Below are 221,830 nucleotides of genomic sequence, written 5' to 3' on the forward strand. Positions count from 1 at the left end.
GCGCCCGGTCGGCAAGCCCGAGGCCGCCGTGCAGGGTACCTGAGGGTTCCGGAATATCGTCGATATATTCGGCGGTTCCGGTGACATGCTTATGTGCTGAATCATGTTTCAGCGACACGTGCATGCGGCCGTTGATGGTGGGTTTGGTATCGAAGGTGGTCTTGTCCATCAGAGGAGGCCTCCTTCGAACACGCTGCTCCCAGACGAGAGCGCGATCGCACATATGGGTAGGAGGCGGTGCAGCGAACTCCCTCTGATCTCCCTCCTTGTGGGGGAGATGTCACCGAAGGTGACAGAGGGGGGTAGCGACGGTGCGGCGAATGAAGTGGCTGAAGAGTATGCGGTAACACCCCCCTCTGCCCTGCCGGGCATCTCCCCCACAAGGGGGGAGATCGGACTGCCGCGCCGTTTTTCTGCTCTTAGATGCGAAATCCATCCCTTCGGGAGGGAGGTGAGTGGCAGGTTTGTCGTTCTATTCACCATCACGCCTCCTCCAGCTCGAACCGGCGGAGTTCCGCGGGCGCTCCGGCGGTTTCGAGGAAGAAGCGGGTGAGCAGGTTGCGGGCGGTGAGGCTGCGGTATTCCGCGCTCGCCCGCCAGTCGGTGAGGGGTTGATAATCCTGCTCGAACGCGTCGCGCACGGCCGAGACGGCACCCCAGCTCCAGACCTCGCCGAGGAGCGCGTCCTCAACGTGTTTCGCCCTTTTCGGGGTTGCCGCCATGCCGCCGAAGGCGATGCGGATGGTCTCGACCTTGCCGTCGGCATCGAGCACGAGATGGAAGGCGCCGCAGAGCGCCGAGATGTCCTCGTCGCGGCGCTTGGAGATCTTGTAGACCGCGAAATGGCTGCCCTCTGCCGGGCGCGGCACGAAAACCTTCTCGACGAATTCGGTCGGCAGCCGGTCCTGCTTGCCGTAGCTCAGGAAATAGTCCTCGAGGGCGATGGTGCGGCGGCCGGAATGGGAGCGCAGCGTCAGTTCGGCGCCGAGCACGATCAAAGGCGGCGGAGTGTCGCCGATCGGCGAACCGTTGGCGATATTGCCGCCGATCGTTCCCATGTTGCGCACTTGGCAACCGCCGATCCGGTCGATCAGCCGACCGAAAGCGGGAATCTCATCCGTGAGGACGTCGAAGGCCTGGGTATAGCTGACGCCGGCGCCGATGGTGATGCCGGTCTCGTCCGATGTGATCGACTGCAGCTCGGTCAGGTGGTTGATGAAGATCACCGGATTGAGGAGCCGCATCTGCTTCGTGACCCACAATCCGACATCGGTCGCCCCGGCGACGATCGTCGCCTCGGGTTCGTCGGCAAGGATATCGGCAAAGGCGGCGACGGAGGCCGGCACGATCGAGCGGGCGCCATCCTTGGTGATGATGGTCGTGTCGTTGCCCGAATGGATGCCCCAGAGTTTCGCCATGATCTGGATGCGGTCGCGCTCCAGCGGATCGAAGAGCGAGCTCGGCCGGTTGACGGAGATATGCTCGGCCGCCTTGACGATAGGCTCATAGCCGGTGCAGCGACAGAGATTGCCCTGCAGCGCGCTTTCGATATCGGCGCGCGTCGGCGTGCCGTTCGAGAGCCACAGGCCATAAAGCGACATCACGAAGCCAGGGGTGCAGAAGCCGCATTGCGAGCCGTGGAAATCGACCATCGCCTGCTGCACCGGATGCAGCGCGCCGTCGCGGCCGGCCAGGTGCTCGACGGTCACCACATGGGTGCCGTGCAGTGACCCTAAGAACCGGATGCAGGCGTTGACGCTTTCGTAGCGCAGGCCGTGTTCCGTCAACCGCCCGATCAGCACCGTGCAGGCGCCGCAGTCGCCTTCCGCACAGCCTTCCTTGGTACCCGTCAGCCGCCGCCTCAGGCGAAGATAATCGAGAAGGGTTTCCGTCGGACCGAAATCTCCAAGGGTGACCTCTTCTCCATTCACGATGAAGCGGATGGCTTCGCTCATTTCTCTCCTTCGTCCGCCGTTGCCGGCTTTTGTGTTCCGTTACTGGCCCATCCCGTCATTGGCCAGTTACTGTTCAATTACTGGGCGGTCCAGCCGCCGTCGATCGAGATATGCGTGCCGGTAATGCTCCTCGCCGCATCGCTTGCGAGATAGATTGCGGCCTGCGCGACCTCGTCGATCGCCACGAATTCCTTGGTCGCCTGCAGCTTCAGCATTACCTCGGTCTTCACCTGTTCCTCGGTGATGCCGCGCTCGCGGGCGGTATCGGGAATCTGCTTCTCGACCAGCGGGGTCAGCACGTAGCCCGGGCATATCGCATTCACGGTAATCCCGAATTCCGCAAGTTCCAAGGCCGCCGTTTTGGTTAGTCCTAAAATACCATGTTTGGCAGCCACATAGGCGGATTTGAACGGCGAGGCGACCAGTGCATGGGCGGACGCCACGTTGATGATGCGGCCTTTCCCCGTCGCCTTCATCAGCGGGATCGTATGGCGCATGGTGTGGAAGGCCGATGTCAGCAGGATGGCGATCAGCTGATCCCATTTTTCCGGCGGGAATTCCTCGATCTTCGCCACGTGCTGAATGCCGGCATTGTTGACCAGCACGTCGACCTTGCCGAAGGTCTTGGCGGCGGTCGCGATGAGGTCCTCGATCTCGGCGGGCCTGGTCATGTCGGCGGCATGGTAAAGCACCGTGCCGGTCCCAAGCGCATCGAGTTCGCGGCGGGCCGCCTCGATCGCATCGGCCGGCCCGAAACCGTTGATGACGACATTGGCGCCCTCGGCGGCGAACGCTTTCGCAACACCGAGCCCGATGCCGCTTGTGGAGCCGGTGACGACGACGGTTCTGCTCATGCCCAAATCTCCCTGCGATCCAGCTTTCCTGGGCGGCGTTCTTGTGCGCCGCAACGATCGCGGCAGGTTATGCGCAAATTCCGCGTTCTGGCAATCGGCATCGTCATGGGCGCCGTTGCCGCGAAAGCAACGTTCAGTCGAGAGGACGAGGAACATTCGGACGATCGTCCGGTTAGGTCGGCTTCCACTAACGAAAAGGACCATCCTATGTTCATGCGCGTCGATAAGCTGCAGGCGGAACTTCCTGTGCCCAAACGGGCCGATCCCAACGCGGCCGCTGCCCTCCAGGAACTCCTGGGCGGCAAATACGGGGAAATGTCCACGCTCGGGAACTACATGTTCCAGAGCTTCAATTTTCGCTCCAAGGAGAAGCTGCGTCCTTTCTACAGCCTTGTCGCGAGCATCACGGCCGAGGAACTCGGCCATGTCGAGCTTGTCAGCAACGGCGTTGCGATGCTCAACAACGGCCCCGACATTCCCGACGGTGACGCGATGCCTGGCGGGGACATTTCCGACGCGCCTTTCGAAGACATGAAGGACATCCGGCTTGCGGCCGCCTTCCTCTCCGGTGCCGGCGGCGCGATGCCGGTCAACAGCAACGGCGTCTCCTGGAATAACGACTTTATCACCACGACCGGCAATGTCGTGCTCGACCTGCTCCACAATTTCCACCTGGAATGCGGAGCCCGCCTGCACAAGCTGCGCGTCTATGAAACGCTTTCCGACCCGACCGGCCGCGAGGTGTGCGGTTACCTTCTCGTCCGCGGCTCGGTTCACGCGCATGCCTATGCGCTGGCGCTGAAGAAGATCACGGGTGTGGAGATCGAGAAATTCCTGCCGACGCCGAACATTCCGCTCGCCAACATTCCGGAATGCCAAAAGTATCTGGACGAAGGCTCTCACCGGCGCCTCTACACGTTCAGCCCGGGCGACTATCAGGAAATGGCGGGCATTTGGGGCAATGGCGAAGTCGCCCTGCCGCTCGACCCGCCCGGCGAACTCGAAGTCGTCGACGGCATGCCGGAGGGCGGCAAGATCCACCAGCTCGTCGGAGTGCCCTCCGCCTTCACGCCAGACTACGCGCCCGAGGAGATGTTCGAGATCGCCCAGAAGCTTTACAAAAAATCGCGGTGATCTCTGCCGACGACTTCTGCCATGGGGGCACGCAAACAGCGTGTCCCCTTTTTCAATGACTCTCCATTTCCGTTTGACACTCCTTCGTTCCTTCTGCTCAAACCGTCCGGGCGCATTGCATGGACTGGGAGGAGCGGCATGGCGGGTTATGTTCTGGCGGTCGATCAGGGGACGACTTCGACGCGGGCGATCGTGTTCGACGGCGACATGCGGATCGCCGGCATCGGCCAGAAGGAGTTCACCCAGATCTTCCCGAAATCCGGCTGGGTCGAGCATGATCCGGAAGAGATCTGGGAGACCGTGCTCTGGGCGATCAAGCAAGCTCTGAAGGAAGCAAAGCTCGAGGCGTCCGAGATCGCCGCGATCGGCATCACCAACCAGCGCGAGACGGTCGTCGTCTGGGAGCGCGAGAGCGGCAAGCCGATCCACAATGCCATCGTCTGGCAGGACCGCCGCACCGCCAGTTACTGCGAGAAGCTGAAGCGCCAAGACCTCGAGAAACTGTTTACCCGTCGCACCGGCCTGCTGCTCGATCCTTACTTTTCCGGCACCAAGCTTTCCTGGATGCTCGCCAACGTGAAGGGTGCGCGGGCGAGGGCAGCCAAGGGCGAGCTCTGCTTCGGCACGATCGACACCTTCCTGATCTGGCGCCTGACCGGCGGAAAAAGCTTCGTCACCGATGCGACCAATGCCTCGCGCACCCTGATCTACAACATCGCCGATAACCGCTGGGACGAGGATCTTCTCGAAATCCTGCGCATTCCCGCCGCCATGCTGCCGGAGGTCAAGGATTGCGCCGACGAATTCGGCATCACCGACGAAAGCCTGTTCGGCGCGGCGATCCCGATCCTCGGCGTTGCCGGCGACCAGCAGGCGGCGGTGATCGGCCAGGCGTGTTTCGAACCGGGCATGATGAAATCCACCTACGGCACCGGCTGCTTCGCGGTGCTCAATACCGGCGCCGACATGGTCCGCTCCAAGAACCGGCTGCTTACCACCATCGCCTACCGCCTGAACGGCGAGACGACCTATGCGCTGGAAGGCTCCATCTTCATCGCCGGCGCCGCCGTGCAATGGCTGCGCGACGGGCTTGGCATCATCGAAAGGGCCTCCCAAACCGGTGAGCTGGCGGAAGAAGCCGATCCTCAGCAGGAGGTCTACCTGGTCCCCGCTTTCACGGGGCTTGGGGCACCCTACTGGGATGCGGAGGCACGCGGTGCCATGTTCGGCCTGACGCGTGCGACCGGGCCTGCGGAAATCTCCCGCGCCGCGCTGGAGGCCGTCTGCTACCAGACCCGCGACCTCTACGACGCGATGCAGAAGGACTGGCGCAATGCCAACGGCAGCACGGTGCTGCGTGTCGATGGCGGCATGGTCGCCTCCGACTGGACGATGCAGCGGCTCTCGGATCTGATCGACGCTCCTGTCGACCGGCCAACCATCCTCGAGACGACGGCGCTCGGGGCGGCCTGGCTCGCCGGTTCGAAGGCGGGCGTCTGGCCCGACCAGAAGGCGTTCGCAAAAAGCTGGGCGCGGCAGCGGCGATTCGAGCCGCAGATGGACGAAAAGACCCGTGCTTACAAGATTCGCGGCTGGAAGGACGCTGTCAGGAGGACGCTGACAAATGCCTAAGTCCTTATTTTCAATTAACCATCTTGTTAAAATTAGATTTAAATCCGCAATGCGTCATTTTCGCACCATGTTCGTTGCCATATGTTCGCCGACGACTTAGAGAGGGCGGGCATGTTTCGAATTCAGCAGATTTTGGCTTTCCTTTTGGTGCTTGGCGCCTCTCTGGCGGTCAGCCGTACGGCCGAGGCCGGCTACGCCCATTTCATCTATGATGTGAAGAGCGGCAAGGTTCTGGCGTCGGAAAACGCCGACGAGATCAACCATCCGGCGTCGCTGACCAAGATGATGACGCTCTACATGACCTTCGAGGCGCTGCGCGAGGGCCGCCTCAAATGGGATCAGGACATCCCCCTGACGCCGAATGCCGCGTCCAAGATCCCCTCCAAGCTCGGAGTGCCCGCCGGCCGGACAATTACCGTTAGGGAGGCCGTCAACGGCATGATCGTGCGCTCGGCCAACGACGCGGCTGCGACAATGGGCGATTATCTCGGCGGTTCGGAAGACCGTTTCGGGGAGATGATGACCAGGAAGGCCCGCGCGCTCGGCATGAGCCGCACCGTGTTCCGCAATGCGTCAGGCTTGCCGGACGACTCCCAGGTGACGACGGCCCGCGACATGGCCCAGTTGGCTCTCGCGCTCATCCGCGACTTTCCCCGGGAATACCAGCTGTTTTCAGCCAGGAACATGGAGTTCCGCGGCAAGCGCCTGCGCGGCCACAACAACCTGATGTACCGCTATCCCGGCATGGACGGCGTCAAGACCGGCTTTACCAACGCTTCCGGCTACAATATCGCCAGCGCCGTCACCATCGACGGCCGGCGGGTGATCGGCGTCGTCATGGGCGGCAAGAGCGCCCGCAAGCGCGACGACCAGATGGCGGCGCTGCTCGACCGCTACGTGCCCGGCAACAATGCGGCATCCGGCGGTCTGGTGGCGTTCGAGACCCAGAAACGACCGGCCCAAGACACGCTGCCGCTCGCCTTTGCGACGCCTTCGCCACGCAAGGAGATCACGCTCGGCGTAACGCCCAAGACCGCGATCGCCAACCTCTATGCAACACCCCGGGCCACTGTTCCGAACGCTGCGCCATCCCCGACCGCGTCGTCTCAGACAATGACGTCCCCGCAGCCGGCGGGCTCGGCCTGGCGCATCCAGATCGCCGCAGCCACCAGCCGCGATCAGGCATCCGCGCTGCTCGAAAAGGCAGTGCCGCTGCTCGCTCAGGGGTATGGCCGTGTCACGCCGAGCGTCGAAAGTTCTGCCGACGGCGGCAAGCAAATCTACCGCGCCCGTTTCGTCGGTTTTGCGGACGGCGATTCGGCCACGCGGGCCTGCTCGGTCCTGCAGGCCAAGTCGATCAGCTGCTTCGTGGTGCGATAGGCCGGTAAAGCCCGCCGCCGGATCACCGGCGGCGGGCCGGTTTTCGTGGAGGTCAGCCCTTCACCGGCGCGTTCATAGCCCAGGCGACGCCGAAGGGGTCGCGGACCTGGCCGTAGCGGTCGCCCCAGAACATCACCTGCAACTCTGTTTCCACCGTCATGCCGGCATCGACGGCGCGTTTCCACCAGAAATCGATGTCGTCGACCGGCAGCATCATGGTGAAGGCCTGCGGCTTTTCGAGGGGATGGCCGTAGTCCGGATATGGGTCGCAGAGCATCACCGAGCTGCCGTTGATATAGAGATGGATGTGCATCGTGCGGCCCTGGTCATCCACCGGATGAAAGGACTCGATCTCGGCGCCGAGGGCCTTTTTGTAATATTCGGCAGCCTTCATCGCGCCATCGAGCTGAAGATAGGCGACCACGCCGCCGCGGACAGGCGATTGCGCCTGCTTGTCGTTCGTCTGGGCATTCGCATCCATGATTTCCCTCCTTGTTCGGATCGTTCTCGTCCATGCCGGACAATACGAGGACGAACGGGAGAAGGAGATGCCGACATTCAGCGCGAATTTTTTCGCAGTTTGCCGGATAGGGTCATCTGTCCCATTTGACCCGCCGAAGATCGATGGCACTATCGACAACGCGGACAATGCGAACCCTGTCATCGATAATTGCGTAGAGAGCGAGCCATCTCTCGATCACGAGCATGCGAGCGGATTGGGCGATATCGGAGCGACCTGGCCCCATCTCGGGATGGTCCGCCAATCGTGATATGCGGGCTTCTATGCGCTCGGCAACCGCATCGGCCATGGCCACCCCGCTCCTGTCTGCAATCCATGACCATATATCGAGCATGTCGTCACGGGCGCGGCTGGAATAGATGACCGCCTTTGCCATGGATCAAGGTTTGCCCACGCGTCTGCTGCGGCCCTCAGCCTTGATCGCCTTCAAATCCAGCGGACGATAGTCACCACTCTCGACGCCCTCGTCCCAGGCTTTTTTCAGGCGCGTCAGATCGTCGGCGGCGTGGTCCTGCTCCTCCAGCAGGCGCAGAGCGTCCTCGACGACTTCGCTCGAAGAGCGATAGTGTCCAGATTCCATCTTGGATTTCACGAACTCGGCCAGATCGTCCGTCAGCGTAACATGGATGTCCATCGACAGCTCCTTCCCGCACATGATGGGAGTGGCCCGGGATTTTGACAAGAGATTTCCGGACTTCAATCCTGTTCCGCAAATTCCTTCGCCAGGCCCTCATAGGCTTCCATTGGCGGAAAGGTTTCGTAGGAATGTACGGCCGACGTCGTCGCCCAGGGCAGCTTTTCGGACGTATATGTCTCGATGAAGGGGACGAACCATTGCGCGTCGTCGAGCATGGTCGGACGCAGGTTGACGAACCAGTCCATGCCGACCGGCCTCGTGAACATCCAGCTCTTGCAGTGCGGGCAATGGTAGTGGTGGGCGTCGCTGCCATGCAGGCCGCCGATCACCGGCTCGCCTTGCGTCACCTCGAACCCCTGGGACGGGATCGCAGCGGAGAGCGAGAAGGCGCTGGCGCTCATCTTTTGACAGCCGGTGCAGTGGCAGGCCATGGTCAGGATCGGCGGGGCGCTGATTTTTAGCCGCACCTGTCCGCAGCGGCATCCGCCTTCCATGGGAAGAGTGGGTTTGGGCATGTTTCTATCTCCATTTTCTCGATGGAATGCTGCCGCTACGGTATCTGGTCAGGCCGGACGCTTAGGAATATCCAGGCCCCGTTGGACGGCAGGCCTTGCCAGCGCGCGTTCCAGCCATTCCGGCACGCGCTTCAGCTGGTCGTATTCGACGAACTCGCCGGCGCCGTAAAAGCCGATCAGGTTGCGCACCCAGCCGAGCATGGAAATGTCGGCGATCGAATATTCGTCGCCCATGATCCAGTCGCGGCCTTCGAGCCGGGATTCGATGACGCGGATGATGCGGTGCGATTCCTTGGCGTAGCGGTCGCGCGGGCGCTTGTCCTCGATGTCCTTGCCGGCAAACTTGTGGAAGAAGCCGAGCTGGCCGAACATCGGCCCGACGCTCGCCATCTGGAACATGACCCACTGGATCGCCTCGTAGCGACTGGCCGGATCCGCAGACATCAGCTTGCCGGTCTTTTCCGCCAGGTAGACGAGGATTGCGCCACTCTCGAACAGCGCCAGCGGCTTGTCCCCGGGACCGTGCGGATCGAGGATCGCCGGGATCTTGCCGTTCGGGTTGAGCGACAGATATTCCGGACCCCAGGTCTCGTCGGCGCCGATATTGATGAAATGCGGTTCGTAGGGCAGGCCGATCTCTTCCAGCATGATCGAAACCTTGACGCCGTTCGGCGTCGGCGTCGAATAGAGCTGCAGAACGTCCGGGTTCTGGGCGGGCCATCTGGACGTGATCGGGAAGGTGGAAAGGTCGGCCATATCGGGGTTCCTTGGGAGGCAGAGTTTTTGTTCCCGCGGAATATAGCCACCGGCGCGCGATGCGCCAGTGGCGATCTCATAGAAGTCAGCGGGCGCTGGCCGGGAAGGCCGGCAGCTTGCCGATATCGTTTGCGTCGTGCTGGACGACCAGCTTGGCGTTCAGCTGCTTGGCGATCCCGTTCATGCGCTCCATCGAGGCCAGGCTTTCGGCCCGGTCGATGTTGAAGGGCGGCACGCCGTTATTGGCGATCTGCTCTTCGAAATGCACGACGTCGCCGGAGAGCAGCACCGGTCCGCCCTGCGGCAGTTTGACGAGCAGTGCGGTCTCGCCCTTGGTATGGCCGGGCATGGCCAGCATCATCACCGAACCGTCGCCGAACACGTCGCGATCGCCCGAGACGGGATCGATCTTCGCCTTGCCGTCCATCCACGGCTGGACGAGCGCCGGCATGACCCCGAAGGGCAGGGGATTTTCGTGCAGGCTTTCCCAGTCGGCGGCGCCGAGCATCAGCGTTGCCTTCGCAAACGTCGAGGCCTGGCCCATATGGTCGAAGTGGTTGTGGCTGATGCCGACGATGCCGATCTGGTCCGGCTTGATGCCGATCTTTGCGAGTTGGGTCGGAATGTCGACGCTCAGCGACGGTGCCAGCGGCTGTGAGAGGTCCGGCGCCTTGCCGATCAAGGCGGCCGGCAGGCCGGTGTCCCAAAGCAGGTAATCGGCGCCGTGGCGGATGAGGTAGCAGCTGTCGGTCAGGGTGCGGCTTTCGCCTTTATACGCGAACGTATCGGAAAAGCTCGACAGGTCCTTGACCACGACCGAGCCGCAATCGAGCCGCCACAGTTCGAGATCGGCTGCGGCCTGGGCGGAGCCGGACAGGGCGAGGAGGCCGACGCCTGCGGCCAGAATGGAAGCGCCAAGGGTGGAAAGAGTGGCTAAGGTCTTCATCAAAAGTCTCCTGCGTTGAAGCCGCCGCCTTCTGCCTGCTTTCGACATCCCGTCAGGGCCGGATTTTTGCTGGCTTGAGCCCGAAACGCTCGGCTGAGGTATTTTTCGACGGGTATCCTCCGCTATAGTGCGGCGATGAACCTGATCGTCACCCAGCGCCTGCCCGATCTTTCCCGCCGCCTGCTCGACCGCCTGCGCCCGATGGTGGCGGGGCGGCTGAAGCCCGGCATGAACGCCTATGCGGAGCAGCTGTTCATCTATTGCTGTTTTGATCGGGAAAAGGTGAAGGCGCTCGAGCTCGAAGATCCGATGATCGGCATCGTGCTCTACGGCCAGAAGGAAATCTGGCTCGGCGACCGGACGCATGTCTTCCCGCCGGGCTCCGTCTTCGTCCTGCCGGGCAAGGTGCCGATGGATGTCGTCAACATTCCCGACGAGACAACTGGGTTCTACGTCGCGCTGCGCCTCGACGTTCCCTCGCTGCCGGAGGGGATTGCTCCGCTTTCGGCAACGGAGCGTCTGGAAGGCGGCGAGGCGGGTTCGTTCGGCGTCCCGCTCGGCGAAGATCTCGTGGAAGCGCTCTGCCATTCGGCGGCGGCGGTCACCGACGGGGCGGTAAGCGAAACGATCAAGCGCCTGAGGCTGACCGAGGTCCTGGCGCTGCTCAGGCCTCTGCCGGAGGCGCGGGCGCTGTTTCGTCAGAGCCTTTCGGAAGAGGTCGCATGGCTTATCGCCACCGCACCCTCCGAGCCCTGGAGCGTCTCCGACATGGCGGGAGAGCTCGGTATCGGCGCCTCGACGCTGCGCCGCCATCTCACGGCGGAAGGCACATCCTTTCGCGCCATCCTGCGCCGCGAGCGCCTGAAGGCGGCCCACAGTGCAATTGCCTCGGGCGCGTCCAGCATCGCGGCAGCGGAGGCAGCGGGTTATGCCTCGCGGTCGCATTTCTCCCGCCGTTTCCGCGAGACGTTCGGCACCAGCCCGACCGGACGGCGCTGATCCAACAAAAAAATGCTGCGCCCTGTCGGCACCCGCGCTAATCCTTCGTCTTCATTAGGAGAAGGAGCTACGCATGCTTTACGCCATCCTTTGCTACGCCCATGAGGAAACCGTCTTCGCCTGGTCCAAGGAGGAAGAGGATGCCGTCATGGCGAAGCTCATCGAGGTGCAGACGCCCTACGCACAGGCCGGCAAGCTCGGCCCGGTCGGGCGGCTGATGCCGACGACCGCCGCTACCACCGTGCGAAAAGGCAAGGAGGAGCCGCTGGTGCTCGACGGGCCGTTTGCGGAAACCAAGGAAGTGCTGCTCGGTTTCTACACGCTCGAGGCCGAGACGCTGGAAGAAGCAGTCGCCTTCTCGAAGGAGCTTTCGGCGGTCAATCCCGGCTCCAGCTCCTATGAAATCCGGCCCTTCTACGTCTTCCATCCCGGCGAGATCAAGAATAGCGAGACCAAGACATGACAGATATTGCGTGGATCGATCTTGCGCTGACGGCGGCCCGGCCGCAGGCGCTCGGCGCGCTCCTTCGTTACTTCCGCGATCTCGATACCGCGGAAGAAGCCTTCCAGGAGGCGTGCCTGCGCGCCATCAGGACCTGGCCGGACAAGGGGCCGCCGCGCGATCCGACCGCCTGGCTGATCTTCGTCGGCCGCAACAGCGGCATCGACGTGGTCCGCAAGCGCTCCAAGAACGATCCGCTGCCGGAGGAGGAAGCCTTCTCCGATCTGTCGGATGCCGAAGGCGACATGGCCGACCGGCTCGACAACTCCCATTACCGCGACGACATCCTGCGGCTGATGTTCATCTGCTGCCATCCGGACCTGCCGGCGACCCAGCAGGTCGCGCTGGCGCTCAGGATCGTCTCGGGCCTCAGCGTCGCGCAGATCGCCCGGGCCTTCCTGGTCGGCGACAGCGCCATGGAACAGCGCATCACCCGCGCCAAGGCCCGCGTCGCCAAGGCCGGCGTGCCGTTCGAGACGCCGGGGCCTTCGGAACGGGCAGAACGGCTCGGCATCGTCTCATCGATGATCTATCTGGTCTTCAACGAGGGATATTCCGCCGGCATCACCAATCCCGACAGCGCCGCATTCTGCGACGAGGCGATCCGGCTTGCCCGGCTGCTGCTGCGGATCTTTCCCGCCGAGCCGGAGATCATGGGCCTGTTGGCGCTGATGCTGCTGCAGCACTCGCGTGCCAGAACGCGCATCGACAAGGACGGCCAGATCGTGCTGCTCGAGGACCAGGACCGCAGCCGCTGGGACAGCAAGCTGATCAACGAGGCCCTGGCGCTGCTCGACAAGGCGATCCGGCACCGCAAGCCCGGCCCCTACCAGGTGCAGGCGGCGATCTCGGCGCTGCATGCCCGCGCGGCGACGCCGAAGGATACGGACTGGAAGGAGATTACCATGCTCTACGGACTGCTGGAGCGCATCCAGCCGTCGCCGGTCGTCACCCTCAACAAGGCTGTCGCGGTCTCGAAGCTCGAAGGGCCGGAGGCGGCGCTCGACATGATCGCACCGCTTGCCGACAAGCTCGACGGCTATTTTTATTTCCACGGGGTCAAGGGCGGGCTGATGATGCAGGCCGGCCAACGGCGCGAAGCCCGCGTGGCCTTCGACCGGGCGATCGCGCTTGCCAATTCCGCCGCCGAATGCGCCCATATCCGCCAGCAGATCGACAAGCTCGGCGCGGTTACACCGCTGGCGGAGTAGGGCGAGCATTGCATATGAAACGTGAGGCGATGCGGCATTCTTAACCCTCCCCTTGTGGGGAGGGTGGCCGGCAGGCGGGAGGGGTCTTGAGGCGGAGTGAAGTCCACTCCCCAACCCCTCCCCACAAGGGGGAGGGGCTCCACGCACCGCCTCATATTCCACATGCAATGCTCTCCGCTACCGCCGCGGCGGCCGCAGCGTCATCTCGACCGCAATCAGGTCGCCGGCCGTGATGCCGGTCTTTTTCCGCACCGCGTCCTTTAATGGCAGCAGATAGGTTTCGTCCTTCGGGAAGAGCGACGTGTAGAAGGAGACGCCGCCGATCGTGGCGTCGACCGGGATCACGCCCCAGCCGTAGCTCACGAGCTTCGACAGCCGCCTGATCTCCTCGGCATGGTTCGACGGGAGCGGTGCGAAAAAGAAAGGGGACGGGCCGCGCCAGTGGATGACCGTCGCCTCGAATGTGAACTGGACCACTGATCCCCTCCCGCCGCCTGTCACTTCGTTCCGAAGATATTTGCCGCACGGCTTGAAAAAATTCCATGACACTTGTCGGATATCGTGCTCGTCAAACGTCCTTAGTTCAGCATCGGATGAGATGTTTGTAAAACTCAAGGGAGACAGACAATGACCGCCAACACCGCCAAGCACGCCCTGCAGATCGTCCGCGAAATGGACGTTCCGGCCGACAAGCTCTACAAGGCCTGGACCACGCCCGAACGCATGGGCGAATGGTTCTGCCCGCAGCCGTGGAAGGTGACCGAAGCCCGGGTGGACGTCCGTGCCGGCGGATCGAGCTTCATCCTGATGGAAGGGCCGAACGGCGAAAAGATCCCCAATTACGGGATCTACCTAGAAGTCGTACCGAACAAGAAGCTGGTCTTCACCGACGCCTATACGAGCGCCTGGGTGCCGTCGGAAAAACCGTTCATGACCGCGGTCGTCGAATTCGAAGATCTCGGCAACGGCCGCACGAAATACACGGCAACGGCTTTTCACTGGACGGAAGAAGACAAGAACGCTCATCAGCAGATGGGCTTCGAGGAAGGCTGGGGCATCGTCGCCGACCAGCTCGAACAGGTCGCCAAGACCTTCTGAAACAGGGAAGCTGCCGCCCGGGCCCAAGCTCGGGCGGTTCACCTCAAGGCGCTTTCGAAATCGATTCAAAAGGTAGCCGGAAGTCTTTGAAAACGGATTCGAATTCCGTCTGACAAGTTACCGGGTGCCGGGGCGCCGGGTCACCCGGGTACGGGGTTCCTCCGGTTCCTGCGGCTGGGGGATCAGCGCTTCCGGTATCGTCAGGCTCGAATAGACGCGGTTGCGGCCGTTCTTTTTCGCCATGTAGAGAAGCTGGTCGGCGGCGTTGAGCTGGTTTCCGAAGGTCTCGCGCTCCTCCATTTCCATGACGCCGATGGAGATGGTCACCGATATGTCCTTGTCCTGCACCGGGATGCTGGTGGTCTGGACGCGGCTGCGTACCTGCTCGCAGAAGGAATGGGCCTGGAAGGCATTGGTATCCTTCATGTAGATTGCGAACTCTTCGCCGCCGAGGCGGGCGGCGAGGTATCGCTTGTCGATGGTCATCTCCTTGAGGGTGCTGGCAAGACGCTTCAGCACCTGGTCCCCGGCCTCATGGCCGTAGGTATCGTTGACCGATTTGAAATGGTCGATGTCGAGGATGGCAACCGCGTCGTTTGCCGGTGCAGGCTCCAGGGGCGGGTTCTTCTCGAAGAAGAAGCGGCGGTTTGCGAGGCCCGTCAGGTGATCTCGCTCCGCCAGGTAACGCAGCCGCTTCAGCTGGGTCAGCGTTTCGACATTGTTGTCGATGCGGCATTGCAGCTCTTCCGGGACGAAGGGACGGTAGATGAAATCCGACGCGCCGGCCTTCAGGAAGCTTGCGGAAAGTCCTCGGTCGGACGAGGACGAAACGCCGATGATGCGCAGTTCGTCCGAAGGCCGGGTTGCGCGAATGCGCCTCGTCAGCTCGTGTCCGTCCATGTCGGGCATGTTGTAGTCGGTGATGACCAGTTCGATCGATGGGTTGTCGGCAAGCATGTCCAGGGCCTCCTTGCCGGAAAGGGCTTCGAGGACACGGAAGTTCTGCCGCTGCATGATCTCGACCAGACCGGAGCGGGCCCATCTCGCGTCATCGACGACGAGAACGGAAAAGGCGCCGTTGGTCAGGATGCGGTTCACGGTCCTGACGACCGTATCGACCGTCGTGTTGTCGCTCTTGACGATATAGTCGATGATCTTCCGCTCGGTGTAGCGGATCGTAGCGTCCGTCTCGGAGGTTGCCGTGAAGACGATCGTCGGAAGCGCGTATTCGGCAAGCAGGGCAAGAATCTCGCCGTTGGGCGCGTCAGGCAGATTGAGGCCGGTCAGGGCCAGGGTGAACTTCTGCCCCGCCAGTAGCATGCGGGCTTGAGCCAGGCTCGCACAGCAAAAGGTCCTGCCGGCAGTCTCCCGCTCGATCCGCTGTCGCAGCAAGGCCGAAAGGGCGGCGGAATCCTCGACAATAAGGATGTCATTCGATGATTGCAGGTTCGGAAAGTCCGAGTCGGGCCGATTTCCGGTGCCGTCATTCATTCGATTGCCTAAACGCTGTTCCTGTTGGCCGGGAAGAATATGCCCGATGGATTACCATTCTCTTAGAATCTAAACCTATGTTTGCGTCCAAAATCTCGTAGTCCCGTGTCGGTTGCCAAGTCACGGGGGCCGGCGACGACCGTCGCCCCGGCACCCATCGATTTCATCGAACGTTCCCTTCGAAAGAATAGCATTTGCGCCAAGCAAGCCCGATAACTATCTGACGGGCATCAACGAATGGATTTTTGCAAGATGGAACTCGGGCTTCATACTTTTGGCGATGTCGATGCCGCGGCGCTGGACAAGGGCGCGGAAGGCGCAAGGCGGATCAAGGATCTGCTGGAGGAGATCGCGCTTGCCGATCAGGTAGGGCTCGACGTGTTCGGGCTCGGCGAACACCACCGCCCGGATTATGTGGTCTCGTCGCCCTCCACCGTGCTTGCCGCGGCTGCCGCGATCACCAAAAACATCCGGCTGACCAGCGCCGTCTCGGTGCTCTCGTCCGACGACCCGGTGCGGGTTTTCCAGCAATTTTCGACCGTCGATCTCATTTCGAACGGAAGAGCGGAGATCATGGCAGGCCGCGGTTCGTTCATCGAATCCTATCCGCTGTTCGGCTACGACCTCGGCGACTATGACGAACTGTTCACCGAAAAGCTCGACCTGCTGCTCGCCATCCGCGACGAGGAGATCGTCACCTGGCAGGGTGAGAAGCGCGCGCCGATCAACGGTCGCGGCGTCTATCCGCGTCCGTTGCAGAAGGAACTGCCGATCTGGATCGCCGTCGGCGGCACGCCGCAATCGGTAGCGCGGGCAGGGGCCATGGGTCTGCCGCTCGCGGTCGCCATCATCGGCGGCGAATATCCGCGCTTCGCCCCCTTCTTCAACCTCTACCGCGAGGCCGCCCGCCGCGCCGGCCAGGATCCGGCCAAGCTGAAGACCAGCATCAACGTGCACGGCTTCATCGCCGATACGACCGAGGCGGCGGCCGACCAGTTCTACGGCCCGCAGGCGGAGGTGATGAACCGCATCGGCCGCGAACGCGGCTGGGGGCCGACCAACCGGGCGCATTTCGACGAGGCGCGCTCGACGCTCGGCAATCTCTTCCTCGGCGAGCCGGAACTGGTGGCCGAAAAGATCATCGCCGCCCACAAGGTGTTCGGCATGGACCGGTTCCTGCTGCAGATGGCGATCGGCCCGATGCCGCATGACCAGGTGATGCGCGGCATCGAGCTCTACGGCACGAAAGTGGCGCCGCTGGTCAGAAAAGAACTGGGGCCGTCAGAAAAGAATTGACGGGCTCGGCCGATGGCGCGAAACCGGCGCCTGATCGAGACAGGACGCGTTAGGACGTTAGGCAGACCATGGTTATCTCCACCGAAGACGAACTGGCCAAGCTGAAGGAGATCGGCAGGCTTTGCGCGCAGGCGATGGAGACCATGGCGAAGGCACTGGAGCCGGGCATCACCACCCGGGAGCTTGACGCGATCGGCCGCAAGTTCCTGGAGGACAACGGCGCGCAGTCGGCGCCGGAGACCTGCTACCAGTTTCCGGGCGCCACCTGCATCAGCGTCAACGAGGAAGTCGCCCACGGCATTCCGGGCGATCGGGTGATCCAGGCGGGCGACCTCGTCAATATCGACGTGTCGGCCGTCAAGGACGGTTTCTTCGGCGATACGGGCTCCTCCTACGCGGTGCCGCCGGTGAAGCGCGAGATCGAAAAACTCTGCCGCGACGGCCGCCGCGCACTCTGGACCGGTCTGCAGCAGGTCAAGGCCGGCAGGCCGCTTTCCGGCATCGGCAATGCGATCGGGACCTTCGCCAAGAAGAACCGTTATACGCTGATCACCAATCTTTCGAGCCACGGCATCGGGCTGACGCTGCATGACGAGCCGAAGGAAATCCCGACCTGGCCGGACCGCCACGAGACACGTTCGATGGAAGACGGGCTGGTCTTCACCGTCGAGCCTTTCCTGTCTCTCGGCGCCAACTGGGCCGAGGACGGCGGCAACGGCGATCCCTGGACGCTTTACAGCGATCCCAAGGCACCTACCGTGCAATACGAGCACACGATCGTCGCGACCCGAAACGGGCCGCTGATCCTGACGCTTGCGGATTAAGCAAAGACTTCTGTCGTTACGGAAAAATGCTGCCGTTACGGCAGATCGGTCAGTTGTGTTTGTTGCCGGCAGACACGGCATCGACACGACGATAGAAGGCGTCGGTACGCTCTGTCTGAAGGTTTCCAAGCATCTGGCGCGTATGGACGCGGGCCGCGCTCTGCAGCAATTGTGCAAAAGCGGCGTAACCGACGGAGTCGGCCTGGCGAAGCTGGGTGATCAACGGATCGACGAGTACTTCGGATAGGGTCAGGTCATGTTCCATGCGCATGCCTCCGCGCCCCGATGGCGATGGGTGAGAGATTGGCTGGCTTTCATGTCAGCAGCAAGACGATTTCCATCATGCACTGCACCAAATCGTCGCGGCACATGCACGATCGCTTGTATACCGATCCATCATTCCGGTGCATCGCTGCAATGAAAATTCCTTATTTGCCGCAACCGGGCGCGGCTGCGATAACCGTGCCATGCTGCAGATCAATACGAGTTATTCGCACCGCCCCCTGCTGATCGGCTTTGCCGGCTCGATCGCCATGGCGGCGGCGATGGGTTTCGGGCGCTTCTTCTACACGCCGATCCTGCCCGGCATGATGACGGGCATCCCCCTTTCGGCAGCCGACGCAGGGTATATCGCCGCGGGTAATTTTGCCGGCTACCTCGCAGGTGCCATCCTGTCGGCCTATGGCTGGGCGGCCGGGCGCGAGCGCAAGGTGGCGCTCGGCGGGCTTCTGGCGACCGCGATCCTGCTCGCTGCCATGGCTGCGACGAACTCCGTCGTCGCCTTCATCGTCATCCGGTTTCTAGCAGGGCTTGCGAGCGCGCTTGCGATGATCTTCACCTCGTCGATCGTGCTGCCCTATGCGGTCGGCCGCGACAATGTGAACGTCCTGCATTTCGGCGGTGTCGGGCTCGGCATCGCGCTCTCCTCGGCGCTGGTCTTCGTCGTCAACGCGATGGCCGGCGATGGCGCCCATGGATGGCGCATGAACTGGCTTGCCGGTGCGGCGATCGTGCTCATCGTGCTCGCCGTCGTCGCCTGGATCCTGCCGAAACAGGCGATCGGCACCGGCTCAGTGGTCGAGCCGCCGCTTGAATGGCGCAGGCCGCTGGTGCTGCTCACCGCCTCCTATGGCCTGTTCGGCTTCGGCTACGTAATCACCGCGACCTTCCTCGTCACCATCGCGCGGATCGGCAATGCCGGCCCGATCGTCGAATTCCTGGCCTGGTTCCTGACCGGTTCGGCAGCCGCCGTCTCGCTCATCCTGTGGCGGCCGGTGGTCAATCGCTTCGGGCTCGCCAAGGCCTATACCGCAGCACTCGGGCTGCAGATGGTCGGGGTGCTCGGTTCGGTCATGCTGCCGCCGACCGCCGGCGCGATTGTCGGAGGGCTGCTGCTCGGCGTCACCTTCATGGTGATCACGGCCTACGGGCTGCAGATCGGCCGGAAACTCTCGCCTGAAAGCCCGCGCCGGGCGCTCGCCTCGGCCACCGCCGCCTTCGGCACCGGCCAGATCATCGGCCCGCTTGTGGCCGGCTGGATCGCTGAAGCAAGCGGCGGCAGTTTTGTCGCCCCGACGCTGATCGCGGCGGCGGCGCTTGTCGTCTGCGTCCTGCTCGCACTCCCGGTTGCGCGCAGCACCTCCGAATAATCCCACGGTTACAATTACGTAACCACGGAACGCGGCCATTGCCGCTCCCTTGGAACTGCCTTAGTTTCCGGCTCAATAGTCGTTCCGACATCCCGTCGACTCGAACTCAGGAAAGCCCAAGCTCCGTGTTCCACTCATTCTTTCCCCGACCTAAACTGTTCTTCACTTCTGCTGCGATCTGGACACTGATCTGTATTCTTGTCTGGTATACGGTTGGGCCGCAGATTGGGGCGGCAGTTGGGTTGCCGCCGCTTGCAGAGGGCGTGCAGCCACCAGTTGGGCTGGGCTTCTTTTTCACATCGGACAATCTTTGGTTCTATTTGTATTTCACGATCTTCGTGGTGCTCTTCGGTTCAACTTGGAAGCTGATCGAGCGGGATCATCCGTGGGCGAACTGGTCAATTTGGGGCTCCGCTTTCATCATTTTTATCGCGTACTTCAGCGTCCAGATATCCGTCGCCGTCAACAATTGGCGTGGCCCCTTCTTCGATCTCCTGCAGCGCGCACTGGCCCGAGAACCGGGCATTACGGCGTGGCAGTTCTATGATTTCCAACTCCGCTTCTTCGAGATAGGTTTCGTCGGGGTCGTTCTCAGCGTCGTAACCGCCTTTTTCACCAACCACTACGTATTTCGCTGGCGCACCGCGATGAACGACTACTACATGTCGAAATGGGACAAGCTCCGTCACATCGAAGGAGCCTCGCAACGTGTGCAGGAAGACACAATGCGATTTGCCAATATTCTCGAAGGACTAGGCGTGGCCCTCATCAACTCCGTGATGACGCTGGTGGTCTTTCTGCCCCTGTTGTTCAATATGTCCCAACATGTCAGCGATCTTCCCATCATAGGCGCCATTCCCCATGCGCTTTTCTGGCTTGCCATTATCTGGTCACTGTTCGGCACCGGCCTTCTGGCGCTTGCCGGCATCAAGCTTCCGGGGCTGAATTTCCGTAACCAGCGCGTCGAGGCGGCGTACCGCAAGGAGTTGGTCTATGGTGAGGACCATGTGGATCGCGCCGATCCGATCACCATACGTGAACTGTTCGGCAACGTGCGGCGCAACTATTTCCGAATGTACTGGCACTATCTCTATTTCAACGTCGCACGTTATTCGTTTGGCCAGTTGGACGCGATCTTTCTTATGTTTATCTTGGTGCCGACTTTCGTCGCCGGCCGTATTACGCTCGGCATCTGGCAACAGATTTCCACCGCCTTCGGCCAAGTCAGTGACAGCTTCCAATATCTTGTGAGCTATTGGTCGACGATCATCGAACTGCTCTCCATCCACAAGCGCCTCAAGGCCTTTGAAGCGGCCATCGACGATCAGCCCCTGCCGACCATCGACCAGCATTACCTGGAGCGGGAAGCCGAAGCCGGCGAGCTGGCGGCCGACAAGCCCTATTGATTTGGGTAACAGGTCTTAGGACAGCATTTTTGGCCGCGCCGGACATCTTGTCCGGCGCGGTTTTGGTTTGGGAATGGGGCAGGCTGTGTCGAGTATATGGGAGGTAGGTGGTTCTGCCTGCCCCGACCGTTTCCTGCAGCTTTTCGGGAGTTGTCAGTTCCCGTTCCACCACGTTCGACAGCCATCACCGGAAACCGGGTCCGAAACCCCTTGGAGGAGAATGCCGGTTCGCGAACCCGGTTTCCCATCCGATGACGGGTCGATTATGGAGCGGGTTTCGGGAGGCGGGGACGGACGGGGACGTGAATGCGGGTAAGGGGTTGATGAGGCTGGGCTGGTTTTTGTGGGCAGGGAAAATCGTCCCCCGGCAAAGACCCCTCCCGGCCTGCCGGCCACCCTCCCCACAAGGGGGAGGGAGATATGCCGTGCGCTCACCGTTCTCCATCATGGGCATGGATGTTTCCGAAGATGACGAGGTCATATCTTCGATCGCGAAAGTGCCCAGAGGCCGATGTTCGAGGTTGATAGTTTGGCGCCCGCATAGCGGCTTGGTCTCCCTCCCCCTTGTGGGGAGGGTGGCCGGCAGGCCGGGAGGGGTCTTTTACTCCCAAACTCTCAGGCCTATCGAAACTCTACAGCCCTGACGCCACCCGCGGTTTCTCCCGTTCGCGGATTAGCCTGATCGCCTCCGGATAACTCACGCAGGCGACGTCTTGCTTGCCGCAGACTTCGGTCACCAGCCGTTCCATCGCCCGCCAATAGGCGCCGCCGTTCATTTCGACGAAATGCAGGCCGATCTGGAGGGGGATGCGGTCGCCGTCATATTCCTTGTCGAAGGCGGCCTTGAAGGCGGAGTAGGCGCGTTCCTCGAATTCGGCGGAACTGCTCGGATTGTCGATGCCGCCGGAATGGCGGATGAAGAGGTTGTAGTCCATGGCGATGATCGGCCGACCCGCCGGGCCTTCCGGGATAAGCGGCAGCCCGAAGCGGATGAGGCCGCCCTTTTCCTCCGGCATCATCGGTCCCTTGGTGACGAGGCTGGCGTCATAACGGATGCCGGCCCGTCTTTCGGCTTCGACCAGGCCGGGACCGATGGAAAAATAGGGAGCGCGGAAACCGGTGATCCCGGTCGCGACGAAATTCCTCCAGCCGGCAGGTTCCTCCGATCCGGCGCCGACGGTCTTCCAGGCATCGGTCAGCACGTCATGGAAGGTGCTGAACTCGGCGGTCCAATCGGCAGCCGTCCAGTCCTTGCCGTCGAAATGACCGCAGGTATGGCTGGAAATATCGTGGCCTTCGAGATGCGCCTGCCAGACATGGCCTAGCCTTTCGCGGGCCTCTGCAGCCGTCTGGGCAAAACCGATATTCGATTTGCCGGGTTTCTCGTTCGGCCCCTGATAGCTTTTGGCATTGGCGCGCTCGATGACCAGCGTGCAGGAGAGGAAATAGGTGAAATGGGCATTGGTGCGCCGGGCGAGATCGCGGCTGCGCTGCCAGAGATTGTTGGCGCCGGCGCCGTCGAAGGAGACCATCACCAGCTGTTTCGGCTTGCCAGAGGTATTGTCCGCTGCATTGGCTGCGAGGGGCGCGGCGAGAAGACAGAGGAAGAGGGGAAGGGCAAGTGGACGCATCGGGCACCTGAATCATGGCGGAGGGCAGCCGGCTTTGTGGCCGCTGAATGAGGCAAAGCTTTGAGCGGTCGGGTTTAAGTGCGGATTCCTGCCAAAAGGCGCCAACGAGCGTTCCCGGGCGGGTGTTTTTCGGCTTGCGCTCACCGTCCTGGCAAAACCGGCGCCCACTTTTGCGCGACAGTCGTTAAGGGGGGCCTTACATCTCAGGGAAAATAGGCTAGAAGGCGCTTTTCCGCATGATGGGCCGGTTGGGCCGGAGACTTTGATGGCGCAGGACGACGACAGTTTTATTCGCGAAGTGAACGAGGAACTTCGCTCCGATCAGTTCAGGGGGGCATGGCAGCGTTACGGCAGGATCGTGATCGGTGTGGCCGTGCTGATCGTCGTCGGTACGGCGGGCTACCGCGGTTACGAGTACTGGGACACGCATAATTCCTCGCAGTCCGGCGACCGTTTCCTGGCAGCCTTGAAGCTTGCTTCGGAAAACAAGAACGACGAAGCGCTCGCCGCCTTCGAAGCACTCGAAAAGGACGGCACCGGTGCTTATCCCGTGCTCGCCAAGCTGCGCGCCGGCTCGGTGCAGCAGTCCAAGGGTGATGCAGCCGGGGCGATCGCCACCTTCTCGGCAATCGGCAAGGACAATGCAGCGCCGCAGGCGATGCGCGACCTTGCCAGAATGCGTGCCGCATGGCTCCTGATCGACAACGGCACTTATGAACAGGTGGCCGCCGAGGTGCAGCCGATGGCGGTGCCGGCCAATCCGCTTGCCAATTCCGCCCGCGAGGCGCTTGGTCTTGCCGCCTACAAGGCCGGCAACTTCGCGCAAGCCAAGGAATGGTTCCAGCAGATTGCCAATGATGCCTCTGCGCCGCGTAACGTCGCCAACCGCGCGCAGATCATGCTCGACAACATCGCCTCTTCAGGCAAGGCGCCCTGACGGTTTTCGCCCAGGGCTTTAAGGATACAGAATGAGCTTCACCGTCGCCATCGTCGGACGCCCGAATGTCGGCAAGTCCACGCTTTTCAATCGTCTGGTTGGAAAGAAGCTGGCGCTTGTCGACGACACGCCGGGCGTCACCCGCGACCGCCGTCCGGGCGACGCGAAGCTCATCGACCTCAAATTCACGATCATCGATACCGCCGGTCTCGAAGAGGCGGGACCCGAGACGCTCGAAGGCCGCATGCGTGCCCAGACCGAGGCCGCGGTCGACGATGCCGACCTGACGCTGTTCGTGGTCGACGCGAAGTCGGGCCTGACGCCGCTCGACAAGACCTTCGGCGAGCTTCTGCGCCGCAGCGGCAAGCCGGTCGTGCTGGTCGCCAACAAGTCGGAAGCGCGCGGTTCCGACGCCGGTTTCTACGATGCCTATACGCTGGGTCTCGGAGAGCCGGTGCCGATCTCGGCCGAACACGGCCAGGGCATGATCGACCTGCGCGACGCGATCGTCGAGGCGCTCGGCGAGGAGCGGGCGTTTCCGGAAGACGATGACGAGGCGGAGACCAATATCGACGTCCGGGATTCCGATTTTGCGGACGAGGGCGCGGACGAGGCCGAGCCGGAATACGACGAGACCAAGCCGCTGCGTGTCGCCATCATCGGCCGCCCGAATGCCGGCAAGTCGACGCTGATCAACCGGTTCCTCGGCGAGGACCGTCTTTTGACCGGACCGGAAGCGGGCATCACCCGCGACAGTATCTCGGTCGAATGGGAATGGCGCGACCGCACCATCAAGATGTTCGACACCGCCGGCATGCGCAAGAAGGCACGTGTCCAGGAGAAGCTCGAAAAACTCTCGGTTGCCGATGCGCTGCGCTCGATCCGTTTCGCCGAGACGGTGGTGATCGTTTTCGATGCCACCATTCCCTTCGAAAAGCAGGACCTGCAGCTCGTCGACCTGGTGCTGCGCGAGGGCCGGGCCGCCGTGCTTGCCTTCAACAAGTGGGATCTGGTCGAGGATACGCAGGCGGTGCTCGCGGATCTGCGCGAAAAGACCGAGCGGCTGCTGCCGCAGGCGCGGGGGCTTCGCGCCGTGCCGATTTCCGGCCAGACCGGCTACGGGCTCGACAAGCTGATGCAGAGCATCATCGACACGGACAAGGTGTGGAACAAGCGCATCTCGACCGCCAGGCTCAACCGCTGGCTCGACGGCGTGCAGACCCAGCATCCGCCACCGGCCGTCTCCGGCCGCCGGCTGAAGCTGAAGTACATGACCCAGGTCAAAGCCCGCCCGCCGGCCTTCATGGTGTCCTGCACCAGGCCCGACGCGCTGCCGGAAAGCTACATCCGCTACCTGATCAACGGGTTGCGCGCCGATTTCGATATTCCGGGCGTGCCGATCCGCATGCATTTCAAGGCGGGTGAAAACCCGTTCGAGGGACGCAAGAAGAAGCGGTAAGGCATACTGCCCTCTTCTTCCCAGCGGGGAGAAGAGGGTGCCAAAAGCGAGCGACTACACCGCCGAAGGTCGAATTCCGCCGCGTGGGGCCGGCAGTTTCGGCCGCCCTTGGGCAATCAGCACATTGTTCAGGAACTGTTTCGAAGCCGCTTCCCAGGTGAACTTGCGGGCGAGCTGCCTTGCGTTTTCGCGCGAGCAGCCGAGCGCCGCAAGGCAGGCCTCGCGCAGGTCTTCGCTGAGCGCCCCGGCGCCCGAACCTTCCTCGATGATGTCGATCGGGCCGGTGACCGGGTAGGCGGCGACCGGCACGCCGCTGGCGAGCGCCTCGAGGATCGTGTTGCCGAACGTGTCGGTCTTCGAGGGGAAGACGAAGACGTCGGCCTGCGCATAGGCGCGGGCAAGATCCTCGCCGGTCTTCATGCCGGTGAACAGCACGTTCGGATAACGTCTCTGCAGATCGGCACGAGCCGGACCGTCGCCGACCACGACCTTGGAGCCGGGCAGGTCGAGATCGAGGAAAGCGGGCAGGTTCTTTTCCACCGCGACGCGGCCGACGGTCATGAAGATCGGGCGCGGCAGGTCGAAAGGACGCTCGTCGAGATCCATCGGATGGAACATGGTCTGGTCGATGCCGCGGCTCCAGCGCAAGAGGTTCTTGAGGCCGAGCTTGGCGAGTTCGCGCTCGAGGCTTGCGGTCGCCACCATGCAGCCATTGCCGGCATTGTGGAACCAGCGCACGAAGCCATGCAGCCAGCGGACCGGGATGGGGAAGCGCGCCGACACGTATTCCGGAAAACGGGTGTGATAGCTGGTCGAGAAGGGGATGTTGTTCTTGAGGCACCAGCGGCGGGCGAGCAGCCCGAGCGGACCTTCGGTGGCGATATGCACGGCGGTCGGCATCGACGCCTGGATAGCACTGGCGATCTGCCAGTAGGTGGCGACCGAGAGACGGATTTCCGGATAGGTGGGGCAGGGAACGCTGGTGAAATCCTGCGGCGTCACCATCGTCACGTCGACACCCATCTGAGCAAGTTCGCGGTTGGTATTCTCGATCGAACGGACGACGCCGTTCACCTGAGGGTACCAGGCATCCGTCACGATGGTTATTCTTGTCATGGAAGGCCGAACCCGGTTGCCGATCCGTCCACGACTCGCGCGTGACGGAGCGTTGTCGGCCCTCTATCGGAAAAGTTTGTTACAGGCTGATGAAGGGGGCTTATCGGGCGCCTCAGAGCGGAATTGCCGCGGATCGGGAAAGATGATATCCAATTGCTCCAAGGGAGATATCTCAGATGCCGCTTTTCGTTCGCGACGAGGAAATCGCCGAGATGACTGTCGAGCTGCAGGGGCTTTTGAAAGTCCCCACCAAGACCGAGGCTTTGCGCCAAGCCTTGCGCCACGAGTTGGAACGGGTCAGGGCAACGGTGCCGATCAAGGAACGGCTGGCAAAGGCGCGAGCCATGGCCGATGCGCTGGGGCCTTCCAATTCCGACTTCGATCAGAAGGCCTTCACCGACGACCTCTGGGACGATCTCTGATGTTTATCGATGCCTCGGTCATCGTTGCGATCCTGAAACCGGAAGGGGATGCCGATGAGCAGATGCGGCGGCTCGATGACGCGGGCGGGCCGTTCTACGTGTCCCCGCTCGTCAGAATGGAAGCCAGCCTTTCGCTGGCACGGGCCAAGGCAGAGGCTTTGGGCAAGGATAAAAGACCGACGCCGGAGATGGTCCAAGGCGCTGGCGCGGCAGTTGATGAGTTCATGATCGCGCTTGCCGCAGAAGAGATCGCGATCTCCTCGGAGATCGGTTTGGCGGCACGTGAGGCAGCGGTTCGTTACGGAAAGATCGTCGGCCACAAGGCCAAGCTCAATCTCGGCGACTGTTTCACTTATGCCTGTGCTTCCAGCATAGGGCAGAAGATCGCCTACAAGGGCGGGGATTTTATTCACACCGACATGGCGTGAGAGCGGAGATTGCCCATGATTACGTCGACAGTCGAGCTTCGCAATGTAGCCGGAACCGAGGCGGCTTTGGGGTGGGCCGGCAGCCATACGATCGTCGTCGATCGGCCGGAGGGCAAGGCCGGCGGGCGTAATCTCGGGTTCAACGGTGCGCAGCTTCTGGCGCTGGCGATCGGCGGGTGTTTCTGCAACGACCTCCGATATGCGGCGCACGAGATGAACATCGATATCGAGGATATCGCCGTCAGCGTCACCCTTCAGCTCGAGGGCGCGCCGCTGATCGCCGTCGGCGCCGAGCTCGACGTCATCTGTACCTCGGGCGATGGTGCCGACACCGAGGCCCTGATCGAACGCGCCAAAAGCGTCTGCACGGTCGCCAATTCGGTGATGCGCGGGTTTCCGGTGTCGTTCCGGGTTGCCGGCTGACCCTCGAGCGAGGGCAGCCGACGCCGGGGCGGTTAGTTGGCGGCGATGGTGAATTCCTGGTCGAAAGTCGAGGTCTGGCCGCCGCTCATGTCGTGGATCGTGTAGGTCAGGGTATATTTGCCAGCCGGAGCGCCCGTCAGGGTCAGGGTGAAATCCATGGAGAATTCCATGTTGGCGTTGTGGCTCTGCAGGACATTGGTGGAGAAGGCCTTCTGGTCGAGCATGACCTCGCCGTTCGCCGCCTTGATCTTCAGGTCCGACACGAAGTTGAGTTCGTACATGTCGTGGGGAAGCTCTTTCCACCCAAATCCGATCGGCTCGACATAGGTGATGACCTTTTCACCCGGCTTGAAAATGCTGGACTGCTTTTCCTGGTAGATGCCGTAGCCGGTGGAGGGCGCGGTGACGAAGGTCACCAGACGCTCCGTCAGGCCGAGCTTTCCCCATGCCTCATAGGTCTTCGTTTCGGCCTTGGTCAGGACGTCGATCGGAGCGGAGTGTGCGGCCGGGGAGAGGGCCAGCACGGTCAGGAAGGCAAGCGCGATACGCATTTTCTGTTCCTCGTTGGGAGCGATCGTTTCATCGATCCCAACCCTGTCACATAATGACTGAGAATTGATTTATGAGGCAGCGAGGAAATCAGCCGGACATTTTCGCCGGTTTCGGTCTCTGTCGCCGGTCGCTGTCGGCCATGTCTGTCGGCGCTTCAGCCCGGCAGCAGCGCCGGGCTGATGAGGGCGCCGTGGTGGCCGATGACGACGGACGCGACCGAGGCGCCGTAGGCCGCGGCCTGTGCCGGCGGGGTGCCGCGGACGAGGCGTGACAGGAAGGCGCCGTTAAAGCTGTCGCCGGCGCTGGTGGTGTCAACGAGCTGGGTGGTCCTGACCGAAGGGACATGGACGGGAGCGGTGCCAGCGAAGCTCAGCGTTGCGCCATCCGCGCCATTCTTGACCACGACGTCTCCGACGCCGAGCGCATGGTAGCGGGCGATGGTATCGGCCACGGTCGCGTCGCCGAAATGGGTGGTCTCGTCGTCGAAGCTCGGCAGGACTAGCGAGGCCGCGCGGGCGCCTGCCTCGATCGTCCTCAGCATATAGTCCCTGTTCGGCCAGAGGCGGGGGCGGATATTGGGGTCGAAGGCGACGGTCTTGCCGGAAGCCTTGGCGCGACGCAGTTCCGACAGCAGGGTCTCGACCGCTTCGGGTGCGAGGATGCCCAGCGTGATACCGGAGAAATAGAGGATGTCGGCAGCCTCCACGGCGTTTCGCAAATGGTCGGCATCGTCGGCGAGCTTCTTCGCCGCGGCAGTGTCGCGCCAGTAGCTGAAGGTGCGTTCGCCGTTCTTGAGCGTGATCAGGTAAAGGCCCGGCGTCTTGCCTTCGATGCGGCGGATGAAGCTCGTGCCGACGCCGGCATTCCGCATCATCGACAGCATTTCGGTCGACAGCGGATCGTCGCCGACCGCGGTGAAATAATCCACCGACCATTCGGCCGGCAGGCAGGCCCGCACGTACCAGGCGGTGTTGAAGGTGTCGCCGGCAAAACCCTTGCGCAACAGGCCTTCGCCCGCCTGCGACAGCTCCACCATGCATTCGCCGATCGAAAGAAGCCGTCCGCCCATTGCATCTCTCCCGTGTTTTGAAATTCGCATAGGCCGAAGTTTCAGCCGTGGCAAGGGAGCAGTCTCGGAACTTGGCAGAGCCCTGCTTTTGCGTTGTCTTTTAAGCCGGGGGCACTAGGTTGGCCTGGAACATTTGACGGAAGGAGAGTCCAAAGATGGCGACGCAGGCGGTGAAGGCGGTCGATGCAAACTGGTGGCGCGGCGCGGTGATCTACCAGATCTACCCGCGCTCCTTTCAGGACACGACCGGCGACGGGATCGGCGACATCAAGGGCATCACCGAGCGTCTGCCGCATGTCGCCTCGCTCGGCGTCGACGCGATCTGGCTTTCGCCCTTCTTCACCTCGCCGATGGCCGACATGGGCTACGACGTCTCGGACTACTGCAATGTCGACCCGATGTTCGGAACGCTGGCCGATTTCGACGAGATGATGGCGGAAGCCGATCGCCTGGGGCTGAAGGTGATCATCGACCAGGTGATTTCCCACACCTCCGACCGGCATCCGTGGTTCGTAGAAAGCCGCTCAAGCCGCACCAATCCGAAGGCGGACTGGTATGTCTGGGCCGACCCCAAGCCGGACGGTACCGCGCCCAACAACTGGCTGTCGATCTTCGGCGGGCCGGGCTGGGAATGGGACGGTGTGCGCAAGCAATATTACATGCACAACTTCCTGATCGCCCAGCCGGATCTCAACTTTCACAATCCCGATGTCCAGAACGCCATGCTGGACACGGTGCGTTTCTGGCTCGACCGCGGCGTGCACGGGTTCCGGCTCGATACGGTCAACTACTATTTTCATGACAAGCAGCTGCGCAACAACCCGCCGATGGTCTACGACACGGATGGTGCCGGCATGGAGACGGATACCAATCCCTATTCGATGCAGAACCATCTCTATGACAAGAGCCAGCCGGAGAATATCGACTTCCTGAAGCGGCTTCGGGCGCTGCTCGACACCTATGAGGGGCGCGCGACGGTCGGCGAAGTCGGCGACGGCCCGCGCTCGCTGACGACGCTTGCGATCTATACCAGCGGCAACGACAAGCTGCACATGTGCTACACGTTCGACCTGCTCGGCCCGGCCTTCAATGCCGCCTACATCCGCAAGGTGATGACGACCGTGCAGGACACGGTGACCAACGGCTGGGTGTGCTGGGCCTTTTCCAACCACGACGTGATGCGGCACGTGACCCGCTTCATCGAGGCTCCGGAAGAGCAGGATCGCATCGCGAAATTGTCGATCACACTGATCTCGGTTCTGCGTGGCTCGATCTGCCTCTACCAGGGCGAGGAGCTGGGACTGACCGAGGCGGAGCTTTCCTACGAGGACCTGCGCGACCCCTACGGCATCCGCTTCTGGCCGGCCTTCAAGGGGCGCGACGGATGCCGCACGCCGATGGTGTGGGAGGCAAGCGAACCGCATGCGGGCTTCACCACGGGTTCGAAGACCTGGCTGCCGGTTCCGGGCGATCATGCGGCGCGAGCCGTCGATGCGCAGGAGGGGCTCTCAGAGTCCGTGCTGCATCATTATCGGGCCGCACTCGCTTTCCGCAAGGTGCATCCGCCGCTCGTCGACGGCGACATGACCTTCCTCGATACCAATCAGGACCTGCTCGCCTTCGTGCGCGAAAAGGGCGGCGAAAAACTGCTGTTCATCTTCAATCTGACCCGCAGGGCCCAGGATTTCACCCTGCCGAAGCGGCTCAGCGAAATCCTGCCGGTCAACCTGCCGGGCTTCATGTCGCGGCTCGACAAGGGCGTGGTGCAGCTCGACGCCCTCGACGTGTTCTGCGCCCGGGTGTGAAGGCTTTTACGTCGGCGGCATATTCTCGAATTTCGGCAGGGCCGGATCGAGATGGTCCCAAGCGTGGCCGGCGGCGTGCCAGGTCACGAATTGCGGCTTGTACCGGCTCGGATCGTCAAGGCTGCCGGCGCGGATGACGAAGTAGTCCGGCATGGCGGGGAACGTCATGTAGACCGGCGAACCGCAGGTGGGGCAGAAGGCCCGCCTCTTGACCGTTCCGCCGTCGCCGGTCGCCTCCCAATGGGTCGCCTTGCCCTCGACCTTGACGGCATTGCTTGGGAAGGTGAGGTGGGAGGCGTGACCGGTGCCGCTTTCGCGCTGGCACTGGCGGCACTGGCAATCGACCATGACCGCCGGTTCGGCGGAGATCTCATAACGAAGTGCGCCACAGGCGCATCCGCCCGTAAAAGAGGTGCTCATATCTTGTCTCCATGGGATGGCGCCAACCGCGGACGGAAGGGTTCGGCTGAGACCTCCGCCCGGGTCCGAGGCGTCCTCGGGACCATGGGGCGGAGGCGACAACGATGCTTCAAGCCGGGATGCGGCGGTCGTATTCTTCCTTGAGGCGGCTCCAGCCTTCCCAGAACGGTTCAGGCTTGGCGCCGGTTGCCCGGGCAACCAGGATGTCGAGATGCATGTGCCAGCCGGCGCCGACCATGACCATGTTGCGGCGATCGGAGATCCGCCGGTGGGTGACGGTGAGCAGGATTTCGCTGCCGGCCGGCTGAAGTTCAAAGCTGACCTCGCCGCGTGGGGGCCACGAGAAGACGAGCCGATGCGGAGGCTCGAAGGCGATCACCTCGCTCTGCATGCTGTGTTCGGCGGGAAAACCCTCAGGCTTGCCTTCCGACGAGTCGGACAGTTCGTCGTTTCGCCAGGTGAGTTGGAATGAACTGCCTGCCTGAGCCGGTATGATGCCCGATGCGAGCCACTGGCGGCGCAGATCGCTGTCGGTGAGGTAATTCCAGATTCTCTCGATGGGGCCAGGCAGCCGGCGCTGGATGCTGAAGGCGAAAGGTTCGGCTACAGCGCCGTATTTGTTCAACGATGTCATGTCGTTCATTGGTCTTCTCCCGTTTCAGGTTCAGTTTCAGATTTCCGTGGGGCAGGGGATTTCAAAGGGCTCTTCCTGATCTCGTCCCGAGCGCTCTTTTGAGCGTCCTCCTCCCTGAGAAGGCGTTCCAGGATATCGAGCCTGTTGGTCCAGAAGCGCTCATAGAAGGTGAGCCATTCATGGGCGGTCGCGAGTGGGCCGGGTTCGAGGCGGCAGAGATGGGTGCGGCCGTGGATCTCGCGGCGGATCAGCCCGGCGCCTTCCAGCACCTTGATGTGTTTCGAGGCCGCCGCGAGCGACATGTCGTGCGGCTCGGCCAGCTGGCTGACGGTGCGCTCGCCCTGTGCCAGCTCGCGGAGCATGCGGCGGCGCGTGCCGTCGCTGAGGGCGTGAAAGACCGTATCGATCGGATGTGTTTGTAATTCAACCATGTGGTTGAATATGCGCGCGCAGGATTTCATTGTCAACCGATCGGTTGAATAATTTCGGGAGGAAGAGGTTAGGGCGGTTCAGGCCTCTGCGTAGCGGGCAGGTTCACTTCTGAGCCGGGTGATATCCTGGATCGGCGGGGCGCCGAACAGGCGGCGGTATTCGCGGCTGAACTGCGAGGGGCTGTCATAGCCGACCTGATGGGCGGCGGTGGCGGCATCCATGGCATTGCCGAGGATAAGGCGGCGGGCCTCCTGCAGGCGCAGCTGCTTCTGGTATTGCAGCGGGCTCATCGCCGTCACCTCGCGAAAATGCTGGTGCAGCGAGGACGTGCTCATGCGCGCTTCGACCGCGACCTGCTCGATCGAAAAGGGAGCGGAAAAGTTCTGGCGGATCCAGGAAATCGCCCGGTTGACCTGCTGCAGCCGGTTTTCAGGCGCCAGGATCTGACGGATCATCTCGGCCTGGTCTCCGCGCAGCAGCCGGAACATCAGTTCTCGCTCGATCAGCGGCGCGAGATAGGCGATCTCGTCGGGCTTCTCGAGAAGCTGGGCGAGGCGGAGTGCGGCATCTAGGAATTCCGGCGTGGTGTGACTGAGGCCGATGCATTTTTTGCGCATGCTCGCGACACCTGCTGCTGCCGGCATGTCCACTAGCATCTCGCTCAGCAGCTTCAGGTCGAGATCGAGGCGCAGGCAGAGATAAGGCTCTTCCTGATTAGCCTCGATGACCTGACCGGTGACCGGCATGTCGACCGAGACGACCAGATACTGGCCGGGGCTGTAGCGAAAGATCTCGTCGGCCAGCATGACCTGTTTCGCCCCTTGCGCGATGATGCACACCGCCGGCTGATGGATGGCGTGCAGCGGCTCGGTCGGCTTCGACATGCGGATCACCGACAGGCGCGGGATCACTGTTTCGAATACGCCGTCGCCATCGGTGTTTTGTGCAATCAGCCGGGCAAGTTGATCGAGTTTTTCCATCTTGGGCCTCGTGCGGAGGTGTGAATGCCGCGAAATACCGGATGTCCGCGGTTTGGCGTGGAGATCATATGGTGGCGCTGTTGGCCGTTCAATCGAGCTTCGGAGGATTGTGCAACTATGCCGGAGGAGTGGTCTACCGCTCGCCCGCTGCTTTCCACCATATTCGGCTCGTCCGATCGAACCAGCCCGGACGCAAATGGAGATGGTGATGAGCAATTTTCAGCGCTTACTTGAAAGCCCCTTCCATTGGGCCGCCGATTTTGCCGGTGGCTTCCTCAAACGTTCCCGCGGCACGGAAAGACGCCGCCGCGACCGGATGCTCAGGAGGGAATATCTCAATGGCTGAACGGTTTTTTCGCGACCCCTCGGCTTTCCGAGCCCCATTAGCGTTTGCCGCGGCCTTCACCGTCGTTGCGGCGTTTACGGCGCTTGCACACGACATCAAGCAAGAGGAGAAAACCATGGCTGAACATCCCTATGCCGGAATGTGGGTAACCAAGGACAACCACATCCGCCACGAACTGCTGCCGAACGGCCGCTATGTGGAAGCACGCGGCACCCGCGAAAAGGCCTATGAGGGCCGCTACTGGGTGACCGGAGACCATATCGACTACAAGGACGACACCGGCTTCACCGCCGACGGCGATTTCCGCGACGGGGTGCTTTATCATGCGGGGATGGTGTTGCGGCGGCGGTAAGGGAGGCGGCGCCTAGATATTGAAACACCCCATGGGATGTATTATTGTCAGAGACGATGAAACGCGTGGTGCTCGATACCAATGTTCTGGCTGCCGGTTACCGAAGCCGTGGTGGAGCGTCCTATGCTATTTTGCAGTCCATAGGGTCGCGGCAGATCCGACCCCTTGTCACCGTGGCTCTGTTTCTCGAATATGAAGCGGTTCTCAAAAGAGCAGAACACATGGACGTGCATGGAATGGCATGGACCGACATCGACCGGGCTCTTGCGGGTTTTCTGACATTGGCTGAGTCAGTTGACGTTCACTACCAATGGCGACCGCAGCTTTCAGACGCAAAAGACGAAATGGTGCTCGATGCAGCGCTTAACGGACGTGCGGACGCATTGATAACGCACAATGTTCGAGATTTCGAGCAGGCAAGGAAGCCATTTGGACTCCGAATATTAAAGCCCAGCGAACTGTTGGAGGAACTGAGGACATGAGTACAAATACATATCCGTTGAAACTCCCAGCGTCGATCAAGGCGGCCGCTGCACGACTGGCCAAAGAGGATGGCGTGTCTCTGAACCAGTGGATCGCGTCGGCGGTCGCTCAGAAAGTTGGAGTAGTCGAGACGGCGGCGGAATTTCTCAAGAAACGTGCTGGAAACGCGACGCCGGAGGATTTTCTCAAGTCGCTTGAAAATGTCCCAGACAATCCACCCATGGAAGGTGATGAACTTCCCGAAGGCTGGATGAAGGCCAAGGGTTACCAGAAATAGGCGTGCTTTCACCCGAGCAGCGCAAACTTGTCCACATCGACCATGCCCTTGTCGGAAATCTTCAGGTGCGGAATGACGGGCAACGGCAGGAAGGCGACCTGGAGGAAGGGTTCCTGGAGCGTGGTTCCGAGCGCGTAGGCGGCCTGGCGGAGGTGGTGGAGGGTGTCGCGCACCACTTCATAGGGTTCGAGGCTCATCAGGCCCGCGATGGGCAGGGCGATTTCGCCGGTGACCTTGCCGTCCTCGACCACGACGAAGCCGCCGTGGATTTCGCCGAGCCGGTTGGCAGCCATCGCCATGTCGTCCTCGCTGACGCCGACGATGCAGATGTTGTGGCTGTCATGCCCGACGGTGGAGGCGATCGCCCCCTTCTTCAATCCGAAACCCTGAACGAAACCATTGGCATGGTTGCCGTTCTTGCCATGCCGCTCGATGACCGCGACCTTGATGATGTCGCGGTCGAGATCGACGCCGGTCTGGTTGCCCGCCGATGGCAGGCGGTAGCGGCGATGTTCGGTGATGATCTTGCCTGGCATCACGCCGATGACCGGCGTCTCGCCCTCCGAGAAGGGCACGCCGAAATGCATCGCCTGCACCGGGCGCGCCTTGACGCTGTCGAGGCCGACCGGGGCGACGGGCTTGCGGGTGGCGAAGAGTCCGTCGGTGACCTTGCGGCCGGCGGAGAACACCATCTCTGCCTTGCAGTTTTCGAGGCTGTCGACGACGGCGAGATCGGCCCGCCAGCCGGGTGCGACGAGGCCGCGGTCGCGCAGGCCAAACGCTTTGGCGGCAGAAATCGAGGCGGCGCGGTAGATGGCGATGGGCTCGACGCCATGGGCAATCGCGGTGCGGATCATGTAGTCGAGATGGCCCTGTTCGGCGATGTCGAGCGGATTGCGGTCGTCGGTGCAGAGCGCGAGATAGGGTGACAGCCGCTCGGTGAGGAGCGGCATCAGCGCGTGCAGGTCTTTCGACACCGAGCCTTCGCGCACCAGGATATGCATGCCCTTGCGGATCTTCTCGAGCGCCTCCTCGGCGGTGGTGCATTCGTGTTCGGTGCGGATGCCGGCGGAGAGGTAGCCGTTCAGGTCGTTGCCCCGCAGCAGCGGCGCGTGGCCGTCGATATGGTCGCCGTAGAAGGCGTCGAGCTTGGCGAGGCAGATCGGGTCCTTATAAATGACGCCCGGGAAATTCATGAATTCGGCAAGGCCGATGACCTTGGGGTGATCGCGGAAGGGCAGCAGCTTTTCGATCGGCAGGTCGGCGCCGGCCGTCTCCAGATGGGTGGCCGGCACGCAGGAGGAGAGCTGGACGCGGATGTCCATGATCGTTTCCAGCGAGGAATCCAGGAAAAATTGTATGCCCTCGGTGCCGAGCACGTTGGCGATCTCGTGGGGATCGCAGATCGCCGTCGTCACCCCATAGGGCAGGACGCAGCGGTCGAACTCGTGCGGCGTCACCAGCGAGCTCTCGATGTGGAGATGGGTGTCGATGAAGCCTGGGACGACGATCTTGCCGGAAATGTCGATTTCGGCCTTGCCGGCGTAGTTGCCGCAGGTGCCGACGATACGGTCACTGCTGATGGCGATGTCGGAGGCGACGAGTTCGCCGGTGACGAGATCGAAGAATTTGCCGCCCTTCAGCACGATATCGGCGGGTTCGCGGCCGGTGCCCTGGTCGATGAGGGTTTCGAGACGGGTGGTCATGGCAGGCTCCTCGCGCTGAATCAGTCGCCTAACCTAACCGTTCAATAAGGAAACGGGGAGAGGCGACCGATGCGAGCGGGACGTCATGCGATATCCGTGCGGACATTGCCGCCGCAGAGGATGGTGGCGACGGTTCGGCCTTTGAGGTTCGCGCCGTTTTCCAGAAGACCTGCAATGCCGGCGGCGCCGGCTTCTTCAACGACAAGGCCGTAATGGATGCGGCAAAAATCCCGCGCCTGGCGGATGGCCGCCTCGCTGGCTTCCCAGACCTCGTCGACGGTCGTCCTCATGCAATCCAGTGCATAAGGAACGCATTCTCGAACCGCGATGCCATCCGCTGCGGTTGCCGCGGTTTGCGTGGAGATCAGCCGGCCGGTTTCATGGGATTGCTTCATGGCGGGCGCATTGGCGGCGACCACGCCTATGACCTTGCAGTTGGGGGCCTTGACACGGATCCAGGTGCCGATCCCGGTCAGAAGCGCGCCATTGCCGAGCGGCACGAGGATGGCGTCGAGTTCGACGGCTTGCCGGGAGAGGCGCTCGGTGATTTCCAGCGCGATCGTGCCTGCCCCTTCGGCGATACTCCGCAGTGCGCCGTCTTCGACAAAGGGGCAGCCATTCGCTTGCGCATAGGCACGCGCAGCGGCTTTGGCGGCGTCGAAATCGCTGCCTTCCAGCCGCACTTCGGCGCCGAGCCGGTGCATTGCTTCGACCTTGCCGGGATTGGCGGTGGTGGCGGAAAAGATCACCACCCTGCGTCCGCGGGCCTGGCCGGCATAGGCGAGTCCCTGGCCGAAATTGCCGGCGGAGGCGGAGACGACGGGGTGGTCGCTGGCCGGTTCGTTCTGCATCCACCAGTCGGTGCCGCGTCCCTTGAAGGAGCGGATCGGATTGAGCGTCTCCACTTTCGCCAGCAGGCGAAGGCCGAGAGCCGTATTGGCCGTCTGCTGCTCGATCAGCGGGCTGTTGGTGAAGACGGGATCGATGCTCTTCGAAGCAGCGAGGATGCCGTCGGCGGAAGGGTGTGGCTGGTTCTGTGTCATGGCGTTAAGATGCCAACGAAAAGCCGGCAGGATTCCTGAAGTCATGCTCATGATCAGGAATATTTCCCGGAATTTGTTTCGAAGCCGGGAAATCCTCTCATGGCACTGACGAAAGCCGATCGCGAAATCCTCAAGCTGATGCAGCGGGATGCGACCATCACCTTGAACGAGCTTGCCGAGCGGGTGGGTCTGTCGCCGTCCTCGGCACAGCGGCGGCTGCAGAAGCTTCGAGAGGACAAGGTGATCCTGCGGGACGTTTCGGTCGTCGATCCGAAAAAGGTCGGCATGGCCGTTTCCATGCTGGTCGAGGTGGAACTGGAGCGCGACCGTCCGGAGCTCATGCCGCCTTTCCTGCGTTGGGTGGCGGATACGCCGGAGGTGCAGGAGGCCTGGGGGACGTCGGGCCGGGGCGATTTCACGCTGGTGATCCTCGTCCAGTCCGTCGAGCATTTTGATGTGCTGGCGGACCGGATGATGGAGATGAACCCGAATATCCGCAAATTCACGACAAGCGTCGTGCTGAAGACGTTGAAGCGGACGCTGGCGGTGCATGTCGAGTGAGGAAGTAACGTCAAGTCTGCAAACCGATATCGATTGCCTGGCTTTGATTTGTCGGAATAAGGTGGCGCCATGAGCGCCAACGACCTGTCCGGACCGATTATCGTTTTCGATGCGCAATGCATTCTCTGTTCGGCCAACACCCAGTTCGTGCTGCGTCACGACAGGGCGCGGCGGTTTCGTCTCGCCTCGATGCAGAACGAAACGGGAGCTACGCTCTATCGCCGCTTCGGCATCGATCCGGCCAATCCGGAAACGCTGATAGTGGTGCAAGGTGACGAGGCGCTGCGCGACAGCGATGCGGTGCTGGCGATCTATGCCGGGCTTGGCTGGCCCTGGAAGGTGCTTTCCGTTTTGAGGCTGGTGCCGCCTTTCCTGCGCAATCCGCTCTATCTCTGGATTGCCCGCAACCGCTATCGGATTTTTGGGCAGCGCGAGACCTGCTGGGTTCCTCCGGCGGATTATGCAGATCGCGTCCTGTGAAAACGGTCATTGTTCTCGGCGGATATGGCGGTTTCGGCGCGCGGCTTTCGCGGCGGCTCGCCGCCGATGGTTGGATGGTGCTGGTGGCTGGCCGGAATGGCGAGGCTGCCAAGCGATTTGCTGAGAACTTACCGAATGCGATGCCGCTTGTGGCGGATCGGAACCGAGATCTGACGCCGATCCTTGAGGAACATTGCCCGTTTCTACTCATCGATGCAGCCGGGCCGTTTCAGGGCAGCGGCTATCAGGTGGCGCAGGCGTGCATCGCCTGCGGGGTCCATTACATCGATCTGGCCGATGCGCGGGATTTCGTCAACGGCATTTCGGTGCTGGATGAGACGGCGCGTGCTCGCGGCGTCGTGGTGATGGCCGGTGCTTCCAGCGTGCCAGCCATGTCCGGTGCCGTGATTGATGAACTGGCGCAAGACATGGAGGACGTGCGCTCCGTCGAAATGTCGATCAGCGCCTCGAACCGAGCGACTGCAGGCTCATCCGTCGCGGCGGCGATCCTCAGCTATGTAGGCAAGCCCGTGCGGCTCTGGCACGGCCGGCGCTGGCGGCAAGAGACCGGCTGGCATCAGTTGAAGCGCGTACACTACCGCATACGTAGCAAGGCGCCCATTTCGCGGCTGGTCGCGCTGTCGGATGTGCCGGATCATGATCTCGTACCGGCAAGGGTGCCGGGCCGACCTGCAACCATCTTCCGTGCCGGGCCGGAGTTTTCATTTCAACTGCTGACGCTCTGGATTCTGAGTTGGCCGGTGAAATGGGGATGGTTCGCGTCGCTCGGACCGCTTGCCCGCTGGCTGCTGCCGCTGCAGAAGCTCAGCGCACAGTTCGGGACGGATCGTTCGGCCATGGCAATCGAGGTCAAGGGCTCACTTGGCGGTGCGTTCGAAAGCCGGCGCTGGACGTTGATCGCCGAAGATGGCTGCGGGCCGGAAATTCCGACGATGGCGGCGCAGTTGATCGCGAATGCGATAGCGGAGGGGACGGTAGCTCCCGGTGCCCGATCGGCCGCGGGAGAGCTATCATTGGCGGCGTTCATCCCGCAATTCGACCGGCTCTCGATCTGCCGGGAGATCGAGAGCACCCCCTATCTGCCGCTCTATCTGCGGGTAATGGGCGAGGCGTTCCATATGCTGCCGGGGCCGGTGCGGGAAATGCATAGCGTTTTCGGAGATATGGGAGCGGCGGGCACCGCCACGGTGGAGCGCGGGCGGTCATTTCCGGCGCGACTTGTCGCAGCAATCATGGGTTTTCCGCCGGAAGGCGAGCATGCGCTACATGTGGCTTTCTCGGAAAACGATGGTGTCGAACGCTGGACGCGCGATTTCGGCGGGCATGTTTTCAGCAGTGAGCTTAGCCAGCGCGGGCGCTATGTCTCCGAGCGTTTCGGGCCGATGCGATTTTATTTCGATCTGCCTTCGGACGCTTCCGGGCTGATGATGGTGATGCGTAGGTGGTCGGTCTTCTCAGTTCCGATGCCGCTGGTTCTTGCGCCGAAAAGCGAGGCGCGGGAATGGGCGGAGGGTGGTGATTTCTGCTTCGACGTACCGATCGCGCTGCCGCTGATTGGCAAGGTCGTTCATTATCGGGGCCGGCTTCGACGCATCTAGGCGCGTTCGCCAAAAACAAACGGGCGCCCGAAGGCGCCCGCCGGTGATGCGATTTGAAAGATGTCACTCGGCGGCGACGATCTTGCCGTCTTCCCATTTGAACAGGGAAAAACTCTGCGAGGTGAGGTCGCCCGTCTTGCCATAGGTGAGCTTGCCGATGGCGGTGGCGATCGGTTCGCCGGACTTGATGGCCGCGGCCACCGCTTCCGTATCCTCGGCGGACTTTGCCTTTTCGATGCCGGCCTTGATCACTTCGACGGCGGCATAGGCGTTCAGCGTGAAGGCTTCGGCGGGGATCTTGCGGGCGGCGAGAGCTTCGGCGGCAGCCTTGGAATCCGGGCTCTTGGTCGCGTCGGAGGCGTTGGTGAAAACCGTGCCGGCCGCTGCCTTGGTGCCGATGTTCCAGAACTCGCTGTTCGACAGGCCGTCGCCGCCGATGATCGTCGCCTTGACGCCGAGATCGGCGAGCTGGCGGGCGAGCAGGCCGCCTTCCGGATGGTAACCGCCGAAATAGATCACGTCGACATTCTGCGACTTCAGGCGGGTCGTCAGCGCGCTGAAATCCTTGTCGCCCGGGGTGACGGCGTCGTCGAGCACTTCCTTGACGCCGCCGGCGTTCAGAGCTGCCTTGAAGGCGTCGGCGAGGCCTTTGCCATAGGCGCCCTTGTCGTTGATGATCGCGACTTTCTTGTCCTTGAAGGCCTTCAGGACGTAATTGGCGGCGACGACGGCCTGCTGGTCGTCGCGGCCGCAGGTGCGAAACACGTTGGTGAGGCCGCGGCTGGTGAGGGCCGGAGTGGTCGCGGTCGGGGTGACCATCAGCACGCCGTTTTCCGCAAGCGCATCGGAAGCCGGCATGGCGACGCCTGACGTCACCGGGCCGACCACAAAACGGATGCCTTCGCCGACCAGCTGGTTGGCGGCGGAAACGCCCTGCTTGGGTTCTGCTGCATCGTCGGCCGCCTTCAGAACGACCTTTTCGCCGAGAATGCCGCCCTTCTTGTTGATTTCCGCAATGGCGGTTTCTGCGCCGTTCTTGACCTGGTCACCATAGGCCGCGACCGGGCCGGTGAGCGGGGCGATCAGGCCGATGACGATCTCGGCCTGGGCAAGCGGAGCGAAAGTCAGGGAGGCGAGTGCCGTTGCCCCCAGAAGCATCTTGAGGTTCATCTTGGTCTCCTTGGATGGGGGCTTCAACCCCGTGGTGAACGCCGCACCCCTACCTTCCGTCTTCGATATCGCGCCGGGCGCGGTCGTGCCAAGGACGGAAAGCGATGCGGTCGATACCGTGCCGAGCCATTTTTGGCTTTCGGCGGTCGGCAGCCAATTCTGTATGAATTCCGCCGGGATTCCGCAAGAAGATAACAAAACGGGATGGATTTTTGTGATTTTCACCAAGGAATGCGCGAAAATTCCGGATCTCGCCCGGATTCAGCGACATCTGCGAAACTAGGCCTTTCGCTCCAGAGCGCCGAGGAAGGTGCGGACCTGACGGTTGAAAGCCTGGAATTCCTTCGGCGGCATGCCGGACCGCTCGACCAGCGTTTCGCCGAGGCATGTGCTCTTCGCGATCAGGACGCGGCCGGCGTCAGTCAACCAGACATGCACCTGGCGCTCGTCGATCTTGCTGCGGCGGCGCTCCAGCAGCCCGGCCTGTTCGAGCCGCTTAACGGGCGGGGTGATGGTGCTTGATTCCAGGCCCAGCCTTTCCGCGATCGTGCCGATCGTCGAGCCGTCCTGTTCGCCGAGCACGCTCAGGACGAGGTACTGCGGATAGGTGATGCCCATGTCGTCGAGCATCGGCTTGTAGGCGCGATTGATGGCGATATGGGCCGCATAGAGCGAAAAGCAGAGCTGCTCGTCGAGCGGCGGAAGGGGGGAGGCGGGCATGCTTGCTCCGGTGCTGTTCCAGGTTCTTCCCGACGTATAGCACAATTTTGATATCGCGATAAATATTTTTGTAGACACGATCGAAGAATGCCACTACCCATATGTTTATCGCGATAACAAATATCGAGATATGGAGATCGCGATAATCCGAAGGGTGCGGTTCAAAGGAACGACACGCAACGGTACTATGAATGTCTGGTCGGCCATTTTTTGCTGCCGCGCCCGCCATTCATGTCGCAGTCATTGAAAAATCAGTTTCGAAAGGACACGAGAACCATGACCAGCAATTTCATCACCACCAAGGACGGCACGCAGATATTTTACAAGGACTGGGGTTCGAAGGACGCCCAGCCGGTTGTCTTCCATCACGGCTGGCCGCTCTCGGCCGACGACTGGGACGCCCAGATGCTGTTTTTCCTGCACCAGGGTTTTCGTGTCATCGCCCATGACCGCCGCGGCCACGGTCGTTCGACCCAGACCGAAACCGGCAACGAAATGAATACCTATGCGGCCGATGTTGCCGAGCTCGCCGCCCATCTCGATTTGAAAAACGCCATCCATGTCGGCCATTCGACCGGCGGCGGCGAAGTTGCTCGCTACGTTGCCCAGTATGGCGGCGGTGGCCGGGTGGCCAAGGCGGTGCTGATGGGCGCCGTGCCGCCGATCATGCTGAAGACGGATAATAATCCGGGCGGCCTGCCTCTCGAAGTCTTCGACGGTTTTCGCGCAGCACTCGCCGCCAACCGCGCCCAGTTCTTCCGCGACGTTCCGGCCGGCCCGTTCTACGGCTTCAATCGGGAAGGCGCGACCGTTTCGGAAGGCGTCATCGCCAATTGGTGGCGGCAGGGCATGATGGGCGGCACCAAGGCCCATTACGATTGCATCAAGGCGTTTTCGGAAACCGACTTCACCGAAGACCTGAAGGCGATCGACGTGCCGGTTCTCGTCATGCATGGCGACGACGACCAGATCGTCCCGATCGCCGACTCGGCCCTGCTTGCGGTCAAGCTTCTCAAGAACGGCACGCTGAAGGTCTATGAAGGTTTTCCGCACGGCATGGCGACCACGCATGCAGACGTGATCAATGCGGATCTTCTGACTTTCTTCAAGGGCTGAGGCCGACGGCCGGATAATCTGCCGGCATGCAACCTAGAAGGCGGCCCTCGGGCCGCCTTTCCCGCAGATGGGCACCGGGCAATAGTTTCGGGCGGCGGACCTTGCGAGGCTTGAAGCGATGCGTCACGACCCTAGCTCTTGGACTGTCTTCGGCGGCCAGGCCTGCCTGCGGCCGGCCACGGGATGGGGGTGGTTCGTGCGTCTTTTTCTTGCTTGTCTGCTTTGGGTACTGTCTGCGGCAGCTGGCGCTTACGCGGCCCAGCCGGCTCCCGATGAGGAACTGCCTTTCGAGGCGCAGATCCAACGCTGCTGGTCCACGCCGACGGGCGCCGACACGCCGGCGACTATTGCTTTCAAACTGAAGCCAGACGGCAGCCTCGATGGGGACGCGGTGATCAAAAGCCGGGGCGAGGGGCCTCTCAACGAGGCCTTCGCTCAATCGGCTCTCAGGGCGGTGCGGAGATGCAGTCCCTACAAGGTCGATGGCGAGCTGGAATTCGAGACGACGTTCCATCCCGATCCGACCAGAGCCCTACCGGATGCAAATGCAAAACGGCTGAGGGGCGAACAGGCAGCCAAGGATTTCGAGAAGGACGATCCGCGCGTGCGGGTCTTCGATTTCGGCCCTGTGAAGGTCGGCATGAGGGTGCCGGAAGGGTTTTGCGCGATTGATCCGAAGCGCGGCGGCTATCATGAAAAAGTTTGGAAGTCATTGACCCCGCCGCCAAAACGGGCTGCTGAACTGCAGTCGCTGGATATCGATTGCGAGTCGCTGAAGACGTCCGAGGCCGGCCGGGAGACCCGGCCCAAGCATGTCTTCTCGGTCATGCGATTCTATAGCGGCAAGGAGCCTCTTCCCGGAAACCTGGCCTCTTACCTTGACCTCCTCCAAAAGCGCTACGAGAAAAGGGGGCCACTCACGCCACGGTTCTGGCAGGATCCGCCGGTGGAGGGAACGCCATTTTTCGGACGCGACAAGCGTGCCGTCTATCTGGGACAGCGGGCATTGCGGGAACGGGGAAAGATCGCCGTTTCAGGCGTCAGTGCCTATACGATGGTGGAAAAGATGCCGATGCTGATCAACTACTTCGCGGCCGACGGCTCCGACCTTGCCGCCGAGCGCCAATCGGCGATAGCCGGAATCATCGCGGACATGCGGGTCGTGTGGGCTGATTGAGGCCCATGTCTGGCACGGTAATGACAAAAGAAAAAAGGCGGCGTCCCGGCCGCCTTTTCCGTGTCGAGATGAAAGGCTCAGATATTGCTCGTCAGGATATCGCGCAGCTTCCCGAATATTTCGTCGATATGATGCTTTTCGACGATCAGCGGCGGGGACATGGCGATCGTGTCGCCGGTGGTCCGGATCAGCAGGCCGTTTTCGTAGGCCTTCAGGAAGGCGGTGAAGGCGCGCTTGGTGGGTTCGCCGGCGATCGGGTCGAGTTCGATCGCGCCGATCAGGCCGAGGTTTCTGATATCGATGACGTTCGGCAGATCCTTCAGCGAATGCAGGCCCGCTTCCCAATAGGGGGCGATGTCGCGGGCGCGGTCGAACAGGCCTTCTTCCTTGTAGGTTTCAAGCGTCGCGAGGCCGGCAGCCGAGGCGATCGGGTTGCCGGAATAGGTATAGCCGTGCATGAACTCGATCATGTGCTCCGGCCCGGTCATGAAGGCGTCGTGGATATCGGAGGTGACGAAGACGGCACCCATCGGGATCACGCCGTTGGTGAGGCCCTTGGCGGTGGTGATGATGTCCGGCTTGACGTCGAAATACTGGGCCGCGAACGGCGCGCCCAGGCGGCCGAAACCGGTGATGACTTCGTCGAAGATCAACAGGATGCCGTGCTTGGTGCAGATCTCGCGCAGCTTCTGCAGGTATCCCTTCGGCGGGATCAGCACGCCGGTGGAGCCGGCGACCGGCTCGACGATGACGGCGGCGACGGTCGAGGCGTCATGCAGGGTGACGATGCGCTCAAGCTCGGTGGCGAGATCGCCGCCATGCTCCGGCTCGCCCTTGGTGAAGGCGTTCTTGCCCGGCAGGTGGGTATGCGGCAGGTGGTCGACGCCGGTCAGAAGCGTGCCGAACATCTTTCGGTTGGAGACGATGCCGCCGACCGAGATGCCGCCGAAATTGACGCCGTGATAACCGCGCTCGCGGCCGATCAGGCGGAACCGCGAGCCGTTGCCCTTCACGCGGTGGTAAGCGAGCGCCACCTTCAGCGCCGTCTCGACCGATTCCGAGCCGGAATTTGTATAGAGAACGTGGTTCATGCCCTCTGGCGCGATATCGACCAGACGATTGGCGAGTTCGAAAGCCTTGGGGTGGCCCAGCTGGAAGGCGGGAGCATAATCCAGCTCGCCGGCCTGCTCGCGGATCGCCTCGGTGATCTTCGGGCGGCAGTGGCCGGCATTGACGCACCAGAGGCCGGCGGTGGCATCGAGCACCTGGCGGCCGTCATGGGTCGTGTAGTGCATATCCTTGGCAGCGACGAAGAGGCGGGGTTCCTGTTTGAACTGGCGGTTTGCCGTAAATGGCATCCAGAACGCCCGAAGATCGTTGGGCGTGGTATTCAGGCGGTTGGACATGACATTCTCCATGGCCATTCGGTTTCTTCGGGTGGCCATTTCCCGATCGGCGTCATTGCACCAAGTTTTGACTGCATGGTCAAATTATCAGGGGGATCGGAGGCGTCAACCGCCTTCGAACAAAGGGCCGCTGCGAATTCCTGCGTTGGAGCGAAATCGATTCGGGCTGGCGTTGCTGGGTGGGGCGATCGGTACGGATTTCGATAAAGGCTCAAGATTTCAACGCGGTTTCCACCGGTGGTGAAATTTGATTGCGCCTCTCTGGTCTTTTGGCGAAAGCTGCCAATATCGCGTTAAACTTCAATTCCGAGACCCCTCATTGGCTGATCCCGATCCCAACGAAGACATGCATATCGAGCGGCTGGAAGCGCTCGATGCCTATAATATCATGGACACCGAGCCGGAGCCGGAGTTCGACGATATCGTGCTTGTCGCCTCCACGCTCTGCGGCACGCCCGTGGCGCTCGTCAGCCTGGTCGAGAGGGACCGGCAATGGTTCAAGGCGCGCGTCGGGTTCGAGGCATGCGACACGCCGATCGAGCAGTCGGTCTGCGCCCATGCGCTCGGCAGTTCCGATGTGCTGGTCATCCCCGACCTGCAGCTCGACCCGCGCACCCGCGCCAATACGCTCGTCACCGGCGAACCGCATATCCGCTTCTATGCCGGCGCGCCGCTGATCACGCCGGACGAGGTGGTGATCGGCACGCTCTGCGTCATCGACGTCCAGCCTCGGCCGCAGGGGCTCGACGAGGGGCAGAAGGCGGCGCTGCAGGCGCTTGCCCGGCAGGTCGTCGCGCTTCTCGAAATGCGCCGCATCTCGCAGCGCAAGGACGACCTGTTCCGGCGCCAGAAGACCATCAGCGCCAATATCCGCTCCAGCGTCAATGCGAGCCTGGCGGCCCAGGAGGCGGGAAGGATCGGCACATTCGAAATCGATATCGCCACCTCGATGATGCGGGTCTCGCGGGAATTCTGCCGGATCTTCCACGTGCCCATCGCCGAGACCTATCCGACACGGGTCTTCGAGAACATGGTGCTGCCGCAGGACAAGGGTCTGCAGTCCGACGATACGTCCCGGCAGCAGGGGGATGCGCCGCTCGACGTCGAATATCGCATTCGCGTGCCGGGATACGGCGTGCGCTGGATCGCCCGTAATGCCAGCTTTCGACATGACGAGGCGGGCCGGCCGGTCAAGATGATCGGTACGGTCAGGGACGTGACCGCCGCCAAACGGGAAGCCGCCCGGGTGCAGGCCCTGCTCGATGTCGGCGACAGGTTGCGCGACCTCAGCGACATGGAATCGATGGCGATCGCTGCCGGCGACCTGATGGCCAGGGCGCTCGATGCGACGCGTGCCGGTTTCGGCATCGTCAACGCAGCGGACGAGACGGTGTCGGTGCCGCCCGAATGGTGCGCGCCCGGCGTCAAGAGCCTTGCCGGGCTGCACCACTTCCGGGACTACGGCTCTTTTGTCGACGACCTGAAGCGCGGCGAGGCCGTTGTCATCGCCGACGTTGCCACCGACCCGCGCACCCGCGACCACGCGCCGGCGCTGCTTGCGCTTGGCATCCGTGTGCTCGTCAACGTGCCGATCTTCGAACTCGGGCGCTTCAGGCTCGTCGCCTTCATCCATCACGACCAGCCTTATCCCTGGATGGAGGAAGAGATTTCCTTCGTCCGCAGCTTCGGCAATCGCATCCAGATCGCGATGTCGCGGGTTCAGGCCGAGCTGGAGCAGCAGATGCTCAACAGGGAAATGAGCCATCGGCTGAAGAATACGCTGTCGATGGTGCAGGCGATCGCCACCCAGACGCTCCGGCCGGTAGCGGAGCGGGGCCTCGTGGAGGCCTTCGAAAAGCGCCTGCACGCGCTCAGCACCGCCCACGACATCCTGTTCGAGCAGAACTGGACGAGCGCCTCGGTCTACGCGGTCGTCGACCGGACGATGAACGGGATCGGCATGCGTGACCGGATCGACGCGCAGGGTCCCAACGTGCGGTTCGGGCCAAAAGGCTCGCTTTCGCTTTCCCTGCTCCTGCACGAGTTGACGACGAATGCGGTGAAATACGGGGCGCTCTCCAACGATACGGGGCGGGTGGCGATCGACTGGCGCATCGAAGGCGCCGGAGACGGCGCGATCTTCTATCTTTCCTGGCGGGAGACAGGCGGCCCGCCTCCACGCGAGCCGGAGCGCAAGGGTTTCGGATCCAAGCTTATTCGGATGGGTTTGATCGGAACCGGCGGTGTCCTCGTTAGTTATGATCAACCGGGGTTCAGCGCTGACATGACAGCTGTGCTCCTTCAGCTAGCACAGGCAGACTGACCGGATGGGACAATCCACACCGCCAATAAAGCAGGCGGTCCTCGTTGTCGAGGACGAGCCCCTTCTGCGCATGATGGCAATGGACCTGGTGGAGGACGCGGGGTTCCAAGCGGTCGAGGCGGCCGATGCCGACGAGGCGGTGACGATCCTTGAAACACGCACCGATATCCGCATCGTCTTTACCGATATCGACATGCCCGGCAGCATGAACGGCATGAAGCTGGCGGCCGCCGTGCGCGACCGCTGGCCGCCGATCGAGATCATCATCGTGTCGGGGCAGGTCCGTCTGAGCGAGGCCGATCTGCCGGAGCGTAGCGTGTTCTTTTCCAAACCCTACGATTGGCAGAAAGTGACCGCCACGCTGCGTCGCATGGCCAGGCACTGACACGTGAATGCCCGGACCTTGCGCCTGCAGGCTCGATACCCCGTCGGCCGGCCCGGCATGGAAATGCCCCAGCCCCCGGCCGTCATGGCGGGGGTTGGGGCAGGGCAGCGTGACGTCATGTCAGCGCTGTCATTCTCACGCGGCTGCTGATTTCTTCTGTACCGGAGCGCAGTAGATTTCTTCCAAGGTCTCGAGGACCTTGATCACCGATTCCGACGAGCTGGAGTAATAGATGGTCTGCGCATCGCGGCGGGTCTTCACCAGCTTTTGGGCCCGCAGCTTGGAAAGGTGCTGGGACAGTGCTGACTGGCTGAGGCCCACTTGCGACGCAAGCGCACCCACGGCGACTTCGCCCTTGACCAGGCAGCACAGGATCATCAACCGTTTCGGGTTGGCCATGGCAGACAGCAGGCCTGCGGCTGCGTTGGAATGCTCAGAAAGTGCCATCGTATCCATATGTCTTAAATTCCCCTCGTATTCCAAAGCGGCCCCCCGCTCAAAAATTCGGCCATCGTCCTATGGGTGAAAATTAGCAAGGAGCAAAAGGGATTGTATATCCCTAAATTTCAGGTAACCAGTTATCGTATGTTAGCGATCTCAAAAACATAATCAAGAACGGCCTGGGGAGACTCCGCAAGAAAGTCGAATTCGTGCCTGAGTTGAAAATCTCCCGCGATAAGGTCGATTCCAGCTCGGTCAACTCCTCCGAAGCGCCAGTTTTTCCCGCTTTCCGTGCCGAGACGAGCTGCAATTTTTTGCGCTTGCTCCGGAATATTTTTTAACTTTTCTTGCAGGTCCAGCCATTCCGCTGTCATCCCCGGCTCGGGAATCACCAGGTCCGATCCGGACAGCATGTATGCACGGCCGAATCCTCCATTCAAGGAGGCTGCCTGCGGGGTGATTCGGAAAAACCGGAAATCACCGAAATCTGCATACAATGCAGCCTTGGGATGGCGATCCAGAAAACGCTGGCGCACGCGCGCATGTCCGGGCGTATCGCGCACGACGCTCTCGGCAAGGCACTGGACGGTGATCCGGGGATGGGCGAGCGGATCGCCCTTGCCGGGTTCGCCGGCCAGAAGCGAGCAGCGCGGATCGGCGACCAGGCCTTTCGTATGGCCGGAGAGGCCTGAGATGAGGATGACCGGCACGCCGTCGACATCGGTGCCGGTGAGCGCGCGGCTGGCGGAGGGGAAGCCGGTCTCCGGATCGAGGACCGCCAGCGCCATGTAACGCGCGCCGCGCACCAGCGTGCGGGCAAGCCGGCGGGCGTCGTCATCCGTATCGCGCAGCACCTGCGGCTTGTCGGTCTGCCGTTCGTCGGCCAATTCGTCGATCTCCTGTTCGTCCGCCGCGAGGCAGCCGCATTCGGCGTCGGCATAACATCCGGCGCGGCGAAACGAAAGGTGACTTCGTGGCTCGGCTTATCAGGCGTCGCGGCGGCGATGGCGGGTCAGGCCGGCAATCACGTCATCGGAGGAAATGCTGCCGATGATCGTGCCGTTGTCGACCACCCCGATGGCGCCCGGCTGACGCGACAGCGCATCCAGGATATCGACGAGCGGCGTCGTCGGCAGCGCGGTGGCGGAGACGGCCGTGGCGCCTGCCACGGGGCCCACCCCGGTCCGCATCACGTCGCCGGCGGTCAGCATGCTGATCGGGTTGAGGTGCTGCACGAAATCGGCGACGTACTGGTCGGCAGGCGCACGGACGATCTCCTGCGGCGTGCCGCACTGGATGATGTGTCCGCCCTCCATGATGGCGATTCGGTTGCCGATCCGGAATGCTTCGTCGAGATCGTGGCTGACGAAGAGAATGGTCTTTTTCAACCGCCGTTGGAATTCGAGAAGCTCGTCCTGCAGCCGGGTTCTGATCAACGGATCGAGCGCCGAGAAGGGCTCGTCCATGAGCAGGATCGGCGCACCGGTGGCAAAGGCGCGGGCAAGGCCGACGCGCTGCTGCATGCCGCCGGAGAGTTCGCCGACCTTGCGGCCCGCCCATTTCGTCAGGTTGACCAGGTCGAGCTGTTCGTTGACCTGCTTGGCACGCTCGGCATCCGGAACGCCGGCGAGCTCCAGTCCAAAGCCGACATTTTCCGCGACCGTGCGCCAGGGGAGAAGGCCGAATTGCTGGAAGACCATCGAGACGGTGTGCATGCGCAGGTTGCGCAGCACTTTCGGGGTCGACTTGTAGGGATCGACCGGACCTGAGGGGGTTGCGACGCTGACATTGCCGCGAACCACGGGGGCGAGCCCGTTGACGGCACGCAGCAGCGTCGACTTGCCCGAACCGGAGAGGCCCATCAGCACGAGGATTTCGCCCTCGTGGATGGTGAGCGAGGCGTTGGCGACACCCATGACGATGCCGGTCGCGGCACTGATCTCGTCGCGGGTCTTGCCCTGGTCGACCATGGCCAGCGCCCGTTCCGGCTTGTCGCCGAAGACGATGTCGACATTGTCGAAGACTACGCAGTCCGTCATTGGCCGTCTCCCGTCGATGTGCGGAACATGCGGTCGAGGATGATCGCCAGGATGACGATGCAGAGACCGGAATCGAAGCCGCGGGCGACGTTCACGGTATTCAGCGCCCGGAGCACCGGCACGCCGAGGCCGTTGGCGCCAACCAGCGCCGCGATGACGACCATCGACAGCGACAGCATGATCGTCTGGGTGAGGCCGGCCATGATCTGCGGCATGGCAAAGGGCAGTTCCACCTTGCGCAGGATCTGCGACGGAGTGGCGCCGAAGGCGACGGCCGCTTCCCGCAGCGAACTCGGGGTCGAGACGATGCCGAGGCGCGTGAGGCGGATCGGTGCCGGGATCGCGAAGATGACGGTGGCGATCAGGCCCGGAACCATGCCGAGGCCGAAGAGGATCAGCGCCGGGATGAGATAGACGAAGCTCGGCAGCGTCTGCATCAGATCGAGGACCGGCCGCATGGCTTCGTAAAACCATTGGCGGCGGGCAGCGGCGATGCCGAGCGGCACGCCGACCACCATGCTGACGGCCGTCGAGGCGAGCACCAGCGCCAGGGTTTCGGTGGTTTCCTTCCAGTAGCCCTGGTTGAAGATCAGGAGCAGGCCGAGGAAGGTGAAGGCTACCAGTACGAGGGAACGGCGCAGCCACCAGGAAAGCCCGGCCATGGCGGCCATGACGAACAGCGGATGCGGCGTCGCAAGACACCACAAAAGGCCGTTGATCACTCCCAGGAGAACGGAAGAAAGCCAGTCGAAGAACCAGTCGGCATTCGCCGTCAACCAGTCAACGACCGCCTTCGCCCAGGAACCTATAGGTATTCGATGATCTGCGATCCAATCCACGAGAAAACTGCCGTCCATAGGGAGAGAAAGGGCGGGCTCCGGGGCAGGCGATCCGCCGCCCCGGAAACATTTTCAGGACTGTTAGAGACCGAGTGCCTTCTTGACGGCGGCGAGGCCGTCCTTGCCGTCATAGGTGGTGACGCCGGCAACCCAGGGCTCGATGACCTTCGGATTGGCCTTCAGCCAAACCTTGGCAGCGTCGTCGGCGTCCTCGCCGTCGTTGAGGATCTTGCCCATGATGGTGTTTTCCATGTCGAGCGAGAACTTCACGTTCTTGAGGAGTTTTCCGACGTTCGGGCATTGGGCGGCGTAACCGCCGCGCGCCACGGTATAGACCGTCGCGCCGCCGTAATTCGGACCGAAGACGGTGGCGTCGCCGCCGGCGAGATAGGTGATCTGATGGGCGACGTTCATCGGATGCGGAGCCCAGGCGAGGAAGACGATCGGCTTGCCTTCCTTGTCCGCGCGGGTGACCTGGGTCAGCATGCCCTGCTCGGAGGATTCGACGACCTCGAAGCCCTTGAGGCCGAAGGTGTTGGCTTCGATCAGCGACACGATCATGCCGTTGCCTTCGTTGCCGGGCTCGATGCCGTAAACCTTGCCGTCGAGTTCCTTCTTGTGGGTGGCGATGTCCTTGAAGTCCTTGATGCCGAGCTTGGCGCCGGCGGCATTGGTGCCGAGCGTGTACTTGGCGCCTTCGAGGTTGACGGCGATGCTCTCGATCGACTTGTCGTCGAGATAGGGCTGGATGGCGCCCTGCTGGGCCGGCATCCAGTTGCCGAGGAAGATGTCGATATCCTTGTTCTTCATGGAAGAATAGGTGACCGGAACACCGAGCGTCTTGACGTCGGCCTTGTAGCCGAGCGCTTCGAGAACCTGGATGAACGAGGCGTTGGTCGAGGCGAGGTCCGTCCAACCCACATCCGAGATGCGGACGGTCTTGCAGGCTTCCGGTTCGGCGGCGGATGCGGTGCCGACGATCGCGAGGATCGATACGGCGGCGGCGAGCGTGGTCTTCAATGAGGTAGTCATGCGCATGGGCTGCTCCCGTTTTTATGGTTCCCGCCATTATCAATATATGCTGCGCCGAGGCAAGCGCGCGCATTCGCGGCGGAGAAGGGGGGGCATTTGCGACATTTGTGACTTTCTCCCCCAGCATTGCGCAGTCTACAGTTTCCTGTGGTTTTCGGCAAAGACGGCTTTTCCCGAATCCCGATCGCGATCAGAAGGCAGATATGGCCAAGCTCTATTTCCATTACGCCACTATGAATGCCGGCAAGTCGACGATGCTTCTGCAGGCATCCTATAACTACCGCGAGCGCGGCATGCGCACCGCGATCTTCACCGCATCGCTGGACGACCGGGCCGGCCAGGGCCGGGTCGCCTCGCGGATCGGGCTTTCCTCCGATGCCATTCCCTTCGGGCCGTCCGACGACCTCTTTTCGGACATCGAGGCGATGCATGCGGAGGAGCCGGTCGCCTGCGTGTTCGTCGACGAGGCGCAGTTCCTGTCGCCCGAGCAGGTCTGGCAGCTTGCGCGGATCTCCGACCGGGTCGGCATCCCGGTGATGACTTACGGCTTGAGGACGGATTTCCAGGGCAAGCTGTTTCCCGGCTCGCTGGAACTGCTGGCGATCGCCGACGAGCTGCGCGAGGTGCGCACTATCTGCCATTGCGGGCGCAAGGCGACCATGGTGGTGAGGCTCGACGAGGAGGGCAGGCTGGTGCGCGAAGGTGCCCAGGTGGATGTCGGCGGCAATGAGAAATACGTTTCGCTCTGCCGGCGGCACTGGGAAGACCAGATGCGTTGCGAGTGATGCCCGGATTTTAAGCCGCCGTTCACCGTACGGAGCGGAAGCCGGCGGTGATGCGGCGAAATTGATTCTGGTCAAAGTTTGCGGCTGGAAAACATGTCTAGGTATCACATCCGAAACGTCCCGGCCCGACCGGGCGGTGGTTCCCAGCAGGAGTTCGCCGCATGCGCAAGACCACCAAGACCTTTAGCCTTGCCACCAGCCTCGCCCTGTTCGCCCTGCCGGCGTTCAGCGCCAAAATCGAGGTGAAGATGCTCAACAAGGGCAGCGATGGCGAGGCCATGGTGTTCGAACCGGCAGCCGTGAAGGCACAGCCGGGCGATACGATCAGGTTCGTGCCGGTCGACAAGGGGCATGACGTCGTTTCGATGCCCGGCCTGGTGCCGGAAGGCGCCGCTGAAATCAAAGGCAAGATCAGCCAGGAAATTTCCTTCACCGCCGACAAGCCGGGCGCCTACGTCTTCAAATGCACACCGCATTTCGGCATGGGCATGGTCGCGGTAATCGTCGTTGGCGACGCTCCGGCCAATCTCGACGCGGTGAAGGGCGCCAAGATGCCGAAAAAGGCGAAGGATCGCCTTGACGCGGAAATCGCCAAGCTCGGGCTTTGATTTCTACCAGCTTTTCCGGCGTATCATTTGTGGCAACTTTCACCTCGAACCGGACGTCACCGATCTGTCACTGTTCGTTTGTATTTCCGCGTCAGCAAACGAGGACTGCGGAATTGATAATTTTTGAGACTGAAAGGCTGCGATTGGAGACTTGGGGCGAGAACGCCGTTTCCGAGCTAATGAAATTGCACGGTAGCCTGGACGTGGTCCGCTTCCTGGATGCCACGGGTACTTTCTATGACCGCCCCAAAGCGGAAAAAAGGCTCGCTGAGTGGGATCAGGAGTATCACCAGCATGGTATTGGGAAGCAACGTCTAGTGCGCAGGCACGACAGCGCTTTTCTAGGACGGGCGGGCTTTTCTCTTTTCAAGCCGGACATTCCCGAGATTGGATATTCTTTATTACCGGAGCATTGGGGCAATGGATACGCGACCGAAATCGCCGAAGGCTTGCGTGATTGGTTGGCGGCGTCCGCGAAATGGAACGGGTTTATTGGCTTCGCCCATGTTGATAACGTGGCGTCCAACCGGGTCCTCGAGAGAATTGGTATGAAGCCGACTCATCAAGATGTCATCTCTGACCTTCCGATGCAGTTCTATGCCATGAATTTCGGTATCGGCGACAACCCATAACCACCTCCGGCTCGTTCCGGCCGAAGTAATTTTTCCCGGCAATCGAGGCGGGACGGCGTGGCATAATTTTGCGGGGGCGTTATCTTCTCCTCCGGTGGCGGGAGTATGCGCGTGGCGGCTTTTAAGAATTTCGACGGCGAGATCGAGCGGATCAGCGGCGTTTTGGCTACGACGCGCGATGCGCTCGGCCCGGCCTCGTCCCTGCTTGCCGACACCGCGCAGGATCTCGCCCTGCCGGATGAGGAGAAGCTGGCTGCGGAAGCCGAGCGGCTGAAGGCCGAGATACCCGAGCGGCAGGCGGTCGAAGCGGCAACTGCCCGGTTGGTCGCGAGGCTGGCAACCGAGATCGGCATCTGCGCCCAGGAATTCGACGATCGGGAGATGCCAACCCGCTTCGAAACGTTGATCGGCTACGTTTCCGGGGCAGCCAGACACCGCCGCCAGCAGGCGCGCTGGCGCAGCCCCGTGCCGCTTAACCGGCTGGCGGAGCTTCTGCGGCGTGCCGATCTGCTGGCCGGTCTGGTGCGGCAGGAGCGTGACTTCCTGATCGGGCAGCGGAAGGAGAGCGAGGGCGATCTGGTGACGCTCATCGACCACCGACCGGAGGTCATCGAAAAGCTGCGCGGCGAGGACGGTGCCGCGATGACCGGCCTGGACGTGATCGGCCGCACCGAACCTGCGATCAAGGTCTTCCAGGATTTCGTCGCCGGGCTCAACGCCCGGGTAGGCACCTGCAACATCCTTCTGCACAAGCTGATCACCGACACGGAAAACCTTCTGATCCTCTACCGGATTGTCGCCGATGCCAGCGGGCGTGGCGATGCCGGCCTGAAGCCCGAACTTTTTCCGCACCTGGTCCCGGAGGTCGAGCGCTTCTCAAGCGGGCTGCTGACATTGCACGGCCTCGACCGCCGGCGGCATCGCGCCGATCAGGCATTCGCCGAACGATTTCCCGCGGAGGCGGCGGGGGAGGCGGCCGAAGCCGACGGCGCAACGGGTCGCTTTCGACTGCCGACCGTTTTCGGCTTCAAGCTTATCCGGTCCCAATAGGGCTGCCGAGGATCGGCTACGCGGCCGTTTCCAGCGGTTGCGGCGAAACGTTGCGCCCCCGTTGTGCTTGTGACGCCGAGCACATATGTGTGAGCCAAGCCAAATCGGATGCACCCCGCCTCACAAGGAGACAGCGATGCTCGACCGGATTACCGCCTTCTTTCAAGGGATCGGCCAGGCCGTCGGGCGAGGCATAGGGCTGTTGATCGCCTGGATCGTCTGGCCGTTCATGGCCGCACATGGCTGGTATCGCCAGCGGCACTGGATGGTGAAGGGCCCCATCCTCGCCTTCCTGGTGCTGATGTTCGGGCTCTACGGCTATTTTTTCTGGCAGACGCAGGTCTGGACCAATTTCAATCCGAATTTCGTCGACAGCTATCGCTGGTCGGAGCGCAACGTGCCGGCAGGCCAGGAATTGCCGGCAACTGCTCCTGCAAGCGCCAATGCGACCGCTCCGGCGACCGGGGCGAGGCAATGCCAGTCGTCGGCGATCGTCGATGCGGCCGCCGATCTCACCGACATGAACGTCAACCAGAATGCCTGGATTTCCTCGATGCTGCTCTATCGGCTCGGGTTCTTCGGTATCGACTGGGATCACACGCCGTTCCTCGACAACAAGGCCTCGTTCCAGCGCGGCGTCAATCAGGCGGTGCGGCGCACATCGACGGAACTCGTCGATTCGCTCGGGCGCGTGCGCGGCACCTCGAGCATCAACAACAATCTCCAGGATGCCCGCGGCAACCTGCAGTTCGACGAATATTCCTGGTATTTCGGGCTGAGCCCCTTCGGGCCGAAGACCCCGACCCCGAGCTATTATCGCGCCGCGATCGGCAAGCTGAGGGCCTTCAATACCGATCTGACCACCTGCAACGCGACCTTCGACAGCCGCGCCGACAACCTGATCCAGTTCATCGACCGGATCGCCAACGATCTCGGCGGCACGTCGGCGATCCTGCGCGAGCGTTCGGAGAACTACAATGCCGGCTGGTTCGACACGCGTGCCGACGACCGCTTCTGGTTCGCCTACGGCCAGCTCTACGGCTATTATGCGGTGCTTTCGGCGGCGGGCGCGGATTTCTCCCAGGTGATCCGCGAGCGCAATATCGGGCCGCTCTGGACCGATACGCTGTCGCAGTTCAAGTCGGCGCTGCGCATCCAGCCGGCGATCATTTCCAACGGCCGCGAAGACGGCTGGATCATGCCGAGCCATCTGGCGGTGATGGGCTTCTACACTCTCCGGGTCCGCTCGAACCTGGTGGAATTGCGCTCGGTGCTGGACCGGTAAGCCGGCCGGCACCGGTTGGGTTTTTAAGGAGTCAGGTTTTCGGGAGATCGGGTTCGTCGAGAAAGAACGTCACGCCTGGACGTTCGGCAAAGAATTCGTAGGTCATGCCGACGACCTCGCCGCTTGTGCCCGGCTTGTCGCGGAACTTGCCGACGCTGCGAACGTATTTGTAGTGCTCGGCATCGGCCTTGACGCGGTAGATGTTGTGATAGGTCAGGCGTTCGCCGCTGGCGCGCTCGAAGGTTTCCATCAGTTGCGGCATATCGTCGGGATGGATCCGCGCGATGATGGCGACCATGTTCAGGGGACCGTCCTTCGGTTCCAGGCCGAGGATGCGACAGACATCCTCCGTCGCGAAGAAGTGGCCGGTGTCCAGATCGATTCGCCAATAACCGTAAAAACGAAAGGCCGAGGCGAGTTCAACCACCTCGTCTGCAGAGAGTCCCATTTCCCGGTATTGAGTATTGACGCGTTTTTCGGTGTGTTCGACCCAAAACGTCAATCTTTTTCTCCCATAGGCCGGGAGATAACGCCCCAACCTTACACTATGAGTCTCAATCTCAATGCCTTAGCTACCAACTGGGTGCGGTTGACGCAATCCAGTTTCTTTATGGCATTGGTCATATATGCGTTAACGGTATGATCCGAGAGGGAAAGAATCCGGCCGATTTCCGAGGATGTCTTGCCCTGCGCCGTCCAGCGGACGACCTCCAGTTCGCGGGTGGTGAGGGGGCCTGCGGTACCGGTCCTGGCACTGCGGCGGAGCTTGTCGAAGACATCGAACGCATGCAGCACGATCATGCCGATCTCGTTGAGCTCCACCTGGCTCAGCCGATGCCGGACACCGTCGAAGCGCAGCATGAAACGGCCGCCATCGATCGAATGTAACGCCATCGCGACGCTGGTGATGATGTCGTAGCGGCGCTGCAATTCGTCCGTCTCGACCGGAACCGGGAAACCGCGCACGCTTTCGGGATCGTCGATCGACCAACAGTAGGGAAGAGCGGATTTCGAGATGATCGGCGCAACCGGACAAAGCTTCAAAAGGCGGCGGCGGTCAAATTCCTGGACATAGCTTGGGGGCAGCGTCGTCTCGACGATCATCCTCGACAAAAGCGTCTCATCCGCTCTGGTGGCGGCGAAAAGCGTGATGTGCCGAAACCCGAACTCGTGGGCAACGCGCTTCAGAGCAGCAAATATTTCCACCCGCGAATCCGCGGCGGAAATCTCGCTGTTCAGAATCGATTGCCGTTCCAAAGTGATCATGCGGGCGAGCAGACAGGTGAGTTATGTGATCGTTAACAAATATACAAATCGATTTGAATAGCCAGCGAAATTTCCTGCGCTGCAGCAGAAATTGGCACATTTTCCGATACAGGCTCACTTTATTTCCATGAATTCATGGAGTTACCGGCTCAAGATTTATACGGGGATATATCCGGTTCCCTTAATTTCCTCCATGACGGCATAGGTGTGGGTTTCCCTGACCCCCGGAAGCGGGAGAATCACCTCCGAGAGGAACTGCCGATAGGCCTCCATTCCGGCGACCCGCGCCTTCACCAGATAGTCGAACCCGCCTGCCACCATGTGGCATTCCATCACGTCGTCGCTACGCTTCACCGCGGCGGCAAAGGCGTCGAAAACGTCGGGCGTGGTGCGGTCGAGCTTGACCTGCACGAAGACGAGCAGGTTGCGCCCGAGCTTTTCCGGCGACAGCAAAGCGCTATAACCGGTGATGTATCCTTCGCGGGTCAGCCGCTTGACCCGTTCGGCGGTCGCCGTGGGTGAAAGCGAGACGCGATCGGCGAGTTCGAGATTGCTCAGGCGCCCCTCTTTCTGGAGCGCGCGGAGGATTTTTCGGTCGAGACGGTCGATGTCCTTCATGTTTCGCTACGTTTTGTCAGAGTTGCCGTGAGATATTTCGTTAATGCCATAAAAGTCCGCCGAAATCACCGGGAAATTCCCGCTATGGAGAGAATGAAACGGAGATGCGTATGAGCCAGATTCTGACCGAGCCCTTCATTCCCTTCAATGCGCCCTATGCCGGTGACGACGACCGGCTGATCCGGCAGTTTGCCGCCCGCACCAGCTTCACGTCGGCGCAGGACGCGGCGATCGACCAGCGGGCGCGGCGGATGGTCAATGCCATCCGCGACGGGGCCGGCAAGGTCGGCGGCGTCGAGGACTTCTTGCGCGAGTATGGGCTTTCGACCCGGGAAGGGCTGGCGCTGATGGTGCTTGCCGAGGCGCTGCTCCGCGTGCCCGACGGCTTGACCCAGGACCGGCTGATCGAGGACAAGCTGCGCGAAGGCGGCTGGAGTACTCATGAGGCCTCCGGCGAAAGCTGGTTCGTGTCGGCCTCGGCCTGGGCGCTTGCGGTTTCGGCGCGCGTCATCGGCCCGGGCGAGACGCCCGAGGGAATCCTGCGCGGCCTCGTCAAGCGCGTCGGCCTGCCGACCGTGCGCACCGCCACCAAGCAGGCGATGCGTTTCCTCGGCCACCATTTCGTGCTCGGCGAGACGATGAAGGATGCACTTGTCCGGGCCGCCAAGAGCGAGGAGAAAGGCTACCGCCATTCCTTCGACATGCTGGGCGAGGGCGCCCGCACGGCTGAAGATGCCAAGCGTTATTTCCGCTCCTATGCCGACGCGATCCAGTCGATCGGCGCGCATATGAAAAAGTATGGCAAGGGCAGGCAGCTTCCCGACCGGATGGGTATTTCCGTCAAGCTCTCGGCGCTGCATCCGCGCTATCTCGCCACGCACCATGACCGGGTGATGGCCGAACTGGTGCCGGACCTTCTCGACCTTGCCCGCATGGCCAAGGAACACCAGCTCAACTTCACCGTCGATGCGGAAGAGGCCGACCGGCTGGAACTGTCGCTCGACGTGATTGCCGCTACCTTCTCCGACCCGTCGCTTGCCGGCTGGGACGGGTTCGGGCTGGCGATCCAGGCCTATCAGAAGCGGGCGCCGGCGGTGATCGACTATATCGACCAGCTTTGCACGACGCATGGCCGGCGGATGATGGTGCGGCTCGTCAAGGGCGCCTATTGGGACACAGAGGTTAAGCGGGCGCAGGAGCGGGGAATCGAGGACTATCCGGTCTGGACCCGCAAGCCGGCAACGGATCTTGCCTATCTCGCCTGCGCCCAGCAGCTTCTCGCCAAGCGGGCGCGGATTTTTCCGCAGTTTGCGACCCATAACGCGCTGACCGTCTCGACCATTCTGGAGCTTGCCGGCCCCGACCGCACCGGCTTCGAATTCCAGCGGCTGCACGGAATGGGAGAGGCGCTTTACGACGACCTGCTCGAAAGCAACGACCGGATCGCCTGCCGCATCTATGCGCCGGTCGGCGGTTATCGCGACCTGCTCGCCTATCTTGTCCGCCGGCTTCTCGAAAACGGCGCCAACTCCTCCTTCGTGGCAGTTGCCGGCGACCGCCAGGTTCCGGTCGAAAAGCTGCTGGAACGGCCATCGGCGCGGCTCGGTCTCGATGACGGCATCAGCGCGCGGCACAAGCAGATCCCGCTGCCCTCGGACATCTACGGTCGCCGCAAGAACAGCGCCGGTTTCGAATTCGGCCACCGGGTCGAGCTCGAGCGGCTGATGGCGAGCGTTTCCAGATCGTGGGGCGAGGTGAAGGCGGGACCGCTGGTGGCGGGCGTCGCCTCCAGGGCTGAGGAAAAGCCGGTTCGGTCTCCTTCCGACCGGGCGAAAATTGTCGGCACGGTGCGCGATGCGACGCCAGCCGATGTGGATGCCGCCTTCACTGCTGCGGCCAAGGCGTTCCGGGCCTGGTCGCGCCAGCCGGTGGAAATCCGCGCTGCCTGCCTGGAGCGGGCCGCCGGGCTGATGGAGGAAAACCGTGACCGGCTGCTGGCACTGCTGGCCGCCGAGGCCGGCAAGACGCTGGATGACGGGATCGCCGAAATCCGCGAGGCGGTGGATTTCTGCCGCTACTACGCCGATAAGGGCCGCGAGCTGTTCGCCATGCCGAGCCTGATGCCGGGTCCGACCGGCGAGGACAACCGTCATTTCTGGCGCGGGCGCGGGGTGTTCGGGTGCATTTCGCCGTGGAACTTCCCGCTGGCGATTTTCCTCGGGCAGATTTCCGCCGCGCTGGTGGCCGGCAATACGGTGGTCGCAAAGCCGGCGCCGCAGACGCCGCTGATCGCCCATGAGGCAATCAAGCTGTTCCACCAGGCCGGCATTCCGGCCGAAGTGCTGGCGCTGGTGCCGGGCGGCCCGGATGTCGGCTCGGCGATCACCGCGCATCCCAAACTTGCCGGCATCGCCTTCACCGGTTCCACGAAGACGGCGCATGCGATCAACCGGGCGCTGGCCGCCAAGGACGGGCCGATCGTGCCCTTTATCGCCGAGACCGGCGGCATCAACGCGATGATCGTCGATGCGACGGCACTTTCGGAACAGGTGGCGGACGACGTGGTCGTTTCCGCCTTCCGCTCGGCCGGCCAGCGCTGCTCGGCACTGCGCATCCTCTTCCTGCAGGAGGATGTCGCCGACGGCATGCTGAAGATGATCGAAGGGGCGGCGGCCGAACTCAATCTCGGCGATCCGGCAAAACAGAATACCGATGTCGGGCCGATCATCGACGAGAACCAGAAAAAAACGCTGGCCGACCACATTTCGGACATGCGGGCCAGAAAACAGAAGATACGTTATGCCGGAGGCGCGCCGGCGACCGGCAATTTCTTCGCTCCCCACATCATCGAACTGGACAGCGCCGCGGTGCTGACCAAGGAAGTGTTCGGGCCGGTCCTGCATGTGGTGCGCTGGAAGGCAAAGGAGTTCGACAAGGTGCTTTCGGCGATCGACGCCACCGGCTACGGCCTGACGCTCGGCATCCACAGCCGCATCGAGGCGACGATCCGCAAGGTGACGGAGGCGCTCGACACCGGCAATGTCTATGTCAACCGCAACATGATCGGCGCGGTCGTCGGCACCCAGCCTTTCGGCGGCTCGGGCCTTTCCGGCACCGGCTTCAAGGCGGGCGGGCCTGCCTATCTGATGCGGTTTGCCGAAGAGCAGGTGATCTCCGTCAATACGGCAGCCGCCGGGGGGAATGCCAGCCTGATTGCAATCGGGGAGGGGTGAGACGCGACGGCGCAGCCGGCAAAACGCTCCAGTGGAGCGTTTTGAGCGTTGAACGCGCCGAGCCCAAGCGAGGCGCCGGGAGGCGGCTGCTTTTCACGCGGGACGCAGCGTCTAGCCCCGAGGACGGCACGACTATCCACAACCAAAAGGCTCGGAGCGATCCGGGCCTTCTTGCATTCAGGCCTGTTGTATTTTTGCCATCGGATCGGGCTCGCATAAATATGATCATTAGAGTCATGTTTTAATAATTGACAATAACACTCATGTTTTCTAATGGCATGAATAAGGCATTTCCTGCCTCCCGCCACATTCTTGCCAGAATTGAAAAAGGGCCGCCGCCTTTCCGGTGCGTTCGCGCGCGCCGACGGTTTCGCGTGCCCTGTTGAAAGGACAGTCATGGTCACCCGGCGTCTGCGATCCACCCTTGCCACCTGCACTGCGCTTGCGGTGTTTTCCCTCGCCTGCGGTGCGGCCGCCCAGCAGGCCGCACAGCCTCAGACGGACACGACGCTGAAGCCGATCGTGCTCAAGGGTGCGAGGACAGCGCAGCCAGGTGGTGTCGCGGATACGCCTTTGGCGACTACGACCACACAGGTGCAGATCGAAAACAAGCAGATCACCAATGTCGAGGATCTTGGCCGCGTGGCGGAACCCGGGGTCAACTTCAACCGTACAACAGGTGCCATCAACATCCGCGGCCTCGAAGGAAACCGCGTGCTGACGACGGTCGATGGCATCCCGACGCCGTTCATCGACGATGTCACGCGTGGCGCGACCGGCGGCGTCGATGCTTTCGATTTCGGCTCGCTTTCGGGCGTTGATGTCGTGCGTGGCGCTGATTCCAGCCGAGCCGGCCCGGGTGCCCTCGGCGGAGTTCTAGGTCTCAGGACGCTGGAGCCGGAAGACCTCATCGGCGAGGGCCGTGATTGGGGCGGCATCGCTCGGACCGGCTATGACAGCGCTGATACGAGCGGCTTCGGTTCGGTCGGTGTCGCGAAGAAGATCGAGAATACCTCGATCCTTTTCCAGGGCGGATACAAGAAGGGGCAGGAGCGGAAGACGAATGGCAGCGTGGACGCTCTCAGTACCGCACGCACCGAGGCAAATCCTTCCGAATACGACCAATACAATCTGCTCTTCAAGTTGCGCCACGAATTCGAGGGCGGCCATATTTTCGGCCTTACCGCCGAGAGTTTCCGTCGGGACAGGGATACGGACTTACGTACCTCGCAGTCGGCAGCTGGCAACTATCGGGCGGGAGACTACGACGGTGTCAAGGAAACCGACCGCGACCGCGTTTCGCTTGACTACAAGTACCAATCGCAGAGCGATGACAGTGTTATCGACAGCGCGTGGGCCTCACTCTACTATATGAACCAGCGAACCGTAGACGGCTATGACGGATATCGCTCGAACTCGGTAGTGGGGCCGATCAGCCGACGCAATGAGTACGAAGTGGATAGCTTCGGCCTGATCGGCGCGTTGGAAAAGAACGTCGATGCCGGTACTCTTGACCACAAGTTTACCTTTGGCTTCGATCTGGCGCGCGTAATCTCGGAACAATATTCCGCAGGCTATGACAATTGCCCGCCGGAGATCAGCCCCGGCGTCTATCCGCCCGGCTTCTCAGCCTGCGCTAACCTGCATACCAATCAGGCCGATACGCCAAAGGTCGAAACCAGCCGAATCGGCTTCTATCTCGAGGACGAGATCGGTTTCGAAAATTCCGCCTTCACCCTGACGCCAGGTCTCCGGTTCGACTGGGTTCGCCATGCGCCGAAGATGACCGCAGCCTACGACGACAATGCCAGCAATCCCGCGCTTCCCGCGGGGTTCGAGGATTGGGCGCTGTCTCCGAAGCTCCGGCTCGGTTACGATGTGAATGATGATGTCGAACTGTTCGCCCAGTGGGCGATGGGCTTCCGTGCGCCGACGGCTGGTGAACTTTACAGCGTCTTCGGTGGACCAGGCACTTACCTGCGGCTTGGCAATGCGGATCTGGAGGCCGAAACCAGCCACGGTTTTGAACTCGGCGCAAATCTCGGCGACGAAAGGTTCGGTGGTCGCATCAACCTCTTCTACAATCGTTACAAGAACTTCATCGATGCGCGCGGCTTCAGCGATGCTGAAACCATTGCTGCGGGCTACGATCCGGCCCAGTTCCCCTTTGGTGTAACCGGCTACCAAAATATTGCCCGTGCTGAAATCTTCGGCGTGGAGGCCAGCGTTCACAAGACATTCGACAACGGTTTCCGGATTGGCGGCGGACTTGCTTTTGCCCGTGGCAACGATCTGGTCAACCACACGTTCCTGCGTTCTGTGGCTCCGCTCAAGGCGGTTGGAAGTGTGGGATACGATACGGAAACATGGGGCGTCGGGTTTGATTGGATCGGGGTATTGTCTTCGCTGAGCAACGATGGTCTCGGCGGAACATATTTCAAGACCCCGGGATACGGAATTGTCGATTTGACCGCCTGGTGGGAGCCTGAGCAGGTGAAGGGCCTGAAGATCAACGCAGGCATCTACAACGTGTTCGACCAGACCTATTACGATTACGCAACAGTGAGGCAGAATAGCGCCGCGCAATCGCGCGAATTCTACTCCGAGCCAGGCCGCACCTTCAAGGTCTCGCTGACCCAGCGGTTTTGATCCAGATAAAGGGGCGGGGGCGCCTGAGAAGGGTGGTGCGAGCGATCGCGCCGCCCTTTTCCTTGTGCACGCTCCCGGCGACTATCCGGTTGCGGCTATTCACATAGCCTTTCCTTCGCTAACCATAACCGCAAGGACATGTTTGATCCGAAAGCACTTGGGGGAGCGAAGCTATGGCAGAGGTCAGATCCGACATCGAAATCGCACGCGCCGCGAAAAAGAAGCCGATCACGGAGATCGGCGCGAAGCTCGGGATTCCCGTCGAGGCGCTTGCTCCCTATGGCCACGACAAGGCGAAGGTCGGGGCGGAATTCATCGCGTCGCTTTCGGGAAAGAAGGACGGCAAGCTGATCCTCGTCACCGCCATCAACCCGACGCCGGCGGGCGAGGGGAAGACGACCACTACTGTGGGCCTCGGCGACGGGCTGAACCGGATCGGCAAACGAGCCGTCATCTGCGTGCGCGAGCCGTCGCTCGGGCCGTGTTTCGGGGTCAAGGGTGGAGCGGCCGGCGGCGGGTATGCGCAGGTCATTCCGATGGAAGACATCAACCTGCATTTCACCGGCGATTTCCATGCCATCACGTCCGCCCACAACCTGCTGTCGACGATGATCGACAACCATATCTACTGGGGCAATGCCGAGAACATGGATACCCGGCGGATCAGCTGGCGGCGGGTGATGGACATGAACGACCGGGCGCTGCGCCAGACGGTCGTCTCGCTCGGCGGCGTCGCCAACGGTTTTCCACGCGAGAGCGGCTTCGATATCACCGTCGCCTCGGAAGTGATGGCGATCCTGTGCCTGGCGGCCGACCTCAAGGACCTCGAAAGGCGGCTCGGCGACATCGTCATCGGTTACCGGTTCGACCGTTCGCCGGTGTTTGCCCGCGACCTCAAGGCCGACAAGGCGATGACGGTGCTGCTGAAAGACGCGATGCAGCCGAACCTGGTGCAGACGCTCGAAAACAATCCCGCCTTCGTGCATGGCGGGCCGTTCGCCAATATCGCCCATGGCTGCAATTCAGTGATCGCCACGCGCACGGCGCTGAAGCTCGGCGACTACGTGGTGACGGAAGCGGGTTTCGGGGCCGATCTCGGCGCCGAAAAGTTCTTCGACATCAAGTGCCGAAAGGCGGGGCTGAAGCCGGATGCGGCCGTCATCGTCGCCACCGTGCGGGCATTGAAGATGAACGGCGGGGTGAGAAAAGAGGATCTGGGCCAGGAAAATGTCGAGGCGCTGAAGCGGGGTGCTGCCAATCTCGGCCGCCATATCGCCAATGTGCGGAAATTCGGCGTGCCGGTGGTCGTCGCCATCAATCATTTCACTTCGGATACGGAGGATGAGATCGCCGCCGTCAAGGACTACGCGGCGCGGCACGGTGCGGACGGCATCGTCTGCCGGCATTGGGCGGAAGGGTCCGCCGGCATCGAGGAGCTTGCCCTCAAGGTGGTCGAGCTTGCCGAGGGCGGCCAGGCAAAATTCCAGCCGCTTTATCCCGATCACCTGCCGCTCCTCGAAAAGATCGAGATCATCGCCTCGAAGATCTATCACGCCGGCGAAGTCACCACCGACCGAGGCGTGCGCGACCAGCTGAAGGCCTGGGAGGAGCAGGGTTACGGCGACCTGCCGATCTGCATCGCCAAGACGCAATATTCCTTCTCGACGGATCCCGCCCAGCGTGGCGCGCCGGAGGGCCATATCGTGCATGTGCGCGAAGTGCGGCTTTCCGCCGGCGCCGGTTTCGTCGTCGCGATCACCGGCGAGATCATGACCATGCCTGGCCTGCCGCGCGTGCCGTCTGCGGAACGCATCTTTCTGAACGAAGATGGCTTCGTGGAGGGGCTGTTCTGAGGGCTTGAGCGCCCGAACCGCCTTGTGTTAAAGCTCATCCGTCGAAAAAGGCAGGGCCGGATATGGTAAGCACGGCCCCTTCCGCAAGGAAGCTCTGATCCTTCGGTCCACCGTTGAGAACCCGCGACGAGAAACGGCACATCCCGTGCCGCTCTCGGCGGATTCTCGTGGCTTTTTAGCGTCGCGTTCCGCCGGGGTAACCTTGCGAGAAAACGATGCGTATGAACCATATCGATATCCACGTGCCCGACGTTGCGGCAACCACTGCCTTCCTCGTCCGGCATTTCGGCCTGACTCTGCGTGAGACGCGCGGTGGGAACGGCCTTGCCATCCTCAACGACGATGCCGGCCTCGAAATCGTCGTCAGCCACCCGGTCGAAAAATTCGGCGGGGCCGAGCAGCAGGCGCTCGGGGTCGTCACCTATCATCTCGGCTTCATCCAACCGGAGAGAACCGAGGTCGACAGGCTTTATCGGGAACTCAAGGCGGGCGATGCCGAGCTGGTTGGGGAGCCACGCGAGATGCGCGGTGGTTATCTCTTCTATTGCCTGGCACCCGGCCGGGTGATGATCGAGGTAGGGTGGCGGGGGTAGAGGTTTCGCTTGTTCCTCGGCCGCATCAGGGTGGTGTCGCGAGGAACGGCGGCGGTGCCGCATATGCCCTTCTCCCCGCTTGCGGGGAGAAGGTGCCGGCAGGCGGATGAGGGGCCCCTATCCCTCGGCTGCCGGCATGAATTTCAGATCCGGCGCATCCTCAGGTTCATTCAATCTGCCCTCCAGAATCGCGACAATGGTCTCCAACACAGATTCCATTTCAGTCAGCACCGCCACATTCCAGAACCGGGCGACCGACCATCCGTCGGCATTCATGAAGCTATCCCGCTGCCTGTCGTAGTCGCTATTGGCGTGTTGGCTTCCGTCTATCTCGATGACAAGCTTTCGGTCCCGGCAAGCAAAATCCGCAAAGTAGCGACCGATCGGAAGCTGCCGGACGAACTTGAATCCGTTCAGTCGCCGGCGCGCAACTCTTCCCAAAGCTTTGCCTCCGAAACATTGTCGGAACGGCGCAACGAGCGGGCACGAGTAGTCGTGTTTGTTTTTGGTCCCCGCATCGCAAGTTGCCCCTCATCCGTCTGCCGGCACCTTCTCCCCGTTGAAACGGGGAGAAGGAAATATGCCGCGCCGTCGTCTCAATCTCAATGTCTGCGTGGCCGGGATGCTCGCTATGCGTGAGTTGCGGCGGGCGGCATGCCGCCTACCGGCAATACCGATACCCGTCCTTCCGCTCCAGTACGTCGAGATGCAGATGATTCTGGTGGGCGGCGTCGCTGCCCGGTGACAGGACGGTGGTGAAGTGGAGGCAGGCGCCGGCAGTGGCGGTGCGCTGGAAGGCGCCTTCCATGGTCGAGTCCTCGGTCCTCGGCTTCATCTCCAACTTCTCGCCGTTGTCGAGCTTGAACGCGGCGACGTCGAAGGCGTTGCCGCGGGCGTGTTCGGAAATCTTGCCCGTCGAGGCGCTGTTGCGCAGGCGGCAGGCGTAGGTGGAGCCGGGCACCAGCCCGGTGATCCTGCGGCCCGGCATGGCGATGTTGAGCGCCGGCTGAACCGTGTCCTTCAGCCAATGCGCCAGGCTGACTGCCGTCTTGCAGCGCATCGTCGCGCCGCCGACCTCGATCCCCGGCAGGACTGCGGCGACGTCGATCGGGCTTTCGATGCCGCAGCCATTGCCCTCATCGATCGGATCGGTCGGTTCGAATTTCGCGCCGAGCGAGGAGAGTTCGGCAAGGCAGGCCTTCAGCTCTTCGGGCTCTTCCTTGACAAGCGGAGGCGGTGGTGGCGGTGGAGGAGCTTCGGCCTTCTGCTCGTCCGATTGCTTGCCGTCTTCCCTGGTTTCCTCAGGCTTCGATGCATCCGCTCCGGGGGTAGCCGCCTGGTTTGGTTTGTCGGCCGTCTGCGCGTCGGCAGCTGCGGTACCCGGTTTCGGCAGCGGCGTTGGAACTTCCGCCTCATGTGCCGGTTCGGTGGCGGTTCCGGGCTGCTCGACGACAGGCGGAGTTGGGGGGAGGCCTTGCGGATTTTCGCTCGGCCGGTTCTGTGCCACGGGCGGCTGGGCTTCGGGGGCGACCGGCTTGTCGGCCGGGCGCTCCGCCGGCTGAGGTGCCTCGGTCGTCTTCCCCACTTCTGCCCCGGGCTTCGGGATCGGCAGGGGAACGTCTGCCAGTGCGGGCGGTTGGGGTATCGCGCCGCGCCCCTGCTGTCGCGAGGGCGCACGGCGGCGAGGTGCGCGGTCACGCGATCCGCCGTCCTGCAGAATGCGGGTCAGGAAATTCACCTCCACGACGCCCGCCGGAGCACCGAAATGCTGCGCCTGCGGTATCGGTCTTTCGGGTGGCACACCCGCCCCGATGATCAGGGGCAGGCCTGCCAGAATTGCGATCCACGAATGCTGCATGCCGTATCCTTCTCGGATGCGTTTCTTCGGTCCTTGAGGGACTATAAACGCCGATCGCCGGTTTTGGTCGCATCGGAGGCCAGAATTCCGTTTCCTGGTCATGGAAATTCGCTTGCGCGGCTCGAAAACCCAAGCTAACAATTCGGCCCATGATGAATTCGATGAACATCGCTAACTGGTGGCCGGCACGCTCAACGCGGCCTTGACCAGTCATGTCCATCGACAAGACCACAAGCCGCCCGGAACCCGAGGCGGCTTTTTTGTTATCCGCCGCAGGCACCCGGGCAAAGACATTGGAGAGGCAGGACAATGGTAACGATCATTCGGGATGACGGTTCGGAAGTCTACGAGACGAGGGGTGGGATTGCGGTGAGCCGCCAGCGGCGCGCAGCGCCTTATGCGGATGCGATCTCCTCCTATGTCGACAGGCTCGACGAACGGCGCGGCGCGGTGTTTTCCTCCAACTATGAATATCCGGGCCGCTATACCCGCTGGGATACGGCGATCGCCGATCCGCCGCTCGGGATCTCCTCGAATGGCCGCAGGGTGTGGATCGAAGCCTTCAACGGTCGCGGCGAGGTGCTGCTCGGTTTCGTCGCGGACAAGCTGAAGACGGTAACCGAGCTGACGCTCGGGGAGCGGACGGACCGGCGCCTCGACCTTACTGTCAACGAGCCGACGCGCGTGTTCACCGAGGAAGAGCGCTCGAAGATGCCGACGGTGTTTTCCGTGCTGCGGGCAATCGTCGACCTGTTCCATTCGGAAGCGGATTCGGCGATCGGCCTGTTCGGTGCCTTCGGTTACGACATCGCCTTCCAGTTCGATGCGATCAAGCTTTCGATGCAGCGGCCGGAAGACCAGCGCGACATGGTCCTGTTTCTGCCGGACGAGATCCTCGTCGTCGACCATCATGCAGCCAAGGCCTGGATCGACCGCTACGACTTTTCCAAGGATGGCGTGACGACGGAAGGCAAGGACCAGGAGATCGCGCCCGATCCGTTCCAGCGCAATGACACGATACCGCCGAAAGGCGACCATCGGCCGGGCGAATATGCGGCGCTCGTCACCAAGGCGAAGGAAAGTTTCCGCCGCGGCGATCTGTTCGAAGTGGTGCCGGGGCAGAAGTTCATGGAGCGCTGCGACTCGAAGCCTTCGGAAATTTCCAACCGGCTGAAGGCGATCAATCCGTCGCCCTATTCCTTCTTCATCAATCTCGGCCTTCAGGAATATCTGGTCGGCGCCTCGCCGGAAATGTTCGTGCGGGTGTCGGGCCGGCGCATCGAGACCTGCCCGATTTCGGGCACGATCAAGCGCGGCGAAGACCCGATCGCCGACAGCGAACAGATCTTGAAGCTCCTGAACTCCAAGAAGGACGAGTCCGAGCTCACCATGTGCTCGGATGTCGACCGCAACGACAAATCCCGCGTCTGCGAGCCGGGGTCGGTCAAGGTGATCGGCCGCCGGCAGATCGAGATGTATTCGCGGCTCATCCATACCGTCGACCATATCGAAGGGCGCCTCAGGCCCGACATGGACGCGTTCGACGGTTTTCTCAGCCACGCCTGGGCCGTCACCGTCACCGGTGCGCCAAAACTGTGGGCGATGCGGTTTATCGAGAACCATGAAAAGAGCCCGCGCGCCTGGTATGGCGGGGCGATCGGCATGGTCGGTTTCAACGGCGACATGAATACCGGGCTTACGCTGCGCACGATCCGCATCAAGGACGGCATTGCCGAAGTGCGCGCCGGCGCGACGCTGCTCAACGACAGCGATCCGAACGAGGAAGAAGCCGAAACCGAACTGAAGGCCTCCGCCATGCTGACAGCGATCCGTGATGCAAAGGCCGGCAATGCGGCGAAGGCCGGCCGCGACGTGGCGCGGGTGGGGCAGGGGGTCAAGATCCTGCTCGTCGACCACGAGGACAGTTTTGTCCATACGCTCGCCAACTACTTCCGCCAGACGGGGGCTACGGTTTCGACCGTGCGTACGCCGGTGCCGGAAGAGGTGTTCGACCGCTTCGATCCGGACCTGGTCGTGCTTTCGCCCGGGCCTGGCAATCCGAAGGATTTCGATTGCAAGGCGACCATCAAATTGGCGCGCTCGAAAGGCCTGCCGATCTTCGGCGTCTGCCTCGGCCTGCAGGCGCTCGCGGAGGCTTATGGCGGGGAGCTGAGGCACCTGGCGGTGCCGATGCACGGCAAGCCGTCGCGCATCCGGGTGCTGGAACCGGGCATCGTCTTCTCCGGGCTCGCCAGGGAAGTCACCGTCGGACGCTATCACTCGATCTTTGCCGATCCGAAGACGCTGCACCCCGATTTCATGATCACCGCCGAAAGCGAAGACGGCACGATCATGGGCATCGAGCACGTCAAGGAACCGGTGGCGGCCGTGCAGTTCCACCCGGAATCGATCATGACACTCGGCGGCGATGCCGGCATGCGGATGATCGAGAACGTCGTGGCGCACCTGTCGCGGCGGGCAAAGACCAAGGCGGCGTAAGGTGTTGCCCGAGACCATCCCGATCGAATCCATCCGCGAAGAGCATATCGAGAGCTTTCACAAGGCGCTCGACATGGTCTCGCGCGAGCGGAAATATTTGAGCTTCCTGGAGGCGCCGCCGCTTGAAAGCGTGCGGTCCTTCGTGCGCGACAATATCGACAACGGCCATCCGCAGGTCGTCGCCGTCGTCGATGGAGAAGTAGTCGGCTGGTGCGACATCCGCCGGCATCCCCGCCCGACCGCCGCCCATTGCGGCACGCTCGGCATGGGCATCATCCCCGGTTATCGCGAAAAAGGCCTCGGCACTCGGCTGATCCGCGCTGCAATCGGGCAGGCCCGAGACCGCGGCTTCCACCGCATCGAACTGCATGTCCATGCCGACAACCCGCGCGCCATCGCGCTTTATGAAAAGGTCGGTTTCGTGCGCGAGGGCGTGGCGCGGGATGCGGTGAGGATCGACGGGCGGTTTGTCGACAGTATCAGTATGGCGGTGATCATAGGGTAGAGTTGGCCCAAAGACCGGCGGAGCGATCTGTCAGCCACTATTCAGCGGCACCCGCCAACAGCGAAGCCGCCGCCGGCAACCTTTCGCACGTTTCCGCAAACAGCTTCTCGCTCAAAAAATCGACCAGCACCCGGACTTTCGGCGACAGATGGCGGCTGGAGGGCCAGAGGAGGTGGAACTGGCCGGGGGCGTCGAGGTGTTCGTCGAGGATGGTCCGCAACCGGCCGTCCGCGACCGGTTCCCTTGCCAGGAAATCCGGCATGCAGCCGATGCCGAGGCCGGCGATGACGGTGCTGCGCAGCGCCTCCATGTTGTTGCAGGTGAGCGCCGTGCGCAGGTGCGGCTCGGCGCCTTCGGGCGGCAGGGTGATCGGCCAGTCCTGCAGCTTGCGGCTGTTCGGATAACGAAAGAGGATCGCCAGATGGCCGTCGAGTTCTCGCGGGCATTGCGGGATGCCGTGGCGGTCGAGATAGGTCGGGGCGGCACAGAGGAGCATCCGGAACGGCCTGAGCGTCCGCGACATCAGCCGCGAATCCGGCAGGTTGCCGCTGCGGATCGCCACGTCCACCTCCTCGTCGATCAGGTCGACGATCCGGTCGTTGAAATCGAGATCAAGTTCGATCTCAGGATAACGCTCGACGAATTCCGGCAGCACCGGCAGCAGAAGATGATAGGTGACGATCGGCGCGCTGACGCGGAGCTTTCCGCGCGGCACGGCGACCGCACTCGCCAGCGAAGCTTCGGCATCGTTCAGGTCGTCGAGCACGCGGCGGCACCGTTCATGGAAAAGCCGTCCTTCTTCCGTCAGCCGCAGGCTGCGGGTCGAGCGCTGGAAAAGCCGGACGCCGAGTTCCTTTTCGAGATTGGTGACGGCCTTGCCGACCGCCGACGCCGACAGGCCGAGCACCCGGCCGGCAGCGACGAAACTGCCGAGATCGGCGGTGCGCACGAAGGCCGTCAGTCCACCCAGACGATCCAATAGCGTCTCCCATTCGAGCGTTTTCTTCCGCCATATAAGGAACGGACCGAGGATTTTCCAAGCATTGCATCGGATTTATCTTGTGTTGGTGACATAAAGCCCTCCGGCCGGGTGGGTTCAAGGCGGTGGCTTCTCCCAAGGGCCGCCCGCCTTCCCCATTGCTCCAACACAGCGGAATCTCGGATATGAGAGACAACACACATGCTGTAACGGCAGCCGGACGGCTGTTCGTTCTGATCGCAGTCTGCTGCGCGGCGGTTGCCATGCCGCTGACCTTTACCGGCACGGCCGTCGGCCTTCCCGCCATCAGCCGGGCGCTCGGCGGCAGCCCGATCGCCCTCAACTGGGCCACCAATGCCTTCATGCTTTCCTTCGGCAGCACGCTGATGGCTGCCGGCGCGCTCGCCGACAGTTTTGGGCGCAAGCGGATTTTCCTGAGCGGCCTCGGCATTTTCGCGCTGTTCTCGACAGGTCTTGCCTTCGCGGGCGATATCGTCTGGTTCGATGTGCTGCGGGCGCTGCAGGGCATCGGCGCGGCAGCCGCCTTTTCCGGCGGCATGGCGTCGCTCGCTCAGGAATTCGACGGCGCGGCGCGCCTCAGGGCATTCAGCATCGTCGGCGCCAGCTTCGGCATCGGGCTCGCCTTCGGGCCGATCGCCTCAGGCTGGATGATCGCCATGTTCGGCTGGCCGGCGATTTTCGCATTGGTGGTCGCCCTTGCGGTGATCGCCTCCATCCTCGGCGCGACCTTCATGCAGGAATCACGCGATCCGGACGCCTCCGGCCTCGATTGGAAGGGGGCGCTCAGCTTCACGGCGGCGCTGACCGCTCTGACCTTCGGCGTGCTGCAGGCGCCGGAAAGCGGCTGGGGCGACCCGCTCGTCATCATCATGCTGCTGGCGGCAGTCCTGCTTTTCCTCGCCTTCGGCCTGATCGAGCGGACTGTGGCGCGGCCGATGCTTGACCTCACGCTGTTCCGTTATCCGCGTTTCGTCGGCGTGCAATTGCTGGCGGCGGCGCCGGCCTATGCCTTCGTGGTGCTGCTCATCCTCCTGCCGGTGCGGTTCATCGGCATCGAGGGCATGGACGAGATTGCCGGCGGGCGGATGATGATCGCGCTCTCCGGGCCGCTCCTCATCCTGCCGATCGCCGCCGGGCTGCTGACGCGCTGGTTCGCGCCGGCGACGATCTGCGGCGCCGGCCTGGCGATCTCGGCGGCTGGCCTGTTCTGGCTCAGCCGGTTCCCGGTCGGGTCGGAGCCGATACTGCTGATTGCGCCGCTCCTAACGATCGGGGTCGGCATCAGCCTGCCCTGGGGCCTGATGGACGGTCTTGCCGTCAGCGTCGTACCGAAGGAAAGAGCCGGCATGGCGACCGGCATCTTCAGCACCACGCGCGTGGCCGGCGAAGGTGTTGCGCTTGCGGTGGTGACGGCGGTGCTTTCGGCGCTCACCAGCGCGAACCTCGGCAGCGATACCGGCGACCAGGCGGGCGCGATCGCGCAGCGGTTGGTGACCGGCGACCTCCAGGATGCGGCGGAGCTTCTGCCGTCGATCGGCCAGGCGGCCTTGCTGCAGGGGTATGGCGACGGGTTTTCGTCGCTCCTGTGGCTGCTGACCGCGATCACGGCGCTGACGGCGGTGGTGGTGTTCCTCTTCCTCGGGCGGGGAAGCGAGGGGGTGGAGGAACTCGAGGAGGAGGAGGAAGTGGTCACCGCGACGCAATCCGACAAGGCGCGATTGGGCCAGCCGGCCCTTTGACAAACCCGCTCATCTGAGCGATATGCAGACTATTCGAAACCGCCGGAGCGAGACCATCTCGCTCCGGCGGTTTCGCCGTTTTGGACCTCCGGTCCTGCAAATCATTCGCACGCGCAAAAAGGAAGACATCGTGCCGAGGGAAGTCAAAATCGTCGAGCGGCTGGCCTTCTGGGGCATGCCGCTGTCGCTCGGCGTCATGTCCTTGAAGATGCTGGCCTGGTGGGTGACGGGCTCCGTCGCGCTGCTGTCGGACGGGCTGGAATCCTTCGTCAACGTGGTTGCCGCCTTCATCGCCTATTTCGTCATCCGCTATGCGCAGCGGCCGGCCGACCACGACCACCAGTTCGGCCATCACAAGGCGGAGTATATGTCGGCGGTGGTCGAAGGCGGGCTGATCATCGTCGCGGCGATCCTGATCATCAGCGAGGCCTGGGACGGGCTTTTTGCGCCGAGACTTCCGGATGCGCCGGTGCTCGGCCTTGCGATCAACGGGCTTGCGGCGGTCATCAATGCATTCTGGGCAACAACCCTGATTCGGGTCGGAACCGCTCATTATTCGCCGGCGATGGCGGCCGACGGCCAGCATATCATGTCCGACGTGGTCACCTCGGCCGGGGTCTTCGTCGGCCTCATCCTAGCCATTGCAACAGGATATGCGATCCTCGACCCGGTGCTCGCCATCCTGGTGGCGATCAACATTCTGTGGCAGGGCTACAAGGTGATCGCCCATTCCATCGGCGGTCTGATGGACCGGGCGCTGGAGCCGGACGAGGAGGCGGCGGTGCGCGAGGCGATCGCCACCCATTCGGTCGGCGCGCTCGGCGTCCATGACCTCAAGTCGCGCCGGGCGGGGGCTGCGGCCTTCATCGATTTTCATCTGGTCGTGCCGGCCGACATGAGCGTCGAAGAGGCGCATGTGATCTGCGACCGCTTGGAAGATGCGATCAAAGAGATTATTGCGGGCGCCACGTTGGCGATCCATGTGGAGCCCGAAAGCGAAAATCCGCATGGACAGAAGGTCGAATTCGAAGGAACAGGCAAATGACGATGACCGATGTCACCGGGCTCTCGCAGCTCGGATCCCAGGTGGAGGCTCCGCAGAGCCCCGAAACCGCGGTGCTGGAAAAGGTGCCGAACGGCAACCAGGGCACCGATTACGTGGTGCGCTTCACAGCGCCGGAATTCACCTCGCTCTGCCCGATGACCGGCCAGCCGGACTTCGCTCATATCGTCATCGACTATATTCCGGACGGGTTTCTGGTGGAGTCGAAGTCGCTGAAGCTGTTCCTGCATTCCTTCCGGAACCACGGCGCGTTCCATGAGGACTGCTCGATCTATATCGCCAAGCGGATCGTCGATCTGCTCGCCCCGAAGTGGCTGAGGATCGGCGCCTACTGGTATCCGCGCGGCGGTATCCCGATCGACGTGTTCTGGCAGACGGGCGAGGCCCCGGCTGGCGTGTGGCTGCCGGAGCAGGGGGTCGCGACGTATCGGGGACGTGGGTGAGGCGCGACGGCTTGCAGGCAAAACGCTCCAGTGGAGCGTTTTGAGCGCCGAACGCGCTGAGCCAAAGCGAAGCGCCGGGCGGTGCAGCGCGCCCCGCTCACACGTCCATCGAATCGTCGTTGCCCAAATCGCTGTTGTCGAAATCCGCCTGGTCGTCGGAGAAGTCGTCGTTGCCGTAATCGGCTTGCTGCAGGCCGGAATTGTCGGCTGCGTCATTGGTGTTGGCGGCGGTGCTTTTGTCATCCGAGGCCTGGCGGATCGCGTCATCGCCGAAATAGTTGTTGTTGATGACGGTTTCCTCGCCCGGGGCGTTGCTGCTGCCGAAGGGGTTGCTGCCGGCGAGCGGCGAGCCCCAGCCGAGCGAGTTCATGTGGCTGCCGAAAATACCCGACAGCGAATTGGCGAGCAGCATGCCGCCCGCGACGCCGGCTGCGGTGCCGAGCGCGCCGCGCAGGAAGCTGCCGCCGGCTGACGGGACGGATGTCTGGCCGCTCCAGGGGGCGGCGGAAGGCGGTGGCGCGCGATAACCGTCGTCATAATCGCTGCCGGTGCGGTAGCTCTGGCGCGGGGCGGCACCCCATGGGCCGGACTGGGGGCCAGCCTGGGGAGCCGGACCGGTTCGAAGACCGGGCTGCGGGGCGGGGTGCTGCGCCTGACCGGTGCCGAAGATCGAACTCAGAAACCCGCCGCTCTGTTCGGCGCGGTGATGATCGCTCGTCTCCGCTTCGAGCTGGCGGACGCGGTCTTCCAGTTCCTTGATATGGTTGGCCGCGGCTTCCAGGCCCTTTTCCTGCACGATCACGGCCTGGGCCAGATAGTAGGTGGCGTAGGGCTGTTCGCGGGTTGCCTGGTCTATCAAGGTCTCGGCATCCCGGTCGCGCGGCGTGGCGGCGGCGGTGCGGATGCGGTCGAAAAGGGCAGTCAGGAGCTGGCGTTCTTCCGGTGACATGTTTGCCTCCTTGCAGGCGTTTGCCGTCACCAGGAAGGTAGGCAGGGATTCCGGCATTTCAAAGCCGGAATCCCTTACATTTCGGTAATCTTGGCCAGTGACCGGGGGCTCAGGCGAAGGCCAGCGATAGGCCGAGAAGCGCGGTTCCGGCGCCGAGGATACGGGCGATGTAAGGGCTGAAGCGGGCAATGCCGATGCCGAGCGCGATACCGGCTGCATGCAGGAACGCGGTGGCGATCATGAAGCCGATGCCGAACTGCAACGCGCCTGCCGCGCCGAGTTCGCCGCCATGGGCGTGGCCGTGGAACAAGGCGAAGACGCCGACGACGGCCGCTGCTGCCGAAACCGGCAGTTTCACCGCCATTGCGACGAGCAGGCCAAGGCCGATCACCGAGGCGAGGATCGCCGGTTCGACGAAGGGGAGGCCGGTGCCGCCGAGCACGAGCAGGAAGCCGGCGGCCATGGTGCCGACGAAGGCCAGGGGTATTATCCACAACGCGTTGCGGCTGCTGCCGCTCCTAGTCTGCGCCGCCCACAGGCCGACGGCGACCATGACCAGGATATGGTCGGCGCCGAACAGCGGATGGGAAAACCCGGCGAGAAACGAGCCGTGCGCGGCCGGGTCGAGATGCGCGAAGGCGGGTGCGGTGGCGGCGGCAAGAATGGCGGCGGCGAGCGAAAGGCGTTTCAGCATTTGGGTCCCCTGGAAATTATGTGCATGCGGAATGACTGCGAAGATAGGCAAGCGCCTTGTGGCTGTCCATCGGCAATTGCCGCGACAGAAGGCTCGGTACTACGTCATTCACCTTAGTCCGTGGAAGGTGCCGTCTTAGACTCTACGCTCCATTGTTTTACGGCGGCGAACACATTATGTCCGGTATATGAATCTGATGCAGGAGACTCTCAGCGTGCTCGACGACGAAGACGACAAGGACGACAAGACCAAGGAACTGCCGCTCGGCAAGGAAACGGAAGCGAATCTTTTCAAGTCGCGTTCGATCTTCATCTATGGAACGATTACCCAGGAACTGGCGCAGAAGGTCAACACGCAGCTCGTGGCGCTTGCCGCTGCCAGCGACGACGACATCCGCGTCTATGTGAGCTCGCCCGGCGGCCACGTGGAATCGGGCGATTCGATCCATGACATGATCAAGTTCATCAAGCCGAAGGTCTGGATGATCGGTACGGGCTGGGTCGCATCGGCCGGCGCGCTGATCTACGTGTCCGTTCCGAAGGAGCGCCGCATCTGCTTGCCGAACACCCGCTTCCTGCTTCATCAACCGTCCGGCGGCACCCGCGGCATGGCATCCGACATCGAGATCCAGGCCCGCGAAATCATCAAGATGAACGAGCGGCTGAACAGGATCTTTGCGGAAGCAACCGGCCAGTCGGTCGAGAAGATCGCCAAGGATACCGACCGCGATTATTGGCTGTCGGCCGAAGAAGCCAAGACCTACGGCCTGGTTTCGAGGATCGTGACGTCGCAGAGCGAAATCTGATCGCTCTCCGCCATTTGAATTGAGAAAGCCCCGCCGGTTGCCACCGGCGGGGCTTTTTGTTGTTTGCAGGCTTGCGTTACCCGCGGATGGGCCCGTGCGGTTCAGGCGACCTGCGGACGCCAGGCGATGACGCCTTCCGTGCGGGCGCGGACGTCCGGAGCGGCAAGGCAGGTGGCGACGGTCTCGTAACCGGGTGCACCCGGGACAGGCGCGACGCGGCTCGGCGGGCTGTGGTTGGCGGGGCAGAGGATGATCGCCTCGTCCGGTCCAACGGCGCCGAGATCGAGGATAGCCGAGGAGCGGGTCATGATGAAGAGCGGACGGGCGCCGGGACCGCGATTGCGCAGATAGACGGAGACTGCTTCCTGCGATGTCTGATCCAGACCCTGCTCGATCATGTCGATGACCGGGATGCCGTCCGCGTCGGCTTCAATGGCGACGAGGAGGGCGGTAAGGGCAGGCGTTGCCGTAGCGCCTTCCTCGACAAGCCAGGCGAGCGATTGCTCGACGCGTAGCTTCAGCGCCGGATCGGTTTCCATCCGTGCCCGGGCGTCGGCGGCATCGTTGGCGGCGCGATCGAGATCCACGAAGACCGCGCCCGGAAGATGTTCGGCGATCGCCTTGGAGAACCGGGTCTTGCCGCTGCCGAGCGGGCCGATGATGTAGTTGAGCGGCCTCACGTCCCTGAGCTCGAAGCGTTCGCCGCCCCAGGGCCAGGGAAGGTCGAACGCTGCGACGATCTCGGCCGCCGGACGCGTCAGGCGCGTCAACTCGTGCATCCGCGGCGGTTCGCCGGCGGCAAGGTCCGCGCGCAGGTTGCGGACTCTTTCGACCGTCTCGGCGATCCGGTGGGCTTCCGTTTCGAGCCTCGCCTGATGGGCGGCAAGAGCGGGCGCAAGGTCCTGCGCCTCGCCTTTCAGCACCCGCGCCACCTGTGCGAGGCTGAGGCCAAGGGCTCGCAATGCAGCGATCTCGCCGGCGCGGGCCATTTCGACAGGGCCGTAGGTCCGCCATCCGGCCGCGGTGCGCACCGGGATGATCAGGCCGCGCTGCTCATAAAGGCGCAGCGCCTTCGCGGATATGCCGAGCCGTTCAGCGGCGTCGGACGGGTTCAGGTAGCGTGCGGAAGAACTCAAGGAATCACCTCGCCGGTTGTTGACCGCTCCTCCTATCGGGGCAGCCCCAGGGGCCGGGTCAACATCTGTTTTGCGAGGTCCGACTTTTTCCGAGGCGGTTCGCAAAGGAAAGAGGTTTAATCGGCGGCCTTTTCCTTCGGCGTGTTCATTTAGGCGCGATGGTTCAGGGTTCTCTTGAAATTGAGTCGACGAGAACACCGGTACGATCAAGCCGACCTCGATTGCCGGGTGGTCTCCACGACCTGCTGAGCGATGTAGAATAACAGGAAGATGGCGGCATTGAATTCCAGCAGTTCCTCCACCGCCGAGAGCGTGCGGGAAGTCGTGGCTACATCAACGACCTGCGCCATGCCGATCAGTCCTACGTGAAGGAAAATCAGAACGTGGTTCGAAAGCCATGGCCATCCGGCATCCATGCGCATGTTCCATACAACTCTCAACGCAAAGACCAATGTGCCGAGGGAAATGGCAAGAATGAGTCCAATGAACGCCCAGCCAAGACCCGGGCTGAGCTCGTCCATAAGCCGGTAGGCCAAGATCAGCAAATCATGGAATCCATCCAGTTCGCCTCCACCGTAGAGAGCTGGCGGTTGAAATCCAAGGATGCGAGCGCCGAAGCTTGTCTCATCCATCAACTCAGCGAGCCCAAGCAGGCCGCCCAACGACAGAGCCGCGCGTGGGCCAGATACGACAGTAGCCGCTCCCGCCAACAGCACAACGCTTGCCAGGCACACGGCGCCACCCGTTTCGACGATGCCGTCCTCCCCGAGAAGCACGGCTCGGGCACTTGGTACGAAAACGGCCGTCAAGGCACTGCCAGCGGTGCAGAGGGCGACCACCGTCAACGGCCATATGAGCCATCGAAGTTGGCTGGTCTGCGAAGGCAGATGGGGGAAATCCAAGGGTGTAGATGTGGCACCGTCATCAATGTCTTCGGCACGAATTTTGAGGTTTTTCATCGCTCTACCGTGTCATCTGTTTGTCACAAACTTACCGGTTTGACGAATGGTTGACCAATAACATTAGCTTGCAGAAGGTTTCAAAGGCCGGTCTGGTGGTCGAGCCGGTCGCTCTGTCTTGCGATGTTCGATTTTTTCCGAAGGCGGTTCGCTCAGTCGACCAGCGCTACCGATGGCGCGAACCACGTGTGGTTGCCTGCCCGCCAGTCCGTCGCGAAAGTGATGAACTCGTTGGCCGGCATCGGTTTTGCGAAGACGTATCCCTGCAGGGTCTGGCAGCCGAGGCTGCGCAGGATGTCGACATGCGCTGCCGTCTCAACCCCTTCGGCGACGATCTCGATGCCCTGGGAGCGGCCGATCTCGATGATCGAGGCGACCAGCCGGCGCTGCGAGCCGGCGGCTTCGAGCGGTGCAATCAGCTTGCGGTCGATCTTCAGCCGCTTGGGCCCGAGTTCGAGAAGGCTGACGATCGAGGCATGGCCGGTGCCGAAATCGTCGATTTCGATATCGATCCCGAGCGCCTTGAGATCGAGGATGGCGGATCTCAGTTCCTTGTCCTGATCCTCGAAGGAGATCGATTCGAGAAGTTCGAACGACAGGGTTCCGGGCGCGATCGGCAATTCGGCCAGCCGTTTGAACAGCCTCTCGTCCTTCAGGCGCTGGGCCGAGATGTTGACGGAAAGATGCGGGATCTCGAGGCCGAGCGCCCTCCATCTCACCGATTGGAAGAGTGCCTTTTCGAGAATGATCGCATCGATATCGGCCGACCGGTGCAGGCTCTCGGCGATCGCCAGGAAACTGTCCGGCGCCAGCAGGCCGCGTTTAGGATGCTGCCAGCGGGCCAGCGCCTCGACGCCGACTATGTCGAGCGAATGCGCATCGAACTGGGGCTGGAAAAACGGGATGATCTGGTCGTCTTCGAGCGCGCTCAGGAACTCGTCGGACATGCGCTTGCGCAACACGACCGCCGAGCGCAGTTCCTTTGAGAAAACCTCGACACGGTTGCGGCCGCGTTTCTTGGCTTCATAGAGCGCGATATCGGCATTGATCAGCAACTGGCTCAGCTCCTCGCCGGCTGCCGACTGCCAGGCGATGCCGGCGCTGCAGCCGATGCGACATTCATGCCCGCCGATATCGATGGGGCGGGCAAGGGTGTTGACGATCGACTGGGCGAGGTATTCCGCCCGGCGCTGCGGCTCCGCACCGCCGGTCACGACGACGAATTCGTCACCGCCGATACGCGAGGCGAACTCGTCGTGGTCGATCAGTTCGAGCAGGCGGGTCGTGGCAGCCTTCAGGACCGCATCGCCCGCCGCATGGCCGAGCGTGTCGTTGACTTCCTTGAAGCGATCGAGATCGATGTGGATAAATGCCAGCCGGTGGCCCGCAGCCTGGTTCTCTCCGGCGGTCATGAACTGGTCGAGGAAGCGCCGGTTCGGCAGGCCCGTCAGGGCGTCGTGCAGCGACTGGTGTTCGAGTGTGCGCCTTGCCGAACGCAGTTCGTCGTTCTGCAATTCGGCTTTCGTCTGTGCCAGCCGCAGTTCGGAATGCAACGTGACGTCCCTGGTGACGTCCCAGTTGGCACCGACCACCCGCTTGACGCCTCCTGCGGTCCGGTAGGTGGCTCCGTGCGCACGGATGTGGCGGATCTCGCCGCTCCGGGAGACGACGCGGAACTCGGTACGATAGCCCGTTTCATCCTTGAGCGCCTTGCGGAAGCAGATCTCGGCGGCTTCTCTGTCGTCGGGATGCAGCGCATCGCGCCAGTCCACGTATTCGAGGACATCACTATCCGGCGGCGCGTCGTAGAGCTCGCGCATGCGCTGGTCCCAGATCAGCGTGTCGGTCGAAGGTTCGTATTCCCACACGCCGACACCCGAAGCCTGAAGTGCCAGTTCGAGGCGCTGGGACAGCGTTTCCAGCTGTTCCTCGCGCTGCTGCAGAGTAAGGATGTTGCCGTGCCGCTGCTTCATCAACAGCCCCGCCCAGATGAGCGGAGCGGCGATGCAGAAGGCGATCAGAAGGGCGGTGATCCGGAAGCTGAAGATGTCCGGCGGCGAGCCCTGCCATCCACCTTTCGGGACTGCGGCGAGATACCATGTGTCGTAACCGAGCTCGATTCTCGACTTGACGGGATCTTGCGAAAATATGGCGCCCTTTCCAAGGAAAATGTCGCGCTCGGCGGGGATGGGCCGCTGCGAGATTGTGATGTCCAGTGCTTGACGCTGGGTATTGACGTTGCTGTCCGTGTAGAGCCTGTCGAGGTCGATGACAGCCGAAACGACACCCCAGAACCGGCCGTTGGCAAGCGAGAAGACCGGATAGCGGGCAATCAGCCCCTGGCCGCCTTGCACCAGATTGACCGGACCGGTGATGACGAGCGTCCGCCGCTCGACGGCTCTCATCACGGCATCCCGCTGGAGCTCGTTGGTGCGGTAGTCGAGACCGAGGGCCTTCTTGTTCGCCTCTTCGGGATAGACAAGGCCGACTACCAGATCCTTGGCGGCGACCACGTTGCGCAGCTGCGACGGAACCCCGAAAACCCGCTCAGAGAGCGCCGTGAACTGCGGCTGGTTCATGTTCGGATTGGCGGCGATCGCTGCGATGAGCCCATATATCAGGTTGACGTTGCCGCGGATATTGGTCTCTAGGCTGGCCGCAACCCGGGCCAGTTGCTCGGCTGCCTTGACCTGCTGCGCCACGTGGTATTGTTCGCGTTTCTCGATATCAGCGCGGACCACCCCGACCAAGAGGCCGGCAACAGCAAGGATGGCCGGAAAGAAATAGCCGAGGCCGAAGAACTGAAGACCAGACGATTTCGATTTCGAGATGAAGGGCAGCGAGGTCATTGGGATTTCCGATGGTGTCCCCCACTGTCGCCGACAAAATTTAAGATTGTCTAATTTATCCCTGCGTCAGTTAGATTTGGTGCGGATAGCTCCGATCCAAAGACCGACAGCGTGGGAAAAACGCTGGCCGCATCGGCGTATGAGAGTTCTATACCGGCGTGTGCTCCGGCGTGCCCGGCCGGCGCCCGTAGACGGCGACGGAATCGTATTTCTTCTCGTCGGAGGCAAAGGCCGTCGAAAGAAGAAGCTGGATCGACCGCAGCACCGTATGCCGCCGGCCTGAAGGATGGGCGGTATATTCGCGGGTCCGGTCGTAGATCGAGGTCTCCCATTGCCGCCAGCTCGCATGGTGGTGGCGGGTATAACCCATGTATTGGAAGCTGGAGAAGGTGAAGCCGCCAAGGCCGATCGCCTTGCGAAGACAGGAGGGCGTGAAGAAGTAGAGATGACGCGGCGCGTCGAACATGGCCGAGCAGACGCCGAGGCTTTTGAAATGGGTGGCTGCGCAGTTGGGCACTTCGCAAAACAGTATCCCACCAGGACGCGTCAGGAAGAAGGCCTTCTGGAGCGCCAGGATCGGGTCGCGGCAATGTTCCAGCACATGGCGCATGATCACGAGATCGCAGCTCTGTCCTTTGAGATCGGCGGGAAGCTCCTCGCAGGTGCCCGCAAGCACCGTGATGCCCGCCTTGGCTGCCTCGGCTCTTGCCGCTGCATCCGGCTCGACGCCGAGAACGTTGAAGCCGAGCGCCTTGAAACGGCCGAGGAGATCACCGCCGCCGCAGCCGAGGTCGCAGATCGAGGCGCCTGGCGGCAGATCCTTGGCGATGCGCTCGGGATCGAGCGACTGGCCCTTGTCGAGGCGCCAGGCGGCGTGGAGCAGCGCCCTGTCGAGGAGGGTCTGATTGACCTCCGCGAGATGGCTCTGCCCGTGGGTGTAATACCGGGCGGTATCATAAAAAGACGGAATTTCTTCCGAACTGGGCATGGGGCTGACGGCGCCCAGCCCGCATTCCGTGCAGACCACGAAATCTTTGTGGGGGTTTTCGGCGCCCTTTAACGGGTCGAGCGGCATATACGTCCACGGGGCAGTTTGCCCACCGCAGGAAAAGCAGGTCATCGCGTGCTCCGCCAAAGATGACTGCAATTTGCCGAGGATACCGATCTTCAACAACATGCCTAAAGTGATGATCTACCGATGGAGTATGTGGTGATAATTGGGAATGGCGCTTGCCAATCCACGCGTGTCGCCGATGCACGGTATTCTGCTTTGTATCGGAGGGGATTTCGGTCGTGCCTATGCAGGGCTGATAAGGTTCCGGCCGGCACGCTTGGAACGGTAGAGGCCGTCGTCGGCGCGTTTCAGAATGTCCTCGGAGGAGGCGTCGGCCGGCAGAAATTCGCTCAAGCCGCCGCTGATCGTGGCGTGATGGCCAAGCGCTTCCCGGACCTCGGTGGCGACGCGCTGGCGCAACCGGTTGGCGATGACGATGCCGTGCTCCTGCCGGGTGGCGGGCATGACCACGACGAACTCGTCGCCGCCGAGGCGGGCGAGAAAGTCGGTCTTGCGCAATTCCAGGCGACAGACGCCGGCGATCGCTTTCAGAACCGCATCGCCCATCGCATGTCCAAGCTCGTCGTTGACGGTCTTGAAGTGGTCGATGTCGAACATGAAGACGGACGTCGGGATATGCTCGTCCCGAAAAAGCTCGAACTTCAGGGCGAGCACGTCCATCAGCTTTCGGCGATTGAAGAAGCCGGTCAGTGCATCAGTTTCGCTTTGGTGGCGCAACTGGTTCTCGACGGCGTTCTTTTCCGTGATGTTGCTGGCGACCCAGACGATCGCATCCTCGCCGTCGACCTGGAAATCGAGCGCCTGCAAGCGTCCCTCGAACCAGATCGGGTGGGCTGGACCGTCGTTCTGTAGCCCCTTCACGTCGCTGCCGGAGAGGCTGTATTCGATGATATGCAGGGCACGCGAGGCGAGCGCCTTTTCGATCTCCCGCACGAAGCGTTGCGCCTTCTCGACGACGAGGACGTCGTAGAGGCTCTTGCCGACGAGATAGCTGCCCTCGTGATAATATCGGGTGTCCTTGCCGCCGAAGAGCGCCGCATAACGGCCGCTGCGGGTCAGGACGAAACAGGGATCCGGGAGCGCCGACAGGATGAAATAAAGCTGATCGCGGGAAAAGGCGGTTTCCTGTCCGATCTCGATCTCTGGCGCAAGGTGAGCTGCCGTCATTGCGGTTCCCGGGGCGTTGATGCAATCCGGGCTGCATGGCCGGACCGACCGGAAGCAACGGGCGCACGGTCCGGAGACTACCGCCAAACTCCTTCCAAATTATCAACAGATGCGAATATTCGCAGGCACGAATAAAGGCGGGAGCGGCAGCCGGCAAAGACAAATGGCTGGCTGCAGCCATGGCTTTCCATCTCGGCCGTACCCTTTTGCGGCAAACGCGCCTTGCCTTTGCCGGCGGGCCTATGTTCGATTGCGGACTTTCAAATTCATGAGTCCCCGCCCGCATGTTCAAGGATTTTTCCGTTTCGGCCCTGATGATGGGGCTGCTCACTGCCTTTGTCGGGTTCATCAGCTCGTTTGCGGTCATCATGCAGGGGCTGCAGGCGATGGGGGCGACCGCGCCGGAAATCGCCTCGGCTCTCCTGGCGCAATCGATTTCGATGGGTTTGCTGGCGATCGTGTTCTCGAGCTGGTACCGGATGCCGATCAGCATCGCCTGGTCGACGCCGGGAGCGGCGCTTCTGTCCGGCATCAGCATGATCGAGGGCGGATTTCCGGCCGTGGTCGGCGCCTTTGTGGTCTGCGGCGTACTGATCATTCTCTCCGGCCTGTTCCGGCCGCTCAGCCGGGCGATCCGGCTGATTCCGGCGCCGCTCGCCAATGCCATGCTGGCCGGTATTCTGCTCAGCCTTTGCCTTGCGCCGGTGAAGGCTGTCGCCTTCAATGCGGCGCTCGGCCTGCCGATCGTGCTGACCTGGATGGTGGTGGTTTCCAGGTGGCGGCTATGGGCGGTGCCGGCGTCGCTCGGCGCGTTGATCCTGGTGCTGATCTTCGGCGTCGACCTTGCACCGGACGCGATGGCGCAGATCGGCGCGGCGATCCATCCGGGCCTCACCTTCGTTACGCCGGTCTTCACCCTGCACGGGATGATCTCGGTGGCGCTGCCTCTGTTCATCGTCACCATGGCCTCGCAGAACATACCCGGCATGGCGATCTTGAAGGTGCATCACTACGAGCCGCCGGCAGTTGTGATGTTTGTCGGCACCGGCATCTTCTCGATCCTCGGCGGGCTGGTCGGCGGCGTGCCGGTCAACATGGCGGCGATCACAGCGGCGATGTGCGCCAGCGAGGATGCCCACCCCGATCCCGCAAAACGCTACTGGGCGGCGATCGTCGCCGGCTTCGGTTACATCGTGTTCGGCCTGATCGCCGGCGGCATCATCGCCTTCGTGTCGCTGGCGCCGCCGATCCTGCTGCAGGCGGTGGCAGGTCTCGGACTGATCGGCGCCTTTGCCAATGCGGCCTTTGCGGCCTATCGCGACCCGGAAACGCGCGAAGCCGCGGCGATCACCTTCCTCGTGACGGCGTCGGGTCTTTCGTTTGCGGGGATTTCCGGGGCATTCTGGGGGCTCGTGGCTGGCGGGGTGATGATGGGATTGCAGAAGGTGGTGAAAAGGGCTTAGTCTTCTTTGGGTTGTATCTGTCGCTAGCCGGATTGTTCATGGAATTCGAGTTCGATCCGGGAAAGAGTGCTTCCAATAAAGACAAGCACGGAATCGATTTTATCGAAGCTCAGGCCCTCTGGCTGGATAATGGCTCGATTACGGTTCCGGCCAAGTCTGTCGGAGAGCTTCGCTCGGCGCTTATCGCGAAACTTGGCGACAAGCTGTGGGTTGTATTCTACACTGAAAGAAACGATGCCATCCGGATCATTTCAGTGCGGCGAGCACGAGAAATGGAAAGGCAGCACTATGAAGACCATCACAGCAGCAGAACTCGATGAGAAATTCGACAATGGCGAGGATATCAGCGAATATCTCGACTGGTCGAAAGCAAGCCGTCCCAATCTCGAACTGAAGCACGTCGATATCGATCTGCCGGTGTGGATGCTGCGCGATCTGGACAAGGAAGCGGAACGGCTCGGCGTGACGCGGGAATCTCTCATGACACAGTGGATCAAAGAGCGCCTTGAGGCGTCACGTCAGTCCAAATAGCCCACTTGCCTCCTCCGTTGCGTGCAGGTATACATCCTGCCCATGACCATGACAGGCGCAATCATGTCCGACCGTTCGTCTACCCGCCGCATCGCGGCCGGGACGACGGTATTTGCGCTTTCCTCGCTTCTTAGCCTCGACCTTACGCGCGGTTGCCGGGTCCGTTGAGGAGCGCCCGGCGGCCGAAGGCCCGCCCGGCATAAGAGCTCCTCTCACGAACATTCAAGACCGAGCCACCAAAGACCGCTAAAAGGTCCGCATCGACGACGGCCAATTCCCCAGACGGGTGCCGAGCGACGCGTGAAGCGAGAAGAGACGACGACAATGGACGCCAAGACCCATTCCCCGAAATCCGGCCATAAATCCGGAATGCCCGACGCGGCTATGAAATACCGCGCTTATCCGCCCATCAACATTCCCGACCGCACCTGGCCCACGAAAACCATCACCAAGGCGCCGATCTGGTGTTCGGTCGATCTGCGCGACGGCAACCAGTCTCTGGTCAACCCGATGGGCCATGACCGCAAGGCCCGCATGTTCCGCATGCTGCTCGACATGGGCTTCAAGGAAATCGAGATCGGTTTCCCATCCGCCTCGCAGACGGACTTCGACTTCGCCCGCTGGTGCGTGGAAGAGGGCGGTGTGCCGGAAGACGTGTCCATGCAGGTCCTGGTCCAGTGCCGGCCGGAACTGATCACCCGCACCTTCGAATCTCTGGAAGGCGCCCACAAGCCGATCATCCACTTCTACAACTCGACCTCCGAGCTGCAGCGCCGCGTGGTGTTCGCCAAGGACGTCGCCGGTATCAAGCAGATCGCGGTGGACGCGGCCAAGATGATCACCGACATGGCAGCGAAGGCCGCCAATGGTGCAAATGGGGGTTTTCGTTTCCAGTATTCGCCGGAAAGCTTTACCGGCACCGAACTGGAAGTGGCGCTGGAAATCTGCAATGCCGTCACTGAGGTGATCAGACCGACTGCCGAAGACAAGCTGATCCTCAACCTGCCCTCGACGGTGGAGATGGCGACCCCGAACGTCTACGCGGACCAGATCGAATGGATGTGCCGCAATCTCGACAAACGCGAAAACATCATCATCTCGCTGCATCCGCATAACGACCGCGGCACCGGTATCGCTGCGACCGAGCTCGGCCTGATGGCGGGTGCGGACCGTGTCGAAGGCACGCTGTTCGGCAATGGCGAGCGCACCGGCAATGTCGACGTGGTGACGCTGGCCTTGAACATGTACACGCAGGGCGTCGATCCGGAACTGGATTGCTCCGATATCGAGCGGATCAAGGCGGTCTACGAATATTCCAACCAGATGGTCATTCCCGAACGGCATCCTTATGTCGGCGAACTGGTCTATACGGCCTTTTCCGGCTCGCACCAGGATGCGATCAACAAGGGCATGAAGGCCATCAAGGTTGCCAATCACCCGGTCTGGGAAGTACCATACCTGCCGATCGACCCGCGCGATGTCGGCCGTTCCTACGAGGCGATCATCCGCATCAACTCGCAGTCGGGCAAGGGCGGCATCGCCTATATCCTCTCCGAGGATTACGGCCTGAATCTGCCGCGTAACCTGCAGGTGGAGTTCCGCGAGGAGATCCAGCGGATCACCGACGAAGAGGGCGTGGAGCTTCCTGCCAAGCGCATCTATGAAAGCTTCATCGAGCGCTATGTCGAGCAGCCCGGCGGACGGCTGAAGTTCGTCGATCACCACACCTTTCCGGCCGGGGTCGATCACAAGGGCGTTCGCGTCGTCGCAGCGGAGATCACCGACGGTGGCGAGACGAAGCGTATTGAAGGCACGGGCACGGGACCGATCGACGGCTTCATCAACGCGCTGTCGACCTATCTGGGCATAGAACTTTCGGTCGCCGACTATTCCGAACATTCGCTGCAGCACGGCTCGAACGCGTCCGCCATCGCCTATGTGGAGATGGAGCACCCGAACGGAAAACTGTTCGGCGCCGGCATCAACAAGAACATCGTCGCAGCCTCGCTGGAGGCAATCGTCTCGGCGGCGAACCGGGTGCTGGCGGCGAAGGGGTGAAGGCCGAATACCTGATCGGCCGCAAGGCTGCGGACGGGTCGCCTGAAATGGCGGCCCTAACGGCTTCCTGACAACTCGACAGTTCAATCTCGTTCCGACAATCGGGGTGCGGGTGGCATTTGCGTCGCCGGCATCACGGCCCATTCGATGCCGGCGTCTGCCGAAGCTTCCTTGCGCAAAACGGCTGCAGGCAGGTTCCGTGCACAGCATTCAGGCGGAGCATGACCATGAAATCAGAAGAGGATTACATCGAAGTCGTTGAATGGCGGCGTGATCTGCACGCGCATCCGGAACTGCTCTACGACGTTCACAGAACCACTTCGTTCGTCGCAACGAAACTCGAGGAATTCGGGTGCGACGAGATCGTCACCGAAATCGGCCGGACCGGTGTTGTCGGTGTCATCCACGGGCAGAAACGGACAAGCGGCAAGGTCATCGGCTTGAGGGCCGACATGGATGCCTTGCCGATGGAGGAAATGACGGGCCTGCCCTGGGCCTCGAAAACCCAGGGCAGAATGCATGCCTGCGGTCACGACGGCCACACCGCCATGCTGCTCGGGGCTGCGAGGGAGCTGGCGCGGACGCGCCGTTTCGATGGCGCCGCAGCCGTCATCTTCCAGCCGGCCGAAGAAGGGGGCGCCGGCGCAAAGGCGATGATCGACGACGGACTGATATCCCGGTTCGGTATCGATGAAGTTTATGCCATGCATACCGAGCCCGGGCTGCCGATCGGTCATTTCGCAACCGCCAGCGGACCGATCGGAGCATCCGCGGACGGTTTTCGCATCCGCATCGAAGGCAAGGGTGCACATGGCGCTTCGCCGCATGTCAGCATCGATCCGCTCGTCGTCGGAGCCAACATCGTTCTGGCGCTTCAGACCATCGTGTCGCGGAATGTCGACCCGATGAAATGCGCCGTGGTGACCGTCGGCGCCCTGAATGGCGGCAAGGCCGGCAACGTCATCCCGCAATTCGCGGATCTTACCGGTACGACAAGGACTTTCGACCCGTCGCTGCGGGATCTCATCGAGACACGGGTGATCACCATCGCCGAAAAGGTGGCGGAAGCCTACGAGGCGAAGGCCAACGTACGCTACAGGCGGATGTATCCGCCGACGGTGAACCACGTTCGCGAGACGCTGTTTGCGGTCAATGCGGCAAGGGCCCTGGTCGGGGACGCGCATGTGAACGGCGAGCTCACGCCGCTCATGGGATCGGAGGATTTCGCGTTCATGCTGGAGGAGGTGCCGGGCAACATCATGCTCATCGGCAACGGTGACACTGCGTCCGTACACGATCCACGCTACGACTTCAACGATGCCGCGATCCCGTACGGCGTAGCCTATTTCAGATCATTGATAGAGGGCGGAATGCCGCTGTAGCGAGCGAGATAAACCCGGTTCGACCGAAGCTTTCTTAAATCAGCCCCGCCGCCTTTGCCGCGATATCATCCAGGTCGGCCGCAGACGACGGGCCGACGATCATGTAGGTGGCCAGCGGCGTGACCCAGGAGACGAGGCCGGTGTCGTTGCGGATTTCCTCGATCGAGCGATTGCCCTCGGGCCGGGTCTTGGTGAAGGAAATGGCGATCACGTCGCCGTCTCCTTCGCCGTCGGTCCGGCGGTAGAGAAGCTGGCCGACCGGCCCGCCGCCGGCGGCAAACAGGCGGGCGCCCTGGAAGGTCAGGCCGCTGTCGCTGAGATCGGGGATCCGAAAACCGACGCCGGTATTGGTGGTCAGCCATTCGAGGATATCGGCGGGCCTGTCGGCCGGGATTTCAGCAAGGTGATTGGTCTGGCGCGCATAGAGGCGGTAATGGGCGATGATATCGTCCAGCCAGTCGCGGCTGCTGGTGCCGGGCATGGAGATCATCGAAAACTGCGGCACCGCGGGGTTGCCGCCGATCATATAGCCGATCCCGCCGCCGAATACGAAAAACAGGGCGCAGGCGGCCACTGCCTGCAGGCCGGACGGCTTGAAGGAAAGCGTCGGGCGCGGCCCCTGCGGCAGGCGTACGGCCCGGCGCGGCAGCGGCGCATTCTTGATGGTGCGCACCAGATCGAGCGGCACCGGCTCCTTCAGCATGTCGTCAAATGCGCGCCTTCCGAGATCGGCGCCGCGCTTCAGCGCGTCGTGCAGGGACCGGGCCTGCGGGTCGTTGACCAGCAGTTCCTCGACGTCATGCCTGTCGTCGTCGCTGGCCCTGCCATCGATATAGGCGGAAAGCCGCAGTTCGAGCGGCGAGGGCTGGGGGATGTTCATCCTCACGCTCTCCGCTCGCTCGTTTCGGCGGCGGCCGCCGCCAGGCTGAGACGTGCGGTGCAAAGGCGGGCGGCAAAGAGATCCGGCTGGATGCCGAGAATGGCGGCCGCCTCCGCATAGGCGAAACCTTCCACATCGGCGAGCAGGAAAACGCTCGCCAGCCCGTCCGGCAGACAAGCGAGGGCGTCCTTCTTCGATGGACGGGAACTTCCGGCGGTGGAAGCGTCGTCGGCGGCATTGCCCTCGGCGCGACGGCGCTTCTTGGCTTCGTCCACGAATGTGCTGCGGATCATGCTGAAAAGCCAGCTTTCCAGCCGGCCTTCGCCCTTCCAGTGATGGCTTTTCTGGATCGCCCGGCCGGCCGCTCCACGCACCAGATCATCGGCCTCGGCCGCACTTCCCGTCAGCGTCAACGCAAAACGGCGCAGGCGCGGCAGGAGCGCTACGAGATCGCGCCGGATGTCGGTCGATGGGCTCGGCTGGGTCATGTATAGGAGCGGCTTACCTGTGATCTACTTCAATAACCGGAACGAACTCATAGCTATGACGGGATTGTGGCGATTCCGCAACAATCCCGCCATTGATTCTACAACATTCTCGCGACTTGCGGAATCGACATCGTCGCTGGCTCCTCACCGTAGAGAAGGCGGCTGTTGTCGAGCGTAACGCCGTCGCCCCGTTCCGTGAGGCCATAACGGTCGCAAAGAAGGTTCCAGGCACCGGGCTCGCCGGAGAGCGTGAAGAGGTTGTAGGCGGCGCGCGGCTTGTGTCCGCCAGGTCCCTGGGAGGCCGACGCGATGCCGACCACCGGCACGTTGCCGGTATGGCTTCGCAGCCAGTAGAGCGTGTTGAGATGCGTATGCCCATGCAGCACCAGTTCTGCGCCACCGGTGGAGATCGCCGCTGCGAACCGGCGGATGCCGAGCATGCGCTTGTGCGAGGAGGCGGCACCGCGGATTGGCGGATGGTGGATCAGCACCACCCGGAAGAGGCCTTCGTCTCCCGCTTTCTTCAACAGGTTGACCGTCTCGCGGGCTTGGCGCGAGCCGAAATATCCTGAGGCCGAAAAGGGCAGGGTGGCATTGGAGGTCGAGCAGCCGATGATGGCGATCGGACCCCGACAGCGCAGGGTCGGAAAGATGTGGTCGTCTTCGGGCCATTCGGCGGGGTCGTCGTCGCTCTTGATGAACGGATACCATTCGTTGACCGACTTGTCGTGCGCGCCCGGCACATAGGCATCGTGGTTGCCGGGCACGAAAGTCGTATCATAGGGGTCGCCGATGGTGCGCAGCCACTCGCCGGCAAGCCGCGTCTCGATCTTGGTCGCCAGGTTGACGAGATCGCCGGTGATGACGAGCTGGTCCGGTTCGCGCGTCTTCAAATCGCTCAAAAGCAGGTCGAGCGTGTTGACGAAAAGGTGCTTGCGCCGATTGCGGTGCCAGTTCACAAAACCGGTGATCCGCTTCGAGAAAAGCTCGCGAAGCGTCAGGTTTGGAAGCGGCCCCAGATGGATGTCGGAAATATGCGCGAATTTGAACATGGCGCACACATAACGCATGAGTGCAGAAATCGTTATCGATTTTCTGGGCGCTCCCGGAGTTATGAATGAGTGGCGAAGGGGTGCCGGAAATCCGCAACGGGCGGACCCGGATCGTCGTCTGGCTGCTGCACCGTGTCTTCATGCTGACGCGCGGCATGACGCTCGGGGTGCGCGCCGCCTGCTTCGACGGCGAAGGCCGCATCTTCCTCGTGCGTCATACCTATGTTCCCGGCTGGTACATGCCGGGCGGTGGCGTCGAGCGCGGGGAGACGGTGCTCGAGGCGTTGCGCAAGGAACTACGCGAGGAAGGCAATCTGGAGATCTGCGGGGAGATTTCGCTCTTTCACGCCTATTACAATCGCAATGCCAGCAAACGCGACCACGTGCTGTTCTATCGGGTGACGGTGGAGCAGACGAAGCCGCGTGCGCCGGATCGGGAGATTGCTGAGAGCGGGTTCTTTGCGCTCGATGCGCTGCCGGAGGAGACGACCGCCGCGACGCTGCGGCGGTTGCGGGAGTTGAAGGGCGAGGTTGAGCGGGCGGATTACTGGTGAGGCGCTGACGCCCCAAAACATCAAGCCACCCGTTTCACCTTCTCCCGCCCATGCGGCGCGTCGAGGTCCATCAGCGGGCCGACGGGGACGATGCCGGTCGGGTTGATGGTTTTGTGGCTCCCATAATAGTGGTGCTTGATGTGGAACAGGTTGCAGGTCTCGGCGATGCCCGGTTGCTGATAGAGATCAGCGAGATAGCCGGACAGGTTCGGGTAGTCCGCAATGCGGCGGATGTTGCACTTGAAGTGGCCGACATAGACCGGATCGAAGCGCAGCAGCGTGGTGAACAGGCGCCAGTCTCCCTCGGTCGTGGTGTCGCCGAACAGGTAGCGGCTGCCTGACAGGCGCTGCTCCAGAATGTCGAGCGTTTTGAACAACCGGGTGACGGCCGCTTCGTAGGCGTCCTGGACGGTCGCGAAACCTGCCTTGTAGACGCCATTGTTCACCGTGTCGTAGACGAGCGCGTTCAGGTCATCGATCTCGCCGCGCAGAGCTTGGGGATAAAAATCCGCCGTGGAACCGGTCAGGCCGTCGAAGGCGCTGTTGAACATGCGGATGATCTCGGAACTCTCGTTCGAGACGATGGTGTTCTCAAGTTTGTCCCACAGGACCGGCACGGTGACGCGGCCGGAATAGTTCGGATCGGCCTTCAGGTAGACCTGGTAGAGATAGTCCGAGCCGAACAGGTCGTCGCCGGTGGCGCCGTCACGTTTCCGGAACTCCCAGCCGTTCTCCAGCATCAGGTAATCGACGACCGAGACCGAGACCAGGTCCTCGAGCTTCTTCAGCTTGCGGAAGATCAGGGTGCGGTGCGCCCAGGGGCAGGCATAGGAAACATAGAGATGGTAGCGCCCGGCTTCGGCCTTGAAACCTGGCTTGCCGGAGGGACCGGCGGAACCGTCCGCGGTCACCCAGTTGCGGAACTGCGATTCGGCCCGCTTGAAATGGCCCTTGTTTTCCTTGGTATCGTACCAGACGTCCTGCCATCTTCCTTCGACGAGCCTGCCCATGGTTATCTCCTCGGATTTTCCTTGAGGTGATAGATACGGCACCGGCTGCCGAATACGAGGCAGGATTTTATGAACGGTGTGTTTTTGCGTTGGACGCGGGAAATTTTTCCTGCTAATTCGCTTTCCGGATTTTAAGGATACTTTCCTCCATGACCGAAGTGCGGACACTGCGACGACGCTGATCATCGACCACGACGCTTGAACAGGCGTCATCGAGATCCCTTGTCCTGTCCGCTCTCAATCTACGGCTTCGGTCCTTCATGTCTCAGCACAGCGCCCTCTATAAGCACGAACTCGTTTATCTCACGGAAGATGTATCCCATGATGAGGTCATCGAACTCATCAACGCGGAAGCCTTCGGCCCCGGGCGCCATACCCGCGCCGCCGCCCGCATCCGCGAGCAGGGGCCGCATGACCGGACACTCTCCTTCGTCTGTGCCGATGACGGCGAAACGATCGCTTCGGTGAGGATGACGCCGGTCCATGCGGGTTCGGTGAAGGGCCATCTGCTCGGGCCGCTTGCGGTGCGGCCGTCGCACAAGAATCAGGGCATCGGCCGGGAACTGGTGCGGATCGCCGTCGAAGCGGCGAGGCGCCAGGGTTCGGAAACGGTGATCCTCGTCGGCGACCCGCCTTATTACGGCCCGCTCGGGTTCGAGAAGGTCGCCTATGGCGCGCTGGAATTTCCGGGACCTGTCGATCCAGGCCGGGTTCTGGTCGTGCCGATCGCAGCCGACGTGCATGCCCGCCTCAAGGGCGTCATCGGCTGGCGCGAATAGGCCGTTTCCTTTAAGCAGATGGGGATCGGTCGGCGAAAGCCGGCCGTACGATTCGTCGAAGCGGGGGACCGGGCGCATGACAGCAATCACCATGGACGAGGCGCTCGATCGCGCCGGAGCGGGGACCTATCAGCGACGGCTGATGGGTGTTTTCGGCCTCGTCTGGACGGCCGATGCGATGCAGGTGCTGGCGGTCGGTTTCACCGCCGCCTCGATCGCGGCAACTTTCGGGCTGACCGTACCGCAGGCGCTGCAGACCGGCACGGCCTTCTTCTTCGGCATGCTGCTCGGCGCGCTCGGTTTCGGAAGGCTTGCCGACCGGATCGGCCGCCGCCGGGTGCTGATCGTCACGGTTGGCTGCGATGCGCTGTTCGGCACGCTCTCCATCTTTGCCCCGGATTTTACCATCCTGCTTCTGCTGCGCTTCCTGACCGGCGCTGCCGTCGGCGGCACGCTGCCTGTCGATTATGCGATGATGGCGGAGTTCCTGCCTGCCAGAAACCGCGGCCGCTGGCTGGTCCTGCTCGAAGGCTTCTGGGCAGTCGGGACGCTGATCGTGGCGCTCGCCGCCTGGGCCGCAAGCCTTGCCGGCGTTGCCGATGCCTGGCGCTACATTTTTGCGGTTACCGCCATTCCGGCGATTGCCGGCATCGGCCTGCGTTTCCTGGTGCCGGAATCGCCGCTCTACCTGATGCGCTCGGGCCGCAATGACGAGGCGAGGGCGATCGTCGACCGGATGCTCGTCGTCAACGGTCGTCCGCCGCTCGGGGCTGGCACGAGCCTGGTTCCGCCGCCGCCGGTCAAGGCGACCGGCATCTTCTCGGGCGAGTTGCGCCAGCGCAGCATCATGATCCTGGCGATCTGGTTCCTTGTCTCGGTCTCCTATTACGGCGTCTTTACCTGGATGCCGGCGAGGCTCGCCGGCGAGGGCTTCGGTTTTGTGCGCGGTTACGGCTTTCTGGTACTGGTCGCGCTTGCCCAGCTTCCAGGCTATGCGCTTGCCGCCTATGGCGTGGAAAAATGGGGCCGCAAGCCAACGCTGATCGGCTTCTGCCTGCTCTCGGCGCTTGGCTGCCTGATGTTTGTCGTCGCGCCGAGTGCCCTTCTGGTCGGGGCCGCGCTGCTGATCATGAGCTTTGCGCTGCTCGGCACCTGGGGTGCGCTCTACGCCTATACGCCGGAGCTCTACCCGACCGCGTCGCGCGCGACCGGCATGGGCACAGCCGGCGCCATGGCGCGTCTCGGCGGCCTGCTGGCGCCGTCGCTGGTCGGTTACGTCGTGGTTCAGGGGCTCGGCCTGACGATCGGCATCTTTGCCGGCCTGCTGGTGATCGCGGCGATTGCAGCTACGATGATCAATGCGGAAACGCGGCGGGTCTCTCTCGCCTGAGATCGGAAAGCTCAGAACCGTTTTTGCAGCCAGGTCACCGAATGGCCTCCTTCGAGGCCCTTCAGCGTGCCGATCTCTGTGTAACCTTGCTTCAGATAAAGCTTGAGTGCTGCCGGGTTCATCGTGTCGATATAGGCGCCGATCGCGCCGCGGGCGCGGGCTTCGGCTTCCGCCATGTCGAGCATGCGGGCGGCAAGGCCGCGGCCGCGTAGTTCGTCCGGGATGTAGAGCATCGAAACATAGAGCCAGCCGCGGCCGGTATAGCCGGTCAGCCCGCCGATGAGGTTGCCGTCGTCGTCATGCAGTGGCACCGCCAGCTCGCGGCGGTTGGTGGGGCCGAACGTCGCTGCATTGTGGGTCATCAGCCGTTCGAGGATGAAATCCTCCTCGTCGGCGGTCATGCCTTCGATGATTTTCAGGTCGATATCCATGCGGCTATTCTCGTCTCCATGTTCGGAGCGCACGGATAACCTACAGAGCTTTCCTGAGGAAGGTGCGGGTGCGGCCCTTCGAAAATTCCGGCAGTTCCCCGAAGATTTCGTAACCCTGGCGCATATAGGCCTTGCGGGCGATCGGGCTGAACGTGTCGATCCAGGCGCCGTGACAGCCGCGGGCGCGGGCTTCCTGTTCGGCTTGGCTCAGCAGCTTGCCGGCCATGCCTTCACCCCGCAATGTTTCCGGGATGAACAGCCATTGGGTGAAGAGCCAGCCCCAGGCCGTGTAGCCGGAAAGCCCACCGATTGCCTTTCCATCGATATCGCGGATCAGGATGGCGAGGGCTTCACGTTTCGACGGGCCGACATCGGCTTCGTTGAAGGCCGTCAGTCCCTCGCTGATGGCAGCCAGTTCCTCCGGCCGGGGCGAGGCAGTCATATCAAACCGCGTCATACCTCAGCGACCCTCGCGCCACCACATCGCCGCGACCGCGAAGAGCAGGGCGGAGAGGCCGGCGAAACCGGCAAACAGCGGCAGCGTGTTGATGCCGCGCAGCACCGTCTCGTCGGTCAGGCGGATGATCATGCGGTTGGGATCGTTGACGCGCACTTCGCCGCGCACCGGCAGGATGTCCGGCAGCGAGATGCCGTTGCCGGAGGCGACGCGGGTGACAAGCCCGCGGGTCTTGTCGGCATAGGGTTTCAAGGTGGCCTCGGTCGAGATCATTGCCTTGAATTCCGGCGCGTCCACCGTGCCGACATGCACAAGCGTCGAGAACTGGCCGTTGGTGACTTCGAACAGGCCGGTCTCTTCCATGCGGCGCTCCAGCCGGTACTGGCCGGGACCGGCCGCCGTCATCGGCATGGTCTCGGTGCGGCCGGACGGATATTTGATCGTTGCAGGACCGGGATCGTCGCCGATCGTCTGGCGGGTGGCTTCGAGCGTGCGGCCGACGGCGCGGGCGGTCAGCGCCTCTTCTTCCAGCTCCGGTTCCTTCATCAGCCAATGGGCGATGCGGCGATAGAGCGAGACGTGCGGGCCACCGCCTTCGAAACCGCGGGCCCAGAGCCAGCCCTGGTCGGAGAGCAGCATGGCGACGCGGCCTTCGCCCTGCCGGTTGAGGACGAGCAGCGGGCGGTCGCCATCGCCTTCCATGACGGTCTGGCCCTGCGGCGTGTCGACGTCGATGGTGCGGAACCAGCGGCCCCAGGTCGGCGGGTTGGCATTGGAGCCGTCGAGCCCGCGGGTCACGGGGTGTTTTTCGCCCTCCGGCGACAGGTGCGGATAAAAGGCGGCGCTGTGGACTTCGCCGGTCGGTGCGGCCGGCAGGACCTGTTCCAGCGGCGTCGAGGCGATCGAATCCTCGCCGGCATGTTCGGGGCCGGCAGCGATCAGCAGCGCTCCGCCGTTGTTCACGTACTGGGCGATGTAGTCGTAGTAGAGGATCGGCAGCACGCCGCGGTGCTTGTAGCGGTCGAAGATGATCAGGTCGAAATCCTTGATCTTCTCGACGAACAGTTCGCGGGTCGGGAAGGCGATCAGCGACAGTTCGTTGATCGGCGTGCCGTCCTGTTTTTCCGGCGGGCGCAGGATGGTGAAGTGCACGAGGTCGACCGACGCATCGGACTTCAACAGGTTGCGCCAGGCGCGCTCGCCGGCATGCGGTTCGCCGGACACGAGCAGGACGCGCAGGTTCTGGCGGATGCCGTCGATGACGTGGACGGCGCGGTTATTGGCGATAGTCACTTCGCCCGGAAGTTCGGCAACCGAAAATTCCATGACATTGTTGCCGCCGCGCGGAACGGTGAAGGAGAAGGGCGTCTCCTGGCCGGGCGTGGCGCGCAGCGTCGCGGTCTGCTGACCGTTCATGCGCACGGTCACCTGTGCCGGTCCGCCGCCGGTGCGACCGTCGTCGAAGACCCGCAGTGTCAGTTCCTGTTCCTCGCCGACGATGCCGAAACGGGGCGCGCGGACCACTTCGACGCGGCGGTCGAACTCGTCGGGTTTGCCGGTGATCAGGCCGTGGACGGGGGCATTGAAGCCGAGGTCCTGGTTGATGCCGGGCAGGTCGTGGATCTGGCCGTCGGTCAGGAAGACCGTACCGCCGATACGGGCCGGCGGTACGTCGGAAATGGCGGAACGAAGGGCAGTGAACAGCTTTGTCGACGGCGTGTCGGATTCGCCGTCGTCATCGACCTCGACGATGCGCGTCTCGATGCGCGGGTAGCGGGAGAACCGGTCCTGCAGGCTCGCGAGTGCCTCGTCCGTCTGCTGCTTGCGCTGGGCGGTATCCTGGCTCTGCGAGCGGTCGACGATGATCGGCACCACGGTCGAAAGCTGGTCGCGGTCCTCCTGCAGCAGCGTCGGGTTGGCGAGCGCCAGGAGCAGTGCGGCGAGCGCCAGCGTGCGCAGGGTGGCGCCGCGGATGCCGCGCCAGAAGGCGAGGCCGGCGAGGATCAGCGCAAAGACGCCGAGGGCGGCGAGGATCGGCCAGGAGAAGAACGGGGCGAATTCGATGGTCATGAGGATTTCCCTCTATTGGCCGGGGAAATTGCGGTCACCCCCTCATCCGATCCTTCGGACCACCTTCTCCCCGCTGGGGAGAAGAGGGAGTTTGCCGCGACTGCGCCATTCCTCCTCTCCCCTCGGGGAGAGGGTCGCCGAGCGTAGCGGAGGCGGGGTGAGGGGGAACGCGTCATACGCTGATTTTCCCTCACTGCCCAAGCCGCTCAAGCAGAGCCGGGACGTGCACCTGGTCGGCTTTGTAGTTGCCGGTCAGCATGTACATCATGATGTTGACGCCGGAGCGATAGGCATATTCGCGCTGCATCTCGTCCGGAGGGACGGCGGGAAGAACGGGGCCGCCCTGACTGTCGACTGCCCAGGCGCCGGCAAAATCGTTGCCGGTGATCAGCAGCGGCGTCACGCCGTCTCCGCTGGAGGAGAGCTGCGCGCCGGTGTTCTTGGCTTCCTGCCGCGCCTCGACCCAAAGCGGGCTGCCGGTATAGCGGCCGGGGAAATTGGTGAGCAGGTAGAACGAACGGGTCAGCACATGGTCGGCCGGCGTCGGCTCCAGCGGCGGGATGTCGATATTGGCGAGGATCGCCTGCAGGCGTTCGCCATTCGGCGTGGTACCGCCGCCATCGAGCGACGAATACTGGTCGCGCGTGTCGAAAAGCACCGTGCCGCCGTTGCGCATATAGGCATCGATCCGGGAGATCGCCGCTTGGCTGGGCATCGGCGCGGTGGCGGAAATCGGCCAGTAGATGATCGGGTAGAAGGCGAGTTCGTCCTTGGTGATATCGAGACCGACCGGGGCGCCGGGTTCCAGCGTCGTGCGGTAGGTGAGGAATTGGCTGAGACCTTCGAGACCCTGTTCGGAAATGCTGTCGACGTCCCGCTCGCCGGTCACGACGTAGGCGAGGTGGGTCGTATCCAGCCGTTCGAGGATCTGCTCGTCACCGGGCTTGGCTCCGGTACCGGGCGGCATCTCCTGCGCTTGCAACGGGCTTGGGACGAAGGCGAAGAGGCCGAAGGCGACGGCGGCGATGACCGCCGCGGCACTGCCGGCGGTGCGGCGACGGGTAGGCACGCGGGAGAAGGCGCCGTTCATGAAGAGCACCACAAGGCTGTCGAGGATCAGCATCGCCAGGGCGGCTGCAAAAAGGGCGGGACGCAGCGACACGGCTTCGCCGCCGGCGAGGCCTTCGCGCACCAGTGGCCGGCCGGCCGTGGTCGGATCGAAGCGGGCAATGACGGTCTTCGGCGCGAGCAGGTTGACGGCGGTGAAACCGTCCTCGGTGCCGTAGAGGCCGGGCGGGTGGTCGAAGCTTGCGACCGGCACCTGGTTGGCGGCAATCGCGATCGGTCGGGCCGTTCCGGTTTCGGTGGTGAGGACGCCGTCGGCGGTGAGCAACCGGTAGGGAGCCAGCGTCGCCGCGCTCCCCTCTGCTCCCGAGCCGGACGACGCGGCACCGCCGGCGCGGGCGAGCTGCACCAGGCGGCGGAGCATTTCGACGAAATTGCCCGACAGCGGCAGGTTCGACCAGGTCGCTTCAGCGCTCGTGTGGAAGAGTACGATGCGGCCTGCCTCTACTTCCTTTTCGGTGACGAGCGGCGTCCCGTCGGCAAGGCTTGCCCAGGTGCGTTCGGCAAGATCCGGCGTCGGTTCGGCGAGGACCTGGCGGGTGACGGTGATGTCGGCGGCGCGCGGCAAACCGGCGAAGGGGCCGAAGCCCGGGAAGTCGGCGAGCGACTGCGGCTCCGACCAAGACATGGCACCGCCGAGCGCGCGTTCGCCCTGGCGCAGGATGACCGGCACCAGCGGATCGTCGGCGGGGGCGGCGGCAAGGCGCGGCCCGGCAAAACGGATCAGCGTGCCCCCTTGAGCGATCCATCGCTGCAGCGGCGCATAGGATTCGGAGGGCAGGCGGCCGACATCGGCGAGGATGATGGCGGACGGATTGCCCTGCAGGATCTGCGGGATGGCGACCGAAAGATCGGCGGTGTTCGGCTGGATGACGTCCGCATAAGGCAAGAGCGCGCGGCTGATGTAATAGAGCGGCTGCAGCAGCGGCTGAAAATCGCTGCCGCTTTCGCCGGCGAGAAGCGCAATGCGGCGGCGCTTGAAGCCATCGTCGAGCAGGTGTGCCGCGCCGGCCGTCGCAAGCCCGTCGATGTTGAGCCGGGCGAAATCGTTGCGCAGTTCGAACGGCGAGGCGATCTCGGCGGTGGCGGTCGCGGCACCCGCATCGAAGCGCAGCGTGCCGGAGGCGAGCGCGCGCCCCTGGGCGTCCAGCGCGTTGACGTTCATCTGCTGCGCCGATGCGGTCGAGAGGCGCGTCGCGGTTACCGACATGGCAGCGGCGTTGTTGACCGCGTCGGTCAGCGCCACGGCGCTGTGGCCGTCGCCTTCGATCAGGCGCATTTCGGCGGGCGAGAGGGCTGCGAGCGTCGACATGGCTTCGTTGTCGCCGGCCGCCGCCATGCCGTCCGAAAGGATGGCGAGCGTGCCGGGACGGGCGCCGTTCATGGCTTCTCTCACCGCCTGGGCGGCGCGGGCGCGATCCGGAACCAGCGGCTTGGGGCTTGCGGCCGTCAGCTTGTCGCGGGCAGCGGCTGCCGTGCCGGGCACGGCCTCATGGCCGGCATCGGCTGAGAAGGTGATAGACACCGGCACGTCGGCGCTTTCGGCGTCATCGATCAGGAGGTTGGCGGTCTGGACGCGGCGCTCCCAGTCGGCCGCGGTTGCCCAGCCATTGTCGACGACGACAACCAGCGGGCCGCCGGCATTCAGGGAGTTGGCGCGCGGGTTCATGACCGGATCGGCGATCGCCAGGATCACGGCGGCGGCCAGCAGCATGCGCAGCAGCGTCAGCCACCAGGGGCTCTTAGAGGGCGTTTCCTCACGCTTCAGGACCGTTGCCAGGATCCGGAGCGGCGGGAAGACTTCCGCCTTCGGGCGCGGCGGGGTGAGCCGCAGCAGCCACCAGATGACCGGCAGCGCGATCAGGCCAAAGAGAATGGCGGGATTTGCGAAGATGAGCGCGCTCATGACCTGCCTCCGCCCGGCTTTTGCGCCGGCAAGCCCGACAGATAACCATGCACGGCGACCAGCGCCTCGGAGGCGAGGTGATCGGTCCGGTGGAAGACAAAACTCCAGCCGAGGCGGCGCAGCGATTCACCCAGCGCATCGCGGCGGGCGAAATAGGCGCGCTGGTAATCCTCGCGGATCATCTCGGCGCGGCCGGAGACGAGTTTCTCGCCGGTTTCGGGATCGGTGAATTCGGTGCGGCCGGTATAGGGGAAAGTCTCCTCCGCCGGATCGGCGATCTCGACCACATGGCCGCGCAGGCCGCGGCGTCCGAGCGGAGCGATGCGTTCCATCACCCGGTCGGCGTCGTCGAGGAAATCGCCGATCAGCACGATGTCGCTGTGACCGCGGATCATCGCGGTATCCGGCAGGCCGGTGGTCAGCGGCGCGTGCATGATCGAGGCGGCGAGCCGTTCGGCGGCGTTGCGGGAGGATACCGGCTCCATGATGCCGGGGCAGCCGATCCGCTCGCCGGACCGGGCAAGGATTTCGGCCAGCGCCAGCATCAGCACCAGCGCCCGGCTTTCCTTCGAGGCAATGGCGAGCGTCGACTTGTACATCATCGACGGCGACATGTCGGCCCAGAGCCAGACGGTGTGGGCGGCTTCCCATTCGCGTTCGCGGACATAGGTGTGGTCGTCGCGGGCCGAGCGGCGCCAGTCGATGCGAGACAGGCTTTCACCCTCGGCATAAGGCCGGAACTGCCAGAAATTCTCGCCGATGCCGCGCTTGCGGCGGCCATGCCAGCCGGCGATCACCGTGTTGGCGATACGTTTGGCTTCCACCATGCAGTCCGGCACAAGCGTCGCGCGGGCCTGGGCTCGGGAGAGGAGTTCGCTACTCGGTGTCTGCTCTACGATCTGGCCAATGGTGGATGCCACGCAGGTTCCTTTCTAGCCGGCGGACTTAGCCGCGGGCCTGCTTCACCAGACCGGCGATGACGTCGCGTACCGACATGCCTTCGGCGCGCGCCGCAAACGTCAACGCCATGCGGTGCTCCAGCACCGGTTCGGCAAGCGCATAGACGTCGTCGAGCGATGGGGCGAGACGGCCTTCGTAGAGGGCGCGGGCACGGGCCGTCAGCATCAGCGACTGGCCGGCGCGCGGGCCGGGACCCCAGGCGACATGCTTGTCGGTATGGGCATTGCCATGGCCGGGGCGGGCGGAGCGCACCAGCGACAGGATCGCATCGACCACCTTGTCGCTGACCGGCATCTGGCGGATCAGCATCTGGATTTCCTGAAGGCGGGCAGCGTCGATGACGCCGCGGGACTTGGATTCCGAAAGGCCGGTGGTTTCGAGCAGGATCTGCCGCTCGGCGGCGAGTTCCGGATACAGCACGTCGACCTGCAGCAGGAAGCGGTCGAGCTGCGCTTCCGGCAGCGGATAGGTGCCTTCCTGCTCCAGCGGGTTCTGGGTCGCGAGCACGTGGAAGGGAGCGGGCAGATCGTAACGCTGGCCAGCGACCGTGATATGGTATTCCTGCATGGACTGCAGCAGCGCCGACTGGGTGCGCGGCGAGGCGCGGTTGATTTCGTCGGCCATCAGGAGCTGGGCGAAGACCGGGCCCTTGATGAAGCGGAAGGAGCGGCGGCCGGCATCGTCCGTATCCATCACTTCCGAGCCGAGAATGTCGGAGGGCATCAGGTCGGGGGTGAACTGGATGCGGTTGGCGCCGAGACCGAGCACGGTGCCGAGCGTGGTGACGAGCTTGGTCTTGGCAAGGCCGGGGACGCCGACGAGCAGCGCATGGCCACCGGACAGGACGGCCAGCAGCGTGTTCTCGACCACCTTTTCCTGACCGAAGATCACCTTGGCGACTTCGGTGCGGATGGCGGCGATGTCGGAAAGGGCCATTTCGGCGGCGGCGATGATGGCTTTCTCATCGAGGACGGTATCGGTGGAATTCATCAGGCCCATGTCGTTCTCCATCATCCAAAACTGGCTGGCATCCAGAACCGGCAGGCACTCAGAAACCGACTGGCTTTCCAAGGCCGGGCTCTTCATATCCCGGCATCGAATCGCTGCATCGCAGCATCCGGCTTATCCGATCAAACTTATTCCCCGAAATATGGCTGACAAGCACGTATTGAATGACTATCTCGTGAGGAACAATTGCTTTGGTGAATGCTTAAGGTCGAACCGGGACTGAAAGATGGCAGCGCAAACGATAAATTCGGCACCCGATGCCGCAGGGCTTGCGGCCCTGATTTCGCGCGCATCCGAGCAAACCGGCGACGGAAAGCGCGGCTTGCCACCCGTCGACAGGTGGAATCCACCCTTTTGCGGTGATATCGACATGGAAATCCGTGCCGACGGCACCTGGTTCTACATGGGCACGCCGATCGGCCGCGCACCGCTGGTGCGGCTGTTTTCAACGGTGCTGCGCAGGGACGAGGACGGCAGGACCTACCTCGTAACACCTGTGGAAAAGGTCGGCATCCGGGTCGTGGACGCACCCTTCCTCACCGTCGAGATGCAGGTGACGCAGCGTGAAGGCCGGCAGGTGCTCACGTTCAGGACAAATGTCGGCGATGTGGTCGAGGCAGGCGCGGAACATCCCTTGCGCTTCGAAATCTCGGGCGAAAACCGCGAGCTGAAACCCTATCTCCTGGTGCGCGGCCGGCTGGAGGCGCTCGTTTCCCGCGCGGTCATGTACGATCTCGTGGAACTGGGCGAGGCGATCGTGATAGACGGGGTGCCGATGTTCTCCGTCCGCTCCGGAACGGAGGTCTTTCCGGTGATGCCCAAGGCCGAATTGGACGCCTTATCGCAATGAGTGACTTTCCCCTTTTTTCGGCCGGCGATTTCCGCCGCCGGGCGCTGAACCAGAACGGTGGGCCGATCGATCACGCCTGGCGCGATCACGGCGACCATCTGCTCAATCCGACGCTGGTGGATTTCGCCGCGGGGCTGAAGCTGAAGGATGCGGCTGTGCTGGTGCCCGTCGTCGACGACGGCGATGGGGCCAAGGTGATCCTGACGCAGCGGACATCGACGATGCGCAAGCACTCTGGGCAGATCGCCTTTCCGGGCGGCGGGATCGATCCGCAGGATCGGTCGCCGGAACAGGCGGCACTGCGCGAGGCGGAAGAAGAGATCGGCCTCGACCGTTCCTTCGTCGAAACGCTGTCGCGCCTGCCGACCTATTACGCGGCGACCGGTTTCCGCATTACGCCGGTGCTCTCCGTGGTCAGGCGCGGCTTCGAGATCACGCCCAATCCGGCCGAGGTGGACGATGTCTTCGAGGTGCCGCTGTCCTTCCTGATGAACGAGGCAAACCACCAGCGCGGCAGCCGCGAATGGGACGGCAAGGAGCGGCATTTCTATGTGATGCCCTACGAGGAACGAAACATCTGGGGCATTACCGCGGGCATTCTGCGCACGCTCTATGAAAGGCTTTATGCATGACCAGTGTAGCCGACGAGGCTTGGTTCCGGGACCCGGCGCTGCAGCACATCCTGACCCTGCTCAATGCCGACGGCGGCGAGGCGCGGGTGGCGGGCGGCGCGGTGCGCAATGCGCTGATGGGGCTTCCCGTCGCCGATGTTGACGTCGCCACCACACTTCGTCCGGAAAAGGTCGTCGAGCGCGCGGTGACGGCTGGCATCAAGGCCGTGCCGACCGGCTTCGAGCACGGTACCGTGACGCTGGTCATCGGAGGCCATGGGTTCGAAGTCACGACGTTGCGTCGCGATATCGAGACCGACGGGCGGCGGGCCAAGGTCGCCTTCGGTACCGACTGGCAGGTGGACGCCGAACGGCGGGATTTGACGATCAACGCGCTTTATGCGGACGCTCAGGGCGTTGTGATCGACCTTGTGAACGGAATTCCGGATATCGAGACGCGCACCATCCGCTTCATCGGCGATGCGGCCGAGCGGATCGCCGAGGACTACCTGCGCATCCTGCGCTTCTTCCGCTTCTTTGCCCACTACGGTTCCGGCCGACCGGATGCGGATGGCCTGAGGGCTTGCGCCCGCGCCAAGGACAAGCTTTCGATGCTGTCGGCCGAGCGGGTCTGGGCGGAAACCAAGAAGCTGCTCTCCGCCGCCGATCCTTCCCGAGCGCTGCTGTGGATGCGGCAGGCGGGCGTGCTCACCGAAATCCTGCCCGAGACGGAAAAGTGGGGTATCGACGGCATTCACGGCCTCGTGGCGGCCGAGAAGTCGCTCGGCTGGACGGCCGATCCGATCCTGCGGCTGGCGGCGATCGTGCCGCCGGATGCCGAGCGGCTGGATGCACTGGCGAAGCGGCTGAAGATGTCGAATGCGGAGGCTGCGCGGCTTGCTACCTGGGCGAATGCGCCGGTGCCGCCGGACGAAGTGACGGATGTCGGGTTCGCCCGGCTGCTCTACCGGCAAGGCGCGGAGGGGCTGGTCATGCGGCTGCGGCTCGCTCTGGCCTCTGTTCGAACTGCGGCCGAAGGCGATCCGGCGGCGATGCGCAAGTCCGCGCGGCTGTCAGTATTGCTGAAGAGGACGGAGAACTACGATAAGCCGGTCTTTCCGGTCAGTGGTGCCGATATCGTCGCAGCCGGCGTGCCCGCTGGAAAGCGGGTGGGGGAAATTATGAAGGAACTGGAAGACTTCTGGGTAGAGCGCAACTTCGCCCTCGACCGGGCGGCGCTGACCGCCCGGCTGGAGGATATGATCCGAAGTTCGCTCTGATATCAGGCAACTTGCTGTCCTGACATCGCTTGGAAGTGAAGCCGCGAGCGTTCTGCGGCAGAACGGCTGGCGCCTCGGTACGTCCCAGGCGTCAGGCCGCCTCCGCGCCGTTTTCGTCGCGAATGCGCGCCTTGATGTTCTCGACCATGTTTTCGCGAATGATCTCTTCCCCGTGCACCGTGCGCAGATGCTCCACGGCGCGGCGGACCACTTCGGCGTCCTCGTCGGCACGGGTATGCCACTGGCAACCGGGCACGAGCGTACCGCATTCGAACAGTCGCATGACATTTCCTCCTGTTAGCGTTGGACTGGAGGCGGCGGATATCTCCCATATCCGCCGGCGCCAACCTCGATAACTCGGAAACTACAAGGACCGTTCCCGACGCTTATTCGGAAAACGCCCAGGCGTGGAAGACGGAAGCCTGTTCCTGCCCCTTTTCCCGCGCCGTCTCGTCATTGGCGGCCGACATGGCGACCGACTTGCCGGCAAGCTGGCGCCTTACCTGGTCCACATAAAAGGCATGGGGAAGCTCACCGCCGGTTCTCGCGCGCATTTCCGTCGCGAGGCGGTCGATCATATCAGCAGTATCAAGGGAACGGGCGTCCTTGTCCTCAGACGCATCCGGCATTGGCATGCTATTCGGTGCCATCATGGCGTTCCTCCTCCGGTACAACCAAGGGGACGCTACCACCATCGCATCGATTCCGATATCGCATTTGTTAAGGATGAGATATTGGGGCCGGTTTATACCCGAAATCGTTAATTTTATGAACCTTTATCTAAGGCCACCTTACAACCGGAGGCAGTGACGACAGAATGGACTCGACGTTGCCGCCAGTCTTCAACCCGAAAATAGTGCCCCGGTCGTAGAGCAGGTTGAATTCGACATAGCGGCCGCGGCGGATCAGTTGTTCGTCGCGATCATGCTCCGTCCAGGGTTTGTTGAAATTGGCACGGACGATTTTCGGGTAGACGAGATTGAAGGCCCGGCCGACGTCCTGCACGAAGGCGAAATCCGCATTCCAGCCGCCTTTTTCCTCGACCGGATGCAGCCAGTCGAAGAAAATGCCGCCGACGCCGCGCGGTTCGTCGCGGTGCTTCAGGAAGAAATACTCGTCGCACCAGGCCTTGTAACGATCATAGTCGGCGACCGCCTCGTGGCGCTTGCAGGTGATCTCCATGACCCGGTGGAAGAGGGCGCTGTCGGGATCCGTCTGGGTGCGGCGCCGGTCGAGCACCGGCGTGAGATCTGCGCCGCCGCCGAACCACTGGCTCGACGTCACCACCATGCGTGTGTTCATGTGGACGGTCGGCACGTTGGGATTGACCGGGTGGGCGATCAGCGAAATGCCCGACGCCCAGAAGCGCGGGTCTTCCTCCGCACCCGGCATCTGGCTGCGGAAATCGTCGGAAAATTCGCCGTGTACGGTCGAGGTGTGGACGCCGACCTTTTCGAAGACGCGCCCCTCCATCATCGACATTCTGCCGCCGCCGCCGGCACCGCCGTCGCGCAGCCAGTCCTTGGGTTTGAAGCGGCCGGGCTCCTGATCGGCAAGAGGTCCGGTCAGCTCGGCCTCGAGGCCTTCCAGAGAGGCGCAGATCGTGTCGCGCAGGCTCTCGAACCAGGCTCTCGCCGCCGCCTTCTTGTCTTCGATGTCCTCAGGCAATCCTTTGGGCAATACCGGCCGTTCCATGTCTCTATTCCTCTCGCCATCCCCTTGGCGCGATTCGCATTTTTTCGATCGGGGATTAGCATTTCTGGCTTTCGCGAGCCATTCCATCGGTTGTCGCAGGTGGAAAATGAGACTCGCAAAGCGTGTCGCTGCGCATTATCTTTAACGCATAAACAGGTGCTGATCAGAGGCTTTCATGGCGAAGTTCACACCCCCGCCGCTCGACGGGCTGAAACGCAGGATCGACCGCCACCGGCAGGAAAAGGCCGGCGAGCGCCAGGGCATGTTCGTACGGCAGACCTTCCAGCTCTCGCGGGAAGAAGCCCGCGAAAAGGCGCGCGAATGGTTTCACGAATTTCCGAAGGCAGCCTACTGGACCGAAGTGGAAAGCTGGCGCCAGCTCGAAGGCGACCAGATCGAATTCACCATGCGCAGGTTGCCGACGGCGGATTGATCCGATCCGTCACTTCGGGTCCTCATAGGTGTAGAGCGCGCACATTTCGGCGCTGCTCTTCGGCGGGTTTCTCCCCGTAAACACGGCGATCGCCGACATTCCCTTGCCCGACGCCCAGTTGGCGACATAGGTCACGTCGCCCGATCCACAGAGCTGGTTGCCGTTTTCGAGTTCCGGATCGGCCGGTTCCGCGACGCGGTAGACCGATCCCGGCACCCGCCTGCCGTCCACCCGGAAATTATCGGCAACGAGATCGGAGAATTCCAGAGTTTCCTCATTCTCGAAGGTAATACCGAAGTCGTCGAGCCAGACGTCCCCGGTGACGCTCATCGCCGTCTTGCTGACCGCGGTATAGTGCTCGGCCTCCTGGGCGTGGACGGGCGAGGCCAACAGGATCATGGCGGCAGCGGTGATCGGGTAGCAGAAGAGGAAATTGCGCATCGATCTCCCGGGGCTTGGTGTTGGAGCTATCGGAAGACCGAGGCTCGATTCCCTGAAACATATGTGATCTCCGATGTTTGGCCCATGGCTTCGATCGGTTCGGCAAGCGTTCTTCAAAAGATGCTAAACGGAGACGGAGGCTGCTGGTACCGAACACTCAAGCGGCATTCTCAGCCTTGGCGAGAACCGGCGTGAGTTCGAGGCCGAGGGCTTTCATCACCTTCAGGATCGTCGCGAATTCGGGATTTCCTTCGCCGCTCAGGGCCTTGTAAAGGGCGGCGCGGCTCATGCCGACATCGCGGGCGAGCTTGCTCATGTTCTGGGCCCTCGCCACGATGCCGAGGCATTTGGCGATGAAGGCTGGGTCACCGTCTTCGAATGCGGCGATCATGAACTCTTCGATACCCTCTTCGCTATCCAAATGTTCAGCGATGTCGAACGGATGCGTTTCCGGAGCCATCGGCCGTCCTTCCATTTCCAGAGGCGTTGTCCAGCAGGGTGTGACGCTCAGTTTAGAATAGACCTATCCGTGCAATCAATCAGCATCCACCTGCTCTTCCGCTTCCAGCAAAATCGGTCCCGCACCCTTTTCGCCGAGCATGTCGAGCGGGTTCCTGAGCGGGCAGTCCTCCATCGATAGGCAGCCGCAGCCGATGCAGCCGGTCAGGTGGTCGCGGAGCGCCGTGAGGCTGGCGATCCGTGCATCGAGCTGGCGTTTCCAGGTTTCCGAAAGGCGCTGCCAGTCCTTCGCCGTCAGCGGCCGGTCGTGCGGCAGGACGGAGAGCGCCTCGGCGATATCGGCAAGCGGTATGCCGGTCTTCTGCGCGACCTTGATGACCGCGACCCGGCGCAGCACGACGCGCGGATAACGGCGCTGGTTGCCGCGGTTGCGGCGGCTCTGGATCAGTCCCTTGGTCTCGTAGAAATGCAGGGTGGAGACCGCCACGCCGCTGCGTTCCGCGACTTCCCCGACCGTCAGTTCAAGCTCCAGCCGCCCGCCCGGATTTTTCTTCATCATCGCTGTTGACCTCAATATAACTTGAGGTTTTATAGCAGAGGCTTCGTGAAAGAAAACCGGAGCCGGTTCAATGAAGACGAAAATCGTTCTGCCGCAGCGCCTCGCCGGCGATCATGGCCGCCGACATGGCGACGTTGATGGAGCGCTGGCCTTCGACCATGGGGATGAGGATACGGGCGTCGGCCGCCTCATGCACATGATCAGGCACGCCGGCGCTTTCGCGGCCGAAGAGCAGGATGTCGTCCGGCTGGAATTCGAAGCGGGTATAGGGCAGGGCGGCCCTGGTGGAGGCAAGCACGACGCGCCGGCCGTTCGCCTTGCGCCACTCGTCGAAGCGCTGCCAGTTGACGTGGCGGGCAAGCGTGACGCCCGCCAGATAGTCCATGCCGGAGCGCTTCAGGTTCCGGTCGGAAATGTCGAAGCCGGCCGGTTCGATGATATCGACCGACAGGCCGAGGCAGGCGGCGAGCCGGAGGATCGTGCCGGTATTGCCGGGAATATCCGGCTGGTAAAGGGCGATGCGGAGCCCGCGGGGGATGTCACTCATGCCCCGTCCTTACGGGAAACCGAGGCTGCGGCTCAAGCCCTTTCGATGCGCGGCATGGCTGTGACGATCGGGCAACAGAAAAGCTCAGGGTGGCGAGATGCGGCGATTTGCCCTTTTCAATTGATGCCCGAGAGGCTACAAGAAACGCGCAACTCAACGCCCATTCAAGGAGGCCCACATGGATATGACCGTGCTCTCGCGCCTCCGCTGCCGGATTTTCCTGTCTCTGGCCTAGGCGTTTCGCGGTTTCTCGCAAACTCTTTCTTTCCTCACTCGTTACGCGGCCGACATCCGGCCTCGCTATCCAGGTTTTCGTCGCCCGATTCCGGCCGCCTTGCGTGCTGACCGGTGCGGCATCCGACTTACGGAGCTTTTTTCATGTTCTCGTGGTTCGAACGGCGCGTTGATCCCTATCCGGGCGAAGCGCCCTCACTACCGCCCGCCGGCCTTGCGGCCTTCCTGTGGCACTATACCAAACCGGTCTGGCCGTGGGTCGTCATCATGTCGACCTGTACGATGCTGATTGCGGTCGGCGAAGTGGCGCTGTTCCAGTTCCTCGGCGATATCGTCGACTGGCTGACCAATGCCGATCGGGCGACCTTCCTTGAAAGCGAAGGGCCGAAACTGTTCTTCATGGCCTTCGTGGTGCTGGTCGCATTGCCGGCGATCGCGACCCTCAATTCGCTGATCATGCATCAGATTCTGATGGGCAATTTCCCGATGATCGCCCGCTGGCAGATGCACCGGTTCCTGCTCCGGCACTCGATGACGTTCTTCGCCAACGAGTTTGCCGGCCGCGTCTCGACCAAGGTGATGCAGACCTCGCTCGCCATCCGCGAAACGGTGATGAAGGTGCTCGACGTATTCGTCTACGTCTTCACCTATTTCGTCTCGATGATCGCCATCGTCGCGGCGGCCGACCTGCGCCTTGCGGTGCCGCTCGTCCTCTGGATCGTCTTCTACTCGATCACGGTTGCCTATTATGTGCCGCGTCTGAGGAAGATCTCGGCGGAACAGGCGGATGCGCGCTCGATGATGACCGGTCGCGTCGTGGACAGCTATACGAACATCGCGACCGTCAAGCTCTTCTCGCATGCGGGAAGGGAAGAGGCCTATGCGCAGGACGCGATGGACGTATTCCTGAAGACCGTACATGCGCAGATGCGCAAGGTGACGGGTTTCCAGGCGCTGGTCTATTTCTACAACTGCGCCGCCCTCTTTACCGTCGGCACGTTGTCGATCTGGTTCTGGCTGGACAGCGCCATCTCGATCGGGGCGATCGCAATCGCGATCGGTCTTGCGATGCGCATCAACGGCATGTCGCAATGGGTGATGTGGGAAGTGTCGGCGCTCTTCGAAAACATCGGCACCGTCTATGACGGCATGTCGATGATGACCAAGGCGCATGACGTGGTGGACCAGAAGGGCGCTTCGACGCTCACCGCGAAAAAGGGCCATATCCGCTACGACAACGTCCACTTCCACTACGGCAAGGGCAAGGGCGTCATCGAAGGCATGACGCTCGATATCCCGGCGGGACAGAAGGTCGGCCTGGTCGGCCGCTCCGGCGCCGGCAAGACGACGCTGATGAACCTGCTCCTGCGCTTCTACGATCTCGAGGGCGGCCGCATCACCATCGATGGCCAGGACATATCGACTGTGACGCAGGACAGCCTGCGTTCGCTGATCGGCGTGGTCACCCAGGATACCTCGCTGCTGCACCGCTCGATCCGCGACAACATCGCCTACGGCAAGCCGGACGCCACCGATGCGGACATCATCGAGGCGGCAAAGCGGGCAAACGCCTGGGAGTTCATCGACGGACTTGCCGACATGCAGGGACGCAAGGGTCTCGATGCGCATGTGGGCGAACGAGGCGTGAAGCTTTCCGGCGGGCAGCGGCAGCGCATCGCGATCGCCCGCGTCTTCCTGAAGGACGCGCCGATCCTGGTGCTCGACGAGGCGACTTCGGCGCTCGACTCGGAAGTCGAAGCGGCGATCCAGGAGAACCTGTTCGCGCTGATGGAGGGCAAGACGGTGATCGCGATTGCCCACCGGCTGTCGACGCTGACCGAAATGGACCGGCTGATCGTGCTCGATCGCGGCCGGATCATCGAGGCAGGCACGCATTGCGAGCTGGTCGCGACCGGCGGCATCTATGCCGACCTCTGGAACCGCCAGTCCGGCGGCTTCATCGGCCATGAGGACGTGATCGAGGAAGAGGCGGCGGAGTAAGCTCCGCCGCCATCCCATTTTTCGCTCTGAGGTAAGTACTTTAAGGAATGCTTCCGCGGAATTCAGATTCGGTTTTCGCGAGTGTGCCAGATACGGAGAAGAAAAATCATCTCGCCCTGTATCTCGTATCTAAACTCGTAGTCACCAATCAAAAGTCGTCGGATTTCACGCGGCGCGAACTCATCCAGCCTTTCACCAAGCCGCGGATGCTGGATGAGTTTCCTGGGTGCTGCAGCCAGGTTTTGAGCCGTGCGCGCCGCCGCGGGTGCGTTCACCGCAGCCAGAAAATCATGAAGGCGGTTGAGATCGGACACCGCTTTTGACGACCACTTCAGTTCCATTACAGGGGACGGGGCAGGGGCTTGTCAGTGCCTAAGCTGGCAGCCCACTTTTCGACCTCCTCCTGATCGACGACGTTTCCCTCATCGACGTCGGCCATTGCCTCCAGCGTCAGCCGCCGCCGCTCCTCTTCCAGCTCGATCCAGTCGGCGAGTGCCTGCTTGACGATCCAGCCCCTTGAACGTTCCAGGCGGGTTGCCAATTCGTCCACTTTCTCAGCCAGCTGAACCGGCACATGTGCAGTCAGAACACGGGTTTCCATGGGAACTCCTTTGGGGCAATCATAATGATTGATCCTGATTATGTCCAATGGGCGCGAAGGTCTGCCCGGTAGGCCTTCCACATTAAGAAAATGTAAGCCGCGGCCCGGCCGCTTTCGCTTTGCCGGGCTTAAGAATCCGCCTATATCGGGTCCATGTTGAAATCGGTCTTCCGCACCTTCGAGAGCTTTATCAAGCCGTTTGCGAGGCGGGACGACCTGAAGCCACCCGTCGGCCTTGTCGGCTTCATCTGGTTCTATGTCCGCCAGGCAAAGCTTCCCTTCTTCGCCATGCTGGTGCTCGGCGGGCTTGCCGCCGGCGTCGAGGCAGCGATGTTCTGGTATGTCGGCCGGCTGGTCGATATCCTCGACACGACCCAACCTTCCGAGGGATGGTCTGGGCTGCTCGCCGACCACGGGACCGAACTGGTGGTCATGGCGCTGGTGGTCGGCATCGGCCGCTTCCTGATTGGGCTGATGACGGCGCTGGTCGACCAGCAGATCATCACGCCCGGCTTCTACAACCTGGTGCGCTGGCAGTCGTACATCCACGTATCGCGCCAGTCGCTCTCCTTCTTCCAGAACGATTTCTCCGGCCGCATCGTGACCAAAGTCTGGTCGGCCGGCCAGGCGACCGGCGACGTTCTGACCTCCTTCATGGAAAGCGTCTGGTTCGTCGGTATCTATTCCGTCTCGACCATCGCGCTGGTTGCTGGGCTCGACTGGCGGCTGGCGGTGGTCGTCGTCGCATGGCTTTCGATCTTCGCGGTGCTCGCCAGGTACTACGTGCCGCGAATTCGCGAACACTCCAAGGCCTCGGCCGAGGCCGGGTCGATGATCAGCGGCCGCATGGTCGACGCCTATTCGAACATCCAGACGCTTCGGCTGTTCGGCCGCGACGAGGCGAACGACCGCTACATGCTCTCCGGTTTCGAGAGCTTCCAGGACACGATCATCGCGTTCACCCGGCTGTTGACCAGCGTACGCGCCTCCATGGCCTTCCTCTCCGGCACGATGATCGTCACCATGGCGGCGATGAGCGTGCATCTGTGGCTCTCCGGCCTGATCTCGTCCGGTGCCGTCGCCTTCACCATGGCGCTGATGCTGCGGCTGAATTTCCTGCTCGGCCGGCTGATGACGCAGCTCAACGGTATCATGCGCAATATCGGCACCATCCAGAATTCGGCCGAGCTGATCTCGCAGCCGATCGGGCTGGTGGATGCGCCTGATGCAACGCAGCTGGTGGTAAAACGCCCGGAAATCCGCTTCGAGAACGTCAGTTTTCACTACGGCAAGGCGAAGGGCGTCATCGACAATCTGTCGCTCACCATCCGGCCGGGCGAGAAGCTCGGCATCGTCGGGCGTTCCGGCGCCGGCAAGTCGACCCTCGTCAACCTGCTCCTGCGGTTCTACGATCTCGAAGGCGGCCGCATCCTGATCGACGGGCAGGATATCGCCAGGGCGACACAGGAATCGCTGCGCGCCCAGATCGGAATGGTCACTCAGGATACCTCGCTGCTGCACCGTTCGATCCGCGACAATATCCTGTTCGGCCGACCGGACGCGACGGAAGCGCAGCTCGTTGAGGCGGCGCGCAAGGCTGAAGCCGACACGTTCATCGCGGCTCTTGAGGACCAGCGCGGTCGCAAGGGTTTCGACGCGCATGTGGGCGAGCGCGGCGTCAAGCTTTCCGGCGGCCAGCGCCAGCGCGTGGCGATCGCCCGCGTGATGATCAAGGATGCGCCGATCCTGGTGCTCGACGAGGCCACCTCGGCACTCGACTCGGAGGTAGAAGCGGCGATCCAGTCGAACCTGGAGCGGCTGATGCAGGGCAAGACCGTGCTCGCCATCGCCCACCGGCTGTCGACCATCGCAGCCCTCGATCGCCTCATCGTCATGGACAAGGGCCGGATCATCGAGGACGGCACGCACAACGAACTGATTGCGCGGGGAGGGCTCTATTCGGAGCTCTGGGCAAGGCAGTCCGGCGGTTTCCTTGCCGCGGACGCAGCCCAATAGCGCTGCGGCTCACTGTCCGGTAACGGCGATCTCGGCGATCAGCCCGAAGTGGTTGGAGCCGTGCGGCTGGGGAATGCGGGTCAGCGACTTTATCTTGAGCGGTGCCCGCGCATAGACATGGTCGATCGGCACGCCGAACGCGCCCGCCCGGATCGGCCAGGTGGCGGGCTCGAAGCCGGCAGTCGTCAGGTCGGCATTGCGGAGGAACCGGCGCATGTTCGGCGCCAGGCTCGAGGCGTTGAAATCGCCCGAGAGCAGTAGAGGGCCGCTCGTCTCGCTGATCGCGAGGGCGGCGCGGGTCAGTTCCACGGAGTGGAAATTGTCGAAATACGGCTTGGTCGTATGCATGCCGACGAAATGGATCGTTTGGCCGCGGACGGTCACCTTGGCGAGGATGAAGCGATCCGGAAAGATCTCGCTGAGCGATTGTACCGTCGGCGCTTCGATCGGCACCTTCGATAGCATGAGCTGGTCGCAATCCTCGATCAGCAGACCGCAACCCACCCGGTAGGGATAGGTTTTCGCCAGCTCGTCCATATAGACCCTGAGCGGGGCGGCTTCCATGATGTTGACCAGGTCGGCGCCGGACGACCGGATCGTTTCGACGATGTCTTCCGCATTGGCGAAATTGTCGTTGAGGATGTTGAAGGACATCAGCCTGATGGTCGGTGCATTGACCTCTGCCGGTGTCATCGGCGCGGCGAAGTCGCGGCTCATCAGCACCGCGTGACCGACAAAGAGAAGCGTGGCGGCGAACAGCAGCCAGACCAGGAAGTGGCGCTTGACGAGAAGGGCTACAACCATGGCCGCGACGCAGCCGAGTGCCGCGTGCAGCTGCAGGCTGTAAAGCGTTCCCAAAAGCCAGTGGGGGTGTATGTAACGCGTCCCGATCGCCATCAGCACAAGCGACACGATGACGCAGATGGCAACCGATAGTGTTTGTCTCATTCAGGTCTGTCCGGGACGGCCGCCTTCTGTCGTGGACTTGGCCTAACATGAGGCCCGATTTGTTGCAATGCGGTGCCCGGCAGGGGAGTTAACGGAAGTGCGCCATCCCCGCTGTTTCGCTTGAAAAACGCCTGATTTTTCTGGGCCCAACAGGCCGTTGCAGGCCTTGTTTCTCAGGCCTGTGCTCTGCCTGTCACGCTGGTCCGGAACCCTCCGGGTTTTCCGGCGACAAACTGGCCGGCACCCCTTGCCAAGGCTGGACATATTTTGCGATCAAGCATAGAACGCGCCGGATTGCTGGGGAATCTATGGTCGAATTGTGTTCAACTGAGATTCGCCCGGACGGGGGCAGAGCGGTTTCCGCGAATTGCGTGAGAAGGATGATTGAGCCGTGAGCGAGCACGACACACATAGCGAAATACCGGGCGAGCCCACTCGCCGTGATTTCCTTTACCTGACCACCGGCATGGCCGGCGCTGTCGGCGCTGTCTCGGTTGCCTGGCCTTTCATCGACCAGATGCGCCCGGACGCCTCGACACTGGCGCTCGCGTCCATCGAAGTGAATGTCGGGGCTCTCCAGCCGGGCATGTCGCTGACCGTCAAGTGGCGTGGCAAGCCTGTCTTCATTCGCAACCGCACGCCGAAGGAAGTGGAAGAGGCGAATGCCGTGGCGCTGGCGGATCTCAAGGATCCTGTCGCCCGCAACGCCAATCTGCCGGCCGACGCGCAGGCAAGCGATATCGATCGTTCTGCCGGCCAAGGCAAGGAGAACTGGATCGTGATGATCGGTTCCTGCACCCATCTCGGCTGCGTTCCGCTCGGCCAGTCCGGCGATTTCGGCGGATGGTTCTGTCCGTGCCACGGCTCTCACTATGATACGGCGGGCCGTATTCGTAAGGGCCCGGCGCCGGAGAACCTCGCTATTCCGACTTTTGCATTTGCGTCCGACACAGTGATCAGGATCGGGTGAGGGGATAATATTTATGAGCGGTCATTCCACATACCAGCCATCGACCGGCATCGAAAAGTGGATCGATTCGCGGCTTCCGCTGCCGCGCATGATCCATGACAGCTTCGTCTCCTACCCCGTTCCCCGCAATCTGAACTATGCCTACACGTTCGGCGCCATGCTGTCGGTCATGCTGATCGTGCAGATCATCACCGGCGTGGTGCTGGCCATGCATTACACCGCTTCGACCGGCATCGCCTTCGACTCGGTCGAAAAGATCATGCGCGACGTGAACCATGGCTGGCTGCTGCGCTACATGCATGCCAACGGCGCCTCGTTCTTCTTCGTCGCCGTCTACCTGCATATCGCCCGTGGCCTTTATTACGGCTCCTACAAGGCACCCCGCGAAATCCTCTGGATCCTCGGCGTGGTGATCTACCTCCTGATGATGGCCACCGGCTTCATGGGCTACGTTCTGCCCTGGGGTCAGATGTCCTTCTGGGGCGCGACCGTCATCACCGGCTTCTTCTCGGCTTTCCCATTGGTCGGTGAATGGATCCAGCAGTTCCTGCTCGGCGGCTTTGCCGTCGACCAGCCGACGCTGAACCGCTTCTTCTCGCTGCACTACCTGCTGCCCTTCATGATCGCCGGCGTCGTCGTCCTGCACATCTGGGCCCTGCACGTCACCGGCCAGACCAACCCGACCGGCGTCGAGGTGAAGACCAAGACCGACACCGTCGCCTTCACGCCCTATGCGACGATGAAGGATGCGCTCGGCGTCTCCGTCTTCCTGATCGTCTATGCCTGGTTCATCTTCTACATGCCGAACTACCTCGGCCACCCGGACAACTACATCCCGGCCGACGCCTTGAAGACCCCCGCTCACATCGTTCCGGAATGGTACTACCTGCCGTTCTACGCCATGCTGCGCGCGATCACCTTCAACGTCCTCTTCATCGACTCCAAGCTTGGCGGCGTTCTGGTGATGTTCGGTTCGATCCTCATCCTGTTCTTCCTGCCCTGGCTCGACACGTCGAAGGTCCGCTCCGCCGTCTATCGTCCCTGGTACAAGCTGTTCTTCTGGCTGTTCGTCGCCAATGCGATCATGCTCGGCTGGCTCGGTTCCCAGCCCGCGGAAGGCATCTTCACAGCACTGTCGCAGATCGGCACGCTGTATTACTTCGGCTTCTTCCTGGTGATCATGCCGCTTCTCGGCCTGTTCGAAACGCCGAGGCGCATTCCGAACTCCATCACGGAAGCGGTTCTTGAGAAAAAGAACGGCAAATCCGCCGAAGCCCGCGCCTGACGCCTGCGACCGAGAGGGATTAGAATTATGAACAAGCTTGTTACAAGCCTCGTCTCGCTGGCCTTCCTGGCGGGAATGGGCATTGCCTCGGCCGTGGCGCAGGAAAATCACGCTGCGGCCCCGGCCGCAGAACATGCGGAGACGCCGCATTTTCCGATCCACCATCCCAAGGAAACCGACTGGAGTTTCGCGGGTCCGTTTGGCCATTACGACAAGGGCCAGCTCCAGCGCGGCCTGAAGGTCTATACGGAAGTCTGTTCCGCCTGCCACTCGATGCGTCTGGTCTCCTTCCGCACCTTGGAAGACCTCGGTTATTCGGAAGCCCAGGTGAAGGCTTTCGCCGCCAACTACAAGGTTCAGGACGGCCCGAACGACGAAGGCGAAATGTTCGAGCGCACCGCCGTTCCGTCCGACCAGTTCCCGTCGCCCTTCCCGAACACCCAGGCTGCCGCTGCCGCCAACAACGGCGCAGCACCGCCGGACATGTCGCTGATCGCCAAGGCCCGCGGCGTGACCCGCGGCTTTCCGCAGTTCGTCATCGACATATTCACCCAGTACCAGGAAGGCGGACCGGATTACATCCATTCGCTGCTGACCGGCTACGAGCAGCCGCCGGCCGGCGTCGAGGTTGCTCCGGGCACCCATTACAATCCGTATTTCGCCGGCGCCGCCGCGCTCGCCATGGCTCCGCCGCTCAGCGCCGACCAGGTGACCTATGACGACGGCGCGCCGCAGACGGTCGATCAGTATGCCAAGGATGTCTCGGCCTTCCTGATGTGGGCTGCCGAGCCTCATCTCGAAGATCGCAAGCGCACCGGTTTCATGGTGATGATCTTCCTGGTGATCTTCACGGGCCTGATCTACCTGACCAAGAAGTCGGTCTATGCCAGCAAGGAACACTGAGGTTTTACCTCGTGATTGCGAAAAGGCGGCCTGCGGGTCGCCTTTTTTGTTGGGAGGGGAGCCATCAGTTGCTAGGCTCGGTCTCCCTTCCTGCCGCCAAATATGTGGGTCACATGTCTTCCAAAAACGCTCTCTCCGCCGCTATCCGTTCCATCCCGGATTATCCGAAACCGGGCATTATCTTCCGCGACATCACCACGCTGCTCGGCGACGCCGTTGCCTTCAGGCAGGCGGTGGATGAACTGGTGGCGCCCTATGCGGGCCTGGGCGTCGACAAGATCGCCGGCATCGAGGCACGCGGCTTCATTCTCGGCGGCGCGCTGGCGCACCAGCTGAGGGCCGGTTTCGTGCCGATCCGCAAGAAGGGCAAGCTGCCACACCAGACCGTGCGAATGGCCTACAGTCTCGAATACGGCACCGACGAGATGGAGATCCATGTGGATGCGGTGAAGGCCGGCGAGAAGGTGATCCTCACCGACGACCTGATTGCGACAGGCGGCACCGCGGAAGGTGCGGTAAAGCTGCTGCGTCAGCTTGGCGCCGAGATCGTCTCGGCCTGCTTCGTCATCGACCTGCCGGATCTCGGCGGCCGCAGGAAGCTCGAAGCGCTCGGCGTGGAAGTCAGAACGCTGGTCGAATTTTCAGGTCATTGAAGTCCCGGCCACGAAGGCGGGCCGGGCGAGGGGGGCACGGGAGCTTCAAGCGAACTCCAGCACGGTGCCTTCGTAGCGCATCACCACCTCGCCATGCTGGTTCACGCCGTCACAGACGGTCATGTTGATCCAGGTGCCGGGACGCGAGACGAGCGAGCGGCTCTCGGTCAGCGCGACGGAATAGGTGACGCTGTCGCCGGCATAGACCGGTTTCAGCCATTGCAGCTTCCTGAAGCCGGCCGAAGGCCCGAGCTTCGGGGCCGTGATGCCCTCGCTTTCGAGCCGCGCCACCTCGGTTTTCCAGTAGGCGATATAGGTCTTCATCCAGCCGGCGCAGGTGTGCCAGCCGGAGGCGCAGAGAGCGCCGAACACATAGTTCTTCGCCGCTTCGGCATCCACATGGAAGGGCTGGGGGTCGAATTTCTTCGCGTAGCGGACGATGTCCTCGGCGGTGAAGAGAAGCGTGCCGGTGATGACTTTCTGGCCGGGCGGAGAAAGTTCGATCAGTCTCATGCAGCATCCTCCCGGGCGTCGCGCAGCCGCATCATGATCGGGTTCTCGCCGCGCATGACGATCTCCCCGCGCTGGTTCTCCACTTCGTGCAGGAACTTGACGATGCCGATGCCGGGGCGTGAGCGAAGCGAGCGGGATTCGAGCACGGTCGAGCGGCCGGACAACGTGTCGCCGGCCAGAACCGGCCTTTTCCATTCCATGAACTCGATGCCCGGCGATCCCTCCGACGAGGAACTGGACAGCCAGCCGTCGAACATCATGCGCATGAACATGCTCGCCGTATGCCAGCCCGAGGCCGACAGGCCGCCGAGAATGCTCGCCCTGCCGGCTGCCTCGTCGAGATGCATGGGCTGCGGATCGAACTCGGCGGCGAATTCGACCATCTCGTCCGCCGTCACCAGCTTGGATGCCAGCGGGAAAACCCGCCCCACCGAAAAATCCTCGAAATAATACGCGGCTTCCGTCATGTGGCCCTCCCGCCCACGGTCTCAGGTGTTGAAGCGGAAGTGGATCACGTCGCCGTCCTGGACGACATATTCCTTGCCTTCGTCGCGGCCCTTGCCGGCTTCCTTGGCGCCGACTTCGCCCTTGAAGGCGATGTAGTCGTCAAAGGCGATGGTGAAGGCACGGATGAAGCCGCGCTCGAAGTCGGTATGGATGACGCCGGCGGCTGCCGGTGCCTTGGTGCCGCGCACGATCGTCCAGGCGCGGGTCTCCTTGGGGCCGACGGTGAAATAGGTGATCAGGTCGAGCAGGTGGTAACCGGCGCGGATCAGCCGGTCGAGGCCGGCTTCCTCAAGCCCGAGGGCTGACAGGAACTCCTTGGACTCTTCCTCCGGAAGCTGGGCCACTTCGGATTCGATCGCGGCCGAGATGACCACGCATTCGGCGCCCTGTTCCTTGGCCATGGCGGCAACGGCTTTTGTGTGCTCGTTGCCGGTCGAGGCATCCGCTTCCGCGACGTTGCAGACATAGAGAACCGGGTGCGAGGTCAGAAGGTTGAGGCCCTTCAGGATCTCGATCTCTTCGGGCGCCAGCGTCTTCAAAAGCAGGCGTGCCGGCTTGCCGTCGTTCAGGAGCTTGATAACCGCGTCCATGACCGGCAGTTGCGCCACGGAATCCTTGTCCTTGCTGGCGGCGCGCTTGCGGGTCTGCTCGACGCGGCGCTCCAGGCTCTCGAGGTCGGCGAGCATCAGCTCTGTCTCGATCGTATCGGCGTCGCCGACAGGATTGATGCGCCCCTCGACATGGGTGATGTCGTCATCCTCGAAGCAGCGCAGGACATGCACCACTGCATCCACTTCGCGGATATTGGCGAGGAACTTGTTGCCGAGGCCTTCACCCTTCGATGCGCCGCGCACGAGGCCGGCGATATCGACGAAGGAAATGCGGGTCGGGATGATTTCCTTGGAGCCGGCGATCGCCGCCAGTTTCTGCATGCGCGGATCGGGAACCGCCACTTCGCCGGTGTTCGGCTCGATCGTGCAGAAAGGATAGTTGGCCGCCTGGGCGGCAGCCGTCTTGGTGAGCGCATTGAAGAGAGTAGACTTGCCGACATTCGGCAGGCCCACGATACCGCATTTGAAACCCATGGGTCCGGACCCTGTATCTGAAGAAATTTCGTTGCTGTGGCTATGGGGGAAAGTGCTCGGGCGGTCAAGGCTTGGCTGTCAGGCGATCCTTGCGCGTAAGGCATATTTCCCTTACTTTAAGTCGATGGAGAATGGCCATGGTTAGATTGAAAGTCACAGCGAAAGGACAGGTTACCTTGAAAAAGGAAGTTCTTGATCATCTTGGCATCAAGCCTGGCGATGAGATCGATGTCGATCTCCAACCGAAGCGGCAGGCCATGATCCATCCGATTGCCGGCAAACTCCCGATCGAAAGCGTCTTCGGAATGTTCAAGAATACGACCGGCAAAAGCTATTCGATCGACGAGATCAACGAGGCGATTGCGGCAAGCTACGCCGGTGAGGCCGAGCAATGAGCCTGATCGTCGATACCAATATCCTTTTGAGGGCAATGATCTTCGACCATGAAGTCGAGAGCCCCAGGGCCCAGGCTCTTTTGGCTTCGAACGAGGTGACCATTTCAAACCAGACCCTATGCGAAATGGTGTGGGTTCTTCGTCGGCTCTACAAAAAAAGCCAGAGCGACCTTGCCGTAGCAATCCGGACGTGGATGAGCGTCAAGACCGCAGCGCTTGATCGTGGGGCGGTCGAAGCCGGTCTCACTTTCCTGGAAGCGGGAGGCGACTTCGCAGATGGTGTAATCGATTTCGAGGGACGTAGGCTCGGCGGCGACACATTCGTTACCTTCGACAAGCGGGCGGCTTCAATCGTGCGTGCACAGGGTCGCGAATGCCTGCTACTCGACGCCGATTGACCCGCATTCCCCACTGATCAGCTGCTTGAAAAATTCCGGTTGCGGTGCGATATAAGCCGAAATGCCTAGTGTCGGACGCCGTCATCAGGAGGCGAGACGCCATGAGCGAAGATACCACCCTAAAACCGAAGACGAAAACCAAGACCAAGCTGGAGCGGCCGAAGCTCTACAAGGTTCTGCTCGTCAACGACGACTACACGCCGCGCGAATTCGTGACGATGGTGTTGAAAGCCGTGTTCCGGATGAGCGAGGAAACCGGCTACCGGGTGATGCTGACCGCGCACCGGATGGGGCTGGCGGTTGTCGTCGTCTGTACCAAGGACATTGCCGAGACCAAGGCGAAGGAAGCGGTCGACCTCGCCAAGGAGGCCGGTTTTCCGCTGATGTTCATCACCGAGCCCGAGGAATAGGTTACTTCCTCTTTTTCCCTGCCTTCACCCCGAGCGCTTCGGCGCTGATCCAGAACACCGCATCCTGCGATTCCGCCGTTTCCAGCCACAGGAAGTCGAGGTCGGGGAATTCCTCTTCGAGGATTTCGCGGCCCGAGCCGATTTCGCAGATCATGCCGCCCTCCGGATTGAGATGCGTCGGCGCTTCCGCCAGCAGCCGGCGGACGAGGTCGAGGCCGTCGACGCCGCCGTCGAAGGCCATGGCCGGTTCGGAGCGGAACTCTTCCGGAAAACCGTCCATCGCCTCGTGGTCGACATAGGGCGGGTTGGTGATGATCAGGTCGTATTTTTTGCTTCCGAGCGGCGTGAAGAGGTCGCCGTTCAAAAGCGTGACCTGATCTTCGACGCTATGCTCGGCAACGTTCAGCTTTGCCACTTCGAGTGCATCGGCCGAGAGGTCCACGGCATCGACCGCGGCGTTCGGGAAGAATTTCGCGGCGAGGATGGCAAGGCAGCCGGAGCCGGTGCAGATGTCGACGGCGCTTTCGACGCCCAGCGGATCGGGCAGAAAGGACGAACCGTTTTCTCCGAGATATTCGCTGAACAGGATTTCGCCGATATGGGAACGGGGGACGATGACCCGTTCGTCGACCAGGAAGCGGACGCCCTGGATATAGGCGTGGCCGGTCAGGTAGGATGTGGGTTTGCGGGTCGTCACGCGGGCGTCGATCCGCTCGGCCAGCAGCCGCCGTTCGGCCGGCAGCAGGCGCGCGTCGAGAAACGGATCGAGCGTGTCGATCGGCAGGTCGAGTGAGTCGAGGACCAGGAAAGCGGCGTCGTCGCTGGCCGTCGTCGTGCCGTGGCCGTAGCTGAGGTTTGCGGCGCTGAACCGGGAGATGGCGTAACGCCAGTAATCACGAAGGGTGACAAGTTCGCCGGTGATGTCATCCATTTTCGGGGGCATGTTCGGGGCCTGGTTCATGTCGCGCTTCCGTTTTCGATCGGCCTCCCATAGCCGCTCCGAAAGCGGCGCGCCACCCCTTTAACCCTCACCGATACGGGCTGTTTAAGCGCGGCGGATTTGGAAGCCGGTCTTGTTTTGAAGAAAACCGCAGCCTTCGTAGAAGCGCAGCGTTGCCGGGTCCGTCGAGCCGGTCAGGAGCATGACCTTGTAGCAGCCGCCATTCCAGGCTTGATCGATGGCCATGCGGATGAGGGCGCCGGCATAACCGCGCTTGCGGTGGTCCGCATGGGTGACGACGTTTTCAATCAGCGCATAGGGCGCGCCCTTGCGGGTGAGGTTCGGAACGACGATCAGCGTCACCGTGGCCGCCGCGCGCCCGTCTGCGAAGCCGATCAAGACCGTCATACCGGGCTGGGCGAGAATTGCTGCGAAACGCTCCCGGGCCAGTGCCGGTTCCGGGTCCGGATCCGGATCGTGGTTCAGGTGGTGATAGAGTTCGATGAGGTCGGCAAGATCGTCGCCGCGGGCCGGGCGAATGACGAAGCCGGCAGGGGGCATCGACACTATTCGCCCTTGCCGCCGAACATCTTCTTGAGCATCTCGGCCATCGGGCCTGATGTCGGAAGGTTCGGCTTGCCGCCGCTGCGGGCCTGGTGGATATGCGATTGCCCGGCCGGCTTAGCGACGGGCTTCTTTTCCGGTTTCGGCTTGTCCTCGTCAGGCTTGGCGCCGACGGCGAGCGCCAGCTTGTTCATCAGCTGAGAATCCTCGGCCTTCACCAGCATCTCAGCATTGTCGGCGAGCGCGTCGAGAAGAGGGGACAGCCAGGTCTGGTCGGCCTTGGCGAAATCGCCGAGCACATGATTGTGCACCAGTTCCTTGGCGCCCGGATGGCCGATACCGAGGCGAAGCCTGCGATATTCCCGGCCGCAATGGGCGTCGAGCGACTTCACGCCATTGTGGCCGCCATTGCCGCCGCCGGTCTTGATGCGGGCCTTGGCCGCAGGCAGATCGAGTTCGTCGTAGATGGCAATGATGTTTTCCGGACCGAGCTTGTAGAAACGCATCGCCTCGCCGACCGCTTCGCCGGAGAGGTTCATGAAGGTTTGCGGCTTGATCAGCAGCACTTTTTCGCCGGCAAGCTCGCCTTCCGAGATCAGTGACTTGAACTTCTTCGACCAGGGCGAAAAGCCGGGACGGCGCTGGATCTCGTCCACGGCCATGAAGCCGATATTGTGTCGGTTGCCCGCATATTGGGAACCGGGATTGCCGAGGCCGGCGATGATGAGCATGGAGACGTCCATCCTTGACTGTTGGCTTTTCACCACCGCGAAACGCCGCCAAAGTCAACCGGTTTCAACGCCTGAGCCTCTATTGAGGCTCGCCGATGCCGTAGCGCTTCAGAATTACAGCCTGGATGCCGTCCTTGATGAGGCGGTCGAGACCTGCCTGCATCCTGGCGATCAGTTCGTCGGGCACATCCGGATTGCACGCAATGCCGAGATGCTGTTCGGTGAACAGGATGACTTTTTCGATCGGCGTCCCGTCCGCCTTCAGCTTTTGATAGACGCCTTCCGACATGGGCATCATGTCGATACGGTCCTGCAGCAGTTTTCGGAGCGTCGTATCGACGTCGGCGCTGAGATCGATCTTCGGGAAACCGGAGCTCTTCAGAAGCCCCTCGGTATAGTCGGCGCGATGGGTGCCGACCGTGTACTGCCTGGCTTCCTCCAGGGTGGTCGCCGTGACCTTCGAACCCGCATGGCGCACGAGAATGCTGCGGTCGACGAAAAGAGGCACAACCCATTTGAAACGCGGTTCGCGTTCCGGTGTGCGGGCGGCGGCGAAGACGCAGTGCATGGACTGCGTCTCGGCCATGGCGATGGCCCGGGCCCAGGGCATGATCTCCAGCGTGTAAGGCGTGCCCGCATCCTGCATGATGATGCTTACCTGGTCGATGCCGACGCCGCGGTAGTTGCCGCCGGGCTCCTGGTAGCTGAAGGGCGGGTAGGACTCGGTCGAAAAGACGATGGCCTGCTGGGCATGGGCGCCACACGCGAGGCTGAGGCTGGCAAGAAGCGGCGCTGCGATTTTCATCTGTCCCCCTTCCAAACGCATATGTTGTCATTTCTGACCCAGCATCTGGTCCGGAGGTGAGAACGTGTCAGCTCGCCATGGACTCGATTTCGGCCTGCCGGGTGGATAGGGCCGAGAGCAGTTCGGAAATTTCGCGGGGCTTCGAGAAGAGATAGCCTTGGGCGTAGTCGATGCCCATTTGCTGCAGCAATAAGCGCTGTTCTTCCGTCTCGACGCCTTCAGCGACGACCTTGCAGTTCATCTTGTGAGAAATAGCACTGATGCCTTCGACGAGCATCCTGTTCTTACTGCCTATGTCGCCCGTCTGTTCGGTGAGCGAATGGATGAAGGACTGGTCGATCTTGACGATATCGACCGGGAAACGGCTCATATAGCTCAGCGACGAATAGCCGGTGCCGAAGTCGTCGAGCGCGATGCGGCAGCCGAAGAGATGGAGTTCGTTGAGAATGGTGCGGATTTCCGGGTTGTCGTGCATCAGCACGGCTTCGGTGATTTCCACCACCAGGCGCGACGGATCGATGCCGTAGCGGCCGAGCAGGCCGGCAAGGCGTGCCGGCAGGCCGGGCTCGAATTGCAGCGGCGAGAAGTTGACCGCGACATAGGTCTCGCCCATGCCGGGCAGGCGCGAGACGCGGGCGAGGTTCGCCATCGCGTCTTCCAGAATGAGGTTGCCGATCTGGCTGATCGAGCCGGTCTCTTCGGCAACGCTGATGATGCCGGCCGGCGACAGCAGGCCCTTGCGGGGATGGCGCATCCGCATCAGCGCTTCGAAGCCCGACGGAACGCCGGTCTCGATGTCGACGATCGGCTGGAAATGCGCCTCAAACCAGCTTGCGGCGATCGCAACCTCGATGTCGCTCTCGATTTCGGCCCGTTCCCGCGTCTGGTCGAGAATGGCGGGATCGTAGACCTGCGCGCCGTTCTTGCCGTCGCGTTTGCGGGCATACATGGCCATGTCCGACTTCTGCAGCAGTTCGGCGGCGCTGGCGGCATGGCTCGGATAGAAGGCGAGGCCGATACTGGCGCTCAACCGCACGCCGGTGCCCTGGATCCTGAAGGGAACCTCGAACATGTCGACGATCTTCTGGCTGAGTTCGTTCGCGCGGCGCTCGGCACCGTCCCCGGTAATCAGGATGGCGAATTCGTCGCCGCCGAGACGGGAGGCGGTATCGCCGTCGTTGAGCATCGGCTTCGTCCGCTCGACGAACTGGCAGAGCACGGCGTCGCCGGCTGCATGGCCGAGATTGTCGTTGATCGCCTTGAAGCGGTCGAGATCGACGAACAGGCAGGCGACCTCGGTGCGCGCCCTGTCGGCCTCGGCGATCTTCTGGTCGAGCGTCGCCTCGAAACCCTGGCGGTTCAGGAGTCCTGTCAGGTGGTCGGAGATGGCCTGCTGACGATTGCGCAGTTCCGATTGCCTGAGTTCCGTGACATCCGTCATGACGCTCAGCGAGCCGGGAATGTTGCCGCCGGCAGTGCCAAGCTCGGTCTCGACGATCAGCACGTCCATCAGGCGGCTGTCGGCGCAGAGGAACCGGACCGTGACTTCGATCGCCGGGCCGCTCGGTTTTGCCTGCTGCTTGCGCCTTGCATAAATCTGGCGGTCAGCAGGGGCCACGAGTTCGGAAAAGGGATGGCCGATCACGTCCTCGCGGCGATAGCCGGTCGCGAGAAGCCAATAATCGCTGACCGCGGCGATCTGGTCGCCTCGGGTCAGCGAAAACAGCATGGCCGGCGTCAGGTTGTAGATTTCCGTGGTCTGCTGATGAGCGCGCTTCAGTTCGCGTTCCTCGCGCTCCAGCAGCGTCTGCATTTCGTTGAAGCTCTTCGCCAGCCGCCCCATTTCGTCGTTCGAACGCCAGTCGACATGATGGCGCGAACCGAGCCTGCGGGTTGCCTCGATCGCAGCGGTCAACCGCATCAGCGGCTTGATGACCATGACGCGATTGCCGAGGATCGCCGCGCCGAAGACCGTCAGGATGGTGATGATGAAGATGGAGATGAAGGCCATTTCCATCTGGTGCAGGGCGGAGAACCAGCCGAGCTTCGGCACGTAGACGGTAATGCTGCCGACACTGCGGGTCCCCTGCTGCGACTTGTAGAAGATGGGCTCGGAGATCGCCTCAAGGCCGCGGAAATCGGCCGGATTGACGTCGACTTCGGAAATATTCAGCTTGCCCGTATTGTCGCTGATCTGCACGCCGTTGATGGCGGGATCGGCGATCAGCATCGAGGCGACCTGGTGGATGCTGTCGGTGTCGAGATCCCAGAGCGGCTTGCCGAGAGCCTGGGAATTGGTCACCAGCACGACATTGACATGTTCGCTGAGGTTCTTGGCGGCCTGCTGGGAGGAAAGCGCCAGGAACAACGTGAACAGCGGTGCGACGACGACCAGGAGGGCGCCTGAAATGATCGCAATAAAACGACTCTCAACGGAATGAGTCACCGTCTTCCCCGCATTCATCGTCTGGCTGCCGCCGGACTTTCCCCGTCATGCTGAAGTAGCGTGCATCGTTTCACCTATTCATTAAACTTCACTGAAACGACAATGCCAAGATTCGAACGAATTACGGAAGCAGCGTTACTAAACTGTATTCGGTGGACAATAAAAAACCCGCTTTCTTGCGAAAGCGGGTCCCATTTCAAGAATTTCGGCCTGGTTATTCAGCAGAAGCCGGTTCTTCCTCGGTAACGCCTGCAGCCGGGGCGACGATCGTCGCGATGGTGAAGTCGCGGTCGGAAATGACCGGACGTACGCCAGCCGGCAGCTTGACGGCGGAGATGTGGAGGCTGTCGCCGATCTTCGCGCCCGTCAGGTCGACGGTCAGGAATTCCGGAATGTCGTTGGCCGGGCAAAGCAGCTCGACTGCGTGACGGACGATGTTGAGAACGCCGCCGACCTTGATGCCCGGGGACTTCTCTTCGTTGACGAAGTGAACCGGAACTTCAACGGAAACTTCCGTGTTGCCCGAGACGCGCAGAAAATCCACGTGCATGGTGAAGTCGCGGACCGGATCGAGCTGATAGTCCTTCGGGAGGACCTGGATCTTCTCGCCGTTGACGTCGATCGTGGCAACCGTGGTCATGAAACCGCCGGCATGGATGCGCTTCGTCACTTCGTTGGTCGACAGAGCGATCGCGAGGGGGGACTGCTTGTCACCATAGATGACAGCAGGAATGAAACCGTTGCGGCGAAGTTCACGGGAGGACCCCTTACCTACCCGTTCGCGCGCCTCGGCCTTGAGCTCGTAAGATGCGTGGCTCATGGCATATCCTTTCGAGGTTGTTTGGAGAGTTTTTCGCAAGCGTTGTCGGCTCGCGTCAAACTGAAGGGCATCATCCGATGCGCTTCATCCGCGTTGCCTCCAAGGGTGTCTACGCGGACCGGCGCGCTATAATACAATGAGCAGGGATGTGCAAGCTTTTCGGCCTGAAAACAAAGGACTTGCGCTTGACTTCGGCGGCCCGACTTCCATTTTGTGCCCGTTGAACGAGGGAAGGGCTTGATTCATGAAACGGACTTTGATCGCGGCCAGCGTAATGGCTGCGTCCTGCGTATACCCAGTTGCGGCGGCTGAGATCAACGACAAGGGGGCCCGCACCCTCAAGGAAAGCCTCATCCACTTCCTGCCGGATACGGTCAAGACCACGGGCTTCCTGACGGTGAAGCCGGCCGGCGAGCGATACGAGATCAGCTACGATTTCGCCAAGCTTCTGAAATCCATCAACAAGAAGAATTTCAAGATCTCCGGCCTGAAGCCGTTTTCGGTTTTCGCCGCACCCCTCGACAATGGCCAGTGGAAATTCAACAGCGACAGCGACATGAATTTCACCGTGCAGGGCAAGATGCCCGACGGCAAGCCGACGAACCTCAACTACTCCGTCACCGATATGGTGTTTTCCGGCATTTTCGACCCGGCGATCAGCTATCTGCGATCGGGCGAGGCGACGTCCGGCCCGATCCGCATGGTCTCCAAGAGCGGCTCTGAAGAGGTCGAGGCGAGCTTTGCCGGCATGAACTATTCACTGGCGTCCACGGCGAGTGCGGCACCCGGCGGCACAGATTTCACCGGCAAGGGCTCGTTCCTGCGCTTCTACGAACGGATTGCGACGCCGGAAACCCCGCCGATACAGATCCGCGCCGAAAGCCTCGATTTCGATGTCGGCGTCCAGGGTGTGATGGCCGAGAAGATCCGCGCGCTCGTCGCGTTCATGCTGGAACTGGTCAAGGACGAAAAGCCGTCGCAGGCCGAGATCACCAAGCTCAAGGATCTCATCCGTGGAGCGATGCCGTTCTTCACGGCGCTTTCCGAAAGGATCAGCTTCAACCAGTTCACCGTGGCAAGTCCGCTCGGCGATTTCGGCGTTAACAAGCTCGACTATACGTTCACGATGAGCGAGCCCGCCGAGGCAACCCGGATCGGCTTCGGTGCCCGCATCGAGACCATCTCGACGCCGGACGGCATCATTCCCCCGCTCTATGCCCAGTTGGTGCCGGACATGGCGGAAATGGAATTCGGGATCGCGGATCTCAACTTCCAGCGCTTCATCGACACCTTCATGGAAATCGATTTTTCGAAGCCCGACCCGTTGCCGGATTCGGAGGGCGAGCGTTTGGGCAAGGCCTTCCTCGATGAGGGACAGCTGACCCTCGATTTCCCGCGGATTGCCGCGAAATCCGCTCTCTACGACGTCGAAGCCTCCGGCAAGGTCAAGGGCTATCCGGACGAGAAGGAACGTTACACGCTCGAAACCTCGATCCTTGCCCGCGACATCGACAAGCTGATCCAGTATTTCCAGACCGCCGCCAAGAGCGACCCCGAATTCAACCAGGTTTCGTTCGCGATGATGATGGCCAAGGGCATGGCGAAGACTGAACCGGACGGCCGCCTGCGCTGGGACATCAAGTTCGAGGACGGCAAGAACTTCAGCGTCAACGGGCAGCCGATCCAGTGATCTGACGACCCGCCCACACCTTCTTATGCCGGCTGTACGTTTGCTAGTCAGCCGGCATTTACCATCCCAAGGAACGTTTCGAACATGTTTCGGTGCTAGAACTTCTCAATCAAAACAGTTGAAAAGTATCAAGCATTCATGTTTCGCGTTTTCTCCTGCATCTTCGTTGAGCACGATCTTCGCTATGTCGCCTGCGCGGTATTGATCTGCGTGATCGGATCCTTCCTGACCATCCGGCTCTTTTCCAGAGCGCGGCGCGGCGGCGGGATCGAAAAGGTCATTTGGCTTTTCCTGACGGGCTTCATCGGCGGTTCGACCACCTGGACAACGCACTTCCTCGCGATGCTCGGTTATCTCGGAGGCGGGCAGGCGGGATATGACCCGACCCAGACGCTTCTGTCTTTCATGATCGCGGTGGCGAGCGCCACGATCGGCTTCGGTGTTGCAAGCTATGGCGGCCGGTCCCTGCTCGCGGAGGCCGGCGGCGTCGTCATAGGGCTCGGTATCGCTGCGATGCATTACACGGGCATGGCCGCCTACGAGGTGCAGGGCGTCATCGACTGGAACCAGTCCTATGTTGTCGCCTCGCTCATCTTTGCCGCCGTTCTCGGCGCTCTGGTAACCAATCGCGTTGCGCACCCGGTGACGCGGTTCTGCAAGTACGGTTCGGTCCTGGCAATGATCCTTGCGATCGCCACGACCCATTTCACCGCCATGGGGGCGATCGAGGTCGTTCTCGATCCGCGTGCGGTCCTGCCGAATGAGGTCGTCCCGCCGGTGGTGCTTGGGTTCGCCGTGCTGTCGCTGATGCTGATCCTGCTGGCGCTGACGGCAGCCACCTATCTGATCGATGCCCGCGTGACCAAGGCTGCCGTCGAGCAGTATCGCCACCTTTCCCTGCACGACGCTCTGACCGGCCTTGCCAATCGCGCTGCGTTCAACGAGCAGCTTGCGGAGATCGCTGCGCGACCGGCGGATTTGGCCGCCAGTATCGCAGTTCTCTCGCTCGATCTCAACCGCTTCAAGGAAATCAACGACGTCCATGGCCATGCCGCTGGCGATGAGGTGCTGCGCGCGATCGGCGGCAGGCTTGCCGAGGCGGCAGGTGAGGGCGAATTCATCGCCCGTGTCGGTGGCGACGAGTTCGTCGCGCTGAAACACATGTACTACCGGCGCTCCGACGCGATGCTGCTCGCCGGCCGGCTGCTTGCGGAAATCTGCAAGCCGGTCGAATGGAACGGCAACACGCTCACCGTCGGTTCGAGCGTCGGCATCGCGCTCTATCCGGGGGACGCAAAGACGGTCGACGATCTTGTGGCCCAGGCGGATGTCGCCATGTACCGCGCCAAGCAGTCGGGCGACAATGCCATCCGCTTCTATGACTCTTCGATGGACCAGGCGGCCCGCGAACGCAATGCACTTGCCATGGATATGCGTTCCGGGCTCGTTGCCGGCCAGTTCGAGCTCTATTACCAGCTTCAGAACGATACGTTCTCCGGCGAGGTCATCGGTTTCGAGGTTCTGTTGCGCTGGAACCACCCCGTTCGCGGACTGGTGTCTCCCAACGAATTCATCCCGATCGCCGAGCGTACCGGCTTCATCGTCGAGCTTGGCGAATGGGTGCTCCGGAGCGCCTGCGCGGAGGCGGCGACCTGGAAAAACCCGTTCGGCTTCGCCGTCAACGTCGCCGGCCAGCAGCTTGCCGATCCGCAATTCCCGAACAAGGTCCGCGACATCCTCAAGGAGACGGGGCTGGATGCGGAGAGGCTCGAGCTTGAGATCACCGAGTCCGGCATCATCGCCGATCATCAGCGGGCGCTGCAGACCGTGCGCCACTTGAAGAGCCTCGGAGTGAAGATCGCCATGGACGACTATGGCACCGGTTATTCGTCGCTTTCGACGCTGATGTCCTTCCCCTTCGACAAGATCAAGATCGACCGCACCTTCGTGGACGGGGTCTCGGACAATTCCCAGTCGGCGGCGATCGTCCGCTCGACCCTCATCCTCGCCTCGAGCCTCCAAATACCGGTGCTTGCCGAAGGGGTGGAGACGGAGGCGCATATGGCCTTCCTGCGCAAGGAGGGCTGCATGCAGGTGCAGGGATACCTTTTTGGCAGGCCCGGCCCGAGGGCGCTGATCGAGCATCTCGTCAATGGCGAAACCGGCGGCGAAATCCGATCGGCGGCCACCAAGGTCGCCTGACATCGGCCTCAGCGCCGGGGTTCGCCACCCGGGGCATAGACCGTCTTCTGTTCGAAACGGAACTTGTGGCCGCACTGGCTGCAGCGGATCATGTATTTGCGCGGATCGGTCGAGGCGAATTCCGTTAGAAAACCTTTCGGCAGCTCATCGATGCGGAAATCGCGATTACCCTGCCGCCTGTCGTCGGTCTCGGAAACCTCGGCGAAACCGACATTGCCGCATTGAGAGCATTCTAGCTTTCGGGAATAACGGTCGCGAGCGGCCATGCTTGTCTCCTTCTTCGGGGGGCCTTCTAGCCGAAGCTTTGGCACAAAGCAAAACGCCGGAACCAGGTTCCGGCGTTTTCCATCGGTGATTTACAGTTACTTCAGGCAGGCCCTCTAGCGGCGGCACTCGCCGGACGCGACGACGCTGTAGCCGGCGTTTGCCGCCTCGCAGGCGTTCGGGAAAGTCTGGGTACGTCCACCCTGCTGGCCGCAGACGGGACGGTATTCTCGCGTGCAGAAACGAGGCTCTCCGGGCCTGCCGGGACGGCCAGGCTGGTTCCAGTCCGGGCGATCCGGTCGGTCGGGACGATCAGGCCTGCCGGGTTGGTTCCAGTCCGGGCGGTCGGGCCGTTGTGGGCGGTCCCAGTCGGGACGGTCCGGCCTGACGGGGCGATCCGGAGTTCCCGGGCGATCCCAATCCGGGCGATCAAGTCTCTGGGGACGGTTCCAGTCCGGACGAGGCCGTTCCGGCGGATAATAGCCGCCAGGCCGGCTACTGCTATCGACGCATGCCGACAGCAACGGGATCAGAAGGAAAATGGCCAGTTTCTTCGACAGGCCGATCAAGGAAGACATCACGACTCACCCTCAGTTTGCGTTCGGAGGCGAGTCTATCCAAATACTTGTGGCAGAAGAAGGTCAGTCGAACAGGCTGGAGACGGAGGATTCCATTGCCGTACGGTTGATCGCCTCGCCGAGCAGGTTGGCGGTGGTGATAACCCGGATGTTGTGCGCCGACTGGACGGCCGTGGTCGGCTGGATCGAGTCGGTGATCACCAATTCCTTGAGCTTGGAAGCGGCGATGCGGGCAACCGCGCCACCGGAGAGCACGCCGTGGGTGATGTAGGCGGTGACGCTGGTGGCGCCGTTTTTCAGGAGCGCTTCGGCCGCGTTACAGAGAGTACCGCCGGAATCGACGATATCGTCGATCAGCAGGCAGTCCTTGCCGTCGACCTCGCCGATGACGTTCATCACCTCGGACTCGCCGGCGCGTTCGCGGCGCTTGTCGACGATCGCCAGCTGACAGTCGATGCGCTTGGCGAGCGCACGCGCTCGAACCACACCGCCGACGTCAGGCGAGACAACCATGACGTTGTTGAGGTCGTAGTGTTCCTTGACGTCGCGGGCGAGCACCGGCACTGCGAAGAGATTGTCAGTGGGGATGTCGAAAAAACCCTGAATCTGCCCTGCATGCAGGTCGAGCGTCAGGACGCGGTCGGCGCCGGCCTCGGTGATCAGGTTGGCGACGAGCTTTGCCGAGATCGGGGTGCGCGGGCCGGCCTTGCGGTCCTGGCGGGCGTAGCCGAAATAGGGCAGGACCGCGGTGATGCGCTTGGCGGAGGACCGCCGGAACGCATCGATCATGATCAGCAGTTCCATCAGGTGGTCGTTGGTCGGGAATGACGTGGACTGGATGATGAAGACATCTTCGCCACGCACGTTTTCCTGAATTTCAACGAAGATTTCCTGGTCTGCAAATCGCCTTACGCTGGCTTTTCCGACTGGAACATTAAGATAGCTGCAGATCGCGTCGGCGAGATGCCGGTTCGAATTGCCTGCGAAAACCTTCATTGCGGTCCGCCTGTTTTGAAGCTGGATGCGGGCCTTTTACCGCCGCGGCCTTCGAATGCAAGTGCGTTTCGCACCCGCTCACTCTTTTTTATGAAGAAACTGTGACCCGTGGCTTTTGAGGTTCAGTCCAGGATCGGCCGGCCGGACCGTTCAGCCCTGGGATTGGCGCCAGGCCACATAGTCCTGGATCGTCTTGGCGGCGATGGTCTCCATGGTCGAAGCGGGGACCGATGTCCAGGGGTCCTGGCCGCTGCCGGGCACGCTTTCCTGTCCCTGCATGCGGTGCAGCCGCGCGCCGGAACCGTCGAGAATATCCCAGACATAGACGATGGTGACCTTACCGCTGTCGGAGAAGGCGGAGAAATAGCCTTTCAGGATGTGCTCGGTGCTGCTGTCGCTCGACGGCCGGATCGTCAGCCCGTTGGCGCGCGCCTGGGCGCCGAGCTGGCGGGACAGCGGCGTCACGGCCTGGACCGGAGCGCCGATGATCGGCAGGAAACGGACGGTCGGACCGGATGCGGGCGGCAGCGAGGCGTTCTGCTGCTGACCGGATTGTTGCTGCTGGGGCGCGGGCTGCTGCGCTTGAGGCTGCTGCATGGTTTGCTGCTGGCCTTGGTTCCCCTGGCCCTCCCATTGCGGAGGCGCGCCGGAGGAGGAGGGCGAGACGGTGCTGCCGGATTCCAGCGCCCGCGCCTGGGCTTCGAGCGTGTTCTGGGGGCCTGAGCGATAGCCGCCGCTATAGGTTTCCGGCTGCGCGGAGCTTGCCATGCGGTCGGCTTCGGCCTGGGTCACCGGCGAGGAGGCCCTCGCGCCGCCGCCGACATTCGCCTGCGGCGTCAATGCTTCCGTCGTGTTGCAGGAGGTAAGCACGAGCGCCAGCAGGGCAGCGGACAGCAGTGTTCCGAAAAGCCGCATATCCGTCTCCCCTGCCGTAGATTCCTCGGCCGGAGCTTAGGGTTGGCGTTCCCAACCTGTCAATTGCCTGATTTTCGTAGCGTTCAGCGCTGAATGAGCTCCAGGGTGTGGCGGGAAAGTGGCTGCGGATCGCCTTCGGTCGTCAGGTAGGTGTGGCCGAGGGTCATGGCGGCGCCGCTGTCGGAATCCATGATGATCATGTGCACGAACAGCGTCATGTCCGGCAGAATTTCCTGCGGGTTGCCGAAGTGGAACATCTGGTGCTCCATCCAGGAAGGCGAGAACCGCGCGCCGAGCGAATAACCGCAGGCGTTGAGGCGGTGGCGCGACAGGCCGCGCTCGTCGAGAATGCGGGCATGGGTGTCGAAGACGTCGCCGAAAGTCTGACCGGGGTGCAGAACCTCCTCGATCGCCGTGATGGTTTCGAGGCAGGCCTTGTGAAGCTCGCGGTGGCGAGGCGACGGCTCGCCGACGATGACCGTGCGCATCATCGCCGCATGGTAATGCGCGGCCGCACCGGCCCATTCGAGCGTCAGCTGGTCGGTCGCGTCGAGCTTGCGGCGCCCGGCCTTGTAGCGGCAGAGCAGCGCGTCGGTGCCGGAGCCGATGATGAATTCGTTGGCGGGATAATCGCCGCCGCCGAGAAAGACCGCGCCCTGCATGGCGGCGAGGATTTCCGCCTCGTCGCCGCCGGCCTTGATCAATGGCAGCGCCGCATCGAGCGCGTCGTCGGCAAGCTCGGCGGCGCGTCTGGCATAGGCGATCTCCGCCGGGCTTTTGACGAGGCGCAGCGTGCTGACCAGATAGGAGGCGTCGCTGATCTGGCCGAAGGTGGCGAGCTGGTTGTCGAGCAGGCGGGCGACGCGGCCGGTCATGCCGTGGGTATCGTATTCGACGCCGATCCTGGCGCCGAGCAGGTCCATGTCGCTCAACAGGTTCTTGAGGTCGAGGGTGGGATCGGCATTCACGCGGTCCACCCAGACGACGATGTTCTCGACGGTCGAGGTGTGGCGGGCCTGGCGCAGGTCGGCGGAGCGGGTGAGCAGCGTCATCGCCCCGTCCGCCTTGACGATCAGGGTCTGGAAAAAGCAGTAGCCGAACGTGTCGTAGCCGGTCAGCCAGTACATGCTTTCCTGCGCGAAGATCAAAAGCGCATCCAACTTGTCGGCGCGCATCTTCTCCGTCAGCCGCGTCAGCCGGTCGGCGTATTCGCTCCTCTCGAAATGCAGGGCCATATCAATTCTCCCGAAGTGCGATTGCTGAAATCTGACGGCCGTAATCCGGCTCTTTGGCATGGGTGGTGCGGCGGTAGGAATAGAACCGTTCCGCATCCGGATAGGTATCGAGGCCGAGGCTTTGGGCCCGCACGCCTGCTGCCGTCAGCCGCTTAATGGTCAGCGACGGCAGGTCGAACATAGAATGCCCCGCATTCGATGACGGCGTGAAGAAAGCCTCGTAGGAGGGATCGTGGCTCAGGAACCGTTCGACGAATTCCGGTCCGACCTCGTAACTTGCCGGACCGATCGAGGGGCCGAGGACGGCGGTGATGTTTTCGCGCGCCGCACCCAGCGAGACCATTGCCTCGATGGTGTTTTCGAGCACGCCCGTCAACGCACCCTTCCAGCCGGCATGGGCCGCCCCGATCACGCCGTTCTCGCCGTCGGCAAACAGGATCGGGCCGCAATCGGCCGCGAGCACCCCGAGCGCCACGCCCGGCACGCTGGTCACCATCGCGTCGACCTTCGGCCGTTCGCCGGCATAGGTCTCGTCGACGACGAAGACGTCGGGCGAATGGACCTGGTGCACGGTCGCCAGCTTTTCGAGCGGCAGGCCGAACCAGGCAGCAACGCGAGCCCGATTCTCGGTGACCCTCGCACGGTCGTCGTCGGAGCCGATACCGACGTTGAGGCCGGCATAGAGGCCTTGCGAAACGCCCCCCTTGCGGGTGAAGAAACCATGGCGGATACCGGCGCCGGCCCTGTCGTTCAACAGGGGGCTCTCGATCGGCTCCGGCAAGGGTATGTCCTGCATCGGTGTTATCTATCCCGTTGATTTGAAGAGGTTTTTGGCGCTCTCTCAAGGCCTGCCCGCTGCTTCGATCTAGGGCGAGAGTGGCGCAAGAAAAGGGCGGATGTCAATCGGTTGATGAATTGACGGCCGCGGTTTACTCCACCGCGCGAAACGGCATCAGCTTCAATGCCGGGCTCGATACCGCGATGACTTTGAAGAGTTCGCCCATCTTGCCGGCCCCTTCGCCGGCCAGCCGGTCGACGGCGGCGGCGATCAGGCGCTGCTCGGTAGGCTCCTTGTCCTTGGCAAGCGCGTTCGCCCGCTCGCCAATGCCGAGGCCGAAAAGAAAATCGCCCTGATGCAGGCCGCCGTTCAGGTGAACGCCCGTGGTGACGGCAATGCGCGCGAGGTCCTCGAAATCGACATGACTGGTGAGATCCGCTTCGCCGGGATTTTCGAGTGGCGGATCGTAGTCGTGGTAGCGGATGGCCTGCAGGGTATCGCCGAAACCGGTGACCAGATGGCCGTAGTCGATGATCAGAGCCGTGCCGCCGAAGGTCCGCAAGCGTTCGCACAGCGTCAGCATCACCGCCTGTCGGGCCGGGGAAAGTTCGAAGATCGTGCCGTCGGGAATACCGGCGACGGGCGAGGGCAGCAGCTGCGGGTCGAGCGTGGCTATGCCGACAGCAAAACCGAGTTCGTCCTCGGCGGTCAAGCCGACGAGGCGTTCGCGAAAACCGGTCGGCGTCTTGACGAACTGGCGGATCGGGATCGCGTCGAACAGCTCGTTGGCGGCGATCAGCGTAAAACCTTCGGGAAGGTCCTCGAAGCTGTCGTGCCAGGAAATCTTGGTGGAAAAGGCCTCGAGCGTGATGCGCTGGACGCCGCGTAGGCGCTCGCTGGTCTCGACCAGATGCACGTGCAGGTCTTCGAAAAACCGAGGCGCGATGCGTTTGATCACCCGCAGCATGTCGGCCATCATCGTGCCGCGGCCAGGGCCGATCTCCACCAGCCTGACGCCCGTCGGCGTGCCGTGCTGCTGCCAGGCATGCACCATGAAGACGCCGACCATCTCGCCGAACAGCTGGCTGATCTCCGGCGCGGTGATGAAGTCGCCGTGACGGCCGAAGGGCTCGCGGGTGCGGTAATACCCGTATTCGGGATCGGCGAGGCACAGCGCGAAATAGTCGGTGACGCTGATCGGCCCGTTGGTGCGGATCAGGGTCTTGATCTTCTCTGTGAGGGGAGTGCTCACCGGATGTGCCCCCTCAAGCCTTCGCCGCGGACGTTACCGCCGCGCGGGCACGAAGAATGGCCCAGATACCCGCAGCGATCATCGGCAGCGACAGGATCATGCCCATGGTCAGCCAATTGGTGCCGAGCAGATAACCGAGCTGCGCATCCGGTTCGCGAAAAAATTCCACGAAGATGCGGCAGAGCGCGTAACCGACAACGAAGGTGCCGGCGATGGTACCCGGGACTTTCAGAGCCTTGAACCGGAAGATCAGCAGGGCAAGCACGAGGACGAGCACGATGCCTTCCAGGCCGGCTTCGTAGAGCTGGCTCGGATGGCGGGAGAACGGGCCGCCGGTCGGGAAGACGACGGCCCAGGGCGCGCTGCTGAGGCGCCCCCAGAGTTCGCCGTTGATGAAATTGGCGATGCGGCCGAAGAGCAGGCCGAAAGGCACGACGGCGGCGACCGTGTCGAACATGCTCCAGACGGGAATGGCATTGCGGCGGGCGAAGATGATCATCGCGATCGTCGCGCCGATGAAGCCGCCGTGGAAGGACATGCCGCCGTTCCAGATCTCGATCGCGCGGATGGGGTTCGCGGCCACGGCCCCCATGTCGTAGAACAGGATATAGCCGATGCGGCCGCCAAGCACGATGCCGGCCGCGACCCAGACGAGGAAGTCGTCGAGCTGGACGGCCGTGATCGGCGACTGGCCGTCTTTCCACAGCGAGCCGTTCGCCGCCAGCCGACGGGCATAAAACCAGCCGAGCAGGATGCCGGCGACATAGGCGAGCCCATACCAATGGACCGCCAGCGGTCCGATGGAGAAGGCCACCGGATCGATATTCGGGAACGGCATCAGAGCGAAAAGATGAAGCGCTTCGTACAAATTACAAGGTTCTCATACAAACCGAATTGTCGCGGAACATGGCGGTGCGCTCATCGCCGGTCAAGGCGAATCTCGGGGATTGCCCCTTTAACCCCAGTGAAGTTCGGCGATTGCCGGGAACCTCAGTTATCCTTCATCTGTATCAACTGAATAAGGTTTCCGCAGGTATCGTCGAGCACCACCATACGGACAGGGCCGGCATCCATCGGTTTCTGGGTGAAGGAGACGCCCAGCGAGACAAGCCTCTCATATTCGGAATCGATGTTGTCGACCTGGAACGAGGTTGCGGGGATGCCGTCCTCGACGAGCGCCGCCTTGAAGGGCTTGGCGGCGGGGTGTTCGCTCGGTTCGAGAAGCAGCTCGGTCCCTTCGGGATTTTCGGGCGAGACGACGGTCAGCCAGCGATGCTCCCCCATGGGGATATCGTGCTTCACCTTGAACCCCAGCACGCGTGTGTAGAAGTCCAGGGCTTTCGATTGGTCGTCCACAAGGACGCTCGTGACGTAGATTCTCATGGAAACATCCTTTCTAGAGATGGTGGCGGAGCCACAGGTCAACAGCCTCTCGCAACGGACCGGGATCGAGAGAATGGATCCTGGTCCGGCCTGACCATTCGACACGAACCAGTCCGGCTTTTTGCAGCATGTCGATGTGCTGGGTGATCGCCTGACGCGAAAGTGCCATGCCGTTCTCCGCGAAAAAGAGAGCACAGATTTCGAACAATGACTGGCCAGGGCGTTCGCGCAGGCGATCGATGATCTTGCGACGAGTGGGGTCGCCAAGCGCTTTGAAAATGTGATCGAGATCGTCATCGTTCATGGCATCGAATATGCAATAAAATTATTGCATGTCAAGGAAGGGCCGACTGTGCGGCAGGCGGACGATTTGTCCGAGATGGGGCGACCGGTACCTCGGATGATGCTTGCAAGCGGCCCGCACAGGCCCTACTTGATCCCTATGGACATTCGCCGGCCCGGATTGCCGGCCAGACGATATGGGAGTTCAAAACCATGGCAACCGGCACGAACCGCATTCTCGATGATTTCGCGCGGCTGATGACCGATGCGGCCGGCGCTGCCCAGGGCGTGCGCAAGGAGGTCGAAACGGCATTCCATGCCCAGGCCGAGCGGTTTCTCAACAATATGGATGTGGTCAAGCGCGAGGAATTCGAGGCCGTCCGCGAAATGGCCGCCCGCGCCCGCGACGAGAACGAGGCGCTGAAGGCGCGGATCGAAGCGCTGGAAGCGAAGCTTTCGGGACAGTGACCTGCGTCTTCCGGGGATGATCAGCCTCTCTCCCGTAAAATCCGGCACTCAGCTTGTCGGCTAAGACGCTGTTTTTTCTTCCTCTCCCCAAGGGGAGAGGAAAGCAGTGCATCGAATACCTTCCCCGCTCTTCCAACCCATGCCTACAATCCCAGTGCTTCCGTCGCCGGAGTGTTTCGCGAGACGTTCGCGGGCAGGCGGGGGCCGGCGCCCTCATTCGATCCGTAACGTGCGGGGAAGGTGAGGGAGGTGAAAGCCATGGAATGCTCGTCGCAAGACGACCATTCCTATCAAGCCTCCCCCTGGTCGCCGGGCCAGGTTCGGTTGAGCCGTGCAAGTGGCAGGCCTGTCCCGAAAGGATGGGCGCGAACAAAGCCACGCAGCGAGGCGAGATGATCACCTGTAGGGGCCGGAAGCCTCGAAAAGACGCCGAAGGCCACGCGAATGCGGAGCCACCATTAAAAAATCAATCGAGGTTCCGCATTCGTGTGGGCTCTCCGTTCGTGCCGTGCCGAACAGATTTTCGGCGCGGGCGCAGGTGTTGAAACGAAAAAAATGACGCCCTGTGGACACATTCAAAAAAGCCAGTGTCCAGAGTCGCTTATGACTCCGTTCTGATCTCCGCTGCGAACCATGTTTGGAGTTTTGCCCATGTAAAAACCGAGGAAGGGGCTGGCAGCCGGACTCCGTCTAGGTACACTGATTTTAAAGGATGATTCGAAACGGCTTGGTAAGCTCCAGACAGGGTGACTGCGTTATTCTGGAAGCGTCGGACGATCATCGACAGTGTTGTTCCCGGTTAGTGTTCGCGTGTTTTTGGCGTTTTACCGCACGAATTCGCATTCATTCCGGTCAAGAAGGTGCCGCATGACGCTTATGGAAATGGAAATCGAACGCCAGTCGAATCCGGTCGATATGATCGAATTCGTTGCTGCCTCGAACGATTGGACGTTCGAACGGTCGGGTGAAGACGAGATCGCCATGACCGTGGAAGGCCGCTGGACGGACTACCATGTTTCCTTCTCCTGGATGGAGGAGTTCGAAGCGCTGCATCTCGCCTGCGCTTTCGACCTCAAAATTCCCGACGCCCGCGTCAACGAGGTCATCCGCCTGCTGAGCCACGTCAACGGCCAGGTGCTGATGGGTCATTTCGACGTATGGCGCCAGGAAGACGTCGTCATCTTCCGGCAGTCGCTGCTGCTGGCCGGCGGTGCCGAACCCAACAACCAGCAGGTCGAAGTGCTGCTTTCGAGTGCCCTCGACGCCTGCGAATCCTATTACCAGGCGTTCCAGTTTGTCGTATGGTCGGGCATGGAGGCGAAAGCCGCCATGGAAGCCGTTCTGTTCGAAACCGTGGGCGAATGCTGATGGCCTTGGGTCATTTGGGATCCATCATTCTGATCGGCGCCGGCAATATGGGCGGCGCCATGCTGTCCGGCTGGCTGAAGAAGGGCGTGCCTGGCACGTCCGTGACGGTCATCGATCCGTCGCCCTCGGACGCCATGAAGACGATGATCTCGGAGGCCGGCGCGCGTCATTTTGCGTCGGTGCCCGATGGTGCTTCCGCCGACATCCTGTTTCTTGCCGTCAAGCCGCAGCTCATGGATGCGGTCCTGCCGCCTCTGAAGTCTGTCGTCGGGCCCGGCACGGCGGTGGTTTCGGTCGCCGCCGGCAAGACGCTCGCCTATCTGGAAAAACATCTCGGCGAGGCGGCTATGGTGCGTGCCATGCCGAATACGCCTGCCATGATCGGTCGCGGCGTTACCGGCGCCTATGCCAATCCCAAGGTTACCGACGCCCAGCGCGAAACGGTGCAATCCCTGCTCAAAGTCAGCGGGCCGGTGGAGTGGGTTTCGAGCGAAGCGGATATTGATGCCGTGACCGCCGTTTCGGGCAGCGGCCCGGCTTACGTGTTCTATCTCGTGGAGTGCATGGCGGAAGCGGGCCGGAAAGCAGGCCTGCCGGCGGACCTCGCCATGCGGCTTGCGCGGGAAACTGTCTCGGGGGCTGGTGAGCTCCTCCACCAGTCCCCGGACGACGCTTCCAGGCTTCGGCAGAACGTCACCTCGCCGAACGGCACGACGGCTGCGGCACTTGCGGTGCTGATGGCTGACGACGGCATGCAGCCGCTGTTCGACAAGGCGATTGCGGCTGCCCGCGACAGAGCCGAAGAACTCGGCGCGTGAGTGAGTTCGAATGGCTGAGGACATCACCTACGGCGACTTCGAAAAGGTGGACATCCGCGTCGGCACGATCATCGAGGTCGAGGCGTTTCCGGAAGCCCGGAAGCCCGCCTTCAAGCTGAAGATCGATTTCGGCCCGGAGATCGGCATCAAGAAATCCTCGGCGCAGATCACCGTGCATTATACCCCGGAAACGCTTGTCGGACGGCAGGTGCTGGGCGTCGTCAATTTCCCGCCGAGGCAGATCGGGCCATTCCGCTCGGAAGTGCTGACGCTCGGCTTCGAGGACGAAAACGGTGCAATCGTGCTTGCGGCCGTCGAGCAGCCGGTGCCGAACGGCCGGAAGCTGATTTAACCCGGGCGCTGATCCGCAGTGCGGATCGTCAGTGGATATCGCGGCTGTCGACCTCGGTCAGGCTGAACGACCGGAACTCGACCTCGAAGCCTTCACGTTGCGGCGAGCAGAAGGTCATGCCGACGGAGAGGTCGGTGAGTTCGGGTGGGAAGAAAGCGAGCCGCGCCATTCGCCAGTCCGGCTGGGTGTCGGTCCGATACTGGATAAAGAGGGCGTCGCCCATGCGGGTGACGCGGACGGAGATTTCCTCGAAATCGTCGGTGAGGCGGAAGGCGGACCAGTCGGAGTGACCGTTGGTCACCACCACGCTGAAATGGCGGGCGCCGTCGGTGAATTCGACGCCGCATTTCATCCAGTGTTTTTCGTCATGGCGGATCATCAGGCCTGCCTGGTCGTAGAGCGCCTCGTAGCGGCCGACGAAGGAGGTTTCGGCGGTGAAGTCGCCGCTTCGGGCCCGGTGGAGGAAGTGGCCGCTATCGCGGTGAAAGCCGTAATAGGTGCCCTGCCAGAAATCGGTCTCGAAGCCGGAGCGGGCAACCAGACTGCCGTTCTCCTCACGGCTTTCCGGCGGCGGGTTCAGCCAGGTCATGTGGGAAAGGTCGATCGGCATCGGTTCCTCGAAAAAATGATCAGGCTGGGACGCGCACGACGGCGCGCAAGCCGCCGCGGGGACTGTCGGCGAGCGTGACGTTGCCGCCATGGGCGCGGGCGATGTCGCGGGCGATCGCAAGGCCAAGGCCGGTGCCGGACGCATTGAGGTTGCGAGCCTCGTCCAGGCGGTAGAACGGCTTGAAGACGTCCTCGCGAGATTGCGGCGGAATGCCCGGACCGTCGTCGTCGAGCGTCAGCGTCAGCCACTTGGCGCTATGCCGTGCGTCCACATGGAGCGTCTTGGCGTAGCGCTCGCTGTTGGACACCAAGTTGCCGACAAGCCGGGCGAAGGCATTCGGCCGCACCGCGATCTCGTCCTCGCCGTCGATCTCGTAGGTCATGGTCTTGCCGTGCAGCGCGAATTCCGACCGGAGCTTTTCAAGCAGTTCGCTCAACCGCAGTTCGCCGAAATCTTCTTCCGCTTCGCCCTTGGCGAAGGCGAGATAACCTTCCAGCATCGATTGCATGTCGTCGGCATCCTGGCTCATGCCGGCCAGTTCCGGCTTGTCGCCGGCAAGCGCCAGCTGCAGCTTGAACCGGGTGAGGATGGTCCTCAAGTCGTGGCTGATGCCGGCGAGCATGGCGGTGCGCTGTTCCATCTGCCGTTCGATGCGCTCGCGCATCTGGATGAAGGCAAGGCCGGCGCGGCGGATTTCATCAGCGCCGCGGGGAGCGAAACCATCGGTCTTCTGTCCCTTGCCGAAGCTTTCGGCAGCACGCGCGAGCGTCAGGATCGGCCGGATCTGGCCGCGCAGGAAAAGGATGGAGATTATCACCAGGACGACGGCCGCCCCGATCATCCAGACGAGGAAGATATGGGTGTTGGAGGCATAGGTGGAGCCGCGGCGGACGAAGACGCGCAGCACCCTGGTATCGAACTTGATACGGATTTCGACAAGCCGGCTGTCTCCGATCGTGTCGATCCAGAAGGGCATTTGGATCTGGCGGGTGATCTGTTCGGCAAGGATGTCGTCGAGGATCTCAAAGAAGGGGCGGGAGCGGGGCGGCGGCAGCTGGCCGTTTTCTTCGACCGCGATGGTGAGGTTCAGCGCGTCGCTTGCGATGCGGCTGATGGCGTCATAGTTGCTGTCCTGCGGATAGGCCTGGATCACCTCGATAATGCCGGCGATATCTCGCACCGTGCTTTCCGACAGGCGTTCGGTCACCATGCGCCAGTGCCGCTCCATGAAGACGGAGGCGACGACACCCTGCAGCAGCAGCATCGGCAGGATGACGATCAGAAGCGAACGGGTGTAGAGGCCGGTCGGCAGGCGGCGGCGCAGCCAGCGGGTCATCGGGCGCCAGCCCGGCAAGATGAGCCGGTCCATGTCGCGCTTCAGTGGGTCGAAAAGTGCCATCCTGCCTTCAGCCTGTGCCGGTCTCTTCCGGCTAATCGATACTCAGCCTGTATCCGATGCCACGCACCGTCTGGAGATAGACGGGGTTGGCCGGATCCTCCTCGATCTTACGCCGCAAACGATTGATCTGCACGTCGATCGTGCGCTCGCCGACCTCGGCATCATCGCCGATCAGCTCGTGGCGGGGGATGGTGTCGCCGGCCCGCAGCGCGAAAAGCAGCATGATCTCCTGTTCGCGATCGGTCAGCCGGATGGTTTCGGCGGCCCTGCGCAATTCCTTGCGCGGGATGGAGAAGGTGAAGGGGCCGAACATGATCTGCTCGATCTTGGGCGTATCGGGCGAGGTGCTGCGGCGCAGGATATTGTTGATGCGCAGCACCAGTTCGCGCGGATCGAACGGCTTCGACAGATAGTCGTCGGCGCCCGCTTCGAGACCGGCGATACGGGATTCCGATTCGGCGCGGGCCGTCAGCAGGATCACCGGAACCGTCTTCTTCTGGTAGAGCGACTGGGTAAGCGAAATGCCGGATTCGCCGGGCATCATCACGTCGAGAATGATGAGATCGAAATGCAGGCCTTCGAGCTTGCGGCGGGCCTCGGCGGCGTCGCCCGCGACGGTGATGCGAAAACCCTGCTCCATCAGGTAGCGGTTCAGAAGATCGCGGATGCGCGTGTCGTCATCGACGACGAGAAGATGAGGTGCATCATCGGAAGGGGGCAGTGTCGTCATCTCAAAGGTCCCACTTAGTCCAAGTCGCTGTCGATAGGCTCTAGGCTTTCGTCGCGGCCGCGCATACGGCGCAGGAATTCCTTGACCGAGGCCCGCGTGTCGGGGGGCAGCTCGTCCATGGCGCGAGCGATACGGCGCGATTGCGGCTCGGAAAGGGCGAGAGCCAGCTCACGGCCTGCAAGGGTCGGATAGAGCCTGCGCTCGCGGCGATCCTTGGCGCCAGCCATCTGGCGTATATAGCCGGATTCGATCAGCTGCTTGAGAACGCGCGCAAGGCTCTGTTTGGTGATCTGCAGCGTGTCGAGAAGGTCGGTGACCATCATGCCCGGCTGGCGGCAGACGAAATAGACGACGCGGTGGTGGGCGCGGCCCATGCCGATCTTGGCGAGGATCGCATCCGGGTCGGACACGAAATCGCGGTAGGCGAAGAAAAGCAGTTCGATGGTCTCGAAGTCGATCTGGGCTTCGTCGACTGCCGGCATTGTCGGCATGACCTTCTTGACGGCTTTTCCCGTCGATGCGCGCGACACTCGCGTTTCCTTTCCCTCTGCGGCTGCTTGCCCCAGGCTCCGAAGATCTTGGGGCCGAAGCTTTTATTGCCGATCTCGCATTGTAACCTGCCGCACGTCATAAAGCGCGATCAGGCTGAACAATCAACAGCATTTGTTGGGGAGGGCGGGGGTGCCGCGAACTACCGGGAAGGGCGCTGCCGAACAGCGCCCTTTTACGGTGGAGCTCAATCGTAGATGTGAACGATACGGCGGGTGCCGGGATCGACAAGAACCGGGCGGTCGTTGACGACGACGTAATCGTAGTCGTAGTCCGGTACTTGCTGGATCACGACCTCGGGCGGCAGGGTCGCGCCGATCGCCACTTCGTTGCGGACATAGACCGGCCGGACCGGGTGCTCTTCGATGTAGCTGATGACGGTTTCCGGCGGTTCGACGGGTTCGACCGCACCGACCGGGCCGAGCAGGACATCCCCCGGACCCGGAACGGCGGCCGGCGGAGCGATGCTTGCGGTCGTCTCATAGGTGACGGACGGCACTTCATACCGAGTGCGGTATTCCTCGACAGCGACCGCCGAGCCGTTGTGGCGGATGGTCAGGTATTCCGCATAGACCCAGCCACGCATGCCGTTGACGTCGATGCGGCACCATTTGCTACCCTGGAGGCAGCCGTCCATCATGGCGGGGCTGCCGCGGGTGGCCATCCCGATCTCGGGATAATCCTGGCCGGGACCGGAGCGGACGATGATGTCCGAGGCGGTGGTGGTGGTCATCTGCGCCTGGGCGGGCAGGGCAAGCGCCGAAAGGACGGCGCCGAGGCCAAGCCGCTTCAATTCCGGGCATTTCAACCAAGTCGTCATGGATTTTTCTCCTCATGTTGACTGGCAGGGTAACACCCGCATGCCTTGGTGGTTCCGCCGAATGCGGGTGGATTCTGCAAGCTGTGGCGGGGGTGCCACAGCTAGAATGGGGTACGGAACCTTTGTGCCGCCAACCCATTGATCCCGCCAGAAGCACCGGAGAGACCCATGACGAACCCGACCGTGACCGCCCAGACCTTCAGCGCCCAGACCTTCAGCGCACTGCCGCCGATCAGGATCGAAACACCCAGCGCGGCCAATCCGCTCAGAAGCGTGCTGGTGACCGTTTTCGTGCTGAAGATCGCGATTGCAGCCTTCCTGATTGCCACCGTATCGCTTGCACCGCCGGTTTCCGCCAATACCCATTACACGACCCTTGCCTCGAACTGATCTTTTCGGCTGAAATGCCCTGGGTTTATCGGTATATCCCGGCAAGCATCATCGTTCAGGCCGAGGCATCATGGGCAAGTTACAGGCCGGTATCATTCCGGTTACGCCATTCCAGCAGAACTGCACCATCCTCTTCGACGAGGAGACCAAGCAGGGCGTCGTGGTCGATCCGGGCGGCGACGTGCCGACGATCCTTCAGGTCATCAGGGAAAACGGCATCACGGCCACGGAAATCTGGCTGACACACGGGCACATCGATCATGCGGGCGGCGCCGACGAATTGCGCGAGGCGCTGGGCATCCCGGTGATCGGTCCCCACGAGGCGGACCTGCCGCTGCTGCAGCGCCTGGAGACGCAGGCGGAAAAATTTGGGGTCAAGATGGAGGTGCGCAACGTTTTGCCGGACCGCTGGCTCAACGAAGGAGACAAGGTTTCGTTCGGCGAGCATGTCTTCGAGATATTCCATTGCCCCGGACATGCGCCCGGACACGTGATCTACTACAACCGTGCCCAGGGTTTCGCGCATCTCGGCGACGTGCTGTTCAACGGCTCGATCGGGCGCACGGATCTGCCGGGCGGAGATCACGATACGCTGCTCGCTTCGATCCGCGACAAGGTTCTGCCGCTCGGGGACGAGGTCGGGTTCATCTGCGGCCACGGGCCGGGCAGCCGGATCGGCGACGAACGACGCACAAATCCATTCCTGCGCGGCCTCGGCGGATCGAAGCCGCAACATACGTCGGTTTAAAAAAAACCCGGCATCTCTGCCGGGCTTCAACTCGAAATGGCAAGCCTCTGGAGGCTTAGCCGGAGATCTGCAGATTGACGGCCTTGGGGCCTTTGCCGCGACGATCCGGTTCCGTGTCGAAGCTTACTTTCTGGTTTTCAGACAATCCGGACAGGCCGGAAGCCTGTACGGCAGAGATATGGACAAAGATATCGGCGCCACCATTGTCAGGCTTGATAAAGCCGAAGCCTTTGTCGGTATTGAAGAATTTTACAGTGCCAGTCTCGGCCATGCAGCAGGTCCTTTTCTCTCTGTCCGTGTTCAGCGGCGGACAGCATCACAGTGTAGCCCCGAAGGGCGGCGGCAGGCAGCTTTAAGAAAGGGTCCCTGTCTTTACCGCGATGACCGGAAGGAATTGCTTTGAAATCTCCGCCCCCGGCCTACCGCCCGAAGTCTTAGCGCCTTCGGAGCGCGTCATTATAGGTCTTCCCATGCTCGTAAATTGCCCGAACTTGCACAGAGTGCTGTGTTTATTGAAAATTGGCAAGAAAAAGTTTTTTGAATTATCGCCACAATGGCAAATTGCAAATCGCGGGAACCCCCGGAAAATGCGGGCTTTGAGCCTCCGCTGATGGTGCGGCAAGACGATTCCATCGCCGGCAATGCTTTGCTAACCTTCATCTGTGCCGTTTTGGGGCAAATGACGCGAAAAGAAAAATTTTTGCCGCTCATGTCTCTGAACGAGGGTCGGAGCGGGTTCCGGGCCGATATTGCGGCTGATAGCGGTCACGCATCCCTAGCGGGAAAACTGCGGTTCCTGATACTACTCGCCGCTGGATTGCCGGCGGCCAAAAGCGCGGGCAGGCCTTGCGAATACCGGTTTGGCCAGGGCCGGAGGAGGTAGGGTCGCGGCGGCCCGGCTGGTGCCAAGCGTGATTTCGTTGCCGGTCGTCTGGAGCGGCGCGAAGTCGGCCAGGCTTTCCGGAAAGCTCTCGTTGAATGTCGTCGGGGCGAGTTCGGGCCGCGCCAAGGCATAACCCTGCATCAGCGGCACGCCGAGCTCTTCGCAGAGATCCACCTGCCAAAGCTCCTCAAGCCCTTCGAAGATCGGTTCGATACCATCGTCGAGCATCTGCCGGACGATGACGCGCAACAGCGCGTAACCGGCGGAATTGTCGAGGAAGTCGCGCACCCAGGCGGCCTCGAACTTCACGTAGTCCGGCTTGATGCGCTTCAGACGATCGAGATCGGAATCGCGGGCGCCATAGTCGTCAATCGCGATACGGAAGCCGACCGCCTGCATGTGCTCGGTGAAGGCGACGACAATGTCGTCCGACGCGCCGGATCTTTCGGAGATTTCGCAGACGATCCGATCGGGCGCCAGACCAGCCTCGTGGCTGGCGACCTTGATGCGATCGACTTCCTGGCGCATTTCCTGGGACGTGCGGAAGAGGCCGGGATGGAACTTGACGAAGATCCCGGCGCGGGACCGGTTCAGCCGGCCGGTGTTCAAGATGTGAATGGTGCGCAGGATGCTGTCGACATCGGCCATGTCGACCGGAGACACGAGCGGAAAGAACTCGGCCGGCGACACCGGCTCGCCATCGCGGGAGGCGCGCAGCAGGCCCTCAAAAGCTTCGATTTCAAGGCCGGTTTCCGGGCCGGAGCGAAGGATCGGCTGCAGCGCGGATTGCAGCAGGAAAGGACCGTAGACGGTGGAGAACGACCCATTGTCGCTGCGAACCAGATTGGCGAAGATGCTTCTCGGCGTCATGCCCGTGCCCGTCGATTTCCGTTATCCCATCCCTCCTGGTTGTAGCAGCCAAGGGTTACGCGGTTGTAAACAAGGTTTCGAAGGTTTTAATCAGCTTCTTTCATGGTTCACATTCAAGCTTTGTGCTTGAAACGGCGTCATAGTTTAGACATAGAGCGTACGGGCGGTTTTCGGCGCGCGATGCCGCCGTGTTCAACAGCTCTTCAGGACGAAGATTATGGCCTTTCTTGCCGACGCACTTTCCCGCGTAAAGCCCTCTGCCACCATCGCCGTTTCCCAGAAAGCCCGCGACCTGAAAGCAAAGGGCCGCGACGTGATCGGGCTCGGCGCAGGCGAGCCGGATTTCGATACGCCGGAAAACATCAAGAAAGCCGCCATCGACGCGATCAATCGCGGCGAGACCAAATATCCGCCGGTATCCGGCATTCCGCAGCTTCGCGAGGCAATCGCCAAGAAGTTCAAGCGCGAGAACAATCTCGATTACACGCCGGCGCAGACGATCGTCGGCACCGGCGGAAAGCAGATTCTTTTCAACGCCTTCATGGCGACCTTGAATCCCGGCGATGAAGTGATCATCACCGCGCCCTACTGGGTTTCCTATCCGGAGATGGTCGCCATCTGCGGCGGCACCTCGGTAATCATCAAGGCGAGCCAGGAAAACAACTTCAAGGTGACCGCCGCCGATCTCGAAAAGGCGATCACGCCGAAAACCAAGTGGTTCCTGTTCAACTCGCCGTCCAACCCGTCGGGCGCTGCCTATAGCCATGACGAACTCAAGGCGCTGACCGACGTGCTCGTCAAGCACGAGCATGTCTGGGTGCTGACCGACGACATGTACGAGCACCTGACCTATGGCGACTTCAAGTTCGTCTCGCCGGCGGAAGTGGAGCCGAAGCTCTACAACCGGACGCTGACGATGAACGGCGTTTCCAAGGCCTATGCGATGACCGGCTGGCGTATCGGCTATGCGGCCGGCCCGCTCGAACTGATCAAGGCGATGGACATGATCCAGGGCCAGCAGACGTCAGGTGCCTGCACGATCGCCCAATGGGCTTCGGTCGAGGCGCTCAACGGTCCGCAGGATTTCATTCCGCAGAACAAGAAGATCTTCGAAGGCCGCCGCGACCTAGTCGTGTCGATGCTGAACCAGGCGAAGGGCATCGTCTGCCCGTCTCCGGAAGGTGCCTTCTACGTCTATCCGTCCTGCGCCGGCCTGATCGGCAAGACCGCGCCGTCGGGCAAGGTCATGGAGACCGACGAGGATTTCGTCACCGAACTTCTGGAAACCGAAGGCGTGGCCGTCGTCCACGGTTCGGCCTTCGGTCTCGGCCCCAATTTCCGCATTTCCTATGCGGCTTCGGAAGAACAGCTCGAAGAAGCCTGCAAGCGGATCCAGCGCTTCTGCGCAAACTGCAAGTAAGCTGGCCTCACTCAATCAGCAGAAGCCCGCCAGCGACGGCGGGCTTTTCTGTTTTCAGGCATCCGTTGACCATGACAGCGGCCGGACATACATTTCGGTTATGAAAACCGTTTCTCTCCGCGAAGCTCAGGACCGTCTTGACGAACTTGCCCAGGATGTGGAGCAGGGCGAGACCGTGACCGTGACGCGGGACGGTAAGCCGGTGTTCGATATCGTGCCGCATACGGAAGTATCGAAGCCGGCTGAGAAGAAGGGCGGCATCGACTGGGAAGCAGGTCAGGCCTATCTGCGGTCGAAGGGCATTTTCAACCCGGTGCCGTATATCGCTGAGGATTTCGACGACCCTTTGCCGGAAGATTTCCTGCTAAGGCCGTTGCCTTGACGAAGCGCTGTCTTCTCGACACGCATATGGTCATTGCCGTTCTGCAGGTCGAAGGGCTGCAACTGGCGACGATCGACCGCGCGCTCGTTGGACATCGCCTGGCATTGAAATTTTGAGCAAGAGGCGCCGTAAAGCGCCGCCGCACCCAAATTGGCCCATCAGCCCTTGGTCAGCTTCACGATCGTCGATTCCCCGCCGCCGCGCTGTTCGGTGACGGCGTAGACGGCGCCGTCGGGGCCGACCTTGACGTCGCGGATGCGGGCCTGGAGCGGCACGCGCTCTTCATAGGCGACCTTGTCGCCGTCCATGTGGACGACCACGATGCCCTGGGCGACGAGGCCGCCGATCAGGAAGGAATTTTTCCATTCCGGGATGGCGTCGCCATCGTAATAGGCCATGCCGGACGGGGCGATGACCGGGTCCCAGAAATAGACCGGCTGTTCCGTCTCCTTCATGGCAGTGATGCCCTTGCCGACCGGCTTGCCGCTGTATTCGATGCCGTAGGTGACTTCCGGCCAGCCGTAATTCTTGCCGGCTTCCGGGCGGTTCAGTTCGTCGCCGCCGCGCGGTCCGTGCTCGACGGTCCAGAGACGGCCCTGTCCGTCGAGGGTGGCGGACTGCAGGTTGCGGTGGCCGAGCGACCAGATTTCCGGCCGGGCGCCTTGCCGATTGACGAACGGATTGTCGGGCAGCGCTTTGCCGTTCACGTCGATGCGAAAGATCTTGCCGAGGCCGCTCGCGATATCCTGCGCCTGCACGCGCGGCTGCGGATCGGAACGTTCGCCGACCGTTACGTAGAGTTCGTTGCTCGGGCCGAAGACGAGGCGCGAGCCGAAATGATTATTGCCGTCATAGCTCGGCATCTGGCGGAAGATCACCTTGACGTTCTCGAGCTTTCCACCGCCGCGGTCGTCCGGGACGAGTTTTGCGGAGGCGACCGATGTGCCGTTTCCGTCTTGGCGTTGTTCGGAGAAGGAAAAGTAGATCATGCCGGATCTGGCAAAATCCGGGGCAAGCGCGACGTCGAGCAGGCCGCCCTGGCCTCTGGCGAGCACTTTCGGAACGCCCTCGATTTTTGGACCAGCCTCGCCTTCTTCCGAGATGATGTGCATGGCACCCTGCTTGGCCGTCACCAGCATCCGGCCGTCGGGCAGAAACTCCATGGCCCAGAGATGCGGCAGGCCGTCGGCGACCACCTCCTGCGCGATCTTCGGCATCCGGGCCGGCTGCGGAGCGCGCGTCTGGTTGGCGAAGGCGGGTTTCTGGTCGCGGGCGTTCGGCGCTTTGGTTTCCGCGGGTTGGCCGGTGTTTTGAGCAGGAACCGGGCCGGCCAACAGGGCAAGCGAGAGGGCCGAACCGGTCACGAGAAGACTGAGGCGTTTCATCATGGACTCCCTGTCAATAGGGCGGAACTACCGCCGAGGCCTGCAACGACACTCCCGCACGCGGCGAAGGAGTATCTGGCAATGGCCTTCATCTAGGGCGTTCATCGGCAAGCGCCGTACACAGTTCGTTCAAGAATATTTTATTGAGCGGTCGCGAACAAAAGCCCGCCGGTGAGGGCAGGCTTCGTGCGTTCGGACGAGATTGCGGATCAGTCGGCGAGATCGGCCGGAACCTTGCCGCCGTTTTCGGCCAGCTTCTTCATCAGCGCCTTGTGGAGCCAGACGTTCATCGTCGCGGAGTCGTTGGTATCGCCGGTATAATGCAGCTCCGCGGCCAGTTCCTTGCGGGCCGTAAGGCTGGAATCGAGATCGAGCGCCTTCATCAGGTCGACGATCGACTTGCGCCAATCGAGCTTCTGGCCGCTCTTCTTGACCGCAGCGTCGAGTATGGGCGTGATGTCGACGGGACCCGACGACGGCGTTGCCGAAGGGATGGCCGTCGGATTGGACGCCGGGGCGGCGGACGCGGAAATCGGAGCGGCCGGTTTCAGAGGTTCGGCGGCCGGTGCTGCTTCATCCGCGCCCCAAATCGCATTCTTGATCTTGTCGAATATACCCATCGTTGCAATCTCCCTCGGGTTAAATCCGAATAGGAACCTAAGCTAGAACAATGATTTCTCAAGTGGCAGCCGCGGGTTATTCGACCCGCGGCGCACGAATATCAGATCAGGCCGCGCCCCAGATGGCTTCGGCGGTCTTGACGACGAGTTCCAGCTTCCGCTTCTGGTCGTCCTCGGTGATCGAATTGCCTTCTTCGGTGGAGGCGAAACCGCATTGCGGGGCGATGCCGAGCTGGTCGATATCGACGAACTTGGAGGCTTCGTCGAAGTGACGGCGCAGCGAATCGAGCGTCTCCAGTTCACCGGTCTTGGTGGTGATGAAGCCCGGATAGACGCGCTGCTTGGAACCCTTCTGGAGAAGGCTCAGCGGCTGCAGGCCGCCGGCACGCTCGGTGTCGTATTCCATGAAGAACATGTCGACGCCGGTCTTGTTGAAGATCGCGTCGGCCGCTGCATCGTAACCGCCTTCGGCAGCCCAGGTGGAGCGGAAGTTGCCGCGGCACATATGCATGCCGATCAGCATGTCCTTCGGGCGGTCCTTGATCGCTTCATGCATGGTCAATGCGTATTTCTCGATCAGCCAGTCCGGATCGTAGCCTTCCTCGCGCTTCATGGCGCGCTGCTTCTCGTCGCCGAGATAGGCGAAGTAGATGTCGTCCATCTGCAGATAACGGCAGCCGGCTTCGTAGAACTTCTGCACGGCCTTGGCATAGGTGCGGGCGAGGGCTGCGAAGAGCGCTTCCTGGTCCTGGTATTCCGGATAGGTCACGTCGGCGCGGGCGGTGCGGTAATGGGCGACGCTCGGGCCGGGGATGGAGATCTTCGGCGTCACCTTGGTGTTGGCGGCAAGGAACTTGAAGTGCTCCAGATGCGGATGATCATCCGGGAAGTCGAGCTTGCCGTTGATGGTCGGGAAGGTCGGCGGCAGTTTGACGCCGTGGAAGGTGACGCCCTTGTGGGCCTCGCGGGTGACGAATTCCATGCCGTCGAGCAGGCCGAGGAAGTCGTAATGCCAGAAGTGGCGACGGGCTTCGCCGTCGGTCACGACCTTCAGGCCGACGCTTTCCTGCAGCTTGACGAGTTCCCGGATGCCTTCGTCTTCGACGGCCTTCAACTCGTCTGCGGAAATGCTCTTGTCTTCATAGAACTTCTTGCGGGCTTCCTTGACGGAAGCGGGACGCAGCAGCGAACCGACGTGGTCGGCTCTGTAGGGAGGTGTAGACATGTGAAATCTCCTTCATGCGCAACACGGTGATCGCGCCCATTGCTGGACGGCCGGCTGGGAAACCGGCCTTCGCCGCGGCGGACACGACCATATTTCAGACATTGATTCAACCTCTTCCCGATCCGATTCCGTTGTCGCGCGCAAGCCTTTGATGCGGAATCTCTTTTGCCTAGAGGCCCAGCGCCGTCAGCATCACGAAGGTAGCGAAAAGAACGAAATGGGTCATGCCTTCGATGGCGTTGGTCTGCCCGTCGTTGAGGTTGATCGCGGCGGCGATCAGGGTGACGGCGACCATGACGGTCTGAACCGGCGTCATCGCCATGACGAAGGGCTGGCCGCTGTAGAGCGCGATGCTCTCCATCACAGGCACGGTGAGGATGACGGTCGAGAGCGAGGCGCCCATGGCGATGTTGACGACGGACTGCATGCGGTTGCGCAGTGCCGCGTGCAGGGCGGTCAGGATTTCGGGCGCTGCGGAAATCGCCGCAACCACGACAGCCATCAGTGTCAGCGGTGCGCCGCTGCCCTCCAGCCCGGCATTCATGAAGGTGGACATGAATTCGGCGAGGAAGCCGATGATCAGGACGCCGACAAGGATGACGCCGATCGAGATCGCCGAGGATTCGTGTTCAGCTTCCTCTTTCGGCGTCTGGCCGCCGGTCGCCGCCTTGGCGCGCGGATAGGTGTAGCTGAAGAAATAGCTGTGCGGACCGACCTGCATCTTCAGGAAGACCGCATAAAGCGCGATCATCGCGCAGATCGTGAAGGCGGAATAATAGTGCCAACGGTCGTCGGGAATGAACTCCGGGACGATCATGGAAATGCTCATCGCCGTCAGGATCATGACGCTGTAGGTGCGGCTTGAATCGTCGTTATAGGGCTGCTCGCCGTGGCGCAGGCCACCGAGCAGGGCGGCAAGCCCGAGGATGCCGTTAATGTCCAGCATGACCGCTGCATAGATCGTGTCGCGCACCAGGGTGGGCGAGCTGGTATTGCCCATCATGATGGCGAGGATCAGCACCTCGACCGCCACTGCCGACAGCGTCAGGATCATCGTGCCGTAGGGATCGCCGACTTTGCGGGCGAGCACTTCGGCATGGTGGGCGACGCGGGTCGAGGCGAGAATGATGATGCCGATCAGGACGACGGCGGCGATCAGCGAAGTCGTTTTGCCGGCCTCGAGTAGGGAATGTTCGACGGAATAGGCAACGAAGCCTGCGGCCAGCGCGACGATAAGAAATCTTTCCTGCTTCAGCAGGGACAACAGACCCACATTCCACTCCTGACCTTGGCCGATGACAATCTAAGGCGGCAACCTGCGGCATCAAGCAAGGTTCCGCTTTCGTGTCGAGGATTTGCGGTCGGCGGCCTTTGATGTCATAATTTATGACGTGATTTGCGATGTGGCTTGGAACTTCGCGGTACCTTTTTAATTTCTCACCCCGGTGCCGCGACAGGACAAGGATCCGAATGGATCGAGGCAGCCGTGAAAGACAGGAGGGAGTATGACCAAGGTTACCTATAAAGTCGTGCCGCATGACGGCGGCTGGGCCTATCGCCAGGGCGACGTCTATTCGGAAACTTTTCCCAGCCATTCAGACGCCTTGCAGGCGGCGCGCATCGTCGCGGCCGAACAGCAGGTCGGCGGAGACCCGGAAGAAATCAGCTGGCAGGATGAAAAGGGCATCTGGCACACCGAATACAGCGAGGGTGGCGACCGGCCCGAGGCCGAGGTCATGGATGGCGACGAGGCGCCGACCACCCACTGAAGAGGTCAGCCGCGGACATAGTCCAATAAGCCTTTGACGAGCGCGTCGAAGGTGACGCGCCAGCGTGGGGACGATTTCAGATTTTCATGCATGGCAACCCAGGTGTCGAGCGGCAGCTCGAAAACATCGGGCAGCACCCGGACCAGATCCGGATCGCGACGGGCAATGCCAACCTGGCATATGCCGATGCCGACAGCTCCGCGGATCGCCGCCAGTTGGGCGAGATTGTTGTCCGCCTTGTAGCTCCAGCGGATATTTTCGATATCGGGAAAGGCCGGGGAGGTGGCCCGGATACGGTCCGCAGCGGCGCGAACGAAGGCGGTGCGACGGTCGAAGCCGATCAGCCTATGGGCGGCGAGGTCGTCCGGGCTTTGCGGAACTCCATGCCGGTCCAGATAACGTCGATGGGCAAAAAGCCCGAGCGGAATGTCGCCGATATGGCGGGTGACGAGCGCATCCTGGACCGGACTGGTCATGCGCACCGCGATATCCGACTCGCGCCTTAAAAGATCCTCCAGCGAATCCGACAGTGACAGTTCCAGTTCCAGCCCCGGGTGCTGGTCCTGGAGGCTGGCGAGGATCGGCGGCAGGATTTCGACGCCGATCACCTCGCTGGCGCTGATCCTCACCGTTCCCTTGACCGCGCCGATCTCGCCCGAAGCCAGCCGCTGCATGGCGGCGGTCGTGATGGCGAGGTTCTCCGCATAGGGTTTCATCGCGAGCGCCGGCTCGGTCGGCAGCAAGCCTTGTTGCGAGCGGGTGAAGAGCTGGTAGCCCAAGGCCTGCTCGAGAGCGTCGATATGGCGACCGACGGTCGGTTGCGTCAGGCCGAGATCGCGCGCCGCAGCCGACAACGAGCCGAGCCGCAGGACGGCGAGGAAGGTTCGATAGAAATCCCAGCTGATGTTATGCATTTTTGTATGGATGCCAAAGGTATTCTGCCAATTCCGTATAGAAGCGAATGGCGCGATAGTCCAGCCAACGAAACGCATGCAGCTGGAAGGATTATCGCCATGTCCGGACTATCAAACCCCAACCTCGGCCTAAAGCCCATCGCCCTCGTTCTCGGCGCCACCGGCGGGATAGGCGGCCATGTGGCGCGGGGCCTTGCTGCGCGTGGCTGGACCGTCCGCGCCCTCAACCGCAAGGCCGGGGAAGCGGCAAAGCGGGAACCTCGCTTTCACTGGCTCCAGGGCGACGCGATGAATGCAGCTGATGTCCGCCGCGCCGCCCAGGATGCCAGGCTGATCGTCCATGCGGTCAACCCGCCGGGCTATAAGGACTGGGAAAAGCTGGTCCTGCCGATGCTCGAGAACACGATCGCGGCAGCTCGCGCCGTCGGCGCCCGCATCCTGCTGCCGGGCACGGTCTATAATTACGGGCCGGATGCCTTTCCCGAGATCAGCGAGGAAAGCCCGCAGAACCCGGCGACGCGCAAGGGCGCGATTCGGGTCGAGCTGGAACGTCGGCTAGAGGCCGCGTCGAGCGAGGGCGTGCCGGTGCTGATCGTGCGGGCAGGCGATTATTTCGGTCCCGGCGCGGCGAACAGCTGGTTCGCCCAAGGCCTGGTGAAACCCGGCAAGCCGGTTCGGTCGGTCAGCCAGCCGAGTGCCGAGGGCGTCGGCCATCAATGGGCATATCTGCCGGACGTGGCCGAGACAATGTTGCGGCTGATAGACCGCGAGGGTGAACTGCCGCGTTTCGCCCGCTTCCAGATGCGAGGTTTCTGGGACCGGGACGGCAGCGAAATGATCGCGGCGATCGGCCGGGTCGTCGGGCAAAAGCCGAAGGTCAAGGCGTTTCCATGGTGGCTGCTGAAGCTTGGATCGCCCTTCGTGCCGATATTCCGGGAGCTCGGCGAGATGCGCTATCTCTGGAAGGTGCCGGTGCGGATGAGCAATGACAAACTGCGGGCCTTCCTGGGCGAGGAGCCTTCGACGCCGATCGACGAAGCAATTCGGGCGACGCTTGCCGATCTCGGCTGTATCGAGCCCAAGGCTGTAAAGCCGGTGGCACTTTTGGCCTGAGCGGTATTCTCAAAAGGAAAGGGCCGCTTTTAGGCGGCCCCTTCCGAAATCCATCAGGCGACCGCTTCGAGCGCCGGGTAGTCGGTATAGCCCTTGGCGCCGCCGCCGTAGAAGGTGGACTTGTCGGCCTCGTTGAGCGGCGCATTGTCCTTGAGGCGCTGGACGAGATCCGGGTTGGCGAGGAAGAGCTTGCCAAAGGCGACCGCGTCGGCATAACCGCTTTCGACGGCCTTGGAGGCGTTTTCGCCGTCATAACCGTTGTTGACGAGCCAGCCGCCCTTGCCGCCGGCCTTGCGGTAGATATCCTTCAGTTCCTGGTAATCGAAGGGCTTGTCGCCCTGGAAGAACGCGCGGTCGCCGCCGGTGGCACCTTCGATCAGGTGGATGAAGGAGAGGCCGCGAGGACCGAGCTGCTCGACCACATGGTTGAAGACGGCCTGCGGATCGGGATCGCTGACGCCATTGGCCGGTGTCACCGGTGACAGGCGGATGCCGACGCGGCCGGCGCCAATTTCCTTGGTCACCGCATCGACGACTTCCACCAGGAACCGCGTCCGGTTCTCGATCGAGCCGCCGTATTCGTCCGTGCGCTGGTTGGCGCCCGACTTCAGGAACTGGTCGATCAGGTAGCCGTTGGCGCCGTGGATTTCGATGCCGTCGAAGCCGGCGTCGATCGCGGCGCGGGCGCCCTTGGCGAAATCAGCGACGATGCCGGCGATTTCCGAATGTTCCAGCGCGCGGGGAGCGGAGGTATCGACAAAGGCGCCGTTGCCATCCGGATTGATGATGTAGGTCTTGCCGCCGGCGGGAATGGCCGAGGGTGCAACGGGAGCGCCGCCGTTCGGCTGCAGGGAAGTGTGCGAGACACGGCCGACATGCCAGATCTGGGTGACGATCTTGCCGCCCCTGCGGTGGACGGCATCCGTCACCTTTTTCCAGCCTTCGATCGCCTGCGGCAGATAAAGGCCCGGCACGTCCGCATAACCCTGGCCCTGCTGGCTGACCGGAGTGCCTTCGGTGACGATCAGACCCGCGCTGGCGCGCTGTTCGTAATAGGTGACGTTGAGGTTGTTGGGGATCGCTTTCGGCGAACGGTTGCGCGTCAGGGGAGCCATGACGACGCGATTGGCGAGTTCGATATCGCCGAACGTGGTCGGATCAAAAATGCTGGCCATCGGAAAATTCCTTATGCTGTTGGGAGGAGAGGCGGGGGATCAGAGGGTCGATCTGAGATCGTCGAGGAAGGCCGCGATGGTTTTTTCGTCGCGGCGGTAGAATGCCCATTGGCCAACCCGGTCGATTTTCACCAGGCGGGCTTTCTCGAGCGTCGAAAGATGCGCCGAGACCGTGGATTGGGAGAGGCCGCAGCGTTTTTCGAACTGGCTGGCGCAGATGCCCATTTCGAGCGGATGCGCCTGATCGCAAAAATGACGTTCCGGCTCCTTCATCCATTCCAGGAATTCGACCCGGACCGGATGTGCCAGCGCTTTCAGAATTTCCGTCTTGTCCATGATCAGGATCCAATATCGGAGTTTCCCGATATATAGATCGTCGGATGACGATTTAAAGGGAGCGGTTTGCGGAGAAGCGGGGGATTGTAAAAAAAATGGGCCGCCGGATCGCTCCGAGGCCCAATAATTGTGAAGGTCAAAACCTCCAGAGGGGAACAGCCGGCACAGACGACAGGGACGTCGCCGAAGCGCGCCAGCTGAACTCAATATGGGGAGCCAGGTTTCGCTCGACAAGGGTATGGATGGGATATTGAACAGAAGTTTTCACGCGGACTGCGGCGGCGGAAACCGGTGAATGAGCCACGGCAGAATTCAGGGCAAAAAAAGAGGGCCACTGGATCGCTCCAGGGCCCTATAAGTGTGAAGGTCAAAAAAACCTCCAGAGGGGAACAGCTGCTGCGGCGGAACTGGGAGGAAAAGCCGCCATGTGCATCAGCTGTGAGCGATATGGTGGTTTTTTGTGCAGTGAACAATACTCTTTTGTGCAGGACAGCCATGCGTGAGGTGCAACGCTTTAATTTAATGCGCTCAGTGGTTACATATCAGGCGGCCGCAGAAGCCGCGAAATCCCCAGCGTTCTAGGGTTTTCGGGGGCATATCCGGTCCGGACCGGCGCCGGTCAGAAGCTCCAGTTGCGGGCCTTGCCCACCACGAAATCGCGGAAGACTTTCAGCTTCGCGGCGTTCTTCATTTCATCCGGATAGCAGAAATAGGTGTCGAAGGACGGGATGTCGGCATTGATGGCCAACTGAATCAGCCCCGGATCGCGGCCGACGATATAATCCGGCAGGCAGGCGATGCCGATTCCCAGCAGGCAGGCGCGCTTGATCGAGGTCTGGCTGTTGATCTGCAGATGCGGCGTGCGGGTATTGTCCGACGACCGGCCCGCGTATTCCAGCCAGTTGACGTCGAGCAGGTAGTTCGGCGCCGGTTCCCCGAAGGTGATGATGCGATGTTGGTCGAGATCCTCGACGGATTGCGGCTCGCCGTAACGGTTGATGTAGGAGGGGGCGGCATAGACGTGCATGTGCACGGTGAAGAGCTTGCGCTGGATGAGGTCGGACTGCACCGGCTGACGAAGCCGGATGGCGCAATCCGCATGGCGCATGTTGACGTCCACTTCCTCGTTGTCGAGGATCAGCTGGATCGACATTTCCGGATAGAGCTGCAGGAATTCCTGCACCTTGTCGGTGAGCCAGCCCTGGCCGAGGCCGACGGTCGTCGTCACGCGCAGCTTGCCGGACGGTTTTTCCGTCGTCTCGGTGAGCTGCATCTTCACCGTTTCGAGCTTCAGGAGCACGTCGTGGGCGGTGCGATAGAGAAGTTCGCCCTGTTCGGTCAGGATCAGGCCGCGCGCATGGCGATGGAAGAGTTTTACCCCGACATCCTGCTCCAGCGCGCTGACCTGACGGCTGATCGCCGACTGGGAAAGATGCAGCTTGTCGGCCGCATGGGTGAAGGATCCCGCCTCCGCCGCCGCGTGGAAAATGCGCAGTTTATCCCAGTCGAGCGGCACACCCATCGTTCAACGTCACTCCGCGGCTATGGCAACCGGCTGGATGCCGGAGAGGTAACGTTCGGCCTCGAGCGCTGCCATGCAGCCCATGCCGGCGGCGGTGATCGCCTGGCGGAAAGTGTCATCCGTCACGTCGCCTGCGGCAAACACGCCGGGCACGTCGGTGGCGGTCGAATCCGGCGCCGTCCAGAGATAGCCGTTCGGCTTCATCTTCAATTTGCCCTGGAACAGTTCTGTCGCCGGCGCATGGCCGATCGCCACGAAGACGCCATGGATCGGGAAGTCGGTAACCGTACCCGTCTGGGTGTTGCGCAGCTTGACGCCCTCGACGGACGGCGGCATCGGCGCCTTGGCCGGCTTGCCGGTGATCTCGGCGATTTCGGTATTCCACAGCACGTTGACATTGGGGCGCTGGAAAAGGCGTTCCTGCAGGATCTTTTCGGAGCGGAAACTATCGCGGCGATGCACCACGGTCACCGTCTTGGCGATATTCGACAGGTAGAGCGCTTCCTCGACCGCGGAATTGCCGCCGCCGACGACGATCACGTCCTTGTTGCGATAGAAGAAGCCGTCGCAGGTGGCGCAGGCGGAGACGCCAAAGCCCTGGAACTGCTGCTCGGTTTCTATGCCGAGCCATTTTGCCTTGGCGCCGGTCGAGATGATGATCGTCTCGGCGGTCCAGACGGCGCCAGAATCGGTGCGCACGGTGAAGGGGCGATGGTGGAGTTCGACCTCGGTGACGAGGTCGTTGACGATCTCGGCGCCCACATGGGTCGCCTGTTTCAGCATCTGCTCCATCAGCCAGGGACCCTGGATCGGATCGCCGAAGCCCGGATAGTTTTCGACATCCGTGGTGATCATCAGCTGGCCGCCCTGTTCCATGCCGGCGATCAAAACCGGTTTCAGCATGGCGCGCGCCGCATAGATGGCGGCCGTATAACCGGCCGGGCCGGAGCCGATGATCAGGACCTCGGTATGACGGGAGGACATGGAGTAATTTCCTTTCAAAGACCGGTCGACGTTTCGTTGCCCCTCATATAGGTGGTCGATGTCCGGTCTGCCGCTGTAGAAGCGCCATGTAAGATCGATCCATGCAGCAATGCAAGGGCAGCCTTGCACTAACAACAGATCAGTTGGCATGGAAACCGAAGCCAGGCGCCCCAAGACATATTCTTGCGTAAAATTCCTCTTGCGATAAAAGCACTGCAGAATTGAAGGGGACCTATGTGCTTCGCGCCGATCTTGATGCCATCGACCTAAAAATCCTGCGGGAATTGCAACGTGACGGGCGCATGACCAATGTCGAGCTCGCAGAACGCGTCGGCATTTCCGCCCCGCCCTGCCTGCGCCGCGTGCGCAAGCTCGAGGAAGCCGGTATCATCGAAGGTTATCACGCGCTTCTCAACGCACCGAAACTGGGCGTGGATCTCGTCGCCTTCTGCATGGTCGGGCTAAAGCGCCAGTCGGACGCGGACCTCAAGGCCTTCGGGGCGAAGGTCCAGCAATGGCCGATGGTACGGGAGGCCTGGATGGTCAACGGCGACAGCGATTTCCTGCTGCGCTGCGCTGCCCAGAACCTCACCGTCTTCCAGGACTTCGTCATCGAAGTACTGACGGCCGACCAGCATGTCGATACCGTCCGCACCATGCTGACCATTCGGCAGGTCAAGCATCTGGGGCTGGTGGAAATCTGAAGCTGACCGTTGCCGGCGGGCGCCTCGTCACTTGCTCCCAGCAGGACGAAACCGCTTCTTGTGGATGAAGGCGATCAGCTTGTCTTCCATCAGGCGCCGCTGCTTGGCGAACGCGTAGAACCATTTCCGCTTGTTGGTCTTTCTGGCTCGGCCGGAGCTTGCCAGGATTTCGCTTGCGGCATCCGTGGTGGTGACGGGCGAGGGCCAGAAGGAGTAGCCGTGGCCGGTGCGGGTCAGCCAGTGGCGGAAATAATTGTCAACCGGGGCGAACATCTTGCCATGTTCCTCGATGAAGAGCCGGGCGCCTTCGCGCGACCAGACGATCGCGCTCGTCGTCATCGGGAAGTAATGGGCGGCCACCAGTTCGCAGTCGTGTCCGCCGATGCCGTAACGGGCGAGCGGTGTGGCGATCTTCAGCTTGTTGTTGCCGATATTGATCAGCCGCCAGTCGGGATCGACCTTTTCGAGATCCGGCAGGGCCGCTTCGAGCAGTTCGACCGGGTTGCAGAGCGGCAGCGCATCGTCTTCCAGCACCAGTGCATAACGGGCGTCGGATTTCAGGAAATGTTCGGCAACTTTCAGGTGGCTGCGGTAGCAGCCGATTTCGCCGCCGACGAGGGTGCGGCCCATATAGCTCTGGGCGCGCTCGGCGTCGTAGTCCGGGATCGTCGCGAGATCGAACTTGCGGCCGTCGACGGCGGAGATCCGCTCGAAGGCGATGCCGAAGGCTGAAAGACGGTCGCTGATGGTCTGCAGGCGGTCATTGCTGCCATCCAGATTGATGACATAGGTCTCAAGCGATTGCATTTTACCCTTTTTCGGCGAGGAGGCGCAGCGGCTTTTCGTCCGCCACGGCCGCTTCCGTCGCCGGTAGACTTGTGATGGGTGCGTCGACTTGGTCGAAGCTGTTTGAGCTTTGCTATATCGTGGCCCGGCCTTTTTGGGAACAAGCGGGGCTTTCTTCCCGATAACATCGGCCGAACCGGTGCGGAAGGGTCACTGCAGCCCCATCCTGCCCAGCCCCCAAGATTTCAGCGACAACCATTCCCATACCCCTTGCGCAGGTTTTTCAACCGTAACATATAGGCGGCGCTGCCTATAGATGCTGGTTTCCGGTACAAAGCGGCGGAAAACGGACAGGCGAGGCGACATCGATGCGGGTTCACCAGTATATTTTCGGCAAGGACGGCGGAGCGGAGAAGTTCTTCGTGCATCTGGTCGGCGCGCTTGCGCGGCGTGGCGTAGAGCAGACGGCCGTAATGCGCTGGAACCGCCGCTGGAAGCCGGATGTCGAGGCCCATGCGCGCGTCATCGAAAGCAATTTCCGCAACCTCTCCATCGACCGTATCCTTCTGCCGATGAAGGTGCTTTCCATGGCAAAGCGGGACAAGGCCGACGCGATTATTTCCTGGTCCACCCGCGGTGCTCGCCTGATGCCGGATTATAAGGGCGGTATCAAGCTCTCCCGTCTCGGCGACTATCCCACCCATCTCGGCTATTTCAAGAATTCCGACATTCTCGTCTGCAACACGCCGGGCATTGCCGATCATGTGCGCAACAATCTCGGCTGGACCCGCGGCGTCGAGGTGATTTCGAACTTCACGGACACGTCGGTCGTGGCGCCGATCTCAAGGTCGGTTGCCGATACGCCGGACGGTGTGCCGCTGATCATGACGATGGGCCGTTTCGTCAAACGCAAGCGTTTCCACCTGCTGATCGAGGCGATGACGGCGGTGCCGGACGCCTATCTGTGGATCGCCGGCGACGGCGAGGAGCGGGAAGCTCTGGAAGCTGTCATGCGAGAGCACAAGATGGAGAACCGGGTGCGGTTCCTCGGCTGGCACAAGGATACGCGGCCGTATCTTGCCGCCGCCGACATCTTCATCATGCCATCCAGCCACGAGCCGCTCGGCAACGTCATTTTCGAGGCATGGGCGCAGGGCAAGCCGGTGATCTCCTCGCGCTCGGAAGGGCCCTCCTGGTTCGTACAGCACGGCGAAAACGGTCTGCTCGTCGATATCGACGACGTCCCGGGCTATTCGCACGCCATCAACCAGTTGATCGCAGATCCTCAGCTGGCTGCGAGCCTTGGCGAAACGGGCAGGGCGACGCTGGTCGGACAGTTTTCGGAAGAGGCGGTGGCGAACGCCTATATCGAGCTTTTCAAGCGGAAGCCGTGATCCGGTAGATATTACCGAGCAGTTTGGCCTCGCCCTCGATGCTGAAATTTTCGACCGCGTGGGCGCGGGAGCGGGCCGAGGCGGCCTTGCGACGGGCTTCGTTGTCCATGAAGGCCTCTGCGGCCCCGGCCATGGCATCGACGCTGTCGCGGGCGATGATCACGCCGGTCTCTTCGTCGCCCGTCACCAGAAGCTCAGGGAAGGCGCCAACATCGGTGGCGATTACCGGGACCGCGGTCGCCATGGCTTCCAGCGGCGTCAGCCCGAAACCTTCCCAGCGCTGCGGCGCGATGAAGAGGTCGAGGGCGCGATACCATTCGTTGATATCGGTATGCTCGCCAACGAACAGGATGCGGTCGGCAAGGCCGGCGGCGGCGACCTTGTTCTTCAATCCGTCCTCGAAATCCACATGCGGGCCGGTGGCGCGGCCAGCGACAATCGCCGACCAGTCCTTGCGCTCGGAAAGCACCCGGATCATCGAATCCACGAAGAGATCGGTGCCCTTCTGGCGCCGCACGCGGCCGAAGCAGCCGACGATCTTCTGTGCCGGATCGAGGCCGCGGGCACGCTTGGCCTCACTCTTGTCCGAGGGCGGCGAGAAGCGGACGGTATCGATGCCGTGCAGCACCACGGTGTTCTTGACCGTCAGGTAATCGGCCGTCTTGCCGCTGGTGGCGATCACGCCGTCCATCTTCGAAACCAGCCATTTCGTCCAGCCGGTATGGTGCCGTTGCGAGGCGGAGGTGAAGAGGATCTTCAGCGGCATGCGCAGCACGTCGCGCATGAAAATTGCCGGCAGCATCTCTATATTCCGGCGCGCGTGCCAGATCCGGCACCGCTTGCCGCGCGGCGGCGACCAGAGGCGGAAGAGGTCGCGGTAACGGATATGCGGCAGATCGGCAGGCAGACCAGGGCCAAGCGCTGCGACCTTCTGGCCGAGCGATCTCTGGACTGGCACGAGCTGGATGATCGTCGACGTGACGCCGGAGAGGCGCCGCTTGAAATTCGGCGCAATCACTTCGACGTCACGGATATCGATGATGGCGGGATCGCCGCTTTTACCCACGGGCGGTCAGCCCCAGGAAATGGCGAGGATTTCGTAGGCCTTGGAGCCGCCGGGGGCGACAACTTCGATGGAATCGCCCTTTTCCTTGCCGATCATCGCGCGCGCGATCGGCGAAGAGATGGAGATACGGCCAGCCTTCACATCGGCTTCCTGGTCACCGACGATCTGGTAGACCTTTTCTTCTTCCGTATCCTCGTCGATGAGCTTGACGGTCGCGCCGAACTTGATCTTCGAGCCGGACATCTTGGACAAATCGATGACTTCGGCGCGTGCCGTCAGATCCTCGAGTTCCGTGATACGGCCTTCGTTGTGGCTCTGGGCCTCCTTGGCAGCATGGTACTCGGCGTTTTCCGAAAGGTCGCCATGGGCGCGCGCTTCTGCAATTGCCTCGATGATACGGGGACGCTCCTCCTGCTGGCGCCAGCGCAGCTCTTCCTGCAGTTTGGAAAAACCGCTCTGCGTCATCGGTACCTTTTCAACCATTTCCTTGTCCTTCAGGCGCATGCCCGCGGATGCCGCGGACACAAAAAGAAACAGGTTCCGGAGCGAAACTTCGGAACCATCGTAAAATCAGAATGTGGGTCACTATAACAGAATTTCGACAGCGAGCGCTAGGAATTTCGAAACCCTGTTCGTGTGCCCCTCCTTGAGCATGTGGATGCATGCGGCACCATTTGTCAATGACTTGACGGGCGCGAAAAGAACATTTAGTGAACATGCTAATGAAGAAGTCGCTGAAAGAACGCCTGGCGATCCTTTCGGATGCCGCCAAATACGATGCTTCCTGTGCCTCCAGCGGAACTGTGAAGCGGGACTCGTCCGCGACAGGCGGGCTGGGCTCGACGGAGGGTTCCGGGATCTGCCATGCCTACGCGCCGGACGGCCGTACGCTCTTCGTGACGGTGCATCCGTCCTATCTGCTGCGGATTCCCGACGAGGGCAGGAAGGCGGAGGAGCTTGCCCGATTCAGGCAGGACATGAGCCGGATCAAGCGCTTGGCGGCGTGAGTGGAGAGACTGATTCAGGTGGGGATTCTGCGGCGCAATCGAGGCTGGGATTGGCGCGGGTGTTTTGGAAGCATTAAATTAAAGGTTGTGCTTTTTGTGGATGTTGTTCTAACTTAACTGCGATGTGAGGGGTGGTTCCGGGGGCGACAATGACCAGCACATATATAATTTCGGCAAGAAAGCGTGAGGGCACCAACTTCACCGAAGAGCCAGGGCCGATAAGGTTCCTCAAGGTTCCGAGCAGCGTCAATCATTACGATGCCAGTCATGTCATTTCCAGCAGCAAGGATTGGGTCTCCGAAGTACAGGGGCTTGCGGATGGAGACGAGAATCCGAATTCGATTGGCCCGCGTGGCGACGTGCTCATATTCATTCATGGCTATAACAACGCCATTCCCAATGTGATCGAGCGCGTCAGGCAGCTAAAGAAAGATATGAAGGCTGAAGGTTGGCGCGGGGAAATCGTTGCGTTCGACTGGCCTAGCGACAATCAGACTCTGAACTATCTGGAGGACCGATGGGATGGTGCGGCCGTCGCTGCCGAGCTTGTGACCAAGGGCATCCTTTTGCTCAGCCAGGCGCAGAAGGCCGGTTGTGAGACCAACGTGCACCTGATAGCCCATTCTGCAGGGTGCTATGTCACCCTTGAGGCTTTTGCGCAGGCCGAGAAGAAGGGTGAGCTCTTCAAGAGCGATTGGCGCATGGGTCAGGTCGCTTTTATCGCGGGTGACGTCTCCAGCGATAGTCTTGCTCTGTCAAGCGACTGGAGCCAGCCCATGTTTAGGCGGATCATGCGCTTTACCAATTATTCCAATCCGTTTGATTCAGTGCTCGCCGTCTCCAATGCGAAGAGACTCGGCGTCGCTCCGCGCGCGGGGCGTGTCGGCTTGCCGACCGTCGTCAATTCGAAAGCGGTCGACGTCGATTGTGGCGATTATTTCGAGGGTGTCGATCCGAAGTCGCAGCCGAGTCTCGGCTCCTGGACGCATTCCTGGCATATTGGCAATCGGCTGTTTGCCCGAGATCTCTCCATGACACTCGAAGGCGCAATTGACCGCCACGCCATCCCAACCCGGAAAATGAAAAATGGCCGCTTGACCCTTCAAGAGGGAACACGGCCAAAGTTCCAGGGCGACTGGCATATCAAGGACGATGCGAAGACGGCGTCCGCTCGCATCGCCTGATATGGCTCAGAAATAGCTCTGCAGCGGGCGGACTTCGAGATTGCCGGCTTTCAGCGCCTTGATCGCCATGGCGGCAGCTTCGGCGCCGGCCATGGTGGTGTAGTAGGGCACCTTCTGCATCAGCGTCGCGCGGCGCAACGACTTGCTATCCGAGATCGCCTTGTTGCCGTCCGTTGTGTTGATGACGAGCTGGACCTGGCGGTTGCGGATCGCGTCCTCGATATGCGGGCGGCCTTCAAGCACCTTGTTGATGCGGGTGGAGGCAATGCCCTGTTCGGCAAGGAAGCGGGCGGTGCCGCCGGTTGCCAGCACCTTGAAGCCGATATCGGTCAGGATGCGGATCGCCGGGAGCACGCGGGCCTTGTCCTCGTCGCGCACGGAGACGAACACCGTGCCGTCGCGCGGCAGTTCGACACTGGCGCCGAGCTGCGACTTTGCGAAGGCCAGCGCGAAATCCGTGTCGAGGCCGATGACTTCGCCGGTCGAGCGCATTTCCGGGCCGAGCAGGATGTCTACACCTGGGAAGCGGGCGAACGGGAAGACCGCTTCCTTGACCGCGATGTGCTTCAGCGCACGCGGATCCGGCTTGGTACCGTAGGCGGCAAACGTCGCGTCGAGCTTTTCGCCGGCCATGACGCGGGCGGCGATCTTGGCGATCGGCGCGCCGATGGTCTTTGCGACGAATGGCACGGTGCGCGAGGCGCGCGGGTTGACTTCCAGCACGTAGACCGTGCCGTCCTTGATGGCGAACTGCACGTTCATCAGGCCGACGACATGCAGCGCTTTGGCCATGGCCTTCGCCTGGCGCTCCAGCTCGTCGATCATCTCAGGCGAAAGGGTGCGCGGCGGCAGCGAGCAGGCGCTGTCGCCCGAATGGATGCCGGCCTCCTCGATATGTTCCATGATGCCGGCGACATAAACGTCGGTGCCGTCGCAGACGCAATCGACGTCGACTTCGATCGCATTGCTCAGGTAGCTGTCGAACAGAAGCGGGTTCTTGCCGAGCAGGGTGTTGATCTGGCCGGTCTTGTCGTTCGGGTAACGCTGCTTGATGTCTTCCGGCACCAGGCCCGGCACGGTGTCGAGCAGGTAGGTCTGCAGCATCGATTCCGAGTGGATGATCTGCATGGCGCGGCCGCCGAGCACGTAGGACGGGCGCACGACCAGCGGGAAGCCGATTTCGGCGGCAACGAGGCGGGCCTGTTCGACGGAATAGGCGATGCCGTTGTTCGGCTGGTTCAAATCGAGCTTCATCAGAAGCTTCTGGAAACGATCGCGGTCTTCGGCAAGGTCGATCATGTCGGGTGCGGTGCCGAGGATCGGGATGCCGTTCTTTTCGAGCGCCTCGGCAAGCTTCAGCGGCGTCTGGCCGCCGAACTGGACGATGACGCCGACCACTTCGCCCTTTTCCTGCTCGGCGCGCAGGATTTCGATGACGTCTTCAGCGGTCAGCGGCTCGAAATAGAGGCGGTCCGACGTGTCGTAGTCGGTCGACACGGTTTCCGGGTTACAGTTGATCATGATCGCTTCATAGCCGGCATCCTTCAGCGCGAAGGCGGCGTGGCAGCAGCAATAGTCGAACTCGATGCCCTGGCCGATGCGGTTTGGACCGCCGCCGAGGATGACGACCTTCTTGGCGGCCGAGACTTCCGCTTCCGAACGCAGGCTGCCGACGAAGGGCGTTTCGTAGGTCGAATACATGTAGGCGGTCGGCGAGGCGAATTCGGCGGCGCAGGTGTCGATGCGCTTGAAGACGGGGCGGACGTTCAGGCTGTTGCGGAGCTCGGCGACTTCCTTCGGGCGTTTTTTGGTGAGGCTTGCGAGGCGGGCATCCGAGAAGCCCATGGCCTTCAGCATGCGCAGGTTTTCGGCGTCGTCCGGCAGGCCGTGCTCGCGGATGCGGGCCTCCATGTCGGTGATCGCCTTCAGCTGGGCGATGAACCACGGGTCGATCTTGCAGGCCTCGTGGACTTCGCCCTCGGTGAGGCCAAGGCGCAGCGCCTGGGCGACCATGCGCAGCCGGTCCGGGGTCGGCGTGCCGATCGCGGCGCGGATGGCGTTCTTGGAATTCTCGCCTTCCTCGAAGCCGGGGATTTCGATCTCGTCGAGGCCGGTCAGGCCGGTTTCGAGGCCGCGCAGCGCCTTCTGCAGCGATTCCGCGAATGTGCGGCCGATCGCCATGACTTCGCCGACCGACTTCATCGCAGTGGTCAGGACCGGCGAAGCGCCCGGGAATTTTTCAAAGGCAAAACGCGGGATCTTGGTGACCACGTAGTCGATCGACGGTTCGAACGAGGCGGGCGTGGCGCCGCCGGTGATGTCGTTGTCGAGTTCGTCGAGCGTGTAACCGATCGCGAGCTTGGCGGCGACCTTGGCGATCGGGAAGCCGGTGGCCTTGGAGGCGAGCGCCGACGAGCGCGAAACGCGCGGGTTCATTTCGATGACGACGAGGCGGCCGTCCTTGGGGTTGACGGCGAACTGCACGTTCGAACCGCCGGTCTCGACGCCGATCTCGCGCAAGACCGCGATCGAGGCGTTGCGCATCATCTGGTATTCCTTGTCGGTCAGCGTCAGCGCCGGCGCGACGGTGATCGAATCGCCCGTGTGGACGCCCATCGGGTCGATGTTCTCGATCGAGCAGATGATGATGCAGTTGTCCGCCTTGTCGCGGATCACCTCCATCTCGTATTCCTTCCAGCCGAGCACCGACTCCTCGATCAGTACTTCGGTGGTCGGCGAAGCATCGAGGCCGCCGCCGACGATCTCGAAGAACTCCGAGCGGTTATAGGCGATGCCGCCGCCGGTGCCGCCCATCGTGAAGGAGGGACGGATGATGGCAGGCAGGCCGACCACGTCGATCGCCTGGGCGGCGATCGCCATGGCGTGGCTGATGTAACGCTGCTTGCGGTCGGTCTCGCCGAGGTTCCACTGGTTTTCGAGCGCGTCGAGCGCCTTGTCGAGATCGGCACCCGTCAGGCTTTCCTTGACTCGGTTGCGCTCGATCTCATGGGTCTTGCGGTCGGCATCCTTGATGTCGGTGGCGTTGGCCAGCATCGACTTCGGCGTTTCGAGCCCGATGCGGGACATCGCCTCACGGAAGAGGGCGCGGTCCTCGGCCATGTCGATGGCAGCCGGCTTGGCGCCGATCATCTCGACATTGTAGCGGTCGAGCACGCCCATCCGCTTCAGGGAGAGCGCGGTATTCAGCGCGGTCTGGCCGCCCATGGTCGGCAGCAGCGCATCCGGCCGTTCCTTGGCGATGATCTTGGCGACGACTTCGGGCGTGATCGGCTCGACATAGGTCGCGTCGGCAAGGCCCGGATCGGTCATGATCGTCGCCGGGTTGGAATTGACCAGGATGACCCGGTAACCTTCTTCCTTCAGCGCCTTGCAGGCCTGGGTGCCGGAATAATCGAACTCGCATGCCTGGCCGATGACGATCGGACCCGCGCCGATGATGAGGATCGATTTCAAATCTTGGCGCTTGGGCATGGGGTATCTTTCCGCTTTTTTCCTGCGCGGAAAACCGGCGCGGTGTGGAATACCACCGGTCGGGTCACGCGCGCATGTCTTTTCAGGCTAGACGCGGCTTATAGGCAAATGTTCTCCCGAACGGAACCCCATAAATCGCCAAATCGACAGAAATCGAGGCTCGGTTTTGGTCGTTGCAATAGCGAAGTCTTAATCAGATTTCAGCATTGTCCGGAAATCGGGGCTTCTATCGAGACGTCAGCAAATGCAGCGATGGATGGTGCACAAAAAGCAGTTGGCGCAATTTGTGGTAGATTTGGCGCGGGGGTGCGCGTGTCGGCTGCGCAAGGATGCACTGCTCTATGTACTTATCGGCCTGTACTCGCTGGGGGGCCTGATATTTCTCGGCCTAACCGACATGACGGCGATGATTTCGCATCATCTCTATTTCCAGCAGTGGCCGCAGGTCTTTGCGGTCGTCATGCCGGTGATGGCGATCGTCATCGACCTTTCCATCCTGATACTGCGTTTCGACAGGCGGCGGCGGCTTGCCTATCGCCGAACATTTTCCGCTCGGCGTATTGCCTCGTTGCTCTCCGGCGTGCTGCTGATGATGGCCCTGATGGTTTTCCAGGGAACGTTCACCTCGATCAAGAACGCCTTGCCGGCACTCGAAGGCGGTTTCCAATATGACAAGATTCAGGCGGATATCGATGCTTGGCTGTCTTTCGGAATAGACCCCTGGCGGCTGTTGCATGCCGTGGCCGGTTATGACGTGGTCCGTACCATTGTCGAATTCAACTACAATGTAGTGTGGTTCATCATCTGCTTCGGCACTCTGTTCTTTGTCTTGACATCACCATCGGCCGATGGCATTCGCCAGCGTTATATGCTGTTTTTCCTGTTCGTCTGGATTATGTGCGGCAACGTGCTTGCGGGTACATTTTTGTCGGCGGGTCCGGCCTTCTACGGTGCGGTGACTGGCGACCACGCCCGGTTTGCGGCGTTGACGGCTTTTCTTGCTCCGAGCCAGTGGGCGAGTTCTGCGGCGAATTACCAGTCCTATCTCTGGAGCCTGTACGAAGAGGGAAAGCCGGGCTTCGGAGGGGGTATCTCAGCTTTCCCAAGCGTTCACGTCGGCCTGATCACGCTCAACGCCTTTTTCTTGGCTGAACGTTCTCGCCGCCTCGCCATTGTGGGTTTCGTTTACGTAGGCTTCATCCAACTCAGCTCCGTTTATCTCGGCTGGCACTATGCCATCGATGGATATGTCTCATTCATCGTCGTGACGCTGGCCTATTTCTCGGCGTCAGCATTGCGGCCAATACCTTTCCCGCTTGCGCGGCGGTCGGATGCTACCGCCGCATAACCGACGACGGTGCAAATCTAACCGAACCGCGTCCGCACCGCCTCGGCATAGGTGCGGCTCACGGGAATCTCCGAGCCGTCCTTCATGATCAGTAAAAGCTTGCCGCCGTCGCGTTTCAGCGTTTCGACATGGGCATCGGCCACCCAGTGGGAACGATGCACCTGGAGGCCGGGCGTGAGCCCAAGTTCCTTCAGGGCGTCGGCGAAACGTAGGAGGATCAGTTCGCGGCCGCGGCTGGTGGTCACCTCGGTATAATGGTCCTGGACCGAAAGCCGCAGGAGTGCGCCGCGGTTATGGGGTTTCAGGCGGGCGAGGATTTCGGGTCCGGAAGAGGGCGAAGCCGGAGGCTCCGGGGCAGAAGAAGGTGATGCAGGCGGGGCTGAGGCTGACACCTCGGCAATCTGCCGGTGCATGGCCATGTAGGTGAGCAGACAGAAGAGGGCACAGAGCGGCAGCGCGACCAGCGCCCGCCTGAATCCGTCGCCGATCTCGATCCAGTGGCCAAAAAACGCGAAATCGATCGCGCCGAGAGCAAAGCCGATCGGCAGGGCGGCGGTCAGCGAGCCGATCATCATGCGGGCAAGCGTATGCTGGAGATGTTGCCGCAACAGGATTTCGGCCATGACCGAAAGACAGATGGCGATCGACCAGGTGACGGTGTGCACGATCAGCCAGTAACCCAGCCGGATACCGAGCGTCATCCGCTCGAACGTGCCGTAGGGTCCGCTGACGGCGAAGATCAGGATGACAAGCGCAAAGGTCGTCCAGAAGCGCCGGGAACGGGTGAAGAGCTGCAATTCACGAAGCGTGGAACTCAAGAACGGGTGATTCACGAAATTTATCCGTCGTCTGCGCCATTCCGGTGGAGGATCGACAAGTCATGGCGGAAACAGGCGGCCAATTCAATCGCCTCCCAGCTTCACGATGATTTCGACAGGTGTTTCCGATGAACCTTCAGCCGCTCCTCGATGCCCCGCTTGCCGTTCAGGTCCATGTCGCAGCCGTCCTGCCGGCCACCGTGCTCGGTGCCTACATCCTGATGAACGCTAAGGGCACGCCGATACACCGACTGCTCGGCAAGATCTGGATGGCGCTGATGGTTATCACCTCGCTCTCCAGCTTCTTTATCCACGAGATCAACCTCGTCTATGGTTTCAGCCCGATCCATCTCCTGTCGGTCTTCGTGCTCGTCGCGGTGTGGCGGGCAATCAGCGCTGCCCGCGCCCATAATATCCGGGCACACAAGGCCGCCGTCATCGGCATGTATTTTGGCGGCATCGGGATCGCCGGCCTGTTCACGCTGATCCCGGGGCGGATCATGAACGCGGTGGTTTTCTCCGGCGGCCCGAGCTGGATATTGCTTCTGACGCTTGCCGGCATCGCTGGAGCGCTTGTTCTTCAGCAGAGGCTGGCGTCGCGGCGAACTTAAGAACCGGTATCAAGAATTTCCTCGAAGCGTACCGTTCGGCGCTTTGCTGTCATGGACAGGCCCGGCTTGCGGGACTAGATGTGCGTCCAAGACACTTGCAGCAACGGCCATCCGCGATGACGACCGCTTGCGCGGAGGAAATTCCATGGCCGATGCAACATCCAAACCCGTTTCCGCAACTGCCGCCGAAGTGACGGTGCTGCCAATCATCCTGGCGGTCAGCTTCTGCCATATGCTGAACGACATCATGCAGTCGATGATCGCGGCGATCTATCCGATGCTGAAAACCGACTATGCCCTCGATTTCTGGCAGATCGGCATCCTGACGCTCGCATTCCAGTGCACGGCCTCGCTGCTGCAGCCGGTGATCGGCATCATCACCGACAAGAAACCTTTTCCCTATTCGCTGCCGGTCGGCATGGGCTCGACCTTCATCGGTCTCTTCATGCTGGCGGCCGCCCAGTCCTATGTTATGCTGGTCGTCGCGGCATCGCTGATCGGCATCGGATCGGCGGTCTTTCATCCGGAATCGTCGCGGGTCGCGCGGCTGGCGTCCGGTGGCCGCTACGGCTTTGCGCAGTCGGTCTTCCAGGTGGGCGGCAATTTCGGCCAGTCGATCGGGCCGCTGCTCGCCGCCTTCATCATCGTGCCGAACGGGCAGGGGAGCGTCGCCTGGTTCTCGGGCATCGCGCTGCTCGGCATCGTCATCCTGTCGTGGGTGGCGCGCTGGTACAAGGCGCATATGCTTGCCAATAAGGGCCGCAAGCGCGTGCTGAATGCCCACAACCTCTCCAGGCGCACGGTCACCGTCGCCCTCATCGTGCTGGCGCTCCTGACCTTTTCCAAGAATGCCTACATGGCGTCGATCGGCAGCTATTATACGTTCTTTGTCATCGAGCGTTTCCAGGTGACGGTGCAGCAGTCGCAGATCATGCTTTTCATCTTCCTCGGCGCCGTGGCGCTCGGGACCGTCATCGGCGGACCGATCGGCGACCGGTTCGGCTCGAAGGTGGTGATCTGGTTCTCGATCCTCGGCGTGCTGCCGTTCACGCTTGCCATGCCGTTTGCCAACCTGCCGGTAACGATCGCGCTTTCGGGCATTATCGGCTTCATCATGGCATCGTCCTTCCCGGCGATCGTGGTCATGGCGCAGGAACTGGTGCCGGGCCGGGTCGGCATGATCGCCGGCATCTTCTTCGGGATCGCCTTCGGCATCGGGGGCATCGCCGCGGCGGTACTCGGCGTCTTTGCCGACCGGTACGGCATCGGCTTCGTCTACAATGTCTGCGCCTTCCTGCCGGCGCTCGGGTTGCTGACGGTTTTCCTGCCGGGCAAGAAGGCTCTGCGGGTCGCCTGAGCACGAATCTTCGGATATGTGATGCTGGACGGATCGCTTTTGCGGCCGCCAGCGTTATATCGCCCGGCAGGCGTGATGTCGCCGAAGAGGAGTGAGCGAAAATGGAATGGAAAGGCCGTCGGCAATCGGACAACGTCGAGGACCAGCGTGGCGCTTCCATGGGCGGCAGTCCGCTCGGTCGCGGCGGCTTGCGCATCCCGATCGGTGGCGGTGGCCGCCGCGGGGGCGGGCTCGGCATCGGCGGGATCATCGTCATCCTGATCATCTGCTGGATCACCGGCATCAATCCGCTTTCGCTGCTGTCGGGCGAACTGGGGATGGACGGGTCGGGATTCGAGCAGCAGCAGACGACCGGCGACCGCACGCCGGCCACCGACGAGACGACGGCGTTCGTGCGCACGGTGCTTGCCGAGACGGAAGATACCTGGAACGGCATTTTCCAAGCCAACGGCCAGCAATATAAGGAGCCGGTGCTGGTCCTGTTTTCCGGCCAGGTGAACTCCGCCTGCGGATTTGCGTCTTCCGCGACCGGGCCGTTCTATTGCCCCGGCGACCACAAGCTTTACCTGGACACCAACTTCTTCAAGGAACTCGAACAGCGCTTCGACGCGGCAGGCGATTTTGCCGAGGCCTATGTGATCGCCCACGAGGTGGGCCACCACGTGCAGAACCTGCTCGGCATCCTGCCGAAGTTCAACCAGGCCCGCCAGCGGATGAGCGAAACGGACGCTAACCGCATGTCGGTGCGCGTCGAACTGCAGGCTGACTGCTTCGCCGGCGTCTGGGGCAAGTTCACCCAGCAGAAGGGTATCCTCGACACCGGCGATCTCGAAGAGGCCCTCAACGCCGCCCAGCAGATCGGCGACGATACGCTGCAGAAGCGCAGCCAGGGTTATGTCGTGCCGGAAAGCTTCAACCACGGCACTTCGGCGCAGCGCGCGCGCTGGTTCAAGCGCGGGTTCGATACGGGCGACATGAAGGCCTGCGATACGTTCTCGGGGAATGTCTGAGGTCAGTCAGATTGCTGCGGGGACCCGTGACAATCCCCTCACTTGCGATTTCTAACACTTAGCTTTCAGCTAAGATGTTGAAATCGCTTTCTCTCCCGCAAGGGGAGAAATAAAGGTGCCGCGCCGCCGCGGGCTAACCTCTCCCTTGGCGGGAGAGGTTACAAAATCAGCATCTTGGCTTCAGCTAAGCGCTAGATTTTGTTGGTGAGGGGGGAGCTCGGCTCACAATCACTTATACATCCCCTCGCGCAGGTTGATCCCGTATTCCACATAGGCCTTCAGGGCACACAGCATCTGCGACCAGCCCTGGCAGTTGCCGTAGGACGCAGAAAGTCCGCCGGGCGTTTCGCGCCAACCTTCCTCGGCGATGGTCACCAGCGTGCGGCCATCTTCCAGCGATTCGAAGGTCATGGTGATGGTCGTTTTGTAGGTGTTTTTAGCCTCTGGAGGAACCGGATGGGTTGTGGGGGCGTCGTCATTGGCATCCCAGCGCAAGACGATCTTTTTGTTCTTCTCCACCTCGACGACCTCCACCGGGAAGGCGCCGGGAAAATCGGCGAAATCCCACGTGACGATGGTGCCGGTCTCAAGCCGGCCCTTGGCACCGCCTGTCGTAAAATAACCCGACAGATGCTTCGGATCGGCGACGGCCTCGAACACTTCCTCGACCGGTTTTGAAATCCGGCCGGATACCTTGAATTTCAGTTCCATGATCTTTCTCCCTTGTTTCTCCCTCTATCATGTTATAAAAACATAACATGTCAAGCGGTGAAAAAAACGACCTTATTTTCAAGGCCCTAGCGGCTCCGGTTCGCAGGGAGATTCTGGACGAGCTGAAGGATCGGCCGCAGACGACGGGCGATCTCTGCGCCCGGTTTCCAAGGCTCGACCGCTGCACGGTGATGCAGCATCTGAAGGTTCTGGAAGCGGCCGAGCTCGTGCTGGTGAAGCGTGAGGGCAGGGAGCGGTGGAACCACCTCAATCCGCTGCCGATCAAGGCGATCCACGATCGCTGGATCGGCGCCTATGCGGCACGTGCGGTCGACATGCTCGACCGGATGAAGCGGGATCTGGAAGACTAGCGGATCAGCAGCGCGGTGCCGTAAAGCCCGATGGCGAAAACGGTATGGGCGGCGAAATTGAGGAGGCGCACTTTGTTCGGCTTCGGTGTTTTCGACGCGGCCCAGCCGAGGCCGAGGCCCGGCTGCATCAGGAACCATCCGGCGCCGATGGTGACGATGCCGAAGATCCAGGCGGGAATGAATGTCGGGGCGGCGAACCAGGTTGGACCCATGATCAGGGCGAGGATCACTCCGTAGAGAAGACCGACGGCATAATGGCCGGCCCAGCCGAGCGCCAACTCATGTTCGTAGGGTTCGGCCGCCGCGATGCTGTCGTGAAAGACTTTTCCCCGCCCCAGGTGCCAGAACCAGCGACCGGCCGGCGCCCAGTTGGCCTTGGGCTGGCCGAAAACCTTGTTGAGGACGATCGCCCAGAGATCCATCAGCATGGTTGCGCCAAGGCCGATGAGGATGCCGCGCCAGAAAAGTTCGATCATGAGAGAGGTCTGCCGGAGAGAGGAAGGTCACCTTCAATCTCTATGGGCTCCGGTTTGAGCTGTCGAGACCTTCAGGCTTTCCGGACGGGAAACATCCTGTCGGCGGGTGCGGCTCGACACCGAGATTGCCGAACCGGCTGAACGATGCGCGATGGTTGTGCCTTTCATCAAAAACTTTGAAATGTTCACGTATTGTTTCGATTTTCTTTTGCCGTTATGTAAGCACCCGGCGAGTTGATCGTCTTTCCAGAAAACACCATTGCTTGAGAGACATTTTTAATGCTCGACCCCAAATTTGTGCGCCGCGGCCTTTTCCTCGTCTTCATGATCCTTTTCCTCGATGTCATCGGAATCGCGATCATCATGCCCGTGCTGCCGGCCTTCCTGCGCGAGCTGACCGGCGACGACCTGAGTGCCGCGGCGGTCGACGGTGGCTGGCTGCTGCTCATCTATTCCGCCATGCAGTTCCTGTTTGCGCCGTTGCTTGGCAACCTCAGCGACCGTTTCGGCCGGCGGCCGATCCTGCTCGCTTCGGTCCTCACCTTCGCGCTCGACAACCTGATCTGCGCGGCAGCCACCAGTTTCTGGATGCTGTTCGTCGGCCGTGTCCTCGCCGGCATTTCCGGCGGCAGTTTCGCCACCTGCTCGGCCTACATTGCCGACATCAGCAACGACGAGAACCGCGCCAAGAATTTTGGCCTGATCGGCATCGCCTTCGGCGTCGGTTTCACAGTCGGGCCGGTGATCGGCGGGCTGCTCGGCGAGCTCGGACCGCGCGTGCCGTTCCTCGGCGCCGGGCTGCTGTCGCTCGCCAACTTCGTGGCCTCATGGTTCCTGCTGCCGGAGACGCTCGACAAGGCGAACCGCCGCAAGTTCGAGCTGAAACGCGCCAATCCGCTGGGCGCCCTGCGCCAGATGCGCCACTACCCGGGCATCGGCTGGGTCATGCTGGTGATGTTCCTCTACTGGCTGGCGCACGCGGTCTATCCGTCGGTCTGGTCCTTCGTGTCGGCCTATCGCTACGGCTGGGGCGAGGGGCAGATCGGCCTGTCGCTCGGGCTGTTCGGCATCTGCGCCGCCTTTGTCATGGGGTTCATTTTGCCGAAGCTGGTGCCGGTGCTCGGGGAATGGAGGACCGCGGTGCTCGGGCTTTGTTTCTCCTGCCTCGGCCTCACCGGTTATGCTTTCGCGTGGCAGGGGTGGGTTGTTTACGCCGTCATCCTCGTCACGACGATCGAGAACGTCGCCGATCCGGCGCTCCGCAGCATTGCCTCGGCCAAGGTGCCGCCGTCGGCGCAAGGGGAGCTGCAGGGCGCGATGACAAGCCTCACCAGCCTGACGACGATCGTCGGCCCGGCGATCTTCACGCTGCTGTTCAGCGCGTTTACCGGAGAGAATGCAACAATGGAGTTCGCAGGGGCGCCATACATGATGGCGGCGATTTTCATGGCTTGTGCCATTTTGGTGTTTTTGACCCGGATTTCACGAAAGACGGTCGCGGGTCCGCTCGAAGCCGAGCTTACGCATCAGATTTCTTGAAGAGACGTCCAAAAATTCTGCTTAATCGCCTGTAAGTGTTGCCGCACGGATGATGCTCCTCTATAGGCTGCATCATCCGCCGCTCGCCAGTTTCTGGAAGCGGCTTTTTTCGTCTGCGGAGGAGTGTCATGTCGAGCCTTTCCACCACCATGGCTGTGACGACGACGGACAATTCCTGGTCCGCGCATATGCGCGCGACCCTGGCGCTCGGCGTGCCGCTGGTCGGGGCGCAGCTGGCGCAGATGGCGATCAACACTACCGACGTCATCCTGGTCGGCTGGCTCGGGACAACCGAACTCGCCTCCGTGGTGCTCGCCACCCAGATGTTCTTCCTGGTCTTCATCTTCGGCACCGGCTTTACCAGCGCCGTGGTGCCGATGGTGGCTCAGGCGCTCGGGCATGGGGATACCCGTTCGGTGCGCCGTACGGTGCGCATGGGGCTGTGGATCGCGCTCGCCTTCGGCGCGCTGACGGCGCCGCTCCTGTGGTTTTCGGCACCCATCCTTCTCGCGCTCGGGCAGCAGCCGGACGTCGCGGCGAATGCGCAAAGCTACCTGCGCATCGCCCAGTGGGGTATTTTCCCGGCACTGGGGCTGATGGCGCTTCGAAGCTTCGTCACCGGGCTCGAGAAGGGCGGCATCGTTCTCTACGTCACGATCGTGATGTTCTTCATCAATGCCGGCGTTGCCTACCTGCTGATCTTCGGCCATTTCGGCGCGCCGAACATGGGGCTGCACGGGGCTGCGATCGCTTCGGTCGCTGCCAACCTGTTCGGGTTCGTCGCCGCCCTGCTTTATGTGGAAAGCCAGCCGAAGATGCGCGCCTACGAGATCTTCGTGCGCTTCTGGCGGCCGGACTGGAGCATGGTGCGCGAGATCGTCGTGCTCGGCCTGCCGATCAGCTTCACCATTCTAGCGGAGACCAGCCTGTTTTCGGCCGCTTCCCTGCTGATGGGCATCCTCGGCAAGCTGGAGCTCGCAGCCCATGGCATCGCGCTGCAGCTGGCGGCGATCGCCTTCATGATCCCACTCGGCCTGTCGCAGGTGGCGACGGTGCGCGTCGGGCTCGCCAACGGCCGCGGCGATCTTCTGGGTGTGAAGCGGGCCGCCATCGCCGTGCTGGTGGTCAGCGTGCTCTTCACGACGATAGGCAGCGTGCTTTATGCGACGATCCCGCGTTTCTTCGGCAATCTCTTCCTGGATATACGCAAGGAGGATGCCGCGACCGTGCTGGAACTGGCGGTGCCGCTGATCGTGATCGCCGGGGCTTTCCAACTGGTCGACGGGCTGCAGGTGGTCGGTGCCAGCCTGTTGCGCGGGCTCAAGGATACGCGGGTGCCGATGGTGCTGGCGTTGATCGCCTATTGGCCGATCGGTTTCTCCTGCGCCTGGGTATTCGCATTCCCGCTCGGTTTTCGCGGCGAGGGCGTCTGGTTCGGCTTCGTCACCGGGCTTGCGGCCGCCGCGGTTCTGCTTTGCGGCCGCTTCTGGCTGCTGGTGAGACGCCAGGCCAGGACGCCCCACTGAAAGGGCCAGCGGGCCGTCTTTGTTGGTCAGGCCGGTTCGAGCTCTTGTAAAACCGCCCTGTGGTAGAAGCCGACATTGGTCTCTACGCCGAGGCGTCGGCTCAACGCCTGCCTATCGATGCCTGCCTCCTCATCCGATTTTGCGACTGCGGCAATGACCGGCTGAAGGGCGTGCTCGCCTTCGAACTGGAGGATGGTGATGACGTTGAACAGTCCGGCAATGGAAGCCTGTTCCAGGATTAGGTCGTCGACGAATCCCGGCTGGGCGCGGATAATCTCATGCGTCCTGTGAACCAACGCCATGAATTCTTCGCGCCCCTCGACCGGGACCGCAAACCTGTTGACGCGAAAGATGCGTCGATTCTGTATTTCACTCATAAGAAAAATCCCTGCTCGATCTTGAACAGGGGCGTTTATGGGACCTCAACCAAAGTTGAGGTCAATAGGGTCGCTGGATTTTTTCAAAGCGCCGAAATCAGCGTTCCGCGAGGGCAGGTTCGCCCTTCTTCTCGCGCACCATGTTGATGAAGCGACGGAAGAGGTAGTGGCTGTCCTGCGGGCCGGGCGAGGCTTCCGGGTGGTGCTGGACCGAAAAGACCTGCTTGCCGGTGACGCGCAGGCCGCAATTGCTGCCGTCGAAGAGCGAAATATGAGTCTCCTCAACGCCTTGCGGCAGAGACTTCGAATCGACCGCGAAGCCGTGGTTCATCGAGACGATCTCCACCTTGCCGGTCGTGTGATCCTTGACCGGATGGTTGGCGCCGTGATGGCCCTGGTGCATCTTCTCGGTCTTGGCGCCGAGCGCCAGGCCGAGCATTTGGTGGCCGAGGCAGATACCGAAGGTCGGGATATCCGTCTTGATGACGTCTCTGATGACCGGCACGGCATATTCGCCGGTCGCGGCCGGGTCGCCCGGGCCGTTCGACAGGAAGATGCCATCCGGCTTCAGCGCCATGATGTCTTCCGTCGAGGTCTGGGCGGGGACTACCGTCACCTTGCAGTCGAGGCCGGCAAAAAGGCGCAGGATGTTGCGCTTCACGCCGTAATCGACGCAGACGATATGGTATTTCGCGTCTTCCGGCTGCAGTTCGCCGTAACCTTCGTTCCAGACCCAGGGTTTCTGGCTCCACGGCGAGGACTGGCCGGATGTCGCCTCCTTGGCGAGGTCGAGGCCTTCGAGGCCGCTCCAGGCCCGGGCTTCGGCCTTCAGGGCCTCGATGTCGAAGACGCCGTTCGGATCATGGGCGATGACGGCGTTCGGTGCACCGTTCTGGCGGATCCAGGCGGTCAGCGCGCGGGTGTCGATGCCGGACAGGCCGATGATGCCGCGGGCCTTCAGCCAACCGTCGAGATCCTTGCCGGCGCGATAGTTGGAGGGCTCGGTGATGTCGGCCTTGAATATCGTGCCGACCGCGCCGCGCCTTGCTGCCGGCGTCAGGTCCTCGACGTCTTCTTCGTTGGTGCCGATGTTGCCGATATGCGGGAAGGTGAAGGTGACGATCTGGCCGAGATAGGAGGGGTCGGTCAGGATTTCCTGATAGCCGGTCAGCGCGGTGTTGAACACCACTTCGGCCGGCACCTTGCCGGTCGCGCCGATGCCGGTTCCTTCGATCACGGTGCCGTCGGCCAGAACGAGCAATGCGGTAGGTTTCTTGATTGTCCAGGGGGCGGTCGCGGTCATATCCATCCTTCTGCCTCACCGGTCCCGTCCCTTGAAGAGACAGGCTGCGAGGGCCATCTATGGTCGTGAGAGACGGGCGCGCGGAAATCCCGGCGCAAGCCCAAACCTCTAAATCTCGTGCAGGTGCCGGAAAATAGACAAAGCGGACGAGGTGGTCAATCTCGTCGCTCAAGAATTCCACGAGGATTATAGCCTATGGGATTCAACAGTTTGGGTGATTTGATTTGATCGACCCGGACCTGTCGTCTATGACAACGGTGTGAATGCCAAGGAAAAGCCACAATTCACCATGCCTGCGGCCGGCTTTTTCCCAAGGAGAAAAAACGATGATGCGCGACAAGCTTTCCGATGCGCTCAAGGAATCCATGAAGGCCAAGGACACCCGCCGGCTTTCGACCGTGCGGCTGATCCAGACCGCGATCAAGGATCGCGACATCGCCAATCGCGGTCTCGGCAAGGATCCGGTCAGCGATGACGATATCCTGCAGATCCTGCAGAAGATGGTGAAGCAACGCGAGGAATCGGCAAAGATCTACCAGGATGCCGGACGCGCCGAACTTGCGACGCAGGAGCGCGAGGAAATCGACGTCATCAAGGGGTTCATGCCGGAGCAGCTTTCCGAAGAGAAAGTCCGCGAATTCTGTCAGGCCGCGATCAGCGAAACCAGCGCTCAGGGCCTGCGCGACATGGGCAAGGTCATGGGCGTGCTGAAGGAAAAGCACCCGGGCCAGATGGACTTCGCCAAGGCTTCTGGCCTGGTGAAGGATCTTCTGAAGTAAGCGGTACTTCCAAGACCGGCAAACGAAAGGCGGGAATCCGATCATCGGCTTCCCGCCTTTTTGCTCTTCCGGATCTCGCTTGCCGAGTTGCGGATTTGCCACCGGCGAGACGGTATGAGGCGTCGCGACACGCCCTATACCGGAGATCAATGGAAATTCCTCCGTTGCCGGCACTTCCCACTTCAGAAAGAGCCAAATCCCCAGGTGCCTGTCTGGCAAAATTACAAAAATATAGTCTTGCCGGCTCACGATCCGTCAAAAATTTGACCGAGTGGCGCCGGCGAGCCGGTTGCCCCGTTCGATCCCTGTGAATAGCGGGAAGCATTTCCCTTGGCGGTGGCGTTCCTGAAGGTCTGCGCTTATATGGAAGCTGGCCGTAAGAGGTAGAAATGCGCTTTTCCAACAGTTTTCTCGACGAGATCCGCGACCGCGTGCCGATATCGGCCGTCGTCGGCCGTCGGGTGACGTGGGACCGCAAGAAGACCAATGTGTCGCGCGGCGACTATTGGGCCTGCTGCCCCTTCCATGGCGAGAAGAGCCCGAGCTTCCATTGCGAGGACCGCAAGGGCCGATACCACTGCTTTGGCTGTGGTGTCACGGGCGACCATTTCCGCTTCCTGACCGAGCTCGAAGGGCAGAGTTTTCCGGAAGCCGTGCAGACGGTCGCCGACATGGCCGGCATCGCCATGCCGCAGCCGGACCCTCAGGCCGAGAAGCGCGAGAAGGAACGCACGACGCTACTCGACGTCATGGAACTGGCGACCCAGTTTTTCCAGGACCAGCTCCAGAGCGCCGTCGGGGCCAAGGCGCGCGCCTACCTTCGCGACCGCGGGCTGACGGGCCGCACGATCGAGACCTTCCGTCTCGGTTACGCACCGGAAAGCCGCAATGCGCTGAAGGAACATCTCGCCGGCAAAGGGGTGCCCAAGGACCAGATCGAGGCCTGCGGGCTGGTGGTGCACGGGGAGGGGATCGCGGTCTCCTACGACCGCTTTCGCGACCGCATCATGTTTCCGATCCTGTCGTCGCGGGAAAAGGTGATCGCGTTCGGCGGCCGTGCAATGGCGCCGGACGCACCGGCGAAATACCTGAACTCCAACGAGACCGAGCTCTTCCACAAGGGGCAGGTGCTCTACAATTTTTCGCGTGCCAGGCGGACTCAGGGTGTCGGCAAGCCGGGGCAGGGCGAGGGCACGATCATCGCCGTCGAAGGCTACATGGATGTCATCGCGCTGCATCAGGCGGGCGTCGAGAATGCCGTGGCGCCGCTCGGCACTGCGCTCACCGAAAACCAGCTCGAGCTTCTCTGGCGGATGACCCCGCAGCCCGTGCTCTGCTTCGACGGCGACGGCGCGGGCCTCAGGGCCGCAAGCCGTGCCGCCGATCTAGCGCTTCCGTTCCTGAAGCCGGGAAGATCGGTGCGTTTCGCCCTGCTTCCCGACGGCAAGGATCCGGACGATCTCGTCCGCCATGAGGGCCGCGCGCCGTTCGACAAGGTGCTCAACGAAGCAAAGCCGCTGGTGGAGATGATCTGGCAGCGCGAGGCGTCGTCGGCAAGTTTCGATACGCCGGAAAAACGCGCCGAACTGGAGGCGCGGCTGAAGCAGATTGTTTCCGTCATCGCCGACGAAAACGTGCGCCGCCACTATCAGCAGGCCATCCGCGACCGGCTGAACAGCTTCTTCGCGCCGGCGCCGCGCGGCGGGGGCGACCGGCGCCAGAATTTTCAGCGCGGTTCGGGCAGTGTCAGGCCAGGCCAGGGCGGCCCACCGCAGGGACCGCGTGCCGCAGGACGGGCCGCCGGCGTTTCGGACCGGCTCGCGCGCTCCGGCCTCGTGCGCGGTTACCGCGACCTGCCGGCGCTTCGCGAAAGCGTGCTGGCGCTCACCATCGTCAACCATCCCCAGCTTCTGCTGGAGGAATATGACGAGATCGCCGCGATCGATTTCGAGAACCGCGACCTGCAGCGTTTCTGGTCGGCGATGCTGCCGGCAGCCGCGACAGCGGGCGCCAGCCTCTCGCGCGAATACCTGATGCAGAGGCTTGCCGGCGAGGGGTTCGACGTGATGCTGAAGTCCCTGGACCAGCAGGTGCGCAACGCACGGCTCTGGACTGCGACCGAGATCGCGGCGCTGGAAGATGCGCGTGAAGGCTATCGGCAGGCGCTGTCGCTGCATAAGCGCACCAAGGCGCTCAGGCTCCAGAAGATTGAACTGGAACGGGAAATCGCCGAAACGACCGAAGCGGGCGATGCGGGTGAGATCGAGCCGCTGCTGCGGGCGCTCTCCGAAGTCCAGCTCGAAATTCTCCGGATGGAAAACCAGGAAGCGATCATCGACGGGTTCGGGGTGCTTTCCGGTCGGGTGAAGGGGGCCGCCGTCAGCCACGGCTGAGGGACATGCGGCGCGGAAGTCCCGCCCCTTGCCGAACGATGGCGTGGCCCTATTGTATCGGCGTTGAGTCGGCTAAGTGGGGAGCTTGATGCAGATTTCGGGAAGTTGTCATTGCGGCAAGATAGCCTTCGAGGCGGAGGGCGAGTTCGGCACTGCGATGGAATGCAACTGTTCCTTCTGCCGGCGAAAGGGCGTGTTGCTGGCTTTCGTCCCACGCAGCCAGTTCCGGCTCGCGACCCCGCGGGAGAACCTTTCCTCCTATCAGTTCAACAAGCACGTGATCACGCACTACTTCTGCGCCAGTTGCGGTGTCGCGCCGTTCAGCGAGGCGACGATGCCGAATGGCGCGGAGATGGCGGCGATCAATCTGAGATGCGTGCCGGAAATCGACATTGCTACATTGACGGTAACCCAGTATGACGGCGCTTCCCGCTAGGGAATATGCCGGACCAAAAGCATAAGCCTTTATGTCTAGGCAAACCCTTGTCTTTCAGGGCCTACCGCCTACATATCGGTTAAATCTGGTGAGCGTACCCCTATTAGACCCCCTCAAAGGGCATATTTTCGACTTTTCCTGGGTATGACCTATGGAAAAGCTTGACGGAACGTTAATTTGTGGGAATCACCATTTCAGGCAAAATAGGCGGAGTGGGTCAATAGCACCGAACATGACCGGTGATCCTCTAGTAGGACGGTCCTGAGTCAAAAACGGCCGCCGAATGGTAATCGGGAATTAAAGGTCATTCCGTTACGTGTTGGACAGTGATTCGCGACTAAGGCGGTCAACCCCGTCTTCAGCCGGTGGCCACGAAGCGCGGCGAAAGTAGCGTTCAGGGAAAGCGACGAAATACATGGCAACAAAAGTCAAAGAAAACGAAGAAGCAGAGAACGAACGCGAAGGCTCGCACGACGGTCCGCTTCTCGACCTTTCTGACGACGCCGTCAAGAAGATGATCAAAGCCGCAAAGAAGCGCGGCTATGTCACCATGGACGAGTTGAATTCGGTGCTGCCGTCGGAGGAAGTCACCTCCGAGCAGATCGAAGACACGATGGCGATGCTGTCGGACATGGGCATCAACGTCGTCGAAGACGAAGAGGCGGAAGAAACCACCGCCAGCGACGACGATGCTGACGGCGACAGCGACGACAATGAGAGCGAAGGCGGCGAAATCGCCACCACCTCCAGCACTGCGCTCGCGACAGCGAAGAAGAAAGAGCCGACCGACCGTACCGACGACCCGGTGCGCATGTATCTGCGCGAAATGGGCTCCGTCGAGCTTCTTTCGCGCGAAGGCGAAATCGCGATCGCCAAGCGCATCGAAGCCGGCCGCGAAACGATGATCGCCGGGCTCTGTGAGAGCCCGCTGACCTTCCAGGCGCTGATCATCTGGCGTGACGAACTGAACGAAGGCACCACCCTGCTTCGCGAGATCATCGATCTCGAAACGACCTATTCGGGTCCCGAAGCCAAGGCTGCGCCGCAGTTCCAGAGCCCGGAAAAGATCGAGGCCGACCGCAAGGCTGCCGAGGAGAAGGAAAAGACCCGCAAGGCTCGCTTCTCCGCTGCCAACGACGACGACATTACCGCTGTCGGCGGCGATGGCATGAACCTCGAGGAAGAGGAAGAGGACGACGACGAGTCGAGCCTTTCTCTCGCCGCGATGGAAGCCGAGCTGCGTCCGCAGGTCATGGAAACGCTCGACACGATTGCCGACACCTACAAGAAGCTGCGCAAGCTGCAGGACCAGCAGGTCGAGCAGCGTCTGGCAGCAACCGGTACGCTGTCCTCCGCCCAGGAGCGCCGTTACAAGGAACTCAAGGACGAGCTGATCACCGCCGTGAAGTCGCTGTCGCTCAACCAGAACCGTGTCGATTCTCTGGTCGAGCAGCTCTACGACATCTCCAAGCGCCTGATGCAGAACGAGGGCCGCCTGTTGCGTCTCGCCGAATCCTACGGCGTCAAGCGTGACTCGTTCCTCGAACAGTACCAGGGTGCCGAGCTCGATCCGAACTGGATGAAGTCGATCGCCAATCTGGCCGCCCGCGGCTGGAAGGAATTCGCGCGTGCCGAGAACACCACGATCCGCGACATCCGCCAGGAGATCCAGAACCTTGCGACGGAGACCGGCATCTCGATCGCCGAATTCCGCCGGATCGTCTCGATGGTGCAGAAGGGCGAGCGCGAAGCGCGCATCGCCAAGAAGGAAATGGTCGAAGCGAACCTTCGCCTCGTCATCTCGATCGCCAAGAAGTACACGAACCGTGGACTGCAGTTCCTCGACCTCATTCAGGAAGGCAATATCGGCCTGATGAAGGCGGTCGACAAGTTCGAATACCGCCGCGGTTACAAGTTCTCGACCTATGCCACATGGTGGATCCGGCAGGCGATCACCCGTTCGATCGCCGACCAGGCCCGCACGATCCGCATTCCGGTGCACATGATCGAGACGATCAACAAGATCGTTCGCACATCGCGCCAGATGCTGCACGAGATCGGCCGCGAGCCGACCCCGGAAGAACTGGCTGAAAAGCTCGCCATGCCGCTCGAAAAGGTCCGCAAGGTCCTGAAGATCGCCAAGGAGCCGATCTCGCTCGAAACCCCCGTGGGCGACGAAGAGGATAGCCACCTCGGCGATTTCATCGAGGACAAGAACGCGCTTCTGCCGATCGATGCGGCCATCCAGGCGAACCTGCGCGAGACCACGACCCGCGTCCTCGCGTCGCTCACGCCGCGTGAAGAACGCGTGCTGCGCATGCGCTTCGGCATCGGCATGAACACCGACCACACGCTCGAAGAAGTCGGCCAGCAGTTCTCGGTCACCCGCGAACGTATCCGCCAGATCGAAGCCAAGGCGCTGCGCAAGCTGAAGCATCCGAGCCGCAGCCGCAAGCTGCGGAGCTTCCTGGACAGCTAACGGTTTCAGCGGTTGGAAAATCAGAGACCCGGTTTGCGAGAGCAGGCCGGGTTTTTTGTTGTCAAAGAAGGAGGCTGCTTCCGCTCAACTCTTTTGCTGCGATGGCAAAGCGCTTGTCCAGCGTTACGATCGTGGCGTCGGCTTCCATTGCCACGGCGAGATGCAAAGCGTCACCGGAGCGAAGGCCGAGATCGTGAAGGTCGGTATAATTGGCTGCAGTTTGAAAGTGCGCTCTTGATACGGGAAGGATTTCAAATGAGGTTTCCGCCATGATCCGGAATTCCGAGAGCGCTGCAAGATGCTTAGGCGCAGAGAGGCTGCCCGCTCGCCTTTTCAGGGAAAGAGCGGACGATATTTCCGTGATGGTCCAGTCGCTGATGAAGAAAGGCAGGGCTTTCTGGGCTGCGAACCAGCTGTCGACCCGATCGACCGATGCCTCATTGGAAAGCAATGCTACGATGGCCGAAGTATCGATGTAGAACATCAATATCTTTCGTCATCTCGCATTCGACGCACGAAGGTACCTGCATCTTCGTCTTGCGGTGGCATTCCTTCCCTCAGAACTCGAAGCCGTTCAAAATCGATCGGCTGCTTTTTCGACCGCGGCGGCGCCAGCTGCGCGACAGGCTGACCATCGCGTAGAATCTCAACCGTCTCACCTTGGGCGACGCGGTCAATCAATTCGCCGAGTTTTTCTTTTGCTTCCGCCAGAGTGATCGCAGTCATCGTGATCTCCTGATCAATCTCTGTAAATATACGTCCGAAGCACCGTTTCCGCAATCAATGCCCGATCGAGCTTGAAAACACGTTGACCACCACGACGCCGGAGATGATCAGGCCGAGGCCGATCATGGCCGCGGTGTCGAGGGTCTGGCGGAACAGGATCAGGCCGACGGCCGAGATCAGCACTATGCCGAGGCCGCTCCAGATCGCGTAGGCGATGCCGACCGGCAGGGTGCGCAAGGCGATCGACAGGAGATAGAAGGCGATACCATAGCACAGCCCCATGAGGATGGTCGGCAGGGCGCGGGTGAACTGCTGGCTCTGCTGCAGGAAGGTCGTGCCAACGACTTCCAGCACGATGGCAGCGGCAAGCGAGCCGTAGGTGAGGATTGCGGGGTTCATTTCCGTTACTCTTGTTTCGTGAGGTTATGGAGTTGGTTGCGAAGTTCGGCGAGTTCTTTCGCCGGTAATCCGTCCGCTTCCATGAGATTGGCGAGCCAGATGCCGTCCGCGGCGTAGCGCGCGAGCTTGAAGGCCGGATGATTGTCGGTCTGCAAATGACGCTGGAGCCGATCGCGCATCCATTCCGACCAGAGTTGCCTGAGGCGCGGATCGGTCATGCAGGAGATCGACAGCGCCGCCCAGGGGCTGTCGGGTCCATCGCGGGTCACCTGGAAAAAAGCGTCGACATAGGCGCGCGTGAACCGGCCCCGATCGGTTTCGTCCTCGCTCATCAGCCGATCGATCTCCATATCGAGCTTGCCGAGGAGGTCTTCGAAGACGGCTTCGATCAAAGCCTGCTTGCTCGGGAAATGATGCAGCAAACCGCCCTTGGTGACGGAGGCCGCATCGGCGACCGCCTGCAGGGTGAGGCTGGCGAGACCTTCGGAAACGGCGCATCGCGCCGCATGATCCAGAAGGGATCGCCGCACGTGGTCTGGCTGTTTTTCGCGTCTGTGAGCGTTTGACATGGAGAAACATACCATATGGTCGGTTTGTTTGCAATGACGTAAACTGCGATTGAATCGCGCAAGAGAGGGCCGTCCGCGCAACTTTCTCCAGGAAAGCCGGAACTTGCATTGTTTTGATCACTCGGGGACTCGATCCGGCCGACTTTCCATCTTACATCCGCTGCCATGACGGATTTATCTGGAAAGCCGCGCGGCGACATAAGATGGGGTATTCCCGCCTCCATCCTGGTGCATGTCGTTTTCGCGGCGGCCCTTTTCTTCCACCTGCCGGTCGATCAGTCCGAGCCGCAGAAGGAGGAGACCGTCCAGGTCGAGATCGTGCCTCCGCCGGAAGAACCGAAGCCTGAGGAAAAGAAGGCCGAGGAAAAGAAGCCGGAAGAGGCGAAACCAGAGGAGAAGAAACCTCCGGAACCTGCAAAACAGGAAGAGGCCAAGAAGGCGGAGCCACCCCCGCCGCCGCCCGAGCCACCGAAGCAGGAGGAAGCGAAAAAGGCGGAGCCGCCGCCTCCGCCGGCGCCTGAGGAAAAGCCCGCCGAGCCGCCGCCCGCCAAGGAGGCCAAGAAGCAGCCTTTGCCGGTTCTGCGCCCCGTCTTCGAATTCGGCGAGAAGGATGCCGGGCCGAAGAAATCTCTGACCGGCAATGCATCGAAGGAAACGACCAACCCACCTGCCGAGAGCAAGGTGGATGCGGAGGCCGTCGAACCGGTAAAACAGGCGAAGGAGGCGCCTGCCGTCGTGGAGGCACCACCGGCCAATCCGGTGCCGGATGATATCCAGCTGCCTGAGGTCGGCATTGCGGCGGCCAACGGATTGCAGAACGGTCCCATTGCCGGCACCTCGCCGGATGCGACCAAGACCGAGATCGTGACGGCGCCGCCAATCGCTTCGCCCAAGAACGACCCTACCAAGACGCCGACCCCTGGCAAGCCGACCGAGCTGACGGAGGCAAAGACGCTATTTTCACAGAGTGCGACGGGGGATTCCATTGCTACGATTGCGATGAGCAATGTGCCGCGAGGGGTGCGTGCCGGCCAGCTTTGCTCGACGGAACTAAGCGCGCAACTGCGCCATGCATCCTACCGGCCGGACTACGTTCCGGAGCCCCGCTTGCCGCAGGGAACGGTGCTCAATGTTAGCGGCGCCGGTTTTCGCGCTGCCGGTCAATGGTATGACCTGAGTTTCCAATGTGTGATCAACGAGGACGCGACGAAGGTCGTGTCATTCGCATTCAATGTCGGTGCGCCGGTGCCGCGGAGCGAGTGGCGCAAGCGCCGCTTTCCGGAATAGTGATCAGGCTTGCGTCGGGCAGTGGTCGGCCGATATGCGCCGCATGGGTTGATTGACCCGCGAGCCGCGTCGACTATGCTGCGGCCACATTCAAGATGAGGCCTGCCATGAAAGCCATGTTCTACGATGCCTTTGAAAAGGCGCCGGAAATCCGCAATGTTCCCGATCCGGAGCCGACATTCGACGGTGTCGTGGTCAAGGTCGGCGCGAGCGGGCTCTGCCGCAGCGACTGGCATGGCTGGATGGGGCATGATCCGGATATAAAGCTGCCGCATGTGCCGGGCCATGAGCTGGCCGGCAAGGTGGTGGCGACCGGCAAGGGCGTGATGCGTTTCAAGATCGGCGATCGGGTGACGGTGCCGTTCGTGTCCGGCTGCGGCCATTGTTCGGAATGCCATTCCGGCAACCAGCAGGTCTGCCCCAACCAGTTCCAGCCGGGCTTTACTCATTGGGGCTCTTTCGCCGAATATGTGGCGATCGACTATGCCGATACAAACCTTGTGCACCTGCCCGAAGAGATCGACGATGCGACGGCGGCGAGCCTCGGCTGCCGGTTCGCCACCTCCTTCCGCGCGGTTGCTGACCAGGCCCGTACCGGGCCTGGAGACTGGGTCGCGGTGCATGGCTGCGGCGGCGTCGGCCTGTCGGCGATCATGATCGCTACCGCGCTTGGAGCGAACGCGATCGGCATCGATCTTTCCGAAGACAAGCTGGCATTCGCCCGCCAATGCGGTGCGGTCGCAACCATCAATGCGAGCACGGTCGCCGATGTGGTCGAGGCGGTTCGCGAGATTACCGGGGGTGGCGCGCATGTGTCGATCGACGCGCTCGGCCATCCGGTCACCTGCTTCAATTCGATCAAGAACCTCCGCCGCCGCGGCAGGCATGTGCAGGTCGGGCTGATGCTCGGCGAGCACGCCACGCCCTCGATCCCGATGGCGCAGGTGATCGGCCATGAGCTTGAAATCTATGGCAGCCACGGCATGCAGGCCTGGCGCTACGACGCGATGCTCGCCATGTTGAAGGCCGGCAAGATGAAGCCGCAGCAGCTGATCGCCAAGCGGATCAGCCTCGAAGAAGCAGTGCCGGGGCTGATGACGCTCGACAGATCCGAAACGCCCGGCATCAGCGTGATCACCACGTTCTGACGGGTGACGCGGCGATTGTTCGCCGTCGATGGCCGGAGCGTTCCGCTTCGGCCGCTTGGTAGCCTTTCGGGACGCCCTATATCGGGGGCATGCGTCGAACCCGAAAGGACGAACCATGAATGTCAGGGCACAGAAAATTCCAGGGCCGGATCACCCGATTACCGTTGCGCACAATCCGGCGCGGGTGGTGGTGAAGCTCGGCGGCAAGGTGATCGCCGACAGCATCAATTCGCTCACCTTGCGCGAGTCCTCCTATCCGCCGGTCCATTATATCCCGCGCAAGGATGTGGATATGTCGCTCCTTGAGCGGACCGACCACCAGAGCTATTGCCCGTATAAGGGAGAGGCTTCCTATTTCAGCATTCCGGCTGGCGGCGAGCGTTCGAAGAATGCCGTCTGGTCCTACGAAAACCCTTACGAAGCCGTCTCCGGGATCAAGGAACATGTCGCCTTCTATCCCGACCGGGTCGATTCCATCGAGGAACTTGGCGCGCCTGAAGCGGGTCAGTTCTGAGGCGGATGGGCTGCCGAGCGTGCGCTTGCAGCCCTTCGGAGCTTTGCGGGTGAAAACCCTGGAGGGTAAAGAAAAAGCCGGCGCACTTGTCGGCTTTGCTTTCCCTCCCACGTCCTTGGGGTGTTGACCCAACCAAGGAGGAAAATCATGCCCTATGTCGACGGGTTTATTCTTGCCGTGCCCAAGGCCAATCTTGAACGCTACAAGGACATGGCGCGCCTTGCCGGCACCGTGTGGATGGAAAACGGCGCGTTGTCCTATGTGGAATGCTTGGGCGACGACGTGCCCTACGGAGAGCTCACCTCCTTTCCGCGGGCGGTGCAGGCCAAGGAGGACGAGATCGTCATCTTTTCCTGGATCACCTATGAAAGCCGGGCCCGCCGGGACGAGATCAATGCGAGGGTGATGAAGGACGAGCGGTTCTCCGGAAACGAGTGGACGCAGGTCTTCGACGGCAAACGGATGATCTTCGGCGGCTTCGAGCCCTTCCTGACATTGTAGCCGGCCGGTGATAGGAGTGCCGTCTCCCTGCCGGTGCGTCTATTTTTGCTGCCGGCGCCTTCGCTGATAAAGGAGCCTTCCATGCCCCAGACCGTGATTTCGATCTCCACAAGCGGCCAGGGGCTCTACGAATTCACCGACGCGGCGCAGGACTTTTTGCGCCGCGCGCAGGTGAGTGAGGGGCTGCTCACCGTGTTCGTGCGCCATACATCCTGCTCCCTGATCATCCAGGAAAATGCCGATCCGGATGTTCGCCGCGACCTGAAGACCTTCTTCTCCCGTCTGGTGCCGCCGACCACCGATCCTGACATGCGCTGGGTCACCCACACGACCGAAGGGCCAGACGACATGCCGGCGCATATCAAGGCGGCGTTGACCGCCGTTTCGCTCGGCATTCCCGTCAGGGACGGACGGCTGGTGCTCGGCACCTGGCAGGGCATCTACCTGTTCGAACATCGCGACCAGCCGCATGTCCGCCAGGTCGTGCTGCATCTTTCGCTATGATCTTTTGGCTATGAGTGGGACATGAATACCGGCTGAATGACCGGTTAGGATGTTGTTCAGACCCCTTGGGCTAGGGTCGCGCCAATCGCTCGGAAAGGCGAGAGCAACAACCTTTGGGGCCGCAGAACCTGGCCCGGATTTCGGAGAACATTCTATGACCAGCATGATCGTCAAAGCCGGCGTGGCCGCTCTCATCGCGCTCACCGGCCTTTCCGCAACAGCCCCGACGGCTGCTGCCGCCGGCCCGGAATTCGCTATCCAGGTGCAGTATCGTGACCGCGATTGGCGTCCGGATCGCGGCGGTGATCGTGACTGGCGCCCAGATCGCGGGCCGCGCGGTTGCGCTCCCTGGCTGGCAGAAGAAAAGGCAAGCCGGATGGGCCTGCGCCGCGCCCGCGTCGTGGATGCCGGCCGCCGGGTCGTGATCGTCGCCGGTTTCGGCCGCCGCGGCCCCGACCGCATCGTCTTCGCCAACGAGCGCGGCTGCCCGGTCATCCGCCGCTAGGCTTCATCCCAAAGAACCCTTCCGTCTCCATCGCCCGTTGACGGAGGACAAACGCCCCCACCAGGTCCGACGATCTGGTGGGGGCGTTTTATTTTTTGCCTTATTTGCGGGCGAGGGAGGGCCGGGCGCCATTGGGGGAGGCGTCCGGCTTTGTTCAACAACCCGTAATTACTGCTCGAGGGCAAAGGTGACGTTGACGGTCACCGTATAGGTGTTTTCGCCGCCGGCGACCGGAACCGCTTCGGCGGCCATGTCCTTGGCCATCGTCATGCGCATCATCTGCTGCGGTACCGGCCGCATGGAGTTCTCGCTGATTTCCAGGATACGGCCGAGCTTGACGCCGGCCGCGTCCGTCAGCGTCCTTGCCTTGGCGAGCGCCTCGGCGACGGCCTTCTTGCGCGCCTCGGTCATCACGTCGTCGGGCTTGTCGTTGGTGAAGGTAATCTGACCGCCCTGGTTAACGCCGAGCTTCACCGAACGGTCGATGAGGCCGCCGAGTTTCTGAAGATCGCGGACCTTGAGGGTGAGCGTGTTGGACACCTCATAGCCGATCACCTGCGGCGGCTCGATGACGCCACCCTTCGGGTCGGGGTGGCGATATTGCGGATAGATCGAGAAATTGCTGGTCTGAATATCGCGATCGGCGATGCCGTCGCTCTTTATGGCCGAAAGCACGTCCTTCATGGCGGCGCTGCTGGCCGAAAGTGCCGCTTCCGCGGTCTGGCCGTTGCGAACCACCGAGAGCGTCAGGATGGCCATGTCGGGCGCCACCGAGGCCTGGCCCTCGCCGAGCACATTGATGACCGGTTCGCGGGGGCGGATATCCTGGGCCAGGACCTGGCCCGCGGAAGAGACGGCGACCGCACCGGCGAATGCGGCTGCAAGGACGAGACGTGACGACGAAAGCGCAACGCGCATGGATGTTCTCTCCGATCTGTCAGGGCGGAGGGAATGCTGTTCCCGGATCCGCCCGTCATGTTCCGTCTGCCGCGCGAACCCGCCGAAACGGGAATCGGCTCGGCCTGTTCGCGCCAGACGAGACTACCTGCCGGTTGATTGTGAAGCTATTGCGGCAACGGCTTGTAGCATCTCGTGAATTGCGTTAGAGCGGACCTCGAAGTGGCGGCGGACCATTGCGCTCCACTTCTGCCGGATCGGCGGGCCTGTAGCTCAATGGTTAGAGCCGGCGGCTCATAACCGCTTGGTTGGGGGTTCGAGTCCCTCCGGGCCCACCATCGCCTCCGGTCAGGCTGTTTTTCTTTATCTTTGTAGCCGGACGCGAGGTTCTGCAGTTTTGACACTACGTTCTGCAAATCGGGTTCTTTGCAGTTGTCGCCGACGCGACTTTTCGGAATTTTCACACGAGGTTCGGAAAAAACTAGTTTTCGCGTGAATTGCTGTTGTTCTGGCTAGACACCTAAACCTTCTCTTGCTTCATTGTGCGGGGTGTATGCAAGGGGGCAGCTTTGTCAGCAGAACAACACAATCAAGATCATCAGTTGGTAATCAGCAAGTTACCTCGGACAGCTGTTCAAGCGCTCTATCACGCTGTCACCGGAAAAACTGAAACACTCGCGCAGCCGTTTTTTGGCAACGTTATAATCAAAGACGAAGACATCGAGAACCTTCTTTCGGTCATAACAGAACAGATCGGCCACTACCACCTAGTCGCAGAACCTACGATCACCATCGTGGTCAAAGACGGCAATGCTCGTGCAACAACTTACAGCTCCTGGCCGCGATATCGTGAACTTAGGATAAGCAGCAAGGAAATTACTTCTGAAGTGCTGCTCAAGGTCGAGTTTGTGATGACTCTTCCGGGTACTGATACCGATCAGCGGTGTATCATTAATGTAGGCTTGGACTCTGCTTTGCCTATCGTGTGTAACCCCAAGTTCGGGCTGAGGCTCCGCGAAGACTTCGTGATGTTTATGCGCCGGAGTGGCGGATGGAATGCCGTCGATGTCTCCATCGACTTCGTCGATTTTCTAGTGGCAAAGAATTTTATGAGCCACGTTGAGGAGTGGTTTAAGGGGTTGAAGCCAACAGCTAAGCCGAGGATGAGTGGATTTTTAGTTGAAAGCCACGAGACGATTCGTCTGATTATCATGCAAGCGGGTCGAATTGGTTTAGCGTGTTTCCTGCTCTTCTCTGTGCTGTTCTCAAACAACGCGTTGACGCTCGAACGTGTTGTCATGATCACAGCTTTGGGAATGCTGCTGATGGCCGTAATCCAAGTTTCCCAAAGCAAGGTGGCGACATATCTCCGTACCCGGATACTCGGCAATTTCATCCCCGGAGTGATCCTCCTAACACCCGTTGATCACGAAAAATACGATTCGATAATTCGTACCCTTTCTTCACCGGGTGCGACCTTGTTGGCGGCCTGTGGAACTGTCCTAACCAGTATGGCGATCAATATCGCGTCCAGCTATATCTACACCTACTGGACCCCAACCCCTTAGCTATCGTCTCCAAGGCTCTGCGGCTGGCGGGCCTCAGGGCGACACTTTTCCGCTATGCCGCCTAAGGGGTAACGAGAACTTCGGCCGTGCCGAACCACTTGTTGGTTTCACCGTTCGCGAGGGTTGGACTTGTCAGGAGCGCACGGGCCTGCCCTTCGAGCGAGGGCGGAACAACAAGCAAATTCGGCTTCACCCCAAGCGACCGGCCTTCCTCGCCCGTGAGGCTCTGCATCGCTACACGCGCCGCCTCGTAGTGGGCGGCATCTAGCGTCTGCTTGGATCCCCAAGCGAGTTGCCGCAAGCCAAAACCCGCCGCACCTCGGCTGTCGACGCCGTAAATGTATTCCTTCCGGAGAAAGACATTGTCATCCTGTTCCCCATCCTTGCGCACCAAGTTTGGCGGGCGGCGTTCCTGAAAGATGAAGGGCCGGACGAGAACACGGCCAGCACCCGCCAATGGTGGTCCTCTTGCAAACACCGCCTCACTGGAGTATCCATGATTCAATATTTCAAGGATTGTATGAATGTTGAATCAGCAGCAGGCTCTAGGCGCCTTCGGTGCTCTCTCGCAAGAAACGCGACTGCACATTGTCCGGATGCTGGTTGTCGCCGGGCCCGAGGGCATGGCCGCAGGTTTGATTGCCGAGCGGGCAGGGGTGTCGGCGTCCAATATTTCGTTTCATCTCAAGGAACTCGAACACTCGGGCCTGATCCTCCAGCAGCGTGAATCGCGCTCGATCATCTACAGGGCGAATATCGAGGTCCTCGGCGATCTGGTGCGCTTTCTGATGGAGGACTGCTGCGCCGGCCATCCGGAAATTTGCGCTCCCGCCGTGGAGGTTGCCGCCTGCTGCGCTCCCGCAGCAGTGAAGGCATGACGGTTCGAAGTCGCCGGTGCCATCGTGCTTGGCGGTCGGTCCGGAACATCTGAAGCGGAAAACAGAAACAAGCCAATCGGAACAACGCCACCAGGGACAATCGTCATGTCTGATCGCACCTACAACGTCCTCTTCCTCTGCACCGGGAACTCTGCCCGCTCCATCATCGCGGAGGCCATCCTCAACAGGGTCGGCCAGGGCAGGTTCAAGGCCTATTCGGCCGGCTCCCAGCCGAAAGGCGAGGTCCACCCTTACACGCTCCAGCTCCTGAAGACCCTGAACCACGATACCAGCTTCGCTCGCTCGAAGAACTGGGAGGAGTTCGCGGCTCCGGGCGCTCCGCAGATGGACTTCGTGTTTACAGTCTGCGACAACGCCGCCAACGAGGCGTGCCCGGTTTGGCCGGGACAGCCGATGACCGCCCATTGGGGCGTTCCCGATCCCGCCGCCGCCGAGGGGACCGAAGCCGAAAAGCACTTCGCTTTCGACGACACGTACCGGATGCTCAACAACCGTCTCTCCATCTTCACCAGTCTGCCGATGACAAGCCTCGACAAGCTGGCACTCCAGAAACGGCTGGACGAGATCGGCCGCAGTTCCCAGAAGGCCGAATGAGCGTGGCCGTCGATCTTGGACGCCGTCTGGTCGCGGAGGCCCTCGGCACCGCAATCCTCGTCGCAACCGTCGTCGGTTCGGGCATCATGGCGGATCGCCTCACCGACGATACGGCCATGTCCCTGCTGGGCAATACGATACCGACCGGAGCAATCCTGTTCGTACTGATCACCATTCTCGGTCCGATCTCGGGAGCACACTTCAATCCCGTCGTGACAATGGTTTTCGCCGTGCGCCGGGAATTCAAGGTCGCTTTGGTCACCCCTTACATCCTGGCACAGATAGCCGGCGGCGTGTCCGGAACGTTGGTCGCTCATGCGATGTTCGACCTTTCGCTCCTCCAAATGTCTGGAACGATCCGTACGGGATCGGCTCAATGGATCGCGGAAGCGGTTGCGACTTTCGGTTTGCTGCTTACCATTCTCGGCGGCTTGCGCTTCAGGGTCGACGCGATCCCTCTGCTGGTGGGTCTCTATATAACGGCAGCCTACTGGTTCACCGCATCCACATCCTTCGCCAATCCAGCGGTCGCCATTGCACGGAGCATCACCGATACTTTCTCCGGCATTCGCCCCACCGATCTGCCGGGTTTCATCGTTGCCCAGATCCTCGGAGCGCTCATCGCCGCCGCACTTGCGGGATGGCTATTTGCCGAACGCCGCAACGAAGTTCCCCCTATCATTGCTCAAGGAGCCGGCTGATCATGGACGTCACCATCTATCACAACCCCGCCTGCGGTACCTCCCGAAACACTCTGGAGCTGATCCAGCACGCCGGTATCGAGCCAACGGTAATCGAGTATCTGAAAAACCCGCCGACCCTCGAGCAGCTCGTCCGAATGATCGCTGACGCCGGATTGACCGTCCGCCAGGCGATCCGGGAAAAGGGTACACCCTACATGGAACTCGGCCTCGACAATCCCGAGCTGACCGACGACCAGCTTCTCGACGCGATGCTGAAGGACCCGATCCTGATCAACCGACCGTTCGTCGTCACGCCGATGGGTACGCGCCTGTCGCGGCCGTCCGAGCTGGTCCTGGATGTCCTGCCTGCGGACGCGTTCCAGGGGCCATTCACAAAGGAAGACGGCGAACGCGTCCTTGACGATGAAGGAAAGCGTATTGCCTGAAACTTTTCCTGCCGCATCGCCCGAATATTTCCGCATCCCCGATCCCGATGCGCTGCGTCCTGTGTTCTCGACGCACAAGCCGCGCATCCTGATCCTCTATGGATCCCTGCGCGAGGTGTCGTACAGCCGATTTCTCGCGCACGAGGCCCGGCACCTCCTGGAGCATTTCGGGTGCGAAGTTCGGGTATACGATCCGCGAGGCCTGCCGCTTCCGGACGAAGCGCCCGTTAGCCATCCCAAGGTCCAGGAACTGCGGGAGCTATCGCAATGGTCGGAGGGCCAGGTTTGGGTCAGCCCGGAACGCCACGGCGCAATGACCGGGATCATGAAGGCGCAGATCGACTGGGTTCCCCTGGCTCTCGGTTCGATCCGACCGACACAGGGAAAGACCCTGGCGGTCATGGAGGTTTCCGGCGGGAGCCAGTCCTTCAACGCCGTGAACCAGATGCGTATCCTGGGACGGTGGATGCGGATGATCACCATTCCGAACCAGTCGTCGGTTGCGAAGGCCTACCAGGAGTTCGACGCCGACGGACGGATGAAGCCGTCCTCCTATTACGACCGTGTCGTCGACGTCTGTGAAGAACTGGTCAAGTTCACCCTGTTGACGAGGGACGCGTCGGCTTACCTCACCGATCGCTACAGCGAGCGCAAGGAAGACGCCGAGAAGCTTGAAAGCAGGGTCAAGCTCAAATCGATCTGACATATTTCGATGATTGTGGAAATAGTATTGACCACTCCGGCTTTCGCCGTTATCGTATTTCCATGAACATCGAAAAAGCCGCATCTCAGCTAGAAGCCCTTGGCAACGTCACCCGCCTCCAGATCTACCGTGTCCTGGTTCGCGCGGGCGAGGAAGGTCTCCCGGTCGGCCGTCTTCAGGAGAAGCTGGATATCCCGGGATCGACGCTTTCCCACCATCTGAAGCGTCTGGTCGATACCGGGCTGGTCGTTCAGGACCGCCAGGCGACGACGCTGATCTGTACCGCCAACTACAACCACATGAATGCGCTGATCGGTTACCTCGTCGACGAGTGCTGCGCTGACCAGGGATGCGACGGGCCAAGGACCAGGGTCGTCGCCTGACCGCATTTTTTTACATCATAATTTCGAAACTTCCAGAAATACCGATGGAGATCAAAATGAAGTCGAATGACGCGTTTCCCGTTGCGGTTGTCGGCGCAGGTCCGGTCGGGCTGGCGGCGGCGGCAAGGCTGCTTGAAGCTGGCATGACGCCGGTCATTTTCGAAAGGGGAAATTCCGTCGGGACCGCGCTTCTTGAGTGGGGCCACGTCCGGGTGTTCTCGCCATGGAAGTACAATATCGATGACGCCGCTCGGCGACTGCTGGAGAGCAATGGCTGGGCCGCTCCTTCGCCTGACTACTTGCCGACCGGGCGTGAGATCGTCGATGACTACCTGCTGCCTCTGTCGCGCGTTCCGGCCATCGAGCAGGCGATAAAGCTCGGCGCAACCGTCACGGTCATCGCCCGCCGGGGGCTGGACAAGGTTTCTTCCGGGGGCCGCTCGGACGCGCCGTTCGCAATCCGATACCGCGACGACGACGGGGAACACGAGGTCGTCGCGCGGGCAGTGATCGATGCCTCCGGCACATGGACACAACCGAACCCGATGGGCGTAAACGGCATTCCGGTTCTTGGCGAGAGCGCAGGTGGGCCGGTTTCCTACGGCATTCCGGATGTTATCGGGGCCAGGCATTCGGACTTCGTGGGCAAGCGTACGCTCGTGGTGGGAAGCGGCCATTCGGCGATCAATGTCGCCCTTGCGTTGCTGGAGCTTCAGCAGGCCAACCCGTCTACCGAAATCCACTGGGCGCTTCGCAATCACGGGGTCGCCAAGCTGCTGGGCGGCGGTTTGAACGATCAGCTGCCAGAGCGGGGCGCCCTCGGTCTTGCGGCAAAGAAGGCCATGGACGCGGGAAAGCTCAAGATGCTCACGTCCTTTTCGGCAAGCGGTATCACCAAGAGAAATGACAAGGTCGTCGTGACCGCGACGGCCGATGGGGAGGCGATCGAACTGGAGTTGGATCAGGTCGTCGTCGCTACCGGGTTTCGCCCAGACTTCTCGTTCCTGAGGGAGCTGCGGCTGAGCGTCGATCCGGCTGTGGAGGCGCCGCCGGCACTGGCTCCTCTTATCGACCCGAACCTTCATTCTTGTGGCACCGTTCCCCCGCACGGGGTCGACGAACTGTCGCATCCGGAGAAGGACTTCTACATCGTGGGATCGAAGTCTTACGGCCGGGCACCGACCTTCCTGATGCGGACGGGTTACGAGCAGGTGCGGTCTGTCGTCGCGGACCTCGCTGGTGATCATGCCGCCGCGCGACGCGTCGAACTCGTGCTTCCCGAAACAGGCGTCTGCGCCGCTATTCCGCGGATTTCGACGTCTTCGGGATGTTGCGGAGGTCCGGCCCCTGCTACGGTAGACGCATGTTGTGTCGTTGACGCCGAAGCCAAATCCGAAGGCAGGACTGGCTGCGGCTGCGGCCAGACACAGGTCGAAACCGAGCACGCATGATGCCCAACGAACAGAAGTTGCCGCTCTGGGCCCTGATTGGCCTCGGAGCCTCGCAGAACATCGGCTACGGCACACTTTATTATGCCTTCAGTATTCTGGTTCCGGAGATCGCCCGCGACGTCGGGCGATCGGAACAGTGGGTGTTCGGAGCGTTTTCGATCGCACTGCTGGCCGGCAGCCTCGCCGCTCCGCTTTCGGGAACCCTTGCCGACCGGATTGGCGCGGGACGCCTGATGGCCGCAGGATCGCTGCTGGCCGCCGCCTGCCTGGTGATGATGTCCGTGTCGTCGGGGCCGCTGACCTTTGCCGTTTCGCTGGCGTTGACGGAAGTGGTTTCCGTTGCGGTTCTCTACGCGACGGCTTTCACCGCCATCGTGCAGGCGGGAGGAAAGAAGGCTCAGACCTCGATCGTTCACCTGACACTGATGGCCGGGTTCGCGTCGTCGATGTTCTGGCCCCTGACGTCTTGGATGCACGGTTTCCTGTCGTGGCGTGAAATCTACCTGGCCTTCGCGGCCATGAACTTGGCCGTCTGCTTTCCCGTCCATCTCGCCCTGGCGCGTCTGACAACCAGTGCCGTGTCCGCGTCCAAAGCGATACCTCCGACGGCCGCGCCGGTCCGCGCAGTTGCAAACAGGAATCTGCTGTTCTTCCTGATGCTGTTTGGCTTCGCCATCGAAGGATATGCGTTGTCCGCCATCCTCGTTCACATGGTCCCGCTGACCCAGGCGCTGGGTATGGGAGCCGCGGGCCTTGTCGTCGCCTCTCTGTTCGGTCCTTCGCAGGTGGCCAGTCGCCTGATCAACCTGGTCTTCGGCCGCGAATTGCCGCAAAGATGGCTGGCGGTGATTGCCACGGCGCTGATCCCGTCCGGCCTGGCGATCCTCATGTTGACGACGCCATCCGTCCCAGGTGCCATCCTGTTCGCCGTCTGCTTCGGACTTGGTTCCGGATTGACAAGCATCGTGAGTGGTACCCTGCCGCTGGAGTTGTTCGGCAAGGCCGGTTACGGCAGCCGCATGGGCTGGGTGACGTCGGCCAAGCAGATGATGTCCGCCGTCGCTCCGCTCGCGATGTCGATCTTGCTGGCGGGGATAGGTGTCGTGCCATCTATCTGGTGGACAGTGGCGATCGGGACGATTGCGACCTTAGCGTTTCTTGGAATTGTCATGACAATCCGGCTGCGCGCACGCGTGTCCATTCCGGAGGCTTCAAGTCGATGATTGCTCGCCCTGCGCCCAGGGCCCGGAATTTCGGCTAGACCCGTCCCGCTTTTGCTCGGAACAAAGCTTTGGGTCGCGCGTTCCGGCCCAATGTCTGGCTGACGGCCGATGGCGTGATGGGTGCTTGCCGAATGGATGATGACCGCTTGACCGGCGCTGGCCGGCCAATCCGATCAGGACGAGACATCGGCCGGCACGGCATTTCGGGCAGTTATCGGCCGGCAATCCGGGCAACCACCTTCATTCCTCTTCTCTTTCCGCTCCTGGCGTCGTGTTCCGGCGTCCAGTCGGCGCTCGATCCGGCTGGCCGCGAGGCGAGCGATGTCGCGAACCTGTTTTTCGTCATGCTGATCGGCGGCGTGGTCATCTGGGCGGGTGTCGTCGGCCTGCTGTTCCATGCCGCGCGGAAGCGTAGATCTTATTCGGAAAAGGGGGCAGGGCAGATCATCCTCTGGGGTGGGGCCGTTTTCCCGACGGTAACCCTCGCAGCCCTGCTTTCCTATGCAGTCTGGCTGATGCCCAACATCCGGCCCTGGTTCGGTGAGGATGTGGGCGTAGGCCGTGTCGAGGTGACAGGCGAGCAGTTCTGGTGGCGGGTGCGCTATCTCGACGAGGGCGGCGCGGTCGCCTTCGAAACGGCCAATGAGGTGCGAATACCGATTGGAAAGCGCATCGTCTTTTTGCTGAATTCGCCCGATGTCATCCATTCCTTCTGGATACCCGTGCTCGGCGGCAAGATGGACATGATACCCGGCCGGGAAAACCGCCTGACGCTGCAGGCGGAAAAGCCCGGTACCTATCGGGGCGTCTGCGCCGAGTTCTGCGGTGCCAGCCACGCGCTGATGGCTTTCACCGTCCATGCGATGGAACCGGAGGCGTACGAGGCCTGGGTCGCTGCGCGTCGCCAAGCGTCCGGCGGACAGGATAAAGACGGGTTGGCGCTCTTCCTTCGCCACGGTTGTGGCGCCTGCCATGCCATTTCCGGCACGGAGGCGAGGGGGACGATCGGTCCCGATCTGACCGCTTTCGGCGAGCGCAGTTCTGTGGGGGCGGGGACGCTTTCCAATGGGCAGGAGCATGTTGCCCGCTTCATACGCGATCCCGGCCAGGTCAAGCCGGAGGCGCACATGCCGCACTTCTCCATGCTGGAAGAGGCGGAGATCGAGCGGATAGCTGCCTACCTGAAAGGGCTCAGATGACCAAGGAGCTCGGCAATTTTTCGCCGGAAGAGCGGGCGGCGCAGGAGGAACGGCTCCGCAAGGTATGGGAGACGCCGAAAGGCATCCGCTACTGGACGTCCGTCAACAACAGCGAGATCGGGCTGTGGTACGGCGTCACCGCCTTTGCCTTCATGCTGTTCGCGGGCCTGCTCGGGCTCTTGATGCGCCTGCAACTGGCGGTGCCGCAGAACGACTTCATCTCCGCCGAACTCTTCAACCAGGCCTTCACGCTGCATGGCACTGTGATGATGTTCCTGTTCGCGGTGCCGATCTTCGAAGCCGTTGCGATCTTCCTGCTGCCGTCGATGCTGGGCGCCCGGGAGCTACCTTTCCCGCGGTTGTCCGCCTTCGGCTTCTGGAGTTTTCTGATCGGCGGCGTCTTCGTCTGCGGGTCGATCTTCTTCAACGCCGCGCCGAACGCCGGCTGGTTCATGTATCCGCCGCTGGCGACCGACGACGAATATGCCGGCATCGGTGCGGATATCTGGCTGCTCGGCCTGTCCTTCATCGAGGTGGCGTCGATCGCCGCCGCAGTCGAGATCATCGTGGGCATCATGAAGTGCCGGGCGCCCGGCATGCGCGTCAACCTGATGCCGATGTTCGCCTGGTACCTGCTGATCGTCGCGGGCATGATCCTGTTCGCCTTTCCGCCGCTGATTGCCGGCGATATCCTGTTCGAGATGGAGCGGATGTTCGACTGGCCGTTCTTCGACGCGAGGCGAGGCGGCGATCCGCTGCTTTGGCAGCACCTGTTCTGGATCTTCGGCCACCCGGAAGTCTACATCATCTTCCTGCCCGCGATCGCGCTGATGGCGATGATCGTGCCGACGTTTTCGCAGCGACCGATCGTCGGTTATTCCTGGATCGTGCTGGCCGCCGTCGGTACGGGTTTCCTGAGCTTCGGGCTCTGGGTGCACCACATGTTCGCGACCGGCCTGCCGCAGATCTCGCTCGCCTTCTTTTCGGCGGCGTCGGAGGCGGTGGCTATCCCGACCGGGGTGCAGATCTTCGTGTTCATCGCCACCATGCTCGCCGGCCGGGTGATCTTTTCGGTACCGATGCTGTTCGGGGCGGGCGGGCTGATCATCTTCGTGATCGGCGGGCTGACGGGCGTCATGGTGGCGCTCGTACCGTTCGACTGGCAGGCGCATGACACCTATTTCGTCGTCGCGCACCTGCACTACGTGCTGATCGGGGGCATGCTGTTTCCGGTCGTCGCCGGCATCTATTACTACTTTCCGTTCGTGACGGGTAAGAAGCTCAGCGATGCCTGGGGCAAGGCGGCTTTCTGGCTGATGTTTGCCGGTTTCAACACCGCCTTCTTTCCCATGCACTTCTCCGGCCTGCGCGGGATGCCGCGACGGGTCTTCACCTATCCGGAAGATATCGGGTGGGACTGGTTCAACCTCATCTCGACCATCGGTGCCTTCGTCTTCGCCGCCGGTGTCGCGACCTTCGTCATCGACATCTTTCGCCCGAAACAACAACCGGCAGAGCGCGATCTCAACCCCTGGAATTCCGGGACGCTCGAATGGACCAACGATCCGGCGGAAACCTGGGGCATGCGCTCGGTACCGATCATCACCAGCCGATATCCGCTCTGGGACCAGCCGAACCTGCAGGCGGATATCGAGGCCGGGCGCTTCTATCTGCCGGATGCCAAATCCGGCAAGCGCGAGACGCTGGTGACCTCTGTTCTCGACGCGAAGCCGATCCAGTGCCTGCGGGTCGGCGGCGTCTCTTACGTAACGATCATCGCGGCAATCGCGCTCGGCGGCGTGTTCATCGCGCTGACCTTCAAATTGTGGATCACCACGATCGTCTTCGCGATCATCACCTTCATAGCCGTCATCCACTGGCTCTGGAACGGAACAGCGCCGATCCCGGAGGCACCGGAGATCGATGTCGGGCTAGGCGAGAAGCTGCCGATCTATGTGTCCGGCCCGGCGTCGGTCGGCTGGTGGGCGATGTTCATCACCATGGTCGGCGACGGCACGGCGTTCGCGAGCCTGATCTTCGGCTATTTCTTCTACTGGACCATCCATGACGACTTCACCACGATCGCCAATGGACCCGGCGTCCTCTGGCCGATGGCGGCGCTGGTGCTCTACGTCATCGCCTGGGTGCTGACGCTGCTGGCGCGCGAACTCAACGAGAAGGGCCCATCGGGTGCGCGGCTGGCGCTCATCGCCGCCTTCGCCGTTTCGATCGCGGCCTCGCTTGCGGGCCTTGCCGGTCCCTATCTGCACGGCATGGACCCGACCTCGCATGTCTATCCGGCCATCGTCTGGATCGTCGCAATCTGGACAGTGACGCATGGCATAGTCGGTGCGATCATGCAGGGATATTGTCTCGCGCGCAGCATCGCCGGCCGAATGACTGCGGAATACGACCAGGATATCCGCAACGTCGCGCTCTATTGGCACTTCATGGCCTTTACCGCCGTCGTCACCTTCGCGGTCCTCGGCCTGTTTCCTTTGGTGAACACATGAAGAGCTTCATTCCGCGCGAGGTTGAGACCCTCTGGACCCTGTTCACCGCCCCGACCGTCTGGGCGCTGCATTTCCTTGTCTGTTACGCGACGGTGGCGGTCTTCTGCGCCAAGGGCCTCGCCTCCGAGATATCGTTCGATACGGTGCGGATCGGGCTCGGCGTGGTGACGGCGCTGGCGCTGGCGATGATCGTGCTGTCGGCCTGGCTTGCCTGGCGGCAATGGGGTTTCGGCTCGGACGATCCGCCGCACGACGAGGCTACCCGCAACGCCCGGACCTTGTTCCAGGGATTTGCGACGCTGCTGCTGTCAGGCCTCAGCTTTGCCGCTGTCCTCTACATGGCCATTCCGATGATCTTCATCGCGGGGTGCCAGCCATGAGGAAGACGGCGCTGATCACCGGCCTTGTTCTGCTGTTCGTCTCGTGGACCGTCCTCCCGCTTGCCGATCGGGCGTCCTTCACGGTGCACATGATTGCCCATATGGGGGTCGTGGCGGGTGCTGCGCCGTTGATTGCTGTCGGCCTTTCCGGAACGCGCTTCGACCTTTTGTCCAATCTGCCCTGGCTTACGCCGCTCACCGCTTCGCTGATCGAGCTATTCGCCGTGTGGACCTGGCATATTCCCGCCCTCCGGGCCCGGTCCGAAACCTCGCCCCTCATTGCGGTGCTGGAGCAGCTCATCTTTCTCGGCGCAGGTCTCGCTCTCTGGCTCTCCTGTCTCGGCGGAGCGGCGACGGGCCGGGAGGAGCGGCGGCTTGCCGGCACATTCGGTCTGCTCTTTACCTCCATGCACATGACACTGCTTGGCGCGCTGTTGGCGCTTTCGCCGCGTCCGCTTTACGGCGATGGCGAAGTGAGTTGCCTCGGCGTGACCTTGTCCGCCGCGGTGGACCAGCAGGCCGGTGGCGTTGTCATGCTTTTGGTCGGCGCCGCGGTCTATTTGGCCGGTGGCGTGGCGCTGTTGGCCCGCACGCTGAACGCGCCGCTGCCGGATCGGTGAGTCGGGGCGTAGAGATGACGTCCTCCCGCTCTGTCGAGCCGCCGTCGTCGTGCGTGGAGGGGGAGAGGACAGCCGGCGGTTGACATCGCCATGGGAATGACGCGGATCGGTGCGATCTCCCCAGCTATTTGGCGCGACCCTGGCCCTCCGGCCGAAGTTGGCGTTGCAAGTTTCAGGCTCCGGCCTATTTGATGGAGCGTGGACAACGGATATCGGAGTATCAGTTGAATCAAACCAGGCCAGCGCTCCTCCTCGTCACTGCGTCGCTGATCCCGCTCATCATTCTCGCCGCCGTGATGGGCAGGTTCTTCATTCAGGAGCAGCAGGACGCGCTCGACGCCGACATTCGCAGCAAAGCGACCATCATGGCCGCGACGCTTCAGCGGGAGCTTAAAAGCCAGATCCAACTTCTGTCCGTCGTTGCGGATTCGCCCCGGCTCGATCCGCCGATTCCGCGCGCCGCCTTCGCCGAGACCGCACGGCGCCTGCGCGAAAGGGTGCCTGAATGGGAGCAGATACGGATATCGGACGAGAAAGGTGAGGTCGTGCTGTCCTCACCGCCGCTCGACGGTTCGGCTGAGAGACAGGTCGTGGACGTGGAGAGCCACCGGACCCTGGTTCGCACGGGCGCCGCCGTGATCGGCAATGTTTCCATCGGGCCTCGCGGGCAGGCGGCCTTCGCCGTGAGAGTTCCGATCGAGAGGAACGACAAGCTGCGAGCCATTCTGTCGGTCGTCATCCGCCCGACGATAGTGACAAACCTCCTCTACGCCAATGGGCTCCCGGAAAGCTGGGCGGCCTGGATCGTCGACGGTCAGGATCGCCTTGTCGCTTCGACCGGCGCTCCCGCTCTTGCCGGCAATGCGGCAAGCGAGTTCGCAAGCTTTTCCGGAACGGAATTTGGCTTGGCGACGCTCAAGAATGGGCTGGAGGTACGAGTTGCCCAAGTTGCGCTTGGGGAAACCCCGTGGCGGGTGAGGGTGGGTCTGCCGGTTGCGGAATACGATAGGCTGGCACGCAAGGCGACGTTGCTGCTCGCGGCAGCCAGCTGTTTCACGCTGCTGCTCTCAGGTTCGGCAGCATTTCTCTTCCACCGGGAAATTCGCGCAAGGAACCGGGAACGCGAAAGCATGGCCAATTGGCAGCGCATGGATGCGCTTGGAAAGCTGACGGGCCAGGCTGCGCATGATTTCAACAACCTCCTCATGGTGTTTCAATCAGGTGTCGAGGGCATCAAGAGGAGGCGGAACGACGAGCAGCGGGTGACCCAGCTCCTTTCGCACATGAGCGAGGGAGTAACGAGGGGAAAGGCGATCACGCAACGACTGCTGTCCTTCTCGAGGCGCTCCAATCAGGGGGCCGGGCATGTCGAGCTGGATATCAAACTCACCGAATTGAGACCGCTGCTGCGACAGGCCATCGATGACACGATCATCATGGACATCAACGTTCCGGACGATATCTGGCCCGTTCATGTCGATCCCGCAGGGCTGGAAAACGCGCTGATCAATTTCCTTACCAATGCGCGCGAGGCTATGGGCGGCGGTGGTCAGGTGACGATTTCGGCAAGAAATGTCCTCGATGGCGCTGCGGAAGATCCGACGCTTCAAGGACAGTTTGTTGCCTTGACGATCGCAGACACCGGAACAGGCGTCGCATCCGAGCATCTGGGGCGGGTGTTCGAGCCGTTTTTCTCCACGAAGAAGAATGGCGGCCCGGGCCTCGGGTTGACCCAGGTCCACAGTTTCGCCAAGGGCAGCGGCGGTGCCGTGAAGGTTGCGAGCGTGGCCGGCCATGGCAGCGCCTTCACGCTGCTTCTTCCCCGGTCAGACGAACAGCGGGTCGCGCGCGAGCCTGCAAAGCCGGCGGTAAATCTTCCGGCCAGGCTTTTGATCGTGGACGATACCCCATCGTCTCTGGAATCGGTGCGCCTGGCGCTGGAAGGACTTGCCTCCACGATCTTCGTGGCGACAAGCGGCATCGAGGCAATTGAGGTTCTGGAGCGTCATCCCGAAATCGAGGCGGTGATCAGCGACATCATGATGCCGGGAATGTCCGGCATCGAGCTTGCCGAGGAGATACGCCGGAAGAACTCGCACCTGCCGGTTGTTCTGATGACCGGCTACAGCGACAAGCTGGAGGCCGGCACGGAGGTCGGCTGTCCGGTTGTGGCAAAGCCGTTCAAGATCGAAGACCTGGCCGCTTCACTGGAGGCGGCGAAAACATCGACGGAACAGTCGACAAACGTCGTGCGCCTGGAGATCCCGGCGAAAAACTGACGGGCGTCGACGACGCTTCAGTCTATCCGACCAAGCTGAGCGGCTTATGGACCTGCGACGGAATGGGATCCAGAAGTCCCACTAGATATCGCCCATAGGCGCTCTTCCCATATTGCCTGGCGAGGCATTCGAGCTGATCGGCGTCGATAAAGTTCTGGCGATAGGCAATCTCCTCGGGGCAGGAAATCTTGACGCCTTGTCGGCGTTCAAGCGTCGATACGAATTCGGATGCCTCAAGGAGGCTGTCGGGCGTGCCGGTGTCGAGCCAGGCATAACCGCGCCCCATCATCTCGACATGGAGCATTCCGCGATCGAGATAAGCCCTGTTGACGTCGGTGATCTCCAGTTCGCCTCTGGCAGACGGCCTCAGGTTGGCAGCAATATCGATGACGTCCTTGTCATAGAAATAGAGGCCGGTGACGGCCCAGCTGGAGCGGGGGTGTTCCGGTTTCTCTTCGATCGAAGCTGCCTTCATCTGCTTGTCGAACTCGACCACGCCGTAACGCTGCGGGTCGTTGACGTGGTAGGCAAAGACCGTGGCGCCGCTTTCGCGCGCCATGGCGCTTTTGAAGAGGTCGGTGATGCCGTGGCCGAAGAAGATGTTATCGCCGAGGACCAGGCAGGACGAATTGGAGCCGATGAAATCGGCGCCGATAATATAGGCCTGCGCAAGGCCGTCAGGAGAGGGCTGTTCCGCATAGGACAACGAGAGGCCCCATTTGGAACCGTCGCCCAGCAGCTGCTGGAAATTCGGCATGTCCTTTGGTGTCGATATGATCAGGATGTCGCGGATCCCCGCAAGCATCAGCGTCGACAGCGGATAATAGATCATCGGCTTGTCATAGATCGGCATCAGCTGTTTCGACAGCACCTGCGTCATCGGGTGCAGTCGCGTGCCGCTGCCGCCGGCGAGAATAATCCCCTTCATCCATTCACCTCCCGTATTTTCTGTTTTCAAGGTCAACCGGCTGCAGAACGCGCCTGACGACATTTGCCACTGAGCCCCGCCAATCGGGCATGACGATGCCGTGGCGCCTGTACAATTTCGAGCAGTCCAGTTGTGAATTGGCCGGTCGCCGAGCCGGCGTCGGATAGGCGCTGGTGGGGATGCGGACAACCCTTGCCGAGGGCCCGCCATTCGCGCCGGAAATTCTGAAGATCTCGTCCGCGAAATCCGCCCAGCTCGCCGCGCCCGTTCCCGCCATATGAAAGACGCCGCGCAAGGCGGGGTTGTTCGAAGCCAGCAGGTTCTGCCCGACCACCATGATGGCTTGCGCGATATCGGTTGCCGACGTCGGGTTGCCGATCTGATCGTCGACGACTTGCACCTCTTCCCTTGCCTCAGCGGCCTTCAGCATCGTGCGCAGGAAGTTCCGGCTGAACGGGCTGTAGATCCAGGCGGTGCGAAGGATCGCATGATTTTCGGTTGCTGCGGCGACGTTCCGCTCGCCCACCAACTTGTCGCGGCCATAGACGCCAAGCGGTGCGACAGGATCGGATTCGACATAAGGGGAGGGCTTGCTGCCGTCGAAGACATAGTCTGTGGACAGATGAACGATCGGGACCCGCAGCGTTTTCGCGACCCGCGCCAGTTCCGCCGGGCCTGCAGCGTTGACGGCAAAAGCCGTTGCCCTGTCGATTTCGGCCTGATCGACACCTGTGAAGGCGGCCGCGGAGACGATCAGGTCGGGACGGGCGGCCTCGACCGTCGCCGCGATGGTCTCCGGGTTGGCCAGATCGAGTTCCGGGCGCCCGAGCGGAATGATCTCGACCTCGCTTTGCCCGATCGCGTTTTCGATGAGGGATTGGACGACCTGTCCCTTGAGCCCGGTTACCACGTATCGCCTGGGTTCGCGCATCATCCGGCCCCGGCCTTGAGGAGCCCGAGGCGGCTGCCGTCGTACCCTTTTCGGAGCGGCGCCCACCACCATTCGCTGTCGAGATACCAGCGCACCGTCTTTTCGATGCCTGTCTCGAAGCTTTCCTTTGCTCTCCAGCCGAGTTCCGTTTCGAGCTTGGTCGCGTCGATCGCATAACGCACATCATGCCCGGGCCGGTCGGCCACGTACTGGATCAGGTTTTCGTGGGGACGTCCGATTGCCTGCAGATCGTCGAGGATCGCGCAGATCCGCTTCACGACATCGATGTTGCTACGCTCGTTCCGGCCTCCGACATTGTAGGTTTCTCCAACCCTGCCTCGCTCGGCGATGAGATCCAGGGCCCGAGCGTGATCCTCCACATAAAGCCAGTCGCGGATGTTGGTACCATTTCCGTAAACCGGCAGGGGCTTGCCCTCCAACGCGTTCAGGATCGTCAGCGGAATGAGTTTTTCCGGAAAATGGTACGGCCCGTAATTGTTCGAGCAGTTGGAGACGATGACCGGCATGCCGTAGGTTCGTGCCCAGGCCTTGGCGAGGTGGTCCGATGCCGCCTTCGATGCCGAATAGGGCGAGCTCGGATCGTAGGGCGTGGTTTCCGAGAATTCCCCCTCCGCTCCGAGGGAGCCGTAGACCTCGTCGGTCGAGACATGCAGGAAGCGAAAGCGGCTTCGGTCTTGGGGAAGAAGCGCCTGCCAATATGCTCGCGCGCATTCGAGCATGGTGAAAGAGCCGAGTATATTGGTTTCAACGAATTGCCGTGCGCCGAGGATGGAGCGGTCGACATGGCTTTCGGCAGCCAGATGCATGACCCGGTCCGGTCTGAACGTCGAGATCGCGGAAGCAATCGCGGCGGCATCGCATATGTCGATCTTGAGAAACCGATAGGACGGCTTGCCCTCAACCGACCTCAGCGAGCTCAGCGTGCCGGCATAGGTCAGTTTGTCGACGTTCAGGACCTCGTATCCTTTTTCGAGCACGAGGTGGCGGATGACCGCCGATCCGATGAAACCTGCCCCACCCGTTACAAGCACGCGCATGCTTTCGATTACCCCCAAAAATTCTCGTCACAGGCTCCGACTGCGTCTGCCGAATTCGTCGTTGACGGCATAAATAAAGTTGGATTGAAGCTCGGAGAGCCTAGGCTGCCCCCGATCCTTCTCAGAGAGGATTGCCTTGTCCGCGGCGACGGGCCATTCGATCCCAAGCTCCGGATCGTTCCAAAGCAGGCCGCGTTCGTGTTCGGCGCTGTAATAGTCAGTCACCTTGTAGGTAATGACCGTATCCGCCGTCAGCGTGCAAAACCCATGGGCGAAACCCGGCGGCAGCCAAAGCTGGAGGGCATTTTCCGCCGACAGTTCCACCGCGACGAACTTCCCGTAGGTCGGCGACCCGATACGGATATCAACCGCCACATCCAGGAGCGCGCCGCTCGAACACGACACGAGTTTACCCTGTGAATGAGGATGGATCTGAAAGTGCAGACCACGAACAGTTCCCGCCTCTGACGAATAAGACCGGTTATCCTGAACAAACGTGAAAGAACCGACTTCCGATTCAAAGAGGCTCTTCCGAAACGTTTCCATGAAATAGCCTCGAGGATCGCCGATTTTCTTCGACGCTAAAAGAAGTACATCTTCAATGATCGTACTCTCGAAGCGCACAAATCCCTCACGATCCTGAAATTTCCGGCTGTCAATTTATAAAGCCATACTGATATTCCGAGCGCAATTCGGATGCGGCTCATCAGATGGGCGATGGGATAGTCAATTAGCGGTAGGCCGAGGGCTACGCCCCGTTCTCCTAGTTACCCAGAGGATTGCTGTTCTCATCAGAACAACGAGGCTCGCAGCCAGTCCATGACTTGGCCGGGTGTATCCTCAGCCAGGGCGGCTAAATCTAGGCTCCCGCTTCAGGCACGCGTTGCAGCCCGTCGCGAGCCTGCGTGTTCTCGGGCAGCTTCACCTCGCCGGCGAGTCCGAGTACCATGAGAGCCCGAATGAAGGTCCAGCCGAGGTCTATCTGGCCGTCTTCTAGGCCGAGGCGTGCAGATTGTGGGAAAGCGTGGTGATTGCCATGGAAGGCTTCACCAAATGTGATTAGCCCGTAGGCGGGCAAATTGTAGCCCTGGACCGCAACGTCCTTGACGCTCCAACCCTGGTGGCCACGGCGGTGAGCGAAGTGGCCGATCAGCCAATGGCCGGTAAGCGAGACAGAGACGCGCACCGCAATCCCCCATACCACCCAACCGCAGCCGCCGATGGCGAAGAAGAGTACGGCCCATGGCAACTGTTGCGCCATCCACGTTCGTTCGAGGAATTGGTAGAACCGGTCCCCGCGCACAGCCTTCTCGATGACGAAGGTGGGCGGATGTAGCAGTTTCACCGCACAATGCATCTGCCACCAGGCATCGACGAGGAACGAGCGGCGATGGGCATGTAGCGGGTGGCAATCGCGCTGACGCTGTGCCCAGTCGCGGATGTCATGTGCGTAGATCATGCCGAACGGCCCGGCCATGCCGACCAGCGTGCCCAGATAGACAAGAATGTATTCTACCGCCTTGCTGGTATGAAACGAGCGATGAATGAGCAGGCGATGCATGCCAACCGAATGACCGGCGCAGATGGTGATCGCCGTGGAGATCACGAAGAGTGCTAAGGCGTCCCAGCTAAAAGTCAGTGGGCCGAGAGCCAATGCGATCAATGTCAGCATGCCGGTCCAGATCGATTTCTCCGGCACCCAAACCACTTCGCCATCGGTAGCGCTGCTTCTAGGTGCGGAAATCATGCGTTCGGTAGAAAGGGTCTGCTTCGCTACAGTAGACATTGCCAATTCCAGGCTTTGCGTCGCCCACGCCTTGCAAAGCCGCAGACGGAAAGATATTTAGTTAATAAGCTAAATACTTATTCCTTAATTTAGGCATTTAGGCAATGACCTAAATGGTGATGTTTTCGAGGTTGGTCGTGGTGGAGCAGAAGTCGAACGAGCCAATGGAAGAAGCGTTGAGCTCGAATGGTTCGTTACAGAGCGTCTTCGAGGCACTGGCCTCAGCGCCGCGCCGGCGCATCCTGGCCTATCTGGCACATACGTCGCTGACCGCCGGGGAGATCGCGTCGCGCTTCGACATGTCTAAGCCTTCGATCTCCCAGCATCTCGGCGTGCTGGAGAATGCCGGCCTGATCGCCAAGAAGCGACAAGGCCAGTTCATCCACTATTCGATCGTGCCCAACAATCTCGCCAACACGCTGAACGGCTTCGTGCAAGAAGTCTGCCCAGTCGCGCGCCCCATCAAGAGGGAAAGCCGAGAGATCGCAGATGCAAAGACCGGTCCGGAGGAAGGAAGCGAGTAGCGCCGGCGCGTTTTTCCAGGATAAATGCGGATTCGGAAACTCCGAAGCTCGGCGAGGGCCGCCACGAACGCATGCATCTGACATTGAAGCTGGAGACGACCAAGCCGGCCAGCGCCAATTTCCTGCAGCAGCAGGCCCGCTTTGACGACTTCGTGGAGGAATTCAACACAGAGCGGCCGCACCAAGCCCTTGACATGGCTTGCCCGGCAGAGCGCTACCACGCTTCACCACGACCCTAACCTACTTCGCCTCGATGATCGCAGCGAAAGAATGGAAAGGCGCAACGCTCGGCATGGCCGTAGGAATAACGATGCAAAACGTCCTTCGTCATTCCATGACGGACTATGACCAGATGCTTTTGGTTGGGGTAGATCGCGAGGAAGCCCGGCGACGTGTTCAGCCGAAGGTGAATGCGATGATAGCGAGTTGGAGACAGGTTCCAGGCTTAATGCACAAGCAATCACGGCTGTAACTGCCGCGTTGGCCTAACCTTCATTGGGCCAACCTGAAGCTCTCACTAAGCTGGTTTGTCACAGTGGTCGGCATCGACGTAGTGCTGATTCCAATCCTGCGATCCCTGTTCCGGCGGGACCTGGAAGTAATTCTTGTCGTCAAGACCGTTGAGCCAGCGGACAAAAACCAAAGTCTCTCCGGCTTTAGCGATACGCGCCACCGGCGCGTCACTCCGTGCCTTTAATAGTCTTGGCGTGTCTTGTTTGATCACCAATTCCCGCTTTGGCTGCACATACGGCATGAAGCGAGTGATGGCTTGATGCTATGGTGAGGTGCTGAGGCCCCACGTCCAAGAAATAGCCGCCAGTCGTTGGCACCTGCCTGATCGGCCCAATTTGCGATATCGTAATCTTGTTCGATAGCGATAAAGATCGCCATACGGATGTTTAGCAGTGCCGGGTATACCTGCGAAGCAGCGAGTTGTTTTTCAGCTTCGACAAGATAACCACGTATCTCATCATTTATGATTATTTCGCTTTGATATATTTCGTGGAGAGTTTTACCAAACACTTCCTGCAGAATGCCCTTAGTCGCCGTATCGGAGGCATCGAGATAGTTTTTAACGCTTGCTTGTTCAGCAAGCTGGCCATAGTGCTTGACGATCACCCGTTCTTTGTTCATCGCTTTCAGCGTGCCAGTCTTTTTGACTGTTACACCATTGTCTCTCAAAAATGCGATAATTTCGTCGAACGATGATTTTTCGAAGCTCTTGACCTCATCCACCTCTTTTTCGATCAGGGCAGCTTTCATTATTAGCTCGACCGCATCTTGAAGGATCACGAGCGCGGCAGAAGTTGAATATTTGTTATCAGAGTAAAGCAGCGCACGCGCTTGATCATATAGAGTACGCGCCACCAATAGGCTTTGGAGGACTTCTGCTTTCATACTCCACTATGCCTTTCTCACGCCAGCGGCGACCTGT

At 61.8% G+C, this 221,830-nt stretch carries 232 protein-coding genes, 1 tRNA gene and 3 pseudogenes (1 of these 236 running past the window's edge); 116 read left to right on the forward strand and 120 right to left on the reverse strand.

What is annotated here, in order from left to right; genetic code table 11:
* The 3 genes from xdhB to C5J26_RS02790 all read right to left on the reverse strand — a co-directional run.
* A protein-coding gene (gene xdhB, locus C5J26_RS02775) for a xanthine dehydrogenase molybdopterin binding subunit (protein ID WP_105400410.1) crosses the window boundary here: on the reverse strand, positions 1–169 show its 5' end (the start). The gene continues 2,168 nt to the left of window position 1, outside the view; 169 of the gene's 2,337 nt are visible here — the first part of the coding sequence; its start codon is at positions 167–169; its stop codon lies off the left edge, out of view.
* A 313-nt stretch (positions 170–482) separates the two neighbouring features.
* Positions 483–1,955, reverse strand: coding sequence for a xanthine dehydrogenase small subunit (gene xdhA, locus C5J26_RS02785; protein WP_105400412.1), 1,473 nt, complete (start codon positions 1,953–1,955; stop codon positions 483–485).
* 77 nt (positions 1,956–2,032) lie between these two features.
* Positions 2,033–2,809 (reverse strand): 3-hydroxybutyrate dehydrogenase, encoded by a 777-nt coding sequence (locus C5J26_RS02790; protein WP_105400413.1) that lies wholly within the window; start codon positions 2,807–2,809, stop codon positions 2,033–2,035.
* Between the two features lie 207 nt (positions 2,810–3,016).
* Here C5J26_RS02790 and C5J26_RS02795 point away from each other — a divergent pair, with 207 nt between their 5' ends.
* The 3 genes from C5J26_RS02795 (at position 3,017) to C5J26_RS02805 (ending at position 6,955) form a co-directional block, all read left to right on the forward strand.
* Positions 3,017–3,943: a manganese catalase family protein gene (locus C5J26_RS02795; RefSeq protein WP_046635573.1), complete on the forward strand. Its 927-nt coding sequence runs from the start codon at positions 3,017–3,019 to the stop codon at positions 3,941–3,943.
* A gap of 138 nt (positions 3,944–4,081) precedes the next feature.
* Positions 4,082–5,575 carry a glycerol kinase GlpK gene (gene glpK, locus C5J26_RS02800; RefSeq protein ID WP_105400414.1) on the forward strand — a complete coding sequence of 498 codons (1,494 nt, stop codon included), beginning with the start codon at positions 4,082–4,084 and terminating at the stop codon, positions 5,573–5,575.
* Between the two features lie 120 nt (positions 5,576–5,695).
* Complete coding sequence (locus C5J26_RS02805) at positions 5,696–6,955, forward strand: D-alanyl-D-alanine carboxypeptidase (RefSeq protein ID WP_105400914.1); 1,260 nt, start codon at positions 5,696–5,698, stop codon at positions 6,953–6,955.
* A 52-nt stretch (positions 6,956–7,007) separates the two neighbouring features.
* On the opposite strand, the gene C5J26_RS02810 is transcribed toward C5J26_RS02805, so the two are convergent.
* The 6 genes from C5J26_RS02810 to C5J26_RS02835 all read right to left on the reverse strand — a co-directional run bounded on the left by C5J26_RS02810 (position 7,008) and on the right by C5J26_RS02835 (position 10,329).
* Complete coding sequence (locus C5J26_RS02810) at positions 7,008–7,436, reverse strand: glyoxalase/bleomycin resistance/extradiol dioxygenase family protein (protein ID WP_105400415.1); 429 nt, start codon at positions 7,434–7,436, stop codon at positions 7,008–7,010.
* Positions 7,437–7,548: 112 nt separating this feature from the next.
* On the reverse strand, positions 7,549–7,851 hold the full coding sequence (locus C5J26_RS02815) for a type II toxin-antitoxin system RelE/ParE family toxin (RefSeq protein WP_105400416.1): 303 nt from the start codon (positions 7,849–7,851) through the stop codon (positions 7,549–7,551).
* Between the two features lie 3 nt (positions 7,852–7,854).
* On the reverse strand, positions 7,855–8,109 hold the full coding sequence (locus tag C5J26_RS02820) for a type II toxin-antitoxin system ParD family antitoxin (protein WP_105400915.1): 255 nt from the start codon (positions 8,107–8,109) through the stop codon (positions 7,855–7,857).
* Between the two features lie 62 nt (positions 8,110–8,171).
* Positions 8,172–8,627 (reverse strand): GFA family protein, encoded by a 456-nt coding sequence (locus C5J26_RS02825; protein WP_105400417.1) that lies wholly within the window; start codon positions 8,625–8,627, stop codon positions 8,172–8,174.
* A gap of 48 nt (positions 8,628–8,675) precedes the next feature.
* A complete protein-coding gene (locus C5J26_RS02830; RefSeq protein ID WP_105400418.1) occupies positions 8,676–9,383 on the reverse strand; it encodes a glutathione S-transferase N-terminal domain-containing protein in 708 nt (235 codons plus the stop codon).
* A gap of 85 nt (positions 9,384–9,468) precedes the next feature.
* Positions 9,469–10,329 carry an N-acyl homoserine lactonase family protein gene (locus C5J26_RS02835; RefSeq protein ID WP_105400419.1) on the reverse strand — a complete coding sequence of 287 codons (861 nt, stop codon included), beginning with the start codon at positions 10,327–10,329 and terminating at the stop codon, positions 9,469–9,471.
* A 135-nt stretch (positions 10,330–10,464) separates the two neighbouring features.
* On the opposite strand from C5J26_RS02835, the gene C5J26_RS02840 reads away from it, so the two are divergent.
* From C5J26_RS02840 to C5J26_RS02850, 3 genes are all read left to right on the forward strand, one after another.
* On the forward strand, positions 10,465–11,328 hold the full coding sequence (locus C5J26_RS02840) for a helix-turn-helix domain-containing protein (RefSeq protein WP_105400420.1): 864 nt from the start codon (positions 10,465–10,467) through the stop codon (positions 11,326–11,328).
* 73 nt (positions 11,329–11,401) lie between these two features.
* The gene (locus C5J26_RS02845; RefSeq protein WP_105400421.1) at positions 11,402–11,791 is read left to right on the forward strand and encodes a YciI family protein; all 390 of its coding nucleotides are present in this window, start codon (positions 11,402–11,404) and stop codon (positions 11,789–11,791) included.
* Positions 11,788–13,041: an RNA polymerase sigma factor gene (locus C5J26_RS02850; RefSeq protein WP_105400422.1), complete on the forward strand. Its 1,254-nt coding sequence runs from the start codon at positions 11,788–11,790 to the stop codon at positions 13,039–13,041. Before C5J26_RS02845 ends, C5J26_RS02850 begins: the two co-directional genes overlap by 4 nt.
* Before the next feature lie 177 nt (positions 13,042–13,218).
* Here the strand turns inward: C5J26_RS02850 and C5J26_RS02855 are convergent, their stop codons facing one another.
* On the reverse strand, positions 13,219–13,518 hold the full coding sequence (locus tag C5J26_RS02855; protein ID WP_245441040.1) for a DUF1905 domain-containing protein: 300 nt from the start codon (positions 13,516–13,518) through the stop codon (positions 13,219–13,221).
* A gap of 150 nt (positions 13,519–13,668) precedes the next feature.
* Between C5J26_RS02855 and C5J26_RS02860 the strand changes: the two genes are divergently transcribed.
* Positions 13,669–14,139 carry an SRPBCC family protein gene (locus C5J26_RS02860; protein WP_105400423.1) on the forward strand — a complete coding sequence of 157 codons (471 nt, stop codon included), beginning with the start codon at positions 13,669–13,671 and terminating at the stop codon, positions 14,137–14,139.
* 117 nt (positions 14,140–14,256) lie between these two features.
* Here the strand turns inward: C5J26_RS02860 and C5J26_RS02865 are convergent, their stop codons facing one another.
* Positions 14,257–15,630, reverse strand: a complete 1,374-nt coding sequence (locus C5J26_RS02865; RefSeq protein ID WP_105400424.1) for a diguanylate cyclase — start codon at positions 15,628–15,630, stop codon at positions 14,257–14,259.
* Positions 15,631–15,882: 252 nt separating this feature from the next.
* Between C5J26_RS02865 and C5J26_RS02870 the strand changes: the two genes are divergently transcribed.
* Together C5J26_RS02870 and map are read left to right on the forward strand one after the other, a co-directional pair.
* The gene (locus C5J26_RS02870) at positions 15,883–16,926 is read left to right on the forward strand and encodes an LLM class flavin-dependent oxidoreductase (protein WP_105400917.1); all 1,044 of its coding nucleotides are present in this window, start codon (positions 15,883–15,885) and stop codon (positions 16,924–16,926) included.
* A gap of 68 nt (positions 16,927–16,994) precedes the next feature.
* Positions 16,995–17,750, forward strand: coding sequence for a type I methionyl aminopeptidase (gene map, locus C5J26_RS02875; protein WP_105400425.1), 756 nt, complete (start codon positions 16,995–16,997; stop codon positions 17,748–17,750).
* A 49-nt stretch (positions 17,751–17,799) separates the two neighbouring features.
* Here the strand turns inward: map and C5J26_RS02880 are convergent, their stop codons facing one another.
* Positions 17,800–18,015, reverse strand: a complete 216-nt coding sequence (locus C5J26_RS02880) for a hypothetical protein (RefSeq protein WP_046632826.1) — start codon at positions 18,013–18,015, stop codon at positions 17,800–17,802.
* Positions 18,016–18,217: 202 nt separating this feature from the next.
* Here C5J26_RS02880 and C5J26_RS02885 point away from each other — a divergent pair, with 202 nt between their 5' ends.
* The gene (locus C5J26_RS02885; RefSeq protein WP_105400426.1) at positions 18,218–19,399 is read left to right on the forward strand and encodes a YbfB/YjiJ family MFS transporter; all 1,182 of its coding nucleotides are present in this window, start codon (positions 18,218–18,220) and stop codon (positions 19,397–19,399) included.
* A 125-nt stretch (positions 19,400–19,524) separates the two neighbouring features.
* Positions 19,525–20,805, forward strand: coding sequence for a peptide antibiotic transporter SbmA (gene sbmA, locus C5J26_RS02890; RefSeq protein ID WP_105400427.1), 1,281 nt, complete (start codon positions 19,525–19,527; stop codon positions 20,803–20,805).
* Between the two features lie 632 nt (positions 20,806–21,437).
* Here the strand turns inward: sbmA and C5J26_RS02900 are convergent.
* A complete protein-coding gene (locus tag C5J26_RS02900; protein ID WP_105400429.1) occupies positions 21,438–22,436 on the reverse strand; it encodes a polysaccharide deacetylase in 999 nt (332 codons plus the stop codon).
* A 265-nt stretch (positions 22,437–22,701) separates the two neighbouring features.
* Here C5J26_RS02900 and C5J26_RS02905 point away from each other — a divergent pair, with 265 nt between their 5' ends.
* Together C5J26_RS02905 and der are read left to right on the forward strand one after the other, a co-directional pair.
* Positions 22,702–23,373, forward strand: a complete 672-nt coding sequence (locus C5J26_RS02905) for a tetratricopeptide repeat protein (protein WP_046632833.1) — start codon at positions 22,702–22,704, stop codon at positions 23,371–23,373.
* A gap of 31 nt (positions 23,374–23,404) precedes the next feature.
* Positions 23,405–24,832, forward strand: a complete 1,428-nt coding sequence (der, locus tag C5J26_RS02910; protein ID WP_105400430.1) for a ribosome biogenesis GTPase Der — start codon at positions 23,405–23,407, stop codon at positions 24,830–24,832.
* A 54-nt stretch (positions 24,833–24,886) separates the two neighbouring features.
* Here der and C5J26_RS02915 read toward each other — a convergent pair whose 3' ends face one another.
* On the reverse strand, positions 24,887–25,948 hold the full coding sequence (locus C5J26_RS02915; protein WP_105400431.1) for a glycosyltransferase family 1 protein: 1,062 nt from the start codon (positions 25,946–25,948) through the stop codon (positions 24,887–24,889).
* Positions 25,949–26,124: 176 nt separating this feature from the next.
* On the opposite strand from C5J26_RS02915, the gene C5J26_RS02920 reads away from it, so the two are divergent.
* Genes C5J26_RS02920 through C5J26_RS02930 form a run of 3 tightly spaced genes read left to right on the forward strand, consistent with a single transcriptional unit; the run spans position 26,125 to position 27,221 of the window.
* A complete protein-coding gene (locus C5J26_RS02920) occupies positions 26,125–26,370 on the forward strand; it encodes a type II toxin-antitoxin system VapB family antitoxin (protein WP_046632839.1) in 246 nt (81 codons plus the stop codon).
* A complete protein-coding gene (locus tag C5J26_RS02925) occupies positions 26,367–26,798 on the forward strand; it encodes a type II toxin-antitoxin system VapC family toxin (protein WP_046633727.1) in 432 nt (143 codons plus the stop codon). The genes C5J26_RS02920 and C5J26_RS02925 overlap by 4 nt, the downstream gene beginning before the upstream one ends.
* Positions 26,799–26,813: 15 nt before the next feature.
* The gene (locus tag C5J26_RS02930; RefSeq protein WP_105400433.1) at positions 26,814–27,221 is read left to right on the forward strand and encodes an OsmC family protein; all 408 of its coding nucleotides are present in this window, start codon (positions 26,814–26,816) and stop codon (positions 27,219–27,221) included.
* A gap of 32 nt (positions 27,222–27,253) precedes the next feature.
* Here the strand turns inward: C5J26_RS02930 and C5J26_RS02935 are convergent, their stop codons facing one another.
* Positions 27,254–27,772 (reverse strand): hypothetical protein, encoded by a 519-nt coding sequence (locus tag C5J26_RS02935; RefSeq protein WP_105400434.1) that lies wholly within the window; start codon positions 27,770–27,772, stop codon positions 27,254–27,256.
* Between the two features lie 155 nt (positions 27,773–27,927).
* The gene (locus tag C5J26_RS02940) at positions 27,928–28,842 is read right to left on the reverse strand and encodes a sugar kinase (RefSeq protein WP_105400435.1); all 915 of its coding nucleotides are present in this window, start codon (positions 28,840–28,842) and stop codon (positions 27,928–27,930) included.
* Between the two features lie 155 nt (positions 28,843–28,997).
* On the opposite strand from C5J26_RS02940, the gene C5J26_RS02945 reads away from it, so the two are divergent.
* The gene (locus C5J26_RS02945) at positions 28,998–30,647 is read left to right on the forward strand and encodes an alpha-glucosidase (protein ID WP_105400436.1); all 1,650 of its coding nucleotides are present in this window, start codon (positions 28,998–29,000) and stop codon (positions 30,645–30,647) included.
* Positions 30,648–30,653: 6 nt separating this feature from the next.
* Here the strand turns inward: C5J26_RS02945 and C5J26_RS02950 are convergent, their stop codons facing one another.
* The 4 genes from C5J26_RS02950 to C5J26_RS02965 all read right to left on the reverse strand — a co-directional run bounded on the left by C5J26_RS02950 (position 30,654) and on the right by C5J26_RS02965 (position 33,113).
* The gene (locus C5J26_RS02950; RefSeq protein ID WP_105400437.1) at positions 30,654–31,067 is read right to left on the reverse strand and encodes a GFA family protein; all 414 of its coding nucleotides are present in this window, start codon (positions 31,065–31,067) and stop codon (positions 30,654–30,656) included.
* Between the two features lie 109 nt (positions 31,068–31,176).
* On the reverse strand, positions 31,177–31,710 hold the full coding sequence (locus C5J26_RS02955) for an SRPBCC family protein (RefSeq protein ID WP_105400438.1): 534 nt from the start codon (positions 31,708–31,710) through the stop codon (positions 31,177–31,179).
* Positions 31,707–32,132, reverse strand: a complete 426-nt coding sequence (locus C5J26_RS02960; RefSeq protein ID WP_105400918.1) for a helix-turn-helix transcriptional regulator — start codon at positions 32,130–32,132, stop codon at positions 31,707–31,709. Before C5J26_RS02960 ends, C5J26_RS02955 begins: the two co-directional genes overlap by 4 nt.
* A gap of 78 nt (positions 32,133–32,210) precedes the next feature.
* Positions 32,211–33,113 carry an AraC family transcriptional regulator gene (locus C5J26_RS02965; RefSeq protein WP_105400439.1) on the reverse strand — a complete coding sequence of 301 codons (903 nt, stop codon included), beginning with the start codon at positions 33,111–33,113 and terminating at the stop codon, positions 32,211–32,213.
* A gap of 208 nt (positions 33,114–33,321) precedes the next feature.
* Here C5J26_RS02965 and C5J26_RS32505 point away from each other — a divergent pair, with 208 nt between their 5' ends.
* From C5J26_RS32505 to C5J26_RS02980, 4 genes are read left to right on the forward strand one after another with little or no spacing between them, the layout of a single operon-like run.
* A complete protein-coding gene (locus C5J26_RS32505) occupies positions 33,322–33,459 on the forward strand; it encodes a hypothetical protein (RefSeq protein ID WP_172729843.1) in 138 nt (45 codons plus the stop codon).
* Positions 33,452–33,811, forward strand: coding sequence for an Atu4866 domain-containing protein (locus C5J26_RS02970; protein WP_172745736.1), 360 nt, complete (start codon positions 33,452–33,454; stop codon positions 33,809–33,811). Before C5J26_RS32505 ends, C5J26_RS02970 begins: the two co-directional genes overlap by 8 nt.
* A 44-nt stretch (positions 33,812–33,855) precedes the next feature.
* Complete coding sequence (locus C5J26_RS02975; RefSeq protein WP_245441041.1) at positions 33,856–34,293, forward strand: putative toxin-antitoxin system toxin component, PIN family; 438 nt, start codon at positions 33,856–33,858, stop codon at positions 34,291–34,293.
* Positions 34,290–34,571 (forward strand): toxin-antitoxin system HicB family antitoxin, encoded by a 282-nt coding sequence (locus tag C5J26_RS02980; RefSeq protein ID WP_105400441.1) that lies wholly within the window; start codon positions 34,290–34,292, stop codon positions 34,569–34,571. Before C5J26_RS02975 ends, C5J26_RS02980 begins: the two co-directional genes overlap by 4 nt.
* 8 nt (positions 34,572–34,579) lie before the next feature.
* On the opposite strand, the gene ade is transcribed toward C5J26_RS02980, so the two are convergent.
* Positions 34,580–36,277, reverse strand: a complete 1,698-nt coding sequence (ade, locus tag C5J26_RS02985; protein WP_105400442.1) for an adenine deaminase — start codon at positions 36,275–36,277, stop codon at positions 34,580–34,582.
* Between the two features lie 83 nt (positions 36,278–36,360).
* Complete coding sequence (locus tag C5J26_RS02990; RefSeq protein WP_245441042.1) at positions 36,361–37,371, reverse strand: threonine/serine dehydratase; 1,011 nt, start codon at positions 37,369–37,371, stop codon at positions 36,361–36,363.
* A 48-nt stretch (positions 37,372–37,419) separates the two neighbouring features.
* Between C5J26_RS02990 and C5J26_RS02995 the strand changes: the two genes are divergently transcribed.
* From C5J26_RS02995 to C5J26_RS03005, 3 genes are all read left to right on the forward strand, one after another.
* Positions 37,420–37,881 (forward strand): Lrp/AsnC family transcriptional regulator, encoded by a 462-nt coding sequence (locus C5J26_RS02995; protein ID WP_105400443.1) that lies wholly within the window; start codon positions 37,420–37,422, stop codon positions 37,879–37,881.
* 69 nt (positions 37,882–37,950) lie between these two features.
* Complete coding sequence (locus C5J26_RS03000) at positions 37,951–38,361, forward strand: thiol-disulfide oxidoreductase DCC family protein (RefSeq protein ID WP_105400444.1); 411 nt, start codon at positions 37,951–37,953, stop codon at positions 38,359–38,361.
* Positions 38,358–39,980 (forward strand): SDR family oxidoreductase, encoded by a 1,623-nt coding sequence (locus C5J26_RS03005; protein ID WP_105400445.1) that lies wholly within the window; start codon positions 38,358–38,360, stop codon positions 39,978–39,980. The genes C5J26_RS03000 and C5J26_RS03005 overlap by 4 nt, the downstream gene beginning before the upstream one ends.
* 63 nt (positions 39,981–40,043) lie before the next feature.
* On the opposite strand, the gene C5J26_RS03010 is transcribed toward C5J26_RS03005, so the two are convergent.
* Positions 40,044–41,150 carry a branched-chain amino acid ABC transporter substrate-binding protein gene (locus C5J26_RS03010; RefSeq protein WP_105400446.1) on the reverse strand — a complete coding sequence of 369 codons (1,107 nt, stop codon included), beginning with the start codon at positions 41,148–41,150 and terminating at the stop codon, positions 40,044–40,046.
* Position 41,151: 1 nt separating this feature from the next.
* Between C5J26_RS03010 and C5J26_RS03015 the strand changes: the two genes are divergently transcribed.
* The gene (locus C5J26_RS03015) at positions 41,152–41,433 is read left to right on the forward strand and encodes a hypothetical protein (protein ID WP_105400447.1); all 282 of its coding nucleotides are present in this window, start codon (positions 41,152–41,154) and stop codon (positions 41,431–41,433) included.
* On the opposite strand, the gene C5J26_RS03020 is transcribed toward C5J26_RS03015, so the two are convergent.
* Positions 41,430–41,870 (reverse strand): MarR family winged helix-turn-helix transcriptional regulator, encoded by a 441-nt coding sequence (locus tag C5J26_RS03020; RefSeq protein WP_105400448.1) that lies wholly within the window; start codon positions 41,868–41,870, stop codon positions 41,430–41,432. The genes C5J26_RS03015 and C5J26_RS03020 overlap by 4 nt on opposite strands.
* Before the next feature lie 276 nt (positions 41,871–42,146).
* Between C5J26_RS03020 and C5J26_RS03025 the strand changes: the two genes are divergently transcribed.
* Entirely contained in the window at positions 42,147–42,986 is an 840-nt protein-coding gene (locus C5J26_RS03025) for an alpha/beta fold hydrolase (protein WP_105400449.1), read from the forward strand.
* 196 nt (positions 42,987–43,182) lie between these two features.
* Positions 43,183–44,163: an energy transducer TonB gene (locus tag C5J26_RS03030; protein WP_105400450.1), complete on the forward strand. Its 981-nt coding sequence runs from the start codon at positions 43,183–43,185 to the stop codon at positions 44,161–44,163.
* 77 nt (positions 44,164–44,240) lie between these two features.
* Here C5J26_RS03030 and C5J26_RS03035 read toward each other — a convergent pair whose 3' ends face one another.
* Complete coding sequence (locus tag C5J26_RS03035; RefSeq protein ID WP_105400921.1) at positions 44,241–45,569, reverse strand: aspartate aminotransferase family protein; 1,329 nt, start codon at positions 45,567–45,569, stop codon at positions 44,241–44,243.
* 319 nt (positions 45,570–45,888) lie between these two features.
* On the opposite strand from C5J26_RS03035, the gene C5J26_RS03040 reads away from it, so the two are divergent.
* Together C5J26_RS03040 and C5J26_RS03045 are read left to right on the forward strand one after the other, a co-directional pair.
* Positions 45,889–47,892: a GAF domain-containing protein gene (locus tag C5J26_RS03040; RefSeq protein ID WP_105400451.1), complete on the forward strand. Its 2,004-nt coding sequence runs from the start codon at positions 45,889–45,891 to the stop codon at positions 47,890–47,892.
* Between the two features lie 4 nt (positions 47,893–47,896).
* Positions 47,897–48,277 carry a response regulator gene (locus tag C5J26_RS03045; protein ID WP_105400452.1) on the forward strand — a complete coding sequence of 127 codons (381 nt, stop codon included), beginning with the start codon at positions 47,897–47,899 and terminating at the stop codon, positions 48,275–48,277.
* Between the two features lie 135 nt (positions 48,278–48,412).
* On the opposite strand, the gene C5J26_RS03050 is transcribed toward C5J26_RS03045, so the two are convergent.
* The 5 genes from C5J26_RS03050 to C5J26_RS03070 all read right to left on the reverse strand — a co-directional run bounded on the left by C5J26_RS03050 (position 48,413) and on the right by C5J26_RS03070 (position 52,634).
* Entirely contained in the window at positions 48,413–48,733 is a 321-nt protein-coding gene (locus C5J26_RS03050; protein WP_037076453.1) for a helix-turn-helix transcriptional regulator, read from the reverse strand.
* Between the two features lie 122 nt (positions 48,734–48,855).
* Positions 48,856–49,605: a HugZ family protein gene (locus tag C5J26_RS03055; RefSeq protein ID WP_105400453.1), complete on the reverse strand. Its 750-nt coding sequence runs from the start codon at positions 49,603–49,605 to the stop codon at positions 48,856–48,858.
* A gap of 99 nt (positions 49,606–49,704) precedes the next feature.
* Positions 49,705–50,757 carry a choline ABC transporter ATP-binding protein gene (gene choV / locus C5J26_RS03060; protein ID WP_105400454.1) on the reverse strand — a complete coding sequence of 351 codons (1,053 nt, stop codon included), beginning with the start codon at positions 50,755–50,757 and terminating at the stop codon, positions 49,705–49,707.
* Complete coding sequence (choW, locus tag C5J26_RS03065) at positions 50,754–51,596, reverse strand: choline ABC transporter permease subunit (RefSeq protein ID WP_105400922.1); 843 nt, start codon at positions 51,594–51,596, stop codon at positions 50,754–50,756. The genes choV and choW overlap by 4 nt, the downstream gene beginning before the upstream one ends.
* A gap of 81 nt (positions 51,597–51,677) precedes the next feature.
* Positions 51,678–52,634, reverse strand: a complete 957-nt coding sequence (locus C5J26_RS03070; RefSeq protein ID WP_046632881.1) for a choline ABC transporter substrate-binding protein — start codon at positions 52,632–52,634, stop codon at positions 51,678–51,680.
* 197 nt (positions 52,635–52,831) lie between these two features.
* Here C5J26_RS03070 and C5J26_RS03075 point away from each other — a divergent pair, with 197 nt between their 5' ends.
* From C5J26_RS03075 to C5J26_RS03095, 5 genes are all read left to right on the forward strand, one after another.
* Entirely contained in the window at positions 52,832–53,413 is a 582-nt protein-coding gene (locus C5J26_RS03075) for a thymidine kinase (RefSeq protein ID WP_046666568.1), read from the forward strand.
* 161 nt (positions 53,414–53,574) lie between these two features.
* The gene (locus C5J26_RS03080; protein WP_105400455.1) at positions 53,575–54,021 is read left to right on the forward strand and encodes a pseudoazurin; all 447 of its coding nucleotides are present in this window, start codon (positions 53,575–53,577) and stop codon (positions 54,019–54,021) included.
* A 113-nt stretch (positions 54,022–54,134) separates the two neighbouring features.
* Complete coding sequence (locus C5J26_RS03085) at positions 54,135–54,653, forward strand: GNAT family N-acetyltransferase (protein ID WP_105400456.1); 519 nt, start codon at positions 54,135–54,137, stop codon at positions 54,651–54,653.
* 111 nt (positions 54,654–54,764) lie between these two features.
* Positions 54,765–55,703, forward strand: coding sequence for a hypothetical protein (locus C5J26_RS03090; protein ID WP_172745737.1), 939 nt, complete (start codon positions 54,765–54,767; stop codon positions 55,701–55,703).
* 136 nt (positions 55,704–55,839) lie between these two features.
* On the forward strand, positions 55,840–56,988 hold the full coding sequence (locus C5J26_RS03095; RefSeq protein ID WP_046666565.1) for a DUF2333 family protein: 1,149 nt from the start codon (positions 55,840–55,842) through the stop codon (positions 56,986–56,988).
* 31 nt (positions 56,989–57,019) lie between these two features.
* Here C5J26_RS03095 and C5J26_RS03100 read toward each other — a convergent pair whose 3' ends face one another.
* The 3 genes from C5J26_RS03100 to C5J26_RS03110 form a co-directional block, all read right to left on the reverse strand.
* Entirely contained in the window at positions 57,020–57,490 is a 471-nt protein-coding gene (locus tag C5J26_RS03100) for a PAS domain-containing protein (RefSeq protein WP_105400458.1), read from the reverse strand.
* Between the two features lie 38 nt (positions 57,491–57,528).
* Positions 57,529–58,194 carry a LuxR family transcriptional regulator gene (locus C5J26_RS03105; protein WP_245441043.1) on the reverse strand — a complete coding sequence of 222 codons (666 nt, stop codon included), beginning with the start codon at positions 58,192–58,194 and terminating at the stop codon, positions 57,529–57,531.
* Between the two features lie 216 nt (positions 58,195–58,410).
* The gene (locus tag C5J26_RS03110) at positions 58,411–58,872 is read right to left on the reverse strand and encodes an Lrp/AsnC ligand binding domain-containing protein (RefSeq protein WP_038544317.1); all 462 of its coding nucleotides are present in this window, start codon (positions 58,870–58,872) and stop codon (positions 58,411–58,413) included.
* Between the two features lie 110 nt (positions 58,873–58,982).
* Here C5J26_RS03110 and putA point away from each other — a divergent pair, with 110 nt between their 5' ends.
* The 4 genes from putA (at position 58,983) to C5J26_RS03135 (ending at position 67,200) form a co-directional block, all read left to right on the forward strand.
* Complete coding sequence (gene putA, locus C5J26_RS03115; RefSeq protein ID WP_105400460.1) at positions 58,983–62,105, forward strand: bifunctional proline dehydrogenase/L-glutamate gamma-semialdehyde dehydrogenase PutA; 3,123 nt, start codon at positions 58,983–58,985, stop codon at positions 62,103–62,105.
* A 396-nt stretch (positions 62,106–62,501) separates the two neighbouring features.
* On the forward strand, positions 62,502–64,754 hold the full coding sequence (locus tag C5J26_RS03125) for a TonB-dependent hemoglobin/transferrin/lactoferrin family receptor (protein ID WP_105400462.1): 2,253 nt from the start codon (positions 62,502–62,504) through the stop codon (positions 64,752–64,754).
* A 173-nt stretch (positions 64,755–64,927) separates the two neighbouring features.
* Positions 64,928–66,607 carry a formate--tetrahydrofolate ligase gene (locus C5J26_RS03130; RefSeq protein WP_105400463.1) on the forward strand — a complete coding sequence of 560 codons (1,680 nt, stop codon included), beginning with the start codon at positions 64,928–64,930 and terminating at the stop codon, positions 66,605–66,607.
* A gap of 215 nt (positions 66,608–66,822) precedes the next feature.
* Complete coding sequence (locus tag C5J26_RS03135) at positions 66,823–67,200, forward strand: VOC family protein (protein WP_105400464.1); 378 nt, start codon at positions 66,823–66,825, stop codon at positions 67,198–67,200.
* A 117-nt stretch (positions 67,201–67,317) separates the two neighbouring features.
* Here the strand turns inward: C5J26_RS03135 and C5J26_RS03140 are convergent.
* A pseudogene (locus C5J26_RS03140) lies at positions 67,318–67,718 on the reverse strand (endonuclease domain-containing protein).
* A gap of 143 nt (positions 67,719–67,861) precedes the next feature.
* On the reverse strand, positions 67,862–69,058 hold the full coding sequence (locus C5J26_RS03145; RefSeq protein ID WP_105400465.1) for an extensin family protein: 1,197 nt from the start codon (positions 69,056–69,058) through the stop codon (positions 67,862–67,864).
* Positions 69,059–69,367: 309 nt separating this feature from the next.
* Between C5J26_RS03145 and C5J26_RS03150 the strand changes: the two genes are divergently transcribed.
* Together C5J26_RS03150 and C5J26_RS03155 are read left to right on the forward strand one after the other, a co-directional pair.
* Positions 69,368–71,557: an anthranilate synthase gene (locus tag C5J26_RS03150; protein ID WP_105400466.1), complete on the forward strand. Its 2,190-nt coding sequence runs from the start codon at positions 69,368–69,370 to the stop codon at positions 71,555–71,557.
* 1 nt (position 71,558) lies between these two features.
* Positions 71,559–72,062 carry a GNAT family N-acetyltransferase gene (locus tag C5J26_RS03155; RefSeq protein WP_371681882.1) on the forward strand — a complete coding sequence of 168 codons (504 nt, stop codon included), beginning with the start codon at positions 71,559–71,561 and terminating at the stop codon, positions 72,060–72,062.
* A 37-nt stretch (positions 72,063–72,099) separates the two neighbouring features.
* Here the strand turns inward: C5J26_RS03155 and C5J26_RS03160 are convergent, their stop codons facing one another.
* Complete coding sequence (locus C5J26_RS03160; RefSeq protein WP_105400467.1) at positions 72,100–73,041, reverse strand: LysR family transcriptional regulator; 942 nt, start codon at positions 73,039–73,041, stop codon at positions 72,100–72,102.
* 185 nt (positions 73,042–73,226) lie between these two features.
* Here C5J26_RS03160 and C5J26_RS03165 point away from each other — a divergent pair, with 185 nt between their 5' ends.
* The 3 genes from C5J26_RS03165 to queF are packed head-to-tail and all read left to right on the forward strand — an operon-like array spanning position 73,227 to position 76,307.
* Positions 73,227–74,801: an MFS transporter gene (locus tag C5J26_RS03165; RefSeq protein ID WP_105400468.1), complete on the forward strand. Its 1,575-nt coding sequence runs from the start codon at positions 73,227–73,229 to the stop codon at positions 74,799–74,801.
* Between the two features lie 22 nt (positions 74,802–74,823).
* Positions 74,824–75,846 carry a cation diffusion facilitator family transporter gene (locus C5J26_RS03170; RefSeq protein ID WP_206051147.1) on the forward strand — a complete coding sequence of 341 codons (1,023 nt, stop codon included), beginning with the start codon at positions 74,824–74,826 and terminating at the stop codon, positions 75,844–75,846.
* Complete coding sequence (gene queF / locus C5J26_RS03175) at positions 75,843–76,307, forward strand: preQ(1) synthase (RefSeq protein ID WP_105400469.1); 465 nt, start codon at positions 75,843–75,845, stop codon at positions 76,305–76,307. The genes C5J26_RS03170 and queF overlap by 4 nt, the downstream gene beginning before the upstream one ends.
* Positions 76,308–76,404: 97 nt before the next feature.
* Here queF and C5J26_RS03180 read toward each other — a convergent pair whose 3' ends face one another.
* Both C5J26_RS03180 and C5J26_RS03185 read right to left on the reverse strand, forming a co-directional pair.
* Positions 76,405–77,256: a DUF2076 domain-containing protein gene (locus C5J26_RS03180; RefSeq protein ID WP_105400925.1), complete on the reverse strand. Its 852-nt coding sequence runs from the start codon at positions 77,254–77,256 to the stop codon at positions 76,405–76,407.
* Between the two features lie 109 nt (positions 77,257–77,365).
* Positions 77,366–77,950 (reverse strand): HupE/UreJ family protein, encoded by a 585-nt coding sequence (locus C5J26_RS03185; protein ID WP_105400470.1) that lies wholly within the window; start codon positions 77,948–77,950, stop codon positions 77,366–77,368.
* Positions 77,951–78,164: 214 nt separating this feature from the next.
* Between C5J26_RS03185 and C5J26_RS03190 the strand changes: the two genes are divergently transcribed.
* A complete protein-coding gene (locus C5J26_RS03190; RefSeq protein WP_245282843.1) occupies positions 78,165–78,755 on the forward strand; it encodes an ATP-dependent Clp protease proteolytic subunit in 591 nt (196 codons plus the stop codon).
* A gap of 101 nt (positions 78,756–78,856) precedes the next feature.
* Here the strand turns inward: C5J26_RS03190 and C5J26_RS03195 are convergent, their stop codons facing one another.
* The 5 genes from C5J26_RS03195 to C5J26_RS03215 form a co-directional block, all read right to left on the reverse strand.
* Positions 78,857–79,891, reverse strand: coding sequence for a MerR family transcriptional regulator (locus C5J26_RS03195; protein ID WP_105400471.1), 1,035 nt, complete (start codon positions 79,889–79,891; stop codon positions 78,857–78,859).
* Between the two features lie 206 nt (positions 79,892–80,097).
* A complete protein-coding gene (locus tag C5J26_RS03200) occupies positions 80,098–80,850 on the reverse strand; it encodes a hypothetical protein (protein ID WP_105400472.1) in 753 nt (250 codons plus the stop codon).
* 152 nt (positions 80,851–81,002) lie between these two features.
* Entirely contained in the window at positions 81,003–83,699 is a 2,697-nt protein-coding gene (locus C5J26_RS03205) for an EAL domain-containing protein (protein ID WP_105400473.1), read from the reverse strand.
* 148 nt (positions 83,700–83,847) lie between these two features.
* Positions 83,848–84,819 carry a class I SAM-dependent methyltransferase gene (locus C5J26_RS03210; RefSeq protein ID WP_172745738.1) on the reverse strand — a complete coding sequence of 324 codons (972 nt, stop codon included), beginning with the start codon at positions 84,817–84,819 and terminating at the stop codon, positions 83,848–83,850.
* Positions 84,820–84,996: 177 nt separating this feature from the next.
* Positions 84,997–85,941: a sensor domain-containing diguanylate cyclase gene (locus tag C5J26_RS03215; RefSeq protein WP_105400475.1), complete on the reverse strand. Its 945-nt coding sequence runs from the start codon at positions 85,939–85,941 to the stop codon at positions 84,997–84,999.
* Between the two features lie 284 nt (positions 85,942–86,225).
* Here C5J26_RS03215 and C5J26_RS03220 point away from each other — a divergent pair, with 284 nt between their 5' ends.
* The 5 genes from C5J26_RS03220 (at position 86,226) to C5J26_RS03240 (ending at position 91,375) form a co-directional block, all read left to right on the forward strand.
* Complete coding sequence (locus C5J26_RS03220) at positions 86,226–87,404, forward strand: benzoate/H(+) symporter BenE family transporter (protein WP_105400476.1); 1,179 nt, start codon at positions 86,226–86,228, stop codon at positions 87,402–87,404.
* A gap of 38 nt (positions 87,405–87,442) precedes the next feature.
* On the forward strand, positions 87,443–87,724 hold the full coding sequence (locus C5J26_RS03225; RefSeq protein ID WP_105400927.1) for a BrnT family toxin: 282 nt from the start codon (positions 87,443–87,445) through the stop codon (positions 87,722–87,724).
* Positions 87,693–87,935 (forward strand): type II toxin-antitoxin system BrnA family antitoxin, encoded by a 243-nt coding sequence (gene brnA, locus C5J26_RS03230; protein ID WP_206051148.1) that lies wholly within the window; start codon positions 87,693–87,695, stop codon positions 87,933–87,935. The genes C5J26_RS03225 and brnA overlap by 32 nt, the downstream gene beginning before the upstream one ends.
* A gap of 324 nt (positions 87,936–88,259) precedes the next feature.
* Complete coding sequence (gene leuA / locus C5J26_RS03235) at positions 88,260–89,993, forward strand: 2-isopropylmalate synthase (protein WP_105400477.1); 1,734 nt, start codon at positions 88,260–88,262, stop codon at positions 89,991–89,993.
* Between the two features lie 227 nt (positions 89,994–90,220).
* Complete coding sequence (locus C5J26_RS03240) at positions 90,221–91,375, forward strand: M20 aminoacylase family protein (protein WP_245441044.1); 1,155 nt, start codon at positions 90,221–90,223, stop codon at positions 91,373–91,375.
* A gap of 34 nt (positions 91,376–91,409) precedes the next feature.
* Here the strand turns inward: C5J26_RS03240 and C5J26_RS03245 are convergent, their stop codons facing one another.
* The 3 genes from C5J26_RS03245 to C5J26_RS03255 all read right to left on the reverse strand — a co-directional run bounded on the left by C5J26_RS03245 (position 91,410) and on the right by C5J26_RS03255 (position 93,795).
* A complete protein-coding gene (locus tag C5J26_RS03245; RefSeq protein ID WP_105400479.1) occupies positions 91,410–92,255 on the reverse strand; it encodes an anti-sigma factor in 846 nt (281 codons plus the stop codon).
* Between the two features lie 2 nt (positions 92,256–92,257).
* Positions 92,258–92,743 (reverse strand): RNA polymerase sigma factor, encoded by a 486-nt coding sequence (locus tag C5J26_RS03250; RefSeq protein ID WP_105400480.1) that lies wholly within the window; start codon positions 92,741–92,743, stop codon positions 92,258–92,260.
* Positions 92,744–92,841: 98 nt separating this feature from the next.
* Complete coding sequence (locus C5J26_RS03255; protein WP_105400481.1) at positions 92,842–93,795, reverse strand: metallophosphoesterase; 954 nt, start codon at positions 93,793–93,795, stop codon at positions 92,842–92,844.
* Positions 93,796–93,860: 65 nt separating this feature from the next.
* Between C5J26_RS03255 and C5J26_RS03260 the strand changes: the two genes are divergently transcribed.
* Positions 93,861–94,349 carry an NUDIX domain-containing protein gene (locus C5J26_RS03260; RefSeq protein ID WP_105400482.1) on the forward strand — a complete coding sequence of 163 codons (489 nt, stop codon included), beginning with the start codon at positions 93,861–93,863 and terminating at the stop codon, positions 94,347–94,349.
* 20 nt (positions 94,350–94,369) lie between these two features.
* Here the strand turns inward: C5J26_RS03260 and C5J26_RS03265 are convergent, their stop codons facing one another.
* The gene (locus C5J26_RS03265; RefSeq protein WP_105400483.1) at positions 94,370–95,359 is read right to left on the reverse strand and encodes a glutathione S-transferase family protein; all 990 of its coding nucleotides are present in this window, start codon (positions 95,357–95,359) and stop codon (positions 94,370–94,372) included.
* A gap of 260 nt (positions 95,360–95,619) precedes the next feature.
* Between C5J26_RS03265 and C5J26_RS03270 the strand changes: the two genes are divergently transcribed.
* Together C5J26_RS03270 and C5J26_RS03275 are read left to right on the forward strand one after the other, a co-directional pair.
* Positions 95,620–96,138, forward strand: coding sequence for a GNAT family N-acetyltransferase (locus C5J26_RS03270; RefSeq protein ID WP_105400484.1), 519 nt, complete (start codon positions 95,620–95,622; stop codon positions 96,136–96,138).
* A 76-nt stretch (positions 96,139–96,214) separates the two neighbouring features.
* Positions 96,215–97,528: an MFS transporter gene (locus C5J26_RS03275; protein ID WP_105400485.1), complete on the forward strand. Its 1,314-nt coding sequence runs from the start codon at positions 96,215–96,217 to the stop codon at positions 97,526–97,528.
* 11 nt (positions 97,529–97,539) lie between these two features.
* Here C5J26_RS03275 and C5J26_RS03280 read toward each other — a convergent pair whose 3' ends face one another.
* The 6 genes from C5J26_RS03280 to C5J26_RS03305 all read right to left on the reverse strand — a co-directional run bounded on the left by C5J26_RS03280 (position 97,540) and on the right by C5J26_RS03305 (position 105,476).
* Positions 97,540–97,959 carry a GNAT family N-acetyltransferase gene (locus C5J26_RS03280; RefSeq protein WP_052751692.1) on the reverse strand — a complete coding sequence of 140 codons (420 nt, stop codon included), beginning with the start codon at positions 97,957–97,959 and terminating at the stop codon, positions 97,540–97,542.
* Positions 97,960–97,999: 40 nt separating this feature from the next.
* The gene (locus tag C5J26_RS03285; RefSeq protein ID WP_105400486.1) at positions 98,000–98,416 is read right to left on the reverse strand and encodes an N-acetyltransferase; all 417 of its coding nucleotides are present in this window, start codon (positions 98,414–98,416) and stop codon (positions 98,000–98,002) included.
* A gap of 3 nt (positions 98,417–98,419) precedes the next feature.
* Positions 98,420–100,486 (reverse strand): hypothetical protein, encoded by a 2,067-nt coding sequence (locus C5J26_RS03290; RefSeq protein WP_105400487.1) that lies wholly within the window; start codon positions 100,484–100,486, stop codon positions 98,420–98,422.
* Between the two features lie 190 nt (positions 100,487–100,676).
* Positions 100,677–103,517 (reverse strand): DUF4159 domain-containing protein, encoded by a 2,841-nt coding sequence (locus tag C5J26_RS03295; protein ID WP_105400488.1) that lies wholly within the window; start codon positions 103,515–103,517, stop codon positions 100,677–100,679.
* A complete protein-coding gene (locus C5J26_RS03300) occupies positions 103,514–104,437 on the reverse strand; it encodes a DUF58 domain-containing protein (RefSeq protein ID WP_105400489.1) in 924 nt (307 codons plus the stop codon). Before C5J26_RS03300 ends, C5J26_RS03295 begins: the two co-directional genes overlap by 4 nt.
* Before the next feature lie 25 nt (positions 104,438–104,462).
* Positions 104,463–105,476 (reverse strand): MoxR family ATPase, encoded by a 1,014-nt coding sequence (locus tag C5J26_RS03305; RefSeq protein WP_046631167.1) that lies wholly within the window; start codon positions 105,474–105,476, stop codon positions 104,463–104,465.
* Positions 105,477–105,711: 235 nt separating this feature from the next.
* Here C5J26_RS03305 and C5J26_RS03310 point away from each other — a divergent pair, with 235 nt between their 5' ends.
* The 3 genes from C5J26_RS03310 to C5J26_RS03320 are packed head-to-tail and all read left to right on the forward strand — an operon-like array spanning position 105,712 to position 108,226.
* The gene (locus C5J26_RS03310) at positions 105,712–106,335 is read left to right on the forward strand and encodes a DUF1285 domain-containing protein (RefSeq protein WP_105400490.1); all 624 of its coding nucleotides are present in this window, start codon (positions 105,712–105,714) and stop codon (positions 106,333–106,335) included.
* Positions 106,332–106,967, forward strand: coding sequence for a CoA pyrophosphatase (locus tag C5J26_RS03315; protein ID WP_046668678.1), 636 nt, complete (start codon positions 106,332–106,334; stop codon positions 106,965–106,967). The genes C5J26_RS03310 and C5J26_RS03315 overlap by 4 nt, the downstream gene beginning before the upstream one ends.
* A complete protein-coding gene (locus tag C5J26_RS03320; RefSeq protein ID WP_105400491.1) occupies positions 106,964–108,226 on the forward strand; it encodes a CCA tRNA nucleotidyltransferase in 1,263 nt (420 codons plus the stop codon). The genes C5J26_RS03315 and C5J26_RS03320 overlap by 4 nt, the downstream gene beginning before the upstream one ends.
* 91 nt (positions 108,227–108,317) lie before the next feature.
* Here C5J26_RS03320 and C5J26_RS03325 read toward each other — a convergent pair whose 3' ends face one another.
* The 3 genes from C5J26_RS03325 to hemF form a co-directional block, all read right to left on the reverse strand.
* A complete protein-coding gene (locus C5J26_RS03325) occupies positions 108,318–108,509 on the reverse strand; it encodes a DUF1059 domain-containing protein (protein ID WP_105400492.1) in 192 nt (63 codons plus the stop codon).
* A 103-nt stretch (positions 108,510–108,612) separates the two neighbouring features.
* Complete coding sequence (locus C5J26_RS03330; RefSeq protein ID WP_245441045.1) at positions 108,613–108,879, reverse strand: hypothetical protein; 267 nt, start codon at positions 108,877–108,879, stop codon at positions 108,613–108,615.
* A 127-nt stretch (positions 108,880–109,006) separates the two neighbouring features.
* Positions 109,007–109,921, reverse strand: coding sequence for an oxygen-dependent coproporphyrinogen oxidase (gene hemF, locus C5J26_RS03335; protein WP_105400493.1), 915 nt, complete (start codon positions 109,919–109,921; stop codon positions 109,007–109,009).
* Between the two features lie 175 nt (positions 109,922–110,096).
* Here hemF and C5J26_RS03340 point away from each other — a divergent pair, with 175 nt between their 5' ends.
* Positions 110,097–110,354 (forward strand): hypothetical protein, encoded by a 258-nt coding sequence (locus tag C5J26_RS03340; RefSeq protein WP_037076370.1) that lies wholly within the window; start codon positions 110,097–110,099, stop codon positions 110,352–110,354.
* Between the two features lie 9 nt (positions 110,355–110,363).
* Here C5J26_RS03340 and C5J26_RS03345 read toward each other — a convergent pair whose 3' ends face one another.
* The 4 genes from C5J26_RS03345 to C5J26_RS03360 form a co-directional block, all read right to left on the reverse strand.
* Positions 110,364–110,795, reverse strand: coding sequence for a hypothetical protein (locus tag C5J26_RS03345; RefSeq protein ID WP_105400494.1), 432 nt, complete (start codon positions 110,793–110,795; stop codon positions 110,364–110,366).
* Between the two features lie 157 nt (positions 110,796–110,952).
* Positions 110,953–111,255 (reverse strand): addiction module antidote protein, encoded by a 303-nt coding sequence (locus C5J26_RS03350; protein WP_105400495.1) that lies wholly within the window; start codon positions 111,253–111,255, stop codon positions 110,953–110,955.
* Between the two features lie 75 nt (positions 111,256–111,330).
* Entirely contained in the window at positions 111,331–111,810 is a 480-nt protein-coding gene (gene soxR / locus C5J26_RS03355; protein ID WP_105400929.1) for a redox-sensitive transcriptional activator SoxR, read from the reverse strand.
* A 70-nt stretch (positions 111,811–111,880) separates the two neighbouring features.
* Positions 111,881–112,360, reverse strand: coding sequence for a tRNA (cytidine(34)-2'-O)-methyltransferase (locus C5J26_RS03360; protein WP_105400496.1), 480 nt, complete (start codon positions 112,358–112,360; stop codon positions 111,881–111,883).
* 378 nt (positions 112,361–112,738) lie between these two features.
* On the opposite strand from C5J26_RS03360, the gene C5J26_RS03365 reads away from it, so the two are divergent.
* Entirely contained in the window at positions 112,739–114,595 is a 1,857-nt protein-coding gene (locus tag C5J26_RS03365; RefSeq protein WP_105400497.1) for an ABC transporter ATP-binding protein, read from the forward strand.
* 62 nt (positions 114,596–114,657) lie between these two features.
* Here the strand turns inward: C5J26_RS03365 and C5J26_RS03370 are convergent, their stop codons facing one another.
* Both C5J26_RS03370 and C5J26_RS03375 read right to left on the reverse strand, forming a co-directional pair.
* The gene (locus C5J26_RS03370; RefSeq protein ID WP_105400498.1) at positions 114,658–114,936 is read right to left on the reverse strand and encodes a type II toxin-antitoxin system RelE/ParE family toxin; all 279 of its coding nucleotides are present in this window, start codon (positions 114,934–114,936) and stop codon (positions 114,658–114,660) included.
* The gene (locus C5J26_RS03375; RefSeq protein ID WP_105400499.1) at positions 114,936–115,196 is read right to left on the reverse strand and encodes a CopG family ribbon-helix-helix protein; all 261 of its coding nucleotides are present in this window, start codon (positions 115,194–115,196) and stop codon (positions 114,936–114,938) included. Before C5J26_RS03375 ends, C5J26_RS03370 begins: the two co-directional genes overlap by 1 nt.
* Before the next feature lie 153 nt (positions 115,197–115,349).
* Here C5J26_RS03375 and C5J26_RS03380 point away from each other — a divergent pair, with 153 nt between their 5' ends.
* Positions 115,350–117,212 (forward strand): ABC transporter ATP-binding protein, encoded by a 1,863-nt coding sequence (locus C5J26_RS03380; protein ID WP_105400500.1) that lies wholly within the window; start codon positions 115,350–115,352, stop codon positions 117,210–117,212.
* Positions 117,213–117,221: 9 nt separating this feature from the next.
* Here the strand turns inward: C5J26_RS03380 and C5J26_RS03385 are convergent, their stop codons facing one another.
* On the reverse strand, positions 117,222–118,160 hold the full coding sequence (locus tag C5J26_RS03385; protein ID WP_105400501.1) for an endonuclease/exonuclease/phosphatase family protein: 939 nt from the start codon (positions 118,158–118,160) through the stop codon (positions 117,222–117,224).
* A 391-nt stretch (positions 118,161–118,551) separates the two neighbouring features.
* On the opposite strand from C5J26_RS03385, the gene petA reads away from it, so the two are divergent.
* From petA to C5J26_RS03405, 4 genes are all read left to right on the forward strand, one after another.
* Entirely contained in the window at positions 118,552–119,130 is a 579-nt protein-coding gene (petA, locus tag C5J26_RS03390) for a ubiquinol-cytochrome c reductase iron-sulfur subunit (RefSeq protein WP_105400502.1), read from the forward strand.
* 13 nt (positions 119,131–119,143) lie between these two features.
* The gene (locus tag C5J26_RS03395) at positions 119,144–120,415 is read left to right on the forward strand and encodes a cytochrome b N-terminal domain-containing protein (protein WP_105400503.1); all 1,272 of its coding nucleotides are present in this window, start codon (positions 119,144–119,146) and stop codon (positions 120,413–120,415) included.
* Between the two features lie 27 nt (positions 120,416–120,442).
* Positions 120,443–121,318 carry a cytochrome c1 gene (locus C5J26_RS03400; RefSeq protein ID WP_105400504.1) on the forward strand — a complete coding sequence of 292 codons (876 nt, stop codon included), beginning with the start codon at positions 120,443–120,445 and terminating at the stop codon, positions 121,316–121,318.
* 113 nt (positions 121,319–121,431) lie between these two features.
* The gene (locus tag C5J26_RS03405; protein WP_105400505.1) at positions 121,432–121,971 is read left to right on the forward strand and encodes an adenine phosphoribosyltransferase; all 540 of its coding nucleotides are present in this window, start codon (positions 121,432–121,434) and stop codon (positions 121,969–121,971) included.
* Positions 121,972–122,016: 45 nt separating this feature from the next.
* On the opposite strand, the gene C5J26_RS03410 is transcribed toward C5J26_RS03405, so the two are convergent.
* From C5J26_RS03410 to ychF, 3 genes are read right to left on the reverse strand one after another with little or no spacing between them, the layout of a single operon-like run.
* Entirely contained in the window at positions 122,017–122,484 is a 468-nt protein-coding gene (locus C5J26_RS03410) for a MaoC family dehydratase (protein ID WP_105400506.1), read from the reverse strand.
* Positions 122,481–122,951: a MaoC family dehydratase gene (locus C5J26_RS03415; RefSeq protein WP_046603850.1), complete on the reverse strand. Its 471-nt coding sequence runs from the start codon at positions 122,949–122,951 to the stop codon at positions 122,481–122,483. Before C5J26_RS03415 ends, C5J26_RS03410 begins: the two co-directional genes overlap by 4 nt.
* A gap of 21 nt (positions 122,952–122,972) precedes the next feature.
* A complete protein-coding gene (ychF, locus tag C5J26_RS03420) occupies positions 122,973–124,076 on the reverse strand; it encodes a redox-regulated ATPase YchF (protein WP_105400507.1) in 1,104 nt (367 codons plus the stop codon).
* 137 nt (positions 124,077–124,213) lie between these two features.
* Here ychF and C5J26_RS03425 point away from each other — a divergent pair, with 137 nt between their 5' ends.
* The 3 genes from C5J26_RS03425 (at position 124,214) to clpS (ending at position 125,279) form a co-directional block, all read left to right on the forward strand.
* Positions 124,214–124,471: an AbrB/MazE/SpoVT family DNA-binding domain-containing protein gene (locus tag C5J26_RS03425; RefSeq protein ID WP_038588326.1), complete on the forward strand. Its 258-nt coding sequence runs from the start codon at positions 124,214–124,216 to the stop codon at positions 124,469–124,471.
* Positions 124,468–124,869 (forward strand): type II toxin-antitoxin system VapC family toxin, encoded by a 402-nt coding sequence (locus tag C5J26_RS03430; protein WP_245437575.1) that lies wholly within the window; start codon positions 124,468–124,470, stop codon positions 124,867–124,869. Before C5J26_RS03425 ends, C5J26_RS03430 begins: the two co-directional genes overlap by 4 nt.
* Positions 124,870–124,970: 101 nt before the next feature.
* Positions 124,971–125,279 carry an ATP-dependent Clp protease adapter ClpS gene (gene clpS, locus C5J26_RS03435; RefSeq protein ID WP_038588323.1) on the forward strand — a complete coding sequence of 103 codons (309 nt, stop codon included), beginning with the start codon at positions 124,971–124,973 and terminating at the stop codon, positions 125,277–125,279.
* Between the two features lies 1 nt (position 125,280).
* On the opposite strand, the gene prmB is transcribed toward clpS, so the two are convergent.
* The 6 genes from prmB to C5J26_RS03465 form a co-directional block, all read right to left on the reverse strand.
* Complete coding sequence (gene prmB / locus C5J26_RS03440) at positions 125,281–126,240, reverse strand: 50S ribosomal protein L3 N(5)-glutamine methyltransferase (RefSeq protein ID WP_105400508.1); 960 nt, start codon at positions 126,238–126,240, stop codon at positions 125,281–125,283.
* A gap of 84 nt (positions 126,241–126,324) precedes the next feature.
* Positions 126,325–126,780: a GNAT family N-acetyltransferase gene (locus C5J26_RS03445; RefSeq protein ID WP_105400509.1), complete on the reverse strand. Its 456-nt coding sequence runs from the start codon at positions 126,778–126,780 to the stop codon at positions 126,325–126,327.
* Positions 126,781–126,785: 5 nt separating this feature from the next.
* Positions 126,786–127,514 (reverse strand): aminoacyl-tRNA hydrolase, encoded by a 729-nt coding sequence (gene pth / locus C5J26_RS03450; protein ID WP_105400931.1) that lies wholly within the window; start codon positions 127,512–127,514, stop codon positions 126,786–126,788.
* 79 nt (positions 127,515–127,593) lie between these two features.
* Positions 127,594–128,319 (reverse strand): ABC transporter substrate-binding protein, encoded by a 726-nt coding sequence (locus C5J26_RS03455; protein ID WP_105400510.1) that lies wholly within the window; start codon positions 128,317–128,319, stop codon positions 127,594–127,596.
* Positions 128,320–128,386: 67 nt separating this feature from the next.
* Positions 128,387–130,765 (reverse strand): EAL domain-containing protein, encoded by a 2,379-nt coding sequence (locus C5J26_RS03460; RefSeq protein WP_105400932.1) that lies wholly within the window; start codon positions 130,763–130,765, stop codon positions 128,387–128,389.
* Positions 130,766–130,979: 214 nt separating this feature from the next.
* Positions 130,980–131,585 carry a 50S ribosomal protein L25/general stress protein Ctc gene (locus tag C5J26_RS03465; protein WP_105400511.1) on the reverse strand — a complete coding sequence of 202 codons (606 nt, stop codon included), beginning with the start codon at positions 131,583–131,585 and terminating at the stop codon, positions 130,980–130,982.
* Positions 131,586–131,829: 244 nt separating this feature from the next.
* On the opposite strand from C5J26_RS03465, the gene C5J26_RS03470 reads away from it, so the two are divergent.
* Both C5J26_RS03470 and C5J26_RS03475 read left to right on the forward strand, forming a co-directional pair.
* Complete coding sequence (locus tag C5J26_RS03470) at positions 131,830–133,275, forward strand: hypothetical protein (protein ID WP_105400512.1); 1,446 nt, start codon at positions 131,830–131,832, stop codon at positions 133,273–133,275.
* A gap of 138 nt (positions 133,276–133,413) precedes the next feature.
* A complete protein-coding gene (locus C5J26_RS03475) occupies positions 133,414–135,477 on the forward strand; it encodes a bifunctional diguanylate cyclase/phosphodiesterase (RefSeq protein WP_105400513.1) in 2,064 nt (687 codons plus the stop codon).
* A gap of 8 nt (positions 135,478–135,485) precedes the next feature.
* Here C5J26_RS03475 and C5J26_RS03480 read toward each other — a convergent pair whose 3' ends face one another.
* The 10 genes from C5J26_RS03480 to C5J26_RS03525 form a co-directional block, all read right to left on the reverse strand.
* A complete protein-coding gene (locus C5J26_RS03480) occupies positions 135,486–135,743 on the reverse strand; it encodes a hypothetical protein (protein WP_037076303.1) in 258 nt (85 codons plus the stop codon).
* Positions 135,744–135,857: 114 nt separating this feature from the next.
* Positions 135,858–136,319 carry a hypothetical protein gene (locus C5J26_RS03485; RefSeq protein WP_105400514.1) on the reverse strand — a complete coding sequence of 154 codons (462 nt, stop codon included), beginning with the start codon at positions 136,317–136,319 and terminating at the stop codon, positions 135,858–135,860.
* A gap of 63 nt (positions 136,320–136,382) precedes the next feature.
* Positions 136,383–137,315, reverse strand: a complete 933-nt coding sequence (locus C5J26_RS03490) for a ribose-phosphate pyrophosphokinase (RefSeq protein WP_007770305.1) — start codon at positions 137,313–137,315, stop codon at positions 136,383–136,385.
* Between the two features lie 150 nt (positions 137,316–137,465).
* On the reverse strand, positions 137,466–138,230 hold the full coding sequence (locus C5J26_RS03495; protein ID WP_105400515.1) for a hypothetical protein: 765 nt from the start codon (positions 138,228–138,230) through the stop codon (positions 137,466–137,468).
* An 83-nt stretch (positions 138,231–138,313) separates the two neighbouring features.
* Entirely contained in the window at positions 138,314–139,465 is a 1,152-nt protein-coding gene (locus tag C5J26_RS03500) for a Xaa-Pro peptidase family protein (RefSeq protein ID WP_105400516.1), read from the reverse strand.
* A 1-nt stretch (position 139,466) separates the two neighbouring features.
* A complete protein-coding gene (gene pgeF, locus C5J26_RS03505; RefSeq protein ID WP_105400517.1) occupies positions 139,467–140,261 on the reverse strand; it encodes a peptidoglycan editing factor PgeF in 795 nt (264 codons plus the stop codon).
* 133 nt (positions 140,262–140,394) lie between these two features.
* A complete protein-coding gene (locus tag C5J26_RS03510) occupies positions 140,395–141,495 on the reverse strand; it encodes a class I SAM-dependent methyltransferase (protein ID WP_105400518.1) in 1,101 nt (366 codons plus the stop codon).
* A 13-nt stretch (positions 141,496–141,508) separates the two neighbouring features.
* Complete coding sequence (lgt, locus tag C5J26_RS03515) at positions 141,509–142,333, reverse strand: prolipoprotein diacylglyceryl transferase (protein ID WP_105400933.1); 825 nt, start codon at positions 142,331–142,333, stop codon at positions 141,509–141,511.
* Between the two features lie 152 nt (positions 142,334–142,485).
* Positions 142,486–142,878 (reverse strand): VOC family protein, encoded by a 393-nt coding sequence (locus C5J26_RS03520; protein WP_105400519.1) that lies wholly within the window; start codon positions 142,876–142,878, stop codon positions 142,486–142,488.
* Positions 142,879–142,891: 13 nt separating this feature from the next.
* Positions 142,892–143,182: a helix-turn-helix transcriptional regulator gene (locus C5J26_RS03525; RefSeq protein WP_046632997.1), complete on the reverse strand. Its 291-nt coding sequence runs from the start codon at positions 143,180–143,182 to the stop codon at positions 142,892–142,894.
* Positions 143,183–143,373: 191 nt separating this feature from the next.
* Between C5J26_RS03525 and C5J26_RS03530 the strand changes: the two genes are divergently transcribed.
* The 4 genes from C5J26_RS03530 (at position 143,374) to C5J26_RS03545 (ending at position 146,166) form a co-directional block, all read left to right on the forward strand.
* A complete protein-coding gene (locus C5J26_RS03530) occupies positions 143,374–143,628 on the forward strand; it encodes an accessory factor UbiK family protein (protein ID WP_037076291.1) in 255 nt (84 codons plus the stop codon).
* Positions 143,629–144,495: 867 nt separating this feature from the next.
* A complete protein-coding gene (locus C5J26_RS03535; protein WP_046632999.1) occupies positions 144,496–144,996 on the forward strand; it encodes a YbjN domain-containing protein in 501 nt (166 codons plus the stop codon).
* A complete protein-coding gene (proC, locus tag C5J26_RS03540) occupies positions 144,996–145,814 on the forward strand; it encodes a pyrroline-5-carboxylate reductase (RefSeq protein ID WP_105400520.1) in 819 nt (272 codons plus the stop codon). Before C5J26_RS03535 ends, proC begins: the two co-directional genes overlap by 1 nt.
* A gap of 10 nt (positions 145,815–145,824) precedes the next feature.
* Positions 145,825–146,166 (forward strand): tRNA-binding protein, encoded by a 342-nt coding sequence (locus C5J26_RS03545; RefSeq protein ID WP_105400521.1) that lies wholly within the window; start codon positions 145,825–145,827, stop codon positions 146,164–146,166.
* Positions 146,167–146,194: 28 nt separating this feature from the next.
* On the opposite strand, the gene C5J26_RS03550 is transcribed toward C5J26_RS03545, so the two are convergent.
* The 5 genes from C5J26_RS03550 to C5J26_RS03570 form a co-directional block, all read right to left on the reverse strand.
* Positions 146,195–146,776 carry a DUF1349 domain-containing protein gene (locus tag C5J26_RS03550; protein WP_105400522.1) on the reverse strand — a complete coding sequence of 194 codons (582 nt, stop codon included), beginning with the start codon at positions 146,774–146,776 and terminating at the stop codon, positions 146,195–146,197.
* Between the two features lie 19 nt (positions 146,777–146,795).
* On the reverse strand, positions 146,796–148,175 hold the full coding sequence (locus C5J26_RS03555) for an ATP-binding protein (RefSeq protein WP_105400523.1): 1,380 nt from the start codon (positions 148,173–148,175) through the stop codon (positions 146,796–146,798).
* Between the two features lie 31 nt (positions 148,176–148,206).
* Complete coding sequence (locus C5J26_RS03560) at positions 148,207–148,905, reverse strand: response regulator (RefSeq protein ID WP_046633005.1); 699 nt, start codon at positions 148,903–148,905, stop codon at positions 148,207–148,209.
* A gap of 14 nt (positions 148,906–148,919) precedes the next feature.
* Entirely contained in the window at positions 148,920–149,435 is a 516-nt protein-coding gene (locus tag C5J26_RS03565) for a MarR family winged helix-turn-helix transcriptional regulator (RefSeq protein WP_046633007.1), read from the reverse strand.
* Positions 149,436–149,641: 206 nt separating this feature from the next.
* Positions 149,642–150,274 (reverse strand): DUF1236 domain-containing protein, encoded by a 633-nt coding sequence (locus tag C5J26_RS03570; protein ID WP_105400524.1) that lies wholly within the window; start codon positions 150,272–150,274, stop codon positions 149,642–149,644.
* Between the two features lie 168 nt (positions 150,275–150,442).
* Here C5J26_RS03570 and C5J26_RS03575 point away from each other — a divergent pair, with 168 nt between their 5' ends.
* Both C5J26_RS03575 and C5J26_RS03580 read left to right on the forward strand, forming a co-directional pair.
* Positions 150,443–150,664 carry a hypothetical protein gene (locus tag C5J26_RS03575; RefSeq protein WP_105400525.1) on the forward strand — a complete coding sequence of 74 codons (222 nt, stop codon included), beginning with the start codon at positions 150,443–150,445 and terminating at the stop codon, positions 150,662–150,664.
* A gap of 70 nt (positions 150,665–150,734) precedes the next feature.
* Positions 150,735–151,412: an MBL fold metallo-hydrolase gene (locus C5J26_RS03580; protein ID WP_105400526.1), complete on the forward strand. Its 678-nt coding sequence runs from the start codon at positions 150,735–150,737 to the stop codon at positions 151,410–151,412.
* A 55-nt stretch (positions 151,413–151,467) separates the two neighbouring features.
* Here the strand turns inward: C5J26_RS03580 and C5J26_RS03585 are convergent, their stop codons facing one another.
* Both C5J26_RS03585 and C5J26_RS03590 read right to left on the reverse strand, forming a co-directional pair.
* Complete coding sequence (locus C5J26_RS03585; protein WP_046633016.1) at positions 151,468–151,683, reverse strand: cold-shock protein; 216 nt, start codon at positions 151,681–151,683, stop codon at positions 151,468–151,470.
* A 531-nt stretch (positions 151,684–152,214) separates the two neighbouring features.
* Positions 152,215–153,165: an EAL domain-containing protein gene (locus C5J26_RS03590; RefSeq protein WP_105400527.1), complete on the reverse strand. Its 951-nt coding sequence runs from the start codon at positions 153,163–153,165 to the stop codon at positions 152,215–152,217.
* A gap of 217 nt (positions 153,166–153,382) precedes the next feature.
* Between C5J26_RS03590 and C5J26_RS03595 the strand changes: the two genes are divergently transcribed.
* Positions 153,383–154,585 carry a pyridoxal phosphate-dependent aminotransferase gene (locus C5J26_RS03595; protein WP_105400528.1) on the forward strand — a complete coding sequence of 401 codons (1,203 nt, stop codon included), beginning with the start codon at positions 153,383–153,385 and terminating at the stop codon, positions 154,583–154,585.
* 100 nt (positions 154,586–154,685) lie between these two features.
* Complete coding sequence (locus C5J26_RS03600) at positions 154,686–154,967, forward strand: type II toxin-antitoxin system Phd/YefM family antitoxin (protein ID WP_105400529.1); 282 nt, start codon at positions 154,686–154,688, stop codon at positions 154,965–154,967.
* A 158-nt stretch (positions 154,968–155,125) separates the two neighbouring features.
* On the opposite strand, the gene C5J26_RS03610 is transcribed toward C5J26_RS03600, so the two are convergent.
* From C5J26_RS03610 to C5J26_RS03625, 4 genes are all read right to left on the reverse strand, one after another.
* The gene (locus C5J26_RS03610; RefSeq protein ID WP_105400935.1) at positions 155,126–156,352 is read right to left on the reverse strand and encodes a PQQ-dependent sugar dehydrogenase; all 1,227 of its coding nucleotides are present in this window, start codon (positions 156,350–156,352) and stop codon (positions 155,126–155,128) included.
* A 209-nt stretch (positions 156,353–156,561) separates the two neighbouring features.
* Complete coding sequence (locus C5J26_RS03615; RefSeq protein ID WP_105400530.1) at positions 156,562–156,972, reverse strand: DUF3597 domain-containing protein; 411 nt, start codon at positions 156,970–156,972, stop codon at positions 156,562–156,564.
* Positions 156,973–157,078: 106 nt separating this feature from the next.
* Positions 157,079–158,197 (reverse strand): 5-methyltetrahydropteroyltriglutamate--homocysteine S-methyltransferase, encoded by a 1,119-nt coding sequence (locus C5J26_RS03620; protein ID WP_105400531.1) that lies wholly within the window; start codon positions 158,195–158,197, stop codon positions 157,079–157,081.
* A gap of 169 nt (positions 158,198–158,366) precedes the next feature.
* Positions 158,367–159,470 (reverse strand): calcium:proton antiporter, encoded by a 1,104-nt coding sequence (locus C5J26_RS03625; RefSeq protein WP_105400532.1) that lies wholly within the window; start codon positions 159,468–159,470, stop codon positions 158,367–158,369.
* Between the two features lie 232 nt (positions 159,471–159,702).
* Here C5J26_RS03625 and C5J26_RS03630 point away from each other — a divergent pair, with 232 nt between their 5' ends.
* Positions 159,703–159,966 carry a DUF2188 domain-containing protein gene (locus tag C5J26_RS03630; RefSeq protein ID WP_105400533.1) on the forward strand — a complete coding sequence of 88 codons (264 nt, stop codon included), beginning with the start codon at positions 159,703–159,705 and terminating at the stop codon, positions 159,964–159,966.
* Positions 159,967–159,971: 5 nt separating this feature from the next.
* Here the strand turns inward: C5J26_RS03630 and C5J26_RS03635 are convergent, their stop codons facing one another.
* Complete coding sequence (locus C5J26_RS03635; RefSeq protein ID WP_105400534.1) at positions 159,972–160,880, reverse strand: LysR family transcriptional regulator; 909 nt, start codon at positions 160,878–160,880, stop codon at positions 159,972–159,974.
* 99 nt (positions 160,881–160,979) lie between these two features.
* Between C5J26_RS03635 and C5J26_RS03640 the strand changes: the two genes are divergently transcribed.
* Positions 160,980–161,993: an NAD-dependent epimerase/dehydratase family protein gene (locus C5J26_RS03640; RefSeq protein ID WP_105400535.1), complete on the forward strand. Its 1,014-nt coding sequence runs from the start codon at positions 160,980–160,982 to the stop codon at positions 161,991–161,993.
* A gap of 53 nt (positions 161,994–162,046) precedes the next feature.
* Here the strand turns inward: C5J26_RS03640 and C5J26_RS03645 are convergent, their stop codons facing one another.
* The 4 genes from C5J26_RS03645 to trxB all read right to left on the reverse strand — a co-directional run bounded on the left by C5J26_RS03645 (position 162,047) and on the right by trxB (position 166,010).
* Positions 162,047–163,168, reverse strand: a complete 1,122-nt coding sequence (locus C5J26_RS03645; protein ID WP_105400536.1) for an alkene reductase — start codon at positions 163,166–163,168, stop codon at positions 162,047–162,049.
* A 39-nt stretch (positions 163,169–163,207) separates the two neighbouring features.
* Positions 163,208–163,504 carry a helix-turn-helix transcriptional regulator gene (locus C5J26_RS03650; RefSeq protein ID WP_105400537.1) on the reverse strand — a complete coding sequence of 99 codons (297 nt, stop codon included), beginning with the start codon at positions 163,502–163,504 and terminating at the stop codon, positions 163,208–163,210.
* 619 nt (positions 163,505–164,123) lie between these two features.
* Entirely contained in the window at positions 164,124–165,020 is an 897-nt protein-coding gene (locus tag C5J26_RS03655; protein ID WP_046633779.1) for a LysR family transcriptional regulator VtlR, read from the reverse strand.
* A 15-nt stretch (positions 165,021–165,035) separates the two neighbouring features.
* Positions 165,036–166,010, reverse strand: coding sequence for a thioredoxin-disulfide reductase (trxB, locus tag C5J26_RS03660; protein WP_105400539.1), 975 nt, complete (start codon positions 166,008–166,010; stop codon positions 165,036–165,038).
* Positions 166,011–166,246: 236 nt separating this feature from the next.
* Here trxB and C5J26_RS03665 point away from each other — a divergent pair, with 236 nt between their 5' ends.
* Positions 166,247–166,714 carry an Lrp/AsnC family transcriptional regulator gene (locus C5J26_RS03665; protein ID WP_046633781.1) on the forward strand — a complete coding sequence of 156 codons (468 nt, stop codon included), beginning with the start codon at positions 166,247–166,249 and terminating at the stop codon, positions 166,712–166,714.
* A 27-nt stretch (positions 166,715–166,741) separates the two neighbouring features.
* Here the strand turns inward: C5J26_RS03665 and C5J26_RS03670 are convergent, their stop codons facing one another.
* Positions 166,742–167,521 carry a glycosyltransferase family 25 protein gene (locus C5J26_RS03670; RefSeq protein ID WP_105400540.1) on the reverse strand — a complete coding sequence of 260 codons (780 nt, stop codon included), beginning with the start codon at positions 167,519–167,521 and terminating at the stop codon, positions 166,742–166,744.
* Positions 167,522–167,868: 347 nt separating this feature from the next.
* Here C5J26_RS03670 and C5J26_RS03675 point away from each other — a divergent pair, with 347 nt between their 5' ends.
* Positions 167,869–168,894, forward strand: coding sequence for a glycosyltransferase (locus tag C5J26_RS03675; RefSeq protein WP_105400541.1), 1,026 nt, complete (start codon positions 167,869–167,871; stop codon positions 168,892–168,894).
* On the opposite strand, the gene C5J26_RS03680 is transcribed toward C5J26_RS03675, so the two are convergent.
* Entirely contained in the window at positions 168,878–169,936 is a 1,059-nt protein-coding gene (locus tag C5J26_RS03680; RefSeq protein WP_105400936.1) for a glycosyltransferase family 4 protein, read from the reverse strand. The two genes, C5J26_RS03675 and C5J26_RS03680, sit on opposite strands and share 17 nt — an antisense overlap.
* Before the next feature lie 30 nt (positions 169,937–169,966).
* On the reverse strand, positions 169,967–170,443 hold the full coding sequence (gene greA, locus C5J26_RS03685) for a transcription elongation factor GreA (protein WP_105400937.1): 477 nt from the start codon (positions 170,441–170,443) through the stop codon (positions 169,967–169,969).
* A gap of 239 nt (positions 170,444–170,682) precedes the next feature.
* Here greA and C5J26_RS33080 point away from each other — a divergent pair.
* Both C5J26_RS33080 and C5J26_RS03695 read left to right on the forward strand, forming a co-directional pair.
* Positions 170,683–170,853 (forward strand): annotated as a pseudogene (locus C5J26_RS33080) (radical SAM protein); the annotation flags it as partial.
* 263 nt (positions 170,854–171,116) lie between these two features.
* Positions 171,117–172,151 (forward strand): alpha/beta hydrolase, encoded by a 1,035-nt coding sequence (locus tag C5J26_RS03695; RefSeq protein ID WP_105400542.1) that lies wholly within the window; start codon positions 171,117–171,119, stop codon positions 172,149–172,151.
* Positions 172,152–172,157: 6 nt separating this feature from the next.
* Here the strand turns inward: C5J26_RS03695 and carB are convergent, their stop codons facing one another.
* A complete protein-coding gene (gene carB / locus C5J26_RS03700) occupies positions 172,158–175,643 on the reverse strand; it encodes a carbamoyl-phosphate synthase large subunit (protein WP_105400543.1) in 3,486 nt (1,161 codons plus the stop codon).
* Positions 175,644–175,899: 256 nt separating this feature from the next.
* Between carB and C5J26_RS03705 the strand changes: the two genes are divergently transcribed.
* Positions 175,900–176,991 carry a phosphatase PAP2 family protein gene (locus C5J26_RS03705; RefSeq protein ID WP_172723814.1) on the forward strand — a complete coding sequence of 364 codons (1,092 nt, stop codon included), beginning with the start codon at positions 175,900–175,902 and terminating at the stop codon, positions 176,989–176,991.
* A 17-nt stretch (positions 176,992–177,008) separates the two neighbouring features.
* Here the strand turns inward: C5J26_RS03705 and C5J26_RS03710 are convergent, their stop codons facing one another.
* Entirely contained in the window at positions 177,009–177,824 is an 816-nt protein-coding gene (locus C5J26_RS03710) for a LytTR family DNA-binding domain-containing protein (RefSeq protein WP_105400545.1), read from the reverse strand.
* A gap of 113 nt (positions 177,825–177,937) precedes the next feature.
* Here C5J26_RS03710 and C5J26_RS03715 point away from each other — a divergent pair, with 113 nt between their 5' ends.
* The 3 genes from C5J26_RS03715 to C5J26_RS03725 all read left to right on the forward strand — a co-directional run bounded on the left by C5J26_RS03715 (position 177,938) and on the right by C5J26_RS03725 (position 180,787).
* Positions 177,938–178,420 (forward strand): DUF2306 domain-containing protein, encoded by a 483-nt coding sequence (locus C5J26_RS03715; protein ID WP_105400546.1) that lies wholly within the window; start codon positions 177,938–177,940, stop codon positions 178,418–178,420.
* A 145-nt stretch (positions 178,421–178,565) separates the two neighbouring features.
* Positions 178,566–179,777, forward strand: coding sequence for an MFS transporter (locus tag C5J26_RS03720; RefSeq protein WP_105400547.1), 1,212 nt, complete (start codon positions 178,566–178,568; stop codon positions 179,775–179,777).
* Positions 179,778–179,878: 101 nt separating this feature from the next.
* On the forward strand, positions 179,879–180,787 hold the full coding sequence (locus C5J26_RS03725) for a neutral zinc metallopeptidase (RefSeq protein ID WP_105400548.1): 909 nt from the start codon (positions 179,879–179,881) through the stop codon (positions 180,785–180,787).
* A gap of 228 nt (positions 180,788–181,015) precedes the next feature.
* On the opposite strand, the gene C5J26_RS03730 is transcribed toward C5J26_RS03725, so the two are convergent.
* Positions 181,016–181,498, reverse strand: coding sequence for an SRPBCC family protein (locus tag C5J26_RS03730; RefSeq protein ID WP_105400549.1), 483 nt, complete (start codon positions 181,496–181,498; stop codon positions 181,016–181,018).
* Positions 181,499–181,545: 47 nt separating this feature from the next.
* Here C5J26_RS03730 and C5J26_RS03735 point away from each other — a divergent pair, with 47 nt between their 5' ends.
* Complete coding sequence (locus tag C5J26_RS03735) at positions 181,546–181,869, forward strand: helix-turn-helix transcriptional regulator (RefSeq protein ID WP_046668741.1); 324 nt, start codon at positions 181,546–181,548, stop codon at positions 181,867–181,869.
* Here C5J26_RS03735 and C5J26_RS03740 read toward each other — a convergent pair.
* Positions 181,866–182,345, reverse strand: coding sequence for a DUF2938 domain-containing protein (locus C5J26_RS03740; RefSeq protein WP_105400550.1), 480 nt, complete (start codon positions 182,343–182,345; stop codon positions 181,866–181,868). The genes C5J26_RS03735 and C5J26_RS03740 overlap by 4 nt on opposite strands.
* A gap of 279 nt (positions 182,346–182,624) precedes the next feature.
* On the opposite strand from C5J26_RS03740, the gene C5J26_RS03745 reads away from it, so the two are divergent.
* Entirely contained in the window at positions 182,625–183,884 is a 1,260-nt protein-coding gene (locus C5J26_RS03745; RefSeq protein WP_105400551.1) for a TCR/Tet family MFS transporter, read from the forward strand.
* Between the two features lie 128 nt (positions 183,885–184,012).
* Complete coding sequence (locus C5J26_RS03750; RefSeq protein ID WP_105400552.1) at positions 184,013–185,410, forward strand: MATE family efflux transporter; 1,398 nt, start codon at positions 184,013–184,015, stop codon at positions 185,408–185,410.
* Positions 185,411–185,436: 26 nt separating this feature from the next.
* On the opposite strand, the gene C5J26_RS03755 is transcribed toward C5J26_RS03750, so the two are convergent.
* Both C5J26_RS03755 and carA read right to left on the reverse strand, forming a co-directional pair.
* Positions 185,437–185,787: an antibiotic biosynthesis monooxygenase gene (locus tag C5J26_RS03755; RefSeq protein WP_105400553.1), complete on the reverse strand. Its 351-nt coding sequence runs from the start codon at positions 185,785–185,787 to the stop codon at positions 185,437–185,439.
* 97 nt (positions 185,788–185,884) lie between these two features.
* The gene (gene carA, locus C5J26_RS03760; RefSeq protein ID WP_105400938.1) at positions 185,885–187,090 is read right to left on the reverse strand and encodes a glutamine-hydrolyzing carbamoyl-phosphate synthase small subunit; all 1,206 of its coding nucleotides are present in this window, start codon (positions 187,088–187,090) and stop codon (positions 185,885–185,887) included.
* A gap of 326 nt (positions 187,091–187,416) precedes the next feature.
* On the opposite strand from carA, the gene C5J26_RS03765 reads away from it, so the two are divergent.
* The 4 genes from C5J26_RS03765 to rpoD all read left to right on the forward strand — a co-directional run bounded on the left by C5J26_RS03765 (position 187,417) and on the right by rpoD (position 193,177).
* Positions 187,417–187,869: a GatB/YqeY domain-containing protein gene (locus tag C5J26_RS03765; RefSeq protein WP_105400554.1), complete on the forward strand. Its 453-nt coding sequence runs from the start codon at positions 187,417–187,419 to the stop codon at positions 187,867–187,869.
* Positions 187,870–188,258: 389 nt separating this feature from the next.
* Entirely contained in the window at positions 188,259–190,262 is a 2,004-nt protein-coding gene (dnaG, locus tag C5J26_RS03770) for a DNA primase (RefSeq protein WP_105400555.1), read from the forward strand.
* Positions 190,263–190,350: 88 nt separating this feature from the next.
* Entirely contained in the window at positions 190,351–190,698 is a 348-nt protein-coding gene (locus C5J26_RS03775; protein WP_105400556.1) for a GFA family protein, read from the forward strand.
* A gap of 415 nt (positions 190,699–191,113) precedes the next feature.
* Positions 191,114–193,177 carry an RNA polymerase sigma factor RpoD gene (rpoD, locus tag C5J26_RS03780; protein WP_046668753.1) on the forward strand — a complete coding sequence of 688 codons (2,064 nt, stop codon included), beginning with the start codon at positions 191,114–191,116 and terminating at the stop codon, positions 193,175–193,177.
* Positions 193,178–193,238: 61 nt separating this feature from the next.
* On the opposite strand, the gene C5J26_RS03785 is transcribed toward rpoD, so the two are convergent.
* The 4 genes from C5J26_RS03785 to C5J26_RS03800 are packed head-to-tail and all read right to left on the reverse strand — an operon-like array spanning position 193,239 to position 194,832.
* On the reverse strand, positions 193,239–193,661 hold the full coding sequence (locus C5J26_RS03785; RefSeq protein WP_105400557.1) for a type II toxin-antitoxin system VapC family toxin: 423 nt from the start codon (positions 193,659–193,661) through the stop codon (positions 193,239–193,241).
* A complete protein-coding gene (locus C5J26_RS03790; RefSeq protein ID WP_105400558.1) occupies positions 193,661–193,903 on the reverse strand; it encodes a type II toxin-antitoxin system Phd/YefM family antitoxin in 243 nt (80 codons plus the stop codon). The genes C5J26_RS03785 and C5J26_RS03790 overlap by 1 nt, the downstream gene beginning before the upstream one ends.
* Positions 193,904–193,957: 54 nt before the next feature.
* Complete coding sequence (locus C5J26_RS03795; RefSeq protein WP_371673823.1) at positions 193,958–194,290, reverse strand: multidrug efflux SMR transporter; 333 nt, start codon at positions 194,288–194,290, stop codon at positions 193,958–193,960.
* Between the two features lie 17 nt (positions 194,291–194,307).
* Complete coding sequence (locus C5J26_RS03800; protein WP_245449357.1) at positions 194,308–194,832, reverse strand: TetR/AcrR family transcriptional regulator; 525 nt, start codon at positions 194,830–194,832, stop codon at positions 194,308–194,310.
* A gap of 204 nt (positions 194,833–195,036) precedes the next feature.
* On the opposite strand from C5J26_RS03800, the gene C5J26_RS03805 reads away from it, so the two are divergent.
* From C5J26_RS03805 to C5J26_RS03830, 6 genes are all read left to right on the forward strand, one after another.
* On the forward strand, positions 195,037–196,158 hold the full coding sequence (locus C5J26_RS03805; RefSeq protein WP_105400561.1) for a DUF930 domain-containing protein: 1,122 nt from the start codon (positions 195,037–195,039) through the stop codon (positions 196,156–196,158).
* A gap of 107 nt (positions 196,159–196,265) precedes the next feature.
* Entirely contained in the window at positions 196,266–197,306 is a 1,041-nt protein-coding gene (locus tag C5J26_RS03810; protein WP_105400562.1) for a zinc-dependent alcohol dehydrogenase family protein, read from the forward strand.
* Between the two features lie 115 nt (positions 197,307–197,421).
* On the forward strand, positions 197,422–197,820 hold the full coding sequence (locus C5J26_RS03815; protein WP_105400563.1) for a DUF427 domain-containing protein: 399 nt from the start codon (positions 197,422–197,424) through the stop codon (positions 197,818–197,820).
* Positions 197,821–197,967: 147 nt separating this feature from the next.
* Positions 197,968–198,321, forward strand: coding sequence for a DUF1428 domain-containing protein (locus C5J26_RS03820; RefSeq protein ID WP_046625741.1), 354 nt, complete (start codon positions 197,968–197,970; stop codon positions 198,319–198,321).
* 81 nt (positions 198,322–198,402) lie between these two features.
* Positions 198,403–198,825: a secondary thiamine-phosphate synthase enzyme YjbQ gene (locus C5J26_RS03825; RefSeq protein WP_105400564.1), complete on the forward strand. Its 423-nt coding sequence runs from the start codon at positions 198,403–198,405 to the stop codon at positions 198,823–198,825.
* Between the two features lie 154 nt (positions 198,826–198,979).
* Positions 198,980–199,330, forward strand: coding sequence for a hypothetical protein (locus tag C5J26_RS03830; protein WP_105400565.1), 351 nt, complete (start codon positions 198,980–198,982; stop codon positions 199,328–199,330).
* A gap of 168 nt (positions 199,331–199,498) precedes the next feature.
* Here C5J26_RS03830 and C5J26_RS03835 read toward each other — a convergent pair whose 3' ends face one another.
* A complete protein-coding gene (locus tag C5J26_RS03835; protein WP_105400566.1) occupies positions 199,499–200,248 on the reverse strand; it encodes an SIMPL domain-containing protein in 750 nt (249 codons plus the stop codon).
* A 241-nt stretch (positions 200,249–200,489) separates the two neighbouring features.
* On the opposite strand from C5J26_RS03835, the gene C5J26_RS03840 reads away from it, so the two are divergent.
* Positions 200,490–200,565, forward strand: a tRNA-Ile gene (locus tag C5J26_RS03840).
* Positions 200,566–200,796: 231 nt separating this feature from the next.
* On the forward strand, positions 200,797–201,795 hold the full coding sequence (locus tag C5J26_RS03845) for a hypothetical protein (protein WP_172745740.1): 999 nt from the start codon (positions 200,797–200,799) through the stop codon (positions 201,793–201,795).
* A gap of 61 nt (positions 201,796–201,856) precedes the next feature.
* Here C5J26_RS03845 and C5J26_RS03850 read toward each other — a convergent pair whose 3' ends face one another.
* A complete protein-coding gene (locus C5J26_RS03850) occupies positions 201,857–202,252 on the reverse strand; it encodes a Mu-like prophage major head subunit gpT family protein (RefSeq protein WP_206051150.1) in 396 nt (131 codons plus the stop codon).
* A 70-nt stretch (positions 202,253–202,322) separates the two neighbouring features.
* Here C5J26_RS03850 and C5J26_RS03855 point away from each other — a divergent pair, with 70 nt between their 5' ends.
* The 13 genes from C5J26_RS03855 to C5J26_RS03915 all read left to right on the forward strand — a co-directional run bounded on the left by C5J26_RS03855 (position 202,323) and on the right by C5J26_RS03915 (position 215,168).
* Positions 202,323–202,673: a helix-turn-helix transcriptional regulator gene (locus tag C5J26_RS03855; RefSeq protein WP_046633800.1), complete on the forward strand. Its 351-nt coding sequence runs from the start codon at positions 202,323–202,325 to the stop codon at positions 202,671–202,673.
* Between the two features lie 105 nt (positions 202,674–202,778).
* Positions 202,779–203,288, forward strand: coding sequence for an arsenate reductase ArsC (locus C5J26_RS03860; protein WP_105400569.1), 510 nt, complete (start codon positions 202,779–202,781; stop codon positions 203,286–203,288).
* On the forward strand, positions 203,285–203,989 hold the full coding sequence (locus C5J26_RS03865) for an MIP/aquaporin family protein (RefSeq protein WP_105400570.1): 705 nt from the start codon (positions 203,285–203,287) through the stop codon (positions 203,987–203,989). Before C5J26_RS03860 ends, C5J26_RS03865 begins: the two co-directional genes overlap by 4 nt.
* 2 nt (positions 203,990–203,991) lie before the next feature.
* Entirely contained in the window at positions 203,992–204,417 is a 426-nt protein-coding gene (arsC, locus tag C5J26_RS03870) for an arsenate reductase (glutaredoxin) (protein WP_205412873.1), read from the forward strand.
* Positions 204,395–205,120 carry an arsenical resistance protein ArsH gene (gene arsH, locus C5J26_RS03875; RefSeq protein WP_105400571.1) on the forward strand — a complete coding sequence of 242 codons (726 nt, stop codon included), beginning with the start codon at positions 204,395–204,397 and terminating at the stop codon, positions 205,118–205,120. The genes arsC and arsH overlap by 23 nt, the downstream gene beginning before the upstream one ends.
* 62 nt (positions 205,121–205,182) lie before the next feature.
* Positions 205,183–205,503 (forward strand): helix-turn-helix transcriptional regulator, encoded by a 321-nt coding sequence (locus C5J26_RS03880; RefSeq protein WP_105400572.1) that lies wholly within the window; start codon positions 205,183–205,185, stop codon positions 205,501–205,503.
* Positions 205,504–205,559: 56 nt separating this feature from the next.
* Positions 205,560–206,954, forward strand: a complete 1,395-nt coding sequence (locus tag C5J26_RS03885; protein ID WP_105400940.1) for an NAD(P)-binding domain-containing protein — start codon at positions 205,560–205,562, stop codon at positions 206,952–206,954.
* Positions 206,951–208,177: an arsenite efflux MFS transporter ArsK gene (gene arsK / locus C5J26_RS03890; protein ID WP_105400573.1), complete on the forward strand. Its 1,227-nt coding sequence runs from the start codon at positions 206,951–206,953 to the stop codon at positions 208,175–208,177. Before C5J26_RS03885 ends, arsK begins: the two co-directional genes overlap by 4 nt.
* A 131-nt stretch (positions 208,178–208,308) precedes the next feature.
* Entirely contained in the window at positions 208,309–209,376 is a 1,068-nt protein-coding gene (gene coxB, locus C5J26_RS03895) for a cytochrome c oxidase subunit II (RefSeq protein ID WP_105400941.1), read from the forward strand.
* Positions 209,373–211,889 carry a cytochrome c oxidase subunit I gene (gene ctaD, locus C5J26_RS03900; protein ID WP_105400574.1) on the forward strand — a complete coding sequence of 839 codons (2,517 nt, stop codon included), beginning with the start codon at positions 209,373–209,375 and terminating at the stop codon, positions 211,887–211,889. Before coxB ends, ctaD begins: the two co-directional genes overlap by 4 nt.
* Positions 211,886–212,269, forward strand: a complete 384-nt coding sequence (locus C5J26_RS03905) for a hypothetical protein (protein WP_105400575.1) — start codon at positions 211,886–211,888, stop codon at positions 212,267–212,269. Before ctaD ends, C5J26_RS03905 begins: the two co-directional genes overlap by 4 nt.
* Complete coding sequence (locus C5J26_RS03910; RefSeq protein WP_105400576.1) at positions 212,266–212,889, forward strand: cytochrome c oxidase assembly protein; 624 nt, start codon at positions 212,266–212,268, stop codon at positions 212,887–212,889. The genes C5J26_RS03905 and C5J26_RS03910 overlap by 4 nt, the downstream gene beginning before the upstream one ends.
* 224 nt (positions 212,890–213,113) lie before the next feature.
* Positions 213,114–215,168, forward strand: a complete 2,055-nt coding sequence (locus C5J26_RS03915; protein ID WP_105400577.1) for a response regulator — start codon at positions 213,114–213,116, stop codon at positions 215,166–215,168.
* Between the two features lie 22 nt (positions 215,169–215,190).
* On the opposite strand, the gene rfbA is transcribed toward C5J26_RS03915, so the two are convergent.
* The 5 genes from rfbA to C5J26_RS03940 all read right to left on the reverse strand — a co-directional run bounded on the left by rfbA (position 215,191) and on the right by C5J26_RS03940 (position 219,871).
* The gene (rfbA, locus tag C5J26_RS03920; RefSeq protein WP_105400578.1) at positions 215,191–216,096 is read right to left on the reverse strand and encodes a glucose-1-phosphate thymidylyltransferase RfbA; all 906 of its coding nucleotides are present in this window, start codon (positions 216,094–216,096) and stop codon (positions 215,191–215,193) included.
* A 4-nt stretch (positions 216,097–216,100) separates the two neighbouring features.
* Positions 216,101–217,030 (reverse strand): dTDP-4-dehydrorhamnose reductase, encoded by a 930-nt coding sequence (gene rfbD, locus C5J26_RS03925; protein WP_105400579.1) that lies wholly within the window; start codon positions 217,028–217,030, stop codon positions 216,101–216,103.
* A complete protein-coding gene (gene rfbB, locus C5J26_RS03930; RefSeq protein WP_105400580.1) occupies positions 217,027–218,085 on the reverse strand; it encodes a dTDP-glucose 4,6-dehydratase in 1,059 nt (352 codons plus the stop codon). Before rfbB ends, rfbD begins: the two co-directional genes overlap by 4 nt.
* Positions 218,086–218,112: 27 nt before the next feature.
* Positions 218,113–218,709 (reverse strand): dTDP-4-dehydrorhamnose 3,5-epimerase, encoded by a 597-nt coding sequence (gene rfbC / locus C5J26_RS03935; RefSeq protein WP_105400581.1) that lies wholly within the window; start codon positions 218,707–218,709, stop codon positions 218,113–218,115.
* Between the two features lie 235 nt (positions 218,710–218,944).
* On the reverse strand, positions 218,945–219,871 hold the full coding sequence (locus C5J26_RS03940) for an acyl-CoA desaturase (protein ID WP_371673561.1): 927 nt from the start codon (positions 219,869–219,871) through the stop codon (positions 218,945–218,947).
* Positions 219,872–220,035: 164 nt separating this feature from the next.
* On the opposite strand from C5J26_RS03940, the gene C5J26_RS03945 reads away from it, so the two are divergent.
* The 3 genes and pseudogenes from C5J26_RS03945 to C5J26_RS33150 all read left to right on the forward strand — a co-directional run bounded on the left by C5J26_RS03945 (position 220,036) and on the right by C5J26_RS33150 (position 220,867).
* Positions 220,036–220,395: a metalloregulator ArsR/SmtB family transcription factor gene (locus tag C5J26_RS03945; RefSeq protein ID WP_371681893.1), complete on the forward strand. Its 360-nt coding sequence runs from the start codon at positions 220,036–220,038 to the stop codon at positions 220,393–220,395.
* 56 nt (positions 220,396–220,451) lie between these two features.
* Positions 220,452–220,628, forward strand: a pseudogene (locus C5J26_RS03950) (integrase core domain-containing protein); the annotation flags it as partial.
* Positions 220,629–220,705: 77 nt separating this feature from the next.
* Positions 220,706–220,867: a DUF2293 domain-containing protein gene (locus C5J26_RS33150; protein ID WP_371681883.1), complete on the forward strand. Its 162-nt coding sequence runs from the start codon at positions 220,706–220,708 to the stop codon at positions 220,865–220,867.
* A 45-nt stretch (positions 220,868–220,912) separates the two neighbouring features.
* On the opposite strand, the gene C5J26_RS32515 is transcribed toward C5J26_RS33150, so the two are convergent.
* Both C5J26_RS32515 and C5J26_RS03960 read right to left on the reverse strand, forming a co-directional pair.
* Positions 220,913–221,119, reverse strand: coding sequence for a hypothetical protein (locus C5J26_RS32515; RefSeq protein WP_172745742.1), 207 nt, complete (start codon positions 221,117–221,119; stop codon positions 220,913–220,915).
* Positions 221,116–221,793, reverse strand: coding sequence for a hypothetical protein (locus tag C5J26_RS03960; protein ID WP_105400584.1), 678 nt, complete (start codon positions 221,791–221,793; stop codon positions 221,116–221,118). Before C5J26_RS03960 ends, C5J26_RS32515 begins: the two co-directional genes overlap by 4 nt.
* Positions 221,794–221,830 lie beyond the last annotated feature (37 nt).

The sequence above is a fragment of the Neorhizobium sp. T7_12 genome (assembly GCF_002968535.1).
Taxonomy (GTDB): Bacteria; Pseudomonadota; Alphaproteobacteria; order Rhizobiales; family Rhizobiaceae; genus Neorhizobium; species Neorhizobium tomejilense.

Bases quoted from the DNA above. Each gene is read 5' to 3' on its own strand.
- C5J26_RS02950 (WP_105400437.1), bottom strand. From the start codon at position 31,067: ATGAGCACCTCTTTTACGGGCGGATGCGCCTGTGGCGCACTTCGTTAT.
- C5J26_RS03730 (WP_105400549.1), bottom strand. From the start codon at position 181,498: ATGGAACTGAAATTCAAGGTATCCGGCCGGATTTCAAAACCGGTCGAG.
- C5J26_RS03200 (WP_105400472.1), bottom strand. From the start codon at position 80,850: ATGAAAAACCTCAAAATTCGTGCCGAAGACATTGATGACGGTGCCACA.
- pgeF (WP_105400517.1), bottom strand. From the start codon at position 140,261: ATGCAGGACATACCCTTGCCGGAGCCGATCGAGAGCCCCCTGTTGAAC.
- C5J26_RS02885 (WP_105400426.1), top strand. From the start codon at position 18,218: ATGCTGCAGATCAATACGAGTTATTCGCACCGCCCCCTGCTGATCGGC.
- C5J26_RS02915 (WP_105400431.1), bottom strand. From the start codon at position 25,948: ATGACAAGAATAACCATCGTGACGGATGCCTGGTACCCTCAGGTGAAC.
- C5J26_RS02935 (WP_105400434.1), bottom strand. From the start codon at position 27,772: ATGCGTATCGCGCTTGCCTTCCTGACCGTGCTGGCCCTCTCCCCGGCC.
- C5J26_RS03835 (WP_105400566.1), bottom strand. From the start codon at position 200,248: ATGCGCGTTGCGCTTTCGTCGTCACGTCTCGTCCTTGCAGCCGCATTC.
- C5J26_RS03600 (WP_105400529.1), top strand. From the start codon at position 154,686: ATGAAAACCGTTTCTCTCCGCGAAGCTCAGGACCGTCTTGACGAACTT.
- C5J26_RS02980 (WP_105400441.1), top strand. From the start codon at position 34,290: ATGAGTACAAATACATATCCGTTGAAACTCCCAGCGTCGATCAAGGCG.
- C5J26_RS03045 (WP_105400452.1), top strand. From the start codon at position 47,897: ATGGGACAATCCACACCGCCAATAAAGCAGGCGGTCCTCGTTGTCGAG.
- C5J26_RS02955 (WP_105400438.1), bottom strand. From the start codon at position 31,710: ATGAACGACATGACATCGTTGAACAAATACGGCGCTGTAGCCGAACCT.
- C5J26_RS02810 (WP_105400415.1), bottom strand. From the start codon at position 7,436: ATGGATGCGAATGCCCAGACGAACGACAAGCAGGCGCAATCGCCTGTC.
- C5J26_RS03735 (WP_046668741.1), top strand. From the start codon at position 181,546: ATGTCAAGCGGTGAAAAAAACGACCTTATTTTCAAGGCCCTAGCGGCT.
- carA (WP_105400938.1), bottom strand. From the start codon at position 187,090: ATGACCGCGACCGCCCCCTGGACAATCAAGAAACCTACCGCATTGCTC.
- coxB (WP_105400941.1), top strand. From the start codon at position 208,309: ATGGATGATGACCGCTTGACCGGCGCTGGCCGGCCAATCCGATCAGGA.
- C5J26_RS02820 (WP_105400915.1), bottom strand. From the start codon at position 8,109: ATGGACATCCATGTTACGCTGACGGACGATCTGGCCGAGTTCGTGAAA.
- C5J26_RS03250 (WP_105400480.1), bottom strand. From the start codon at position 92,743: ATGACCCAGCCGAGCCCATCGACCGACATCCGGCGCGATCTCGTAGCG.
- putA (WP_105400460.1), top strand. From the start codon at position 58,983: ATGAGCCAGATTCTGACCGAGCCCTTCATTCCCTTCAATGCGCCCTAT.
- ctaD (WP_105400574.1), top strand. From the start codon at position 209,373: ATGACCAAGGAGCTCGGCAATTTTTCGCCGGAAGAGCGGGCGGCGCAG.
- C5J26_RS03880 (WP_105400572.1), top strand. From the start codon at position 205,183: ATGAACATCGAAAAAGCCGCATCTCAGCTAGAAGCCCTTGGCAACGTC.
- C5J26_RS03545 (WP_105400521.1), top strand. From the start codon at position 145,825: ATGGCTGAGGACATCACCTACGGCGACTTCGAAAAGGTGGACATCCGC.
- C5J26_RS03610 (WP_105400935.1), bottom strand. From the start codon at position 156,352: ATGAAACGCCTCAGTCTTCTCGTGACCGGTTCGGCCCTCTCGCTTGCC.
- C5J26_RS02795 (WP_046635573.1), top strand. From the start codon at position 3,017: ATGTTCATGCGCGTCGATAAGCTGCAGGCGGAACTTCCTGTGCCCAAA.
- C5J26_RS03415 (WP_046603850.1), bottom strand. From the start codon at position 122,951: ATGACGGAAGCCGCGTATTATTTCGAGGATTTTTCGGTGGGGCGGGTT.
- C5J26_RS03470 (WP_105400512.1), top strand. From the start codon at position 131,830: ATGAAACGGACTTTGATCGCGGCCAGCGTAATGGCTGCGTCCTGCGTA.
- C5J26_RS03020 (WP_105400448.1), bottom strand. From the start codon at position 41,870: ATGCCCGCCTCCCCCCTTCCGCCGCTCGACGAGCAGCTCTGCTTTTCG.
- greA (WP_105400937.1), bottom strand. From the start codon at position 170,443: ATGGTTGAAAAGGTACCGATGACGCAGAGCGGTTTTTCCAAACTGCAG.
- rfbD (WP_105400579.1), bottom strand. From the start codon at position 217,030: ATGATGCGCGAACCCAGGCGATACGTGGTAACCGGGCTCAAGGGACAG.
- C5J26_RS03815 (WP_105400563.1), top strand. From the start codon at position 197,422: ATGAATGTCAGGGCACAGAAAATTCCAGGGCCGGATCACCCGATTACC.
- C5J26_RS03455 (WP_105400510.1), bottom strand. From the start codon at position 128,319: ATGAAAATCGCAGCGCCGCTTCTTGCCAGCCTCAGCCTCGCGTGTGGC.
- C5J26_RS02850 (WP_105400422.1), top strand. From the start codon at position 11,788: ATGACAGATATTGCGTGGATCGATCTTGCGCTGACGGCGGCCCGGCCG.
- carB (WP_105400543.1), bottom strand. From the start codon at position 175,643: ATGCCCAAGCGCCAAGATTTGAAATCGATCCTCATCATCGGCGCGGGT.
- C5J26_RS03765 (WP_105400554.1), top strand. From the start codon at position 187,417: ATGATGCGCGACAAGCTTTCCGATGCGCTCAAGGAATCCATGAAGGCC.
- C5J26_RS03410 (WP_105400506.1), bottom strand. From the start codon at position 122,484: ATGAGACTGATCGAACTTTCTCCGCCCGGCCAGAAAGTCATCACCGGC.
- C5J26_RS03530 (WP_037076291.1), top strand. From the start codon at position 143,374: ATGGCAACCGGCACGAACCGCATTCTCGATGATTTCGCGCGGCTGATG.
- C5J26_RS03305 (WP_046631167.1), bottom strand. From the start codon at position 105,476: ATGGGCCTGATGAATTCCACCGATACCGTCCTCGATGAGAAAGCCATC.
- C5J26_RS03910 (WP_105400576.1), top strand. From the start codon at position 212,266: ATGAGGAAGACGGCGCTGATCACCGGCCTTGTTCTGCTGTTCGTCTCG.
- C5J26_RS03345 (WP_105400494.1), bottom strand. From the start codon at position 110,795: ATGCGCAATTTCCTCTTCTGCTACCCGATCACCGCTGCCGCCATGATC.
- C5J26_RS03720 (WP_105400547.1), top strand. From the start codon at position 178,566: ATGGCCGATGCAACATCCAAACCCGTTTCCGCAACTGCCGCCGAAGTG.
- C5J26_RS03560 (WP_046633005.1), bottom strand. From the start codon at position 148,905: ATGACGACACTGCCCCCTTCCGATGATGCACCTCATCTTCTCGTCGTC.
- C5J26_RS03010 (WP_105400446.1), bottom strand. From the start codon at position 41,150: ATGAACCTCAAGATGCTTCTGGGGGCAACGGCACTCGCCTCCCTGACT.
- C5J26_RS03280 (WP_052751692.1), bottom strand. From the start codon at position 97,959: ATGGATATCGACCTGAAAATCATCGAAGGCATGACCGCCGACGAGGAG.
- proC (WP_105400520.1), top strand. From the start codon at position 144,996: ATGGCCTTGGGTCATTTGGGATCCATCATTCTGATCGGCGCCGGCAAT.
- C5J26_RS03380 (WP_105400500.1), top strand. From the start codon at position 115,350: ATGTTGAAATCGGTCTTCCGCACCTTCGAGAGCTTTATCAAGCCGTTT.
- C5J26_RS03350 (WP_105400495.1), bottom strand. From the start codon at position 111,255: ATGGCTCCGGAAACGCATCCGTTCGACATCGCTGAACATTTGGATAGC.
- xdhA (WP_105400412.1), bottom strand. From the start codon at position 1,955: ATGAGCGAAGCCATCCGCTTCATCGTGAATGGAGAAGAGGTCACCCTT.
- C5J26_RS03320 (WP_105400491.1), top strand. From the start codon at position 106,964: ATGACCAGTGTAGCCGACGAGGCTTGGTTCCGGGACCCGGCGCTGCAG.
- hemF (WP_105400493.1), bottom strand. From the start codon at position 109,921: ATGGAACGGCCGGTATTGCCCAAAGGATTGCCTGAGGACATCGAAGAC.
- ade (WP_105400442.1), bottom strand. From the start codon at position 36,277: ATGACCACCCGTCTCGAAACCCTCATCGACCAGGGCACCGGCCGCGAA.
- C5J26_RS03960 (WP_105400584.1), bottom strand. From the start codon at position 221,793: ATGAAAGCAGAAGTCCTCCAAAGCCTATTGGTGGCGCGTACTCTATAT.
- arsH (WP_105400571.1), top strand. From the start codon at position 204,395: ATGAAGGAAAGCGTATTGCCTGAAACTTTTCCTGCCGCATCGCCCGAA.
- C5J26_RS03325 (WP_105400492.1), bottom strand. From the start codon at position 108,509: ATGCGACTGTTCGAATGCGGTACGCTCGTGCCCGGTTGCCAGTGGCAT.
- trxB (WP_105400539.1), bottom strand. From the start codon at position 166,010: ATGTCCTCCCGTCATACCGAGGTCCTGATCATCGGCTCCGGCCCGGCC.
- C5J26_RS03775 (WP_105400556.1), top strand. From the start codon at position 190,351: ATGCAGATTTCGGGAAGTTGTCATTGCGGCAAGATAGCCTTCGAGGCG.
- C5J26_RS03695 (WP_105400542.1), top strand. From the start codon at position 171,117: ATGACCAGCACATATATAATTTCGGCAAGAAAGCGTGAGGGCACCAAC.
- C5J26_RS03790 (WP_105400558.1), bottom strand. From the start codon at position 193,903: ATGACTGCGATCACTCTGGCGGAAGCAAAAGAAAAACTCGGCGAATTG.
- C5J26_RS03650 (WP_105400537.1), bottom strand. From the start codon at position 163,504: ATGGACAAGACGGAAATTCTGAAAGCGCTGGCACATCCGGTCCGGGTC.
- C5J26_RS03705 (WP_172723814.1), top strand. From the start codon at position 175,900: ATGGTGCACAAAAAGCAGTTGGCGCAATTTGTGGTAGATTTGGCGCGG.
- C5J26_RS03805 (WP_105400561.1), top strand. From the start codon at position 195,037: ATGACGGATTTATCTGGAAAGCCGCGCGGCGACATAAGATGGGGTATT.
- ychF (WP_105400507.1), bottom strand. From the start codon at position 124,076: ATGGGTTTCAAATGCGGTATCGTGGGCCTGCCGAATGTCGGCAAGTCT.
- C5J26_RS03365 (WP_105400497.1), top strand. From the start codon at position 112,739: ATGTTCTCGTGGTTCGAACGGCGCGTTGATCCCTATCCGGGCGAAGCG.
- C5J26_RS03940 (WP_371673561.1), bottom strand. From the start codon at position 219,871: ATGTCTACTGTAGCGAAGCAGACCCTTTCTACCGAACGCATGATTTCC.
- C5J26_RS03495 (WP_105400515.1), bottom strand. From the start codon at position 138,230: ATGCGGCTTTTCGGAACACTGCTGTCCGCTGCCCTGCTGGCGCTCGTG.
- C5J26_RS03205 (WP_105400473.1), bottom strand. From the start codon at position 83,699: ATGACCTCGCTGCCCTTCATCTCGAAATCGAAATCGTCTGGTCTTCAG.
- lgt (WP_105400933.1), bottom strand. From the start codon at position 142,333: ATGCCGTTCCCGAATATCGATCCGGTGGCCTTCTCCATCGGACCGCTG.
- C5J26_RS03525 (WP_046632997.1), bottom strand. From the start codon at position 143,182: ATGAACGATGACGATCTCGATCACATTTTCAAAGCGCTTGGCGACCCC.
- C5J26_RS03050 (WP_037076453.1), bottom strand. From the start codon at position 48,733: ATGGATACGATGGCACTTTCTGAGCATTCCAACGCAGCCGCAGGCCTG.
- rpoD (WP_046668753.1), top strand. From the start codon at position 191,114: ATGGCAACAAAAGTCAAAGAAAACGAAGAAGCAGAGAACGAACGCGAA.
- C5J26_RS03670 (WP_105400540.1), bottom strand. From the start codon at position 167,521: ATGCAATCGCTTGAGACCTATGTCATCAATCTGGATGGCAGCAATGAC.
- C5J26_RS03165 (WP_105400468.1), top strand. From the start codon at position 73,227: ATGAGAGACAACACACATGCTGTAACGGCAGCCGGACGGCTGTTCGTT.
- C5J26_RS03150 (WP_105400466.1), top strand. From the start codon at position 69,368: ATGGTAACGATCATTCGGGATGACGGTTCGGAAGTCTACGAGACGAGG.
- C5J26_RS03210 (WP_172745738.1), bottom strand. From the start codon at position 84,819: ATGACCTGCTTTTCCTGCGGTGGGCAAACTGCCCCGTGGACGTATATG.
- pth (WP_105400931.1), bottom strand. From the start codon at position 127,514: ATGCTCATCATCGCCGGCCTCGGCAATCCCGGTTCCCAATATGCGGGC.
- C5J26_RS02930 (WP_105400433.1), top strand. From the start codon at position 26,814: ATGATTACGTCGACAGTCGAGCTTCGCAATGTAGCCGGAACCGAGGCG.
- C5J26_RS03725 (WP_105400548.1), top strand. From the start codon at position 179,879: ATGGAATGGAAAGGCCGTCGGCAATCGGACAACGTCGAGGACCAGCGT.
- C5J26_RS03570 (WP_105400524.1), bottom strand. From the start codon at position 150,274: ATGACGACTTGGTTGAAATGCCCGGAATTGAAGCGGCTTGGCCTCGGC.
- C5J26_RS03075 (WP_046666568.1), top strand. From the start codon at position 52,832: ATGGCCAAGCTCTATTTCCATTACGCCACTATGAATGCCGGCAAGTCG.
- C5J26_RS02825 (WP_105400417.1), bottom strand. From the start codon at position 8,627: ATGCCCAAACCCACTCTTCCCATGGAAGGCGGATGCCGCTGCGGACAG.
- C5J26_RS03170 (WP_206051147.1), top strand. From the start codon at position 74,824: ATGCAGACTATTCGAAACCGCCGGAGCGAGACCATCTCGCTCCGGCGG.
- C5J26_RS32505 (WP_172729843.1), top strand. From the start codon at position 33,322: ATGAGCAATTTTCAGCGCTTACTTGAAAGCCCCTTCCATTGGGCCGCC.
- C5J26_RS03145 (WP_105400465.1), bottom strand. From the start codon at position 69,058: ATGCAGCATTCGTGGATCGCAATTCTGGCAGGCCTGCCCCTGATCATC.
- rfbA (WP_105400578.1), bottom strand. From the start codon at position 216,096: ATGAAGGGGATTATTCTCGCCGGCGGCAGCGGCACGCGACTGCACCCG.
- C5J26_RS03180 (WP_105400925.1), bottom strand. From the start codon at position 77,256: ATGTCACCGGAAGAACGCCAGCTCCTGACTGCCCTTTTCGACCGCATC.
- C5J26_RS02995 (WP_105400443.1), top strand. From the start codon at position 37,420: ATGGCACTGACGAAAGCCGATCGCGAAATCCTCAAGCTGATGCAGCGG.
- C5J26_RS03615 (WP_105400530.1), bottom strand. From the start codon at position 156,972: ATGGGTATATTCGACAAGATCAAGAATGCGATTTGGGGCGCGGATGAA.
- C5J26_RS03865 (WP_105400570.1), top strand. From the start codon at position 203,285: ATGAGCGTGGCCGTCGATCTTGGACGCCGTCTGGTCGCGGAGGCCCTC.
- C5J26_RS03375 (WP_105400499.1), bottom strand. From the start codon at position 115,196: ATGGAAACCCGTGTTCTGACTGCACATGTGCCGGTTCAGCTGGCTGAG.
- C5J26_RS03430 (WP_245437575.1), top strand. From the start codon at position 124,468: ATGAGCCTGATCGTCGATACCAATATCCTTTTGAGGGCAATGATCTTC.
- choV (WP_105400454.1), bottom strand. From the start codon at position 50,757: ATGACGGACTGCGTAGTCTTCGACAATGTCGACATCGTCTTCGGCGAC.
- queF (WP_105400469.1), top strand. From the start codon at position 75,843: ATGACGATGACCGATGTCACCGGGCTCTCGCAGCTCGGATCCCAGGTG.
- C5J26_RS03295 (WP_105400488.1), bottom strand. From the start codon at position 103,517: ATGAGCGCGCTCATCTTCGCAAATCCCGCCATTCTCTTTGGCCTGATC.
- C5J26_RS03275 (WP_105400485.1), top strand. From the start codon at position 96,215: ATGACAGCAATCACCATGGACGAGGCGCTCGATCGCGCCGGAGCGGGG.
- C5J26_RS02905 (WP_046632833.1), top strand. From the start codon at position 22,702: ATGGCGCAGGACGACGACAGTTTTATTCGCGAAGTGAACGAGGAACTT.
- C5J26_RS03945 (WP_371681893.1), top strand. From the start codon at position 220,036: ATGGAAGAAGCGTTGAGCTCGAATGGTTCGTTACAGAGCGTCTTCGAG.
- C5J26_RS03330 (WP_245441045.1), bottom strand. From the start codon at position 108,879: ATGATGGCACCGAATAGCATGCCAATGCCGGATGCGTCTGAGGACAAG.
- C5J26_RS03290 (WP_105400487.1), bottom strand. From the start codon at position 100,486: ATGACCATCGAATTCGCCCCGTTCTTCTCCTGGCCGATCCTCGCCGCC.
- C5J26_RS02990 (WP_245441042.1), bottom strand. From the start codon at position 37,371: ATGAGCATGACTTCAGGAATCCTGCCGGCTTTTCGTTGGCATCTTAAC.
- der (WP_105400430.1), top strand. From the start codon at position 23,405: ATGAGCTTCACCGTCGCCATCGTCGGACGCCCGAATGTCGGCAAGTCC.
- C5J26_RS03125 (WP_105400462.1), top strand. From the start codon at position 62,502: ATGGTCACCCGGCGTCTGCGATCCACCCTTGCCACCTGCACTGCGCTT.
- C5J26_RS03555 (WP_105400523.1), bottom strand. From the start codon at position 148,175: ATGGCACTTTTCGACCCACTGAAGCGCGACATGGACCGGCTCATCTTG.
- C5J26_RS02845 (WP_105400421.1), top strand. From the start codon at position 11,402: ATGCTTTACGCCATCCTTTGCTACGCCCATGAGGAAACCGTCTTCGCC.
- C5J26_RS02865 (WP_105400424.1), bottom strand. From the start codon at position 15,630: ATGAATGACGGCACCGGAAATCGGCCCGACTCGGACTTTCCGAACCTG.
- C5J26_RS03480 (WP_037076303.1), bottom strand. From the start codon at position 135,743: ATGGCCGCTCGCGACCGTTATTCCCGAAAGCTAGAATGCTCTCAATGC.
- prmB (WP_105400508.1), bottom strand. From the start codon at position 126,240: ATGAACCAGGCCCCGAACATGCCCCCGAAAATGGATGACATCACCGGC.
- clpS (WP_038588323.1), top strand. From the start codon at position 124,971: ATGAGCGAAGATACCACCCTAAAACCGAAGACGAAAACCAAGACCAAG.
- C5J26_RS02970 (WP_172745736.1), top strand. From the start codon at position 33,452: ATGGCTGAACGGTTTTTTCGCGACCCCTCGGCTTTCCGAGCCCCATTA.
- C5J26_RS03820 (WP_046625741.1), top strand. From the start codon at position 197,968: ATGCCCTATGTCGACGGGTTTATTCTTGCCGTGCCCAAGGCCAATCTT.
- C5J26_RS02790 (WP_105400413.1), bottom strand. From the start codon at position 2,809: ATGAGCAGAACCGTCGTCGTCACCGGCTCCACAAGCGGCATCGGGCTC.
- C5J26_RS03400 (WP_105400504.1), top strand. From the start codon at position 120,443: ATGAACAAGCTTGTTACAAGCCTCGTCTCGCTGGCCTTCCTGGCGGGA.
- C5J26_RS02960 (WP_105400918.1), bottom strand. From the start codon at position 32,132: ATGGTTGAATTACAAACACATCCGATCGATACGGTCTTTCACGCCCTC.
- C5J26_RS03360 (WP_105400496.1), bottom strand. From the start codon at position 112,360: ATGAGTGACATCCCCCGCGGGCTCCGCATCGCCCTTTACCAGCCGGAT.
- soxR (WP_105400929.1), bottom strand. From the start codon at position 111,810: ATGAAGAAAAATCCGGGCGGGCGGCTGGAGCTTGAACTGACGGTCGGG.
- C5J26_RS03645 (WP_105400536.1), bottom strand. From the start codon at position 163,168: ATGGCCAGCATTTTTGATCCGACCACGTTCGGCGATATCGAACTCGCC.
- C5J26_RS03635 (WP_105400534.1), bottom strand. From the start codon at position 160,880: ATGCATAACATCAGCTGGGATTTCTATCGAACCTTCCTCGCCGTCCTG.
- C5J26_RS02815 (WP_105400416.1), bottom strand. From the start codon at position 7,851: ATGGCAAAGGCGGTCATCTATTCCAGCCGCGCCCGTGACGACATGCTC.
- C5J26_RS03425 (WP_038588326.1), top strand. From the start codon at position 124,214: ATGGTTAGATTGAAAGTCACAGCGAAAGGACAGGTTACCTTGAAAAAG.
- C5J26_RS03370 (WP_105400498.1), bottom strand. From the start codon at position 114,936: ATGGAACTGAAGTGGTCGTCAAAAGCGGTGTCCGATCTCAACCGCCTT.
- C5J26_RS03260 (WP_105400482.1), top strand. From the start codon at position 93,861: ATGAGTGGCGAAGGGGTGCCGGAAATCCGCAACGGGCGGACCCGGATC.
- C5J26_RS03255 (WP_105400481.1), bottom strand. From the start codon at position 93,795: ATGTTCAAATTCGCGCATATTTCCGACATCCATCTGGGGCCGCTTCCA.
- C5J26_RS03830 (WP_105400565.1), top strand. From the start codon at position 198,980: ATGACCAGCATGATCGTCAAAGCCGGCGTGGCCGCTCTCATCGCGCTC.
- C5J26_RS03595 (WP_105400528.1), top strand. From the start codon at position 153,383: ATGGCCTTTCTTGCCGACGCACTTTCCCGCGTAAAGCCCTCTGCCACC.
- arsC (WP_205412873.1), top strand. From the start codon at position 203,992: ATGGACGTCACCATCTATCACAACCCCGCCTGCGGTACCTCCCGAAAC.
- arsK (WP_105400573.1), top strand. From the start codon at position 206,951: ATGATGCCCAACGAACAGAAGTTGCCGCTCTGGGCCCTGATTGGCCTC.
- C5J26_RS03035 (WP_105400921.1), bottom strand. From the start codon at position 45,569: ATGTCCAACCGCCTGAATACCACGCCCAACGATCTTCGGGCGTTCTGG.
- rfbB (WP_105400580.1), bottom strand. From the start codon at position 218,085: ATGCGCGTGCTTGTAACGGGTGGGGCAGGTTTCATCGGATCGGCGGTC.
- C5J26_RS03740 (WP_105400550.1), bottom strand. From the start codon at position 182,345: ATGATCGAACTTTTCTGGCGCGGCATCCTCATCGGCCTTGGCGCAACC.
- C5J26_RS03465 (WP_105400511.1), bottom strand. From the start codon at position 131,585: ATGAGCCACGCATCTTACGAGCTCAAGGCCGAGGCGCGCGAACGGGTA.
- C5J26_RS03905 (WP_105400575.1), top strand. From the start codon at position 211,886: ATGAAGAGCTTCATTCCGCGCGAGGTTGAGACCCTCTGGACCCTGTTC.
- C5J26_RS03590 (WP_105400527.1), bottom strand. From the start codon at position 153,165: ATGACGCCGAGAAGCATCTTCGCCAATCTGGTTCGCAGCGACAATGGG.
- C5J26_RS03750 (WP_105400552.1), top strand. From the start codon at position 184,013: ATGTCGAGCCTTTCCACCACCATGGCTGTGACGACGACGGACAATTCC.
- C5J26_RS02880 (WP_046632826.1), bottom strand. From the start codon at position 18,015: ATGGAACATGACCTGACCCTATCCGAAGTACTCGTCGATCCGTTGATC.
- C5J26_RS03405 (WP_105400505.1), top strand. From the start codon at position 121,432: ATGTCTTCCAAAAACGCTCTCTCCGCCGCTATCCGTTCCATCCCGGAT.
- C5J26_RS03745 (WP_105400551.1), top strand. From the start codon at position 182,625: ATGCTCGACCCCAAATTTGTGCGCCGCGGCCTTTTCCTCGTCTTCATG.
- C5J26_RS02860 (WP_105400423.1), top strand. From the start codon at position 13,669: ATGACCGCCAACACCGCCAAGCACGCCCTGCAGATCGTCCGCGAAATG.
- leuA (WP_105400477.1), top strand. From the start codon at position 88,260: ATGGACGCCAAGACCCATTCCCCGAAATCCGGCCATAAATCCGGAATG.
- C5J26_RS02920 (WP_046632839.1), top strand. From the start codon at position 26,125: ATGCCGCTTTTCGTTCGCGACGAGGAAATCGCCGAGATGACTGTCGAG.
- C5J26_RS03585 (WP_046633016.1), bottom strand. From the start codon at position 151,683: ATGGCCGAGACTGGCACTGTAAAATTCTTCAATACCGACAAAGGCTTC.
- C5J26_RS03620 (WP_105400531.1), bottom strand. From the start codon at position 158,197: ATGTCTACACCTCCCTACAGAGCCGACCACGTCGGTTCGCTGCTGCGT.
- C5J26_RS03445 (WP_105400509.1), bottom strand. From the start codon at position 126,780: ATGCCCCCTGCCGGCTTCGTCATTCGCCCGGCCCGCGGCGACGATCTT.
- C5J26_RS33150 (WP_371681883.1), top strand. From the start codon at position 220,706: ATGCAAAACGTCCTTCGTCATTCCATGACGGACTATGACCAGATGCTT.
- C5J26_RS03395 (WP_105400503.1), top strand. From the start codon at position 119,144: ATGAGCGGTCATTCCACATACCAGCCATCGACCGGCATCGAAAAGTGG.
- brnA (WP_206051148.1), top strand. From the start codon at position 87,693: ATGAAGACCATCACAGCAGCAGAACTCGATGAGAAATTCGACAATGGC.
- C5J26_RS03675 (WP_105400541.1), top strand. From the start codon at position 167,869: ATGCGGGTTCACCAGTATATTTTCGGCAAGGACGGCGGAGCGGAGAAG.
- C5J26_RS02940 (WP_105400435.1), bottom strand. From the start codon at position 28,842: ATGGGCGGACGGCTTCTTTCGATCGGCGAATGCATGGTGGAGCTGTCG.
- C5J26_RS03220 (WP_105400476.1), top strand. From the start codon at position 86,226: ATGTTCAAGGATTTTTCCGTTTCGGCCCTGATGATGGGGCTGCTCACT.
- C5J26_RS03225 (WP_105400927.1), top strand. From the start codon at position 87,443: ATGGAATTCGAGTTCGATCCGGGAAAGAGTGCTTCCAATAAAGACAAG.
- C5J26_RS03490 (WP_007770305.1), bottom strand. From the start codon at position 137,315: ATGAAGGTTTTCGCAGGCAATTCGAACCGGCATCTCGCCGACGCGATC.
- C5J26_RS03810 (WP_105400562.1), top strand. From the start codon at position 196,266: ATGAAAGCCATGTTCTACGATGCCTTTGAAAAGGCGCCGGAAATCCGC.
- C5J26_RS03130 (WP_105400463.1), top strand. From the start codon at position 64,928: ATGGCAGAGGTCAGATCCGACATCGAAATCGCACGCGCCGCGAAAAAG.
- C5J26_RS03185 (WP_105400470.1), bottom strand. From the start codon at position 77,950: ATGCTGAAACGCCTTTCGCTCGCCGCCGCCATTCTTGCCGCCGCCACC.
- C5J26_RS03135 (WP_105400464.1), top strand. From the start codon at position 66,823: ATGCGTATGAACCATATCGATATCCACGTGCCCGACGTTGCGGCAACC.
- C5J26_RS02840 (WP_105400420.1), top strand. From the start codon at position 10,465: ATGAACCTGATCGTCACCCAGCGCCTGCCCGATCTTTCCCGCCGCCTG.
- C5J26_RS03550 (WP_105400522.1), bottom strand. From the start codon at position 146,776: ATGCCGATCGACCTTTCCCACATGACCTGGCTGAACCCGCCGCCGGAA.
- C5J26_RS03475 (WP_105400513.1), top strand. From the start codon at position 133,414: ATGTTTCGCGTTTTCTCCTGCATCTTCGTTGAGCACGATCTTCGCTAT.
- C5J26_RS03340 (WP_037076370.1), top strand. From the start codon at position 110,097: ATGGCGAAGTTCACACCCCCGCCGCTCGACGGGCTGAAACGCAGGATC.
- C5J26_RS03265 (WP_105400483.1), bottom strand. From the start codon at position 95,359: ATGGGCAGGCTCGTCGAAGGAAGATGGCAGGACGTCTGGTACGATACC.
- C5J26_RS03270 (WP_105400484.1), top strand. From the start codon at position 95,620: ATGTCTCAGCACAGCGCCCTCTATAAGCACGAACTCGTTTATCTCACG.
- C5J26_RS03535 (WP_046632999.1), top strand. From the start codon at position 144,496: ATGACGCTTATGGAAATGGAAATCGAACGCCAGTCGAATCCGGTCGAT.
- C5J26_RS02900 (WP_105400429.1), bottom strand. From the start codon at position 22,436: ATGCGTCCACTTGCCCTTCCCCTCTTCCTCTGTCTTCTCGCCGCGCCC.
- C5J26_RS03825 (WP_105400564.1), top strand. From the start codon at position 198,403: ATGCCCCAGACCGTGATTTCGATCTCCACAAGCGGCCAGGGGCTCTAC.
- C5J26_RS03885 (WP_105400940.1), top strand. From the start codon at position 205,560: ATGAAGTCGAATGACGCGTTTCCCGTTGCGGTTGTCGGCGCAGGTCCG.
- C5J26_RS03385 (WP_105400501.1), bottom strand. From the start codon at position 118,160: ATGAGACAAACACTATCGGTTGCCATCTGCGTCATCGTGTCGCTTGTG.
- C5J26_RS03285 (WP_105400486.1), bottom strand. From the start codon at position 98,416: ATGACGCGGTTTGATATGACTGCCTCGCCCCGGCCGGAGGAACTGGCT.
- map (WP_105400425.1), top strand. From the start codon at position 16,995: ATGGTTATCTCCACCGAAGACGAACTGGCCAAGCTGAAGGAGATCGGC.
- dnaG (WP_105400555.1), top strand. From the start codon at position 188,259: ATGCGCTTTTCCAACAGTTTTCTCGACGAGATCCGCGACCGCGTGCCG.
- C5J26_RS02945 (WP_105400436.1), top strand. From the start codon at position 28,998: ATGGCGACGCAGGCGGTGAAGGCGGTCGATGCAAACTGGTGGCGCGGC.
- C5J26_RS03640 (WP_105400535.1), top strand. From the start codon at position 160,980: ATGTCCGGACTATCAAACCCCAACCTCGGCCTAAAGCCCATCGCCCTC.
- C5J26_RS03860 (WP_105400569.1), top strand. From the start codon at position 202,779: ATGTCTGATCGCACCTACAACGTCCTCTTCCTCTGCACCGGGAACTCT.
- C5J26_RS03785 (WP_105400557.1), bottom strand. From the start codon at position 193,661: ATGTTCTACATCGATACTTCGGCCATCGTAGCATTGCTTTCCAATGAG.
- C5J26_RS03315 (WP_046668678.1), top strand. From the start codon at position 106,332: ATGAGTGACTTTCCCCTTTTTTCGGCCGGCGATTTCCGCCGCCGGGCG.
- C5J26_RS03500 (WP_105400516.1), bottom strand. From the start codon at position 139,465: ATGGCCCTGCATTTCGAGAGGAGCGAATACGCCGACCGGCTGACGCGG.
- C5J26_RS03080 (WP_105400455.1), top strand. From the start codon at position 53,575: ATGCGCAAGACCACCAAGACCTTTAGCCTTGCCACCAGCCTCGCCCTG.
- C5J26_RS03215 (WP_105400475.1), bottom strand. From the start codon at position 85,941: ATGACGGCAGCTCACCTTGCGCCAGAGATCGAGATCGGACAGGAAACC.
- C5J26_RS03240 (WP_245441044.1), top strand. From the start codon at position 90,221: ATGAAATCAGAAGAGGATTACATCGAAGTCGTTGAATGGCGGCGTGAT.
- C5J26_RS03575 (WP_105400525.1), top strand. From the start codon at position 150,443: ATGACGAACCCGACCGTGACCGCCCAGACCTTCAGCGCCCAGACCTTC.
- C5J26_RS03070 (WP_046632881.1), bottom strand. From the start codon at position 52,634: ATGCGCATGACTACCTCATTGAAGACCACGCTCGCCGCCGCCGTATCG.
- C5J26_RS03715 (WP_105400546.1), top strand. From the start codon at position 177,938: ATGAACCTTCAGCCGCTCCTCGATGCCCCGCTTGCCGTTCAGGTCCAT.
- C5J26_RS03095 (WP_046666565.1), top strand. From the start codon at position 55,840: ATGCTCGACCGGATTACCGCCTTCTTTCAAGGGATCGGCCAGGCCGTC.
- C5J26_RS03110 (WP_038544317.1), bottom strand. From the start codon at position 58,872: ATGAAGGACATCGACCGTCTCGACCGAAAAATCCTCCGCGCGCTCCAG.
- C5J26_RS02835 (WP_105400419.1), bottom strand. From the start codon at position 10,329: ATGAAGACCTTAGCCACTCTTTCCACCCTTGGCGCTTCCATTCTGGCC.
- C5J26_RS03025 (WP_105400449.1), top strand. From the start codon at position 42,147: ATGACCAGCAATTTCATCACCACCAAGGACGGCACGCAGATATTTTAC.
- glpK (WP_105400414.1), top strand. From the start codon at position 4,082: ATGGCGGGTTATGTTCTGGCGGTCGATCAGGGGACGACTTCGACGCGG.
- C5J26_RS02870 (WP_105400917.1), top strand. From the start codon at position 15,883: ATGGAACTCGGGCTTCATACTTTTGGCGATGTCGATGCCGCGGCGCTG.
- C5J26_RS03580 (WP_105400526.1), top strand. From the start codon at position 150,735: ATGGGCAAGTTACAGGCCGGTATCATTCCGGTTACGCCATTCCAGCAG.
- C5J26_RS03485 (WP_105400514.1), bottom strand. From the start codon at position 136,319: ATGTCTTCCTTGATCGGCCTGTCGAAGAAACTGGCCATTTTCCTTCTG.
- C5J26_RS03245 (WP_105400479.1), bottom strand. From the start codon at position 92,255: ATGAACATCCCCCAGCCCTCGCCGCTCGAACTGCGGCTTTCCGCCTAT.
- C5J26_RS03000 (WP_105400444.1), top strand. From the start codon at position 37,951: ATGAGCGCCAACGACCTGTCCGGACCGATTATCGTTTTCGATGCGCAA.
- C5J26_RS03630 (WP_105400533.1), top strand. From the start codon at position 159,703: ATGACCAAGGTTACCTATAAAGTCGTGCCGCATGACGGCGGCTGGGCC.
- C5J26_RS02830 (WP_105400418.1), bottom strand. From the start codon at position 9,383: ATGGCCGACCTTTCCACCTTCCCGATCACGTCCAGATGGCCCGCCCAG.
- C5J26_RS03520 (WP_105400519.1), bottom strand. From the start codon at position 142,878: ATGAGAATCTACGTCACGAGCGTCCTTGTGGACGACCAATCGAAAGCC.
- C5J26_RS03310 (WP_105400490.1), top strand. From the start codon at position 105,712: ATGGCAGCGCAAACGATAAATTCGGCACCCGATGCCGCAGGGCTTGCG.
- C5J26_RS03755 (WP_105400553.1), bottom strand. From the start codon at position 185,787: ATGAGTGAAATACAGAATCGACGCATCTTTCGCGTCAACAGGTTTGCG.
- C5J26_RS02965 (WP_105400439.1), bottom strand. From the start codon at position 33,113: ATGGAAAAACTCGATCAACTTGCCCGGCTGATTGCACAAAACACCGAT.